This window comes from Streptomyces sp. 4N124 (assembly GCF_052245395.1).
Classification (GTDB): domain Bacteria; phylum Actinomycetota; class Actinomycetes; order Streptomycetales; family Streptomycetaceae; genus Streptomyces.
Genome location: NZ_JBQQBS010000010.1, coordinates 57,346 through 232,509, shown reverse-complemented (window position 1 = coordinate 232,509; position 175,164 = coordinate 57,346). Strand labels below are relative to the sequence as shown.

At 70.5% G+C, this 175,164-nt stretch carries 177 protein-coding genes and 4 pseudogenes (1 of these 181 only partly in view); 96 read left to right on the top strand and 85 right to left on the bottom strand.

What is annotated here, in order from left to right:
* Window positions 1–98: 98 nt before the first annotated feature.
* From ACTWQO_RS13660 to egtA, 7 genes are all read right to left on the bottom strand, one after another.
* Window positions 99–314: a dodecin gene (locus ACTWQO_RS13660; RefSeq protein ID WP_301986271.1), complete on the bottom strand. Its 216-nt coding sequence runs from the start codon at window positions 312–314 to the stop codon at window positions 99–101.
* Window positions 315–485: 171 nt separating this feature from the next.
* Window positions 486–1,196, bottom strand: a complete 711-nt coding sequence (locus tag ACTWQO_RS13655; RefSeq protein WP_443237540.1) for a polysaccharide deacetylase family protein — start codon at window positions 1,194–1,196, stop codon at window positions 486–488.
* Complete coding sequence (locus ACTWQO_RS13650) at window positions 1,193–1,843, bottom strand: glycoside hydrolase family 11 protein (RefSeq protein WP_443237549.1); 651 nt, start codon at window positions 1,841–1,843, stop codon at window positions 1,193–1,195. Before ACTWQO_RS13650 ends, ACTWQO_RS13655 begins: the two co-directional genes overlap by 4 nt.
* Window positions 1,844–2,123: 280 nt before the next feature.
* Window positions 2,124–3,086, bottom strand: coding sequence for an L-histidine N(alpha)-methyltransferase (gene egtD / locus ACTWQO_RS13645; protein ID WP_443237539.1), 963 nt, complete (start codon window positions 3,084–3,086; stop codon window positions 2,124–2,126).
* Window positions 3,083–3,868: an ergothioneine biosynthesis protein EgtC gene (gene egtC / locus ACTWQO_RS13640; RefSeq protein ID WP_443237538.1), complete on the bottom strand. Its 786-nt coding sequence runs from the start codon at window positions 3,866–3,868 to the stop codon at window positions 3,083–3,085. The genes egtD and egtC overlap by 4 nt, the downstream gene beginning before the upstream one ends.
* On the bottom strand, window positions 3,868–5,178 hold the full coding sequence (gene egtB, locus ACTWQO_RS13635) for an ergothioneine biosynthesis protein EgtB (protein WP_443237537.1): 1,311 nt from the start codon (window positions 5,176–5,178) through the stop codon (window positions 3,868–3,870). The genes egtC and egtB overlap by 1 nt, the downstream gene beginning before the upstream one ends.
* The gene (gene egtA, locus ACTWQO_RS13630) at window positions 5,175–6,524 is read right to left on the bottom strand and encodes an ergothioneine biosynthesis glutamate--cysteine ligase EgtA (protein ID WP_443237536.1); all 1,350 of its coding nucleotides are present in this window, start codon (window positions 6,522–6,524) and stop codon (window positions 5,175–5,177) included. Before egtA ends, egtB begins: the two co-directional genes overlap by 4 nt.
* 280 nt (window positions 6,525–6,804) lie before the next feature.
* Here egtA and ACTWQO_RS13625 point away from each other — a divergent pair, with 280 nt between their 5' ends.
* Window positions 6,805–7,626 carry a TIGR02452 family protein gene (locus tag ACTWQO_RS13625; protein ID WP_443237535.1) on the top strand — a complete coding sequence of 274 codons (822 nt, stop codon included), beginning with the start codon at window positions 6,805–6,807 and terminating at the stop codon, window positions 7,624–7,626.
* On the opposite strand, the gene ACTWQO_RS13620 is transcribed toward ACTWQO_RS13625, so the two are convergent.
* The 4 genes from ACTWQO_RS13620 to ACTWQO_RS13605 form a co-directional block, all read right to left on the bottom strand.
* Window positions 7,611–8,054, bottom strand: a complete 444-nt coding sequence (locus ACTWQO_RS13620) for a type II toxin-antitoxin system PemK/MazF family toxin (RefSeq protein WP_443237534.1) — start codon at window positions 8,052–8,054, stop codon at window positions 7,611–7,613. The two genes, ACTWQO_RS13625 and ACTWQO_RS13620, sit on opposite strands and share 16 nt — an antisense overlap.
* Window positions 8,055–8,109: 55 nt before the next feature.
* Window positions 8,110–9,597 carry a flotillin family protein gene (locus ACTWQO_RS13615; protein WP_443237533.1) on the bottom strand — a complete coding sequence of 496 codons (1,488 nt, stop codon included), beginning with the start codon at window positions 9,595–9,597 and terminating at the stop codon, window positions 8,110–8,112.
* A 134-nt stretch (window positions 9,598–9,731) separates the two neighbouring features.
* Window positions 9,732–9,950, bottom strand: coding sequence for a hypothetical protein (locus ACTWQO_RS13610; protein ID WP_443237532.1), 219 nt, complete (start codon window positions 9,948–9,950; stop codon window positions 9,732–9,734).
* 49 nt (window positions 9,951–9,999) lie between these two features.
* Entirely contained in the window at window positions 10,000–11,424 is a 1,425-nt protein-coding gene (locus ACTWQO_RS13605; RefSeq protein ID WP_443237531.1) for an amidase, read from the bottom strand.
* A 294-nt stretch (window positions 11,425–11,718) separates the two neighbouring features.
* Here ACTWQO_RS13605 and ACTWQO_RS13600 point away from each other — a divergent pair, with 294 nt between their 5' ends.
* The 3 genes from ACTWQO_RS13600 to ACTWQO_RS13590 all read left to right on the top strand — a co-directional run bounded on the left by ACTWQO_RS13600 (window position 11,719) and on the right by ACTWQO_RS13590 (window position 15,061).
* Window positions 11,719–13,059, top strand: a complete 1,341-nt coding sequence (locus ACTWQO_RS13600) for a glycoside hydrolase family 43 protein (protein WP_443237548.1) — start codon at window positions 11,719–11,721, stop codon at window positions 13,057–13,059.
* Window positions 13,060–13,276: 217 nt separating this feature from the next.
* Window positions 13,277–14,026, top strand: coding sequence for an SDR family oxidoreductase (locus ACTWQO_RS13595; RefSeq protein ID WP_443237530.1), 750 nt, complete (start codon window positions 13,277–13,279; stop codon window positions 14,024–14,026).
* A 195-nt stretch (window positions 14,027–14,221) separates the two neighbouring features.
* Entirely contained in the window at window positions 14,222–15,061 is an 840-nt protein-coding gene (locus ACTWQO_RS13590; protein ID WP_443237529.1) for a helix-turn-helix transcriptional regulator, read from the top strand.
* A gap of 117 nt (window positions 15,062–15,178) precedes the next feature.
* On the opposite strand, the gene ACTWQO_RS13585 is transcribed toward ACTWQO_RS13590, so the two are convergent.
* The 3 genes from ACTWQO_RS13585 to ACTWQO_RS13575 all read right to left on the bottom strand — a co-directional run bounded on the left by ACTWQO_RS13585 (window position 15,179) and on the right by ACTWQO_RS13575 (window position 17,516).
* A complete protein-coding gene (locus ACTWQO_RS13585) occupies window positions 15,179–15,694 on the bottom strand; it encodes a DUF1269 domain-containing protein (protein WP_443237528.1) in 516 nt (171 codons plus the stop codon).
* Window positions 15,695–15,887: 193 nt separating this feature from the next.
* Window positions 15,888–17,084: a hypothetical protein gene (locus ACTWQO_RS13580; RefSeq protein ID WP_443237527.1), complete on the bottom strand. Its 1,197-nt coding sequence runs from the start codon at window positions 17,082–17,084 to the stop codon at window positions 15,888–15,890.
* Between the two features lie 60 nt (window positions 17,085–17,144).
* Window positions 17,145–17,516 carry an antibiotic biosynthesis monooxygenase family protein gene (locus tag ACTWQO_RS13575; protein ID WP_443237526.1) on the bottom strand — a complete coding sequence of 124 codons (372 nt, stop codon included), beginning with the start codon at window positions 17,514–17,516 and terminating at the stop codon, window positions 17,145–17,147.
* A 140-nt stretch (window positions 17,517–17,656) separates the two neighbouring features.
* On the opposite strand from ACTWQO_RS13575, the gene ACTWQO_RS13570 reads away from it, so the two are divergent.
* Window positions 17,657–18,301: a dihydrofolate reductase family protein gene (locus tag ACTWQO_RS13570; protein WP_443237525.1), complete on the top strand. Its 645-nt coding sequence runs from the start codon at window positions 17,657–17,659 to the stop codon at window positions 18,299–18,301.
* Window positions 18,302–18,312: 11 nt separating this feature from the next.
* On the opposite strand, the gene ACTWQO_RS13565 is transcribed toward ACTWQO_RS13570, so the two are convergent.
* The gene (locus ACTWQO_RS13565; protein ID WP_443237524.1) at window positions 18,313–19,500 is read right to left on the bottom strand and encodes a sensor histidine kinase; all 1,188 of its coding nucleotides are present in this window, start codon (window positions 19,498–19,500) and stop codon (window positions 18,313–18,315) included.
* A 404-nt stretch (window positions 19,501–19,904) separates the two neighbouring features.
* Between ACTWQO_RS13565 and ACTWQO_RS13560 the strand changes: the two genes are divergently transcribed.
* From ACTWQO_RS13560 to ACTWQO_RS13530, 7 genes are all read left to right on the top strand, one after another.
* On the top strand, window positions 19,905–20,357 hold the full coding sequence (locus ACTWQO_RS13560) for a DUF6531 domain-containing protein (RefSeq protein ID WP_443237523.1): 453 nt from the start codon (window positions 19,905–19,907) through the stop codon (window positions 20,355–20,357).
* Between the two features lie 25 nt (window positions 20,358–20,382).
* Window positions 20,383–20,751, top strand: coding sequence for a hypothetical protein (locus ACTWQO_RS13555; protein WP_443237522.1), 369 nt, complete (start codon window positions 20,383–20,385; stop codon window positions 20,749–20,751).
* A 113-nt stretch (window positions 20,752–20,864) separates the two neighbouring features.
* On the top strand, window positions 20,865–21,050 hold the full coding sequence (locus tag ACTWQO_RS13550; RefSeq protein ID WP_443237521.1) for a hypothetical protein: 186 nt from the start codon (window positions 20,865–20,867) through the stop codon (window positions 21,048–21,050).
* A gap of 19 nt (window positions 21,051–21,069) precedes the next feature.
* Window positions 21,070–21,780: a hypothetical protein gene (locus ACTWQO_RS13545; protein WP_443237520.1), complete on the top strand. Its 711-nt coding sequence runs from the start codon at window positions 21,070–21,072 to the stop codon at window positions 21,778–21,780.
* Window positions 21,777–22,742 (top strand): DUF6895 family protein, encoded by a 966-nt coding sequence (locus ACTWQO_RS13540; protein WP_443237519.1) that lies wholly within the window; start codon window positions 21,777–21,779, stop codon window positions 22,740–22,742. Before ACTWQO_RS13545 ends, ACTWQO_RS13540 begins: the two co-directional genes overlap by 4 nt.
* Window positions 22,739–23,659 (top strand): DUF6895 family protein, encoded by a 921-nt coding sequence (locus ACTWQO_RS13535; protein WP_443237518.1) that lies wholly within the window; start codon window positions 22,739–22,741, stop codon window positions 23,657–23,659. The genes ACTWQO_RS13540 and ACTWQO_RS13535 overlap by 4 nt, the downstream gene beginning before the upstream one ends.
* Window positions 23,656–24,735 (top strand): serine hydrolase domain-containing protein, encoded by a 1,080-nt coding sequence (locus tag ACTWQO_RS13530; protein ID WP_443237517.1) that lies wholly within the window; start codon window positions 23,656–23,658, stop codon window positions 24,733–24,735. Before ACTWQO_RS13535 ends, ACTWQO_RS13530 begins: the two co-directional genes overlap by 4 nt.
* A 76-nt stretch (window positions 24,736–24,811) precedes the next feature.
* Here the strand turns inward: ACTWQO_RS13530 and ACTWQO_RS13525 are convergent, their stop codons facing one another.
* Entirely contained in the window at window positions 24,812–26,185 is a 1,374-nt protein-coding gene (locus tag ACTWQO_RS13525) for an alpha-lytic protease prodomain-containing protein (RefSeq protein ID WP_443237516.1), read from the bottom strand.
* A gap of 167 nt (window positions 26,186–26,352) precedes the next feature.
* On the opposite strand from ACTWQO_RS13525, the gene ACTWQO_RS13520 reads away from it, so the two are divergent.
* Complete coding sequence (locus tag ACTWQO_RS13520; protein WP_443237515.1) at window positions 26,353–27,147, top strand: class I SAM-dependent methyltransferase; 795 nt, start codon at window positions 26,353–26,355, stop codon at window positions 27,145–27,147.
* A 32-nt stretch (window positions 27,148–27,179) separates the two neighbouring features.
* Here ACTWQO_RS13520 and ACTWQO_RS13515 read toward each other — a convergent pair whose 3' ends face one another.
* A complete protein-coding gene (locus ACTWQO_RS13515; RefSeq protein ID WP_443237514.1) occupies window positions 27,180–28,058 on the bottom strand; it encodes a helix-turn-helix domain-containing protein in 879 nt (292 codons plus the stop codon).
* Window positions 28,059–28,239: 181 nt separating this feature from the next.
* Between ACTWQO_RS13515 and ACTWQO_RS13510 the strand changes: the two genes are divergently transcribed.
* The 8 genes from ACTWQO_RS13510 to ACTWQO_RS13475 all read left to right on the top strand — a co-directional run bounded on the left by ACTWQO_RS13510 (window position 28,240) and on the right by ACTWQO_RS13475 (window position 39,416).
* Window positions 28,240–30,177, top strand: coding sequence for a maleylacetate reductase and hydroxyquinol 1,2-dioxygenase domain-containing protein (locus tag ACTWQO_RS13510; protein ID WP_443237513.1), 1,938 nt, complete (start codon window positions 28,240–28,242; stop codon window positions 30,175–30,177).
* A gap of 46 nt (window positions 30,178–30,223) precedes the next feature.
* A complete protein-coding gene (locus ACTWQO_RS13505; protein ID WP_443237512.1) occupies window positions 30,224–31,987 on the top strand; it encodes an FAD-dependent oxidoreductase in 1,764 nt (587 codons plus the stop codon).
* An 83-nt stretch (window positions 31,988–32,070) separates the two neighbouring features.
* Window positions 32,071–33,165, top strand: a complete 1,095-nt coding sequence (locus ACTWQO_RS13500) for a LacI family DNA-binding transcriptional regulator (RefSeq protein WP_443237511.1) — start codon at window positions 32,071–32,073, stop codon at window positions 33,163–33,165.
* A gap of 112 nt (window positions 33,166–33,277) precedes the next feature.
* A complete protein-coding gene (locus ACTWQO_RS13495) occupies window positions 33,278–34,594 on the top strand; it encodes an ABC transporter substrate-binding protein (RefSeq protein WP_443237510.1) in 1,317 nt (438 codons plus the stop codon).
* Window positions 34,595–34,612: 18 nt separating this feature from the next.
* Window positions 34,613–35,572: a carbohydrate ABC transporter permease gene (locus tag ACTWQO_RS13490; RefSeq protein WP_443237547.1), complete on the top strand. Its 960-nt coding sequence runs from the start codon at window positions 34,613–34,615 to the stop codon at window positions 35,570–35,572.
* Window positions 35,569–36,411, top strand: coding sequence for a carbohydrate ABC transporter permease (locus ACTWQO_RS13485; RefSeq protein WP_443237509.1), 843 nt, complete (start codon window positions 35,569–35,571; stop codon window positions 36,409–36,411). Before ACTWQO_RS13490 ends, ACTWQO_RS13485 begins: the two co-directional genes overlap by 4 nt.
* Window positions 36,408–37,436 carry a hydroxyacid dehydrogenase gene (locus ACTWQO_RS13480; protein ID WP_443237508.1) on the top strand — a complete coding sequence of 343 codons (1,029 nt, stop codon included), beginning with the start codon at window positions 36,408–36,410 and terminating at the stop codon, window positions 37,434–37,436. Before ACTWQO_RS13485 ends, ACTWQO_RS13480 begins: the two co-directional genes overlap by 4 nt.
* Window positions 37,437–37,472: 36 nt before the next feature.
* Window positions 37,473–39,416 carry a DUF2264 domain-containing protein gene (locus ACTWQO_RS13475; protein ID WP_443237507.1) on the top strand — a complete coding sequence of 648 codons (1,944 nt, stop codon included), beginning with the start codon at window positions 37,473–37,475 and terminating at the stop codon, window positions 39,414–39,416.
* A gap of 50 nt (window positions 39,417–39,466) precedes the next feature.
* On the opposite strand, the gene ACTWQO_RS13470 is transcribed toward ACTWQO_RS13475, so the two are convergent.
* Window positions 39,467–41,371, bottom strand: coding sequence for a glycoside hydrolase family 97 catalytic domain-containing protein (locus ACTWQO_RS13470; protein ID WP_443237506.1), 1,905 nt, complete (start codon window positions 41,369–41,371; stop codon window positions 39,467–39,469).
* Window positions 41,372–41,495: 124 nt separating this feature from the next.
* Here ACTWQO_RS13470 and ACTWQO_RS13465 point away from each other — a divergent pair, with 124 nt between their 5' ends.
* A complete protein-coding gene (locus tag ACTWQO_RS13465; protein WP_443237505.1) occupies window positions 41,496–44,357 on the top strand; it encodes a glycosyl hydrolase family 95 catalytic domain-containing protein in 2,862 nt (953 codons plus the stop codon).
* A 79-nt stretch (window positions 44,358–44,436) separates the two neighbouring features.
* Here ACTWQO_RS13465 and ACTWQO_RS13460 read toward each other — a convergent pair whose 3' ends face one another.
* Together ACTWQO_RS13460 and ACTWQO_RS13455 are read right to left on the bottom strand one after the other, a co-directional pair.
* A complete protein-coding gene (locus tag ACTWQO_RS13460) occupies window positions 44,437–44,628 on the bottom strand; it encodes a CsbD family protein (RefSeq protein WP_301986301.1) in 192 nt (63 codons plus the stop codon).
* Between the two features lie 130 nt (window positions 44,629–44,758).
* Entirely contained in the window at window positions 44,759–44,992 is a 234-nt protein-coding gene (locus tag ACTWQO_RS13455) for a hypothetical protein (protein WP_443237504.1), read from the bottom strand.
* A 118-nt stretch (window positions 44,993–45,110) separates the two neighbouring features.
* On the opposite strand from ACTWQO_RS13455, the gene ACTWQO_RS13450 reads away from it, so the two are divergent.
* The 3 genes from ACTWQO_RS13450 (at window position 45,111) to ACTWQO_RS13440 (ending at window position 47,699) form a co-directional block, all read left to right on the top strand.
* The gene (locus ACTWQO_RS13450) at window positions 45,111–45,956 is read left to right on the top strand and encodes an EamA family transporter (RefSeq protein WP_443237503.1); all 846 of its coding nucleotides are present in this window, start codon (window positions 45,111–45,113) and stop codon (window positions 45,954–45,956) included.
* A 101-nt stretch (window positions 45,957–46,057) separates the two neighbouring features.
* Window positions 46,058–46,702, top strand: a complete 645-nt coding sequence (locus ACTWQO_RS13445) for an endonuclease (RefSeq protein ID WP_443237502.1) — start codon at window positions 46,058–46,060, stop codon at window positions 46,700–46,702.
* Window positions 46,703–46,838: 136 nt separating this feature from the next.
* Window positions 46,839–47,699 carry a fructosamine kinase family protein gene (locus ACTWQO_RS13440; protein ID WP_443237501.1) on the top strand — a complete coding sequence of 287 codons (861 nt, stop codon included), beginning with the start codon at window positions 46,839–46,841 and terminating at the stop codon, window positions 47,697–47,699.
* Window positions 47,700–47,825: 126 nt separating this feature from the next.
* Here ACTWQO_RS13440 and ACTWQO_RS13435 read toward each other — a convergent pair whose 3' ends face one another.
* Window positions 47,826–49,997 (bottom strand): hypothetical protein, encoded by a 2,172-nt coding sequence (locus ACTWQO_RS13435; protein ID WP_443237500.1) that lies wholly within the window; start codon window positions 49,995–49,997, stop codon window positions 47,826–47,828.
* 174 nt (window positions 49,998–50,171) lie between these two features.
* Here ACTWQO_RS13435 and ACTWQO_RS13430 point away from each other — a divergent pair, with 174 nt between their 5' ends.
* The 5 genes from ACTWQO_RS13430 to ACTWQO_RS13410 all read left to right on the top strand — a co-directional run bounded on the left by ACTWQO_RS13430 (window position 50,172) and on the right by ACTWQO_RS13410 (window position 56,563).
* Entirely contained in the window at window positions 50,172–51,242 is a 1,071-nt protein-coding gene (locus ACTWQO_RS13430) for a LacI family DNA-binding transcriptional regulator (RefSeq protein WP_443237499.1), read from the top strand.
* 119 nt (window positions 51,243–51,361) lie between these two features.
* Complete coding sequence (locus tag ACTWQO_RS13425; RefSeq protein ID WP_443237498.1) at window positions 51,362–52,693, top strand: ABC transporter substrate-binding protein; 1,332 nt, start codon at window positions 51,362–51,364, stop codon at window positions 52,691–52,693.
* Window positions 52,694–52,707: 14 nt separating this feature from the next.
* The gene (locus tag ACTWQO_RS13420) at window positions 52,708–53,646 is read left to right on the top strand and encodes a carbohydrate ABC transporter permease (RefSeq protein WP_443237497.1); all 939 of its coding nucleotides are present in this window, start codon (window positions 52,708–52,710) and stop codon (window positions 53,644–53,646) included.
* Entirely contained in the window at window positions 53,643–54,473 is an 831-nt protein-coding gene (locus tag ACTWQO_RS13415; RefSeq protein ID WP_443237496.1) for a carbohydrate ABC transporter permease, read from the top strand. The genes ACTWQO_RS13420 and ACTWQO_RS13415 overlap by 4 nt, the downstream gene beginning before the upstream one ends.
* 29 nt (window positions 54,474–54,502) lie before the next feature.
* A complete protein-coding gene (locus ACTWQO_RS13410) occupies window positions 54,503–56,563 on the top strand; it encodes a beta-galactosidase (protein ID WP_443237495.1) in 2,061 nt (686 codons plus the stop codon).
* Here ACTWQO_RS13410 and ACTWQO_RS13405 read toward each other — a convergent pair.
* Both ACTWQO_RS13405 and ACTWQO_RS13400 read right to left on the bottom strand, forming a co-directional pair.
* Window positions 56,545–57,603 (bottom strand): LacI family DNA-binding transcriptional regulator, encoded by a 1,059-nt coding sequence (locus ACTWQO_RS13405; protein ID WP_443237494.1) that lies wholly within the window; start codon window positions 57,601–57,603, stop codon window positions 56,545–56,547. The genes ACTWQO_RS13410 and ACTWQO_RS13405 overlap by 19 nt on opposite strands.
* A 169-nt stretch (window positions 57,604–57,772) precedes the next feature.
* Window positions 57,773–58,987, bottom strand: a complete 1,215-nt coding sequence (locus tag ACTWQO_RS13400; protein WP_443237493.1) for an MFS transporter — start codon at window positions 58,985–58,987, stop codon at window positions 57,773–57,775.
* A 75-nt stretch (window positions 58,988–59,062) separates the two neighbouring features.
* Between ACTWQO_RS13400 and ACTWQO_RS13395 the strand changes: the two genes are divergently transcribed.
* Complete coding sequence (locus ACTWQO_RS13395) at window positions 59,063–59,632, top strand: PadR family transcriptional regulator (protein WP_443237492.1); 570 nt, start codon at window positions 59,063–59,065, stop codon at window positions 59,630–59,632.
* 13 nt (window positions 59,633–59,645) lie between these two features.
* Here ACTWQO_RS13395 and ACTWQO_RS13390 read toward each other — a convergent pair whose 3' ends face one another.
* Both ACTWQO_RS13390 and ACTWQO_RS13385 read right to left on the bottom strand, forming a co-directional pair.
* On the bottom strand, window positions 59,646–60,641 hold the full coding sequence (locus ACTWQO_RS13390) for a helix-turn-helix domain-containing protein (RefSeq protein WP_443237491.1): 996 nt from the start codon (window positions 60,639–60,641) through the stop codon (window positions 59,646–59,648).
* A gap of 81 nt (window positions 60,642–60,722) precedes the next feature.
* Window positions 60,723–61,697 carry an alpha/beta hydrolase gene (locus ACTWQO_RS13385; RefSeq protein ID WP_443237490.1) on the bottom strand — a complete coding sequence of 325 codons (975 nt, stop codon included), beginning with the start codon at window positions 61,695–61,697 and terminating at the stop codon, window positions 60,723–60,725.
* A 243-nt stretch (window positions 61,698–61,940) separates the two neighbouring features.
* Between ACTWQO_RS13385 and ACTWQO_RS13380 the strand changes: the two genes are divergently transcribed.
* Window positions 61,941–62,912: a TerC family protein gene (locus tag ACTWQO_RS13380; protein WP_443237489.1), complete on the top strand. Its 972-nt coding sequence runs from the start codon at window positions 61,941–61,943 to the stop codon at window positions 62,910–62,912.
* Window positions 62,913–62,997: 85 nt separating this feature from the next.
* Entirely contained in the window at window positions 62,998–63,879 is an 882-nt protein-coding gene (locus ACTWQO_RS13375) for an LLM class F420-dependent oxidoreductase (RefSeq protein WP_443237488.1), read from the top strand.
* Window positions 63,880–63,914: 35 nt separating this feature from the next.
* Here ACTWQO_RS13375 and ACTWQO_RS13370 read toward each other — a convergent pair whose 3' ends face one another.
* Complete coding sequence (locus tag ACTWQO_RS13370) at window positions 63,915–64,133, bottom strand: hypothetical protein (RefSeq protein WP_443237487.1); 219 nt, start codon at window positions 64,131–64,133, stop codon at window positions 63,915–63,917.
* A 114-nt stretch (window positions 64,134–64,247) separates the two neighbouring features.
* Between ACTWQO_RS13370 and ACTWQO_RS13365 the strand changes: the two genes are divergently transcribed.
* The gene (locus ACTWQO_RS13365) at window positions 64,248–65,153 is read left to right on the top strand and encodes a LysR family transcriptional regulator (protein ID WP_443237546.1); all 906 of its coding nucleotides are present in this window, start codon (window positions 64,248–64,250) and stop codon (window positions 65,151–65,153) included.
* Between the two features lie 57 nt (window positions 65,154–65,210).
* On the opposite strand, the gene ACTWQO_RS13360 is transcribed toward ACTWQO_RS13365, so the two are convergent.
* Complete coding sequence (locus tag ACTWQO_RS13360; protein ID WP_443237486.1) at window positions 65,211–65,774, bottom strand: NADPH-dependent FMN reductase; 564 nt, start codon at window positions 65,772–65,774, stop codon at window positions 65,211–65,213.
* Between the two features lie 99 nt (window positions 65,775–65,873).
* On the opposite strand from ACTWQO_RS13360, the gene ACTWQO_RS13355 reads away from it, so the two are divergent.
* The 3 genes from ACTWQO_RS13355 (at window position 65,874) to ACTWQO_RS13345 (ending at window position 68,864) form a co-directional block, all read left to right on the top strand.
* Complete coding sequence (locus ACTWQO_RS13355) at window positions 65,874–66,554, top strand: TetR/AcrR family transcriptional regulator (RefSeq protein ID WP_443237485.1); 681 nt, start codon at window positions 65,874–65,876, stop codon at window positions 66,552–66,554.
* A 77-nt stretch (window positions 66,555–66,631) separates the two neighbouring features.
* The gene (locus ACTWQO_RS13350) at window positions 66,632–67,666 is read left to right on the top strand and encodes a LacI family DNA-binding transcriptional regulator (protein ID WP_443237484.1); all 1,035 of its coding nucleotides are present in this window, start codon (window positions 66,632–66,634) and stop codon (window positions 67,664–67,666) included.
* A gap of 19 nt (window positions 67,667–67,685) precedes the next feature.
* Window positions 67,686–68,864, top strand: a complete 1,179-nt coding sequence (locus ACTWQO_RS13345; protein WP_443237483.1) for a 4-hydroxybenzoate 3-monooxygenase — start codon at window positions 67,686–67,688, stop codon at window positions 68,862–68,864.
* Between the two features lie 61 nt (window positions 68,865–68,925).
* On the opposite strand, the gene trxA is transcribed toward ACTWQO_RS13345, so the two are convergent.
* Window positions 68,926–69,312 carry a thioredoxin gene (trxA, locus tag ACTWQO_RS13340; RefSeq protein ID WP_443237482.1) on the bottom strand — a complete coding sequence of 129 codons (387 nt, stop codon included), beginning with the start codon at window positions 69,310–69,312 and terminating at the stop codon, window positions 68,926–68,928.
* A gap of 120 nt (window positions 69,313–69,432) precedes the next feature.
* Between trxA and ACTWQO_RS13335 the strand changes: the two genes are divergently transcribed.
* Window positions 69,433–70,866 (top strand): dihydrolipoyl dehydrogenase family protein, encoded by a 1,434-nt coding sequence (locus tag ACTWQO_RS13335; protein WP_443237481.1) that lies wholly within the window; start codon window positions 69,433–69,435, stop codon window positions 70,864–70,866.
* Between the two features lies 1 nt (window position 70,867).
* On the opposite strand, the gene ACTWQO_RS13330 is transcribed toward ACTWQO_RS13335, so the two are convergent.
* Entirely contained in the window at window positions 70,868–71,518 is a 651-nt protein-coding gene (locus tag ACTWQO_RS13330) for a peptide deformylase (protein WP_443237480.1), read from the bottom strand.
* A 145-nt stretch (window positions 71,519–71,663) separates the two neighbouring features.
* Here ACTWQO_RS13330 and ACTWQO_RS13325 point away from each other — a divergent pair, with 145 nt between their 5' ends.
* Window positions 71,664–73,067 (top strand): PepSY-associated TM helix domain-containing protein, encoded by a 1,404-nt coding sequence (locus tag ACTWQO_RS13325; protein ID WP_443237479.1) that lies wholly within the window; start codon window positions 71,664–71,666, stop codon window positions 73,065–73,067.
* Window positions 73,068–73,114: 47 nt separating this feature from the next.
* Here the strand turns inward: ACTWQO_RS13325 and ACTWQO_RS13320 are convergent, their stop codons facing one another.
* Genes ACTWQO_RS13320 through ACTWQO_RS13310 form a run of 3 tightly spaced genes read right to left on the bottom strand, consistent with a single transcriptional unit; the run spans window position 73,115 to window position 74,455 of the window.
* Window positions 73,115–73,462, bottom strand: a complete 348-nt coding sequence (locus ACTWQO_RS13320; RefSeq protein WP_443237478.1) for a tetratricopeptide repeat protein — start codon at window positions 73,460–73,462, stop codon at window positions 73,115–73,117.
* A 58-nt stretch (window positions 73,463–73,520) separates the two neighbouring features.
* Window positions 73,521–73,967: a MarR family transcriptional regulator gene (locus ACTWQO_RS13315; RefSeq protein ID WP_443237477.1), complete on the bottom strand. Its 447-nt coding sequence runs from the start codon at window positions 73,965–73,967 to the stop codon at window positions 73,521–73,523.
* Complete coding sequence (locus ACTWQO_RS13310) at window positions 73,964–74,455, bottom strand: MarR family winged helix-turn-helix transcriptional regulator (RefSeq protein ID WP_443237476.1); 492 nt, start codon at window positions 74,453–74,455, stop codon at window positions 73,964–73,966. The genes ACTWQO_RS13315 and ACTWQO_RS13310 overlap by 4 nt, the downstream gene beginning before the upstream one ends.
* A gap of 103 nt (window positions 74,456–74,558) precedes the next feature.
* Here ACTWQO_RS13310 and ACTWQO_RS13305 point away from each other — a divergent pair, with 103 nt between their 5' ends.
* The 5 genes from ACTWQO_RS13305 (at window position 74,559) to ACTWQO_RS13285 (ending at window position 80,397) form a co-directional block, all read left to right on the top strand.
* On the top strand, window positions 74,559–75,524 hold the full coding sequence (locus tag ACTWQO_RS13305; protein ID WP_443237475.1) for a pirin family protein: 966 nt from the start codon (window positions 74,559–74,561) through the stop codon (window positions 75,522–75,524).
* A 689-nt stretch (window positions 75,525–76,213) separates the two neighbouring features.
* The gene (locus ACTWQO_RS13300; RefSeq protein WP_443237474.1) at window positions 76,214–77,152 is read left to right on the top strand and encodes a serine protein kinase RIO; all 939 of its coding nucleotides are present in this window, start codon (window positions 76,214–76,216) and stop codon (window positions 77,150–77,152) included.
* 270 nt (window positions 77,153–77,422) lie between these two features.
* Window positions 77,423–78,823, top strand: coding sequence for a glycoside hydrolase family 43 protein (locus tag ACTWQO_RS13295; protein ID WP_443237473.1), 1,401 nt, complete (start codon window positions 77,423–77,425; stop codon window positions 78,821–78,823).
* A 108-nt stretch (window positions 78,824–78,931) separates the two neighbouring features.
* Entirely contained in the window at window positions 78,932–79,909 is a 978-nt protein-coding gene (locus ACTWQO_RS13290; RefSeq protein WP_443237472.1) for a threo-3-hydroxy-L-aspartate ammonia-lyase, read from the top strand.
* Between the two features lie 128 nt (window positions 79,910–80,037).
* Window positions 80,038–80,397, top strand: a complete 360-nt coding sequence (locus ACTWQO_RS13285; protein ID WP_443237471.1) for a cupin domain-containing protein — start codon at window positions 80,038–80,040, stop codon at window positions 80,395–80,397.
* Window positions 80,398–80,433: 36 nt separating this feature from the next.
* Here the strand turns inward: ACTWQO_RS13285 and ACTWQO_RS13280 are convergent, their stop codons facing one another.
* Window positions 80,434–81,408 (bottom strand): NAD(P)-dependent alcohol dehydrogenase, encoded by a 975-nt coding sequence (locus ACTWQO_RS13280; protein WP_443237470.1) that lies wholly within the window; start codon window positions 81,406–81,408, stop codon window positions 80,434–80,436.
* 240 nt (window positions 81,409–81,648) lie between these two features.
* Between ACTWQO_RS13280 and ACTWQO_RS13275 the strand changes: the two genes are divergently transcribed.
* Window positions 81,649–82,350 carry an SDR family oxidoreductase gene (locus ACTWQO_RS13275; protein ID WP_443237469.1) on the top strand — a complete coding sequence of 234 codons (702 nt, stop codon included), beginning with the start codon at window positions 81,649–81,651 and terminating at the stop codon, window positions 82,348–82,350.
* On the opposite strand, the gene ACTWQO_RS13270 is transcribed toward ACTWQO_RS13275, so the two are convergent.
* Both ACTWQO_RS13270 and ACTWQO_RS13265 read right to left on the bottom strand, forming a co-directional pair.
* A complete protein-coding gene (locus tag ACTWQO_RS13270) occupies window positions 82,351–83,712 on the bottom strand; it encodes a vWA domain-containing protein (protein WP_443237468.1) in 1,362 nt (453 codons plus the stop codon). It lies immediately after the preceding gene.
* Window positions 83,709–84,566 (bottom strand): AAA family ATPase, encoded by an 858-nt coding sequence (locus tag ACTWQO_RS13265; protein WP_328350415.1) that lies wholly within the window; start codon window positions 84,564–84,566, stop codon window positions 83,709–83,711. Before ACTWQO_RS13265 ends, ACTWQO_RS13270 begins: the two co-directional genes overlap by 4 nt.
* 401 nt (window positions 84,567–84,967) lie before the next feature.
* Between ACTWQO_RS13265 and ACTWQO_RS13260 the strand changes: the two genes are divergently transcribed.
* Window positions 84,968–85,156: a hypothetical protein gene (locus ACTWQO_RS13260; protein ID WP_443237467.1), complete on the top strand. Its 189-nt coding sequence runs from the start codon at window positions 84,968–84,970 to the stop codon at window positions 85,154–85,156.
* 44 nt (window positions 85,157–85,200) lie between these two features.
* On the opposite strand, the gene ACTWQO_RS13255 is transcribed toward ACTWQO_RS13260, so the two are convergent.
* Window positions 85,201–86,511, bottom strand: a complete 1,311-nt coding sequence (locus tag ACTWQO_RS13255) for an FtsX-like permease family protein (RefSeq protein ID WP_443237466.1) — start codon at window positions 86,509–86,511, stop codon at window positions 85,201–85,203.
* A gap of 3 nt (window positions 86,512–86,514) precedes the next feature.
* Entirely contained in the window at window positions 86,515–87,300 is a 786-nt protein-coding gene (locus ACTWQO_RS13250; RefSeq protein ID WP_443237465.1) for an ABC transporter ATP-binding protein, read from the bottom strand.
* A 169-nt stretch (window positions 87,301–87,469) separates the two neighbouring features.
* Here ACTWQO_RS13250 and ACTWQO_RS13245 point away from each other — a divergent pair, with 169 nt between their 5' ends.
* The 3 genes from ACTWQO_RS13245 to ACTWQO_RS13235 are packed head-to-tail and all read left to right on the top strand — an operon-like array spanning window position 87,470 to window position 89,750.
* Entirely contained in the window at window positions 87,470–88,150 is a 681-nt protein-coding gene (locus tag ACTWQO_RS13245) for an ABC transporter permease (RefSeq protein WP_443237464.1), read from the top strand.
* Window positions 88,147–88,818, top strand: a complete 672-nt coding sequence (locus tag ACTWQO_RS13240; protein ID WP_443237545.1) for an ABC transporter permease — start codon at window positions 88,147–88,149, stop codon at window positions 88,816–88,818. The genes ACTWQO_RS13245 and ACTWQO_RS13240 overlap by 4 nt, the downstream gene beginning before the upstream one ends.
* Window positions 88,815–89,750 (top strand): ABC transporter substrate-binding protein, encoded by a 936-nt coding sequence (locus ACTWQO_RS13235; RefSeq protein ID WP_443237463.1) that lies wholly within the window; start codon window positions 88,815–88,817, stop codon window positions 89,748–89,750. The genes ACTWQO_RS13240 and ACTWQO_RS13235 overlap by 4 nt, the downstream gene beginning before the upstream one ends.
* 255 nt (window positions 89,751–90,005) lie before the next feature.
* On the opposite strand, the gene ACTWQO_RS13230 is transcribed toward ACTWQO_RS13235, so the two are convergent.
* The 7 genes from ACTWQO_RS13230 to rhaI all read right to left on the bottom strand — a co-directional run bounded on the left by ACTWQO_RS13230 (window position 90,006) and on the right by rhaI (window position 98,959).
* Window positions 90,006–91,160: a betaine/proline/choline family ABC transporter ATP-binding protein gene (locus tag ACTWQO_RS13230; RefSeq protein ID WP_443237462.1), complete on the bottom strand. Its 1,155-nt coding sequence runs from the start codon at window positions 91,158–91,160 to the stop codon at window positions 90,006–90,008.
* Window positions 91,161–91,182: 22 nt separating this feature from the next.
* A complete protein-coding gene (locus ACTWQO_RS13225; protein WP_443237461.1) occupies window positions 91,183–91,830 on the bottom strand; it encodes a LutC/YkgG family protein in 648 nt (215 codons plus the stop codon).
* Window positions 91,827–93,320, bottom strand: coding sequence for a LutB/LldF family L-lactate oxidation iron-sulfur protein (locus ACTWQO_RS13220; protein ID WP_443237460.1), 1,494 nt, complete (start codon window positions 93,318–93,320; stop codon window positions 91,827–91,829). Before ACTWQO_RS13220 ends, ACTWQO_RS13225 begins: the two co-directional genes overlap by 4 nt.
* Window positions 93,321–93,348: 28 nt before the next feature.
* Entirely contained in the window at window positions 93,349–94,104 is a 756-nt protein-coding gene (locus ACTWQO_RS13215; protein WP_443237459.1) for a (Fe-S)-binding protein, read from the bottom strand.
* 71 nt (window positions 94,105–94,175) lie between these two features.
* The gene (locus ACTWQO_RS13210; RefSeq protein WP_443237458.1) at window positions 94,176–95,624 is read right to left on the bottom strand and encodes a rhamnulokinase; all 1,449 of its coding nucleotides are present in this window, start codon (window positions 95,622–95,624) and stop codon (window positions 94,176–94,178) included.
* Window positions 95,621–97,660, bottom strand: a complete 2,040-nt coding sequence (locus tag ACTWQO_RS13205) for a bifunctional aldolase/short-chain dehydrogenase (protein ID WP_443237457.1) — start codon at window positions 97,658–97,660, stop codon at window positions 95,621–95,623. The genes ACTWQO_RS13210 and ACTWQO_RS13205 overlap by 4 nt, the downstream gene beginning before the upstream one ends.
* Before the next feature lie 138 nt (window positions 97,661–97,798).
* Complete coding sequence (gene rhaI / locus ACTWQO_RS13200) at window positions 97,799–98,959, bottom strand: L-rhamnose isomerase (RefSeq protein WP_443237456.1); 1,161 nt, start codon at window positions 98,957–98,959, stop codon at window positions 97,799–97,801.
* A gap of 287 nt (window positions 98,960–99,246) precedes the next feature.
* Here rhaI and ACTWQO_RS13195 point away from each other — a divergent pair, with 287 nt between their 5' ends.
* From ACTWQO_RS13195 to ACTWQO_RS13165, 7 genes are all read left to right on the top strand, one after another.
* Window positions 99,247–100,764: a sugar ABC transporter ATP-binding protein gene (locus ACTWQO_RS13195; RefSeq protein ID WP_443237455.1), complete on the top strand. Its 1,518-nt coding sequence runs from the start codon at window positions 99,247–99,249 to the stop codon at window positions 100,762–100,764.
* Window positions 100,761–101,798 (top strand): ABC transporter permease, encoded by a 1,038-nt coding sequence (locus tag ACTWQO_RS13190; RefSeq protein ID WP_443237454.1) that lies wholly within the window; start codon window positions 100,761–100,763, stop codon window positions 101,796–101,798. Before ACTWQO_RS13195 ends, ACTWQO_RS13190 begins: the two co-directional genes overlap by 4 nt.
* Window positions 101,791–102,783 carry an ABC transporter permease gene (locus ACTWQO_RS13185; protein ID WP_443237453.1) on the top strand — a complete coding sequence of 331 codons (993 nt, stop codon included), beginning with the start codon at window positions 101,791–101,793 and terminating at the stop codon, window positions 102,781–102,783. The genes ACTWQO_RS13190 and ACTWQO_RS13185 overlap by 8 nt, the downstream gene beginning before the upstream one ends.
* Before the next feature lie 96 nt (window positions 102,784–102,879).
* A complete protein-coding gene (rhaS, locus tag ACTWQO_RS13180; RefSeq protein WP_443237452.1) occupies window positions 102,880–103,962 on the top strand; it encodes a rhamnose ABC transporter substrate-binding protein in 1,083 nt (360 codons plus the stop codon).
* A gap of 17 nt (window positions 103,963–103,979) precedes the next feature.
* Window positions 103,980–104,300 carry an L-rhamnose mutarotase gene (locus tag ACTWQO_RS13175; protein WP_318319269.1) on the top strand — a complete coding sequence of 107 codons (321 nt, stop codon included), beginning with the start codon at window positions 103,980–103,982 and terminating at the stop codon, window positions 104,298–104,300.
* Window positions 104,301–104,315: 15 nt separating this feature from the next.
* Complete coding sequence (locus tag ACTWQO_RS13170) at window positions 104,316–105,749, top strand: BNR repeat-containing protein (protein ID WP_443237451.1); 1,434 nt, start codon at window positions 104,316–104,318, stop codon at window positions 105,747–105,749.
* 90 nt (window positions 105,750–105,839) lie between these two features.
* The gene (locus tag ACTWQO_RS13165) at window positions 105,840–106,868 is read left to right on the top strand and encodes a LacI family DNA-binding transcriptional regulator (protein WP_443237450.1); all 1,029 of its coding nucleotides are present in this window, start codon (window positions 105,840–105,842) and stop codon (window positions 106,866–106,868) included.
* 130 nt (window positions 106,869–106,998) lie between these two features.
* Here ACTWQO_RS13165 and ACTWQO_RS13160 read toward each other — a convergent pair whose 3' ends face one another.
* On the bottom strand, window positions 106,999–107,199 hold the full coding sequence (locus ACTWQO_RS13160) for a DUF5999 family protein (protein ID WP_443237449.1): 201 nt from the start codon (window positions 107,197–107,199) through the stop codon (window positions 106,999–107,001).
* A gap of 149 nt (window positions 107,200–107,348) precedes the next feature.
* Here ACTWQO_RS13160 and ACTWQO_RS13155 point away from each other — a divergent pair, with 149 nt between their 5' ends.
* Window positions 107,349–108,179 carry a pentapeptide repeat-containing protein gene (locus ACTWQO_RS13155; protein WP_443237448.1) on the top strand — a complete coding sequence of 277 codons (831 nt, stop codon included), beginning with the start codon at window positions 107,349–107,351 and terminating at the stop codon, window positions 108,177–108,179.
* Here the strand turns inward: ACTWQO_RS13155 and ACTWQO_RS13150 are convergent.
* Window positions 108,141–109,640 (bottom strand): cytochrome P450, encoded by a 1,500-nt coding sequence (locus ACTWQO_RS13150; RefSeq protein WP_443237447.1) that lies wholly within the window; start codon window positions 109,638–109,640, stop codon window positions 108,141–108,143. The genes ACTWQO_RS13155 and ACTWQO_RS13150 overlap by 39 nt on opposite strands.
* Window positions 109,641–109,748: 108 nt before the next feature.
* On the opposite strand from ACTWQO_RS13150, the gene ACTWQO_RS13145 reads away from it, so the two are divergent.
* Both ACTWQO_RS13145 and ACTWQO_RS13140 read left to right on the top strand, forming a co-directional pair.
* Window positions 109,749–110,357, top strand: coding sequence for a TetR/AcrR family transcriptional regulator (locus ACTWQO_RS13145; protein ID WP_443237446.1), 609 nt, complete (start codon window positions 109,749–109,751; stop codon window positions 110,355–110,357).
* A 94-nt stretch (window positions 110,358–110,451) separates the two neighbouring features.
* Window positions 110,452–111,177, top strand: a complete 726-nt coding sequence (locus tag ACTWQO_RS13140) for a DUF2470 domain-containing protein (protein WP_443237445.1) — start codon at window positions 110,452–110,454, stop codon at window positions 111,175–111,177.
* Here the strand turns inward: ACTWQO_RS13140 and ACTWQO_RS13135 are convergent.
* From ACTWQO_RS13135 to ACTWQO_RS13125, 3 genes are all read right to left on the bottom strand, one after another.
* On the bottom strand, window positions 111,145–112,335 hold the full coding sequence (locus tag ACTWQO_RS13135; protein WP_443237444.1) for a lactonase family protein: 1,191 nt from the start codon (window positions 112,333–112,335) through the stop codon (window positions 111,145–111,147). The two genes, ACTWQO_RS13140 and ACTWQO_RS13135, sit on opposite strands and share 33 nt — an antisense overlap.
* 98 nt (window positions 112,336–112,433) lie before the next feature.
* On the bottom strand, window positions 112,434–113,474 hold the full coding sequence (locus tag ACTWQO_RS13130) for a hypothetical protein (RefSeq protein ID WP_443237443.1): 1,041 nt from the start codon (window positions 113,472–113,474) through the stop codon (window positions 112,434–112,436).
* 187 nt (window positions 113,475–113,661) lie between these two features.
* Window positions 113,662–114,918 carry an FUSC family protein gene (locus tag ACTWQO_RS13125; protein ID WP_443237442.1) on the bottom strand — a complete coding sequence of 419 codons (1,257 nt, stop codon included), beginning with the start codon at window positions 114,916–114,918 and terminating at the stop codon, window positions 113,662–113,664.
* Between the two features lie 8 nt (window positions 114,919–114,926).
* Here ACTWQO_RS13125 and ACTWQO_RS13120 point away from each other — a divergent pair.
* Window positions 114,927–115,286, top strand: a pseudogene (locus tag ACTWQO_RS13120) (erythromycin esterase family protein); the annotation flags it as partial.
* Window positions 115,287–115,432: 146 nt separating this feature from the next.
* On the opposite strand, the gene ACTWQO_RS13115 reads toward ACTWQO_RS13120, so the two are convergent.
* Together ACTWQO_RS13115 and ACTWQO_RS13110 are read right to left on the bottom strand one after the other, a co-directional pair.
* Window positions 115,433–115,900, bottom strand: a complete 468-nt coding sequence (locus ACTWQO_RS13115; RefSeq protein WP_443237441.1) for an NUDIX hydrolase — start codon at window positions 115,898–115,900, stop codon at window positions 115,433–115,435.
* Window positions 115,887–116,645: a DUF5919 domain-containing protein gene (locus tag ACTWQO_RS13110; protein ID WP_443237440.1), complete on the bottom strand. Its 759-nt coding sequence runs from the start codon at window positions 116,643–116,645 to the stop codon at window positions 115,887–115,889. Before ACTWQO_RS13110 ends, ACTWQO_RS13115 begins: the two co-directional genes overlap by 14 nt.
* A 128-nt stretch (window positions 116,646–116,773) precedes the next feature.
* On the opposite strand from ACTWQO_RS13110, the gene ACTWQO_RS13105 reads away from it, so the two are divergent.
* Window positions 116,774–116,995 carry a hypothetical protein gene (locus tag ACTWQO_RS13105; protein WP_443237439.1) on the top strand — a complete coding sequence of 74 codons (222 nt, stop codon included), beginning with the start codon at window positions 116,774–116,776 and terminating at the stop codon, window positions 116,993–116,995.
* A 232-nt stretch (window positions 116,996–117,227) separates the two neighbouring features.
* Here ACTWQO_RS13105 and ACTWQO_RS13100 read toward each other — a convergent pair whose 3' ends face one another.
* Window positions 117,228–117,440, bottom strand: a complete 213-nt coding sequence (locus ACTWQO_RS13100; protein ID WP_443237438.1) for a hypothetical protein — start codon at window positions 117,438–117,440, stop codon at window positions 117,228–117,230.
* A 335-nt stretch (window positions 117,441–117,775) separates the two neighbouring features.
* Here ACTWQO_RS13100 and ACTWQO_RS13095 point away from each other — a divergent pair, with 335 nt between their 5' ends.
* Window positions 117,776–117,997 (top strand): hypothetical protein, encoded by a 222-nt coding sequence (locus tag ACTWQO_RS13095; RefSeq protein WP_443237437.1) that lies wholly within the window; start codon window positions 117,776–117,778, stop codon window positions 117,995–117,997.
* Between the two features lie 686 nt (window positions 117,998–118,683).
* Here the strand turns inward: ACTWQO_RS13095 and ACTWQO_RS13090 are convergent.
* From ACTWQO_RS13090 to ACTWQO_RS13055, 8 genes are all read right to left on the bottom strand, one after another.
* Window positions 118,684–119,364 (bottom strand): HK97 family phage prohead protease, encoded by a 681-nt coding sequence (locus tag ACTWQO_RS13090; protein WP_443237436.1) that lies wholly within the window; start codon window positions 119,362–119,364, stop codon window positions 118,684–118,686.
* A 7-nt stretch (window positions 119,365–119,371) separates the two neighbouring features.
* Window positions 119,372–120,799, bottom strand: a complete 1,428-nt coding sequence (locus ACTWQO_RS13085) for a phage major capsid protein (RefSeq protein WP_443237435.1) — start codon at window positions 120,797–120,799, stop codon at window positions 119,372–119,374.
* A gap of 122 nt (window positions 120,800–120,921) precedes the next feature.
* Window positions 120,922–121,137 (bottom strand): hypothetical protein, encoded by a 216-nt coding sequence (locus ACTWQO_RS13080; protein ID WP_443237434.1) that lies wholly within the window; start codon window positions 121,135–121,137, stop codon window positions 120,922–120,924.
* Entirely contained in the window at window positions 121,137–121,376 is a 240-nt protein-coding gene (locus ACTWQO_RS13075) for a hypothetical protein (protein WP_443237433.1), read from the bottom strand. The genes ACTWQO_RS13080 and ACTWQO_RS13075 overlap by 1 nt, the downstream gene beginning before the upstream one ends.
* 226 nt (window positions 121,377–121,602) lie before the next feature.
* Window positions 121,603–121,776 (bottom strand): hypothetical protein, encoded by a 174-nt coding sequence (locus tag ACTWQO_RS13070; RefSeq protein WP_443237432.1) that lies wholly within the window; start codon window positions 121,774–121,776, stop codon window positions 121,603–121,605.
* A 63-nt stretch (window positions 121,777–121,839) separates the two neighbouring features.
* Window positions 121,840–123,393 (bottom strand): hypothetical protein, encoded by a 1,554-nt coding sequence (locus tag ACTWQO_RS13065; protein WP_443237431.1) that lies wholly within the window; start codon window positions 123,391–123,393, stop codon window positions 121,840–121,842.
* Window positions 123,394–123,555: 162 nt separating this feature from the next.
* The gene (locus ACTWQO_RS13060) at window positions 123,556–123,789 is read right to left on the bottom strand and encodes a hypothetical protein (protein ID WP_443237430.1); all 234 of its coding nucleotides are present in this window, start codon (window positions 123,787–123,789) and stop codon (window positions 123,556–123,558) included.
* Window positions 123,786–123,983 (bottom strand): helix-turn-helix transcriptional regulator, encoded by a 198-nt coding sequence (locus tag ACTWQO_RS13055; protein WP_443237429.1) that lies wholly within the window; start codon window positions 123,981–123,983, stop codon window positions 123,786–123,788. The genes ACTWQO_RS13060 and ACTWQO_RS13055 overlap by 4 nt, the downstream gene beginning before the upstream one ends.
* A gap of 192 nt (window positions 123,984–124,175) precedes the next feature.
* Between ACTWQO_RS13055 and ACTWQO_RS13050 the strand changes: the two genes are divergently transcribed.
* Both ACTWQO_RS13050 and ACTWQO_RS13045 read left to right on the top strand, forming a co-directional pair.
* Window positions 124,176–125,285, top strand: a complete 1,110-nt coding sequence (locus ACTWQO_RS13050) for a tyrosine-type recombinase/integrase (RefSeq protein ID WP_443237428.1) — start codon at window positions 124,176–124,178, stop codon at window positions 125,283–125,285.
* Window positions 125,266–126,120, top strand: coding sequence for an erythromycin esterase family protein (locus ACTWQO_RS13045; RefSeq protein ID WP_443237427.1), 855 nt, complete (start codon window positions 125,266–125,268; stop codon window positions 126,118–126,120). The genes ACTWQO_RS13050 and ACTWQO_RS13045 overlap by 20 nt, the downstream gene beginning before the upstream one ends.
* A 14-nt stretch (window positions 126,121–126,134) precedes the next feature.
* Here the strand turns inward: ACTWQO_RS13045 and ACTWQO_RS13040 are convergent, their stop codons facing one another.
* Window positions 126,135–126,629: an FBP domain-containing protein gene (locus ACTWQO_RS13040; protein ID WP_443237426.1), complete on the bottom strand. Its 495-nt coding sequence runs from the start codon at window positions 126,627–126,629 to the stop codon at window positions 126,135–126,137.
* Between the two features lie 95 nt (window positions 126,630–126,724).
* Here ACTWQO_RS13040 and ACTWQO_RS13035 point away from each other — a divergent pair, with 95 nt between their 5' ends.
* The 4 genes and pseudogenes from ACTWQO_RS13035 (at window position 126,725) to ACTWQO_RS13020 (ending at window position 130,636) form a co-directional block, all read left to right on the top strand.
* Window positions 126,725–127,639 carry a DUF3626 domain-containing protein gene (locus tag ACTWQO_RS13035; RefSeq protein ID WP_443237425.1) on the top strand — a complete coding sequence of 305 codons (915 nt, stop codon included), beginning with the start codon at window positions 126,725–126,727 and terminating at the stop codon, window positions 127,637–127,639.
* Between the two features lie 170 nt (window positions 127,640–127,809).
* Window positions 127,810–128,655: pseudogene (locus tag ACTWQO_RS13030) on the top strand (phosphotransferase family protein); the annotation flags it as partial.
* A gap of 258 nt (window positions 128,656–128,913) precedes the next feature.
* On the top strand, window positions 128,914–130,203 hold the full coding sequence (locus ACTWQO_RS13025) for an ROK family protein (protein WP_443237544.1): 1,290 nt from the start codon (window positions 128,914–128,916) through the stop codon (window positions 130,201–130,203).
* Between the two features lie 211 nt (window positions 130,204–130,414).
* Window positions 130,415–130,636, top strand: a complete 222-nt coding sequence (locus tag ACTWQO_RS13020; RefSeq protein WP_443237424.1) for a hypothetical protein — start codon at window positions 130,415–130,417, stop codon at window positions 130,634–130,636.
* A gap of 220 nt (window positions 130,637–130,856) precedes the next feature.
* Here ACTWQO_RS13020 and ACTWQO_RS13015 read toward each other — a convergent pair whose 3' ends face one another.
* On the bottom strand, window positions 130,857–131,819 hold the full coding sequence (locus ACTWQO_RS13015) for an SDR family NAD(P)-dependent oxidoreductase (protein ID WP_443237423.1): 963 nt from the start codon (window positions 131,817–131,819) through the stop codon (window positions 130,857–130,859).
* A 286-nt stretch (window positions 131,820–132,105) separates the two neighbouring features.
* On the bottom strand, window positions 132,106–133,140 hold the full coding sequence (locus tag ACTWQO_RS13010; RefSeq protein ID WP_443237422.1) for a PHP domain-containing protein: 1,035 nt from the start codon (window positions 133,138–133,140) through the stop codon (window positions 132,106–132,108).
* Window positions 133,141–133,258: 118 nt separating this feature from the next.
* Between ACTWQO_RS13010 and ACTWQO_RS13005 the strand changes: the two genes are divergently transcribed.
* Together ACTWQO_RS13005 and ACTWQO_RS13000 are read left to right on the top strand one after the other, a co-directional pair.
* On the top strand, window positions 133,259–133,495 hold the full coding sequence (locus ACTWQO_RS13005; RefSeq protein ID WP_210569888.1) for a hypothetical protein: 237 nt from the start codon (window positions 133,259–133,261) through the stop codon (window positions 133,493–133,495).
* A gap of 81 nt (window positions 133,496–133,576) precedes the next feature.
* On the top strand, window positions 133,577–134,437 hold the full coding sequence (locus ACTWQO_RS13000) for a DUF1963 domain-containing protein (RefSeq protein WP_443237421.1): 861 nt from the start codon (window positions 133,577–133,579) through the stop codon (window positions 134,435–134,437).
* A gap of 241 nt (window positions 134,438–134,678) precedes the next feature.
* Here the strand turns inward: ACTWQO_RS13000 and ACTWQO_RS12995 are convergent, their stop codons facing one another.
* The 4 genes and pseudogenes from ACTWQO_RS12995 to ACTWQO_RS12980 all read right to left on the bottom strand — a co-directional run bounded on the left by ACTWQO_RS12995 (window position 134,679) and on the right by ACTWQO_RS12980 (window position 137,924).
* Complete coding sequence (locus ACTWQO_RS12995) at window positions 134,679–135,371, bottom strand: NADPH-dependent F420 reductase (RefSeq protein WP_443237420.1); 693 nt, start codon at window positions 135,369–135,371, stop codon at window positions 134,679–134,681.
* Between the two features lie 99 nt (window positions 135,372–135,470).
* Entirely contained in the window at window positions 135,471–136,064 is a 594-nt protein-coding gene (locus tag ACTWQO_RS12990; protein ID WP_443237419.1) for a TetR/AcrR family transcriptional regulator, read from the bottom strand.
* 286 nt (window positions 136,065–136,350) lie between these two features.
* Window positions 136,351–137,196, bottom strand: a pseudogene (locus ACTWQO_RS12985) (glycoside hydrolase family 16 protein); the annotation flags it as partial.
* Between the two features lie 158 nt (window positions 137,197–137,354).
* Complete coding sequence (locus tag ACTWQO_RS12980; RefSeq protein WP_443237543.1) at window positions 137,355–137,924, bottom strand: VanZ family protein; 570 nt, start codon at window positions 137,922–137,924, stop codon at window positions 137,355–137,357.
* 382 nt (window positions 137,925–138,306) lie between these two features.
* On the opposite strand from ACTWQO_RS12980, the gene ACTWQO_RS12975 reads away from it, so the two are divergent.
* From ACTWQO_RS12975 to ACTWQO_RS12950, 6 genes are read left to right on the top strand one after another with little or no spacing between them, the layout of a single operon-like run.
* A complete protein-coding gene (locus ACTWQO_RS12975) occupies window positions 138,307–138,489 on the top strand; it encodes a hypothetical protein (RefSeq protein WP_301986386.1) in 183 nt (60 codons plus the stop codon).
* Window positions 138,486–138,938: a monovalent cation/H+ antiporter complex subunit F gene (locus tag ACTWQO_RS12970; RefSeq protein WP_443237418.1), complete on the top strand. Its 453-nt coding sequence runs from the start codon at window positions 138,486–138,488 to the stop codon at window positions 138,936–138,938. The genes ACTWQO_RS12975 and ACTWQO_RS12970 overlap by 4 nt, the downstream gene beginning before the upstream one ends.
* Window positions 138,931–139,182, top strand: a complete 252-nt coding sequence (locus ACTWQO_RS12965; RefSeq protein ID WP_443237417.1) for a hydrogenase subunit MbhD domain-containing protein — start codon at window positions 138,931–138,933, stop codon at window positions 139,180–139,182. The genes ACTWQO_RS12970 and ACTWQO_RS12965 overlap by 8 nt, the downstream gene beginning before the upstream one ends.
* Window positions 139,179–139,916 (top strand): hydrogen gas-evolving membrane-bound hydrogenase subunit E, encoded by a 738-nt coding sequence (gene mbhE / locus ACTWQO_RS12960; RefSeq protein WP_443237416.1) that lies wholly within the window; start codon window positions 139,179–139,181, stop codon window positions 139,914–139,916. The genes ACTWQO_RS12965 and mbhE overlap by 4 nt, the downstream gene beginning before the upstream one ends.
* Complete coding sequence (locus ACTWQO_RS12955; protein ID WP_443237415.1) at window positions 139,916–140,263, top strand: sodium:proton antiporter; 348 nt, start codon at window positions 139,916–139,918, stop codon at window positions 140,261–140,263. Before mbhE ends, ACTWQO_RS12955 begins: the two co-directional genes overlap by 1 nt.
* Window positions 140,263–142,020, top strand: a complete 1,758-nt coding sequence (locus tag ACTWQO_RS12950; protein WP_443237414.1) for a complex I subunit 5 family protein — start codon at window positions 140,263–140,265, stop codon at window positions 142,018–142,020. The genes ACTWQO_RS12955 and ACTWQO_RS12950 overlap by 1 nt, the downstream gene beginning before the upstream one ends.
* Here ACTWQO_RS12950 and ACTWQO_RS12945 read toward each other — a convergent pair whose 3' ends face one another.
* Both ACTWQO_RS12945 and otr(A) read right to left on the bottom strand, forming a co-directional pair.
* A complete protein-coding gene (locus ACTWQO_RS12945; RefSeq protein WP_443237413.1) occupies window positions 142,021–142,701 on the bottom strand; it encodes a DUF4230 domain-containing protein in 681 nt (226 codons plus the stop codon).
* A gap of 111 nt (window positions 142,702–142,812) precedes the next feature.
* Window positions 142,813–144,678, bottom strand: a complete 1,866-nt coding sequence (gene otr(A) / locus ACTWQO_RS12940; RefSeq protein ID WP_443237412.1) for a tetracycline resistance ribosomal protection protein Otr(A) — start codon at window positions 144,676–144,678, stop codon at window positions 142,813–142,815.
* 199 nt (window positions 144,679–144,877) lie between these two features.
* On the opposite strand from otr(A), the gene ACTWQO_RS12935 reads away from it, so the two are divergent.
* Window positions 144,878–145,831 carry a ribose-phosphate diphosphokinase gene (locus tag ACTWQO_RS12935; RefSeq protein ID WP_443237411.1) on the top strand — a complete coding sequence of 318 codons (954 nt, stop codon included), beginning with the start codon at window positions 144,878–144,880 and terminating at the stop codon, window positions 145,829–145,831.
* A gap of 39 nt (window positions 145,832–145,870) precedes the next feature.
* Here ACTWQO_RS12935 and ACTWQO_RS12930 read toward each other — a convergent pair whose 3' ends face one another.
* Together ACTWQO_RS12930 and ACTWQO_RS12925 are read right to left on the bottom strand one after the other, a co-directional pair.
* Window positions 145,871–146,251 carry an anti-sigma factor antagonist gene (locus ACTWQO_RS12930; RefSeq protein ID WP_443237410.1) on the bottom strand — a complete coding sequence of 127 codons (381 nt, stop codon included), beginning with the start codon at window positions 146,249–146,251 and terminating at the stop codon, window positions 145,871–145,873.
* Between the two features lie 122 nt (window positions 146,252–146,373).
* Window positions 146,374–146,811 carry a MarR family winged helix-turn-helix transcriptional regulator gene (locus ACTWQO_RS12925; protein WP_443237409.1) on the bottom strand — a complete coding sequence of 146 codons (438 nt, stop codon included), beginning with the start codon at window positions 146,809–146,811 and terminating at the stop codon, window positions 146,374–146,376.
* A 116-nt stretch (window positions 146,812–146,927) separates the two neighbouring features.
* Here ACTWQO_RS12925 and ACTWQO_RS12920 point away from each other — a divergent pair, with 116 nt between their 5' ends.
* On the top strand, window positions 146,928–148,382 hold the full coding sequence (locus tag ACTWQO_RS12920; RefSeq protein WP_443237408.1) for an aldehyde dehydrogenase family protein: 1,455 nt from the start codon (window positions 146,928–146,930) through the stop codon (window positions 148,380–148,382).
* A 25-nt stretch (window positions 148,383–148,407) separates the two neighbouring features.
* The gene (locus tag ACTWQO_RS12915) at window positions 148,408–149,514 is read left to right on the top strand and encodes an NAD(P)-dependent alcohol dehydrogenase (protein WP_443237407.1); all 1,107 of its coding nucleotides are present in this window, start codon (window positions 148,408–148,410) and stop codon (window positions 149,512–149,514) included.
* A 6-nt stretch (window positions 149,515–149,520) separates the two neighbouring features.
* On the opposite strand, the gene ACTWQO_RS12910 is transcribed toward ACTWQO_RS12915, so the two are convergent.
* Entirely contained in the window at window positions 149,521–150,471 is a 951-nt protein-coding gene (locus ACTWQO_RS12910; protein WP_443237406.1) for an NADP-dependent oxidoreductase, read from the bottom strand.
* 71 nt (window positions 150,472–150,542) lie between these two features.
* Here ACTWQO_RS12910 and ACTWQO_RS12905 point away from each other — a divergent pair, with 71 nt between their 5' ends.
* Window positions 150,543–151,490: a GlxA family transcriptional regulator gene (locus tag ACTWQO_RS12905; protein ID WP_443237405.1), complete on the top strand. Its 948-nt coding sequence runs from the start codon at window positions 150,543–150,545 to the stop codon at window positions 151,488–151,490.
* A gap of 21 nt (window positions 151,491–151,511) precedes the next feature.
* Here the strand turns inward: ACTWQO_RS12905 and ACTWQO_RS12900 are convergent, their stop codons facing one another.
* Both ACTWQO_RS12900 and ACTWQO_RS12895 read right to left on the bottom strand, forming a co-directional pair.
* Window positions 151,512–152,075 (bottom strand): TetR/AcrR family transcriptional regulator, encoded by a 564-nt coding sequence (locus ACTWQO_RS12900; RefSeq protein WP_443237404.1) that lies wholly within the window; start codon window positions 152,073–152,075, stop codon window positions 151,512–151,514.
* Window positions 152,072–152,434 carry a DUF1304 domain-containing protein gene (locus tag ACTWQO_RS12895; protein ID WP_443237403.1) on the bottom strand — a complete coding sequence of 121 codons (363 nt, stop codon included), beginning with the start codon at window positions 152,432–152,434 and terminating at the stop codon, window positions 152,072–152,074. Before ACTWQO_RS12895 ends, ACTWQO_RS12900 begins: the two co-directional genes overlap by 4 nt.
* Window positions 152,435–152,687: 253 nt before the next feature.
* On the opposite strand from ACTWQO_RS12895, the gene ACTWQO_RS12890 reads away from it, so the two are divergent.
* The 5 genes from ACTWQO_RS12890 to ACTWQO_RS12870 are packed head-to-tail and all read left to right on the top strand — an operon-like array spanning window position 152,688 to window position 157,014.
* On the top strand, window positions 152,688–154,406 hold the full coding sequence (locus tag ACTWQO_RS12890) for an ATP-binding protein (RefSeq protein WP_443237402.1): 1,719 nt from the start codon (window positions 152,688–152,690) through the stop codon (window positions 154,404–154,406).
* A gap of 5 nt (window positions 154,407–154,411) precedes the next feature.
* Window positions 154,412–154,822, top strand: a complete 411-nt coding sequence (locus ACTWQO_RS12885) for a roadblock/LC7 domain-containing protein (RefSeq protein WP_015655861.1) — start codon at window positions 154,412–154,414, stop codon at window positions 154,820–154,822.
* Entirely contained in the window at window positions 154,819–155,190 is a 372-nt protein-coding gene (locus ACTWQO_RS12880; protein WP_443237401.1) for a DUF742 domain-containing protein, read from the top strand. The genes ACTWQO_RS12885 and ACTWQO_RS12880 overlap by 4 nt, the downstream gene beginning before the upstream one ends.
* Window positions 155,171–155,776, top strand: coding sequence for a GTP-binding protein (locus tag ACTWQO_RS12875; protein ID WP_443237400.1), 606 nt, complete (start codon window positions 155,171–155,173; stop codon window positions 155,774–155,776). Before ACTWQO_RS12880 ends, ACTWQO_RS12875 begins: the two co-directional genes overlap by 20 nt.
* Window positions 155,773–157,014: a cytochrome P450 gene (locus ACTWQO_RS12870; RefSeq protein ID WP_443237399.1), complete on the top strand. Its 1,242-nt coding sequence runs from the start codon at window positions 155,773–155,775 to the stop codon at window positions 157,012–157,014. The genes ACTWQO_RS12875 and ACTWQO_RS12870 overlap by 4 nt, the downstream gene beginning before the upstream one ends.
* Before the next feature lie 61 nt (window positions 157,015–157,075).
* Here the strand turns inward: ACTWQO_RS12870 and ACTWQO_RS12865 are convergent, their stop codons facing one another.
* From ACTWQO_RS12865 to ACTWQO_RS12855, 3 genes are all read right to left on the bottom strand, one after another.
* Entirely contained in the window at window positions 157,076–158,107 is a 1,032-nt protein-coding gene (locus ACTWQO_RS12865) for a 7-epi-alpha-eudesmol synthase (protein WP_443237398.1), read from the bottom strand.
* Window positions 158,108–158,292: 185 nt separating this feature from the next.
* Window positions 158,293–159,918 (bottom strand): amidohydrolase, encoded by a 1,626-nt coding sequence (locus tag ACTWQO_RS12860; RefSeq protein WP_443237397.1) that lies wholly within the window; start codon window positions 159,916–159,918, stop codon window positions 158,293–158,295.
* Between the two features lie 19 nt (window positions 159,919–159,937).
* Window positions 159,938–161,440 (bottom strand): APC family permease, encoded by a 1,503-nt coding sequence (locus tag ACTWQO_RS12855; protein ID WP_443237396.1) that lies wholly within the window; start codon window positions 161,438–161,440, stop codon window positions 159,938–159,940.
* Between the two features lie 124 nt (window positions 161,441–161,564).
* On the opposite strand from ACTWQO_RS12855, the gene ACTWQO_RS12850 reads away from it, so the two are divergent.
* From ACTWQO_RS12850 to ACTWQO_RS12840, 3 genes and pseudogenes are all read left to right on the top strand, one after another.
* A complete protein-coding gene (locus tag ACTWQO_RS12850) occupies window positions 161,565–162,296 on the top strand; it encodes a helix-turn-helix domain-containing protein (RefSeq protein WP_443237395.1) in 732 nt (243 codons plus the stop codon).
* 46 nt (window positions 162,297–162,342) lie between these two features.
* The gene (locus ACTWQO_RS12845; RefSeq protein WP_443237394.1) at window positions 162,343–162,807 is read left to right on the top strand and encodes a pyridoxamine 5'-phosphate oxidase family protein; all 465 of its coding nucleotides are present in this window, start codon (window positions 162,343–162,345) and stop codon (window positions 162,805–162,807) included.
* Window positions 162,808–162,834: 27 nt separating this feature from the next.
* A pseudogene (locus ACTWQO_RS12840) lies at window positions 162,835–163,110 on the top strand (VOC family protein); the annotation flags it as partial.
* Between the two features lie 74 nt (window positions 163,111–163,184).
* Here the strand turns inward: ACTWQO_RS12840 and ACTWQO_RS12835 are convergent.
* Complete coding sequence (locus ACTWQO_RS12835) at window positions 163,185–163,505, bottom strand: DUF4235 domain-containing protein (protein WP_443237393.1); 321 nt, start codon at window positions 163,503–163,505, stop codon at window positions 163,185–163,187.
* 17 nt (window positions 163,506–163,522) lie between these two features.
* Window positions 163,523–164,539 (bottom strand): glutathione S-transferase family protein, encoded by a 1,017-nt coding sequence (locus ACTWQO_RS12830; protein ID WP_443237392.1) that lies wholly within the window; start codon window positions 164,537–164,539, stop codon window positions 163,523–163,525.
* A 93-nt stretch (window positions 164,540–164,632) separates the two neighbouring features.
* On the opposite strand from ACTWQO_RS12830, the gene ACTWQO_RS12825 reads away from it, so the two are divergent.
* Window positions 164,633–165,619 carry a cation diffusion facilitator family transporter gene (locus ACTWQO_RS12825; protein WP_443237391.1) on the top strand — a complete coding sequence of 329 codons (987 nt, stop codon included), beginning with the start codon at window positions 164,633–164,635 and terminating at the stop codon, window positions 165,617–165,619.
* A 60-nt stretch (window positions 165,620–165,679) separates the two neighbouring features.
* On the opposite strand, the gene ACTWQO_RS12820 is transcribed toward ACTWQO_RS12825, so the two are convergent.
* Window positions 165,680–166,126, bottom strand: coding sequence for a nitroreductase family deazaflavin-dependent oxidoreductase (locus ACTWQO_RS12820; RefSeq protein WP_443237390.1), 447 nt, complete (start codon window positions 166,124–166,126; stop codon window positions 165,680–165,682).
* 177 nt (window positions 166,127–166,303) lie between these two features.
* Between ACTWQO_RS12820 and ACTWQO_RS12815 the strand changes: the two genes are divergently transcribed.
* Window positions 166,304–166,738, top strand: a complete 435-nt coding sequence (locus ACTWQO_RS12815; protein WP_443237389.1) for a nuclear transport factor 2 family protein — start codon at window positions 166,304–166,306, stop codon at window positions 166,736–166,738.
* An 11-nt stretch (window positions 166,739–166,749) separates the two neighbouring features.
* Here the strand turns inward: ACTWQO_RS12815 and ACTWQO_RS12810 are convergent, their stop codons facing one another.
* Window positions 166,750–167,373: a LysE family transporter gene (locus ACTWQO_RS12810; RefSeq protein WP_443237388.1), complete on the bottom strand. Its 624-nt coding sequence runs from the start codon at window positions 167,371–167,373 to the stop codon at window positions 166,750–166,752.
* 299 nt (window positions 167,374–167,672) lie between these two features.
* Here ACTWQO_RS12810 and ACTWQO_RS12805 point away from each other — a divergent pair, with 299 nt between their 5' ends.
* Window positions 167,673–168,860 (top strand): cytochrome P450, encoded by a 1,188-nt coding sequence (locus ACTWQO_RS12805; RefSeq protein WP_443237387.1) that lies wholly within the window; start codon window positions 167,673–167,675, stop codon window positions 168,858–168,860.
* 12 nt (window positions 168,861–168,872) lie between these two features.
* A complete protein-coding gene (locus tag ACTWQO_RS12800) occupies window positions 168,873–169,070 on the top strand; it encodes a ferredoxin (RefSeq protein ID WP_443237386.1) in 198 nt (65 codons plus the stop codon).
* 13 nt (window positions 169,071–169,083) lie between these two features.
* Here the strand turns inward: ACTWQO_RS12800 and ACTWQO_RS12795 are convergent, their stop codons facing one another.
* Window positions 169,084–169,638, bottom strand: coding sequence for a TetR/AcrR family transcriptional regulator (locus tag ACTWQO_RS12795; protein WP_443237385.1), 555 nt, complete (start codon window positions 169,636–169,638; stop codon window positions 169,084–169,086).
* Between the two features lie 93 nt (window positions 169,639–169,731).
* Here ACTWQO_RS12795 and ACTWQO_RS12790 point away from each other — a divergent pair, with 93 nt between their 5' ends.
* Window positions 169,732–170,190, top strand: coding sequence for a nuclear transport factor 2 family protein (locus tag ACTWQO_RS12790; protein ID WP_443237384.1), 459 nt, complete (start codon window positions 169,732–169,734; stop codon window positions 170,188–170,190).
* Window positions 170,191–170,199: 9 nt separating this feature from the next.
* Window positions 170,200–170,730, top strand: a complete 531-nt coding sequence (locus ACTWQO_RS12785; protein WP_443237383.1) for a flavoprotein — start codon at window positions 170,200–170,202, stop codon at window positions 170,728–170,730.
* 1 nt (window position 170,731) lies between these two features.
* Here the strand turns inward: ACTWQO_RS12785 and ACTWQO_RS12780 are convergent, their stop codons facing one another.
* Window positions 170,732–171,571, bottom strand: a complete 840-nt coding sequence (locus ACTWQO_RS12780; RefSeq protein WP_443237382.1) for a hypothetical protein — start codon at window positions 171,569–171,571, stop codon at window positions 170,732–170,734.
* A gap of 122 nt (window positions 171,572–171,693) precedes the next feature.
* Window positions 171,694–172,443: an endo alpha-1,4 polygalactosaminidase gene (locus tag ACTWQO_RS12775; protein ID WP_443237542.1), complete on the bottom strand. Its 750-nt coding sequence runs from the start codon at window positions 172,441–172,443 to the stop codon at window positions 171,694–171,696.
* A gap of 210 nt (window positions 172,444–172,653) precedes the next feature.
* On the opposite strand from ACTWQO_RS12775, the gene ACTWQO_RS12770 reads away from it, so the two are divergent.
* Window positions 172,654–173,622 (top strand): aldo/keto reductase, encoded by a 969-nt coding sequence (locus ACTWQO_RS12770; RefSeq protein ID WP_443237381.1) that lies wholly within the window; start codon window positions 172,654–172,656, stop codon window positions 173,620–173,622.
* A 15-nt stretch (window positions 173,623–173,637) separates the two neighbouring features.
* On the opposite strand, the gene ACTWQO_RS12765 is transcribed toward ACTWQO_RS12770, so the two are convergent.
* The gene (locus ACTWQO_RS12765) at window positions 173,638–174,459 is read right to left on the bottom strand and encodes a phytanoyl-CoA dioxygenase family protein (RefSeq protein WP_443237380.1); all 822 of its coding nucleotides are present in this window, start codon (window positions 174,457–174,459) and stop codon (window positions 173,638–173,640) included.
* A gap of 69 nt (window positions 174,460–174,528) precedes the next feature.
* Here ACTWQO_RS12765 and ACTWQO_RS12760 point away from each other — a divergent pair, with 69 nt between their 5' ends.
* Window positions 174,529–175,164 carry the 5' portion of a helix-turn-helix domain-containing protein gene (locus ACTWQO_RS12760; RefSeq protein WP_443237379.1) on the top strand. Its footprint extends 273 nt past the window's final position, so 636 of the gene's 909 nt are visible here — the first part of the coding sequence; it begins with the start codon at window positions 174,529–174,531; its stop codon lies beyond the right edge, outside the window.

Here is a 175,164-nt window from a genome sequence, read left to right as displayed (position 1 = left end):
GGGTTCACCGTCGTACGGGCGCGCTGGACCGCCCCTTCCGCCGCGCTGAAGGTGGCGCAGGAACGGGAGGGGCGGACCTGAGCGTCGGTGTCCGAACCTCAGCCCGGCTCGTCCAGCCGGAACCCCACCTTCAGGCCGACCTGCCAGTGCGCGATCTGCCCCTCCTCGATCTGGCCCCTCACCTGGGTCACCTCGAACCAGTCCAGGTTGTGCAGGGTCTGCGAGGCGCGGGTGATGCCGTTGCGGACGGCCTGGTCGACACCGTCGGGCGAGGTGCCGACGATCTCGGTGACCCGGTAGATGTGGTTGGTCATGCGGGTGCTCCTCTCCGCCGTGACACCTGCGTCACACGTCACTCCACCGTGCCCCAAGGCGCGGCGGAGCGCGACACGTCCGAGCGGCATCAGTTCGTGGCCGCGTAGGACGTGGTGTGGCGCGGCGGCCATGGGCCACCGCGCCACGGAGTGTGCGTCGGGTGTGCGGGATCAGTTCGGTGCTGCTGTTGCCGCCGTGGGGGACACGGCGCGGCCGGTCTGCGGGGAGATCATGCCGGCGCACAGATTGCGGGCGGCCAACCCCTGTGCGATGCGCGGGATCGCGGCGACCGAGTTGGCGGACCAGTCGTGCATGAGGATGACCTGGCCGTTGGTGAGCCGGCCGGCGGCCGCCACGATCGCGTCGGTGCCGGCGCCGTTCCAGTCCTGCGAGTCCACGTCCCAGAGGATCTCCGTGAGCCCGTACTTGGCCTCGACCGCCTTCACCGTCGAGTTGGTCTCGCCGTAGGGCGGGCGGAACAGTTTCGGCGTACCGCCGCCCGCGACGGCGATGGCCTGCTGGGTCCGGGAGATCTCCGAGTCGATCTGGGCCTGGCTGAGCTGGGTCAGGTGCGGGTGGGTGTAGCTGTGGTTGCCGACCCACATGCCCGCGGTGACCTGGGCCTTCACCTGTGCCGGGTTGGCGGCTGCGCGTTGGCCCTCGTTGAACATCGTGGCCCGCAGCCCGTTCTGCCGCAGTGCGTTGAGCAGGGCGGGTGTGGTGCCGGAGGGGCCGTCGTCGAAGGTGAGTCCGACGTATCCGTTGCAGGCGGCGGCCTGCGCCGGAGTGGCGTGGACGGTGAGAGTGCCCGTGGCGGCCAGCGCGACGGCGGCCAGGGTCGTCGTCAGGGGGCGTAACGGGACACCCGGTGTGGTGCTCATCCGGCCACCGTGATGTTGGAGCTCCCGCTGCTCTGGTATCCCTCCGTCGCCATGATCATGTAGTACCTGAAACTGCCGAGGGGCATCCCGGCGCGGCCCCAGGCGTCGAAGTGGTTGCCGGTGGTGATCGTGCCGCCCGTCCGCTTCTGCTGCCGCACGCTCCAGTACTGGTTGAAGGTCCTGGTGCCTTCGACGGAGGGCGCGTTGTACCGCGTCGTCTGGTAGATGTCGTACGTACCGCCGTCGCTGTTGACGGTGCCCTTGTACGTTCCCGTGGGCCGGTAGGTGCCCCAGTTGTCGACGATGTAGTACTCGACGAGCGGACTCGACGTCCATCCGTACAGCGTCAGGTAGGCGTTGCCGGACGGGTTGAAGCTGCCCGAGTAGCTCACGGTCCTGCGCGATCCGTTGCTCCAGCCCTTGCCGGCGACGAAGTTCCCGGTGTTGCGCCAGCTGGTGCTGTAGTTGCCGCCGTTGTTCAGGGTCATGGAGACCGTGCCCTGCGCGTCGGTCCAGAACGAGTAGTAGAAGCCGTTGTTGGTGCCCTCCTGGTTGGTGGTGATGACCGTGGCGGCGCGGGCGGTGCCGGGCAGTGCCAGCGCCGCCGTGGTGCCCAGCAGCAGCCCGCAGGCGGCCCTGCGGTTCATCGGGTGTGCGGATGCGATGTTCATGTGCGGGTTTCCTCCTCGTTGGCCGGGGCCGGGTTTTGGTCCATCAGTGTTGGCCTGTCTCTGTCAAGCGTCAATAGTTTCGGCATTGATCACGAAACATTCGTTGTGTTGTACAGCGGATATCTGCTGATGTGCGCAAAAGAGGGGCAGTGGCCGAGAGTAGACCTTCGAATGTTTCGAAGAAATTCCGGACATAAAAGTGGGGCAGGTGCCCAACACGGCACCTGCCCCAGCTGCGTGGGTGAACGTCAGAACATCAGCGCACCACGCTCAGCGACAGCGCGAACCGGCCCTCGCCGTCCGTCCACCAGTGGGCCAGATCGAGCCCCGCCGCGGACAGCTCGGCGCGCACGCCCTCCTTCCGGAACTTCGCCGACACCTCCGTGCGCAGTTCCTCGCCCACCGCGAAATCGATGGCGAGATCGAGCGCCGGCACCTTCACGGTCTGCGCGGTACGGGAGCGCAGCCGCATCTCGATCCATTCGTTCGCGGTGTCCCAGAGCGCCACGTGCTCGAACGCGTCGGGATCGAAGTCGGCGCCCAACTCACGGTTGACGACGGTCAGTACGTTCTTGTTGAACGCGGCCGTCACCCCGGCCGCGTCGTCGTACGCCCGCACCAGGACCTGCTCGTCCTTGACCAGGTCCGTGCCGAGCAGCAGCGCGTCGCCGGGGGAGAGCAGGGCACGGATCGAGGCGAAGAAGGTCGCACGTTCCGACGGCAGCAGATTGCCGATCGTGCCGCCGAGGAAGGCCAGCAGCCGCGGGCCCGGCGTGTCCGGCAGCTCCACCCGGGCGGTGAAGTCGGCGATCAGCGCGTGCACGCTCAGCCCCGGCCGCTCCTCGATGAGGGCGTGCCCGGCCTGGGTGAGGGCGCTGTCGCTGACGTCGACCGGGATGTACGTGTGCAGGTCGGTGAGCGCGTCGATGAGGTAGCGGGTCTTCTCGGAGGAGCCGGAGCCGAGTTCGACCAGCGTGCGGGCGTGGGTCGCGGCGGCGATCTCATCGGCCCGGGTGATCAGGATCTCCCGTTCGGCGCGCGTCGGGTAGTACTCGGGCAACTCGGTGATTTGCTCGAAGAGTTCGCTGCCGCGGGCGTCGTAGAACCACTTCGGCGGCAGTGTTTTGGGTGTGCGGGTCAGGCCGTGCAGGACGTCGGCGCGCAGGGCGGCCTCGGTGGCGTCCTCGGGCAGGGTGCGGGTGAGGTGGAACGGGCTCACGTACGGGGCTCCTTCGGTGGTGCCGTTGCCAGGTCGCCGGTGGGGTCCTTGAGCGGGGTGAGCAGCACGTCGGTGCGGCTCGCCGTGAGGAGGGTGCGGTCGGGGACCTCCTGCCAGCGCGGGTCGTCGTCGTAGGGCTCGGAGGCCACGACCGTGCCGGGGCCCGGGAGGTACCAGAGGGTGTCGCCCCAGGCCGTCGCGGCGATCGTCGCGCCGTCCGTGAGGAGCAGGTTGAGCCGGGAGCCGGGGGCCGCCGCGGCGACCTCCGTGACCGTGTCGGCGAGCGCCTGGCCCGCGTCGTCGCCGGTGCGCAGCCGGTTCAGCACCAGTGCCCAGACCAGTGCCGAGTCGCAGCGGGCCTCCAGGGACAGCAGGTCCGCCGCGGGCAGTTGCCGGGCGAGCGTGGCGAGCGAGCCGGGCCAGCCCTTGACGGCGCCGTTGTGGCTGAACAGCCACCGGTCCGCGGAGAATGGTGCCGCCGCGGCCTCCCCGTCCGCCCCCGCCTCGGTCGCGTCCCGTACGGCGGCGAGCAGAGCCGTCGTCCGGACGACCCGGGCGAGGTCCGCGAAGGACAGGTCCGCCCAGATGGGCCCGGCGCGGCGGTAACGCGCCGGGACCGGGTCACCCTCCGCGTACCAACCGACGCCGAAACCATCGGCGTTGACGGTGCCGTACCGCTGCCGCCGGGGCGCCCACGACTGCTGGTACAGGCCGTGCGGCGGCTCCACCAGAAGTCTTCGCACCGGCAACAGCGGTCCGACGTATGCCAGATGACGGCACATCAGACGTCCCCCGAGCGGGCCGTGCGGAAGCCGGAGAAGATCTGCCGCCGGATCGGATAGTCCCAGTTGCGGAAGGTGCCACGGCACGCGACCGCGTCCACGGCGAACGCACCGCCGCGCAGCACCTTGTACTCGGGGCCGAAGAACACCTCCGAGTACTCCTTGTACGGGAACGCCTGGAACCCCGGGTACGGCAGGAAGTCGCTCGCCGTCCACTCCCACACGTCACCGATCAACTGCCGTACGCCGAGCGGCGATTCGCCCTCCGGATAGCTGCCCGCCGGGGCCGGGCGGAGGTGCCGCTGGCCGAGGTTGGCGTGTTCCGGCGCGGGGTCGGCGTCGCCCCAGGGGTAGCGCATCGAGCGGTCGCCGGCCGGGTCGTGCCGGGCGGCCTTCTCCCACTCCGCCTCGGTGGGCAGCCGGCGCCCGGCCCAGCGGGCGTAGGCGTCGGCCTCGTACCAGCACACGTGCAGCACCGGCTCGTCGGGCGGTACGACCTCGGTCACGCCGAAGCGGCGGCGCAGCCACTGCTTGCCGTCGCGGTTCCAGTACAGCGGCGCGGTGACGGAGTTCTTGCGGATGTGCGCCCAGCCCTCGGACGTCCACCAGCGCGGGGCGTCGTAGCCGCCGTCCTCGATGAACGCCTGGTAGGCGCCGTTCGTCACCGGCGTCGTGTCGATGTAGAAGGGCGCCACCTCACGCCGGTGCGCGGGACGTTCGTTGTCCAGTGCCCAGGGTTCGGTGGAGGTGCCCATGGTGAACGGGCCGCCGGGGACGAGGACTTCGGCCGGACCGGTGAACAGCGGGACCGGGTCCGGGTCCGGGGCGGTGAGCGCCTGCGGGCCCTTGCGGAGCTGATGGGTGATCAGCATCGTCTCGTCGTGCTGCTGTTCGTGCTGCGCGATCATCCCGAAGGCGAACCCGGCCTCCGTGAGCCGCGTCCCGTGGAACGCGGTGCTCTCCAGCACGTCCATGACCCGGCCGCGCACCTCCGACGCGTACCGCCGGGCCTCGTCGGGCGGCAGCAGCGGCAGCGAGGGGCGCTCCGCGCGCGGGTGCTCGAAGGCGTCGTACAGGCCGTCGATCTCGGGCCGCATCGCCTCCCGCCCGGCGACGGTCCGCAGCAGCCACTGCTCCTCCTGGTTGCCGATGTGGGCGAGGTCCCACACCAGCGGGGACATCAGCGGCGAGTGCTGCGCGGTGAGGTCGGGGTCCTCGACACAGGAGGTGAGGAGCGTGGTGCGGTCGCGGGCCGTGGTGAGCGTGGCCAGCGCCTGCTCCCGGAGCTTGTCTTCTTCGGGGGCGGTCATGTGCGGATGTCCTTCCCGTGTGAGGGCCCGTGTGAGGTGGGGGTCCCCCCGGTCGAGCGAAGCCGAGACTGGGGGAGGCTCGTGCCGTTCAGCCCGTCCAGGAAGTCGTCGGCTGGACAGCGGCCCTTGATGACATAGCGGTCCTGGTACGCCCGGACGGCGTCCATGACCTGGGTGGTGGCGCCGAGCCGGGGCAGGGCGTCCAGCGCGGCCGTGAAGCAGGCGACCGCCGCCTCGTGCAACTCGGGGTCGGACAGCCCGTGCCGGGCCGCGTCGAGCCAGAGCGGATTGTGCGGCGCGGGCAGCGCCAGGGCGCGCTCGGCCAGCGGTTTCACGGTCCGGTAGGCGGTCTCGGCGGCCTCCGCGTCGTCGAAGAGGGCCGTCGTCACGGCGAGCGGCACGATCCACCCGTCGTCGCCGGGCTGCGCGTCGATCATGCGCAGTTCGAGATGGCCGCGGGGTCTGACCGGCGGGAACAGGGTCGTGATGTGGTAGTCGAGATCCTCATGGGTCGGCGGCCGTGGCGCGGCCGATCTGGTCCACTCCCGGAAGGTCAGCCCGTCCGGGACGTCCCAGGGGCCGCCGTCCTGCCGTACGCACATCACCGGCGCGTCCAGCACATGCCGGGCCCAGGCGGCACGCGGGTCCCCGTCCAGCGGGGGCGCGCCCGCGCGGCCCGCGCCGATCTCGACCCACTGCAGCTGTCGGCTGGAGCGCCAGCCGGTGGGCTGCCGTGCGGCGAGCGGGGAGTTGGCGAACGCGGCAAGGAGCACCGCGCCCAGCTGATGCGCCAGCCACCAGCGCCGCCCGTGCCCGAGGGGGCCGGGCTCCTCGTATCCCGCGTCCAGGCAGACCTGCACCGATGCCGAGGTGCACATCATGGCGCGGCCGGCCGGGCCGGTGCGGTCGAAATAGGTCTCCATGGCTTCGTAGCGCGGTTCGTGGAGGAACCGGCGGGGCGAGTGCCAGGGATCCTGGCCGACGCCGACGAGGCCGAGATCGCTCCCGGCGAGCACCGTACGGACGGCGTCGAGGTCGGCGGAGACGGTACCGATGCACTCCATCAGGGAGGTGGCGGGCTGCGAGCTGAGCTCCAGCTGGCCGCCGGGTTCGACGGTGAGCGCCGACCTCAGGGGCACGGTACGCAGTGCGGCGTAGGCCGCTGCGAGTCGTTCGGGTGTCACGGGCAGCTGCGGTGTCCGCAGCTCGTGGACGAGCCATTCCACTTCGACCCCGAGGGTGCGGGGCGGGCCGGTCTTGAAGCAGATGCCGCGGACGAGCGCTTCGACCTCGGCTTCGGAGATGGATGTACGAGGCTTCGTACAACCACTTGCCGAATCGGACATGTCGGGATCCTCCTGAGATTCCACCATGCCGCCGACCCGGCTTCCAGGTAGGCCGGAGGCGGCACACCCGATCCACCCAAGACCCTCGCGTCGCTTCGCACAAGGGTGCGTACCGGCACGTTCGGGACCCGTAACCTCCGCGTCCCGGGTGCTTGTCCGAGCGTTTCCGGGGGCGGAAAACTCTGTTGCACCGCATGACCAGCATCGCTCACGATGCGTGCATGAGCACGACGGGGGAGCGCGCGGGGCGCGCGGTCATGACACCCACGGGGGTGGCGCCATGAGCGCGCGCCTCCGTGGCATCGCGCGGGAGACCGAGCAGATCGTCGCGGCCGGCGCCTACCGCGCCTCCGACGGCAGCGAGGTGTCCCTCGCGGCGGCGATCGAGGCCGCGCGGTCCGGCACGCGGATGTACGGCCCGGACCCGGTGCCGGTGACTCCGCCGCCTTCATCCGACCCGTTCTTCGAGGTCACCGGCGAGAGCAGCCTGGAGGCCGCCCGTCGGCTCGGCTCCGGAGCGGCCGTCCTGAACTTCGCCTCGGCCCGCAACCCCGGCGGCGGTTTCCTCAACGGCGCGCAGGCCCAGGAGGAGGCACTGTGCCGGGCCTCCGCGCTGTACACGTGCCTGGTCGGGGTGCGGGAGTTCTACGACCACCACCGCGCCCACCGTGACCCGTTCTACACGGACCGTGTCATTCACTCACCGGCCGTACCCGTCTTCCGCGACGACCGCGGCCACCTGCTGGACGAGCCCTACACCGCCGGATTCCTGACGGCGGCGGCACCGAACGCCGGGGTGGTCCTGCGCACGGTGCCGGAGCGCGTGCAAGAGCTGCCGCGGGCCCTGGCCGTGCGGGCCGAGCGGGTGCTGGAGACGGCCGTGGCGAACGGCTACCGGCGACTGGTGCTGGGCGCCTGGGGCTGCGGTGTGTTCCGCAACGATCCGGCGCAGGTGGCGGGAGCGTTTCGGGGGCTGCTGGTCGAGGGCCGGTTCGCCGGATGCTTCGAGCACGTGGTGTTCGGGGTACTGGACCGCACCCCGGGAGCCGTGGTGCGCGAAGCGTTCGTACGGGCGTTTCCGGAGCGTCAGCTCCAGCCGTAGCGCAGCCGCAGCCGGTGCACCACGAGGTTGAACCTCATCCGGTCCAGCGCGCACGCCTCCCGCCGCATGCCCTCCTCGTGCAGCCGCAGCACCCGGTCGACGTCGACCCACGAGTCGCGCCCCGACTTGTCCCACGGCCCGTTCCCGATCGGCACCCACTCCCGGTCGCCGTCATGCCGCTTGCTGGACAACTGCACGGCGAGAAACGTCCCGGCGGCCTCACGGGCGACCACGAGAACCGGCCGGTCCTTGCCCCGCCCGTCGTTCTCCTCGAAGGGCACCCACGTCCACACGATCTCCCCGGGATCGGGGTCGCCGTCGTGCGCGGGCGAGTACTCGGTGCGCACGCGGCCGACCTCACGGGGGTCGGCCTCGGTGGTGGCGGTGGGACCGTAGCGGCCGGGGATGTCATCGGTGGGTGCGCTCACCCGGCTCACAGTAGAGGGTGACTGCGGGCCCCCGGCAACGAGGGCCCGCAGTCGTTCAGTTACCGTCCTTCTCCACCGGCACCTGCTGCACAGGCGGTGTCGCCGGCCCGCCCAGCGTCGACGTCCCGTTCGGGCTCTGCCCGTTCTGGTTCATGGACGCCAGCAGTTGCCGGGCCAGCCCCAGCCCCGTGCCGCCCATCGTGAGTGCCTTGGCCAGCATGTCGGCCATACCGTCGGCGCCGTTGAGCACCACCATGTTGTCGACACTGCCGAAGGCGCTGGCTCCCGCCTTCACGATCTCCGGCCAGTTCTCGGCGAGTTGCTGGGCGACCACAGCCTCCTGGTTCTCCGCGAGCGCGGCGGCCCGCGCCTTGATGGTCTCCGCCTCGGCGAGGCCCTTCGCCCGGGTCGCCTCGGCGACCGCGAGGCCCTTGGCCTGGGCCGCGGCGGCCTCCGCCTCACCGGTGGCCCTCGTCGCCGTGGCGGCAGCGGCGCCCCGCGCCTTCGTCGCCTCGGCCTCGGCGCCCGCGGCCGTCTTCACCCGGGTCGCCTCGGCGGCAGCCGCCAGCTCCGTCTCCTTCGCCTTGGCCTGCGCGGCCGAGATGCGCGCGTCGCGTTCCGCCTCCGCCAGCGTCCGCTTCTCGTACGCCTGCGCATCCGCGGGCTTACGGACGTCCACCTGGAGCTGCTGCTCACGCCGTTGCGCCTCCAGCTCGGCGACCCGCGTCTCCTGGACGACGACTTCCTGGCGGGACGCGGCATCGGCGAGCGGACCCGCCTGACGGGCCTTCGCCGCGGCCTTGTCCCGCTCGGCCTGGTAACCGGCCTGAAGGATCTCGCTGTCCCGGGTGGCCTCCGACATCCGGGCCGCGGCCTGCTGCTCGGCCTCGGTGGCTCGCCGGTTCGCCTCGGCCTGCGCGATGCGCGCGTCCCGCTGCACGGCGGCGGCGTGCGGCATGGCGAGATTCTTGATGTACCCGGTCGGATCCTCGATCTCATGGATCTGCAACGAGTCGACGATCAGGCCCAGCTTCTCCATCTCGGTACCGCACGCGGCCCGGGTCTGCCCGGTCAGTTTCTCCCGGTCCCGGATCATGTCCTCGACGGTCAACCCGCCCACGATGGACCGCAGATGACCGGCGAACACGTTGTGCACCCGCTCCGCCATCAGCTTCTGCTGGTCCAGGAAGCGGCGGCCGGCGTTGGCGATCGACACGAAGTCGTCGCCCACCTTGAAGATGACCACGCCGCGCACCTTGAGCGGAATGCCCTGGTGGGTCACGCAGTCCACGGACAGTTCGGTCTCGTTCAGGTCGAGCGACAGCTTGCGCACCGCCTGCACACCGGGCAGCACCAGCGTGCCGCGCCCGGTGACGATGCGGAATCCCATGCCCTCCTCAAGGCCCTCGGTCCGGTGTTTGGACCCGGAGATGATCAGTGCCTCGTTCGGTTCCGCGACCCGCCACATCAGCTTGAACAGACCGATCACGGCGAGGACGGCGACAAGCGCCACCCCCGCAACGACGCCGACAACCATCGGCATACGCCCCCTTTGCATGGTGCCCTTTAGGCACCGAATGAAGGGGAGTGTGCGCCTGTCCAGGGCCGGGGTGAAGACACTGGAGGATCCTTGTCACAACCTTGACGCATACGGCTCCCACCTGCGCCGGTGCGGGCTCAACTGTCGTATGCCGCCTGGACGTAGACGGTTCTCGGCGGCAGGTACTCCACGACCATCACCACCGTGCCGCTCTCGATGCGGTCCGCCCCGGAGGCGGGATAGGCCAGGAAGTGCTCGGCGCCCCCGCGCACCCGGACGATCACCTCGCCGACCAGCCCGGGCCCGATCGTCCCGGTGACCCGCCCCATGAGCCCGACCATCGACGCATCGTCCATCGTCACAGCGTACGGGCTCCAAGGTCACGGCGTTATGGGCCGAACGCCCTTACGCCGCCGGGGAATCGGCGGTGGCCTGCTGCGGTGGCCACAGCTCGTGCCAGCGCAGGTCCGCCTCCAACTGGGCGGCCAGGGACACCAGCAGGGGCTCGCTGTTCGCCGGTCCGAGGAGTTGCGCGCCGACCGGCAGTCCGCCGGGCGCGAAGCCCGCGGGGACGTTGACGCCGGGCCAGCCCAGCACGTTCCACGGCCAGGCGTACGGGCAGGCGGCGATCATGGCGCGGTCGGTGGCCAGGCCGCCGAGGTTCAGCATCGAGCCGATGCGCGGCGGGGGAGCGGCCGTCGTGGGCGCGAGGATCACGTCGTACGACTCGAAGAAGGCGCCGATACGGCGGTGCAGGACGGCCTCGGCCCGCCGTGCGGCACGCAGCGGGGGCCCGCCCAGCAGTCTGCCGAGGCGTGCGGCGTCCCGGGTGCGCCGGTCGAGGAGGTCGGGGAAGGGCACGTCGCGGACGCGCTCGGCGAGCCCGACGGTCGCGCGGGGGACGAAGGTCAGGCCGATCTGCCCGTACGGCGGGTCGGCCTCCTCGACGGTGTGCCCCAACCGGCCCAGTTTCTCGGCGAGTTCGACGACCCGGGCCCGCACCTCCGGCAGCAGTCGGGCGGGCAGGGCGGTGAACGGCGGCTTCAGGGAGAGCGCGATACGCAGCCGTCCGGGGTCGCGCCCCACCGCCTCGGACATGTTCAGGGCGGGCGGCCGGTGCGGGTCCTGTGTGTGGTTGCCGCTCGCCGCGTCGAGGAGCAGGGCGGCGTCGGCGACCGTGCGGGCGAGGGTGCCGTTGACGGTGATGCCCTGGAACGACTCGCCGCGCGGCCAGGTGGAGATGCGCCCGCGCTGCGGCTTGATGCCGATCAGATGGGTCCAGGACGCCGGAATCCGCACCGAACCGGCGCCGTCCGAACCGAGCGCGGCCGGCACCAGACCCGCGGCGACCGCGGCGGCCGAACCGCCGGACGAGCCGCCCGGGGTGTGCTCCGGGTGCCATGGATTGCGGGTCGCGCCGAAGGACGGTCCCTCGGTGAACGGCCACTGACCCAGCTCGCAGGTGTTGGTCTTGCCGACGATCACGGCTCCGGCCGCGCGCAGCCGCCGTACCGCCTCACCGTCCTCCGCCACGGGCGGGAACTCGCCCGGACACCCGAACGCGGTCGGTTCCCCCGCCACGTCCATGTCGTCCTTCACGGCCACCGGCACCCCGAGCAGCGGCCGGCGCACCCCGGACGCCAGTTCCTTGTCGGCGGCGTCCGCCTCGGCGAGCGCGGCCTCGGCCCGTACGATCCGGAAGGCGTTCAGCGATCCCTGGCTCGCCTCGATCCGTGCCAGGGCCTCGGTCACCATGGCCCGGGACGTCACCTCCCCGTCGGCCAGCGCACGGGCGGAGTCCGCGAGGCCTGCGGCACGGTCGAGCGTCATACGGACACCTCCGGAAGGACGTTGTCTACCGAACGGTAACGTCCGCGGGGCGGTGACGGAACGTCCCTGGCCGGACAGGCGCTTCCCGGATGTCACACAGGCGTCACCAGGTCATGTCCAAAGCATTGACGGCCCTCCACCCCACCCTTACCTTCTGATCGACTTGCCGAACTTCGTTCGGTATTTCGTACGCCCGTGTTCGCGGGCCGAGTGCCTTGCCGAGTGTCTTAGGGAGAGCCGCCCGTGACCGCCACACGTCCCCCCACGCCGTCCCGCCGTACCCTGCTGCGCGCGATGGCCGCCCTGCCCGCCACGGCACTCGTACTGGGCGAAGTGCCCGGCCTGCTCGGCACGGCCGTGGCCGCCGCACCGCCGAGCGGATCGGCCACCCGCTACACGATCGTGCCGTTCCTCAACAGCAACGACGGCACGGTGAACGTATACACGTCGGACGACGCGACCGACTTCCGCCTGGCCCGGCCCTCCGCGTACACCCCGCCGAGCAACCGCATCCGTGACGCGAGCATCTTCAGACACACGAACGGCTACTACTACATCACCTACACCACGCACACCTGGCAGGACACCAGCACCACCATCGGCTTCGCCCGCAGCTCCGACCGCGTCAACTGGACCTTCCTGTACGACTACACGGTCCCGATCGCCAACCTGTCCCGTGCCTGGGCGCCGGAGTGGTTCGTCGACAGCGACGGCAGCGTGAACGTGATCGTGTCCTGCTCGACGACGAACGACGAGTGGATCTTCACGCCGTATCTGCTGAGGGCGACCAACTCGGCGCTCACGGCGTGGAGTTCACCGGTGGCCCTGTCGGGCATCGGCGCCAACCACATCGACACGTTCATCGTGAAGACCGGCTCGACCTATCACGCGTTCACGAAGAACGAGACGACGAAGTACATCGAGTACGGCACCGCGTCGAGCCTCACCGGCCCCTACACCATCCGCCGGACCGGCAACTGGGCAGGCTGGGGCAGCTACCGGGAGGGCCCGGCGCTGGTGCAGCTCGACAACGGCGGCTGGCGCATCTTCTTCGACGGCTACGGCGACGGCACGTACTACTACAGCGACAGCTACGACACCTTCGCCACCTGGTCCGCCCCGGCCGGACTCCCCGCCGTATCCGGAACGGCCCGCCACTTCACGGTGATCAGGGAGACGGTCTCCGGCGGCCCGGCCCTGGCCAAGGGCATCACCCGCTCCTTCCAGTCCGCCAACTACCCCACCCGCTACTGGCAGACCCAGTCCTCCCTGCTCAACCTCCCCGTGGTCAGCAGCTCCAGCACGACGGCGGAGAAGCAGGCCGCCACCTTCTCGGTGGTCGCCGGCCTGGCCGACGCCAACGCCTACTCCTTCCGCGACGCGTCCGGCAACTACCTGCGCCACTACGACTTCCGCGCCCGCTTCGACGCCCACGACGGCACGACCACTTTTGCCAGAGACGCCACCTTCATCGCCCGCACCGGCACGAGCGGCGGCGCGCTGCGCTTCGAGTCCTACAACTACCCGGGCCACTACCTGCGCCACTACGGCTACCAACTACGCGTGGAACGCTCGAACGGTACGGACCTCTTCCGCCAGGACAGCTCGTTCGTGCCGGTGGGGGCCTGGGGCTGAGCTGGGGGTTTGCTGACCTGGGGAGTTGCGCCGGGGTCTCCAACCGGTGGCTCGCGGCGCCCGGTCTGGAGGCGCTGACCGGCTGTGGCGTCTTCTATGCCCCAGTCAGGGACCGCCGATCCATGGATAAACCTTCCTCTCCCGCCCCTGCGCGGGCGCTCTTACGGTCGAGGCTGCGGGCGCTCACCGGCCCGCCGTAACGAAGGAGCGCGACCCCATGAAGATGACCGGCAACACGATCCTGATCACCGGCGGAACCTCGGGCATCGGGCTCGGCCTGGCTCTGCGCCTGCACGAGGCCGGCAACAAGGTGGTCGTCGCCGGCCGGCGCAAGGAACTCCTCGACGAGATCACGGCCGAGCACCCGGGCATCGACGCGCTCGTCCTCGATGTGGCGGACCCCGACTCGATCGCCCGGGCCCGTGAGACCGTGGCGGCGAGCCACCCGGGGCTGAACGTCCTGGTCAACAACGCCGGCATCATGCTGCGGGAGAATCTCCTCGACCCGGCCGGACTCCCGGTCGCCGAGGATCACGTCACGGTCAATCTGCTCGGCACGATCCGGATGACGTACGCCTTCCTGCCGCTGCTGGTGGGCAAGGACGACGCGGTCGTCATGAACGTCACCTCGTCGCTGGCGTTCGTCCCGTACCCGGTCACCCCGGCCTACAGCGCGACCAAGGCCGCGCTGCACTCCTTCTCCGAGAGCCTGCGCATCCAGCTCGCCGGTGCCGACGCCGGCGTCCAGGTGATCGAGGTGGTCCCGCCGGGCGTGCGCACGACCCTGATGGGCCAGCAGGACAGCGACGAATCCATGCCGTTGGACGACTTCCTCACCGAGACCCTCGACCTGCTGCGCGAGAAGCCCGACGCGAAGGAGCTTGTCGTCGAGCGCGCCAGGTTCATCCGCGACGCGGTGGCCAGCGGCTCCTACGACGACGTCCTCGCCATGATCAGCGGCAGCTGACCGACAACGGGGGACTGTCGCGGCGGGCCGTCTTCCAGATCGACGGCCCCTGCGGCGCGTCTCGCTGCGAGCGCCCTCGGCGTCGGCGGTGCGAGCGGCTTCGCGGGGGTGGGAGAGAGGAGGGTGGGAGAGGAGGGCTCAGCCATGGATCGGCGGTCTCTGGATAGCCGGGCGGGATGCGGCGAGGATGGGGGCATGGACAAGAAGGAACTGGCGGAATTCCTGCGCCACCGGCGTGAGACGCTGCGCCCCCGCGACGTCGGGCTGGTCGAGGGGGCACGCAGGCGTACGCAGGGGCTGCGCCGCGAGGAGGTCGCGCAGCTCGCCGGCATGTCCACCGACTACTACGCGCGGCTGGAACAGCAGCGCGCTCCGCAGCCCTCCGTCCAGATCACCACGGCTCTCGCCCAGGCACTGCGGCTGACCCTGGACGAACGCGACCACCTCTTCGTCCTCATCGGCCACAACGCCCCGGCCCGCTTCCACCGCTTGGAACATGTCAGCCCGACGCTGATGCGGGTCCTGGACCGCCTGGACGACGCCCCGGCCATGGTGCAGACCGACCTGGTCGACACCCTCGCGATGAACCCGTTGGCCGTCGCGCTGCTCGGCGACCAGACCCGCCACACCGGTCTGGCCCGCAGCGGCTACTACCGCTGGTTCATGGACCCGGCCGAGCGTCTGATGGTTCCCGAGGAGAACCGCGAACGCCACGGCCGCGCCCAGGCAGCACGCCTGCGGGCCGCGCTGACAGCCGGCAGCGACACCCCCCGAGCCGCCCGCATCCTCGCCGAACTCCAGGAACACAGCCCGGAGTTCGTCCGCATGTGGGAACTTCAGGAGGTCGCCCAACGCTACGAGGACTGCAAGACCATCCTCCACCCCGAACTCGGCCGCATCGACGTCGACGCCCAGCTCCTGTTCACCGAGAACCGCGCCCAGACCCTGGTGGTACTGACCACTCGCCCCGGCACGGAGAGCCACAGCAAACTCGAACTGCTCTCCGTCATAGGACACCAGCAGCTCACCACCTGACGTCCTGGACGCACGGGCGTCGGCGCCACGCAGATGTATGGGAAGTTGTCCGCGTCGCCCAGGCGGGGCGGCGCGGACAGCCCGAGCTGCAGCGGCGTGCCGCCACCCGGGGCGGGATCAGGCGGTCGGTTCGCCGGTCCTGGCGGGCTGGGGGTTGATCGCCGCGCTGAGTCGTTGCTCCTCGGCCAGGGTCAGTGAGGTGTGCAGGAGGTCACCGCCGTACGGGGCGATCCGGGGCAGCACCTTTTCCTCGGTGGCATCGATGACCAGGGCGATCACGGCGGCGCCGCCGGGCTGCAGGCGGTGGCCGAGCTGGTTGATGAAGGCGGTGTTGTCGTCCTCGTCCTCGGATACGGCCGCGGTGACGCTGCCGGTGGCGGCGCCTATCGCGGCGCCCAGCAGCGGCTGGAGCATGAGCAGTCCGATGAGGCCACCCCAGATCGCGCCGGAGACCGCACCGTCGACCACCGGGTTGTCCGAGGAGTGAATCTTGACCTTGCCCTCCTTGTCGCGGGTGACGAGGACCGCGTCGGCGAGGTGCAGGGAGCGTTCGGTCTTGAGGGTGCGCAGTTCGGCCAGTACCTGCTGGGCGGCGGCCTCGTCGTTGTAGGCCACGGCGATCATGTCGGTCATGGGATGACTCCTGTCGTGTCGGGACGTGCGTGCGCGCCGGGAACGCCGATAAGGCCGATGCGGTGGTGCTCATCGCGAGGGCCTTGTTCTGTCCGGGGCTCGGTGATGGCACCACTGTGGACTAGGTCGAGTGACAAAGTCAATCGAGTGACAAAGTCTGTGGACTTGATCGCCCGCGGGCACGGCGATGGGCTCAGGGCAGCCGGACCGCCGCTGCCGGGACCGTTTCACGCACAGCCACGTACACCGCGTGCACCGCGAGCACACGCTCGATCTCGTCGATGATCGGCGCGAAGAACTGCTGTCGATGGTCCGCGTCCGTCATGGAGGTGACCGCGAAGTACATGCTGCCGAACGCGGCGAAGAGCGTGGCGTTCCGCAACATCGCGACCGGGATGACGGGGAAGAGGACAGACGTCTCGGGTTTCTCGCCGATCCACTGTTCCGCCGTCTCGGGCGTGACCACCAGCACGCCCAGGGCAAGGAAGAAGGCGAACAGCGCCGAGCCGACCACCGCCGCCTGCACGAGCTGGCGGCTGGCCAGCATCAGCAGCAGATTGCGTTCCTGCCGTGCGCTCAGCGGCATTGCGGGCAGGTGATCGTCGGACGCCAGGTGTTCGGCCGGCACTCCGGCCAAGGGTGTGCCCTGGCACGCCGCCGACAGAGTGGGCAGGCTGAGGTCCTGCTCGACCCGGCCGATCTCATCGCGCAGGCGGGCAGCGGCGGCAAGCACGGTGATCGCGGCGAACAGCACGACGACGAGCCCGACGCGCCACCACGCCAACCGGTTCATGGCCTGCCACAACTCGCCGGTGAAGAACAGGAAGAGCGTGACGAAGAGCAACGCGGGCAGCGCCCGGCCCAACAGGTGCACGCTGTTGCGCAGATCGAAAACCGAGTGACGCACAGCCCGGCGCAACAGCGTGCCGAGGCCGTACGTGGTGGCGACCAGGGTGGCGACGAAGGCGGCGGCGAAGAAGATCACGAAACCCAGCAGCCCGGCCACGTCGCCGCCCGGCGGAGTGACGGCTCCGTCGACGGCGAGCTGCAACAGAGGTACCGCGACCGGCATCGTGGCGTACACGCCGAGGATCGCGATGGCGGTCCTGCGCGAGAAACGGGGAAGCCGCCGTACGAAAACGGTACTTGTACCCCACGCGGCCAGCGTCATCACGGCGACGCCACCGAGGAGGACCCATCCCTGCGAACCTGCGGACCTGAGCGGGACGAGCCAGGCCAGGCTGGCCAGCGCTACGAAGGCCAGCGACGGCAGCATGCGGGGCAGCACGTGATCGACGAAGCCGTAGCCCTCGATCATCGTGGGTGCGCCTCGCCGGACGAACCAACGCTCGGTTCGGCGCAGCGTCGCCTGCGACACCGTGTACGGCATGGTTGACCGGCCCTTTGATCACTGTGGAATGAACGATGCGAACATCAACTCGACCGCACCTTATGGGCTCTGCGGGTCCTCCGCTCGCGTGAACCCGTGGCTCCGTTCCACTTTCGCCACATGCAGCGTGTAGCTCTGGTACCACTCGGCTCGCCCGCGCTTTTGCGCCGCGCGGTGCTCGGCGTTGCTCCGCCACTCCGTGAGGGCGTCGGCGTCGCGGAAGTAGCCGACGGTGATGCCCAGCCCGCCAGGGGTCTGCGCGTGGTCCATCCCCAGGAACCCGGGGACGTCCTTCACCAGGTCCTCCATGCGTGCGTTGGTTTCGCTGTAGCCGCTCTGGTCCTGGGTTCGCACCGTAGTGAAGACAGCCACGTAGTAGGGGGGTTCATAGGCCTCGACGGGCGTGACAGGCGTGTCCGAGTGATCGCTCATGGCGCCACCGTAGGCGGAGCACATGGCGACCACCCCGGAAATTTCTCAGCTGTTCCGGGAAACTGTCGATCCGGCCGTCTCCCATTCGACGCAGGGGTGAGGCAGGGAAGGCCCTGCCCGGCGACAGCACAGGAGAGCGCATGGATCAGCTGCTGAGAGTCCAGAACTTCAACGTCTCGAGTGACGGGGTAGGCGCCGGCGTGGACCAGAGCTTCGAGAGCCCGTTCGGCCTCCCCGATGCCGCGAGGCTGTTTTCCTGGGCCGGTGCCACGGCGAGCTGGCCCAACCGCACCGACCCCGGGGGCAGCCGGGGCCTCGACGACTACTTCACTCGGGACTTCGCATGCAACATCGGCGCCGAGATCATGGGCCGCAACAAGTTCGGACCCCAGCGCGGGCCCTGGCACGACCATGAGTGGCGCGGCTGGTGGGGGGACGAGCCCCCGTTCCGCACGCCGGTGTTCGTCATGACTCACCACACGCGTCCGTCGTTCAGCCTCTCCGACACGACGTTCCACTTCGTGGACGGTGACCCGGCCACGGTGCTGGAGCAGGCCCGGGAGGCGGCGCAGGGCAAGGACGTCCGACTCGGCGGCGGGGTCACCACCATTCGGCAGTTCCTTGACGCGGACCTCGTCGACACGATGCATGTGGCGGTCTCGCCGGTGAAGCTCGGGTCCGGAATTCGGCTCTGGGAGTCCCCCGATGAACTGCTCGACCGGTTCCACCTGGACGTCGTGCCCAGCCCGAGCGGGGTGACGCACCACCTGTTCTGGCGGAGGTGACACACGGTCCCTCAGGATCTCCCCGCCGAGAACACCGCCCGCACCTCCCACCCCACGCCGCCCCGCGGCCCGGCATCCAGTTCGCCGCCCAGCGCGGTCACGCGCTCCTTCAGGCCGACGAGGCCGAAGCCGCCGCCGTGGGCGGCTGCCGGGAGTTGGGTGCCGCCGCGGCCGTCGTCCGTCACCGACACCACCAGGCGATCGGTGTCGGTGTCGAATCGCAGGCGGACCTCGATGTGCGTGGCGTCGGCGGCATGCCGGCGGATGTTGGTGAGGGCCTCCTGTACGACCCGGAAGGCCGCGGCCTGCACCTCGTGGGGGAGGGCGCCGGAGGACAGGGCGGGGTCGCCGTGCAGGACGACCTGCTGGCCCGGCGTCGCGAAGCCCTCGATCAGTTCCGCGATGCCCGCGAGGTCGCCGACCGGGCGGCGGTCGGCGACCTCCGGACCGGTGTCCCGCAGCACACCGACCGTGCGGCGCATCGAGGCGAGGGCCTCGGTCGCGGCGCGTTCGATGCCGGCCAGGACGGGGTCCAGGTCCTGCGGCTGGGTGGTCGCCATCATGCGGGCCACCTGGGTCTGCACGAGAATGCCGGTCACGTGGTGGGCGACGAAGTCGTGCAGGTCGGCGGCGATGGCCAGGCGTTCGCTGCGCCGGGTGTCGCTGACGGCGACGGTGCGGCGGTAGTCCATCGAGCGCAGGTAGCCCGCGAACCCCGCGACGAGGCCGACCAGCAGCAGCCCGATGATCTGCAGGCCCAGCACGTCGCTGCTCAGCGTCATGTCACCGCGTACCGGCAGGATGAGCAGTGCGCCGGCGTCGAGGGTTCCGCACACCATGGCCCGGCGCGGCGGGCAGTGCCGTACGGCGATGAAGAGCAGGCACAGCAGGATCGTGATCTCGCCCGGGCCGAGCATGACCTCCCCCTGGACCAGCAGCGAAGCGGCTGTGAGGAGGGCCGAGGCGAGAGCGGGCACCGCGGTGCGGACCTGCGGCGTGAGCCACTCGGGCCGCCGCCCGGCCGGCCACAGCACGGCGGCCAGTCCGATGAGCACCACGGCCAGGGTCGGCCAGACGGGGCCCGCCGTCGGCAGGACGCTCGCTCCGTCGCTCGCGAAGAGAACGTCGACGACACCTGCGGCGAGCAGGACACCGACGGCGAGGCCACGGACGCAGCCCTGGGCGGAAACGGAGTTCATGCCGATCACCGTAGGCCGAACCCCCGGTAGCGGGATCGGCCGAATGACCGAGGGACCTGCCGCTGACGCCGACCTTATGGCCGAGGCGCGCGCCCGGACGCGCGGGCGAGGGTGGGGCGGCATCCTCACCACGGACATCGGGAGTACGCGATGCAGCCGGCCGAGCGCGACTCGCCGGCGATCATGGGCCCGTCGGGGTGGTGCGGGTTCGTGTTCTCCGGTCCCCCAAGGCGGGCCTTTTCAACTCCTCGCCGCCTCCTACGACTTCACCCACCACGCGCCTCCTCGCGCCCCCACCGCCCCGCGCACCACAGCCTGACCGAATCCCCTCCTGAAGCACCCACGCCTCGTGTGCCAGCGTGGTCCGTCGGCTTCCGCAATGCGATGGGGAGAGGTACACGGCCGTGACGTTCTACACCCGCGACGAGAACGAACTCTTCGGCGAGCAGCCGGGGTACGCGTACGCCGGGAACCGGGTTCACACCGTGACAGGCAACTTCGTACGACTCGAGACCGACCTGCCCATGGCGGACCCGTTGCTGTCCTGGCGCCGGACGTACAACGCGCGCAAGGCGGTGGACAGCGGGCTCGGCCCGGGATGGACCCACTCCCACGGTGCCCGGCTGGAGTTCCCGGCCCCGGACCGGGTCCTGCTCCACGGCACCTGCGGCCGGGTGCTCACCTTCCGCCGGCGCGGCGATGGCGGGTTCGAGCGGCCGCAGGACCTCGCCGCCGACCTGCACGCCGTACCGGACGACCGTTACGAACTGCGTGTCTTCAGCGGGGAGGTCTGGAGGTTCGACGCGTCGGGCGACTGGACGGAGATCGTCCCCGTCCCCGTCCCGGTGCCCGTCTGACGGAACGGAACGATCGGAGCGCGCCATGCCCCAGGACGTAGAGATCACCCCCCAACTCGGCGAAGCGCTGCGCGACTACGCGGACGTCACGCTCAGCATCACCGTCTCCGCCGAAGCTCCGCCCGAGCGCGTCAAGCCCGCGGTCCGCCGCGTCTGGGACGCCCTGTGGGAGGTGGGCAGCACCACCCCGCTGCCCACCGGCGACCTCCCGACGCCGTCCTACATCTCCCCGCCGGCGGGCGCGGGCCACGGGCCATGGACGATCACCGTGGACTTCGGCCACGCCCCGAGTGCCGAACGAGGCCGCGTGCCGACCTTGATCGCCGACATCCTGCGCGAGTACGACGCAACTCCCGCGGTCCTGGACGTCGCCCGGCTCACCGAGGAGGACTAGGCGCCAGGAATGTTGAAGAAGTGACGTATTGCCACGTCTGGGAAAAGATGCGTGCTCTGTGACTCTGTGGTGATCTGGGTTGTGGAGGGGGTGAACCCAGAGGAGATGGTGATATGCCTTCCACTGACAAGGCGTTCGAGGACATCACGGGCGTCCGCATCGACATCGAGGCGGCGCTCGACCCCGTGGAACCCGACGGTGTCTTCCGCGACAGCCGCGAGTGCGCCGCGTTGGCGCTGCTGTCCGCCGACACCAAGCTGCTGCTGTCCCCGCCGACCCCTCGCCCCAAGAAGGGCTGAGCGGAACGGGAGCAGCTGAATGGAGCAGTCAGGCGCTACGACCCTCTTGCAGGGCGCGGTGCAGGACGTTGCGTCGGACGTGGTCTCCGCCCTGCGTGGCGGGGACCACGTGCGAGTGTCCGGCACAGAGGCCGTGGACGGCCATGGGGGAAGTCTCGCGCTCGCCGCCGTACGCGTGTTGGGAGCGGACCTGCTGCTGCCGCACGTCCTCTTCCGCACCCCGCCCGCCCCCGAGACCCTCACCGTGTTCCGGGAGACCGTGGAGGCCTTCCCGCCCCGCGCGGACGCGGCTCCCACCGTCATGTGGAGCCACTGGGCCATGCGTCGCACGCTACGGCGGCTCGACCCGCCGCCGACAGGACCGCCCGGCGCGGACGCGACCGCGGAACCGGACGCCCGCTGGCTCGACGAGGCGACCTGGCAGGTGCTGACGCACCAACTCGCCGTCCTGGCCCCGCTCGCGGTGCCCGGCGAGGACTGCGCGGTGGCCCGCGCGGCCCGGCGCCGCACGGTCGACGTGGCCCGGGGCTTCGTACGGGCGGTGCGCCGCAGGGACTGGCAGCAGGCGGCCGGTGCCGGACGCTGGCTGACCCTGCTCGAGGACGTACCGGACGCACTCGGTCTCGAGGCGGGGCTGGACTTCGTGGAACTGATGGGCGGCACGGACCCCCGTGTGGCCCTCCAGGCACAGGCGGCACGCGTCATACGGGCCGCCGGAGCGCTCGTATGACGGCAATGGACGTCGGCGAGATCCGGGAAGTGGCAGCGGGCGCCTTCGCCTGGCTGTCCGCGCACCGCGGCGACTTCACGCTGGGGGAGGACGCGCTCACCGCGGACGGCCACGTGGACGCGACCTGGAAACCACTCGGGGAACTGGCCCAGACCTGCGCGAGCGTACGCGCGCACACTCCGCCCTCGGACCCGCTCCACGCGTGCGCGTCCGACCTGTTGCGGTTCGCGTGGCAGCAGACCGGCCGGGGCGAACTGTTCCTGCGCCTCCAGGCGCTGGAACCCTTCGCGACGTACCCCCTGGAGGTCTACTCCGTCTTCGCCGCGGCCGGACTGCGGCACTCCGGGTACGAGGCCGCCGCCGCCACGACGGCCCGCACCCGGGGCTGGCGGCTGACCGAGCAGGAACCGACCCGCCGGCTCGGCGTCCTCAAGGCCGAGCACCGCAGCGGCATCCACCGGCCGGAACAGGACACGCAGGTACTGCGCCGCACCTGGCTGGGCGGACTGCCGGAACCATGGACGTTCGAGCGCTCCTCGGGGTATGCGCTCACCCACGTCGTCTTCCACCTCACCGACTGGGGCCGCACCCCTGAGGGCGTCCCCGCGGACCTGGCCGCCTACCTCGCCGACTGGCTGCCCCCCTGGCTCGACACCTGCCTGGACGCCGGGATGTGGGACCTCAGTTGCGAGCTGCTGATCGTCGCCGCGAGCCTCCCGTCACCGCCCGACCCCGGGATCCTTCAGCACGCCTGGCCGCGGATCGCGCGGGCGCAGTACGCCTCGGGCGCGCTCCCGGAGCAGGGCCCGCAGGGCGACGCCGGAGCGGATCCGGAGCCGGACTTCCGCCGCTGCTACCACTCCACCTTGATGGCCGCGTTCGCGGCGGCACAGACCCTCAAGTGCCTTACGGGCGAGGGCGATACGCACCACCGGTACGGGGAACAAGGAGTGCCCGGATGACCGACACCCGTCTGATACACACCGTCGGCGTCCGCGCCCTGGAGTGGCTGTGGGCCCACCGCGACGGATTCCGCCTGGAGCCCGACGTCGATCCGGAAGTGGGCTTCCTGGAGCGCTTCAAACCGGTCGGCGAACTGGCCCTGATCTGCCGGGTGTTGTTCCGCGAGGGCGTGGCCGGATCGCAGCAGGCCGAGCTGGCGCGCAAGCTCGTGGACCACACCTGGCGGCACACCCTGGACGGCGGTCGCATGCTGGTGCGCGGCCAGCGCATCGAACCGCTCTCGCCCATCCCCTTCGAGGTGTACCTCCCGTACAAGGAACTCGGGTACAGCGAACCCGAGGTGGAGCGGGCCACCGTCCTCTACCACCGGCTCGACAGCTGGGCGGCCCTCGAACTCGACCCGACCCGGCGTCTCGGACTGGCCGCGTTCCAGCGCCGCTTCGGCCTCACGCCCAGCCCGCCCGAGGCGGACCTCGTCGGCGCCACCTGGCTGGCCCGCACGCCCGAGCCCTGGACGGTCAGCGGGCACATCGCCTACGACGTCACGCACGCGGTGTTCCACCTCACCGACTGGGGAGAGCACCCCGAGGGCCTGCCCCCGGACATCGCCGACTACCTTGCCATGTGGCTGCCGGTCTGGATCGACGACTGGCTGGACCTGAAGCGCTGGGACCTGCTCGGCGAACTCCTCGTCGTCGACGCCTGTCTGCCCCGCCCCACCCTGGACGCACGGGCATGGGAGGGCTTCGCCGCCGCACAGCAGCCCGACGGTGCCATGCCCGCCTTCGGGACGATGCCGGAGGGCGACGCGGACGAGGTGTTCGACCTCGTCTACCACCCGACGCTGGTCGCCGCCTTCGCATCCGTGCTGGCCACCTCCCGCGCCCTCACCGAGCTGGCGCACGCCACCCCATGACCGGCCGCTCCACGCCCTGGCCGGGCGGCGCCGACGACATCGACCAGGACGGCACGGGCGGCCCCCTCGGCAGCGACGACACGGTGCGGGAGCGGCTGGAGAGCGCCGTCCACGCCATCGACGCGCCCGACGCCGTCTTCGCCGTCTCCCGGGCCGGTCACCGCACCCTGCACTGCGGCGGCACGGCCCCGCCCCCGCCGGTCCCACGGGAGGACCTGCGGTACGAGATCGGGTCGGCGTCCAAGACGTTCACCGGACTGCTGCTGGCCCAGCTCATCCAGCGCGGCCTGCTGACCGGCGGCGAGCCGGCCGCCGCCTGCCTGGACCCGGCCCGGCGGACCGACCCGGCACCGGTGACGCTCGCCCACCTCATCACGCACACCGCCGGACTGCCCACCCTGCCGGCCGACTTCTACCTGCGGGCGATTCCCGCCTGGCGCACCAACCCCTACGGCCGCTATCCCGCCGAGCGCGTGACCCAGGCGTTCCTGCGACACCGCCCCCGGCACCGGCCCGGCACACGGTGGGAGTACTCCAACTTCGGCGTAGCCGTGCTCGGCCACGCCCTCACCGCGGTCACGGGCACGGCCTGGGACGAGCTGCTCGGCGCACACATACTGCGTCCGCTCGGCCTGAGCGGCACCGCGCTGCGGCCGGAAGACCCCAAGACCGACGCCGTCGGACACGGCAAGGACGGCCGCACCCGCACCGCCGCCTTCGACGCGGGCGGCTTCCCGGCGGCCGGTGCCGTCCGCGCCACCCCGCACGACCTGCTGACCTTCCTCGAAGCCCACCTCGACCCGGTCGGCTCCCCGCTGGCCGACGCACTGCGGGCGGTGCGCACGCCCCTGCTGCGCCGCGGTCTTGGACACCGGCACGTGCACACGATGGCGTGGTTCCGGCACCGCACGAACGGCGGACCGATGTACTTCCACAGCGGGGCGACCCTCGGCCAGCAGGCCTTCCTCGGCTTCAGGCCCGACGCCGGCACGGCCCTGGTCGCGCTGTGCACCCGCCGGTTCCGCGCCCGCGACTCCTTCGTCGCCACCGCGTACGCCCTCCTCGCTGAGGAGTAGCAGGCAACGGGGGAGCGGACGGTGCGGGAGCATGGCCCCCGCACCCGACGTCGTACGACATCTACCGTTTCCGCACCTACAGCTTCTGCCACAGGGCCGGAGTGGCACTCGGCGACCACACGCCCTGCGCCTGGTGGGTCTGCAGGCACTGGTAGCGCACACCGGAGTGGGTCACCGTGGCGCCGGCCTCGTAGACGCGGCCGGCGGCCCATGCGCCCTGCACCCCGTTGTCCTGCTGACTGGGCGGCAGGGCCTCGGAGGACGCGGTCTTCAGGACGAGGCCGAAGTCCTTGAGGATCGGGTTGACCGGCTGGTAGTAGGTGGTCCCGCCGCTGGTGCAGTCGCCCGAGCCGCCGGAGGTCACGCCCTGCGCCTGGCTGCCGGAGACGTACGGGCCGCCGGAGTCGCCCGGCTCGGCGCACACGCTGGTCTTGGTCACGCCGTCGACGGTGCCCTGGGAGTAGTCGACACTCGTGTCGTGCTGCTGGATGGTGCCGCAGTGCCATCCGGTGGTGGACCCGGAACGGCAGATCGACGCCCCGACGAGTGCCTGGACCGAGCCGGTGATCTCCGTCTTCTCACCGCCCTCGCCCTTGACGCCGGGCGTGGCGGTCCAGTCGGTGTTGACGCCGACCCAGGACATGTCCTTGCTGGGGAACGTGGAGGCCTGGAACGTGCCCTGGTCGGCCTTGTTGTAGCCGGTGGTCTTGTCGCCCTTGTCGCCGCAGTGGCCGGCCGAGGCGAAGCCCTGCTGCGTGCCCTTGGTGACGGAGAAGCCGACGGAGCAGCGGGCCGTGGTCCCGATGTAGTAGGCGTCGCCGCCGACGATGTCCGCCAGCAACCGTGGCCGCGCCGAGGACACACGGACGCCGACGTTCTGGCCCTGGACGCCGGCCGCCTTGATGAAGGCGGTGGCGGCCGACTGCCTGACCGCCTCGACGACGACCCGGTTCGCCGGTACGTCGACGTACCAGACCGGTGTGTCCCGTGTCGTGACGCGGGTGGCGGCGGTGTCCAGCTTCTCCTTGACGGCCTGCAGTTCGCTCAGGGTCCGCTTGACGACCGCGGCCTTCGCGCCCTGGGCCCGGATGGTGGACACGTCGGCGGCCCGCGTGGTCGCGACGGTGAGCTCGGCGGAGGTCGCCCCCCGCACCCAGGCCCCCGCGAAACGCTCGCCCAGGGCGTTGCGGAGACGGCCCGCACGGACGCCCGCCTCCGCCTCGTTGACCAGACGCTCGGCCGCCTGGCCCGGCGTCAGCCCGAGGTCACGCTGCAGGGCACGCAGCAGCGCCGCCGACGGCCGGTCGGCACCGACCGTCTGCGCGGCGGTGGACCCGGGCACCGGCTTGGGTGGCTCGGCCGCCGCGGCCGAGGTGATCCCGGTGAGGGCGAGGATCCCGAGAGCGGTCAGGGCGGTGCGGCGACCGGCCGCGGCATGTCTGCCGATCATGCGATGTACCTCCATCGAGTACGGGTGAGAATGCGACGGAGTCAAGGCGTTTACGGAAAGACATGAGTTCATGTCAAAGGCACCGAGTTTTCGCGCTTTGGGGGACGTTGAGCGTGCCATGTGCGCTATGCGGGCTGCGCGCGCCCCGGAGGAGAGGAAGGACCGAAGTGGCCGACTACGCACTGACCCTCAGCGACTCGGAGATCGAGCGCTACCGGCTCATGGCCGATGCCGCCGAGCGGCGGGAACGCGATCTGTGGGTGGCCGCCGGTGCGGTGCCCGGCGCGCGGATCGCCGACGTGGGATGTGGACCGGGCGCGATCGCGGTGCGGCTGGCGAGCATGGCGGCACCGGACGGTGCCGTATGGGCGGTCGACCGGGACGGCGACGCGCTGGCCGTCGCCTCCGCACTCGCCGCACGAACCGGCGCACCCGTGCACACCGCCGGCGGATCCGCCGACGCCACCGGGCTGGCCGAGGGCACCTTCGACCTGGTGATGCTGCGGCATGTGCTGGCCCACAACGGCGGCCGTGAGCAGGCGATCGTCGACCATCTCGCCGCGCTGGCCCGGCCCGGCGGCGGCGCGGTGTACCTCGTGGACATCGACCTGAGCTCCTCCGGCCTACGGAACGCCCCTCCCGAGTTCGACGAGATGGACGACCGCTACCGCGAACTGCACCGGCGCCGCGGCAACGACCTGACCGTGGGCACCGGGCTCGACGAACTCCTCACCGCCGCGGGCCTGGAAGTCGTCACCTTCGAAGGCCACATCAACGTCTTCGCGCCCCCGCCCGGCATGCGCGGACCCGTCTGGGCCGCCCGCGACACCCTCGTCGCCGAGGGCCTGGCCACCCCGGACGACATCGCCTGCTGGGACGACGCCTTCCGGCGCGCCGAACAGACCGCGAGCGGACGCCGCTTCTTCGCCGCCAACTTCATCGCCGTGGGCCGACGCCCCTGACAGCCTCACGCGCAGGTCACCTCGGCAGGCGGTCAGCCTTCGCGGCGCAGCGCCGCCGGGGTCGTACCGAGATGGGAGCGGAGCACTCTGGTCAGGTGCTCCTGGTGGGAGAAGCCGCATGCGGCTGCCACGTGCGCGATCGGCAGGGTGCCCGCACGCAGCAGCCGGGCCGCCTGCTCCACCCGCAGCCGCACGAGATACCGGTGCGGAGGGCACCCGGTGCGGGCCTTGAACCGCCGGGCGAACTGGCTGACGCTCAGTCCGGTGGCCGATGCGAGGTCCGCCAGCGAGAGCGGCTCGGAGAGCCGGGCGTCGAGAAGTTCCCGGACGGCCGCGAACTGCCGGTCGCTGAGCCCCACTTGCCGCTCCGGCGCGTCGGCGTCACGCTGCCTTACGCTGTGCCGGCGTGCCAGCTGCGCCGCCGTCATGAGGGCGAGTTGGTCCGCGTAGACGGCCCCGCTGGGCTCCCAGCGTCGTACGACTCCGTCGAGCGCGAGCACGAGCTGTTCCAGCAGCGGGTCCGTGCTGCCGAACTCCTCCTTCAACCGCACCGTCCGCTCGTCGTCCGCCATCGCCTGGAGCGCGACGTCCGAGAGGTAGACGTGCACCGTGTTGAGGTGGCCGCCGAGTTCCACGTCCAGCTCCGTGGCGGCCGGATGCAGGAACAGTCCGCCGGGGGGCACCTGCCGGGCGGCGGTCAGTCCCCGGCGTCCGCGCCGGACGGTCACGGGTCCGTCCAGGTGCAGGATCAGCAGATGGCTGTCGGCTCCGGGGAAGGCGTCCCGGTACGGCACTTCCCGCTGCGTCGACACGAACAGCCGCTCCCAGCCGAGCCCCGCGCTGCTGCGGACGGGACGCACGCCCGGCCGCGCCAGGATGCCGTGGGTGTCACCGAGTCCCATCTCGCCCATACGGCCCTCCTTCGCGCCCCGGTCAGTCTCCCGGTCCCGCGCTCACGTGGGCAAGCGGCAGCGGATGTCGCCGTTTTCGTGCAGCGGGATGCGGCGAATGTGCAGGCGCGACGCGCCACCGGGTACGGATACTGCCGCAGACGCCTCGACCCCCACAGAGCACAGCATGGAGAGCGGCCACATGAGGAGTTTCGTCCATACGGCCGGACCGAGCCGGGTGATCTTCGGTGCGGGCACCCTGGACCGGGTGCGCGAGGAGGCCGAGCGGCTCGGCGCGTCCCGGGTGATGCTCCTGTCGGGCGGGTCACGCGCCCTGCACAAGGACACCGAGCGGCTCCGTGAGGTCCTGGGCGAGCTGGTGACGGCCGAGTTCGCGGGGGCCGCCATGCACACTCCCGTCGAGGTGACCGAGCAGGCCCTGAGGCTGCTGCGGGACCGGAGCGTGGACTGCCTGGTGGCGATCGGCGGCGGCTCGACGACCGGCCTCGCGAAGGCGCTGGCGGTCCGCACGGATCTGCCTCAGGTCATCGTGCCGACCACGTACGCCGGTTCCGAGGTCACCCCCGTGCTCGGCGAGACCGTCGACGGCCGCAAGACCACCCGCTCCTCGCCCGCGATCCTGCCGGAAACGGTCGTGTACGACGTCGAGCTCACCCTCGGCCTGCCCGTCCCGGCGACGGTGACCAGCGGCATCAACGCCCTGGCCCACGCCGTGGAGGCCCTCTACTCCCCGGACGCCACTCCGGTCACCGACGCCATGGCCGTGGAGGCGGTCGCCGCCATCGGCAGGGCGCTCCCGGCCCTCCACGACGACCCGACCGACGCAGAGGCGCGGGCCGAGCTGCTGCAGGCCGCCTGGCTGGCGGGCATGTGCCTGGGGGCCGTGGGCATGGGGCTGCACCACAAGCTCTGCCACACACTGGGCGGCGCCTTCGGCCTGCCGCACGCCGAGACCCACACCGTGGTCCTCCCGCACGCTATGGCGTACAACGCGCCCGCCGCCCCGCAGGCGATGGAGCGCATCGCCCGCGCCCTGAGCGTCCCCGACGCCCCCGCGGGCGTCTTCGACCTGATCCACCGGGTCGGCGGCCCCACCTCGCTGCGCGAACTCGGCCTCGCCGAGTCCGACCTGGACCGCGCGGCGGAACTGGCCACCGCACAGCCGTACCCCAACCCGCGCGAACTGACCCGCATCGGTCTCGCCGGCCTGCTGCGGAACGCCTGGCAGGGCCGCCGCCCCGAAGGACCTCCCGACCTGCGTCCGCTCACCGAAGAGGTCGTGGCGAGCTTCGCCGGCTGCGAGAACCCGCGCCTCAGGCAGCTGCTCACCGATCTCGCCCGCACCCTCCACGCCTACACGATCCGCAACGACGTCACCCCGCGGGAGTGGCAGTTCGCGATCGACTTCCTCACCGAGGCCGGTCACATCACCACCGACACCAGGCAGGAGTTCATCCTGCTCTCCGACACCCTCGGCGTGTCCAGCGTGGTCGACGCGCTCACCAACTCCCGTACGCCCGACACCACTTCATCGGCGATCCTCGGCCCCTTCTACGTGGCCGGGCCGCCCGCCGCCGAGCACGGCAGCGACATCGCGGGAGACTTCGCCGGCACACCGCTGTGGGCGGACATCCGGGTCACCGACCGCGAGGGCGCCCCGGTCTCCGGGGCCGTCGTGGACGTGTGGCAGTCCAACGAGGAGGGCTTCTACGACGTCCAACTCCCGGATCTGGACGGGCCGGTGCTGCGCGCCCGGTTCACCACCGACGAGGACGGGCGGTTCACGTTCTGGTCGATTCTCCCGTCCGAGTACCCGATCCCGGACGACGGGCCGGTGGGCAGGATGCTCTCCGCCGTGGGGCGCCACCCCTACCGCGCACCGCACGTGCACTTCCTGATCGACGCCCCTGGATACCAGCCCCTGATCACCCAGCTGTTCGTCCGCGGCGGCGCCTACCTCGACGGAGCCCCCGGGCAGCGCGACGCGGTCTTCGGCGTGAAGGACGACCTGATCACGGACTTCGTCCCGCGCACCGGCCCCACACCCGACGGCCGGCCGGTCGAGGGCGAGTGGCGGCTGCTCGAGTTCACGTTCCACATCGCCCGCCTCGGCGACTGAACAGCCTTTTCTCTCACGGGTTTTGACGAAGCTTCACGGAGACAGCATGAGCACGCCTGAGCAGCACTATGACACCGACGTCCTCGTCATCGGCAGCGGCCCCGCCGGCGGTACCGCGGCCCTGCTGCTGGCGACCTACGGGGTGCGCACCCACCTGGTCACCAAGTACGGGTGGCTCGCGGACACCCCCCGCGCCCACATCACCAACCAGCGCGCGATGGAGGTCTTCCGCGACCTCGGCATCGAGCAGGAGGCCCTGGAGAAGGGCACACCGAGCCATCTGATGGGCGACACCGTCTTCGCCACGTCGCTCCTCGGCGACGAGATCGGCCGCATCCGCACCTGGGGCACCGCGGACGAGAGCCTGACCGAGTACGCGGCACAGAGCCCGTGCGGGATGATCGACCTCCCGCAGACCTACCTGGAGCCGATCCTCCTGTCCAACGCGGCCAAGCGGGGCGCCGTGATCAGGCTCAACACCGAGCTGGTCGACTTCGAGCAGGACGCGGACGGCGTGACCGCGCGCCTGCGCGACCGGCCCGGCGGCACCGAACACACCGTACGCGCCCGGTACATGATCGGCGCCGACGGCGGCCGCAGCCTCGTCGCGGAGAAGCTCGCGCTGCCCATGGAGGGGCAGATGGGCAAGGCGGGCAGCATGAACATCGTCTTCAAGGCCGACCTCGCGCGGTATGTCGAGCACCGCCCCAGCGTCCTGTACTGGATCATGCGCCCGGGCGCCGACGTCGGCGGGATCGGCATGGGCCTGCTGCGCATGGTGCGGCCTTGGAACGAGTGGCTCATCGTCTGGGGCTACGACATCGACAACCCCCCGCCGGAGGTCACCGACGAGACGGCGGCAGCGATCGTCCGCGACCTCGTCGGCGACGACCAACTCGACGTCCGCATCGACAACGCCTCCCTCTGGACCGTCAATCACGCCTACGCGACGCGGCTGCACGCCGGACGCGTCTTCTGCGCCGGGGACGCCGTCCACCGGCACCCGCCGTCCAACGGCCTCGGCTCCAACACCTCCGTCCAGGACTCCTACAACCTGGCCTGGAAGCTGGCGGCCGTCCTCAAGGGGCAGGCCGGGCCCGAACTGCTGGACACCTACTCCGACGAACGCGCCCCGGTCGCGCAGCAGATCGTCGAGCGCGCGAATCTCTCCCGTGACCAGTTTCTGCCCCTCTTCGAAGCGCTCGGCGTCGTCGGCGGGGACGAGGAGGGCATCACCAAGGCCCTGCACGCGGCGCGGCAGCCGGACGCCGAGGGGGCGAAGAAGCGGCGGGCGATCCGCGAGGCGATCGAGCTGAAGCACTACGAGTTCAACGCCCACGGTGTCGAGCACAACCAGCGCTACGAGTCGGCCGCCGTCCTCCCCGACGGCACCGTCGAGACGATCACCCGCGACGACGAACTCTTCGGCCGCCCGACCTCCCGCCCCGGCGCCAAGCTGCCGCACGCCTGGCTCGTCGACCACAAGGGCGGCCGTGTCTCGACGCTCGACCTGGTCGGCAGGGGCGGCTTCTGCGTTGTCACCGGTCTCGCCGGCATGCGATGGGCCGAGGCCGCCGACAGCCTGGCCCGGGAACTCGGCCTCGATCTGCGCGGCGTCGTCATAGACCGCGACGCCCATGACGCGTACGGCGAGTGGAGCCGCCGCGCGGAGATCGACGAGGAGGGCGTGCTGCTGGTCCGGCCCGACGGGTACGTGGCCTGGCGCCGGGGGAGTGGCGCCGCCGACGCCGACGAAGCCGTACACCTTCTGCGGGAGGCGCTGACGGCAGTTCTGTGTCGGCCTGAGTAACGGTCGGTACTGGGCCCGCTCGTCTGATCGATTGATCGGTAGAATGGAGGTATCGCGGGCAATCGATCGGAAACGGTGAGGGCATGCGGGAGTCGGCGGAGAAGCGGCAGGCCCGGATCGCGGAGCTGGTGCGGGTGCGGGGTGTCGCGCGCATCACCGATCTCGCCGACGAACTCGGCGTCTCGGTCGTCACGGTGCGTCGGGACGTCGAGGACCTGGCCCGGCGCGGAGAGGTGCGCCGGGGGCACGGGGTGGCGCGGTCGCTGCGGCCCGTACCCGAAGAGAGCCTCGCCGGGGGCGATGCCGTCGCCATGATCGTGCCCGAGCGGAACACGTATCTCACCGAGGCCGTCCAAGGCGCCCGGGAGGCGGCGGAGAAGGCCGGGCTGCGGCTCGAACTGCACATCGCGGCCGATGACGGCGGGGCGGAGCGCGAGGCGGTACGGCAGGCGCTCGACGGCGGCGCGCGCGGGCTGCTGCTGTCGCCGCACTGGCGCACGCGCGCCGAGGAGATGGACGCGGACCATGCCTGGCTGGCCGCCCTGGAGGTGCCCGTCGTGCTGGTGGAGCGGCGCCCCGCCCGCACCAGCGCCATCTACCCGCTGGACTCCGTGCGCTCGGACCACGCGTACGGCGTGCACCTGGCGCTGGAGCACCTGGCCGGCCTCGGACACCGGCGGATCGTCCTGGCCGCACGCGACGACAGCCCCACGGCGCGGGTGATCCGCGACGAGTTCGCCGGGCAGACCGCCGCCCGCGGTCTCGCCGCGGGCTGCCGGACCATCCTCAGCTCCCGTACCGCGGGCCCCGACCCGTCCGCCGCCGACCCGCGCTCCGCGGATCTGGTGGAGGCGGTGCGGAAGACCGGCGCGACGGCGGTGCTGATCCACAGCGACATGGACGCGCTGGTGCTGGTGCAGCGGCTGCAGGCGGCCGGCATCGAGGTGCCGGGGCGCTGCTCGGTGGTGGCGTACAACGACGTGGTCGCCGACATGGGCCCGGTCCCGCTGACGGCCGTCGCCCCGCCCAAGGCCGAGCTCGGCCGGATCGGTTTCGGCCTGCTGCTGCGCCGCCTCGGCGCGGCCCGCGAAGGACTGCGCCCCGGAGCGACCCGGCACGTGGAGCTGCTGCCGAGCCTGGTGATCCGGGAGTCCACGGGCACGCGCGCCACTCGCTGACATCCATGAGTTGTTCGTTTGACCGTTCTAGTTTCTTCTGTTCGATGTATTGACGCCTTTTTCGTCTCCCGCTCAGGATTTGGGTAACCCCAGCAATGACGCGGGAGGCCCCATGCCGGCTCGACGACGCGTACGGCTGGCCACAGCCGCACTGCTCACCGCCATGACCCTGTTGCTCGCCGGCTGCTCCTCGGGAGGCAGCGACACCGCCGGGACCGGGCCGGTGCACCTCACGTTCTGGTCGGCGCTGCGCGGCACCCAGGAGGTCGTGGACGAGTACAACCGCAGCCAGGACAAGATCCGGGTCGACTATCAGCAGGTCCCGTCCGGCCCCCAGGGCGGCTGGGCCAAGCTCAGCAACGCCGCCCGCGCGGGCAACGCCCCCGACGTCGCCACCATCGAGTACCCCCAGCTGCCCGGCTACGCCATCGACGGCGTGCCCCGCGACCTCACCGACCTGCTCCCCGACGACGTACGCCGAAAGTTCCTTCCGCAGGCTCTCGACCTCACGACCCTCGACGGCCGCATCTACTCCGTGCCGGTGGACATCGAGCCGATGATGTTCTTCTACCGCAAGGACGTGCTCACCAAGTACGGCATCCAAGTCCCCAAGACCTGGGCCGAGTTCGAGACCGCAGCCCGCGCGCTCAAGAAGGCCGACCCCGGCTCCCGGCTCGCCAGCTTCTTCACCAACGGCTCCCAGCACATGGCCGGTTACGCCTGGCAGGCCGGCGCCCAGTGGTTCCGGACCGCCGACGACACCTGGCGGATCACCATGGACGACGCCCCGACCCGCAAGGTCGCCGAGTACTGGCAGCGCCTCGTCGACCAGGACCTGGTGCGCGTCGAGCCCGTGGACAGCCAGCAGTGGCGGGCGCACCTCCAGAACGGCGAGACCGTCGGCTACATGGCGGGCGCCTGGGCGGCCGGCTCACTGATGAACTCCACCCCCGGCGGCAAGGGCAAATGGGCGATCGCGCCGCTCCCGCAGTGGGACCCGGCGAAACCGTCCCTCGGTACCCAGGGCGGCTCCACCTTCGCCGTCACCAAGGACAGCCAACACCCCGAGGAGGCACTGGAGTTCATCATCTGGATGGTCACCAGCCCGGACGCCCTGCGTGCCAAGCTCTCCAGCGGCATCAGCAGCGCCTACCCGGCCGTACCCGCGCTCGTCCCCGTGGCCCGCAAGGAGATGGACACCGCCTACTACTCCGGCCAGGACATCTTCGGGCTCTTCCAGGAGTCCGCGCGGCTGGTCTCACCGCGCTGGCAGTGGGGCCCGCGCATGACCTCCACGATCACCTCCGTCGAGGACGGGTTCGCCAAGGCCGGAGCCGGCAGCGGCAGCATCATCGGCGCCCTGCGCCAAGGGGAGCGCAGAACGCTGCCCGACCTGAACAGCCTCGGCCTGTCGGTCACCACCCACTGAGGAGCAGCCGTGAGCACAGTGCTCTCCGAAGAAGAACGCACGGGAACGAAACCCCCCGCCACGCGTCCCGCCCGCACCCGCCGCGCCGGACGCCGCCAGCAACTCCTCGCCTGCGTCACGCTCCTCGCCCCGTTCACGGCCCTGCTCATCGCCGTGTTCCTGATCCCCGTCGGCTACTCGGTCTACCTCAGCCTCTTCTCCCAGGACCACGAGGGCCTCGGCTTCGGCGGCGGCACCACCGTCTTCACCGGGCTGCGCAGCTATCTCGCGGTCCTCGACGACCCGAGCTTCCGCTCCGGGTTCGGCGTGATCGCCCTGTACTGCGTGATCTTCGTCCCGGTGGTCGTCGTCGGCGCGCTCGCACTCGCCCTGCTCCTCGACTCCGGCCTGGTCCGGCTGCGCCGCACCGCACAGATGATGCTGTACCTCCCGCACGCGGTGCCCGGCATCATCGCCGCCGTGATCTGGCTGTACCTGTACACCCCCGGCCTCAGCCCCGTCATCAAGGTGTTCGCCGAGGCGGACATCCACATCGACTTCCTCGGCCTGCACACCGTGCTGCCGGCCATCGTCAACATCGCGCTGTGGAGCGGCCTCGGCTACAACATGGTGATCTTCTACGCCGCTCTCCAGGCCCTGCCTCGCGAGGTGATCGAGGCCGCCCGCATCGACGGCGCAGGCGGCCTGCGCACCGCGCTGTTCGTCAAGGTGCCGATCATCCGCGGCTCCGTCGTCATGGTCTGCATGTTCGCCCTGATCGGCGCACTCCAGTTGTTCACCGAACCCACCCTGATGAACCAGGCCACCCCGATGGTCAACTCCCGCTACACGCCCAACATGTACATCTACGACGCCGCCTTCCGCCGCAACAACTACGGCCTGGCCTCCGCCGCGTCCGTCATCCTCCTCGTCGTCACCTGCGCCCTGTCGTACGCCGTCACTCGCTGGGCCGGCCGCCGCGAACGGAGCCCACGATGACCACGAGCAGACTCACCAACCGCGCCGTCGCCAACGTCGTCGTCCTCGTCGCGGCCCTCTACACCCTGCTGCCCGGCCTGTGGCTGCTGCTGGCCTCCACCAAGAACTCCGACGCGCTCTTCAGCAGCGACATCCTCAGCCTCGGCGACTTCTCGCTCGGGCGGAACCTCACCGACCTGTTCTCCATGGAGGGCGGCGTCTACGGCCGCTGGTACCTCAACAGCCTGCTGTACGCGGTCGTCGGCGCCCTAGTCGGCTCGCTGATCAGCGTTGCGGCTGGGTACGCCTTCGACAAGTACGACTTCCCGCACAAGGAGAAGCTGTTCGGCCTGGTCCTCACCGGCGTCATGGTCCCGCCGACCGTCCTCGCCCTGCCGCTCTACCTCGTGGCGTCCAACATCGGCCTGGTGAACACCTTCTGGGCGGTCTTCATCCCGGTGCTGTTCAACCCCTTCGGCGTCTACCTGGCCCGTCTGCTCAGCAGCGGCTATGTGCCGACCGAGGTGCTGGAGGCGTCCCGGGTGGACGGCGCCGGGGAGTTGCAGACGTACTTCCGTGTCAGCCTGCGCATGCTCGGCCCCGGCTTCGTCACCGTCTTCCTCTTCCAGCTCACCGCGATCTGGAACAACTTCTTCCTGCCCATGGTGATGCTCTCCGACCAGAACCTGTATCCGCTCAGCCTCGGCCTCTACACCTGGAACAGCTCCGCCACCGTCTCGCCCGAGTACTACCCGCTCGTCGTCATCGGCTCGCTGCTCGCCGTCGTCCCGCTGATCGTCGCGTTCGTGACGCTGCAGCGGTACTGGAAGTCGGGCCTGACCGCCGGAAGCGTGAAATGACCGAACCCCACCCTCAACGGCGCCGCCCGCGCGCCGTCCTGGCCATGGCGCAGCGGACCGCCCGCCAGGTCCTCGACGCCGACGCGCGGGCCCGCCTCGCCGACCTCACCGACATCGACCCGCACCTCGTCCTGGACGACCTGACCACGCCCGCCGCCCACCGTGCCCTCGCCGACGCCGAGTTGCTCGTCACCGGCTGGGGCTGCCCGCCCCTCGACGCGGCGGTGCTGCACGCCGCGCCCCGGCTGCGTGCGGTCATCCACACCGCGGGCACGGTACGCCACCACATCACCCCCGCCTGCTGGGAGCGCGGCCTCGCGGTCTCCTCCGCCGCCGCGGCCAACGCCGTACCGGTCGCCGAGTACGCCCTTGCCATGATCCTGCTCGCCAACAAGCGCGTCCTGGAGACCGCCCGCGTCTACCGCGCAGAGCGCCGTCGCGTCGACTGGAACGAACGTCACCCCGACGCGGGCAACTACCGCCGCACGGTGGGCATCCTGAGCGCCTCGATCATCGGCCGCCGCGTCATCGACCTGCTCCGCCCGCACGACCTGACGGTCCTGCTGCACGACCCCTATGCATCCGACGCCGAGGCCCGCGCCCTCGGCGCCCAGCCGGTGTCGCTGTCCGAACTTTTCGCGCGCTGCGACACCGTCAGCGTCCACACGCCGCTGCTGCCCGAGACCCGCGGCCTCGTCAGCCGCGACCTCCTCGCCCGGCTGCGCACCGGCGGCACCCTGATCAACACCGCACGCGGCGCCGTCATCGACCAGGACGCCCTCACCGACGAGGTGGTGTCAGGACGACTCCACGCCGTCCTGGACGTCACCGAGCCGGACGTCCTGCCCGCCGATTCCCCGCTCTACGACTGCCCGAACGTCCTGCTCACCCCGCACATCGCCGGCTCCAAGGGCGGTGAGCTGCGCCGCCTCGCCGAACTGGCCCTGGCCGAGGTCGAGTCGTACGTCCTCGGCCGTCCCTTCGCCCACCCCGTCCGGCCCGAACGCCTGGCGCGCCTCGCCTGAGGCGAGCCCGAGACGAACAGGAGGCGTGGCCCGGCCATGCCCGAACTCCCGCTCCCGCCCGAAGACCGCACCCTCAGCCCGTACACCGGCTACACCCGCGCCCACTGGGAAGCCGTGGCCGATCACCTGCTCACCGCCGCGCTCCGCTACGCCACCCCCGGCCAGGCCCTCATCGACCTGCCCGGCCCGCCCTCGAAGTCCGGCGTCCGCTCCGACGGCCTGGAGGGCTTCGCCCGTACGTTCCTGCTCGCGGCCCTCCGCACCGCCGGGGCCTCGGGCAAGGACCCGCACGGCTTCCTGGACCGCTACACCGCCGGCCTCGTGCGCGGCACTCGCACTCCGGGCCGCGACGACACCGAGTCCTGGCCGGAGATCGGCCACCACGGCATCCAGGGCCAGCCCATGGTGGAGTCCGCGTCGGTGGCCCTCGCCCTCCGCCTCACCGCACCCTGGACCTGGGACACCCTCTCCGCCGCCGACCAGGACCGCGTCGAACGCTGGCTGCGCGGCGCCCTCACGCACACGCCCGCACCCAACAACTGGTACCTCTTCCCGCTGACGGTCGCGGGTTTTCTGGAGTCCGCAGGCCGGGGCGACACCGAGACGCGCCGAGCGATCGAGCGGGGCCTGGACCTGCTGGACGGCTGGTACCAGGGCCAGGGCTGGTACTCCGACGGCGACGGCCGCGCCTTCGACCACTACAACGGCTGGGCCCTGCACCTCTACCCCCTCCTCCACGCCCACCTGGCCGGAGACGGCCCCCTCCTGGACCGACTCGGCCCCCGCCTCCGAGAGTTCCTCGACGGCTTCGCCCTCCTCTTCGACGCGAACGGCGCGCCGATCCACCACGGTCGCTCCCTGACGTACCGCTTCGCCGCGACCGCGGCCGTGGCCCTGGGCGCCCTCACCGACAGCACTCCGCTCACCCCCGGCACCACCCGCCGCATCCTCAGCGGAGCCCTGCGCCACTTCCTCGACCGCGGCGCCCTCACCGAGGACGGCATCCTCACCCTCGGCTGGTACGGCCCGCACGCGGCAACGCTTCAGCGCTACTCGGGGCCAGGCTCCCCGTACTGGGCGTCGAAGGGCTTCCTCGCCCTGCTGCTCCCGCCCGAGGACCCGGTGTGGACGGCGACGGAGGAGCGAGCCCCCGCCGAGGGCCCCGACCGTGCACTCGCCCTCCAAGCTCCCGGACTGCTCGTCCAGACCACCACCCGGGACGGCCTGGTCCGCCTGCACAACCACGGCAGCTACAAGCTCGACTCCCGCGAGCCCGAGCAGGCCCCAGGCAACCCGCTCTACGCCCGTCTCGCCTACTCCACCCGCACCGGCCCCACCAGCGCCGCCAACACCCCCGACAACCACATCGCGCTGGAGGCCCGCAGCACCCGCAGCGCCCGCATCCGCGTCAACCCCCTTGCGGGCGGCCCGAATTGGCTCGCCTCCTGGCACCGTCCGGTGTTCCCCGAGGGTGGCCCTGTCCTGCCGTCGGCCCGCATCGAAAGCCTCACCCTCGCCCGAGGCAGCCTCGAACTCCGCGTGCACCGCACGGTCGGCGTACCGCCGGGAACGCCCGTCCACCACACCGGCTGGGCGGTCGCCCTGCCCCCGGAGGCGGCGCCCGAAGCCGCCCTCGCCGACGAGATCCGCATCGCCGGCGAGGAGGTGACCAGCCGGCTCCTGGGCCTGCACGGCTGGCACCGACAGGGCATCGTCCGCGCCCCACAGGGCACGGCCTACGGCCCCTGGGCCCTGGTCCCCGAACTCACCGGAACCGTCGGCGACACCCACTCCGGCACGGTCTTCGTCGCCCTAGCCTCCCTCACCGCGGAACCGGACCCGCCCCCACTGACCGGGCAAGTCACCGTCGAGGTGGACGACTTGGCCCTCACCGCCCATTGGACGGACGGCACCAGCACGATCGTCCATCTCGGCGAGGGTGGCCCCATGGTCACCACGTTCACAACAGCGCCCCGATAGGGGCGTGGGGAACTGCGCGACCAGCCCCCCACGACCCGCACCGTGAACCACTACCCGCAGCTCGTACGACCTTCTTCCGCCGGACAAACCCGTGCAGCAAAACCGCCGTTCGCGGGCACATCCACAACAAGCCGCGAATCAGCGGTCACCTCACGTGTCTCGACGGCAAGACCACCACCCGGAGCATCCCGATAGAGATCGAGGAGCCAGTGCCCGGACCCAAGGAAACCGAGCGATACGTCCAGCGTCCGCGCACCCCCAGAAGTCACCGCTCCCAGGAACCACTCACCCCCGGACCGCCGAGCGAACACCGCCCGATCCCCAGGCGCCCCATCCACCAACTCGGTGTCGTCCCACACCGTCGGCACCCCCGCCAGGAACCGCTCCGCAAGCGGCCGGGACGCATACGACTCGACACTGTCGGCGAAGTGCTGCACCCCGGACTCGTACACCACCGACAACGCCAACTCGGCCGCGTCACTGGTGGGCCGCACACCGGTGAAGGTGACCGGCGTGAAGTCCATGGACCCGGTGACATTACGGGTGAACGGCAGCGTCGTGTAATGCCCCGCAGGGAACGGCTCACGCCCCGGCCGCGGACGCGTGCCCTCGGCGCCCCGCACCGCCTCGACGGTCATCAACTGCGGCCACGTCCGCTGCTGCCCACGGGGAATCGTGCCGCCGTGGAAGTTCAGCATCAGCTCGTTCTTGGCGCTTCCGGCGAAGATCGCGTCGTACCAGCGCATCCGGTCCTGCCCGTCCGACTCCATGAAGTCGATCTTCAGCCCGACCGCGCCCCAGGATTTCCACCGCGGCAGCAACGTGTTGATCTCGCTCGCCGCGTCGATGGTCTGCCACCGGACCCACAGCCAGACACCGACGTCCTTCTCCCGGGCGTACGCGATGAGTTCGGGCATCCAGTCGTTGCTCCAGCCCGAGTCGACGAGCACATGCTCCCAGCCCTGTTCCGCGGCGAAGTCGACGAACTTCTTCTGCGCGGCGAGGCTGGTCGGGCTCTGCCCGTCGGACCACCAGGACCAGGCGGCCTTCCCCGGTTTGATCCACGAGGTGTCGGCGACCTTGGACGGCGCCGCGAGGTCGGTGATCAGGTCGCTCTCGGTGAGGTTGGCGAGATCGCCGATCACCATCGTGCGCCAGGGAGTCGCGAAGGGTGCCGTGGCCACCTCGGCAGGGTCGGGCAGCTTCAGGCTGAAGCGGCCCGCGTCCGCGTCGACACGGTCGAGGGTGAGGCGGGAGCCCGCGTAGGAGCTGTCGAGGCCGGATTCGCCGAGCAGCATCCAGCTGTCGCCGTCGACGCGGAACAGGGACGGGTAGCCGTAGTCGGTGCCGGTCTTGGCCTGCGCGAGTGTCGTGTGGTTGTGGATGGACTCGTAGTCCTGGCGGCCGTTGTCGTACGGCAGCAGGTAGGAGTCCGCCTGCGCGGGCACCGCGTACTGCGAGGTCTCGCCCAGCACGGTGACGGTGCCGGAGTCGCCGTCACCCCGCGGGAGTTCATAGCGGTAGGCGACGCCGTCCGCGGCGACCCGCAGGGCGATCCGCAGCAGGCGGTCCTGCTTGCGGAAGGTGAAGACGGATTCGGTGGCGTCGAGAGTGTGCCGGGTGCGGGCGCCGGTGGTCGTCGTGTACGTCTCATGGACGGGCCGGTCCCGACGGCTGACGAAGCTCAGCCCATCGGAGAAGTCGGTGACGGCGGTACGGATGCCGAGGGCGGACGGCCGCAGCACCGTCGTGCGGCCGTCGCGGGCGGTCAGGGTCAGGCCGCCGGAGTCGGTGAGGGACAGCTGGGCGGAGACGGGGCCGCCGCCGGGGGCAGCGGTGCGCCAACTCCGCTCCGGGCCTGCGGCCTGGCCCTCGGCGGCGGTCGGAGCGCACAGCGCCGCCAGGCAGGCGGCGACCGTCAGGGCTCTGGTGACTGTGGATCGTACGACACGCATGTGTGCCTCCCACTCACGAGTCATCGGGTGAATCGGTCGTGCTGTTCGGTGTATTGACGCATCATTAGCCGCTTCTTACGCTCCCGTCTAGCCAAGTCATCGGATCAATATGAGGAGATCGATGATGAGAGTGAGTAGACGAGGCTTTCTCGGAGGTGTCGCCGCCGGTGCCGCGACGTCGGTCGCCGCACCGGCGGCAGCGGCTCAACAGGGCGGCGGCGCCGGCGGCCTGGTCGGTATGCGGACCGACCGCGAGTGGCAGGAGTTCCTCGCCGCACAGGACCCGGTGTGGAAGCGGATGCCGCGCACCTGGTACGAGGGGCCCTTCCTCGGCAACGGGCTGCTCGGCTCGATCGTCTACCAGGAGCCCGGCCGCAATGCCCTGCGCTTCACCGTGCACCACAGCGAAGTCCAGGACCACCGGCCGGAATTCGGCAGCGACTGGGGCGTGGCCCGGCTCCCGGTCGGCAATCTGCTGTTACACCCCGTCGGCACCATCACCGGCGCCGATCTGCGCCTCGACCTGTGGAACGCGGAGATCACCGGCACCCTCACCACCGACAAGGGCACCATCCGGCTGCGCGCGCTGGTCCACAACGACCGCACGCTGCTGCTCGTCACCGCCCGTGCGGATGCGGGCGAGCGGAACTTCCGCTGGGAGTACGTCCCTTCACCCGCCGTCAGCCCGCGTATCGTCCGCGAGGATCCGCCCGACGACCTGGAGCCCAACCCCGCACCGGTGACCACGAAGGAGCCGGACGGCACGACCCTTGTGGTGCAGGAACTTGTCGCGGGCGGGCAGACCGCCACCGCCCACCGCGAACGCGCCGACGGCGACGACCGGACGTTCTGCCTGGGCGTCACCCACTCCCACCCCGGCACCGACGCCGAGGGCCGGGCCCGGACGGCGGTCCGCAAGGCGTCCGCGCTGCCCGTCTCCAGCCTGCTGCGCACCCACCGCGACTGGTGGCACGCCTTCTACCGCAAGAGCTTCGTCTCACTCCCGGACGGCATGCTCCAGAGCTTCTACTGGCTCCAGCTCTACAAGCTCGCCTCCGCCGCCCGCGAGCACGCCCCCGTCATGGCCACCACCGGCCCCTGGCTGGAACCCACCCCCTGGCCCGCCGTCTGGTGGAACCTCAACGTCCAGCTCGAGTACTGGCCGGTGCACGGCTCCAACCACCTGGAACTGGACGCGATCCCCCGCACCCTCGCCGAGAACACCGACATCCTCATCGGCGCCCTGAAGCCGCAGTACCGGGCCGACTCGGCGGGCCTGCGCCGCTCCACCGACGCCCAGTGCGAGGACAACGGCAGCGTCGCCGTCCCCGGCGGCTCCGGTGACCCGGAGGTCGGCAACCTGCCCTGGGCGCTGCACAACGTCTGGCTCACCTACCGCCACACCATGGACCGGGGCCTGCTGGAGGACATCCTCTACCCGCTCCTGCGCCGCTCCACCACCTACTACCTGCACTTCCTGTACGAGGGCGACGACGGCCGGCTCCACCTCCCGAAGACCTTCTCACCGGAGTACGGCAGCGCACCCGACTGCAACTACGACCTGGCGCTGCTGCTCTGGAGCTGCGTCACTCTGCTCGACACCGTCGAACTGCTCGGTGTCGAGGACGAGTTGGCGCCGAAGTGGAGGCAGGTCCTGGACCGGCTCACCGGCTACCCGGTGGACGCGAACGGCTTCATGATCGGGGCCGGGGTTCCCTTCGCGAAGTCGCATCGCCACTACTCCCACATGCTCGCCGTGTACCCGCTCTACCTCGTCAACTGGGAACAGCCCGAGCAACGCGATCTCATCGAGCGGTCGTTGAAGCACTGGATCGGCTTCGAGGGCGCCCTGCGCGGCTACAGCTTCTCCGGTGCCGCGTCCCTCTCCGCGATGATGGGCCGGGGCGACGACTCGCTGACGTATCTGCGGGAGCTGGTGGCCCGGTTCGTCCAGCCCAACACCATGTACTACGAGGCCGGCCCCGTCATCGAGACTCCGCTGTCGGCGGCGCAGAGCCTGCACGACATGCTCTGTACGAGCTGGGGCGACACCATCCGGATCTTCCCCGCCGTGCCGGGGGAGTGGCGGGACGTCACGCTGCACGACTTCCGCACCCAGGGCGCGTTCCTCGTCAGCGCCGTCCGCCGGGGCGGCCGTACCCGCTGGGTACGTGTCCGCAGCCTCGCCGGGGAGCCCTGCCGGGTGCGCCACTCACTGAGCGGGCGCGTCACGGTCGCCGGGATCGGCGGCCCGGCTCCCGACTGGCGCGACCTCGGCGACGGCGTGGTCGAACTCGACATGCCCCAGGGCGCGGAGGCCCTGATCCATCCGGCGGGCCACCGCCCCGAGCTGCGGATCGCCCCCGTACCGATCTCCGCTCCCGCAGACCGGTGGGGCCTGCCGGAGCTGCCGCAGACCGGAACCGTCACCCAGGTCGACCTGACGAGCCACTTCGACAACGACGGCATCACCACCGAGATGTACTACGGCGACGGGGACTTCGACGGCACCGGCCGCACCTACCCCATGGCCCAGCTCCCGCAGACCGGCCAGACCTCCGACAACGGGATCGGCTTCGCCTTCACCAACGGCAGCGAGGGAACGAACAACAACGTCGTCGCGGGCGGCCAGAACATCTCCGTACCGCAGGGCGCCTACGGCAAGCTGCACGTGCTCGGCGCGGGCGACACGGCGAACGTCACCGTCCCGGCGACGCTCCGGTACGCCGACGGGACCACCGCCTCCACACAGCTCCGGCTCACCGGCTGGCTGGCGTCGGGACCCGCGTACGACGAGTCCACGGCGGTGACGACCAGTCAGATCCACACGCGCAACGGTCCGTTGGGCACCAAGGCGGCCATCTTCCACCAGGTCGTCGAACTCGACGCGACCCGTCAGCTCACCGGGATCACCCTGGCCGCACCGACGGGCGGCACCGCCCGGGCGCATGTCTTCGCGCTCTCGCTGGAGGCGGTCGGCGGGTAAGTGCGGGCCGGTTGGCGCCGCATGCGTTGAGGCCGCGGGCACGGGTCCACCGTGTCCGCGGCCTCGGTCCCACGGCCGCTCAGGCGCCGTCCCGCTTCGCGGAACGCCCGCTCTGCTTGATCCGCTCCTGGGCCTTCCCCTTGAGCTTCTTGGCTTCCCCGCGCGCCTGCTCGAGCTTGCCCTCGGTCTGCATCTCGCGATCGCCGGTGACCTTTCCGGTCATCTCCTTGGCCTTGCCCTTCATCTTGTCCGCGCGGCCCTTGTCGGCCATGGCTCCTCCTTGGGTGAGACAGGGCTTGCCCGCCCAAAGTAAGCGGGTGGGGCAGACCCTGCGCGTCGGACGATGACGCTGCGTAAGCACCGCGCCGCCGGACGGCCGGGGCCGGACCTTCCGGACGCGGTCAGCCGTCGAGGCGCGTACGCAGCAACTGCTTGCCCAGTTCGGCGCCCTTGCGGCTGTCGGCCTGTGCCTTGCGGAACAGGTCCACGACCTCCGTGTCCTTCTCGCGCTCCGCGTCCTGGATGTACGTCTCCAGCCGCAGCGCGTTGTTCAGGCAGGCCTCGACGTACCAGATCAGGTTGTAGTCCTTGTCCGGCGTGCCCGTGATCCCACCGGTCTCCGTGCTGCTGGTCATACGAACCTCCTCCGGTCCCGAACGGAACGCTCGAGTACCCCGAGCGGCGAGGCGTACACGGCCTCCCGAGTGCCGGCCACCGGCGGATGACGACGGCTGTGGCGGGCACCTGGAGCGGATGGGTGCTCTGCTCGCCCTGGCCTCCGCGGTCTGCTACGGCATCGTCGACTTCGCCGGCGGACTGCTGTCCCGCCGCGTCCACTTCGCCGTCGTCACCTTCCTGGGCCAGGTCGGAGGCTTGGTCCTGGCGGTCGTCGCCGCGCTGCTGATGCCCGCGACAGCCGTCCGCTCCACGGATGTCGCCTGGGGCGCTGCGTCCGGCGCCGGAAGCGCCGTGGCCATGCACTTCCTCAACCGTGGTCTGAGCCGTGGCGCCATGAGCATCGTGATCCCCGTGAGCGCGGTCACCGGGGTGGCACTGTCCGTGCTGTGCGGTGTGTTCCTTCTGGGTGACCGGCCCACTCCGCTCGCCTGGCTGGGCATCTGCGCCACCGTTCCCGCTCTGTGGCTCGTCTCCGCCGGCGGTGACGGCCACGGAAGCCGATCCCAGGCAGGGCGGCGGCTGCCGGTCGACGGTCTGATCGCCAGTGGGGGAGTGGCGCTCCAGTACATCTGCCTCGCCCAGGCGGACCCGGCGAGCGGCCTGTGGCCCGTGGCGGCCGGCCGGGTCGCCGCTGTTCTCCTCCTGCTCCCGGGCATCCGGCGGCACGCCTCCGAGTTCCGCCGGCCCGTCCGGTCGCTGGGCTGTGCGGTCCTGATCGGGGCGGGAGCGGCGCTCGGGCTCATCCTGTATCTCCTCGCCGCCCACCAGCAGATGCTGGCCGTCGCCGTCGTCCTGGCCTCCCTGTACCCGGCGGTCCCGACGGCCCTGGGACTTGCCGTCCTGCACGAAAAGGTCACCCGGACCCAGACGTCGGGTCTGCTGATCGCGGGCGCCGCGATCGTCCTGCTCAGTCTGGGGTGAGCAGCTGGGTGCCGTACGGCCGCATCGACCGGACCCGGGACGGGTACACGGAGCCGACAGCCAAGGGAAGCTTGGGATTCCGTTGAATCGGTGGCGTGACCATGAGTGCGAAGACCGACAACGCGGTGGTCCGGGCCCTGCTCGACCGGCAGGAACGCACCTACGCGGCGCAGGCCGGGATCAGGCTGCGCAATACCCCCGGCCCCCTCTACCAGACGCTGGTGCTGGCGATCCTGCTCAGCGCGCGGATCAAGTCCGATATCGCGGTGGCGGCGGCAAGGGCGCTGTTCGACGCCGGAATGCGCGACGCTCGGTCGATGGCGGACGCGTCCTGGCAGGAACGCGTCGACGCGCTCGGCGAGGGCGGCTACCGCCGCTACGACGAGCGGACCGCGACCATGCTCGGCAAGGGGGCCGAGCTGGTGCTGGAACGCTACAAAGGCGATCTTCGGCGACTGCGCGAGGAGTCCGACCCCAAGAAGGCCCTGCTGGACATACCGGGGATCGGTCCCACGGGAGCCGATATCTTCCTGCGCGATGTGCAGGGCGTATGGCCGGAGTTCGCACCGTACTTCGATCGCAAGGCCCAGGACGGTGCGCGCCGGCTCGGGCTGCCGACGTCGCCCGACAAGCTGGCCGGATTCGTCGGCAAGCGTGACGTGCCCCGGCTCGCGGACGGCCTGGTCCACGCGGCCCTCGACAAGCCCCTGGCCGACGAGGTGCTCGACGCCGTCAAGGCGGCGTGACAAGCCGTTCCGGAGTACGGAGCCAGGGCGCGGCCGGCGTGCCGCGTTACGCTGGCGCCGTGCCGGACCTGATCGAAGTCGCGCGGCTGCACCGCCCTGACACACCCAGCCGCCTTGCGTACGGGCACCGCAGCTCATGACCGCCGGTACCTCGCGCGCCGCGGCGGCGCGACTCACGGGGCGCCGAGTGACGCACGAGCGTCGGCTCAACGCCACACTCTCCGAAGTCACCCTCGATGGCGGCCACATGGTGATGGCCAAACGCGGTGACGGCCGCGCCGCCGCTGAAGCTGAGGCGGCCGGGCTGCGCTGGCTCGCCGCCGCCGGCACGGTCCGCGTACCGGCGGTGCACGGCCACGACCGGCACTGGCTGGTGTCGGACCGCGTCCCGCCCGGCGCGCCGACCCCCGCTGCGGCGGACCGCTTCGGCCGTGAGCTGGCCGCCCTGCACGCGTCCGGTGCCCCCGCGTTCGGCGCCCCGCCGCCCGATGGCCCGGTGGACGCGTACATCGGGCTGGCCCTCATGCGTAATTCGCCGGGCACCGACTGGCCGGAGTGGTACGCGGAACACCGTGTGCTGCCGTACCTGCGCCGCGCGGTCGACGACGGCACGATCCGCCCCGCGGAGGCGGCCGTCATCGAGCGGGTCTGCGAGCGGCTGCCGGAGCTGGCGGGCCCCGCCGAGCCGCCCGCCCGGCTGCATGGCGACCTGTGGAACGGAAACGTGCTGTGGGGCGCCGACGGTCACGCCTGGCTGATCGACCCGGCCGCGCACGGCGGACACCGTGAGACCGACCTGGCGATGCTCCGTCTCTTCGGCTGTCCCCACCTGGACCTCGTACTGGACGGCTACCAGCAGACCGCGCCCCTCGCCGACGGCTGGACGGACCGCGTCGGACTGCACCAGCTCTTCCCGCTGCTGGTGCACGCGGTGCTATTCGGCCGTGGCTACGCGGAACAGGCCCTGGACGTGGCTCGGGCGGCACAGGCGCGGTGATCCGCCTGTGCCGCCCGAGCACGAAGTCGAGGGCGAGGAGAGCGAAGGGACTGAATCATCGAAGCCGCTTTCGCGGCGGGTGAGAAGGAAGCCCCTTCATGGCCTCGCCACGGGCAACCGTAACAGTCAGTCGGGGATCAAGTCGCGCAGATTTTCGGGGGTGATGATCCGGGAGTCCGGATGCAGACCCTCGGGGCGCTCCAGTCCGATGTAGGTCACGGGCTCGTCCGGGACCGTGCCGCCGTCCCACGGCAGCACCGTCGCGCCCATGTCGGCCATCAGGCCGGTCAGATGACGGACCGTCAGCTGCTCGCGCTCCACAATCGCACGCAGCAGCGTCGCGACCGTCACCCGGTTGCCCTCGACCCGGTTGTGCGACGGCATCCCCTTCAAGTAGAGGTGCAGCCACCGGGCATGCCAACGGCCGTCCCGCCCACGCCGGAACGCGAGCGGCAGCGCGACCCGGCCCGGACCACGCAACTCCGACTTCATGCGCACCGTGCGCGGCTCGAAGGGGCGGCCCTGCTGCTCGGCCTCGCGCAGCATGAACCCGAAGAACGACTCCGCGGTCTCCTCGAAGCCCTCCCCGGAGTAGATGTTGACCTGCGGCACGATGAACGTGCTCCGCACGGTTCCGAGGCGCAGGTTGATGAACTCCGAGGCGCCGTCAGGGGCTTCGGTGATGTCGCCGGAGTGCTCGCCCTCGAAGTTCCGCAGGTTGGTGTACGACAGCCAGGACACGGTCGCGTACGTGGCGTCCAGCAACTGCGCCGACAGGTCGTAGTCGGTGTCCTGCTCCGTCTGCTTCCAGTACACGAAGAACCGCAGCAACTCGCCGTCGACCGGCGAGACGGAGCCGCGCGGCAGCACCCCGAGGCCGGACGCGGTCGCCTTGCCGCTGAGTGGAAGCGCCACATCGAGGACGTCGGGATCCACCAACAGCCGTTCCACGGCCGGGAGTCGGCGACGCGTCTCGGTATCGAGCGTGGCGATCAGCCGCTTGCGCTCCGCCGGCAGGACCGGCGCACGCGTGTCGTCGGTGACATGGGCGCGGCCGAGGCGATTGACGAACACCCGGCGCCCGCCGGTCCCTTCGGCCCGGTTGTGGAGATGCTCGCGCACCGACAGCACGACCCGGCCGGACACCAGCGGGGCGACCTCCTCCGCGGCGGCCACGACGGCATCGCGCTCCTCCTGCGTGCCGGCCGAGCGCAGCAGTCGGTCCAGCGAGCGGAACAGCTTGCCGGGCGCGGACTTCAGCAGCTCCGTCGCGCCCGTGACGTCGTCCATGCCGAGGCGTTCCTCGACCCGAGCGTCGAAGGACGGCGCCCGCTTCTCGCCACGGGCGACCGCGAACACATCGGCGGCATACGGCAGTCGCGGGTACTCGTGCGGATGCAGCCGCTCACCGAGCCGCTTGAACGCCTCGCGATGCGCGTGTACGTCGGCCAGCTTGGCCTCGGACGCGGCCACCACGGAATCGAGCCCCGCCATCAGCGCACGGCGGACCCGGCGGGACAGCCCCCGGAAACGCGTCGGCTCCTGAAGGGTCACGTCCCCGTCCGACAGCGCACAGGCCAGCCGCAGCACATCGGTCACCGTGTCCAGCAGCAGCGCCGAACCCGCGTCCAGCCGGGCCCGGTTGACGACGGCCCGGTTCTCCCGCACCGGGATCGCCTCGGGCTGCGGACCGTGCGCGCACAGCCCGGCGAGGACGCCGAGGTCACGCAGATCGTCCGCGTTCAGCGGCGTGCTGCTGCCGGCCAGGGCGAGATAGAGCGCGGTCACCTCGTCGTCCAGGGCGCCGCCCAGGTGCAGGACCGTCATCCGGTCGCCCGCGGCGGCGATCAGCTCCTCGTGCGCGGCCAGCATCTCGGTGTACGTGTGGCGGTAGGTGCCGTACGTCGGCAGGGTCAGCAGGTCCACCACACCGCTGCTCAGCTGCTCCAGAGTGCGATCACGCGTGGCGTCGTCGGCGAGGGCCTCGGCGACGCAGCGCATCCAGAAGTCGAACGTGTCCGGCACGTTGGCCGGGAAGTCGATGAAGTAGACGTTGTGCCGGACGTGGTCGCCGACCATCTCGCGGACGGCCGCCAGCGTACGGACGGCCGTGTCGACGACCGTGCCCTCGGACAGCCCCGACAGCCGGTCCATCAGTTCGGCGGAGAGCTTGAAGCCCACGGACATCAGCGCGGCGTCGAACTGCCGCGCCACGACGGCGCCTTCGCCCGCGGGACCCGTCGGGGAGGGGAGGCGGCGCGTGTGACGTACGACCAGTGCTTCGGGGCTGTGGGCCATTCCTGGATGGTCCCAGAGCCGCATGGGCACGCGCATTCGAGTTTTGCGTCGGTGGCGTACGGACCATTGACTCGGCCCGGAGGGGCCCTGACACTGGCGTGACTACGTAGTCACAGGGCTTGAGTCGGAGGCTCGCGCACTTCATGACTACGTAGTCACGGACGAGGAGGATGCATGGCGACGACCGCCGCCGAGGGCGGACGACGTCGGCGCGGCCCCGGAATGACGGAGGTCGCCCGGGTCGCCGGTGTCTCGCAGAAGACGGTGTCGCGGGTCGTCAACGGCGAACCGCATGTCAGCCCCGAGGTACGCGACCGCGTCCTGCGGGTCATCCGGGAGCTGGACTACCGCCCGAACAACGCGGCGCGTGCCCTGCTCCTCGGCCGGTACCGGCGGATCGGTGTCGTCTCGCTGGGCACCGCGCTGTACGGGCCGTCCGCCCTGCTCAGCGCGCTGGAACGGGCGATGCAGCGGGCGGGCTACTCCTTCGCGCTCGCCGGAACCCTGGAGGGCGAGCGAAGCGAGGTGGGGGTCCCCCCGGACGAAGTCTGGGGGAACGTCTCGGTCGCCGTCGAGTCCCTCCTGGAACAGGGCGTGGACGGGATCGTCCTGTCCGAGCCGATCGACGACGGCACCCCGCTCAGGTTCAGCGCGGACGTGCCGGTGGTCAGCCTCGGCGAGGGCGTGGAACTCACCGAAGGGGTGGGTGCCGTGGTCGGCGCCGACGGTGTGGCGGCCGCCCGCATGGCGACCGAGCATCTGCTCGACCTCGGTCACCGCACGGTCTGGCACCTTCCCGGACCCCAGGACTGGTACGCCGCCCGGGACCGGCTGCGCGGGTGGCGCGAAGCACTCGAAGCCGCCGGCGCCCCCGAGCCACCGCTGCCCACCGCGGGCGACTGGACCCCGGCCTCCGGATACGCGGCCGGTCGCCAGCTGGCCCAACTCTCCGAGGTCACCGCCGTGTTCGCAGCCAACGACGACATGGCGATCGGCGCCTTGCGCGCGTTCGCCGAGGCGGGACTGGCCGTCCCCGACGACGTGAGCATCGTCGGCTACGACGACATCCCCGCCGCCCCCTACCTCTCCCCACCCCTGACCACCGTCCGGCAGGACTTCACCGCCGTCGCCGATCACGCCGTCGACACCCTCATCGCCATGATCGAAGGAAAGTCCCGTCCGGCTCAGCACACCGCACTCGCGGTCGAGTTGGCCGTACGGGCCTCCACCGCACACAGTCGCTGACCCGTCGGCGGAACGGCCCGCGGCACCCCGCCGCCGGCCCGATCCGCCCTGCCCGCGTGCGCCGCCCGGGACGGCCGCGCACGCGCACTTTCGTAGCCGCACCACGTGAGGAGTCACGTGTGGACACCCCATCACGCCGAACCGTGCTCCGCAGCGCCCTGGGACTGGGGGCAGGCGCCGCACTCGCCGCCTGTGGCGCCGGGAGCACCACTGTCCGTACGTCCGGAGACGTGACGCTCTCCCTGTGGACCCACGACCCCGGATACGAGGCCTTCTTCACCAAGGGCATCACCGAGGCCGACCGGCTCACCGACTTCCGCTACCAGATCGAGGTCACCCGCGCCGGGGCCGCCGACCTCGTCACCAAGCTGCTCGCCCAGGCCGTCGCCGGCCGCGGCACGCCCGACCTCGCAGGATTCGAGATCGGCAGCTTCCCGCGGATGCTGCGCGGCGACATCGCACCGCGCCTCCTGCACGACCTCACCGCCGACATCGCCGCCGTCCCCGGCCTCCAGAAGGATCTGCTCCCGGCCCGCACCGCGCCGTACAGCATGGACGGCAGCGTCTACGCCCTCGACTCGGACACCCCGATGGTCGTCTACTACTACCGCGACGACCTCTTCACCGAGTACGGCATCCCGGACTCCGTCCCGACGTGGGAAGAGTTCGCCGAACTGGGCGCCCGTGTGCACCAGGACCGCGGTGCCTCCCTGTGCGTCGTCTCCACGGCGGGCAGTGATGTCGGCCAGCTCGTGCAGTCCTTCCAGATGCTGCTCTACCAGCGCGGCGGCGCCTTCTTCGACGCCGACCAGCAACTGGCCCTCGACTCGGCGGAGGCGGAGGAGGTGCTGCGTTTCCTGTGCGACGGACTTCGCAGCGGCTTCGTCGTCGACATCTCCGACTACTACGGGGCCGCCATGCAGACGGCCCTGAAGCAGGGCAAGGTGATCGGCCTTCCCATGGCCATCTGGTACAAGAACTACGGCCTGCTGCCCAACGTGCCCGAGCAGAAGGGGAAGTGGCGGGTGCGGGCCCTGCCCCGGTTCGCGAAGGGCGGCGGCATCACGGCCGCGGCGGGCGGCACCGGATTCGGCGTCCTCAAGGACAAGGCCAACTCCCGGGCCGCCACGGAGTTCCTCCTCAACACCTGGCTGACCCACGACGGCCAGGTCCGCCGCTTCCAGGAGACCGGCTATCTCCCCACCCGCCGGTCCGTCTTCGAGGATCCCCAACTCAACGCACTCACCGACGAGTTCTGCGGCGGCCAGCGCCTCTTCCGCCTCTACCGCTCGCTGCTCCCGGACGTACCCGCCTTCCACCAGAGCCCGGACCAGTCGATCCTCAACGACGTCCTCGCGGGCAACCTGCTGCGCGCATACCACGGCGACCTCAGCCCACGTCAAGCACTGAAGCAGACGGCGGAAGACTTCCGCGACCAGGCCGGACGCTAGGAAGGAGGCCCGACATGACCACCACCATCGTCGGCCAGACCCCCACCGCGCGTGAGCGCGTCGACACGGCCCGGACGTCTCCTCGGAAGCGTTCCTGGGCGCCCTACCTCTTCATCTCGCCCTTCTACCTGCTCTACGTCCTGTTCATGCTGATCCCCGTCGCCGTCTCGCTGTGTCTCAGCCTCACCGAATGGGTGGGACTGGGCACCCCGCACTGGGTGGGACTGCGCAACTACCGCAACCTCGCCACCGACATCAGCTTCCACCGCGCCCTCGGCAACACCGTCGTATTCGTCCTGATCTCGGTCTGCGTCGTCGTACCGCTCGCCCTGCTGATCGCCCAGGCCCTCAACACCCGGGGGCTGCGTGTCCGCGACCTGTGGCGGACGGCGTACTTCGTGCCGGTCGTCGTCTCGCCGATCATCGTCGCGCTCGTCTTCGGACTGATCTTCGACCGGCAGTTCGGGCTGCTGAACTCCGTGCTGCGTGCTCTGTTCGGCACCGGCGGCGTCGACTGGCTCGGCGACCCGAGCATGGCCAAGATCAGTATCGGCCTGGTCATGCTGTGGCGCTGGACCGGCTACCTCACCGTCTTCTTCCTGGCCGGACTCCAGGCCGTACCAAGGGAGTTGTACGAGGCCGCGGCGATCGACGGAGCCGGACGGCTGCGCACCTTCGGGACGGTCACCCTCCCGGCGCTGAAGCCGGTGACCGCGTTCGTCGTCGTCACCTCCTTCATCGGGGCTGCCCAGATCTTCGAGGAGCCGTACCTCCTCACCGGCGGCGGACCGGCCGAATCCACGCTCTCGGTGACGATGTTCATCTACCGGGCGGCCTTCCAGCGCCAGCAGTTCGGGTACGCGGCCGCCGCGGCGGTAGTGCTGTTCGTCGTGGTCTTCGGCCTGAGCATGCTCTTCAACCGTCTCCTCGGCATCGGGAGGGCGACCTCATGAAAACCGCCACGCGGACCGGCCGGGTCCTGCTGTACTCGACGCTCGTCCTGCTGCTCCTGGCCTTCCTGGCGCCGCTGCTCTGGGCGCTGAGCGGCTCGTTCAAGCCGCGCGGCGACATCTTCGCCTACCCGCCCGAGCTGATCCCCGACCCGTTCACGCTGCACAACTACCGTGCCCTGCTCGACGATCAGCCCTTCGTGCGCTGGTTCGTGATCAGCACCGTGGTCGCGGTCGTCGCGACGGCCGTGTCGGTGTTCGTGTGCGCCCTGGCCGGCTACGGCTTCGCCAAGTTCCGCTTCGCGGGCAGACAGCCGCTGTTCGCCGTCATGTTCAGCTCGCTGTCCATCCCGTTCGCGGTGATCCTCGTGCCGCTCTTCGTCATCCTCGTCAAGACCGGCCTGGGCAGCCCGTGGTTCGCGCTGATCGTGCCATGGGTGGCGCCCGCGTTCGGGATCTTCATGATGCAGCAGTACATCGTGCAGTCCGTCCCGGACTCCGTGCTCGAAGCGGCCCGTATCGACGGCGCGAGCGAGTTCGGCATCTTCCGCCGCGTCGTGCTGCCGCTGCTGCGGCCCGCGCTCGGCGCGCTGGCGGTGTGGACGTTCCTGCAGAGCTACAACAGCTTCCTGTGGCCGCTGGTCCTGGTCTCCGACAGTTCCCAGTACACCCTGCCGCTGGGCCTGCAGACCCTGTTCGTCTCCGAGCAGCGCCAGTACGACCTGGTCCTCGCCGGAGCCGTCCTCGCCGTTCTGCCCGCCGTCGCCCTCTTCGTCCTGCTCCGCAAACAGCTCCTCGACGGCCTGTCCACCGGCGCCGTCAAGGGCTGACGCCGCCTCAACCAACTTATGGGAGAACCATGTTCGAGCTGCCCCGACGGGTTCTGTTCGGTGCCGCCTACTACCACGAGTACCAGCCCTACGAGCGCCTCAAGGACGACCTCGACCTGATGGCCGAGGCCCGCTTCACGGTGATCCGGGTCGGCGAGTCGGTGTGGTCGACCTGGGAGCCGGAGAACGGCCGCTTCGACCTCGACTGGCTGCAACCGGTGCTGGACGGGGCACAGGAGCGGGGGATCTCCGTCGTCCTCGGAACGCCCACCTACGCGGTGCCGCCGTGGCTCGCCCGGCAGTACCCGGAGATCGCGGGGGAGCGGCGCACCGGTGAGCGGATCGGCTGGGGCGCCCGGCAGGAGGTCGACTTCACGCACCCGGCGTTCCGCTTCCACGCCGAGCGGATCATCCGCAAGGTCGTCGGCCGCTACGCCGGCCACCCGGCCGTGATCGGCTTCCAGGTCGACAACGAACCCGGCCTGGAACTCTTCCACAACCACGGCGTGTTCCAGCGCTTCACCGACGAACTGCGTGCGCGGTACGGAGACGTGGAGACCCTCAACCGCGCCTGGGGCCTGGTCTACTGGTCGCACCGGCTGTCGACCTGGGCCGACCTGTGGACCCCCGACAACAACGCCCAGCCCCAGTACGACCTCGCCTGGCGCCGCTTCCAGGCCCGCCTCACCACCGAGTTCATCGCCTGGCAGGCAGACATCGTGCGCGAGTACGCCCGCCCCGGCCAGTTCGTCACCACCTGCATCTCGTACGACCGCAAGGGCGTCGAGGACGACAAACTCACCGAGCGTCTCGACGTCACGGCGGGCAACCCCTACTACACGATGCAGGACGCCCTCGCCCTGCCCGACCTGGGCCGCGACGACCAGGGCTGGACGACCAACGGCACCTGGGCGCTGTACCGCAGCGCCGACCGCATGTACTCCTCCCGCCAGGAGCCCTACCTGGTCACGGAGACCAACGCCCAGGCGATCGGCACCCCGTGGAACAACCGCCCGGCCTACGACGGCCAGTGGCGCCAGGCCGCCTGGGCGCTGGTCTCCCGCGGCGCCTCGATGATCGAGTACTGGCACTGGCACACCCTGCACTTCGGCACCGAGACCTACTGGGGCGGCATCCTCCCGCACAACGGCCGCCCCGGCCGCGTCTACCGTGAACTGGCCGTTCTGGGAAAGGAGTTGGAGACGGCCGGTGACCTGGTGGCGGCGCTGACGCCCGACGCGGATGTGGCCCTCCTCTACTCCTCGCCGAGCAAGTGGGCGCTCCAGGCCCAGCCGCCGCTCGCCGTGCCTGACGGAGGCCCCGACGAAAGCTCGTACCAGACCATCTTCGACGCCTTCTACCGCGGCGCCTTCGACGCGGGCCTCCAGTCCCGCATCCTCCACCCCGGCCAACTGCCCGACCACGACCTGCCCCCCGTCCTGGTCGCCCCCGCCTTCTACGCCGCCGACGACGAGACCCTCGACCGGCTCAAGGAGTACGCGGCGAACGGCGGCCACCTGATCCTGGGCCCCCGCACGGCCTACGCCGACACCGAGGCCAGGGCCCGCACCGAGGCACAGCCTGGACTGCTCGCCGAGGCGGCCGGAGTGACGTACGACGAATTCAGCAACTTCGGAGCACCGCTCACCGTGGCCGGCAGCTCCGGCCTCCAACTCCCGCCGGGCGCCCACGCGTTGCACTGGGCGGACGGTCTGCAGCCGCAGGGCGCCGAGGTGCTGGCGGCGTACGAGCATCCGCACTTCGGGCGCTGGCCCGCGGCCACCACTCACCGGCATGGCGCCGGCCGGATCACCTACGTCGGCACGGTCCCCGACCCCGAGTTCGCCCGGGCCCTGTTCCAATGGGCCGTTTCGGCGGACGAGTGGCGCCCGGCCCTGCCGAGCGTCACCGCGACCTCCGCCACCGCCCGGGACGGCCGGCGGGTCCGCTTCCTGCACAACTGGTCGTGGGAGGAGGTGTCGGTTCCGGTGCCCGCGGCCGTACGGGATGTGCTGTCGGGCGAGGTGTACTCGGAGGCGGTGCCGATGGGGCCCTGGGACGTGAAGGTGCTTCAGGAGGAGCGGCCGTAGGGACCGCTGCTGCGGCGGACGACCAGTTCGACCGGGACGAGCGGCTCGACGCCGGGCGGCTCGGCGGGGTCGTCGATGCGGTTGAGCAGCAGCCGCAGCGACCGGGTGCCGATCTCGGCGAAGTCCGTGCGGACGGTGGTCAGCGGCGGGAGGAAGTGGGCGGCCTCGGGGATGTCGTCGTAGCCGACGACGCTGACGTCCTCGGGGACGCCCCGCCCGGCCTCGTGCAGGGCGTGCAGCACGCCGAGCGCCATCTGGTCGTTGGACGCGAACACGGCCGTGACGTCGGAGCGGCGGGCCAGCCGGCGTCCCAGGTCGTATCCGGACTCGGCGCTCCAGTCGCCGGTCAGCGGGGCGTGCACCTCGGCCCCGGCCGCCTGCAGTGTCGCCTGCCAGCCGGCGAGGCGCAGGTCGGCGGAGGTCCATCCGGTCGGGCCCGCGAGGTGGAAGACGGTCGGATGACCGAGGCGCAGCAGGTGCTCGGTGGCGTCACGGGCACCGATGCGGGAATTCGCGGTGACCAGGGGCGGACCGCCCCCGAGGTCGTTCTCCAGGACCACCAGCGGGCTGTCGAGGCGGGCGTCCGCCAGCGCCCGGCCCACCCACGACTGCGGGGCGATGGCGATCACGCCGTCCGCGCCCTCGGCCGACAGCCGGTCCACGGCCTGGACGACCGTGTCCGGGTCGGCCGTGTCGAGCGCGATGGAGCTCACCAGGTAACCGGCCTCCTGCGCCGCCGTGTTGATCGCGGTGAGGATGGAGGCGGGCCCGTAGCGCGCCGCGTCGAAGGAGATGACGCCGAGCATGCGGGTCCTGCCGCTGGCCAGGGACCGGGCGCTGCGGCTGGGGCGGTAGCCGAGCGTACGCATCGCGGCCCGCACCGCCTCGCGGGTCTCGGGGCGTACGGCAGGGTTGTCGTTGAGCACCCGGGACACGGTCTGCTTCGAGACACCGGCCAGCCGGGCCACGTCGTCCATGACGGGACGCGCCCCGGCGAAGTTCCGACGGCTGCGCCCTTTCGGAACGGCGCTACTGGTCATGGCGGGTGCTTCCTCGACATCGCGGCGGCAGGGCTTCAGCATAGGCGGCACGCACGACAGGCCCTAGCCCGGCCGGACCACCCGCTCGCCCCGCTCGCCGGCAGCCGCTGGGGGCGGTCGCGCGGGGAACTGCGCGATCAGCCCCACCGGCCCGCGGCGAACAAACCGCCTACCCAGCGGAGCGCTCAGCGCGGATGAGCCAGAGTGTGGCGGCCAGGCAGACCGCCGAGACGGCGCAGAGCAGCAGCGGGACGGCACGGATTCCGGACCACTCGATGGCCTTGCCGAGCGCCGGACCGGCCGCGACACCGCCGACCATCGAGGCGGCGATCACGACGGCACCGGCCCGCCGGGCGCCCGGGGCCGCCCGGTTCAGCCACGGCAGCCCGGTGGGAAAGATCGGCGCGATGAACAGACCGACCCCGGCGTACGCGTAGGGAGCCAGGCCCGGCACGGTGGCCAGCAGCAGGCAGACCGTCATGCCCGCACAGGAGACGGTGATGATGGCCTGCGCCGAGAAGCGCAGCGCGAGCGGCGCCACCAGGAAGCGGCCGACGGTCATCATCAGCCAGTACACGGACGTGGCGGTGGCCGCGGCCCCGGCGCCATAGCCCACGGTCTCCAGATGAGTGGGCTCCCAGCCGCCCACCCCGGCCTCGATCCCCACGTGCAGGACATACAGCGCGACGAACACTGCGAGCACAGAGCCGAGGCTGCGGCGGAGGACCCCGGAACCGGACTCCGGCACCTCACTGGAAGCCGGCGGGACCCGGTCCCGTACGCCCCTCAGGCACAGCAGCAACGGCAGGTTGGCCAGCGCGAAACCGAGGAACACCGCGGGATAGTGCTCCGCGCCCACCACACCGATCAGCGCGGGGCCGAGGATCGCGCCCACGCCGAAGTGCGCGTTGAGGACGTTCAGCATCGCGGTGGAACGGTGGCCGAAGCCGACCGCGAACAGCTGGTTCAGCCCGTAGTCGATCCCGCCGAACCCGAGCCCGGCGAGCAGTGCGGCGGCCAGGGCCACGGGCCAGCTCTGCGCCAGCGCGAACCCGGCCGCACCGACCGCCATCAGCAGATAGGAGACGCCGAGAAGCCGCCGGTTGCCGATCCGGCCGTACAGCCGGTCGAAGAGCAGCACCCCGGCCACCCCGCCCACGAAGTGCGCGCTCAGCCCCAGCCCGGCGGCCGAGGGCGACAGGCCGAACTCCTCGCGGAGAGCTGGGATCGAAGGGCCGTAGAGGGCCTGGAGCACGCCGATGAGCACGAAGCCCACGCAGGACGCGACCACCGCGGAGGGGCTGAAGACGGAAGGAGCGAGGGGAGGGGTGAGGGGCCGAGCGGACTGTTGTGCGGTCACGGGGAGAGATGTTACCGGTAACATTCAGCGTCAGGTCAAGACCCGGGACGAGGCGATGGTCGCCCCGTTGAGTAATCAACGGAGTGTTAATTTGGGGCCATGGCGTTGCGTAACGCGGTGATGGCCGCGCTTCTGGAGGGCGAGGCGTCCGGGTACGACCTCGCGAAGGGGTTCGAGGCCTCGGTGGCGAACTTCTGGATGGCCACGCCTCAGCAGCTCTACCGGGAGCTGGAGCGCATGGAGAGCGAGGGGCTGGTCTCCGCCCGGGTCGTGCAGCAGGAGCGCCGGCCCAACAAGCGGCTCTTCTCGCTCACCGAAGCCGGTCGCCACGTCCTGCGTGCCTATGTCGCCGAAGGGCCCTCGAAACCGACGGCCATCCGGGACGAGCTGATGGTCCGCGTCCAGTGCGCCGACATCGGCGACATCGACGCCGTACGGGCCGCGGTCGTCGAGCGGGTGGAGCGGTCCACCGCCAAGCTGGCCCGGTACGAGCGGATGCGTGACCGGCTGCTGGCCGGGCGCAGCGAGGACGAGTACTTCGCCGACGCCGAGCGCATCGGGCCCTACCTCACGCTGATGGGCGGGATGGCCTTCGAGCGGGCGAACCTGGAGTGGGGCCGGACGGCGCTGCGGCGACTTGAGCAGCGTGCGTCGTCGGGAGTGAGGTAGGGCGCGTCTCGGGTTATGAGCGCGCCAAGTGCCGCATGGTCAGGGCCAGTTGCAGCCTGAGCCGGCCCTGCGGGGTGCGCACCGGCCAGCCCAGCAGATGCTCGGCGTGGGCCAGCCGGTCCTGGAGCGTGGAGTGGTGGACGTTGATCCCGGTGGCCGCCGCGCGCAGGCTCGCCGTCGAGGCGACCGCGGTCAGCGTGGCCAGCAGCCAGGGCGTCGCCGCTGCCGCCGCCTCCACGGCGCGGACGTCGGGCGGGGGTTCGGCACCGGGGACGACCAGGTCGGCGAGGAGCGCGATACCGCCCAGGTCGTCGGCGTGCACGACGCGCGCGCCGGGGTCCTGAGCGGTGCCGTCCGCCGTGAACCGCAGGGCGGTGCGGGCCGCCGACCAGGAGCGCGGCAGGTCGAGCACGGGGACGGCGGGGCCGACGCCCATGCGGTGTCCGGTGTGCGGTGGATCGGTCTCCGGGTGCGCGGGTGCGATGCGGGGGCGGCCGTCGTACGGCGCCAGGGCGCGGGCCCGTCCAGCGGGGTCCAGGCCCAGCCGGCGGGCGGCGTGCAGCCGGGCCGCTTCCGGAGCGGTGGCGTCGAGGAGGGTTTCGACGAGGGCGGGATCGTCGACGGGGGCCCGGCCCCGGGTGCGGTCGAGGACCCGCCGTACGGCACCGGCCGCTCGCTCCAGGATCACCGCGTCGACCACACTGGGCTCCGCCTCCGCGCGCTCCAGCCACAGCGCCGGCGCACCGTCCGGAATCAGCGCCGCCGACGGCCAGCCGGGATCCGGCGGGAGGTCGGAGTCCCGCCGGGTGCCGTCCGGCTCCACGCGCACCTGTACCCGCCGGTCGGCGTCGAACAGCCGCGCGGGCACCCCGGCCAGTACGGCCGCCCCGCGCACCAGCGTCTCCAGACCGGCCCGGGACTCGGACAGCCGGTCGAAGTAGGCGATGACCCGCACGGCGGCACCGGCGTCCGGATCCAGCGCCGTCAGGCGCCCGGCCAGCTCTTTCATCTGCCCATGGTGCGGCATCGGGGCGTGTATGAGGAGCCTGTGGGGGCACCGGATCCGGGGGGAGCGGGGGTCGGTCGGGCTTCAGTTCCCCAACAGCCGTCGCAGCCACTGCACATGCGCCGCCCGGGCCGCCTGGGACAGTGCCGCCTGCGGGGCGAAGCCGTCGAAGCCGTGGAAGCCGCCCGGCCACACATGCAGCTCGGCCACGCCGCCGGCCTGCCACAGGCGTGAGGCGTAGGCGACGACCTCGTCCCGGAAGGTCTCCGCGGAACCGACGTCCAGGAAGGCCGGCGGCAGCCCGGTCAGGTCCTCGGCCCGGGCCGGTGCCGCGTAGGCGGGCACGTCCGGGCCGCCGCACGCCTCGCCGAGCAGCGCCGTCCAGCCGGTCTCGTTGGACGTGCGGTCCCATATGCCGAGGCCCGCCATCTGGTACGACGACGCCGTGTCGTTGCGGTCGTCCAGCATCGGGCACATCAGGAGCTGCCCGACCGGCTGCGGCCCCTTGCGGTCACGGGTGAGCAGAGCGAGCGCCGCGCACAGCCCGCCGCCCGCGCTGGCCCCGGCGATGACGATCCGCTCCGCGTCCCCGGTGATCTCGTCCGCGTGGTCCGCCGTCCACAGCAGACCCGCGTACACGTCCTCGACCGGCGCAGGGTGCGGATGCTCCGGCGCCAGCCGGTACTCGACGGACACCACGACCGCGTCCAGCTCCCGGGCCCAGGCCAGTGGTACGTCCACGCCGACCCGGTTGGTGCCGAGGACCATGCCGCCGCCGTGGACGTGGTAGACGATCGGACGCGGGCCGGCGACCGGCTCGGCGGCCGGACGGCAGATCAGCAGCGAGATGTCCGGGGCTCCCTCCGGCCCGGGCACGACCCGGTCCTCGACCTCGAAGAACCCGCCGTCGGTGAGGTCCAGCTCGGCCAGCATCTGGATGCCCGGGCCGGTTCTCACCTCCTCGATCTCCTCCGAGGTGAGACTGGGCGAGATCATGTCCTTGATCGTCTCCAGCGCGGCGGCGAGCTCAGGGTCGAACGGGGGCGGCACCTGGGTCATGGCTACTCCTTGCATCACGCTGTGGCGCGGCGGCTCTTGTGGTCATGGTGCGCGCACGGCGGCGGCCCGGGACCGCCGCCGTACGGCGGAACCTGCCCGCCGTACGGCGGGTGGCACCCCGCTGACCAGGCCCTCCGCGCCCGTGGGCTTGCCATGACATGACCTTTTGTTCACCTTCCGTCAGTGGAAGGGATGGGAAGCGGCGACAACGCTGTCCAGGCCCCACCGCACCAGGAGTATCCAGTGAACGTCTCCCTCACCGGCTGGCTGCTGACCGTAGCCGCCCTCTGCGCCCTCGTCGCCGTCGACTTCTTCATCGGCCGCAAGCCGCATGACGTGTCGGTCAAGGAGGCGGGGATCTGGACGGCCGTATGGGTGGTGCTGGCCTGTCTGTTCGGGCTCGGCCTGGCCGTCTTCGGCGGTGGGCAACCCGCCGGTGAGTTCTTCGCCGGCTTCATCACCGAGAAGTCGCTGAGCGTCGACAACCTCTTCGTCTTCGTCCTGATCATGGCGAAGTTCTCGGTGCCCTCGCAGTACCAGCAGCGCGTGCTGATGGTCGGTGTCCTGATGGCCCTCGTCCTGCGGGCGGGCTTCATCGCGGCCGGGGCGGCGATCATCTCGACGTTCTCGTGGGTGTTCTACCTCTTCGGCGCCTTCCTGATCTGGACCGCCTGGAAGCTGATCCAGGACGCCCGCAAGGAGGAGCACGAGGAGGAGTACCAGGAGAACAAGCTGCTCAAGATGGTCGAGCGCCGCTTCGGTGTGGCCGACCGTTACCACGGCACCAAGCTGTGGGTCGAGCAGAACGGCAAGCGGGTCATGACCCCGATGCTGGTCGTGATGCTCGCCATCGGCTCGACGGACGTGCTCTTCGCCCTCGACTCCATCCCCGCCATCTACGGTCTGACCAAGGACCCGTACATCGTCTTCACGGCCAACGCGTTCGCGCTGATGGGTCTGCGGCAGTTGTACTTCCTCATCGGCGGCCTGCTGAAGAAGCTGGTCCACCTCAGTTACGGCCTGTCGATCATCCTCGGCTTCATCGGCGTCAAGCTGGTGCTGCACGCCCTGCACGAGTCCGGGGTCCACGTCCCGGAGATCTCCATTCCCTTCTCGCTCGGCTTCATCGTGCTGGTCCTGGCGGTGACCACGGTGACGAGCCTGCGCGCCGCGAAGAAGCAGGAGCAGGAGAACGAGCAGGAACGCGTGGCATAGCGCGCGCGGCCGCTTGACTTCGAGAGCACTCCAGGTTCTACCGTCACCGGCGTCGGTGACGGTCCGGACGGACGGAGACGAACACATGCGGGTCGGCGTGCACATCAACCGGTTCGACCATGCTGGGGGCGGGGCCGTGCTCGGCGCCGAACTTGCCGCGGCGGGTGCCGCGGCCGAGGCGGCGGGCGTGAGCTGGCTGTCCGTGATGGACCACTACTTCCAGATGGAGTTCAACGACCGGGCCGAGGACCCCATGCTGGAGGCCTATACCACCCTGGGCTTCCTCGCCGGCCACACCTCCACGGTCCGGCTGGGCGCGCTGGTGACCGGAGTGACGTACCGCCACCCGGGACTCCTCGCGAAGATCGCCACCACGCTCGACGTGCTGTCCGGCGGCCGGGCCACCCTCGGTATCGGTGCGGCCTGGTACGACCGCGAACATCAGGGACTCGGCGTGCCGTACCCCTCGACCGCCGAGCGTTTCGAGCGGCTGGAGGAGACGCTGCGGATCTGCCTCCAGATGTGGGACCCGGAGGCGAACGGCCCCTTCGAGGGCAAGCACTACCGGCTCGCCGAGACCCTGTGCGTCCCGGCGCCGGTCAGCTCGCCGCGCCCGGAGATCATGATCGGGGGCGGCGGCGAGCAGAAGACACTGCGACTGGTCGCCCGCTACGCGGACGCCTGCAACCTGATCGTCTCCTCACCTGAGCAGGCCAGGCACAAGTTCGATGTCCTGCGCCGCCACTGCGACACCGAGGGGCGCGACTACGACGCGATCCGCAAGACCATCGTCTACACCGGTGAGCCCGCCACCCACGGTGACCTCGACGCCTTCACCCAGGACATCACGGGCTACACCAAGCTCGGCATCGACACGGTGATCCTCGGCCCGCGCACCGGCGAACCGGCCGGGTGGATCGAGCGGTTCGCGGGTCCGACGGTTCAGCGAATGGCCGGGCTCGACTGAGGGGCAAGCCCGTCCGGCCCGAGAAGCCCCGCCGCTCACCGGCCCGCCGGGCTCGGCTCGGTGAGGGCGGGGCGGCTGCGGGAGACGATGCGCATGCCGTGGTCGTCGACGACCCGGACCTGGAGCGAGCCGCAGCCGCAGCGGGTCCACACCGTTCCGCCGGCCGCGGTGACGTGCCGGGACACGACCTGGAAGGGCTCGGCTCCGTCGGGCCAGCCGCAGTGCGGGCAGACGGTGCCGGTCGTGCTGGTCATGGGAACTCCTTGGACGTCATGGCTGGTTGACCGTCGCGACACAGCCAGGGTGCAGCGCCACCTCCGTACACGTCCAGGTTGACTTTGTGGACTCCACCTTGAAGCGTGGACTTCATGATTGACCTGCGCCGACTGCACATCCTGAGGGCCGTCGCCCACTACGGCACGGTCACCGCGGCCGCCCAGGCCCTGCACTTCACCCCGTCCGCCGCCTCCCAGCAGATCCGGCAGCTGGCCCGCGATCTGGGCGTCGACCTTCTCGAACCGCAGGGCCGTGGGGTACGTCTCACCCCGGCCGCCGAGAGCCTGCTCGCGCACGCCGACGCCATCCAGGCCCGCTGGGACCGGGCCGAGCTGGATCTGCGGGCCGACCAGGGCGAACCCGCGGGGCCCTTGCGCGTGAGCGGATTCCCGCTGGCCGTTTCGGTGTTGCTGGCGCCCATGGCGGCGCGGCTGCGCGGACGCCATCCGCGTCTGGACGTGCGGATCCAGGAGACGGAGGTGCCGGAGAGCTTCAACCTGCTCTTCGAGGGGGAGTGCGATCTGGCGGTCGTCGAGGCCACCGTGTACAACCCGCCCCTCAGCGACGCACGCTTCGACCAACAGCCGCTGCTGGACGACCCGTTCGACCTCGTCGTACCCGAAGATCATCCCTTGGCGGAGCGAGGCAGGATCGACCTCGCGGAGGCGGCGCACGAGCCCTGGATCGCCCCCGTGCCGGACAGTCCCTGCCGTATGCATGTGATGTCGGCAGCCGAGGCGGCCGGGTTCACTCCGGACGTCGTGCACCAGGCGATGGACTGGAACGTGATGGCCCATCTCGTCGCGCACGGCCTCGGGGTCGCCCTGATCCCACGGCTGGCACAGCTGACGCCCCACCTGCCCATCACCCGGGTGCAGTGCGCGGCCGAGCCGCACCGCAAGCTCCTCACCTGCACGCGCCGCGGCGGCCATGAGCGCCCCGCGGTCGCGGCCGCGCTGGCGGAACTGCGTGAGCTGGCGCCCAAGGCGGTGGCCTGACGCACGCAGGGGCCGGAGCCTCGCGCGGCTCCGGCCCCTGTAGGGGAGGGGTGTGGCTCAGGCCGCGGCGGTCTCGCCGGCGTGCACGTGCAGCCGGGCGACGACCTCGGCGAGGTCCGCGGCGACCTCGGCGTCGTCGGCCGGGTGCGTCTCGGCGAAGCGGGTCACGGAACCGGGGATGGACAGCTTGACGTCCTCCAGCACCTTGCCGCCGGCGATGCCCACCGCCTTGCGGGCCTCGTCCTGCGCCCACACGCCGCCGTACTGGCCGAAGGCGGTGCCGACCACGGCGACCGGCTTGTTGGTGATCGCGCCGGCACCGTACGGGCGGGACAGCCAGTCGATGGCGTTCTTCAGGACGGCCGGGATGGTGCCGTTGTACTCGGGCGAGAAGAACAGGAACCCGTCGGCGGCCTGCGCGGCCTCACGCAGCTTGGCGGCCGGGGCCGGGACGCTGCCCTCGATGTCGATGTCCTCGTTGTAGAACGGGATCTCGGCCAGGCCCTCGAAGAGGTGGATATCCGCGCCCTCAGGGGCCAGCTTGACGGCGGCCTCGGCGAGCTGACGGTTGTGCGAACCGGCGCGAAGGCTGCCGACGAGCGCAAGGATGCGAACAGACATGCGAACTCCAGGATGCTGAAACATTGCCGAAACGATCCGGACCGTGGTCCGCTTAATGTTGTAGCACCATAACCGGACCGCGGTCCAGTTTCATTCCCCATGCTTTACGCTGTCTTCATGTCCGCCTCTCTGCCGCCCTTCCCGGGGCCTCAAGAGCCCTTCGACGAAGCCGAGTTGCTGCAGCTCGGCAGCGCCGAGGACGAGCCGTGCCTGCGTGCCGACGCGGCCCGCAACCGGGCCCGGCTGCTGGAGGCCGCCGCCGAGCTGATCGCCGAGCACGGCGTCGCCGGGGTCACGATGGAGGCGGTGGCCGCGGCGGCCGAGGTGGGCAAGGGCACGGTCTTCCGCCGCTTCGGCGACCGCACCGGCCTGCTGACCGCACTGCTCGACCATTCGTCGCGCAAGCTGCAGGCCGACTTCCTCAGCGGACCGCCGCCCCTGGGGCCCGGGGCGCCGCCGGTCGAGCGGCTGCGGGCGTTCGGCGTGGCCGTGCTGTACCGCTCGGCCGAGCAACTGGAGCTGCAACTGGCCGCCCAGCCGGAACCGACCCGCCGGTACTCCCACCCGTCACTGAGGGCCCTGCGCACACACATGATGATCCTGCTGCGGCAGATCGTGCCCGACGCCGACTGCGAACTCCTCGCCCAGACGCTGCTGGGCTACCTCGATCCCGCCGTGATCCACCATCTGACCAAGCAGTGCGGGATGCCGCTGGAGCGGCTGGAGACGGGCTGGGTCGACCTGGTCGCCCGCGTCACGCGTACCGACCCGCCTCGCTGAGCCGCGTTCGTACAACTTTCATCCGCCCGATCCCGCCCGCACCCCCGCCCCGGCCCTCTGCCAAGATGCGATACGTCATGGTGCAGATACCGAAAACGCCCGCCCCCGTGTCGCCCGCGCAGCACCCTGTGCCCACGAGCGCCGATGTGGCCCGCCTGGCCGGCGTCTCGCGCGCGACCGTCTCCTACGTGCTCAACAACACCAGCGCCGTCCGGATCAGCGAGCCGACCCGGCGCCGGGTCCACCAGGCGGCGAAGGAACTCGGGTACGTGCCGCACGCCGCCGCCCGCAGCCTGCGCGCCGGGCACAGCCGGCTGGTCCTGATGCCCGCCCCGACCATCCCGGTCGGCCCGCTCTACAGCCAGTTCATCAACGAGCTCCAGTGGGCGCTCAGCCGCCTCGACTACACGGTCGTCCAGTACGGCACCGTCGGCCTGCACGGTGACGAAGCCGCCCGCGCCTGGGCGGAGTTGCGGCCCGTCGCCGTCCTCGTCCCGGGCGCCGGCCTCGGCCCGCAGGGGGTCACGGTGCTGAAGCGGTCCGGCGCCCGGGCCGTCGTCACCCTCGGCCCCGAAACCGTCGACGGCGCCCACGCCCTGCTCATGGACCACGCGACCGTCGGCCACTGCGCCGCCACCCATCTGTACGACCGCGGCCGGCGCCGGATCGGCGTCGTCGTACCGGAGGAGCCCGGCCTGGAGACCTTCTCCGCGCCCCGCCTCGCGGGCGTGCGCCGCGCCCTGCACGGCACGGACGCCACCGTCACCGAACTGCCTCTCGCCTACGAGGAGTCCGCCGGCGCCCGGCTCGCCGCGCGCTGGCGGAAACTCGACCTGGACGCCGTGTTCGCGTACAACGACGAGTACGCGATGCTGCTGATGCGCGCGCTGCAGGACGAGGGGGTCGACATTCCCGGGGACACGGCGATCATCGGAGCCGACGACCTGACGCTGGGGCGGCTGCTGCGGCCCCGGCTGAGCACGGTCCACATCGAGCTGCCGTCCGGCCGTGACCTCGCCGAACTCGTCGACCGCGCGGTGCGCGACCCGGGCATCGCACCCGAGCGGCACACCGTGCTCGGTGCCACGGTGGTCCACCGCGAATCCAGCTGAACCCCAGGGGAGGCGCACCATGCGCACGACGGTCGGCATCATCGGCGGCGGCCCCGCCGGACTGCTCCTCGCCCGTCTGCTGCACCGGGCGGGCATCGACTGCGTCGTGCTGGAGAGCAGGACCAGGGAATACGTCGAACAGCGCCAGCGCGCCGGCATGCTGGAGCAGGGCACGGTCGACGCCCTGCGCGAGGCCGGCGCCGCCGACCGTCTCGGCGCCGAGGGACTGGTCCACCAGGGCATCGAGCTGCGCTTCGACCGGGAACGGCACCACCTCGACTTCCCGGCCCTCACCGGCGGCAGCACCGTCACGATCTACGCCCAGACCGAGATCGTGAAGGACCTCGTGGCGCTCCAACTGGCCGAAGGGCCACCGCTGTTGTTCGAGGCGGAGGCGCTCACTGTGGAGAAGCCGGAGAGCGAGGCGCCCGTCGTGCGGTTCCGGCACGAGGGGCGTGAGCAGGCGCTGACCTGCGACTGGGTGGTCGGCTGCGACGGCTCCCACGGCATCGCCCGGGACAGCTTCCCGGCCGCGTCCAGCCGGACGTACGCGCACGACTACCCGTACTCCTGGCTCGGGATCCTCGCCGACGTACCGCCGTCCTGCGACGAGTTGATCTACGCCCGTGGCGAGCACGGATTCGCCCTGCACAGCATGCGCTCGCCGAGCGTCTCACGCCTGTATCTGCAGGTCCCGAACGGCACCGACCCCGACGACTGGCCGGACGACCGCATCTGGGACGAACTCGCCGCCCGCTTCGCCATCGACGCCGACTGGACCCTGCGTCGCGGCCCGATCACGTCCAAGTCGGTGACACCGATGCGGAGTTACGTCCACGAACCGATGCGCCACGGACGGCTGCTGCTCGCCGGGGACGCCGCCCACATCGTGCCGCCCACCGGGGCCAAGGGCCTCAACCTCGCCGTGTCCGACGTACGCGTCCTCGCCCGCGCCTTCGGTGAACTGCACCGCACCGGGGACGAGCAACTCCTCGACAGATACTCGCAGGTGTGCCTCGCCCGGGTCTGGCAGGCGACTCGGTTCTCGTACGACATGACGACGATGCTGCACGTACGGCCGGACGGGGACGCCTTCGACGACCGGCTGCAGCGGGCACGCCTGCGCCGGATCACCGCATCCCGCCACGCTGCCGCCGAACTGGCCGCGAACTACGCGGGACTGCCGCTGGCGCTGTAGGGCGATATGCGCCACGCCGCCGCGCACACGGCGACGTGGCCAGGGCACAACGCCCCCGCGCTCACTCGCCGTTCTGCTCGGCCTTGGCCTGCTGCTCCTCGACGGCCTTGCGGACCTCGTCCATGTCCAGCTTCCGGGCCTGTCCGATGACGTCGGTCAGCGCGGCCTCGGGCAGGGCGCCGGGCTGCGCGAACACGGCGACGCGGTCCCGGACGATCATCAGGGTCGGGATCGACTGGATACCGAACGCGGAGGCCAACTCCGGCTGCGCCTCCGTGTCGACCTTGCCGAACACCAGATCGGGGTTCTCCTCGGCTGCCTTCTCGTAGACCGGGGCGAACTGACGGCACGGCCCGCACCAGGACGCCCAGAAGTCGATCAGGACGAACTCGTTGTCCGTGACCGTCTGGTCGAAGTTCTCCTTGGTGAGCTCCACGGTGCTGCTCATGGCGTGATTCCCTCTTCCTGATGTCGGGGCGAAGCCGTCCGCACAACACGTCCGACCCCTTGCGTATTCCGCGCACGTACCCGTGTGGCCACAGCGCACACCACCCACCAGACTGACCCCATGACGGATACGGATTCCAACGTGTACGACGTCGTGGTGCTCGGTGCCGGGCCCGTGGGGGAGAACGTCGCCGACCGCACCCGTGCGGCCGGCCTCGCCACCGCGATCGTGGAGAGTGAGCTGGTCGGCGGCGAGTGCTCGTACTGGGCGTGCATGCCCAGCAAGGCCCTGCTGCGCCCGGTCATCGCGCAGGCCGACGCCCGCCGCCTCGCCGGTCTGAAGCAGTCGGTGCAGGGCCCGCTCGACACCGCCGCGGTCCTCGCCCGCCGCGACGAGTTCACCTCCCACTGGAAGGACGACGGCCAGGTCCAGTGGATCGACGGCATCGGCGCCGACCTCTACCGCGGCCACGGCCGCCTCACCGGACCCCGCGAGGTCACTGTGACCGGCCCGGACGGCGGACAGCACGTGCTGACCGCACGGCACGCCGTCGTTGTCGCCACCGGCAGCCGCGCCCTCGTGCCCGATCTGCCCGGGCTCGCCGACGTCAGGCCGTGGACCAGCCGGGAGGCCACCAGCGCGAAGGCCGCGCCCGGGCGGCTGATCGTGGTGGGCGGCGGGGTCGCCGCCACCGAGATGGCCGCCGCCTGGCAGGCCCTCGGCTCGCAGGTCACGCTCCTTGTCCGCGGCAAGGGCCTGCTCAACCGCATGGAGCCCTTCGCCGGCGAGCTGGTCGGCGACGGGCTCACGGAAGCGGGGGTGGACGTCCGTACCGGCACGTCGCTGGCGTCGGTGACCCGTGAGCACGGCACGGTCGTCGCCGTGACCGAGGCCGGCGACCGTATCGAGGGCGACGAGATCCTCTTCGCCACCGGGCGCGCCCCGCGCACCGACGACATCGGGCTGGACACGGTCGGCCTGGAGCCGGGCTCCTGGCTGCCGGTCGACGACAGCCTGCGCGTCACCGGCAGCGACTGGCTCTACGCGGTCGGCGACGTCAACCACCGCGCCCTCCTCACCCACCAGGGCAAGTACCAGGCCCGGATCGCGGGCGCCGCCATCGCCGCCCGCGCCTCGGGCGTACCGCTCCTGGAGTCGGACCCGTGGGGCGCGCACGCCGCCACCGCCGACCACGCGGCCGTACCCCAGGTCGTGTTCACCGATCCGGAGGCGGCGGCCGTAGGACTCTCCCTCGCCGAGGCGGAACAGGCGGGCCATCGCGTCCGCGCCGTGGACGTCGAGCTGTCCTCGGTGGCCGGCGCGGGCCTGTACGCCGACGGCTACCGCGGCCGCGCCCGCATGGTCGTCGACCTGGAACGCGAGATCCTCCTCGGCGTCACCTTCGTCGGCCCCGGCGTCGGCGAACTGATCCACTCGGCCACGATCGCGGTCGCAGGGCAGGTTCCGATCGGCCGGCTGTGGCACGCGGTGCCGTCCTACCCGACGATCAGCGAGATCTGGCTGCGGCTGCTGGAGTCCTACCGGGACAACTGAGTCACGCCTCAGGCAGCCGGAATCCCAGCGCAGCCGACGCCGCATCCGGCGTCGGCTGCGCCCAGCGTTCGGCCATCGCCCGGCCCGAGGACAGTGAGCGCAGCTCCGCGCGGTCCAGATACAGGGTGCCGTCGAGGTGGTCCGTCTCGTGCTGCACGATCCGCGCGGGCCAGCCGCTGAACACCTCGTCCAGCGGGCGGCCGTACTCGTCCTCGCCCGTCAGCCGCACCTCGGCGTGCCGTGCCACCACCGCCTGCCAGCCCGGCACGCTGAGGCAGCCCTCGAAGAACGCGGCCCGGCCGGGCCCGACGGCTTCGTACGACGGATTGACCAGCACCCGGAACGGCTGCGGCACCCGCCCGCGCGCCACCCGCACCTCCTCGGGAACCGGCGCCGGGTCCTCGATGACCGCGATCCGCAGCGGCACCCCCACCTGCGGGGCCGCCAGGCCCACACCCGGCGCCGCGTGCATCGTGCCGCGCAGCGCCGTGACGAACCGCGTCAGAAGCGCGGAGTCCAGCTGTCCGTCGAAGGGCTCGGCGGCGTGCCGCAGCACCGGTTCGCCCGCCTCGACGATGGTCAGCGGCCCCTCGGTGGCGAGGAGTTCCTCGACCAGCTCGGCAAGGGGCGCGCGGTCATGGGGAGATGCCATCGCGCCAGAATGCCACGGCACCACGACGACCGGATCGCGACTGTGTGGCGTATGTCACTCCAGATGCCGGGAACTCGGCGCCCCCTTCCCCCGACTACTGGACCGCCAGACCCGAGAAACGTCCCCAGCCCCGGAGAAGCCGCCGATGTCCATCGCTCCCTCGACCTCCACGGACGAGGCCCCGAAAGCCGCCGCCCCGGCGCCGTCCCGCAGCAGATGGGCCCCGCTCCGCCCCCTGGTCCTGCGTCTGCACTTCTACGCGGGACTCCTCGTCGCACCGTTCCTGCTCGTCGCCGCCACCACCGGTCTGCTGTACGCCGCCTCGTTCCAGGCCGAGAAGATCGTGTACGCCGACGAGATGACCGTCCCGGTCGGCGACACCAAGCTGCCGATCTCCGAGCAGGTGGCCGCCGCCCGCAAGGCCCACCCCGACGGCACGGTCTCGGCGGTACGCCCCTCGCCGGAGGACGACGCGAGCACCCGGGTGCTGCTGTCCGGCGTCAAGGGCGTCGACGACACCCATACGCTCGCCGTGTTCGTCGACCCGTACACGGCCGAGGTGCGTGGCGCCCTCGAACAGTACGGCTCGACCGGCGCACTGCCGCTGCGCACCTGGATCGACGAGTTCCACCGGGACCTGCACCTCGGCGAGAACGGCCGCCTCTACAGCGAGTTCGCCGCGAGCTGGCTGTGGGTGATCGCGGGCGGTGGCGTGGTGCTGTGGCTGTCCCGCCGCCGGGCCCTGCGGAAGGTACGGGGCACCAGCGGGCGGCGCCGCACACTGGGCCTGCACGGGACCGTGGGCGTCTGGGCCGCCATCGGGTTCTTCTTCCTGTCCGCGACCGGCCTGACCTGGTCGACCTACGCCGGCGCCAACATCGACGAGCTGCGGACCTCGCTCGGCCACTCCACTCCGTCGATCTCGGCGACCGCGGGCGGCGATCACGGTGGCCACGGTGCCGCGGCCGGTTCCGGGGGGAGCGCCGAGCACGGTGTCGGACTCGACAAGATCCTGACCGCCGCGCGTTCCGAAGGGCTCGGCGATCCGGTCGAGATCGTTCCGCCCGCGGACGCGTCGTCCGCGTACGTCGTCAAGCAGGTGCAGCGCAGCTGGCCGGAGAAGCAGGACTCGGTCGCGATCGACCCGGCCACCGGCGAGGTCACCGACGTGCTGCGGTTCGACGACTATCCGCTGCTCGCGAAGCTGACCCGCTGGGGCATCGATCTGCACACCGGAGTCCTCTTCGGCCTGGTCAACCAGATCGCGCTGATGCTCCTCGCGCTCAGCCTGATCCTGCTGATCGTGCTGGGCTACCGCATGTGGTGGCAGCGTGGCCGCGGCTCCGCCTTCGGCCGGCCGATCCCGCGCGGCGCCTGGCAGCAGGTGCCCCCGCAGATCCTCGTGCCGCTGGTCGCCGTGATCGCCGTCCTCGGCTACTTCGTGCCGCTGCTCGGTATTCCACTGGCCGCGTTCATCGTGGTGGACGTCGTGCTCGGGGAGATCGGCCACCGCCGGGGACGGCGGACGCCGGGCAACGCGGAGGTATGAGTCGGGCGGGGGGCCGGTTCCCTTGCAGGAACCGGCCCCGTCGTGTCTCAGAGCCGCTCGAAATCCCCGGCGAGCGCCGAGGCCAGGCGCATGTGCTGCTCCGCCTCCTCGTGCCGTCCCTGCCGCTGCAGGGTCCGGCCCAGCATCAGCCGGGCGTAGTGCTCCACCGGGTCGCGCTCGACGAGCGTGCGCAACTCGGTCTCGGCGCGGCGCAGTTGGGCCGAGTGGTAGTAGGCACGCGCCAGCAGCAGCCGCGGTCCGGTCTGCTCCGGCACCTCCTCGACCAGCCCGTCCAGAACCCGCGCTGCGGCGGCGTAGTCCCTGGCGTCGAAGAACATCCGCGCGCGCTCCCAGCGCTCCGCCTCTGTTCCGTGGTCGTAGTACGTCGTGTCCACTCGTGACCTCCTTCGGCGCCGTCAACGGAGCACGGTGGTTGAATATTCCACTACTGGGTCAGTGGGCCATGGCGGCGAGCTCGGCGTTGGCCCGCTCGGTGATGACGGTCAGCACCCGTCCGGCGGTGGCCAGTTCATCCTCCGGGATACCGCCGTAGATCCGGGCGCTGATGGGGGCGGTCTCGGCCGAAGTCCTGTCGAGCAGGGCCTGTCCGGCGTCCGTGATCCGTAGCTGGGACGGCTCCTGAGGGGCCAGCAGGTTCGCCGCGAGCAGTTCGTCGACCACGGAGTTCGCGTCCGCGGCGTCGATCTTCAGCGCGCCGACGACACTGTCGACGAGGCGGTTCCGCTCGATCGGTCCGTCGGCGGTGGCGGCGGACCGGAGGGTGACGGACTGCTGGAACGTGGCGCCGTGGCGGGCCAGTGCCTGCTCGAGAAGCGCGCGGGCGGCGTAGTGGGCCAGAGCTATGACGCGGGGGTCGACCGGGGGAGTGGTGGTGGTCATGACTGCTCCTTGTCGGACTCACTGTCCATGGCGAACGGGTCAAGAGGTGCGTCGAGCAGGGTTGCCAGATCGCGGGTGAACTCCCGGGTGCGCGGGCTGCCGAGGCCGCCGAGGGGCTCCAACAGCTGTTGCAGCAGGCCTTGGACGACCTTGATCGCCTCCCGGGTCCGCTCACGGCCCTGCTCGGTCAGGGCCAGTTGCACCGCGCGCGGGTCGCGGGGGTCCCGGGTGCGTTCGAGCAGGCCTGCCGTTTCGAGGTTTCGTGCCAGCTTGGAGACATACAGCGGTTCGAGGCCGGTGTGGTCCGCGAGGCGCCGCTGGCTGGGGCGCTCGCCGCCGCGCTGCATGCCGTACAACGAGGCCACCAGCGCGTACTGCGCGTGGGTCAGTCCCAGCGGGGTCACCGCGCGGTCGACCGCGACCCGCCACTTGGTGGACAGCCGCCAGACCAGGAAGCCGGGCGTCGCGCCCTCGGAAGCCATGCTCATGCGAATAGAGTACATGGCTACTATATCCATGGCTACTATTTTCGGAGGCGCCTGGCCTGCGTTGGACTGACGCGGAGACTCCCGCGGGTCTAGGTTGGGCGCCATGAGCAATCTTGATCGCGAGGCGGTTCCCGCTCTGTGCGGCGGCCGCGGCTTCGTCGTGCCGGAGCCCGTGCGTGAACTTCTCAGCCCTCGCCACGTCAAGCTCGGCGAGTCCACCGAGGTCCGCCGTCTCCTGCCCAACCTGGGTCGCCGTATGGTCGGCGCCTGGTGCTTCGTCGATCATTACGGCCCCGACGACATCACCGACGAGCCCGGCATGCAGGTCCCGCCGCACCCGCACATGGGGCTGCAGACGGTGAGCTGGCTGCACGAGGGCGAGGTGCTGCACCGCGACTCGACGGGCAGCCTGCAGACCATTCGCCCGCGCGAACTGGGTCTGATGACCTCGGGCCGGGCGATCAGCCACTCCGAGGAGAGCCCCCGCTCACACGCCCGCTTTCTGCACGGCGCCCAGCTGTGGGTCGCCCTCCCCGACGGTCACCGTCACACCGACCCGCGCTTCGAGCACCACGGCGAACTGCCCGTCGTCACCGCGCCCGGCCTCAGGGCCACGATGATCCTCGGCGAGCTCGACGGCGCCGCCTCGCCCGGCACGACGTACACCCCGATCGTCGGCGCCGACCTGGCCCTCGCCGGCGGCGCGGACGTACGCCTGCCGCTGGAGCCGGACTTCGAATACGCCGTGCTGTCCATGTCCGGCGAGGCGCGGGTGGACGGCGTGCCGGTGCTGCCCGGCTCGATGCTCTACCTCGGCTGCGGCCGCACCGAACTGCCGCTGCGCGCGGCGTCGGACGCGGGGCTGATGCTTCTCGGCGGTGAGCCGTTCGAGGAGGAGCTGATCATGTGGTGGAACTTCATCGGGCGTACCCAGGCCGACATCGAACAGGCCCGGCAGGACTGGATGACCGGCTCGCGCTTCGGCGAGGTGAAGGGGTACGACGGTGATCCGCTGCTGGCGCCGGAACTGCCGCCGCTGCCGTTGAAGCCGCGGGGCAGGGTGCGCTGAGCTGCGAATTCGGCGGCTGGGGAGCTGACCGGCGCGGGACGCGGTGTTGCGTGGCGCGAGAGGTTCGGCGCGAGTGCGGGGTCGGCGGTGGGCCAGGCGATCACGCGTGGTGGGAGGACCACCGGTGCCGGCTGGAGCGCGTGGTGCGGGAAGTCGGCAACGGCTGCTCTCGCCCTGCTGCCCCCGATCCCACCGGCTGTGGGGTCGGCCTTGCTAGCCCTCCGGTCCACGCCATCGATCCCACCGAGCCCAGGCTTTCAGCTGATCACCTCTGAGACTCATGGCGGGCCCGGCGCCATGCTTCCTCGAAGTCATCGGCGTCCGAGCCGATTTCGACGAGACGCGCCGCGCTTCCTTCTGGATCCAGTCCGCACCAAACTGCACCCGGGGCCGCGTCGTAGTGCAGCTCGGCCACTGCGGGTCCGGCCGGCAATGATCCGGCCAACGTCAGCCTGAGCAGGGCCGGGACGAGCCCGGTACGGAGGATGACGCCGGAACCCACAGCACCGCTGGGGCCGCTCGACGCGGGCCGGCTTTATTCGGTTGCCGCTGCCGGTGTCCGCCCTTCACCATGGGCGAGCCACCGGGAGCTGCCCGGTGCTTCACGAGAGGAGGCACGACCGTGATTACGACTGTCCTCGGCCTGCCCGCAGACCGACTCCCTCTCGCCTCATGGAGCACCTCCAGCGATGTCTCACGACGATCTCTCGCAGCACCCTCAGCACCCGGCATTTCCTGACGCCTTCATCACTGACCCCCACCGCTACGTCCCGCCGCAGCGTGATCTGAGCGACCTCGACGACCGGTTCGTCTTCGACTTCCATGCCTACGACGACCTCGAGGACGGCCAGCGCTGGTCGACCTGGCTCAGCGTCGAACCCCTCTGCCGAGGCCCCGAGCCGCTCCCGGACTGGGTGGTGACCTCGCAGGGCGCGATCGACACCGAACTCGGCGTCCTCAAGACCGGCAAGGAGGCCGACGTCCACCTCGTCGAGCGCGCCGACCTGCTGGACCCCGCCGCCAGCGTGGTCATGGCGGCCAAGCGGTACCGCTCTCCCGAGCACCGGACCTTCCACCGCTCAGCGTCCTACACCGAGGGCCGCTCGATGAAGCGCTCACGTGACGAGCGGGCCCTCAAGCGGAAGAGCACCTTCGGCCGGCAGGTCGCGGCCGGCGAGTGGGCGGTGTCCGAGTGGGGTGCGCTGGTGCGACTCTGGAGCCTCGGGCTGCCGGTTCCCTACCCGGTCCAGATCGACGGCACCGAGATCCTGATGGAATGGATCACCATCATCGGCGAGGACGGCGCCGTCGAGACCGCGCCCCGGCTCGCCCAGACTCGACCCTCACCCGAGCTGCTGGCGGCGTACTTCGAGCAACTCACCGATGCGCTCGCGACGATGGTGCAGAACGGCCTCGTGCACGGTGACCTCTCGGCGTACAACATCCTGGCGGCGGGCGAGCGGCTGGTCATCATCGACCTGCCACAGATCGTCGACCTGGTCGGCAACCTCAACGGGATGACCTTCCTCCAGCGCGACTGCGCCAACATCTGCCACTGGTTCCGCTCGCGGGGCCTCGAGGCCGACGAGCACGCGCTGTTCGCGGAGCTGATGGCGCACGCCTTCTGAACCAGGCGGGCTGGTGCTTTGACCGATCAGGTTCACCGGCTTGGTCAGGCTGCGGCAGCGGAGAGGGCGTCCATCCCAACGGATGCCCTTCTCGCTCACGCCACGTTGCGATGCAGGGGTCACAGGGTGCGCTGACCGGACCGGCTGTTCTCACAGGAATCAACAAGGCCTGACAGAACAATTGACCCCCTGTCACCGCGCCTCTACCTTCTGATCGATTCACCGAACTGTGTTCGAAATGTCGGACGCCGGTGACCTCTTGGAGGGTAGATGAGCAGCAGTGCCCAGCCCGGACCCCGCCCCTCACGCCGTCAGGTGCTCGGTATGGCCGCCACCGTGCCGCTGGCCGTGACCGGCTCGCTGGCCCTCGGTGCGGGATCGGCCCACGCGGCCGACTCGGCGTACGTCATGTGCTACTTCACCGAGTCCACGACCATGCTGGAGGCCGACTACGGCCTGCATCTGGCCGTCAGCACCGACGGCCTGCAGTGGATGCCGCTGAACCAGAACAACCCCGTGGTCACGCCGACCGCCGGTGCGGGCGGGCTGCGCGACCCGTTCATCCTGCGCAAGCAGGACGGCACCTTCGTCGTGCTGGCGACGGATCTGAAGGGCACCGACTGGTCCCGCAACAGCGTGTACATCCACGTCTGGGACTCGGCCGACCTGCGCACCTTCACCGGCTACCGGCTGCTGAAACTGCACGACATGACGAACACGCACAGCTGGGCACCGGAGGCCTTCTGGGACGCCGGGCGCGGCCGGTACGGGATCCTGTACTCGTCGGTGAACAGCAGCGGCCACAACGTGATCATGGTGAGCTACACCACCGACTTCCGGACGACCGAGAACCCGCAGGTCTTCTTCGACCCCGGCTACGACGTCATCGACGGCAACCTGACCGTGGGCGTGAACGGCGTCAACTACCTGTACTTCAAGCGGGACCAGACCCTCGTCGGCGCGAGATCCACCTCGCTGACCCCGGGCAGCTTCACGGTCTTCAGTACGCCCGCCGCCCACGGCGGCACCGAGGCCCCGACCGTCGTGAAGTCCCTGACCTCCAACGCCTGGTACCTCTGGGGCGACACCTACACGCCGAACGGCGTCTTCTACGCCTGGCAGACCACCAACCTCGCGGCCGGCACCTGGACCGCGCTCGACCAGCGCCGCTACACGCAGCCGCTCAACTCCAAGCACTGCGGCATACAGTCGATCACCTCGGCCCAGTACGGCAATCTGGTGGCCGCCTGGGGTGCCCCGGCCTGGAACCGGCTGAAGTCGTACAACTACCCGGACCGTTACGTCCGGCACGGCGGTTTCGTGGGCCGGATCGACGCATACCCCTTCGACCCGTATCCCGACTCGCAGTGGAAGCTCGTGCCGGGCCTCGCCGACTCGGCGGGGGTCTCCTTCCAGTCGGTCAACTACCCGGCCCGCTATCTGCGCCACTACAACTACAACCTGAGGCTGGACGAGAACGACGGCACGTCCACGTTCGCCGCCGACGCCACCTTCTACCGGACCGCGGGGCTCGCCGACTCCTCCTGGTCGTCGTTCCGCTCGTACAACAACCCGACCCGGTACATCAGGCACGCCGACTACGCCCTGCGGATCGACCCCGTCTCGACGGCCACGGAGCGGCTGGACGCCACGTTCTACGTCGGGTACTGAGGGCTTTCCCGGCGGGTGGCCGGGAATCTGGACTGTCAGTACAGAGTCTGGACTGTTAGTCTAGGGGCACCGAGACCGAGGCCATCCCGACGCCGATGGAGGACACGCGTGACGACCACGACCCCGCCGGTCACCCTCGATGACGTCCGTGACGCCGCCGCCCGGCTCAAGGGCGTCGCGCACCGCACGCCGGTGCTGCGCTCACGGACGCTGGACGCACTCGTCGGCGCCGAGGTGTTCCTCAAGTGTGAGAACTTCCAGCGTGTGGGCGCCTTCAAGTTCCGCGGCGCCTACAACGCGGCCTCCCGGCTGGCACCGGAGCAGCTGGCCCGGGGCATCGCGGCCTACTCCTCCGGCAACCACGCCCAGGCCGTCGCCCTCGCCGCCCGGGAACTCGGCACCACCGCGGTGATCCTCATGCCGGAGGACGCCCCGCGCTCCAAGATGGACGCCACCGCCGGATACGGCGCCGAGATCGTGACGTACGACCGCTACACGGGCGACCGCATCGCCATCGGTGAGGCCCTGGCCGCCGAGCGGGGCCTCGCCCTCATCCCGCCGTACGAGCATCCGCATGTCATGGCCGGGCAGGGCACGGCCGCCCTGGAACTCCTCGAAGAGGTGGGGGAGTTGGACGCGCTCGTCACACCGGTCGGCGGGGGCGGGCTCATGGCCGGCAGTGCCACGGTCGCCAAGGGCCTGTACCCGGGGATCCGGATGATCGGGGTGGAGCCGGAGGCCGGGGACGACACCAAGAGGTCGCTGGAGGCGGGCCGGCGCATCACGATCCCCGTGCCCCGCACCATCGCCGACGGACAGGCCCTGCACACCCCCGGAGAACTCACCTTCTCCGTGAACCGACGACTGGTCGACGAGATCGCGCTGGTCGGCGACGGCGAGATCAGGGACGCGATGCGGTTCGCCTTCGAGCGGCTGAAGATCGTCGTGGAGCCCAGCGGCGCCACTCCGCTGGCCGCCCTGCTCACCGGCCGGACGGGCGCCCTGCCGCGCCGGGTCGGTGTGATCGTCTCCGGCGGGAACATCGACGCCGAGCGCTTCGCGCGGCTGTGCGGCGGCGCCGACTGACGTGGTGGTCTTCGTCGTCCGGGAGGACGATGGACGCATGGGGCACGGTCACCGCCGGTGCCGTTCGTGGCCGCCCGGAGACGGAGACCGGCCCCGGCCGCAGTGCGCGGCCGGAAAGGAGGAGCGTCATGCTCGAGATCAAGACGCTCGACAAGCCGGACGAGCGCAGGGACTTCCCCCGAGGGCACCTGGAGACCGTCCATCTGACCGGACTCGACTTCGCCGTGGCAACCTTCGAGCCCGGCTGGCGCTGGTCCGAGTCCGTGGCGCCGATCGCCGGGACCGACAGCTGCCAGATCCACCACAACGGTTACATCGTCGAGGGCCGTCTGCGCATCCGCATGGACGACGGCGCCGAGAGCGAGGTCGGCCCCGGCGACGTCTTCGTGTGCCCGCCGGGACATGACGCCTGGGTCGTGGGCGACGAGCAGGTCATCGCATACGACTTCGCGGGCGGCATGGCGCAGGAGTATGCCAAGTCCAAGTAAGGGCGAGCTCTCGGGCAGCCCTCGCTCGGGCAGCCCTCACACCGTGATGACGACCTTCGCGCGCGCGTGCTCCACCTCCAGGTACCGGATCGCCTCCGGTATCTCGGCGAACGGATACGTGCGGTCGATGACCGGGAGCACCTTTCCGGACTCGGCCAGCTCGCCCAGGACGGTCAGATACTCCGTGGTCACGACCGCCGCGATTTCGACCACGCGGTGCCGAACGAACCTGCCGACCGCCCGCCCCTGGAAGAAGAGGCTCATCGGCCCGAAGAAAGTGCCACCGTTGTAGGTCCCGCCGCCGGACAGCACCAGCGTGCCGGCCGGGGTCAGTACGCTCCGGAACTCGCTCAGTGACTTGTTGCCGACCAGATCGAGCACCACGTCGTACCGGCGTCCGCTCCGGGTGAAGTCCTCCTGGCCGTAGTCGACGACATGGTCCGCGCCGAGCGAGCGGACCATGTCCACGTTGCGGGTCCGGCACACCGCGGTGACGTCCAGGCCGTACACCTTCGCGAGCTGCACCGCGAACGTGCCGACGCCGCCGGACGCGCCGTTGATCAGGATCGTCTGCCCGGACCGCACACGGGCCACATCGCGCAGGCCCATGAGCGCGGTGCACCCCGCCACCGGTATCGCGGCGGCCTGCTCGAAGGTGAGGCCGGGCGGTTTCGGGACCACCGCCGCGGCACGGGCGCAGGCGTACTCGGCGAACGTCCCGTCGGTCTCGCCGAACACCTCGTCGCCCGGGTGCAGTCCCTTCACCTCGCTGCCGACGGCCTCGACCAGGCCCGCGAAGTCATTGCCGCGGATCTTCAGCTTGGGTGCGCGCAGCCCCATGGAGATGCGCATCAGCTTCGGGTCGCCGTGCATCATGTGCCAGTCCTTGGCGTTGACGGACGCCGCACGCACCCGCACGAGCACCTGGTCGGGCTTCGGAACCGGCCGGTCGATCTCCCTGATCTGCAGCTCGTCCGCCGAGCAGTACCGGTCCTGGATCACAGCCTTCATGAAATCCCCCTCTGTTGCTGCGGAGCGTAGAAGAGCGAGGTCTGCCCGGGAATGAGGAGCAAGCCCTGATTCGCCCCGGAGAGCACCCCTAGGGGGTCCGGGAGAGGCGCGCGGGGCGGGGTGCGCTTGCTTTGGAAAACCGATCGGTTTACGCTGCTCGTGTCCGCCTGGAAACCGATCGGTTTCTGCCGGCCCCTGTCCTGTCCTGTCTTGCCTTGCTTGATGAGTTCGGAGAGTCCCATGACAACCATCGAAGGTTCCGTCGCCCTGGTCACCGGCGGCAGCCGCGGTATCGGCCGTGCCCTGGTGGCGGCCCTGTACGAGCGCGGCGCGAAGAAGGTCTACGCCACCGCCCGCGACCCGCGGACCGTCACCCACCCGGATGCCGTGCCGCTGGCCCTCGAGGTCGGCGACCCGGCGTCCGTCGCGGCTGCCGCCGAACAGGCGCAGGACGTCACCCTGCTGATCAACAACGCGGGCGCGAGCGTGAACGCCAACTTCCTCGCCTCACCCGTCGACGACATCCGCCGCGAGTTTGAGACGAACTTCTACGGTCCGCTCCTCGTCACCCGCGCCTTCGCGCCGGTCATCGAGCGCAACGGCGGCGGCCACATCCTCAATGTCCACTCGGTGCTCTCGTGGATCGGTCTCGCGGGCTCCTACAGCGCCTCCAAGGCCGCCTTCTGGTCGCAGACCAACTCCCTGCGCCTCGACCTCAAGCCGCGCGGCATCGACGTCACCGGCCTTCATGTCGGCTATGTCGACACGGACATGACGGCACATATCGACCAGCCGAAGTCCACGCCCGAGAGCGTGGCGGCGCAGGCCCTCGACGGCATCGCGGCCGGTGCCTACGAGGTGCTGGCGGACGACATCTCCCGGCAGGTCAAGGCAGGCCTGTCCGCTGACCTCGCGGTGCTCTATCCGCAGCTCGCCGCCTGATCACACCGGCAGCAGGCGGGCGATCAGGTCGCCCAACTGCCGGGCGTTGCGGCACTCGTGCATCCCGACGACACCGGCGTACTCGGGTGCGGCCGAGTCACCGGTGCCCCACAGCGTGCGCGGCTCAGGGTTCAACCAGTAGACGCGGCGGGCCCGTTCGGCGATGTCGCGTACGGCGGGCAGGTTCGGGTCGCTCATGTTGGTGCGGGCGTCGCCGAGGACGAACACGGTCGTACGCGGGCCCAGCGCGTCGGCGTACCGCTCCGCGAACTCGCCCAGCGCGACGCCGTAGTCGCTGCTGCCGTGCCAGCCGGTGAGCTTGGCCTCCGTCTGTATGCGGGCGCCGAGCCCTTGGGGATCGGCGACGCCGTGCCGGAGCAGCCCGGTCACCTCGTCGATCCGGTTGACGAAGGCGAACACCCGCACCTTGCTGAACTGGTCGTGCAGCGCCTGCACCAGCAACATCGTGAAGTCCGAGAAGCCGGACACGGAGCCCGACACATCGCACAGCAGCACCAGTTCGGGCCGGGCCGGACGGCGCCGGCGCAGCACGGGCCGCATCGGCACCCCGCCGGTCGACAGCGAGCCGCGCAGCGTCCGGCGCAGGTCGATCGTGCCCCGCGCGGCACGGCGCCGGCGTGCCGCCAGCCGGGTGGCGAGCTTCCGGGCGAGCGGCTGCACCGTCCTGCGCAGCTCGGCCACCCGGTCCCGCCCGGCGTACAGGAAGTCGACCCGGTCGGCGGTCGGGGCCACGGCCCGCCGGGCGATCTCGTCCCGCCCGCGCCGCTCGGCGACCCGGCGCCGCGCCTCCGTGGCCACCATCGCCCGGAACGCCTCGATCCGCCGCCGGATCTCGTCGTCGAGGAGCCGTTCGGCAAACCCCGAAGTGCCGCTCTGCGCCCGGATGTCATCGCGGACGCGGGCCAGCAGCGTCTGCGGGCGGAGCCGGTCGAGCGTCTGATGCGACGACCAGCCGTCCGACGCCGGTGAACTCCCGTACCCGCCGAAGCCGTCGACGGCCTCGCCCGCCAACCGGCCCATCAATGCCGTGTCGTTGGCGGTCAGCGCCTTCGCGAGCCGGTCACGCAGATCGTCCCGGTCCGCGGGCTGCTCCTCCGGCGCTCCCACGCCCCGCGGGAAGTACAGGTCGAAGACCGGGTCGAACACCGGCCGCTGGCCCGTGCCGTGCAGCAGCGTCGCGGCCAGCCCCTCGCGCAGTTGCTCACGGTCCGCCAGGCCCAGCGCCGCCGCCGCCCGACCGGCGTCCACGGTCTCCCCGGTGCCGATGCGGATGCCGTGCGCACGGAGCGCGGCGACGAAGTCCGTCAGCCGCGCCGCGACATCGGACGCCGCCGCGGTCACACGGCGTCCAGATCGAGCTTGGCGGCGGCTTTGAGGACATCGTCCTGGTGCTTGAGGAGCACGCCCAGACTGGCCTGTACGACCGTCTCGTCGAGCGTGTCGGCGCCCAGCGCCAGAAGCGTGCGTGCCCAGTCGACGGTCTCGGCGACCGAGGGCACCTTGCGCAGGTCCATCGCCCGCAGCGCGCCGACGACGCGTACCACCGACGCGGCCAGCGCCTCGTCGAGGTCCGGCACCTTCAGCCGTACGATCCGGCGCTCCAACTCCTCGTCGGGGAAGCCGATGTGGAGGAACAGGCAGCGGCGGCGCAGCGCCTCGGACAGCTCGCGGCTCGCGTTCGAGGTGAGGACGACGAAGGGGCGGCGCGTGGCCGTGACCGTGCCCAGTTCGGGGACGGTGACCTGGAAATCGCTCAGCACTTCGAGCAGCAGGCCCTCCACCTCGACGTCCGCCTTGTCGGTCTCGTCGATCAGCAGGACCTTCGGGGTGTCCCCGCGGATGGCCGTCAGCAGGGGGCGGGGGAGCAGGAACTCCTCGCTGAAGATGTCGGTGCGCGTCTCGTCCCAGGTCTCGTCGCGGCCCGCGGTGATGCGCAGCAACTGCTTGGCGTGGTTCCACTCGTACAGCGCGCGTGACTCGTCGACGCCTTCGTAGCACTGCAGCCGTATGAGCTCCGCTCCGGCGATCGTGGCGACGGCCTTGGCGAGTTCCGTCTTGCCGACGCCGGCGGGGCCCTCCACCAGGAGCGGCTTGCCGAGACGGTCGGCGAGGAAGACGGTGGTGGCGACTGCGGGGGAGGCGAGATAGCCGGTCTCGGCCAGGCGGGCGGAGACTTCGTCGACGGATGTGAACAACGGGGCCTCCCGCTCGGTGTGGACTTCTGCCGCTATCTAAGCGCTTGTTCAGGGAGCCTGTCACGCAATTCCCGGTCGGTTCGAGGCGCTGTGCCGGGCGGTCGGGGTCTCCAAACGGTCGTACCAGCCGACGCACCCTCGATGTCTTCGAGCGGCTGGAGGCGTCGACGCAGCCCGAGTACCGGGGCTGGTCGAGCTGAAGGACCCCTATGCGGCCCTGTTGAAGTCGGTTGCGGTTCGGCTAGCGCCCCGAAGGGGCGCGGGGAACTGCGCGACCAGCCACGACGGCCCCGCAGGCGAGCGACGGCCCATCGCGGCCCTGCGGCGGAGCCGCACATCGACATAGCCCGCGGAGCGCTGCGCACCCGGCGAGTGTCGTCGCCCGCGTCACGAAGGGGCGGTTGACCGAGGCGTTCCGCGCCTTGGCCGAGCTGGGCGGCGCCCGCGATCCGCAGCTGCTGGCCCGGCAGCTCACGCTGGTCTTCGACGGCGCGAGCGCCCGGGCAGGCGCGAGGGTCGAGACGTTGGACGGGCTGGCCACCGCCACCGTGACGGTGCTGCTGGACGCGGCGGGGGTCGCACAGGCGTAAGGGGCGGCCGCAAGAGCCGCCGCCCCTTACCGAGTCCCCCTCGCTCAGGCCGCGAGCCCCACCGCCTCGACCGCCGGAGTGCGCAGCACCCGCCGGGTCGTGGCCAGGCTTGTCCCCATCGTCACCGCCGCCGCGATCGCGACGACCGCCAGCCAGATGCCGAAGAACTGGCCCGGCAGCACCTCGTCCGAGCGGACGACGGTGAACGGGACGATCCCCGCCAGCGCCGCCACCGTGCCGAAGAAGACACCGGTCACCGTGAGCACGAGCCCCTCGGCGCCCACCACACCGAACACCTGACCCGGAGTCGCCCCGGCCAGCCGCTGCTGCCCGAACTCCCGGGCCCGGTACGTCGTCGCCGCGTACAGCGAGTTGACCAGCATCACGCAGACGAACGCCACGATGATGCCGACGACCGTGAAGTTCAGCGTCTCCAGCGTCTTGGCGTCGACGTCCTTGACGATCCCCAGCTTCTCGACCGTGTCGCTCTCCACCGCCTGCATGGTGAGCGTCGCCGTGGACACCGCCGTGAACAGCATCAGCGACATCAGGACCCCGGCGAGATGCTCCGCCCGCTCACGCAGGTTGCGCACGGCCAGCCAGCCACTCGCCCCCGACAGCGACAGCCGGGCCAGCATGCCCTTCAGCAGCCGTGCCGCCAGCAGCGCGAACCCCACCGACAGCAGGATCGCGCCGTACGCCGGAGGCGCCATCAGCGCCTCGTCCGTCGCCGACATCGCGAAGGTGGAGGTCACCGCCACGGCGCCGACGACCAGAGCGGCGTACGCGAAGAACTTCCGCTTCCCGTCCCGCCGTTCGCGCCGGTGCGTCGCCCGCCGTACGGCGAGGAACGCGGCTCCCGCCGCAGCGAGCAGGGTGATGTCGATACCCGACATCAGCGCGACCGGCCCGAAGGAGTGGTCGACGGACTCGGCGACCTGGCCGCTGTCCTGGAACACGTCCAGCAGCAACTGCCCACCCAGCATCGCCGGTCCGATCGCCAGCGCCGCGCCCACCAGGGCCACGACCACCGCCTCACCGACGACCATCCGCTTGATCTGCGCCGGAGTCGCCCCCGAGCAGCGCAGCAGTTCCAGCTCGGCCGCCCGCTGGCGGACGTTGACCGTGAGCGTCGAGGCGACGGCGAAGAACACCAGCAGGGTGCCGTAGCCGCCGACGACGCTCGCCGAGAGGCTCAGCGTCTCGGAGCTGGTGGAGTCGATGCCGGGCTGTCCGGCGGTGTCGTGCATCGAGTTGAACGTCATGATGATCGCCGCGCCGAGGAAGGCGGACAGCAGCGTCGCGAGGAAGCGTCCGGGCCGTTGCCGGATCGACCGCATGGCCAGCATGAACATCGCTCACACCCCCTGCAGCGCGTCGTCGCCCAGGTGGGCCAGCCGCTCGGCGACCGCGTCGGGCGTGGGTGCGTCCATCCGGCCGGCCAGCCGGCCGTCCGCGAGGAACAGCACCGAGTCGGCATAGGAGGCGGCGACCGGGTCGTGCGTCACCATCACCACGGTCCGGCCGTGCACCCGCACGGCCTCCTGAAGCAGCAGCAACACATCCCGTGCGCTGCGGGTGTCCAGGGCGCCCGTCGGCTCGTCCGCGAAGACCACCCGGGGTTCGGTGACCAACGCGCGGGCGATGGCCACCCGCTGCCGCTGACCGCCGGAGAGCTGGTCGGGACGGTGCCCGAGCCGGTCGCCGAGCCCCACGGAGGTCAGCACCTCCCGGGCCCGCCGCCGGTCGACGCGCTGCCCGGCGAGCTTCAGCGGCAGCACCGTGTTCTGCGCGACGGTCAGCGTCTCCAGCAGGTTGTACTGCTGGAACACGAACCCGATCCGGCGGCGCCGGAACCTCGTCAGCTCGGCCTCCGTGCCACCCGTCATCTCCGCCCCGTCGACCAGCACGATGCCGCTGTCGGGCCGGTCCAGACCGGCCGCGCACTGCAGCAGCGTCGACTTCCCGGAGCCCGACGGCCCCATCACGGCGGTGAAGGTGCCCCGCCCGAGGCTGAGCGTGACCCGGTCCAGGGCGGTCACGGCGCTGTCGTCGGAGCCGTAGGTCTTGGTGACCTTGACCAGCCGCAGCGCCTCGGCGGCGGGTCCCTTGTCGTGCATACGTCGCGAACCTGTGCGAAACATTTCGTCATCACCCTCACTCCGGCACGCCCTGTGCCATGCCCAAGACGCTACGGAGACGGAGGCCGGACCACATGGGGCGCAGAACCCGTATCGGGGGGTGTACTCGGCGACACCCCGTACGGGTCACCAGAACGAGCCGACCCTCCGGCCAGCCCGATGCAATGGACCCGTGACCGCGCCCCCGGACGACTGCCTCGCGCGCAACGAGTGGATCTGCGGCGAGTACCTGACCACCCGCCGCGAGATCCTCCTCGACGCGGTCGGCCAACATGTGCAGCTGACCGGGATCTCGGTACTGATCGGCCTGGCCATCGCCCTGCCGCTGGCCGTGCTCGCCCGCCGCTGGGGCTGGACGGCCGGGCCCGTCCTCGCCGTGACGACCATCCTCTACACGATCCCGTCCCTGGCGATGTTCTCGCTGCTGCTGCCCGTGTACGGGCTCTCGTCGAGCCTGGTCGTCGCCGGACTCGTCCTGTACTCGCTGACGCTGCTTGTCCGCAACATCCTCGCGGGCCTGCGCGCCGTCCCCGAGGAGACCCGGCAGGCCGCACGCGGCATGGGCTACGGCCCCATCCGCCTCCTCCTCACCGTCGAACTCCCGCTCGCGCTGCCCGCCGCGATGGCCGGACTGCGCATCGCCATGGTCTCGGCGGTCTCCCTGGTGACGGTGGGCGCGATCGTCGGCTTCGGCGGACTCGGCAACCTCATCTACTCCGGCATGAACACCTACTTCAAGGCACAGGTGCTCGCGGCATCCGTATTGTGCGTGGTGATCGCCGTCGCGGCCGACGTGCTGCTCCTCGGCGTGCAGCGGCTGATCACCCCATGGACGAGGGCAGCCCGCGCATGACGACCCTCGCCGACGCCTGGGACTGGCTCGCCGACTCAGCGCACTGGGCCGGCGACGACGGCATCTGGCACCGGCTCCTGCAACACCTCGTGCTGACCGTGGTCTGCCTGATCGTCAGCTGCCTGATCGCGCTGCCCGTGGCCATCGTCCTGGGACACCTCGGCAAGGGCGGCGCACTGGCCGTGAACATCTCCAACATCGGCCGCGCGGTGCCGACTTTCGCCGTCCTGGTCCTGCTGCTCCTCACCCCCATCGGCGAGTGGGGAGAGGGCCCGACGGTCGTCGCCCTCGTCCTGTTCGCCATCCCGCCCCTGCTCACCAACGCGTACGTCGGGATGCGCGAGGTCGACCGCAGCATCGTCCAGGCGGCGCGCGGGATGGGGATGACCGGCCGTCAGATGATGTTCCGCGTGGAGCTGCCCCTCGCACTCCCGATGGTCATGAACGGCGTGCGCATCGCCGCCGTCCAGCTCGTCGCGACGGCCACCATCGCCGCGCTGGCAGGCGGGGGAGGGCTGGGCCGGATCATCACGGCGGGCTTCAACCTCGCCAGTACCCCGCAGGTGGTGGCAGGTGCGGTGCTGGTCGCCGTCTTCGCGCTGATCGTCGAGGGCGTCTTCGAGCTGGCGGAACGCCTTGCGCCGCGCTGGGCGAGGGGCATGCGATGAGACGGCGCCCGACCCTCGCCGTCCTGCTGCTGCTCACCGGCTGCACCACGGGCCCGTCCCTGGAAAGCCAGGGCGAGGTGACCGCACCGCCCGGCGACAGCCGCCATCTCACCATCGGATCCGCCGGATTCACCGAGAGCGATCTGCTCGCCCAGATGTACGCGCTCCTGCTGAACCAGGCCGGATACAAGACGTCGATGCTCACCGTCGCCAACCGCGAACTGTACGAACCGGCCCTGGAATCCGGCCAGATCGACGTCGTGCCCGAATACGCGGCGACCTTCGCCGACTGGCTCAACGCCAAGGCCAACGGAGCCGACGCGTCCCCGGTCGGCTCACCCGACCTCGACGCCACGATGAAGGCACTGCGCCAACTGGCCACGCCTCGCGGTCTCACAGTGCTGGACCCCGGCAGGGCCGTCGACCAGAACGCCTTCGCGGTCAGCGCGTCGTACGCCCGGCAGCACCGCCTCAAGACGCTCAGCGACCTCGGTGCCTCCGGCCTGAAGGTGAGGCTCGCGGCGGGCGACGAGTGCGTCCAACGGCCGTACTGCCAGCCGGGGTTGGAGAAGACCTACGGTATCGACATCACCGGCGTCGACCAGAAGGGCGTAGGCACCACCCAGGCGAAACAGGCGGTCCAGAGCGGCCAGGACCAGATGGTCCTCACCACCACGACCGACGCCACCCTCCCCGACTTCGGCCTCGTCATCCTCACCGACGACAAACACCTCCAGAATGCCGACTACGTCGTCCCGGTCGTCAACCGCTCCCGAGCGGGCGGCGAGGGCGTCACCAAGACCCTGGCCAAGCTGAACGACGCCCTCACCACATCCGACCTGGCCTCCCTGAACCAACAGGTGGACAGCTGGCGCCGATTGGCAACGGATGTGGCACGGACCTACCTGGAGGAGAAGGGGCTGCTGACGTAACGCCAGGGGGAGGCTGACCTCGTGGTTCCTCGACGGACCAGCGAAGGACATGGCCGCAGCCCCCCGGACCATGGACCGAGGACCTGGACACGGCCTTCTACGTGGCGCTGTATCTGAGCGCGGCCCACCATTCCCTGAGGCGCGGCTGCCCGATCAGATACAGCTGACGGGAGAGAAACGCCCCGAAGGGGCGCGGGGAACTGCGCGACCAGCCACAACGAACCCGCAGACAAAGCCCTGACAACCCGCGGAGCGCTACGCATCGGCGACCGAGGAGAACGACACCTGATCCCGCGCCACCCCCAACGCATCCGCATCCACGGACCGCCGCAGCGCCTCATGCAGCTTCGCCGGAGTCAGTACGCCCAGAAAGCGGGCGCCGTCCAGAACCGCGACCCAGCCGGCGTCGTGCTGGAGCATCACACCGAACGCCTGCTTCAGGGGTGCGCCGACCGGCACCCACGCGTTCATGCGGTGCGCGCGCTCGCCGACCGAACCGCCCGCGCTCAGGTCGTCGACGCCGACCCAGCCCAGCAGTTCACCGTCCTCGTCGAGGACGACGGCCCAGCGCGCGCCCTCCGCGCGCAGCCGTTCCGCCGCGGCCGGGGCCGGTTCGTCCGGGCGGGCGAGCGGTGGCTGCTCCAGGTCGTCGGCCTCGATCTCGGTGACGGACAGCCGCTTCAGTCCTCGGTCGGCCCCCACGAACTCGGCCACATACGGAGTCGCCGGGGCACCCAGCACCGCTCCGGGCGTGTCGAACTGCTCGATCCGCCCCTGCCCGTACACGGCGATCCGGTCGCCGAGGCGCACGGCTTCCTCGATGTCGTGCGTGACCAGCAGCACGGTCTTGCACACCGCGGCCTGCATCCGCAGGAACTCGTCCTGCAACTGCTCCCGCACCACCGGGTCGACCGCACCGAACGGCTCGTCCATCAGCAGCACCGGCGGATCGGCGGCCAGCGCCCGCGCCACACCGACCCGCTGCCGCTGCCCGCCCGACAACTGCTCCGGATAGCGCCGCCCGAACGTCTTGGGGTCCAGCCCCACCAGATCGAGCAACTCCGCGGCCCGTGCCCGGGCCTTCGCCTTCTTCCAGCCGACCAGGGACGGCACGGTCGCCGTGTTGTCGAGGATCGTGCGATGCGGGAAGAGGCCCACCTGCTGGATGACGTATCCGATACGGCGGCGCAGCCGCACGGGATCGACCGTCGCGATGTCCTCGCCGTTCACGAAGATCTGCCCGGACGTCGGCTCGATCAGCCGGTTCACCATCATCATGGTCGTCGTCTTGCCGCAGCCGGACGGGCCGACGAGGGTGACCAGCTCACCCTCGGACACCTCGAAGCTGAGCCCGTCCACGGCCGTCGTACCGTCCGGATAGCGCTTGGTGACCTGATCGAACCGGATCATGTCCTCACGCTAACCGCGCCGATCACTCCCCGCTCACCAGGACCACCTCCAGGGTGCGCGGCCCGTGCACCCCCTCGACCCGGTCGAGTTCGATGTCGCTGGTCGCGGAGGGGCCGGAGATCCAGGTCAGCGGGCGGGTCGGGTCGAGCCGGGGCAGGGCCTGCGGCACGGACGACACGACCTGGCCGGGGACCCGTACGACACAGATGTGATGGTCGGGGACGAGGGTGATACGGCGGCGGCCCTGGTCGGGGGAACCGTCCAGGACGATCGTGCCGGTCTCGGCGATCGCGACCGCGCAGCCCGTCACCACACTGTCGACCCGGTCCAGTTCGTACGAGGTGCTCTCCGCCCGGTCCGGCACCCGGGCCGCCTCGGTCGCCGCCAGCCAGCCTTCGTCCAGCCCCGGCGGTACGACGACGGACGCCGAACCCCGTGCGTCGAGCAACCCCGCGATCACTCCGGCGAGTCCCGCGCCGTCCGTGCGGTGCACGATCGCCCGATAGTCCGCCAGGTTCTCGGCGAGCAGATCCACCGTCTCCTCGACACTCCGGTTCCCGTGCTCGCTCAGATAGGCGCGCGAGATCGCCTGGTCGTACGGCGTGTCGTCCGGTGGCACGTCCGCGAGCGCGCGCTGCACCCGGCCCAGGATCCGTTCCCTGCTGCTCACTTCGCACCGCCCTTTCCGCTGCCGCCGCGCGTGCGCTGCCACCAGTCCCGGAACGGTTCGGACGGCAGCACAGGCAGCGCCCGGCTGTCGCTCCACGCCTTGCCGGGGCCCGGCAGCGAGCGCGGATGCAGCCGCCGGGTGCGTGAGGCGAGCCGCTGGCCGGTGCGCAGGGCGCCCGGGCGGGCGAACGCCCAGCGTGCCGCGCGCATGGCCGCCCGCTCGGCGGCATGTCCCTTGGCCGGCTTGAGCACCACCTTGTTGCCCGCTCGCGTCACCTGGCCGCCCTCCACGACCCGCTCCCGCAGATGCACCAGCACCTCGGGGATGTCGATGGCGACCGGGCACACCTCGTAGCAGGCACCGCACAGCGACGAGGCGTACGGCAGTGAGGCGTCGATCTCGCTGTCCGTACCCCGGAGTTGCGGGCTCAGGATCGCGCCGATCGGGCCCGGATAGACCGAGCCGTAGGCGTGGCCGCCGGCCCGCTCGTACACCGGGCACACGTTGAGACACGCCGAGCAGCGGATGCAGCGCAGGGCCTGGCGGCCGACCTCGTCGGCGAGGGTGTCGGTGCGGCCGTTGTCGAGGAGCACCAGGTGGAAGGTGCGCGGCCCGTCGGCGGTCTCGGAGTCCGTCGTACCGGTCCACATCGAGGTGTACGGGTTCATGCGCTCCGCCGTCGACGAGCGCGGCAGCGTCTGCAGGAACACCTCCAGGTCCTGCCAGGTCGGCACGATCTTCTCGATGCCGACGACCGAGATCAGCGTCTCGGGCAGGGTCAGGCACATCCGCCCGTTGCCCTCGGACTCCACGACGACCATCGTGCCGGTCTCGGCGACCATGAAGTTGGCGCCGGAGACGCCGACCTTGGCGCGCAGGAACTTCTCGCGGAGGTGCAGCCGGGCTGCCTCGGCGAGTTCGGCGGGTGTGTCGGTGAGGCCGTCGGGTGCGGGGCGGCCCCACTCGCTCATCTCGCGGGCGAAGATGTCCCGGATCTCGCCACGGTTGCGGTGGATCGCCGGGACGAGGATGTGCGAGGGCCGGTCCTTGCCCAACTGTACGATCAACTCGGCGAGATCGGTCTCGTAGGCGCGGATGCCCTCCTCTTCCAGCGCCTCGTTGAGCCCGATCTCCTGCGTGGCCATCGACTTGACCTTGACGACCTCCGACTCACCGGTCTCCTTGACCAGTCGAGTCACGATCCGGTTGGCCTCGTCGGCGTCGGCCGCCCAGTGGACAATGCCGCCCGCTGCCGTGACCGACTCCTCCAACTGCACGAGATAGCGGTCGAGATGGCGGAGCGTGTGGTCCTTGATCTGCTTGCCCGCCTCGCGCAGCGCCGCCCAGTCGGAGACCTCGGCGACCGCCTTGGCCCGCTTGGCGCGGATGGTGTGGGTGGCGTGGCGCAGATTGCCGCGCAGCGTCTGGTTGTGCACCGCCTCGTGTGCGGCCTTCGGGAAGGCCGGCATCCCTACGAACGTCCCGCTCATGCGCGCGGCTCCTCTCCGGTACGCCCGCTCATTCCGCCGGCTCCTCTTCCGTGCTCGCCAGGATCTCCGCGATGTGGACCGGCCGCATGCCGGTGCTGAGCCGGGCCATGGTCCCGCCGATGTGCATGAGGCAGGAGTTGTCGGCCGCGCACAGCACCTCGGCGCCCGTCGACTCGGCGTTGCGTACCTTGTCCGCGCCCATCGCCGCCGAGACGTCGGAGTTCTTCAGGGCGAAGGTGCCGCCGAAGCCGCAGCACTCGTCCGCACCCGGCAACTCGACCAGTTCCAGCCCCTTGACGGCCTGGAGCAGCCGGCGCGGCCGGTCGGCGAGGCCCAGGCTGCGTAGCCCATGACAGGTCGGGTGGTATGTCACATGGTGCGGGTAGTATGCGCCGACGTCCGTCACCCCGAGCACATCCACCAGAAACTCAGTGAGCTCATACGTCTTCGGGATCACCGGCGCCAACGTGGCCGCGAGCGTGTCCCCGCGCCCCTCGGCCCGCGCCCGCTCGCCCATCCGCGGATACAGCTCCCGCACCATCGCCCCGCACGACCCGGACGGGGTCACGATCGCTTCGTACTCCCCGAAGACATCGGAGAAATGCCGGGCGAGCGGCTCCGCCTCATGGCGGTAGCCGGTGTTGTAGTGCGCCTGCCCGCAGCAGGTCTGGGCCATCGGGAAATCGACGTCGACGCCCAGCCTGGTCAGCAGTTTCACCACGGCGCGCCCGGTGTCCGGATAGAGCGTGTCGTTGACACAGGTCAGGAACAGGGCGACACGCATCGCGGCTCCTTGTGGTTGATCATCGGATGAGTGCAGCGTAGTCCGGCAACAGGACGTGGGGGAGTCCCCGGTCACCGCCGGGTGAGCCGGGCCTCCGCCTCGCTCCAGCGCGCGATGTCGCCGCGCGGCTCGTATCGGGTGAGCGACTGCGTACGGGTCAGCAGGCGCCGCATTCCCGCGAGGTCGCCGACGAGTCCGTGGGCCCCTGCCTGGACCAGGACGTTCCCGAGGGCGGCGGCCTCCGTCGGGCCCGCCACGACCGGCAGTCCGCAGGCGTCGGCGGTGAGCTGGCACAGCAGCGCGTTGCGCGTGCCGCCGCCCACGATGTGCACGACGTCGACCGGGTGGTCGGCCAGCCGCTGTGCCTCCTCGACCGCCCGGCGATGGGCGAGCGCGAGGGAGTCGAGAATGCAGCGCGTGATCTCGGCGGGCGACTCGGGCACCGGCTGGCCCGAGACCCGGCAGGCCTCGGCGATCCGCTCCGGCATCCGCCCCGGCGCGAGGAACGCCGCGTCGCCCGCGTCCACGACCGACCGCAGCGCCGGCGCCTTGGCCGCGTCGAGCAGCAGCCCGCCCAACTCCGGCTCACACCAGGCCCGTACGCACTCCTGAAGCAGCCACAGCCCCATGATGTTGCGCAGATAGCGGACCGTGCCGTCCAGCCCCAGCTCATTGGTGAAGTTGGCGGCGCGGCTCGCCTCGCTCAGCACGGGCGCGTCCAGCTCCAGACCCGCCAGGGACCAGGTGCCGGTGCAGATGTACGCGAACCGCTCACCCTCGGCCGGCACAGCCGCCACCGCCGACGCCGTGTCGTGCGAGCCGACCGTCGTCACCGGCACCGGCCCGGTCAGCCCGGTCTCCTCCAGCACCTCCGGCCGCAGCACGCCCGCCGGATCCCCGGGCTGCCTGAGCGGCGCGAACAGGCCGAGGTCGATCCCGAGCCGAGCGGCGACGTCGTACGACCAGTCACGCGTCCGGGGATCGATCAGCTGGGTCGTCGAGGCGTTGGTCAGCTCGGTGCCCTGCTCGCCGGTGAGCCAGTAGGCGAGCAGATCCGGGACGAGCAACAAGCGCTTGGCGTGCGCCAGTTGCTGGGTGGAACGGGCGGCGACCAACTGGTACAGCGTGTTGAAGGGCGCGTACTGCAGCCCCGTCGCCGCATACAGCTCGGGGGCGGGCACCGTCGCCCACACCTTCTCCGCGATACCCTCGGTCCGCGCGTCCCGGTAGTGCACGGGGTTCCCGAGCAACGCCCCGTCGGCGTCCAGCAGCCCGTAGTCCACGGCCCAGCTGTCGATGCCGACGGAGTCCACCTGCCCGGACGCCTTGAGCCCGTCCAGCACCCCGGCATACAGCCCGAGCACGTCCCACCGCAGGCCCTCCGGCACTCGCACCGGCCGGTTCACGAACCGGTGCGCCTCCGTCAGCTCCAGCGAGTCGGGTCCGACACGGCCGACCATCACGCGCCCGCTCGACGCGCCGAGGTCGACCGCTGCGTACGACTTCACAGCCGAGCTCATCGCAGGAACGCGGCCGCGACGCCGGCGTCGACCGGGACATGCAGCCCGGTGGTGTGCGTCAACTCCCCACCGGTCAGCGCGAACACGGCGTTCGCGACATGCTCGGGCAGCACCTCGCGCTTGAGGATCGTGCGCTGCGCGTAGAACTCGCCCAGCTTCGCCTCCTCGACCCCGTACACGGCCGCCCGCTGCGCACCCCAGCCACCGGCGAAGATCCCGGACCCACGCACCACGCCATCGGGATTGACCCCGTTGACACGGATGCCGTGCTCACCCAACTCGGCGGCCAGCAACCGCACTTGGTGTGCCTGGTCGGCCTTGGTGGCGGAGTACGCGATGTTGTTCGGCCCGGCGAAGACGGCGTTCTTGGAGGCGATGTAGACGATGTCGCCGCCCAGCCCCTGCGCGATCATCGCCCGAGCGGCCTCGCGCGAGACGAGGAACGACCCCCGGGCCATGATGTCGTGCTGGAGGTCCCAGTCCTTCGCCGAAGTCTCCAGCAGCGGCTTGGAGATGGAGATACCGGCGTTGTTGACCACCAGATCGACCCCGCCGAAGGCGAGCGCGGCCGCCTTGAAGGCGTCGGTGATCTGCTCCTCGGACGTCACATCCACCGTCACGGCGACGGCGTTGTCGGGCCCGCCCAGCTCCTCGGCGACGGCAACCGCGTTCTCGGCATTCAGATCCGCGACGACGACACACGCCCCCTCGGCCACCAGCCGCCCGGCGATCGCCTTCCCGATGCCACTGCCCGCACCGGTCACCAGGGCGACCCGCGTCGCCAGCGCCTTGGGCTTCGGCATCCGCTGAAGCTTGGCCTCCTCAAGCGCCCAGTACTCGATACGGAACTTCTCGGACTCCTCGATCGGCGCGTACGTAGAAACGGCCTCGGCCCCGCGCATCACATTGATGGCGTTGACATAGAACTCGCCGGCCACCCGCGCGGTCTGCTTGTCCTTGCCGAAGCTGAACATGCCCACACCCGGGATCAGCACGATCGCCGGGTCGGCACCGCGCATCGAAGGAGAGTCGGGCAGGGCGTGCCGCTGGTAGTAGGCGGCGTACTCCTCCCGGTACTCGGCGTGCAGCTCCTTCAGCCGTGCGACCGCCTCGTCCAGCGTCGCCGTCGGCGGCAGGTCGAGCACCAGCGGCCGTACCTTCGTGCGCAGGAAGTGATCGGGGCAGGACGTACCGAGCGCGGCGAGCCGAGGATGCTCGGCGGACGCGAGGAAGTCGAGGACGACCTCGGAGTCGTTGAAGTGGCCCACCTGGGGGCGGTCCAGGGACGCGATGGCACGCACGTGAGGCGCCAGCGCGGCCGCCCGCTCCCGCCGCTCGGCGGCGCTGAGGGCGGCGTACCCCTCGATCACCGGCCCGAAGGGCTCCGGCTTCCCCCGCTCGGCGAGGAACGCCTCCGCGGTACGGATGATGTGCAGCGAATTCCGCTCGCACTCTTCGGAGGTGTCACCCCAGGCGGTGATCCCGTGCCCGCCGAGAATGCACCCGATGGCCTGCGGATTGGCCTTCTTCACGGCCGCGATGTCCAGCCCGAGCTGGAATCCCGGCCGCCGCCACGGCACCCACACCACGCTGTCCCCGAAACACTCGGCGGTCAGCTTCTCCCCGTCGACGGCACAGGCGAGCGCGATACCGGAGTCCGGATGCAGATGATCCACATGCGCGGCCTCGACCAGCCCGTGCATCGCCGTGTCGATCGACGGAGCCGCCCCGCCCTTGCCATGCAGGCAGTAGTCGAACGCGGCCACCATCTCGTCCTCGCGCTCGACCCCCGGATAGACATCGACGAGCGCCCGCATCCGATCCAGCCGCAACACGGCCAGCCCGGCTTCCTTGAGAGTCCCGAGGTCACCCCCGGACCCCTTGACCCACATCAGCTCCACATCACCACCGGTGACGGGATCGGTATCGGTCCCCTTGGCGGACGTGTTCCCGCCGGCGTAGTTGGTGTTACGAGGATCAGCGCCGAGCCGATTAGAACGGGCCAGCAAATCAGCGGCTTCGGGATGCGGTGCCATGAACGGTCAGTCCTTCTCGAATGAGGGTGAGTGAATGTTTTTAGGGGCGCGGGGCTGTATCGATTTGCGGCTCCGCCGCGTGGGCGCGACCAGCCACAGACGGCCCGCACCCCGCAGAGAACAGAACCCGGCAGACGCTCACGCGCCCCAACCGGCCTGCTCCCCACCAACTCGCTCAGCGACAATCTTCTCGGCCCACCCGGACCGGCGGTACGCAGCCATCGGGTCCCCGTCCAGCCCCATCTCCTCCCGCACTTCCCGGAGCAGCGGCCGAACATCCGTGTTGTACGCATCCATCAGCACGGCATTCGCCTCAAGGACATCACCCGAGACCTGCGCGTCAGCCAACGCCGACCGGTCGACCAGCAGCGCCTTCGCCGTAGCCTCCTGCACATTCATCACCGACCGGATGATCGCCGGAATCTTCGCCTCGATGTTGTGACACTGATCAAGCATGAAGGCCACGTCGGACGTGAACCCACCCCCACGCACCACCTCGTACATGATCCGGAACAGCTGGAACGGATCAGCGGCCCCCACCATCAGGTCGTCGTCGGCGTAGAAGCGCGAGTTGAAGTCGAACCCCCCGAGCTTCCCCTCCCGCAGCAGCGTCGCCACGATGAACTCGATGTTCGTACCCGGTGCGTGATGACCGGTGTCAACGACGACCTGAGCCTTCGGCCCGAGCTTCAGACAGTGCGCGTAAGCGGTTCCCCAGTCCGGCACATCGGTCGAATAGAAGGCGGGCTCGAAGAACTTGTACTCCAGCAGCATCCGCTGCCCCTCACCGAGCCGCCCGTACACCTCCGCAAGCCCCTCGGCCAGCCGATCCTGCCGCGCACGGATGTCGTCCTGCCCGGGATAGTTCGTACCGTCCGCGAACCACAGCTTCAGATCGGCGGAGCCCGTCGCATCCATGATGTCGACGCACTCCAGCAGGTGATCGACAGCCTTGCGCCGCACCACCGCCTCCGGATGGCAGATGCTGCCGAGCTTGTAGTCGTCGTCCTGGAAGGTATTGGAGTTGATCGCGCCCAGCTTCACGCCGCGCTCTTCGGCGTACTTCGCCAGCGCCGCGTAGTCGTCGACCTTGTCCCACGGAATGTGCAGGGCAACGGTCGGCGCGACACCGGTGAACGCGTGCACCTGAGCCGCGTCGTCCAGCTTCTCCCGCGGCGTCCGTGGCACGCCTTGCTGCGCGAACACCTTGAACCGCGTACCCGAGTTCCCGTACGCCCACGACGGCGTCTCGACGGCCTGGGTCTTCAGGGCGGCCTTCACCGCGGCGAGTTCGGTCACTTCAGGACTCCTGTGGCATCGGGTCGTAACGACTGCGGCAACGACTGCGTTAATGACTGCGGCATGAAACGATTCAGAACGGGAAGCTATGGCGCCTCCGAAGGGGTGTCAACCCCTCTGACCAACCCCGATGTCCGTGACTGGTCCGTGACCTTCGGCTATCGAAATTTTTTCGACACAGACCCATTGACGTGACATGGCTCCCGTGCCTAACGTCCCGGCAACCCAGTTGAAACCTTTCACGACGCGGTGAGGCCCGTCCCGCCGGTGTCGTCGAGGAGCCCCCAATGACCCACCCGTCCGACACGGGTCCGGCCCCAGTGCTGGCACTGAAGGATGTTTCCAAGTCCTTCGGCGCCGTGCGCGCTCTGCGGGACGTCTCCCTGGAGTTGTTCCCCGGCGAGGTGCACGCACTCGCCGGTGAGAACGGCGCCGGCAAGTCGACCCTCATCAAGACGCTCGCCGGGGTGCACCGGCCGGACGCCGGCCAGGTGCTGCTCGACGGTGAGCCCGTCGTCTTCCACGGCCCCGGCGACGCCCGCGACGCCGGTATCGCCGTGATCTATCAGGAGCCCACGCTCTTCCCCGACCTGTCGATCGCCGAGAACATCTTCATGGGCCGCCGTCCGCGGCGCACCCTCGGCCGGATCGACCACAAGGCCACGCAGACGGCCACCTTCGCGCTCATGCAACGCCTCGGCGTCGAACTCGACCCCGACCGCCCTGCCCGTGGCCTGTCCATCGCGGACCAGCAGATCGTCGAGATCGCCAAGGCGCTCTCCTTCGAAGCCCGGGTCCTGATCATGGACGAGCCGACCGCCGCCCTCACCGGCAGCGAGGTGGCCCGTCTCTTCGGCGTCGTACGCACCCTGCGCGAACAGGGGGCCGCGGTGCTGTTCATCTCGCACCGGCTGGAGGAGATCTTCCAGATCTGCCAGACGGTGACCACGCTGCGCGACGGCGCCTTGATCGCCAGCGAGCCGCTGGACGGCATGACCGAGGACGACCTCGTCCGCCGCATGGTCGGCCGCGACCTCGACGAGCTGTACCCGAAGCAGGACGTCCGGCCCGGTGAGGTCGCGCTCAGCGTCCGGCGGCTGACCCGTGAGGGCGTCTTCACCGACGTCTCCTTCGAGGTCCGCACCGGCGAGATCGTCGGCCTCGCGGGGCTCGTCGGCGCCGGTCGTACGGAGGTCGCCCGCGCGGTCTTCGGCATCGACCGCTGGGACGCCGGCGAGGTCGAGGTGCAGGGGCGGAAGCTGACCAACGGAGCCCCCTCCACCGCCATGGCCGCCGGGCTGGCCCTCGTCCCCGAGGACCGGCGCGCTCAGGGCCTGGTGATGGACATGTCCATCGAGCGGAACATCGGCCTCACCGGACTCCGTACGACCGTCAAGGCCGGCTTCATGGACCGGGGGGCCGAGCGCAGCCGCTCCCTCGACTGGGCCGTCAAGCTCCAGGTCAAGTACGCCCGGATCGCCGACACCGTGAACACCCTCTCGGGCGGCAACCAGCAGAAGGTCGTCCTCGCCAAGTGGCTGGCCACCGGCCCCAAGGTGCTGATCGTCGACGAGCCCACCCGCGGCATCGACGTCGGTACGAAGGCCGAGGTGCACCGGCTGCTCAGCGAACTCGCCGCCGACGGCGTTGCCGTACTGATGATCTCCTCCGACCTGCCCGAGATCCTCGGCATGGCCGACCGCGTGCTGGTGATGCACGAGGGCCGGCTCACCGCCGAGATCCCGCGCTCCGACGCCACCGAGGAAACCGTGATGGCCGCAGCCACGGGGAGGGCCGCCGCATGACGGTGACCACCAACCCGGCTCCCGTGACCGAGGTGCCCAAGTCCAGCGGCACCCGGCTGGTCGACCGCGTCTTCAAGATGCGGGAACTGGCCATCCTGGCCGTGTTCCTGGTGATGATCGTCATCACCCAGCTGGGCAACAGTGAGTTCCTGAGCGAGCAGGGCATCAAGGACCTGCTGCTCAACGCGACCATCCTGGTGCTGGTCGCCACCGGCCAGTCCCTGGTCGTCATCACCCGCAATGTCGACCTCTCGGTCGGCTCGACGCTCGGCATCAGCGCCTTCGCGGCAGGCACCTACCTCCAGGGCGGCGGCAACTCCGTCGTGGCGATCCTGCTTGCCGTGCTGCTCGGCATCGGCTTCGGCCTGCTGAACGGGCTGCTCGTCAGCCTCGGCCAGGTGCCCGCGCTCGTCGTCACGCTTGGCACGCTCTACATCATCCGGGGCATCGACTCGATCTGGGTCGGCTCCCGCCAGATCACGGCCGCCGACCTCCCGGACGGCTTCGTCGACTTCGGCTCCGGCGGTATCTGGGCGGTGCCGTGGCTGGCGCTGATCGCGCTGGCGGTCCTGGTGGCGACGGCGTACTACCTCAAGCACTACGGCAGCGGACGCGAGCTGTACGCGCTCGGCTCCAACCCCGAGGCCGCCCGGCTCGCCGGCATCCCGGTCCGCAAGCGGATTCTCGCCGCGTACACCTTCTGCGGCGGCCTCGCCGGGCTCGCGGGCGCGATGTACCTGGCCCGGTTCGGCAACGTCGACTCCGGCACCGGCAACGGCTACGAACTCACCGTCGTCAGCGCGGTGGTGGTCGGCGGTGTGGTCTTCACCGGTGGCTCCGGCAGCGTGTACGGCGCCGCGCTCGGCGCGCTGCTGCTGACCTCCATCAACAGCGTGCTGCCCGCCCTCGGTGTCAGCTCCGTCTGGGTGCTCGCCATCAACGGCATCCTGCTCATCCTCGCCATCGCGGTCGACCGGGTCGTCGCGCTGCGCGTGGCCTCGGCCCTGAAGAAGAGGAACGCCCGCCATGCCTGAGTCCTTGACGCGTGCGAGCCGCTGGTCCGCCTCGTTGAGGTGGGACGCAGCCGTCGGCGCACTTCTGATCGTCGTGCTGCTGCTCTCCTTCGGCACGGTCGACGGTTTCGGAAACGCGCTCAACCTGTCGTTCCTGATCGGCAACACCCTTCCGATCGCATTGATCGCCCTGCCGATGACCCTCCTGGTCGTTTCGGGCGAGATCGATCTCTCGGTCGCCTCCACCGCGGGTCTCTCGGGCGCCGTCATGGGCGCGCTGTGGAACGAGGGCATGACGATCGAAGCGATCATCCCGATCTGCCTGCTGCTCGGCGTGGTCTGCGGCCTCATCAACGGTTTGCTCGTCACCCGGCTCGGGCTGCCCTCCCTCGCCGTCACCATCGGCACCCTCGCCGCCTACCGGGGCATCGCACAGATCGTGCTGGGCTCCGACGCGGTGACCGACTTCCCCACCCAGTACCTGGACTTCGCGGCCGGACGCATCGGCGACACGTTCATCCCGTACGCCTTCCTGCCCTTCCTGGTGCTCCTCGCGATCGGCGTGGTCGTTCTGCACGCCACCCCGTTCGGCCGGTCGGTCTTCGCGACCGGGGCGAGCGAGGAGGCGGCGCGGTTCGCCGGCATCCGGGTCAAGCGGCAGAAGCTGATCCTTTTCACGGTGACGGGGCTCATGGCTTCGCTGACCGGGATCTTCTGGGCCCTGCACTACGCGTCCGCTCGGTTTGACAACGCGACGGGGCTCGAACTGTCCGTCGTCGCCGCCGTGTTGCTCGGTGGGATCGACTTCGACGGTGGCAAGGGCACGTTGGGCGGTGCGATCGCGGGTGTGTTCCTGCTGGGTGCGCTGCAGAACGTGATGAGTCTTCAGGACGTTTCCGCGCAGTCGCAGATCGTTGTCACCGGTGTGTTGTTGGTGCTGTCCGTGTTGGGGCCGCGTGTGGCACGCCAGATTGCCGTGGCACGGGCACAGAGGCTCACGTCGTAGGGCCGTCGTATGGCTGCGGGGCCGTTGTGGCTGGTCGCGCAGTTCCCCGCGCCCCTTCGGGGCGCTTCCACTCATCCTCGTTTGAAGGAAACCGTCATGCGTAAGTCATCCCTTCGCCGTACCTGTGCGGCCCTTGCCGCCGCCACCTCGCTCGCCCTTGCCCTCACGGCGTGCGGCGGTACCACCAAGAAAGACGTCGCCAATGAGGACGCCTCCGCCGCCACGGCCGGTAAGGCCGACCCGAATGCCGAGCTGAAGAAGGGGCTGACCGTCGGGTTCCTGCCCAAGCAGGTCAACAACCCGTACTTCACCTCCGCCGACAAGGGTGGCGAGGCGGCACTGAAGGAGCTGGGGTCCAGCTACAAGGAGGTCGGTCCGAGCAGCGCGACGGACACCGCCGGGCAGGTGAGCTACGTCAACACGCTCACCCAGCAGCAGGTCGACGCGATGGCCGTCTCCGCGCAGGACCCGGGCGCCCTGTGCACCGCGCTCAAGCAGGCCATGAAGAACGACATCAAGGTCGTGACGTACGACTCCGACACCAAGCCGGACTGCCGCAACGCCTTCGTGTCGCAGGCGTCCGCCGAGGACCTGGGCCGGACCGAGGTGCAGCTGCTCGCCGAACAGATCGGCTACAAGGGCGAGATCGCGATCCTGTCCGCCGCGCAGACCGCGACCAACCAGAACACCTGGATCGACTTCATGAAGGACGAGCTCAAGGATCCCAAGTACAAGGACATGAAGCTCGTCAAGGTCGCGTACGGCAACGACGACGCGCAGGCGTCCTTCCAGCAGACCCAGGGCCTGCTCCAGGAGTACCCGAACCTGAAGGGGATCATCTCCCCGACCACCGTCGGCATCAAGGCGGCGGCCCAGTACCTGTCGGGCTCCAAGTACAAGGGCAAGGTCAAGCTGACCGGCCTCGGCACCCCGAACGACATGCGCAAGTACGTCAAGAACGGCACCGTCGACGCGTTCGAGCTGTGGGACCCGGCGAAGCTGGGCGAGCTGGCCGCCCGTACCTCCGTCGCGCTGGTGTCGGGGCAGATCACCGGCAAGGAGGGCGAGACGTTCAAGGCTGGGGACATGGGTGAGTTCACCATCGGCAAGGACGGTGTGATCAGCCTCGGCAAGCCGACCGTGTTCGACGCCAAGAACATCGACCAGTTCAACTTCTGATCCTTGGGGGGCTGTTGATGCAGCGTGTGTGCTTTCTGCTGAAGGTCCGGGCGGACCGCCTCGACGAGTACCGCGAGCGGCACGCCGCCGTGTGGCCCGAGATGCTCGACGCACTCTCGGCCACCGGCTGGCACAACTACTCGCTCTTCCTGCGTGAAGACGGCCTGCTGGTCGGCTACTTGGAGACCGAGGACTTCGCCGCCGCCCAGGCCGGCATGGAGGCCACCGAGATCAACGCCCGTTGGCAGGCGGAGATGGCGCCGTTCTTCGAGTCCCTGGACGGCGCCCGACCCGACGAAGCGATGAAACCCCTCACCGAAGTCTTCCACCTAGCCTGAGCCGGAGTCGCTGATATGAGAAGACGTGCCTTGCTCGGTACGGCCCTGCTGGCCTCCGTCGCCGGACCCGGCCTCGGCGCCGGCATCGCGAGGGCCGCCGACCCCGGCCCCTCCGTCACCCGGACCGGCACCACCACCCTCGACACCCAGGCCATCTTCTTCGTTTCCTACGACGGCCTGGTCAACAACAACTCCTTCCAGAAGAACGGCCTGCTGACCTACAAGGGCTACCAGTACGCCGTCTGGTACACCGCGGACCGCAACGCCGTCGTCGGCCGCCGTGCCCTCGGCGCCACCACCTGGTCCACGGTCAAGGTCGGCCACACGCTGCGCTACAACGACTCCCACAACGTCATCTCCATGGGCGTCTCCAGGACCGACGGCCGGCTGCACCTCAACATGGACTCCCACAGCGACGGCTTCACCTACGTGAAGTCGGTCGCCGGGCTCATGGACAACCCGGCCGGTCTCAGCTGGACCGCGAGCCGCTTCGGCGCACCCCAGTCGACGCTGGACGGACTCGCGCTCACCTCGCAGTTCACGTACCCCCAGTTCATCTCCACCCCCGAGGGCAGGCTCCAGCTCAGCTACCGCGTGGCGATCTCCGGCAACGGCCGCAACGCGCTCGCCGAGTACGACGGCACGCGCTGGACCAACCTCGGCGAATGGACCAGCTCCACCGGCACCTACACCAGCGAGCACGGCTCCAGCACGGCCCGCAACATGTACCTGCACGGCATCGACTACGACCGCAACGGGCGCCTGCACGCCATGTTCACGTGGCGCGAGCAGAACAACGCCGTGATGTGCAACAGCGGCGGCATCACCAACCACGACACCGGCTACGTCTACTCCGACGACCGTGGCCGCACCTGGCGCAACAACGCGGGCACCGTCGTCGGCACCACCGGAAGCTCCGGCAGCGCCGACAGGGTTTCCGTCAACGACGCCGGACTGGTCGTGGACCCGCTCAACCCGGACCACTCCCTGATGAACCAGGAGAGCCAGTTCATCGACACGGCCGGCCGCCCGCACGCCATCATCAGCTACGTACCCGGCCGCTTCGGCCAGTGCACGACGAACTACGTCGCCGACCGCACAGCCAACGGACGTGCCTTCCTCGTCCGCAAGAGCGCCTCCGGCCCCTGGCAGAAGACCGAGATCCCGGTCCCGCTGAACTCCAGTCAGCGCACCAAGCTGGTCATGGACAAGTACAACAACGCTTACGCGATCTTCCCGTTCGGCCGGATCGCCGGAGCCTCCGCGGCCTCCGGACACACCGACTGGAGGATCCTGTTCGACGGCGCCGGGCTCAACGCCTTCGGCGAGGTCGTGATCGACGAGATGCGTATCGCACAGGACAACGTGCTGTCGGTCATGTACCAGGAGAAGTCCAGCGGTACGACACCCTCGGCGCTCCGAGTCGTCGACTTCCGGCTTCCCGCGTGACCGACGCACCACCGCAGCACTGATGGGGCGGCATGACGGTAATGTGAAGACCTTCCCGCCGCCCCTCGTTTCCCTGGAGGTCCCTGCCTGATGGCCCAGTCGGTGGGTATCAAGGACGTCGCCCGCGCCGCCGGAGTCTCCGTCGGCACGGTGTCGAACGTGATCAACCGCCCGGACTCCGTCGCCACGGAGACCCGTGCCCGGGTGCTGTCCGCGATCGACCGGCTCGGCTACGTCCGCAGCGAGTCCGCGCGCCAGCTGCGCGCGGGCCGCAGCCGGATCATGGGCCTGCTCGTCCTCGACATGGGCAACCCCTTCTTCGTCGACGTCGCGCGCGGCGCCGAGCGGGCCGCGCGCCAGGCCGGGCTCGGCGTGATGGTCTGCAACAGCGCGCAGAGCGCGGGTGAGGAGGCCGACTATCTGTCGCTCTTCGCCGAGCAGCGCGTACGCGGCGTCCTGCTGACGCCCACCGATGCCAGCGGCCGCAACATCGACGCGTTCCGCCGCCACGGCATTCCCTTCGTGCTGGTCGACCGTGTCGCCGAGGGCACCACCGAGTGCTCCGTCTCCGTGGACGACGTCGCGGGCGGTGCGCTGGCCGTACGCCATCTCGTGGACGCCGGGCACCGTTCCATCGCGTACGTCAGCGGGCCGCCCGGCCTCAACCAGGTGCGCGACCGCCGCACCGGCGCGCTCAACGCGCTCACCGAAGCGGGCCTGGGCCCGGGTGCCCTGCGCGAACTGCCCACCGAGCGGCTGGACGTCGCCGCCGGCCGGGACGCCGGCGCCCGCCTCCTCGGCCTCGCCGACCGCCCCACCGCCGTGTTCTGCGCCAACGACCTGCTCGCCCTCGGCGTCCTCCAGGCCATGTACGCGGCCGGCGTCGGCGTCCCCGACGACCTCGCGATCGTCGGCTACGACGACATCGAGTTCGCCGCAGCCGCCGCCGTCCCCCTCACCTCGGTCCGCCAGCCCGCCGTCACCATGGGCGCCCTGGCCGCCGAACTGCTCCTGGAGGAGACCGACGCGGAAAGCACCGGCCCGAGAAGACACGAGCACCGCCGCGTCGTACTCCAGCCGGAACTGGTGGTACGCCGCTCCAGCCTGGCAGCCCGCTGACGGAACGCCGTGTCTCGACAGGGTGCGGTGCAGCAGCGCCCCGAAGGGGCGCGGGGAACTGCGCGACCAGCCACGACGGCGCCGCACCAGCCAAACTCACGTCGCACCCCCCGCAAAGACCGCCGGAGGCTCACGCGGCGACGGCCAGCCGGCCGAGGCTCCGGTGCGGGCTCACCACCCGCCCGTCCGGCAGGAGTTCACCCGTGTCGTCGAAGACGATCGTGCCGTTGCACAGCAGGCTCCAGCCCTGTTCCGGATGGGCCGAGACGATCACGGCGGAGTGGTGGTCCACGCTGTCGGCGGTGGGGCACGGTGGCTGATGGCTGCACATGGTGTCTCTCCTCGATCCGTCGGGCTCCTGCCTTGCGGCTCGTCATCTCAGTGGTAGCCGAGCTTGTTTTCCGTTGTATGAGAAGACCCCCACACCGCCGGAAACTCATCGGTGAGGTTTCCTTTCGGGGCGGAGATTAGGGTGGAGGCATGGAAGATCATCCCGGCGATCTCGTCGACCTGCGCGGAGACTGTGCGAACTGCTTCGGCCTGTGCTGTGTCGCGCTGCCCTTCACCGCCTCGGCGGACTTCGCGGTCGACAAGGACGCCGGGACTCCCTGCCGGAACCTTCAGGACGACCACCGCTGCGGCATCCACGCCCGTCTCCGGCAGAAGGGCTTCGCCGGCTGCACGGTCTACGACTGTTTCGGCGCCGGGCAGAAGGTCTCCCAGGTCACCTTCGGCGGACAGGACTGGCGCAAGGGCCCGCGTGATCAGGCCCGCCGGATCTTCGACGTGTTTCCGGTCGTCCGCCAGCTGCACGAACTGCTCTGGTATCTGACCGAGGCCCTCACCCTGCCCGCGGCCCGCCCCGTCCACGCCGATCTGCGCCGGGCCCAGGAGAAGACCGAGGAGCTGACCCGTCTGACTCCGGAGGAACTCGGCGCGCTGGACGTCGGGGCCCACCGGCAGGACGTCAACGCCCTGCTGCTGCGGACCAGCGAACTGGTGCGGGCGGGTACGCGCGGTCGCCGGAAGGACCGCCGGGGCGCGGACCTCATGGGTGCCCGCCTCAAGGGCGCCGACCTGCGTGGCGTCAGCCTGCGCGGCGCCTACCTCATCGCGGCCGACCTGACCGGCGCCGACCTGCGCGGGGCGGATCTGATCGGTGCCGATCTGCGGGACGCCGATCTCACAGACGCCGACCTGACCGGCGCGTTCTTCCTCACCCAGCCCCAGGTGAACGCGGCCAGGGGCAGCGCGGGCACAAAGCTGCCGGAGTCAGTCGCCCGTCCCGCGCACTGGACAGGGAGCTTCTGACCGAGGAGCCGGCACAGCGGTGCGCCGCGGCTCCAGGTGCAGCCGCAGCCCCTCCGGCATCAGCGTCAGCCGCTCGGTCACCCGCAGCCGGTACGCGGGGTCGGCCCGCAGTTCGTAGCGGCGCAGCAGCAACCCCAGCACCAGCGTGGCCTCGTGCAGCGCGAACTGGCGGCCGATGCACGCCCGCGCCCCCGTGCCGAACGGCTTGAAGGTGTGCGCGGGACGGGACCGTACTGCCGCGGCGTCGAAGCGGTCCGGGTCGAACCGCTCGGCGTCGACGCCCCACACCTCGGGCGCGCGGTGCAGCATCGGCGTGAGCACCAGCGCCCAGGCCCCTCGCCGCATCGGATGTTCTCCGGCCAGCACCGTGTCCTGGCGGGCCTCCCGGGCATAGGCCGGCGCCGTCGGCCACAGCCGCAGCGACTCGTCCAGCACCCGGCGCACGTACCGCAGCTTGGCCACCTGGTCGTAGCTGGGTGCCGCGGAGCCGCCCCAGACGCGGTCCACCTCGGCGCGGGCGCGGGCCGCGATCTCGGGGTGCCGGGAGAGATAGTGCAGGGCGAAGGAGAGCGCGCCGGACGTGGTCTCGTGACCCGCCACCAGGAAGGTGATCACCTGCCGGCGGACGTTCTCCGGCGACAGCCGCTCGCCGGTCTCCGGATGGGCCGTCTCCAGCATCCGGTCGAGCAGGTCTCCGTCCCCGCGCCCGGAAGCGCGGCGGGCGCGCACGATGTCGTCGACCGTGCGGTTGAGGAAGTCCATGTCGGCGTCGTTGAGCCGGGAGGCGCGCTTGAGCAGCAGCGGAGCCAGCGGCGGCGGCACGGTGTTGAGCCGCTGGGCGTAGGAGAGCGTGCCGATCATCGCCGTGACGAAGGGGTGCGGCCGGGATCGTTCGAAGGAGCCGAAGTCGTGTCCGAACCCGGTGCGCGCGATCGTCTCCAGGGTCAGCTTCGTCATGTCCCCGGGTACGTCCACCGCCCGGCCCGCCGAAAGCTCCCGGTCCCAGTGGTCGGTGAGCCGCCCGGCCACGTCCAGCATCATCGGGTGGTAGCCCGCCATGGCCTCCCGGCTGAAGCCCGGCGCCAGCACGTCGTGCGCCAGCTGCCAGTTGGGCTCGTGGTTGTACGCGGTGAACAGCCCGTCCCCGACGATCGGCCGCAGGTTGGCGATCCCGAGGCCCACGTGCTTGGCGAAGCGGGACTCGTCGGACAGGTCGGCCGTGAGGCCCGCGCCCCACACGAACACGATCTCGTTGGCGAACGCCTTGCGCCGGAAGATCGGACCCAACTGCCGGGCGTAACGCAGGGAATCCTGCAAAGGCTTGGTCCTGCTGGCGCCGAGCACATCACCGAGCAGCGGGAGCCTGCGCGGGGGATGCGGAATGCGGTGCAGCTGAGGCCAGCCCTGCTCGGCGCTGCGGAACCCCTTCGGCACCGCGGCCCTGGTCGACGTCTCCGCCATGACGCGATCTCCCTTGGTCCAGCGGTGGGTTGAGCGTGTTGTACGCGGGTTCAACAACGCGATCCAGTCTGGTCCCGCTATTGAATCGACGTCAAGTAAAGTGCGGACATGACCGCGCATCAGAGCGGGCCGATACGCCGCCGGCTTAGTACCGAGGAGCGCCGCGAGCAACTCCTCGGCGTCGGGGCGCGGTTGTTCTCGGAGAGTCCGTACGACGACGTGTGGATCGAGCAGGTCGCCGAGATCGCCGGGGTCTCGCGCGGACTGCTCTACCACTACTTCCCGACGAAGCGTGACTTCTTCGCGGCGGTGGTGGCGCGGGAGAGCGAGCGGATGCTGCGGATGACCGCGGCGGTGCCGGGAGTTCCGGTGCGCGAGCAACTGGCGGCCAATCTCGACACGTACCTGGCCTACGTGGAGGCCAACGCGCACGGCTTCCGCGCCTTCCATCGGGCCGACGCGGCGGGGGACCAGGCCGTGCGCCGGATTTATCAGCGTGCTCTGGGCGCCCATGAGCAGCAGATCCTGGCGGTGCTGGCCGAGGACCACGAGTTCGGCCCCGTCACGCGGGAGCGCCCTGATGTCCAGCTCGCCGTGCGCGGTTGGCTGGCGTTCACGACGGCCGTCTGTCTGGAGTGGCTGCGGGGCTCGGACCTTTCGCGCGAGCAAGTGCGGGACCTCTGTGCACGGGCCCTGCTGGGCATGCTCGGGCCCTGAATTCTCATAACCGCCGCACAGGTTCGCGTGACCTGGTTGGCGTGCGCCCCGATCTTGGGTAAGTTAGGCAAGGCTTACCTAAGGAGGTTTTGGGATGGGTGACAGCCAACCCTGGACGGCCGCGCCTGCTGCGGCGGAGCGGGCCCGTTCGCTGCTCGCCACCGCGTGGTCCTGCGCGGTGACCGCGGACGGCGGCCGGGAGGAGTTCGTCGGCGCGCACTCCGTGGACGACGACGGACGGGTGCTCCTGAGTGTGCCCGAGGACAGCGCGCTGCTCGCGGCGGCGATCTGCGCGCCCCGCGGCGAGCCGTCCGCCGTCCTGGAGTTCGCCGACGTCGCGCCCGTCCCCGTACGCAGCCGGATCCGCGCCCGGCTCTGGCTCGCCGGCTGGTTCGCCCCCGAGGGCGACCTCCTCGCGTTCCACGCCACACGTGTGGTGCTGCGGCAGCCCACCGGCGCCGTGGTCGTCGACCTCGACGAGTTCGCCGCCGCCGAACCGGACCCGCTGGCCACGGCGGAGTCCCGGCTGCTGACGCATCTCGCCGACTGCCACGGCGACGCCGTCGAGCGGCTCACCCGGCTCGTCGAGCCCGAGAGCCTGCACGGCGCGGTGAAGGTCCAGCCCCTCGCCGTCGACCGGCACGGACTGACGCTGCGCATCGAACGCACCCGCGCCCACGGCGACGTACGACTGGCCTTCCACCGGCCCGCCGACGACGTCGCGCAGCTCACCGAGCGCATGCACATCCTCCTCTCGCAGGCCAGCGCCGCCTCCTGCCCCCGCGCCCTACAGCGGCAGCGCACAGACGGCGACGGGTGAGGCGAACGGCTCGCCCGCGAGCCGCAGTTCACCGCTTGCGGCGTCCACGTGGAACACGCTCACCGTGCTCGACCTCTGGTTCGCCGCGAACAGCAGCGTCCCGTCCGGCGCGAGGGCGATCTGCCGGGGGAAGTCACCGGACACCGGCACCGTGCCCAGAAGCCTGAGCCGGGCGCCGTCGGCCTCCACCGCGTAGCGGGCGAGGCTGTTGTGGCCCCGGTTGGCGAGATAGGCGTACGCGCCGTTCGGTGTCACCACGATCTGCGCCGGGTAGCTGGTGCCCTCGCCGGTGCCCGTGGACTGCGGCTCGCCGATGGTGAGGCGACCGGAGGCGCGGTCGTATCCGCACACCGTGACCGTGTCGTCCACCTCGTTGGCCAGGTAGGCGTACCGGCCGCCCGGGTGGAAGGTGAGGTGCCGGGGGCCCGCGCCGGCGCGCGTGTGGGCCTGGGAGACCTCGGTGAGGGTGCCCGCGCGGGTGTCGAGGCGGTAGGTGTAGACGGTGTCCGTGCCGAGGTCCACGGCGAGGACATGGCCGCCGTCGGGACTGGTGACGAACTGGTGGGCGTGTGGGCCCTCCTGGCCCGGGCCCGGTGCCGGACTGGTGTGCGTGACCAGGTCGGTGCGCTCGCCGAGTGCGCCGGAGGTATCGATGGGGTGCACGGCCACACTGCCGGAGGCGTAGTTGGCGCTGAGCAGCCAGCGCCCGCTCGGATGCACCGACAGATGGCAGGGGGCGCCACCGCCGCTGCTCCGGCTGCCCAGGATCTTGTCGTCGGACAGCCGGACGGCGGTCACCGCACCGTCCTCGCGCTCATTGACGGCGTACAGCGTGCGGCCGTTCGGATGGAGCGCCAGATACGACGGGTCGCCGACGTCCTCGATGGTTTCCTCGCCGGTGATCCGGCCGGTGGCGGCGTCATAGGTTGCCAGGCCGATGCCTTTGCCGCCGCCGTCGACTGAGGTGTAGGTGCCGAGGTACAGGGGGCGGGGGCCGGAGGGCTTGGCGGCCTCGCGGGGTGTGCTCGCGGTCGTCTCGGGGGGTGCCGTGTCCGCGGCGGGCGCCGGGGCGTCGTCACACGCCGGGAGGGTCACCGCAGCGCCCGTTCCCGCGAGCGCGCCGACGAACCGACGCCTGCTCAAGCCACCACTGCTCATGTCCACACCTCAGGTCGTCGGTCGTCCCGACAGCCACCCTCGCGTGGATCACCCTTGGCGTGCAAGAACGGCACCGCGCGTTGCAGCAGCCGCAACGGTCACCAGTCGCCGTCCTCCACCGCTTTGCCGGGCGCGTCCTTGAGAGGCTTCACCTGGCCCGGCGACGGCTCCTGCCAGGGTTCGTGGTCGTCACCGATCCAGTCGCCGACCGGTTTCACCCCTTCCAGGGTGTCGGTCGGAGCGAGGTCCTCCGCGTCCTGGTCGAAGTAGTCGAACCACGGCAGCCCCGCGCTCGTGTAGGCCGCCCGGTCGACGGGGGACGGCGGCGGGGCTTCGCCGGTGATACGGCGCCACTCCGGGGGCGTCACCAGATGGACGTAGACCCGACCGGCGGGCTCCTCGGACCAGTCCGTCGCCGGCCGGTCGTCCTGGTAGACCTCCTGGCGCATGGAGCCGCCGACGCCCAGCCCCATCGCCGCGGCGGGCCGCGCCCGGCCGGCCGGAGCGGCGCCGGGTGCCGCGGGTGCCGACATCGGCAGCGCGGCGCCGTAGCCCCCGGCCGCCTTCATGGACCGCACCTCACGCTCGGCCCGCAGGCGCTGCTCCTCGCGCCACACGGCCAGCGCCCCCTCGTTCAGCGGGAACGACTGCAGCTGTACGCCGCCCCAGACCTCCTCGCCGGTGACCTGGCCCTCGACGGTCGCCCCCATCCCCAGCGGCACCGCCACGAACTGGCGGACCGTGCCCTTCCCGGAGTTGACGCCGTCCAGCCAGGGCTGGCGGGGGAGTACCACGTAGTTCTGGGGTTTGCGGGAGAGCCGGTCGCTCCACGGGCGGCCCGAGACGGCGCACACCTTTCCCACGCCGACCTGCAGGGCGGCCGGTTCGGTGGTGCCCGCGAAGCTCAGCCACATCGCCTCCCGCAGATACACCGGCAGCATCACACCGCCGCGCGAGCGCCACTGCTCGGGCACGGTGTCCGGATAGTCCGCCACACGCCGGACCGGGAACTCGCCGAGCCCCGGCGGCAACGCGTGCGTGCCCGTCTCGGGCAGACGCAGGGTGCGGATGAACCGCACCGCCACCCCGCCCGGCAGCCGCAGCGTGTTCCCGTCGATCCGTACGGTCGTATCGGCCATCGGCCCGCTCCCTAGGTCCGGTCGTCAAATTCCCGCCTGCCCCGCGGCGTCTGGCACGCACGCTCGCGAGGGCGCTCCGGCGCCTTGCTACCGCACGCACCAGACGCCGCGGGGCCCGCGCTCCGGGCGGACGACGGGAATTTGACGACCGGACCTGGCATCCGGCGCCGGCCCGTCCCGGCGTCCCCTACCGGAAACGCCCGCCCATCCCGGTACGGTTCCGCCACAGCTGTTCCTGGACGCCCAGACGTTCACGCAGCCGGGTCAGACGCGGCATCCGGGCGCGCTGCTCCTGGGACACGCGGTCCAGTTCCTCCAGTAGACGACGTGTGCGGTTCTCAGTGTCGAGTTCGTCGAGGATGCGGTTCACCTCGGTCAGGACGGCGCCGAACAGCTGCCAGTGCCGGGTCTCGCGCTCGGCCTCCTCGCGCAGCAGCTGGGCGAGCTTGTCGCGGGTGGCCGCCGCGGTCTGCAACTCGGCGGCGAGCCGGGCCTCCGCCGACTCGGCGTTGGCGCTGACACTGGTGGTTACCAGGACGGCGAAGCTGACCACGGCGTCGGCGATCTCGGCCAGCAGCTGTTCCACGGCGGCGCCCGTCGGCGGCGTGAACAGCGGCTCGGGGTCGCGTTCCTTGGCCAGGTCGGTGAAGCTGCGCGCGAGGACGCGCAGGACGACCGTGCAGATCTCCAGCGTGTCCAGGCCGGTGCGCAGCACGACCCGGTGCAACAGGCCCTCACGCACGCGCGGATTGAGCCGCAGACTGTCCTCCGCCTGCCGCAGCGCCGCGTCCACCTCGACGATGTCGTGATCGAGTCGGCGTGCCTCGTGCAGGCGTGCGGCGGTCTGCTCGACCGGGGGACGGCCGGCCACCTCCTCACCCATGCTCAGCATCAGCTGCCGCAGCCGGCGGGCCAGTCCCTCGATGGACTCACCCGCCTGGTCGACCCACACCGGCGGCGCCAGCAGCAGATTGAAGCCGAGTCCGACGACCGCGCCGATGAGCGTCTCCACCACCCGCGCCCACGCCGTGTCCCCGACAGTGGTCACGCCGAGGACCAGCATCGCGCTGATCGCGACCTCGGGGACGTACTCGTCGACCCGCACCAGATGTCCCACTGCCAGCGCGGCGAGGATCAGCAGGGCGAGACTCCACCAGGTCAGCCCCACCAGCAGGCTGAAGGCGATGGCCACGAGGACGCCGGCCACCACGGAGTTCACCCGGCGGATGCCGTTGGTGAGCGTGGCGTAGAGGGTGACCTGGACGACCAGCAGCGCGGTCAGCGGCGCGGTGAGCGGCAGCTGCTCGGGGCTCAGGCGCAGCGCGATGACGTAGGCGATCGTCGCGGCGGCGGCCGACCGCAGCGTCTGGACGACGACGGGGTCCCGGCGCTGCTTCTTCACCAGGCGTTCGAGGGACTCCGTCCGCTCACGCACATCTCGCATCCCTTGGGATCTTCCCTTCCTCAGGCGCATCGAACGTACTGAGGAAAACCCCTGCTGTCGCGCTGCGGATGTCCGCGCCCGAGGACGGTGGACCGCCGGATGGTGCCGGCGGTCTGCGCCCCCTCGACCGCATGATCGGCGACGCGCAGGTGGTCGGCGTGGGGGAAGCCACCCACGGCTCGCACGACTTCTTCGCCCTCAAGGACCGCGTCTTCCGCCACCTCGTCGAGGAGAAGGGCCTCCGCACCTTCGCGCTGGAGGCCCCCTGGAGCACGGGCCTGCGCCTCGACGCCTACGTGCGGTACGGCAAGGGCGACCCGCGGCGCATCATGCGCGAGGAGTTCCAGAGCGACTACCTGTGGTGGAACAACTAAACGGGAAGGCTGGATGACCTGGGGCTCACCACACAGGAGCCTTGTGAGCTGGGCAGATAGTTCCCATCGGTTGTCGTTGATCGCCGTCGTTTGTCGCGCTCGTGTGCCATGGATGTGCCCTCACCGCGCTCCCTGGGGCGCTATCGGGCGGCGGGCACGTTGCCGTCGCGCCAGTCGTTCACGCGTTTTCGGATGCTGGGGACCATGGGCAGCGCGTCGACCTCTGTCGCCTCGAACCATTGGACGTCGGTGGACTCCTCGGACACGGCCAGATGCCCGCCCACCGGACGCGCCAGGAAGCAGATGGAGAACTCCTGCCGGACCTCGCCGTCGTCGTAGGCGAACACGTGCCGGGGATTGGTGTACGTGCCGACGATGCCGATGATCTCGACGTCGTAGCCGGTCTCCTCGCGGGTCTCCCGGACCGCGCAGTCGGGCAGCGACTCGCCAATGTGCATCGCGCCGCCGGGCAGGGCCCACATGCCGTTGTCGGCACGCCGCTGGAGCAGGATGCGCCCGGCGCTGTCGACCACGACAGCCGACGCCGCTGGCACCAGGCTGTTCGCCTTCGGGGCGTCGGGATCGTCCTCGTAATCACGCCTGGCCATCTGTCTCCTCCCATACCGGGGTGCCCCGGCTCCACAGTTCCTCGACGTGCGAGGCGAAACGGTCGAACATGCCGTCGTCCTGGTAGCGGTGCAGATGCAGCGTAGGGGCATCGTGCCCGACGCTGTGCGTCAGCAGCGGCGTGACGATCATGTCGTCGTCGAAGCGGAACACCGACAGGTGTGCGTGCCCGTTGCTGTACCGCGCGTCGATACCCGGCTGGCTCCTTATCTTCTCCAGTTCGGCCAGGGTCACGCGGATGCGCGTCGACAGGGTCAGCGCCACGCCCTCGTCCTGCTCCCGCGACCGCGTCAGCTCGCTGTCGGGGTCGCCGACCAGGAACCGCACCCGGCATCCCTGGGCGGCCTTGCGCTTGAGCGCGGTGCCGAACCGGGACTGTTCGAGCCACAGGAAGTAGTTGGTGTATCCGGCGAAGGTCAGCTCACGTTCGGCCCTAGTGATCAGGGTGCGCCACAGCGAGGCCGGAACGCCGGACCGGAACGGGTAGACCGAAACGACCTCACGGTCCGGGCCGACCTTGATTGCCTTCCGCGCGGCGCTTGGCCACAACACCGCCTCATCCTCTCCGAGTGCCTCACAGACGGCCCACCGGTGGCGGGCATGGGGGATCCGTCCGGTCTCGGTGATCCACCGGCCGACGGTCTTGGTGTCGACGCCGCACTTCTCCGCCAACTGATGGTCAGTCATCCGGGCCTTCAGCATGGCGCGGCGCAATGGTTCGTTCACCGGTACCCCCTGGGACGTTCGGCACGCTTCACACGCTATCCGTACTCCGTGTCTAACGGTCACGGAACGCGGTGGGAACGCCCCGGCCAGGGCGGAAAGGTGGGTGATCTGCGAGGGAACGAGGGGACATGAACGACTACACGCCCGAGATTGGCGACCTTGTGTTCGATGAAGCGACGCGCAAGATCGGCCGGGCGGTGGACCGGGTTGGGCCCTACTGGCAGCTCAAGCCCCCCGGCGGCGGGCAGGAATGGGACGCACACGGGCCGTTGCGGCCTGCTACAACGGCGGAGCGGCTGTCGGCGGGTGTGGCCCTGGCGAACGCCCGGAGTCGAGGGGAGGCGTCGTGAGCGCCTCGGCCACGACGCTGTCGGCTGAGTGCATGCTGGCCGCGCGGCCCGGTTACCGCGGCCTGCACCGGCAATGCCGACAGACCCGGGACATCCCGCTGCCTCACTCGCGCGGCATCCTCCTCCAACGCCGCTGCGCCTGCGCGTGCCATCGGCGCCGGGTGTATGACGAGGACGAGACGCCCGAGTTATCAGCGGACGAGGATGCTCTCTCGATGACAGCGGCGTTCCCTTAATTAATCCCATTGATGGTGAAATATTGTTGCGCCCACGCTTCGGCATCCTCGACGCTCTTCACGTCTCTCGGAACCGCCCGGGTTTCAAAGCACTCGTCGCCCCGGTTGTACCAGAAAAGTCGCCAGGGGGAGCCCTCGAAAAGACCGGCAAACCTGTCATTCATCGACAGGGTAAAGTCCTCATCTCGGGCAACAATCCTGATATTCACGACTTGGGCACTCCTCACTCATTTACTGTTCTGATTCCAGCACGGGTGAGCAGAAGCCGCACCCTCAGGGCTCTGACGTGCCATTTCACAAGATCACCTCAGGAAGGGGCTTTAGAGGGAGAGAAGCGCTTCGAGGGCGGGGTCGCAGGTGCGTTCAGCCATTTACGTGGGGTCCCCTAAGTACCCCCCGGGCCTACGGGAATTGACCCGGCTCTCCCGTAATCACCCGGCTCCCGTTGAAACGATCCCGCCTCAGTTGAAAACCCCGTTGTATCCTGGGTGACCTAGGCATGGCATGGCGAGGTTCAAAGATCACTTCAACGAACGAGAGCGCCATGATGAACAACATCAATATCATCAGCGGTCACGCACCTGGGCACACCCGGGACGCGTTCTGCGAGGCCGTGGAGCAAGAGGGCCGGTCCCTTCACCGCGAGGACTGGACAGTGCTGTGGAACTGCACGGACATCCTGCCTGGCATGGACTGCGAGGATCTCGATATCCCTCGCGGCTCGACCTATGCGCAGGCTGTCCGGTCGCTGGACCGCAGTTCCTGATAACGAAGTGCCTCCGCCCATCACGGACGGGGGCACTTCCATGCTCTCGTCTCGATCGAGACAAGCAAATAAGAAGATTCGATTCAATTTCATTTCATTCAAAGCAGGTTGAGCAAGCAAGGCGATGCAACTGCACTGCTGTGCAAGGCAGATGCAGTGCATGCATGGCAATGGCAAGGCAACCATTCGCACACTGCACTGCGTGGGCACTGCGTGGCAGGCAGAGCCGTGCAGCACATGGCATGCATGCAGTGCATGGGCACAAGACCAGCTGACCAGCAGTTGGGCAGAGCAGCTTCATCTGGGCGTTGGCACGGCACACTGCACTGCTGCTGCGTGGCGGTGCCGTGGGTGGGGTGGGCACCAGGGGAGTCCGGCCAGCGCCCACCGCCACCCACGGCCCTGCCCACCCGCTGCCCCTGGCACCCGGGGGTAGGGGCGCCTGGGCCATCGCGGCGGCAGTCGGGGCGAGCCAAAGACACTGTCGTTAAGGATCTTCATCGAACGAAATCTTTCAGTAAAGATCCACTGGACGAGGAGGCGGACTGGTCATGCGGTCAGAGGAGTCGCGCAACGCATGCCAGTACCTTGCGCAGTTGGGTGCCACATGACCAGTCCGAGTGCCGGGGCCGGAAGAGCGGGCGGACCGTGGAAGAACGCCCTCGGAAACGACCCCGGCACGCTTATCAGGTGGGGGGTGGCATACCTGAAGTCCACCCGCTTTCATACGACTTCACGAACGCGGCCAGCAACTTCAAGGCGGCCATTGCCTGTTCAGCGCTGGGTGGCTCCGCCGGCACTGCATCGCCGTCGGCACCGCCAGGCGCCATCATGCCGCGCCATGCCAGGTCGGCCAGCACACGGCGACGCTCGGCAGCCGTGATGCCGCCCCCTGATGCGGAGCGGACAGCAGCAGTGGCCCCGCTGTATGCGGGCCACGGGGTCAGGCTGACCTCTTTCAGCTCCAGCTGGTGGATGGTGCGTTCGGTCTGGTCGCGATTCCATACGTCCCCGCCTTCGGGAACCGTGAAGCCGATGCTCGATCCGACGCAGCCCTCGGCCACGGCTTCCCTGCTTGCCTCGGCCAGGTCATGTGTCAGGAAGCGTGCACGGAGGTGGAGTCCATCTGCCCTTTCTTCGAGGCCGGTTGTCACGGCCACAGGCACGGATTCCCTCTGATGCGCCCAGAGCACTGGAATGCCCCCCGAGTTGACGGCCGAGCGACAGGCGCCCTCGGTCACTGTCTCCTTGAAGGTGCGGCCTCCCTCGGTCACGGTGGTCGGGGAACCGTACGGCACCGCTACGGCAATCAGTGTCCTGCCGTCGCCGGACGTCTCGGTCCGCAGCTCGAATTGCCTGGTTTCCATAACGGCATCAACTCGTTCCGGCCGAGAGGAGCTTGAAGCCCGGGGCGATCACGTCGCCGCCCGTCCTTCCGAAGCTGTACCAGCCACGGGCGCCCAACGGCCGCCCGTTCGACCCAAATACATGGGGCACGAACTCGTAGACGGAGTTCGAAGAATCGGCTATGAGGTAGTTGGAGAAGTCCCCGACGACCAGCACGTTGGCTCCGGGAACCGAACTGTCCTTGTCCATCTCGGAATTTTCTACCAGGTCCCACCCGCGCAGCTTCGGATACGGCGTACCCTCCACGACCAGGCTCGTCTCAACAGAGTTGGCCATCAGGCCGAACTCACGCAGCTCATTGATGAACTCAAGTGCGGCCATAAACTTGGCGGCCGGACGCCAGCGCGGTGCCAGGCTTTCCTGGAATGCGATGACGTCGGCCCTGTCGATGGACGCCCCGCCAAACACCTGCGAAGCACTGCCGTCCAGCGCGGTGATGATCCCGGTCGGTTCGTTCGTGCCGCTTCCCAGGGTGAAGGCGGTGCTTTCGAGCCGGTTGAAGGCATCAAGTGCCAGGTCCTTGACCTGCTGGGAGATGTTCGTCGATTGGCTCGCCTCGATCGAGCTTACGATCCACGTGTCACGCTTGTGAGTTGGGACGGGCGGCTGGAGCAGCGAAACCGTTGATTCGGTTGTCTCCTGCAATTCCGGTGTCCAGTGCGCACTTGTCCCGGCGGACGTGATCCCGTGCCACTCCGTCGACGTAATGACCTCAACGCGTGCCAATTGCCTGATCGGGTTGACAGTTGAATCATTGGTCAACAGAATTGCAGGATTAAGCTGGAAAGGCGCAAGGAACGCGCCAGCAGCGCCGGTGCCGTAAACACCCACTGCGCGCTGGTAATTCTTGGCGCGCATGAATGCCTCGTACTCTTCACGCGTCCACTCGCGATGCCCGTATTCCGGGTCGCTGAAGAGCTTTGCCGTGGCCGTGAGGTAATCGGGATCGCCGGTTACGGTCACCCACTCGGCAAGGCGCCGCGTCTCCGCGCCGTCCGGCTGCGACCGTGCAAGGTCGAACGCCGCCGTGATCTTCTCGCGAGATGCGTCTGACAGCTCGTCGGCCCTGTGCCGCTCGATCACACGCATGGCGGCGCTGTACTCGCGGCTGCTGCCTGGCCGGTTGTCGCGCGGCCGTGTACGGCACGGCACGCCCTCGGTGCAGCCGGGCCGGGCCGCCAGCTCGCGCAGCTCCTCGACGCGCTCCTGCGCCCGCGTCACGAACGTCTCGGCGGCCTCCCAGCGATCGTGGTCCTGGGTCCCTTCCGGGATCTCCTCGGCGTCGCCGTAACGCGCCGCCAGCTCGGCCAGCTCGGCACGCGCTTCGTGAATGTCCTGGAAATGGAATTGATCAATGTCGCCGCTGCTGTCGCGGCGCTTTCGTGTCCTGGGCATGATGGCTCCTTTCTCATGTTTCGTGCAGGGTGAATGACCGTCACACGGGAGAAAGGGGCCATCCCGGCCTTCCGGGGCCTCCTGAAGCGCTCGCCCGGAATTTTCTGCAACCGCTGCTCTGATTATGCCCCCGAACTGTCGTCGGAATCCATATCCGGCACCTCCCGGATCTCGACACCGGCCCGGCCGAAAGCGAAGAGAAGCGTGCCGTCCAGGTAGGAGTCGGCAAGCCTCGCGGCGTCGGGACGTTTCCAGACCTCGTCCATGGCCCTGGCCATTTGCAGAGTGATCGCTTCGATTACCGTGTAGAACAGTTCATTCTCCTGATGTTCTGTCATTAGTGTTCGCGCCTCCTGTTTTTGTTGGCCCGCATCGGACAGCCCCGGTCGTGCGAGCCATTGTTGGCAAGTGGTCCGCAAAACGCGCACTCCTGCGGCAGTCCGAACTCGCCGACGCCGAACTGGTCGTAGAGCGTGTACAAATCGCCGACGCCGTCATCGTCCAGGACATGGTCCGCCATTGACCGGTCGAGCGGACGGTTCTTCGGGTGGTAATCGTTATCCCACTGCTCGACCATAATGAGCCTCCTCGAACCTTGCGATCGCCTCCGTGAGTTGGGTCTTCTCCGCCCAGTTCGCGGCGACGATAGGGCCGATCCGCCCAGCGGTGTGGGTATTGAGCCACGCATGCCGTGCGGATACCCAGCGGTCGTGCGCTTTTACGATGTCGTCGACACATTCAGGGTCTGCTTCGAGCCATTGGCCCGGCACGAACTCCATTAGCTGACGTTGCTTCATAATGTGTCACCGTTCCTCGATTTCCTCAGCGTGCGCGGCCTGCTGTACGCCCAGTGCCTCCAGTACATCCGCCAGGCGGTGTATCGCCTCGCACAGCTCTGCATTGCCACTGCCGTCAGCGACTGCTTCGGTCAGGTCCTTCAATTGCCGTGTCATGTGCTGCAATTCGACTTCGGTCATGCGTCAGGTTCCTTTACGTGATGATCGTTTACTACCAACAAGGAGTGCAGGGGGTACCCCTATTCACTCATGATCATCTTCTTTATCTATTGGGGGGTTGGGGGATGGGTGTGCACTATTTGTTTGTAGGCCGCCCAAGATCAACTTCTTCTGACCCGGTGCCAGGCGCCAGTGGATTCCGGCCCGCGACCATGTCTGCTTGCCGCCGCTCGGCTGGGCGAACAGAACGCTGTCCGGGTCCGGCCGGTCGGTGGCCTCGACAAGTCCGATGCACTCCAGATCCTCCAGGTGCCGGAGGGCAGTCGGGGCGCTCAGGGACCCGCCCGTGGCACGGGAGACGGCTCCGCACGTCTGGTCGAACTCGGGCGATGCCGCCAGGGCCTTCAGGACGGCCAGCCGGGGGCGTGACGTGGTGTCCATGGCGCAGCGGCGGGCGATGGCGACGGCTTCCGCCTCGGTCATGCCCAGAGCCATCAGAGAGCGCGTCAGCAGCCGGAGCTGCCCGCAGAGCCGATAGGGCGCCTCCACATCGGGCATGCCGTCGATCTCCCGCTTGCCGTAACTGACCCTTGGTACCGAACCCCTGGCCATTGCGCACAACTCGGCCGCTTCCTCGATCTGCTCGTGTGCTTTGTCGCTGAGGACGACGCCGGCGAGCCGGGCACGGCCGTCGCGGACCAGTGCCGCCGCAATGCCCTGCGCTGCCTTGCGATGCTCCGCAGTACCGCCATTGCGGCGCAGCATCATGGCTTTGCCGTGGTCGCTGTCCTGGAGTCGGCAGTACACCCATCGCGGACCGAGTGCGTCATTGTGAGATGCGTAGTGGTCGATGGCGTTCGTGCATGCGGCCAGAAGTGTTACCCGCCCCTCCCAAGTAATTGCTTTCTCAACTCCGCCTATTTCACGGTCGTACCGGCCGTCATACATGCCCCGGATCGCGCTATAGAGTTGGTCCCGCGTCCCTTTATTGGACGCGTCGAGCAATGGTGCGAAGTCCTTGATGGTTACGAACGCCGGTGACGGAATCCGTGTCAGGAGCCCGGTCTTCTTCCCCGGCACCTTCCCTTTTGGCGGCAGCCATCCCAATAGTGCGGCCTGCGAGGTCAGTTCGTCCTTGCGTTCATCGGCAAAGGAGTCACACAGGTTAATTGCCTCCGTCTTCCCGCCAGATGCCGGGCCGACGATCATCACCCAGAACGGGTCGGAGTCGGTTTCCTCATAACCGACCGCGCATGCGAGAGTGACGTCGTACGGAACGAAGTCCGCGACGTAGATATAGGCGTTCAACGCCGCATGGAGCTCGTCCAGATGGGACGGTGGCCCAGGCGGGATCACCTTCGCCTTCGGTGCCGGTGTCTCGCCCTTCTTCCGGGCGGCCTTCTCCGCCCTAATCAGCTCCGCGAACTCGTTCCTCTGCCCCTTGGAAAGAGCCAGCCCCATCAGAGCGTTCCTGATGTCCTCGGAGCCGTCGAGGTAGGCGCGGACCAGGTCCGCCAGCGAATCCGCCGACAGATTCCCATTCTGTTGCCCCGACCCGTTAGGAGACGGTTTCTCAGGCCCCGCCTCTGATGGTTGCCAGTACTTGCCACTGGCCGGGGGTGGGGTACTCTCAGGCATATCACCCTCCAAGTAAATATGGCGAAAGCCCGGAATGGCGCCGGACTATCGCAAGCATAAAGGGCTCTGCCGCGTCCCCGTGATGGCAGAGCCCTTGCTTTGTGTATGCGCCCGGATTGCCTTGTGGAATTGCACGGGACAATCCGGGCAGCTTTGCTGACTTCACTTCTTCGGATATGGGGAAAGATCCCTCTCGTCGTCCACCAGGTGCGAGTAGCCCTCCAGGTTGTCAGCCTGTACAAGGGAGTCGTTGTCGAGGACAAGGGGCGTGAAGCGGTCGCCCTCTACCGCCCAGGCGTGCACCGGCCGGTAGATGAGCAGGGTCACGCCTTTCACGATGCGGGTGGTTTCGTATGCCGCCCAGCACGCGCTGATCGTCGGAATGTAGTTCGTCATGCCGAATTCACCTTCTCGGTGTTGTTGAGCCGCCCGTCTTCCCAGGCGGCCAGGTCGGCGGGCCTATACCTGACGTGCTTGCCGATCTTGATATACGGCGGGCCGGTCCGGTCCGAATTCCAGCCGTAGATCGTGGCCTGCGGTATGCCGTAGCGTTCTGCCAGCTCCCCCACTGATAGGTAGTGATCTTTCATGGGTGTTTCTCCTCCTTTCGCTCCCGGAGATCCCCGTGAATACACACCCCTAAACGAAATGAAGCCAAGTTACTTTCGATCGATCATTTGCGGGGGTATTAGCCTGGGCTTTTATGGCAATCAGCCTTCGTCCCCGCCATGCGTGTCAGCAGCGTCCGGAGTACTCGACGGGGCGGAGTTATCCTCGATTGCATGGCAGTGATTCACGATGCCTGGCACAGCAAGACCGGTGCCGCTCAGTGCCGGGAGCACAAGAAGCCTCCTTCCAAGGCGCACGGATACGGCCTGCGGTGGCAGGTCCGGTGGCGGGATGCTAACGGCGTCCAGCAAAAGCGGAGTTACGCGAAAAAGGGCGATGCTGAGGACAAGAAGAAGGCGGTCGAAAGCGCCCTGATTCGTGGCCAGTTGACCGATCCGAAGGTGACGTTCAAGGAGTATGCCGAAAAGTGGCGGGCTTCCCAGCCGCACCGGCCGACGACGGTGGAAGTGGTCGGCAACTCCTTTGAGAAGCATGCCTATCCGGCCTTCGGCAGCAGGCGCCTGATATCGATCACGCAGTCCGATATACAGAGCTGGGCGGTGTCGCTGCCGGTCGCGCCCAGCACCGCGAGGCGGATCCTGTCCAACGTCGGCCCCGTGTTCTCCGCCGCAGTCCGGGACGGGATCATCGGCCGCAGTCCGTGCCAGGGCATCCGTCTCCCGCAGCCGCCCCACCGGGAGATCGTCCCGACGTCGGCGTCGCAGGTCCGGGCACTGGCCGCGTCGCTGCCCGCGCGGCTGGCACTGCTGCCCGTGCTGCTGGCCGGGACCGGCGTACGGCCGGGCGAGTGCTTCGGCCTCCGCGTTGCCGACGTCGACTCTGTTACGCGTACCGTCACCGTCCGGCAGCAGCGCCAGGGGGGCGTGGACGCCCCGTTGAAGACGGCCCGGTCCCACAGGGTCATCCCGGTCCCGAAGTCGCTGCTGGACGCTGTGGCGGCTCACGTCGAGGTGTTCCCGAGCAAGGACGGGTACGTGTTCAGCGATGCGAAGGGTCAGCCGCTGGACGAGCACCGCTTCCGGCACGTCTGGCACCGCGCGGTGAAGGCGGCCGGTCTGCCGAAGGGGACACGGATTCATGATCTCCGGCACACGTATGCCAGTGCGCTCATCGCGGCCGGTGCGACGCCGGTCACCGTGGCGCGCAGGCTGGGCGACTCCGTGATCACGACCATGCGGGTGTACGCGCATTGCTGGCCGACCGATGACGACCAGACCAGGCTGGCCGTGGACGCGTTCCTGAGTGCCCCGCAAGTGCCATGATCTTCCCTGCCGGTGCAGTCCGCCCAGGTCAGGATGCCTGCCGGGGCTGTGGTGGAACAACACCGACTATCTGCGGCTCGTCGAGTGGATGCGGGCGTACAACGTCCGGCATCCCGGCGATCCCGTCCGCTTCATCGGCGACGACATCGCCTGGACCGGACCCGAGCTGTACGACGCGGTGACGGACCATGTGGCCGCCACCCGTCCGGAACTCAGCCCCCGCTTCGCGGAGCTCTACCGCGGGCTACGGCCCACCGTGGCGACCAAGGCCTACATCGAGCAGTACCTGAGCAAGCCGCACGCGGAACGCGGGGAGATGGCCGAGCGCACCGGCGCGGCGCTGGACCTGCTGCGCAGCCAGGGCGCCGGCGAGGACCGGGCGGCGTACGAGCGGGCCGTCCAGAACGCGACGGTGATCGACCAGACCGCCCGGCAGTACGCCTTCGACTTCGAGGACCCCGCCCAGATCGCCGAGGCCATGCGCTACCGGGACGGGGCGATGGCCGCCAACGTCCTTGTGAGCGTCGGCGTGACCTTCGGCCGGGGCTCGTTCAACGCCACTGGCCTGGACGAAGAAGCCATCCGCAGTTGGACGCTGGGACCGGCGGGCCCCGGCAGCAACGAACGGACCCTTGACCGGGTGCGTCACCGCGACTACGTCGTGGACCTGCGGTCGGTCGGATCGCCGGCCCGCGAGTGGCTGGCGAAGGCCCGGCCGACGCGCACCATCGGCACCGCGTATCCGGACGGCCCGAACGACATCGCGCTGAGCCGCTCGCACGACGTCCTGATCCACCTCCAGGAGGTGGAGGCTTCGATCCTGCGGGACGTCTAGACGTACAGCTATAGCTATACGTACAGCTTGTCGAGGAACGCGGACAGATTGCCCGTGGTGCGGGCGATCTGTTCGTCCACGGTCAGGCTCTCCTCGATACGGATACCGGACTGCGGGATCTTCTTGCCGCGTACGTAGAGGGAACAGGCGAGGTCGGTGCACATGTACACGCCGACCGAGTTGCCCTCGCGGCCCGCCGTGCCAGCTTTGCGAGCCGTCATCAGGGAGACACCGCCTCCCGAATGGGTCGTCAGACACAGCGAGCACATGCTGCGGCGCAGGAAGCCGCGCTGCGAGGACGGGAACCGCAGGGTCACGCCGACGAGCCGCTCCTCCCGCTCGGTGACCAGATAGCTGCGATCGGGTGCTCCCGGATCACGCCAGCCGAGGAAGTCGAGGTCGCCCCAGGGGCGTTCGTCGAGATCCCGGGGTATGGCCAGCCGCTTGGCCTCGCCCTTCGAGCAGTTGATAAATGAGTTGCGAATGTCCTGCTCGGTGAGTGATCTCATGGGAAGGCCTCCTGGGACTGCCGATCGGATTTCTGGAATTTCCTAGAGGTATTAGGTTTGAGCCTAGGGTAGGTAGCCCACGGGAGGGGAAGCCAGTGGATTTCCGGGACGTCGGGTCACCACGGGCGCGGGCGGCGCTGGGGCACGTGGCGGGCCGTTCCGCCGGTCCGGCCGTCGACCGGGAGCTGCGCATCACGCTCAACTTCCACCCGGACCGGCTGGTCGGCGGGGTCCCCATCCTCGATGCGCTGGCCCGGGACGGCACGTACCACTCGCAGTTCGTCACGGGCGTGAGCAACGGCGGCCTCACCGCGCATCCCGGCGGTGACCGCTGGCGCTGGGAGAGCCGGATCTTCGGCGGGGCGTACGACGACGCCGACGCGCAGGACCGGCCCGTGTACGGCGCTCTGAACTTCCGTCGCCAAGTGGTCGGCGCGGCCCCACGGTTCGGGTCCTCGCACCTCCGGCTGACCGGCGCGACGCTCGCCCGCGCCACCTTCTGCTACCCCGACAGCGCGGCCGAGCCCGCCGACTTCGGAGTGGCCGCCGGGATGTCCCTGATCGCCCTGGCCGAGGCGGACCACCAGGACGCGCTCAACGACTACATCGAGGCGCAGGTCCACGGCGGCGTCGCCCTCGCCCGGGACGTGGAGGCGCTTGTCCTGGACGCGAGCTACCGGGGCACCGCGGTCGAGGCGGCGGCCCGCGCGCTGCCCTTCCCGCTCGAATGGCACCCCGGGTACCGGCTCACCGTCGCCGAGTTGCGCGGCCACGCGGACTATCGCGGCCCCGCGTACGCCGACCTGGGCGCCCGGATCGCCGAGCAGGGCCGCCTCGACCCGCGGATCATCGGAAACGCGGCCCGCACGGGACACCACGAACTCCAGGACCTGAAAATGGTGTGGCACACCCTCGCCCGCTTCGGCGCCCCGGAGGGAGCCGGTACGGCCTGTTCCGGCGCGGCCGGCGTCCGTGGCCACACCCCGGGGGTGAGGACGCCCAGCGCATAGGCGCGGGCGACCGGTTCCGTCGGGACGCGTTCCGTACCCTGTACCGGGAACGCACCCCGGACGCCGACGAGGCGGCTGCCGAACGGTGGCTCAACGGGCTGATGGGCGAAGGGCGTTACGTCGAGAACGCGTACGCCGCAGGCTGAACGAAGGGGAGGGGTGGGCGCACGGTGGTGGACTCATGGGAGCGGGCGCGCAACGTCCTGGAGGCGGCGGAGATCCCGCCCGACCGCCTCGCCCACCTCCGCCCGCTGCACGGCGGCACGTACAACACGGTCGAGGAACTGCGGCTCACCGACGGCACCCGTTACGTGCTGAAGATCCCACCCGCGGAGACCACGCCCGGCCTGCGGCACGAGCGTGAACTCCTCGTCTCCGAGGCCGACTTCTACGACGGGGCCGCCAAGGCAGACGTATCGGCGCCGCGCGTCATGGCGGTCGGCGGGGACGCGGGCGCACGTCATCTGCTGATGACCGCCTGCCCGGGCGACCCGTGGGACGATTCGCTCACCGATGCCGAACGGGTCGCCCTGCGGGCGGAGTTGGGCCGTCAGGTGGCCCGGCTCCACCGGGTGACGGGTCCCGGCTTCGGCTACCCGTCCGGCGCCCTGGGCCCCCTCGCCGGCGACTGGCGGACCGCCTTCACCGGCATGCTCGACGCCGTACTCGACGACGCCCGCGACTACCGCGCCCGGCTGCCCCGCCCCGCCGACGAGGTGGCCCGCATCCTCGGGGCCGCCTTCCCCGCCCTCGACGAGGTCGCGGTCCCGTACCTCGTCCACTTCGACCTCTGGCAGGGCAACATCCTGGTGGACCGCTCGACGGGGGCGGCCCGTATCGGCGGCCTCATCGACGGGGAGCGCATGTTCTGGGGCGACCCGCTGGCCGACTTCGTCTCCCTGGCGCTGCTGGGTGACATCAAGAAGGACGAGGACTTCCTGGCGGGCTACCAGGAGGCCGGAGGCCGCGCCGTCTTCGACACTCCGGCCCGCCTCCGCCTGGCCCTCTACCGCAGCTACCTCTACCTGATCATGATCACCGAGACGGTCCCAAGGGCGACGGGCGAGGAGCGCGACGGCTGGGTCCAGACCGTGGTCGTGCCCGAACTCCGTTCCTCGCCCTCGACGAGATCCAGGAACTGGCTCCTCGCTGACCCGGCGAGGGCGGCGAACGTTCTTCTTAATTCAGCCCATGAAATAAGGGGTCGAAGAAGGTCGCGCCGAACCGGTCCGCGGAGGTATGTTGCAGGTCGGACAGGGTTCGAAGGGGGCCACATGGCGGGGCGGAACGGGCGCACGGTACGCGACCTCAGACGGGCCAACCGTACGGCCGTACTGCAACGGCTGTACTTCGACGGACCCCTCAGCCGCTTCGAACTCGGCCCGGTGACCGGGCTCAGCTCCGGCTCCGTCAGCAACGTCGTCGCCGACCTCGTCGCCGACGGCCTGCTGGAGGAGGCCGGCAGCGTCGACTCCGACGGCGGCCGCCCGCGCACGCTGCTGCGCGTGGCACCCGGAAGCGGCCACATGATCGGCGTCGACGTCGGCGAAACCCGGGTCCGCGTCGAGCTGTTCGACCTCACCCTCACTGAACTCGCCCGCACCGAACGCCCGTTGATCCATCAGGGCTACGACGTCGAGGTCATCGTCGGTCACATCCGCGACGGCATCACCGAGGTGCTCGCGACCGCCGAGATCGCGCCGGAACAGCTGCTGGGCGTCGGCATCGGCGTCCCCGGCATCGTCGAACGCACCCCGGACGGCGGCGCCGTGGTCCACGGGCAGACCATCGGCTGGGACGCGGTCCCCCTCGAAGCGCTGCTCCGTGACGGCTCCCCCCTGCCTGACACCGTCCCGTACTTCATCGACAACGGCGCCAAGACCCTGGGCCAGGCGGAGATGTGGTTCGGCGCCGGACGCGGCGCCCGCAACGCGGTCGTCGTGCTCTTCGGCTCGGGCGTGGGCGCCTGCCTGGTCACGCCCGAGGTGGAGCACGGGCGGGCGGTGGAGTGGGGCCATCTGACGGTACGAGTCAGGGGGCGCCGCTGCCGGTGCGGTGCGCTCGGCTGCCTGGAGGCGTACGCCGGTGCGGAGTCGCTGCTCGAACGGTGGGCTGAGCAGGGCGGGCGCCCGCCGACGGACACCGACGAGGAAACGGCGCTGACGGCGATGCTGGCCGCCGCCTATCCCGCCGAGGGTGATGCTGCCGACCCGGTGGCGCTCGCCGTCCTGGAGGAGACCGCCGAGTACCTGGGCGCCGGGCTGTCCGACCTGATCAACCTCTTCCAGCCCGAGCGCATCCTCATCGGCGGCTGGGCCGGGCTCCAGCTCGGCGCCCGGTTCCTGCCAGCCGTACGGCGCCATGCCATGTCGTACGCGCTGCGCCACCCGGCCGAGCGGGTCACCATCGACCTCGGCAGGCTGGGCCCCGACGCGGTCACCGTCGGCGCCGCGATCCTGCCGCTCGCCGACTTCTTCGCCCGCGGTGGCCGCCGCGCCGAGCCGGTACCCGAGGGCCCGGCGCCCGCCTGGCGTGCGGCGCTTCAGGAGCGGGCTCCGCACTGAGGTTTCGCCGGTGACCGGCGGAGGTACTCGGGGGCGCCAAGCGCGCCGCGGGAAGTGCCACGATGGGCCGTCGATCGTCCGCGGGACCGTTGTGGCTGGTCGCGCCCCGCGGCGGAGCCGCAGATGTCACAGCCCCGCGCCCCTTCGGGGCGCTGCCGAACCGCAGCCACCTTCACCAAAGCCGCTTAGCACCACGCGAAGGGAGGACGCCATGGCCGACGACCGACGCGAAGGTCCCGTGCCGCGGGATCTGCAGGACCAGCAGTCCGACACGGGCGACGACCCGTGGGAGGTGCCGCCCGAGGACGCGACCGAGGACCCCGACGAGGCCGAGGTGCCCGACACCGACGAGGCGGGCACCGGCCGCCAGGGCGCCCCGCAGTCGGCCGGCGTCCACCCCGAACAGCCGGTACCGGACGAGCCCTCGGGGTGACTTGCGGCGGGCCCTGTGCACGTCCCGCGCGGGCGGCACTCGGCGTGAGCCAGGCAGGTGACCCGCGGGCCCTAAGCGGCCCTGGCGAAGTCGGCTGCGGTTCGGCAGCGCCCCGAAGGGGCGCGGGGCTGTGACATCTGCGGCTCCGCCGCGGGGCGCGACCAGCCACGACGGGCCCGCAGCCGATCGACGGCCCATCGCGGCACTTCCCGCGGTGCGCTTACGCGGTGAACGGGTTCACGCCGGTCAGCTTCACCGACAGTTCCCACAGCCGCGCCGCCTCCTCGGGGTCCCGTGCCCAGTCCTTGACGCCCGCGAACTCGCCGTCGGCCGGAGCGGGCTCGGCGATGTCGCAGTCCTCCAGATACACGCCGCCCATTCCGGCCAGCTGGGGCGAGGTCGCCGCCCACACCTGGGTGGCCGCGCCCTGCTCCGGCGTCTTGAAGCCCTCGGGGTTCAGCGGGGTGCCGTCCTCGTCGATCCAGCCGCGCTCGACCATCTCCCGCTTCGGCAGGTGGCGCTGGAGCGGTGTGAGGATGCCGCCCGGGTGCAGCGAGAAGGCCCGTACGCCGCGCTCCCGGCCGAGCCGGTCGAGGTGCACCGCGAACAGGACGTTGGCGGTCTTGGCCTGCCCGTATGCCAGCCACTTGTCGTAGCCGTCGTGCCAGTGGGGGTCGTCCCAGCGGATGCCGGAGTAGTGGTGGCCGCGCGACGAGACCGAGACGATGCGGGCACCGCCCGGCTCGATGGCCGGCCACAACCGGCCCACCAGGGCGAAGTGCCCGAGGTGGTTGGTGGCGAACTGCGCCTCCCAGCCGGGGCCGACCCGGGTCTCCGGGCAGGCCATGATCCCCGCGCTGTCGATGACGAAGTCGATCGTGCGGCCGGAGGCGAGGAGCCGCTCGGCGAAGCCGCGCACGCTCTCCAGGTCGCCGAGGTCCATCTCGTCCACCTCGACGCGGTCGACACCGGCGAGGGCCTCCCGTGCGGTGGCCGAGCGACGGGCGGGTACGACGACCCGGGCGCCGGCCTTGGTGAGCGCGCGGGTCGTCTCCAGGCCGAGGCCGGAGTAGCCGCCCGTGACGATCGCGAGCCTCCCGGTCAGGTCGATGCCCTGGAGAACGTCGTCCGCGGTGCTCGTGGCACCGAAACCCGAGCCGATCTTGTGCTGTGCAGTGGTCATGCCTCGAACGCTACGAATTGGAGTGCTCTCGAAGTCAAGGCGAGCCCCATCCGGAACGAACCTGGGCAAAAGGAAAGCCCCGACCGGACGGGGGAATCACGGTCGGGGCGGACAAAGGGTGGGCACGGATGGCGGTCGCCTCTCGGCGAAAGGCTCCACAGGGCTTCAGCCGAACGATCGTCCCTGTGGGCAAAAGGTGAGGCCCGGGGACACTGTCCCATCCGCACCCACGGTCTGTTCAACGGGGAACCACCTTGGGGTGTTCCGGCGCCCGCGGTGATCTGAGTCACCCGGGCAGCCGACGCTCCGCGGCCCAGGCCAGCAGGTCGTCCACCGGCCAGGTGGTGACCACCCGCTCCGCGGGCACCCCGCACTCCTCGGCCCGTGCGCAACCGAGGATCTGCCAGTCCAGCTGGCCCGGTGCGTGTGCGTCGGTGTCGATCGAGAACAGCACGTCCGCCGCCACGGCCCGGCGCAGCAGCCGCCGCGGCGGGTCGAGCCGCTCCGGACGACTGTTGATCTCCAGCGCCGTTCCCGTCTCGGCGCACGCGGCGAACACCTCGTCCGCGTCGAACCGCGACTCCGGCCGCGGGTCGCTGTCACCCCGCCCGATGATCAGCCGTCCCGTGCAGTGCCCGAGGATGTCCGACAGCGGATTGCGTACGGCGGCCACCATGCGGCGCGTCATCGCGCGGGCGTCCATCCGGAGCTTGGAGTGCACCGACACCACCACGATGTCCAACTGCTCCAGCAGCTCCGGCTCCTGGTCCAGCGAGCCGTCCTCGAGGATGTCGCACTCGATGCCGGTGAGCAGCCGGAAGGGCGCCCACTGCTCGTTCAGCTCCGCCACGACGTCCAGCTGCGCGCGCAGCCGATCGGCGGACAGGCCACGAGCCACGGTCAGCCGGGGTGAGTGATCGGTCAGGACCGCCCACTCATGGCCGAGCCGTGCAGCGGTCCGGCCCATCTCCCTGATCGAACTGCCGCCGTCCGACCAGTCGGAGTGCAGATGGCAGTCACCGCGCAGCAGCGCCCGCAGCCGTTCACCGCCCTCGCCCCGCGGACCTCCGGTCTCGTCCTCCAGTTTCTGCAGATACCCGGGCACGCCGCCGGCCAGCGCCTCCCGCACCACCTGCGCCGTCTTCGGGCCGACCCCCTTGAGCTTCTCCAGCGATCCACCGTCCGCCCGCGCACGCACCTCGTCCTCGGACAGCTCGGACAGCACCTCGACGGCGGTGCGGAAGGCGCGTACGCGGTACGTCGGCGCAAGGGACCGCTCCAGCAGGAAGGCGATCCGTTCCAGGGCCTCGACGGGATCCATCGCCACCTCCTCCTCCAGGGTTGCCCAGTACCAGAGGGAACGCGACCGGTCGTTTCGCCCCGCTTCAAGGGCGGCTCATATGGTTCGCGATGGCCGGATCCGCTCTACGCTCTATTGCATGACCGAAGCAGCGAGCCCCTATATCTCCCACCCGCGGATCATGGTGCTCGGGGTACAGCCGGGCACGCCCCCGTTCCGCATCGTGGAGATCGACGGCGAGGTGGTCGGTGAGGCGAAGACCGTCACCGACGTGCTCCAGGCAGCCGCCGCCTGGGGCATCACGGTCCACGACCTGGACGATCCGGACGTGGTCCGCTGGGTGGGCGGCGACAAGTTCACCTGGAGAATGCACTAGAAGGGCAACCGCGTACGCGGCAGCTGTGGGTGGGGGCACCTGCGCCACGCCTGTGTCAGTGCCTCCCTCTACGGTTTGCCCATGACTCCTGACATGCGGGACCGGTTAAGTCCCTTCCGGGACGAGGCGATCGCCCGGGGCATACCCGCCGATGACGTAGAGAGCTGGTTGGCCACCGCCCGCCCTTGCGCGACGCTGACACGGGACGGGGACGGGCCGGTCGTGGGCCACTTCGGCGGTCCGCTCCTGCTTCCGGCCGATATCCCGGACCCCGCACACCCCTTCGTCGCCTCCCTCGACCTCGCGGCCCTGCCCGCCGACGCGACGGACCTGTCCCTGCCTCCCGACGGCCGCCTGCTGCTGTTCGCCTTCCCCGAGACCGCCGACGATCCCGAAACGATGGGCAGCGTGGTGTACGTCCCCGCCGGCTCGGCCGTGGCTGAACGGGACCGGCACGCTTGGAACTCCCTCGACATCGAGGATGACGAGGCGATGTTCGAGGCGTTCCCGCAGGGTCCCCTGCGGGCGACGCCCCATGTGTCGCTGCCCCACCACCACGCGGTCGAATTCCTCGGCAAGCCGGGGAGCGGGCCGCTTCCCGGGCATCCCCGCTCCGAGGAACTCGTCGCGGTCTGGAAGAGCGTCCGTGACGACATCGCCCCCGAGGGGCCGCTGCAGATCGGGGGATACGCCGATGAGGAGGCGATCTACACCGATCCGGTCGCCGTTGCCGTGACCAGGGCCGTGGAAGCGGCGGAAGCGGGCCGGTGGGACGGACCGGTCTCGGGCGACGTCTCCAACTGGGTGCTCCTGGCCGACTGGCAGGCCGGCATGGACGTGGAGGGCTGGGAGAGCGCCACCGTCCACTGGGTGATCCAGCGCGAGGACCTGACCGCACGGCGCTTCGACCGCGCGTTCACCTCGGTCTTCTGGAACCCCTGACGAATGAGACCCAGCGTCACCGCCTGTGGCAGAAATTGCGCTCGCCTTGGCGATGGGCCGGCCCAGCTGCTTGGCAGCCCACACACCCTCGGCCTGGCCGGCCTCTGTCAGCCGGCACCTTGGCGATCAATGGTGCGACCTGCGGAATGCGGGCGAAGGGAAGGGAGAGGATCACGGCGTCGACGTCCACTACGGCTTCGCCGATCTTGCCGTTGGGTGCACGAGAGCCGCGTGGGGTGGCTCAGCGGTGGGCGGCGCGGTTCATCTCGACGACGTCGTCGACGGTGGGATCGGCACCGAGGGCGGCGAAGCGTTCCGGGAGGCTGTCGCGGACGCGCGCGTCCTTGACGCGGTCGGCCGCGGCCAGGGCCGCCGGCAGCTCGTCGAGGGTCAGTTCGGTGCAGTAGGCGGGGCCGTTGGGCTGCTGGCGCCAGGAGTCGGCCAGTGTGCCGGCGTCGTAGGGGTCGAAGCCGGTGTCGTCCACCAGGCTCATGGCCACCTTCCGCGCCTCCGCGGAGTCGCCGGCGACGGGGATGGCGAGGCGGCCGGGCGTTCCGGCCGGAACACCCTTGGTCCGCTGGGTCTCGGCCAGCGCGGCGTTCCACGCCTTGACCACGGGGCGGCCGAGCAGCTCGGCGGTGTACACGCTCTCCACCTGGCCGTTGTCCACCGCCTCGATCGGCTCGCTGAGCATGCCGGGGTAGTAGTTCGAGGTGTCGATGACCACCGTCTCGTCGGGCACCGACGCGAACAGGTCCGCCAGCTGGCCCGCCACCCCGAAGGGGAGGGCCAGGACGATGACGTCCCGGCCCTGGACGGCGTCGGCGAGGTCCGCCGCGCGGGCGTCGGCCACATGGACGTCGTGACCCGCCGTGCTGAGCTTGGCGGCAAGGTTCCCGCCGATGGCACCGGCGCCTATGACAGTAATTTTCATGATTTGTCCCTTCGGAGGTTGCGCCGGCCCTGAGGGCGGCGCGAGGTGCTGGCCGTGGGGTGGTCCGCCTGGCGTTGCGGGGTCGGGGCGCCTGGCGGTTTACGCCGGGGTGTCCCGCTGGCGGTAGCCGCTCGCGATGAGCGTGCGGAGCCGGTCGAGCGACTCCTCCTCGGTACCGGTGCCCTTGATCCAGGCGACGGAACAGGCCGCGAGGAACAGGTCGTGCCCGCGCACCGACGCGCGCACACGCCCCGCGAGCTGCGCGGCTCGCACGTACTGATCGGTGGCGGTGATGAGGATGTCGCAGGGAATCGTGAGCGGGTTGTCCGGCTCCTGCGCCCGGGCCGCGGCCATGAGCGGGTCCGGCAGCCCGCTGAAGGCGCTGAAGTACTCCTCCATCGCCCGCAGCCACTGCTCCAGCGCCTCGGCGGGGTCGCCGAGCCGCTCGATGTCCGCCCGGCGGGCCACCAGCTCCTCGGAGCGCGTCTGCAGCACAGCCGCCAGCAGCGCCTCCCGGGTGGGGAAGTGCCGGTACAGGGTGCCGGGCCCGACGCCCGCCTCCTTGGCCACCGCCTCAAGGGAGGTGCCGACCCCGTGCTGCAGGAAGTGACGCTGCGCGGTCTCCAGGAGGGCGGCGCGGTTGCGCTGGACGTCCGCGCGGGGCTTGCGCCCCCGCTGTTCACCCGCGCTCATGCACCCTCCCGCCTGCCGTGATCGTGCGGCCCCAGCAAAACGGATGCCGCCTCCGTACGCAGTCGAGAGTAAAACGGAGGCGGCATCCGGTCAAACCGACGGCAGCTGGGACGACGTGCGCGCCACCCGCGACTTCGTCCGGGCGGGTGCAGTCGACTGCGGTTCGGCCTCGCCCCGGAGGGGCGCGGGGAACTGCGCGACCAGCCACGACGGCGCCGCAGCGAACCGACGGCCCAGCGCGGCCCCGCGGTGGAGCCGCATATCGACACAGCCAGCGGAGCGCTCAGTCGCCCGTGGTCACCGAGACGTGGTCCACCACCAACTGCTGCGGGAAGACCGTGGAGCCGTCCGGGTCGCCGGGCCAGTAGCCGCCGACCGCGAGGTTGAGGATCAGGAAGAACGGCTTGTTGAAGACCCAGGCGTTGCCGCCCAGGTCGGCGGGTGTGCGCCGCTGGTAGACGTTGCCGTCCACCGACCAGGTGATGGAGTCGGGCGCCCAGTCGACGGCGAAGGTGTGGAAGTCGTCGGCGAAGGCCTGACCGCCCGGCAGGGAGTGGGCCGCGCCTATGCCGCCCGAGCCGGAGTAGCCGGGGCCGTGGATCGTGCCGTGCACGGTCGAGGGCTCGAAGCCGACGTTCTCCATGACGTCGATCTCGCCCGAGGCGGGCCAGCCGACCTGCCCGAGATCGTTGCCGAGCATCCAGAACGCGGGCCACATGCCCTGCCCGCGCGGCACCTTGATCCGTGCCTCGACATGCCCGTACTGGGCCGTGAACTTGCCGGCGGTGTTGAGCCGGGCCGACGTGTACTCGCAGGTGCCGTACCAGCACTGGTAGTTGGCAGGGTTCTCACGGCGGGCCGTGATCACCAGATGGCCCTGGCCGTCGAGGGCCGCGTTGTTGGTGCCCGATGTGTAGTACTGCCGCTCGTGGTTGTTGACGTTGTCGCCGGTTTCGAGCTGCCACTTCGAGGAGTCGACGCCCGCGCCGGCGGGCCCGTCGAAGGTGTCGGAGAACGTCACGGCCCGGACGTCGGCGGGCTCCGCCCCGGCGGGGGCGACGGTGGCGGACGCGACCAGTCCGGCGGACAGGGCGGCGAGGAGACAGGTGCGAAGCGAGCGTGGGGAGACCACGGCTCTCCCTTCCGTGCGGCGTCGTCCCGGCGTACGGGTGCGCCGACCGAGGTGGGGGGTAAGGGTGTCGCCTCTTGATTTAAGGAGTGAGATAACGGGGCGTCAATACCTTGGTACGGACCAGATGTACTCAGTGCGGCACCGTGCTGTTCGGGTGGCTAGGAGCGACGCTCCCGGGCATGCACCGCACGGCTCATCCGCCGCCCCAGGACGAAGTAACCGATCAGCGCGCCCGTGGTGTTGAGGATGACGTCGTCGATGTCGAAGGCGCGCCCGGCGACCATCACGCCCTGCACCAGCTCCACCAGCAGCATCACGGTCGCGGTCAGCAGAAGGATGCGCAGTGGCCCGCGGGTGCGCGGGGCGACGACGGGGGCCAGGATGCCGAACGGGATGCCGAGCAGCAGGTTGCCGCCGATCTGCTTCACGGCGTCACGCAGTTCCGGCTGGTCGAGATAGGCCTTGAGGGAACGGCCCGGTCGCAGGTTGGTGTGCGTCAGCGCCTCCGACGCGGGGGAGGGCTGCAGGGTCAGCCGGGCGAGTACGACCGCGAACGCCACCATGAGCACGAACGCGCACAGCACCGCCAGCAGCCGCGCGAGCAGGCGAAGAGGATCGCGTCCCCGACGGGCGGACTGCGGCGCCGGCTTGGACTTCGGGGCCTGCTTGGTCTTCGCCGCCCCGGCCGCCTTGGGCGCCCGCTTGAGCTTGGGAACCCAGGCCGCCATGGGCCGGCGCTTGGACTGGGGCGGCTCCTCGGACTTCGGCCCCCGCTTCGACTTGGACGCCCGCTTCCCCTTGGGCACCCCCACGGACGCGGACGTGGCTGTGCGGAGCCGTAACCCGGCACGGGATCGTGAGGCTGTACGGGCCATGCGGTCCTCCAGTCTTCAACTTCCCCTTGTTGTAGGGCGGTTACCCGCGAACCGGCCGAAGATGCCGCCGCGCGATCCCGGCCCCCGGTTTCCCCGCGTGCTGCAGGGGCACTCCGGGCGGAGACCCGCGCGCCGTCACACCGCACGGAGGACACGGTGTTTGGATGGCGCGAAAGCGGCGTAACTGGATGTATCGCCGCGTCGGTCGACGGTCGAGGCTCGGGAGGTGTGGCGTATGAACCGGCGTACGACACTTCTCGCCACCGCCGAGATCCTGGCGTGGTGGGCGGCGCTCTCCGTGCTGTGGCTGGTCCTCGTCAGCACCGTGGACGCCCTGGAACTCGCGGTCGGCGCGGGCGCCGCGGCTGTGGCCGCCCTCGCCGCACGGGCCGCGCGCAGGGCGGTGGCCGGACGGTGAACGGCTGGATGTCGGCGGCGGCCGTCGTCCTCGCGGGCGGCGTCGGAGCCATCCTCTGGGGCGTCGCCACCGGACCGCTGCGGCGCGCAGTCGTGGCGCAGAACCTGGCCACCGCGTTCGCCTGCCCGGCCCTGCTCCTGCTCTCCCAGGCCTACGACCGCCCGTCCTACGTCGATGTTGCCCTGGTCCTCGCCCTGCTCGGCCCTGTCGGCACGCTGGTCTTCGCCCGGCTGCTCGCCGACGAGCTGACCGCTGATCCGCCGAGCGCCTGGGGCCTGACGTGGACGGCCGCGGGTATCGGCGCTGTGGTCGTGCTCGTGCTGTGCGTGGCCGTGGGACCGAGCCGGGCCATGGTGAAGCTGCTGGTCACCGGCGCGCTGCTGATCGGCGGGAACGTCGTCGCGTCCCGCGCGCTGTCCGGCGGATTCGGTGGAGTCCGCCGTGGTTGACGCCGTCATCGTCATCGCCCTGCTGCTGGTCGCCGCGACCGCGACCCTCGCGGTCGCCGTCCGCGACCCCGTGCGCCAGGCTCTCGTGCTGGCCGTCCTCGGTGTCGTCCTCACCGTCCTGTTCACCGTGCTCCAGGCACCCGACGTGGCCCTGTCGCAGCTCGCCGTCGGATCCGCGCTCACCCCGCTGTTGCTGCTGCTCACCGTCCGCAAGGTCAAACGACCCAAGGGACGCGACCGATGAGCCCGCGCACCCGACTGTGGCTCGTCCTCGCGGCCGGCGCCGGTCTCGCCGTCCTGCTGGTGGCCGCCTGCCTGGACCTGCCCCGCTTCGGCGGCGACCGGCACCCCTACGGCGACCGTGCCGTGCGCGAGGCGCTCGCCCGGAACGCCGCCAACACCGTGTCGTCCGTCAACTTCGACCAGCGCGCCTTCGACACCCTCGGCGAGATGAGCATCCTGTTCGCGGCCGTCCTGGGCTGCGTCGTGCTGCTGCGCCAGACCCGCGACGAGCACCGCGCCCGCCCCGAACCCGCCGAAGTCGCCCTCCCCGTACGCCGCTACGCCCTCGTGGTGCTGCCCGTCGCCCTGCTTACCGGCCTGTACGTCATCGCCCACGGGCAGCTCACCCCCGGCGGCGGCTTCCAGGGCGGCGTCGTCGCCGCGACCGCCCTGCACCTGCTCTACCTGGGCGCCGACTACCGCGCCCTGGAACGCGTCCGGCCGGTCGGCCTCTACGAGGTCGGCGACGCGCTCGCCGCCTCCGCCTACGTCGTCACCGGCCTCGCGGGCCTGATCGGCACCGCGGCCTTCCTGGCGAACACGCTGCCGTACGGCACGTTCAACACGCTGTCCTCCGGCGGTACCGTCCCGTTGCTGAACGCGGCCATCGGCATGGAGGTGGCCTGCGCGGTCGTCGTCCTGCTCGCCCGTTTCCTGGACCAGGCCGTCGAGATCGAGGAGGAGAGCGGGAAGTGATGGACGTACTGCCCTACCTGGTCGCCATGTGGGTCTTCCTGGCCGGCTGCTATGGCCTGGCCACCAGCCGCAATCTGATCCATGCCGTCGGCTGTCTGACCGTGTGCCAGTCCGCCACGTACGTCCTGCTGCTGGCCGTGGGCTACCGCGACGACGCCACCGCGCCCGTCTTCTCCGACGTACAGCCCGGTTCACGGCCGGTCGTCGACCCCGTCGTGCAGGCGCTGGCCCTGACCGACGTCGTGGTAGGCGCGACCGTCACGGCGCTGCTGCTCGCGCTCGTCGTGCAGATCTCCAAACGGCACGGCACGGTCGACCCCGACGAACTCTCCGAGCTGCGCGGCTGATGAACGACCTGCTGCCGCTGCTCGTCGCCGTACCCGTCCTCGGCGCCGCCCTGCTGGTCGCGGGCGGACGCCGGCTGCCCCGGGTCGCCGCCGAGTCCGTGGGCTGCGCCGTCTCGGCCGGCACGGCGGGCCTCGCGATCGTGCTGCTCCTCAACTCCTCGCCGCCGCACATCGAGTGGGTCGGCGGCTGGCGGCCGAAGGACGGGGCAAGCGTCGGCATCGTGCTGACCGGGGACGGGCCCGGGCTCGGGATGGCAGCGCTCGCCTCGCTGCTGACGCTCGCGGCCCTGGCGTACTCCTGGCACTACTTCGACGAACCACCGCGCCGCCACGCCGGGTCGTTCCCCGGCCTGATGCTGCTGTTCCAGGCGGGCATGTGCGGCTTCGCCGTCGCGGGCGACCTGTTCAACGCGTTCGTGTTCTTCGAGCTGATGAGCGTGGTCGCGTACGCGCTGACCGGGCACCGGGTCGAGGAGGCGAAGGCAGTGCAGGGCGCCCTGACCTTCGCGGTCGTCACCTCGCTCGGCGCGTACGCGATGCTGATGGGCATCGCGCTGCTGTACGGCCGTACCGGCGAGCTGGCCATGACGCAGATCGGGCGGGGGATCGACGCGCACGGCGGGCCCGACGCGCTGGTGCTCGCCGCGTTCGTCCTCGTGCTGACCGGTCTGCTGGTGAAGGCCGCCGCCGTGCCCTTCCACTTCTGGCTCCCGGACGCGCACGCCGTCGCGCCCACGCCGGTGTGCATGCTGCTGTCGGGCGTCATGGTGGAGCTCGGCGCGTACGGCGTCTGGCGGGTGTACGGCACGGTCTTCGCCGGGCCCGGCGGGGTTCCCGCGGCCGACCTGGAGCAGGTCCTGGTGACGCTGGGGGCGGTGACGGCCGTGATCGGCGCCGTCATGTGCTGGTACCAGCGGCACATCAAACGGCTGCTCGCCTACTCGACCGTCGCCCACATGGGGCTGTTCCTCATCGGCATCGGAGTCCTGATGCCCAAGGCGGACGACGGGGTCGCGCTGTACATGCTCGGCCACGCCGGGGTGAAGGCCGCGCTGTTCGCCTGCGCGGGCATCCTGCTCGACCGCTACGGCAGCGTCGACGAACACACCCTGCACGGACGGGCCAGGCAACTGCGGGGCGTCGCGGTGCTGTTCGCGACCGGGGCCGTGGCCCTCGCCGGGCTGCCGCCGTTCGGCACGGCGCTCGGCAAGGCCGTCACGGAGGAGGCCGTGGGCGGCCCGCTGACCGTGCTCTACGTGGCGGCGACCGCCGTGACCGCCGGAGCGGTGCTGCGGGTCGGCGCGCGTGTGTTCCTCGGGCTGGGACCCAGGCCCGAGGACGGCGCGGAGTACGAGACGACCGGCTCCGGCGAGGAACCGGAGACCGGGCAGCGGCTGCGCCGGGTCCCCGACACGATGACGGCCGTGCCCGCGCTGCTGCTCGCCGGCGCGCTGACCGTCGGCGTGGCCCCCGGATTCGGCGATGTCGTGGCGCACGCCGTGAACGAGGCCGGGTCCGGTGGTGCGCACGTCTCCGTGCACTGGACCCCGGTCGGTGTTCTGCTCGGTCTCCTCTCGACGCTGCTGGCGGCGGGCCTCGCGGCCGTCGCCGTCACCCGTCCCGGACTGCTCGCCGCACCGGAGTGGGCACTGCCGCTGCGGCGACTGCAGTCCGGGCACGTCGGCGACTACGTGGCATGGATGCTGGTGGGCGCCGCACTGCTCGCCGCGCTCGCCATGCCGGGGGTCCTCGCCTGATCAGGCGCCGTTCTTCGGCCCCGACCCGTACGAGACCTCCACCTCCTTGAAGCCGAGGGAGTGCAGCAGGCCTTCGAGCATGTCGGTGGTGTTGGACTCGGCGCGCTTGGTCAGCCCGCTGCCCTTGGCGGCGTCGCCGATGTGCCGCGACGCGAGCTTCTGCACGGCCTGTTCGCTGTTCGGGTTGTCGGAGAAGAGGTCGCCGAGCCGGTCGAGCAGACCGCGCTGCTTGGACACGGCGTAGGAGCGCTCGGGGTCGAGGGCCGGTTCGCCCAGTGCCGCGTGCGGCAGCCGGAGCGTGGCGGACGTACGGTCCTCGTTGACCGTCACGTCCTGCTTGCCGACCTGTCCGAGGTCGACGTAGGCGTCCACGGTGCCCGCGCCGACGTACAGCGTGCGGGTGCCGCGGATCGCGTCGGGAAGGTACTTGGCGTCCTTCTCCAGGTCCACGACGACCTGGAAGTTGCCGGAGGCGGCGTCGTAACGGCTGATGTCCTGGATGGACTCCAGCAGTGCGGGGCCCGAGCGGTCGTGGGTCTCCGTACCGAAGAAGTCCTTCAGGCCCGGGAGCAGACTCAGCCGGATCCCGGCGAACATCACGGCGAGCACCAGTACGACGGCGGTCACCAGCTTCGCCCAGCCGGGCATGCGCCTGGGTATGCGCTTGATGGAAGTCGTCATGGCGACGGTCCTCCCTTCCTCCCTGACCGAATGCCCCTCAAAACCCGTGTCAGACCGGGTTGTTGGGCAACCAGGACAGTTGACGCAGGCGCGCACCGGCGCACGCGGTACCTAGGGGCGAGCTCGCAGTTCCCGGTCGCCGGACGGCCGTGACCACCACACTCCCTCGCCGCGCGTGAGCCCCGGCAGCCGCAGCTCCACCTCGCGCACCCTGCGCGCCGGCAGCTCACCGGTGATCAGCCATGACGAGCCCGCGCTCGTCGTGCCCGTGAACTCGGCTCCGAGTGCCGCCAGTTGCGCGGTGACCTGGGCCAGTGCGTCGAGCGGGATCTCCGATTCGAAGGTGTGGAAGGGCTCGTACGGGCGCGTTCCCGCTCGCTCCAGGGCCCGGCGCAGCACGATCGGGGTGAGGCCGCGGAAGTCGGCCGCCGTGCTGATCGGCGCGGAGTAGCCGGACCGGATCAGGGTGACCCGGTAGTCCGTCACGGCCGCGCCGGACAGCCCGGCGTGCAGCGTCGCGTGGACCGTGTCCTCGATGGCCTGGTGGAAGGCGCGAGGGAGTGCGCCGAGTTCCGTCTCGTACGTGAACACGCCACCGGAGCCGAGAGGCCCCGGCTCGATGCGCAGCCCGATCGTCGCCCAGTAGCGGGTGTGATCGTGCCACGGCATCTCCGCGCAGGCCTCGCCCCTGCCCCTCGGCCGCTCCAGGAACCGCACCCGGCCCGCCGCGAAGTCGGCCTCGACTCCGAAGTCCTGGGCGAGTGTGGCCGCGAGCACCTCCATCTGGACCTCGCCGTAGAGCAGCAGCGCCGTCCCGCCGGAGTCTGCGGGCCGGGCGTGGATCAGTGGGTCCTGGTCGGCGAGGGCGAGGAGGGCGGAACGCAGCCGGGCCGCCTGCTCGGGGCGCCGTGCCCGGACCAGGGTCTCCAGCGTCGGCGGTGCGAACTGCGGGGCGCGGTCGGTGAGTTCACCGAGCCGGTCGCCCACGCGCAGACCCGCCGGGACGGTGAGCGCCGCGATGTTCCCGGCGGTGAGCGTGCCGCCCCCGCCGATCACGTCGAGGCGCGTCACCCGGCCGGAGACCTCGGTGGTCCGGCCGTCCGCCTCCCGCCGCAGGAACGTCACCTGCTGACGCCGGTTGACCTCACCGTCGTACAGCCGCAGATACGCCGTCCGCTCCCCGCCGGGACCCGGTCGTACGGCGAAGACCGTGCCGCGCGGCTCGGTGCCCTCGGTCGCCGGGGCCGGTGGGATCAGCCGGAGCACGCTCTCGACGAGGTGCGTGACGCCCTGGCCGCCGAGCGCGGAGCCGAAGAGGACCGGGTGGAGGGAGCCGTCGGCGGTGCGGGCGGCGAGGGCGGTGCGCAGGGTGTCCGGGGTCGGTTCGGGACCGTCGACGACGGCCGCCAGGATGTCCGGGTCGACCTCGGCGAGGGCCTCGGGAAGCCTTGGGTCGTCCTCGCGCAGGGGTGCCACCCGGGCGTCGGGGGTGCCGATGCCCGTCACGTCCGTGAGCGGGACGACGTACGGAGTCAGTCTGCGGCGGATCTCGGTGAGCAGCTCCGTCGTGCGGGCGCCGGTGCGGTCGATCTTGTTGACGAAGACCAGGGTGGGCAGCCGCAGCCTCCGTAGCGTCCTCATCAGTACGCGGGTCTGTGCCTGCACGCCCTCCACGGCGGACAGCAGCAGCACCGCGCCGTCGAGGACCTCCAGGGCGCGCTCGACCTCGGCGATGAAATCCGAGTGGCCGGGGGTGTCGATGAGGTTGATCCGGGTGCCGCCGGCCGTGAACGAGGCGACGGCGGAGCGGATGGTGATGCCGCGCTGCCGCTCGATCGCGCCGTCGTCGGTGCGGGTGTCGCCTGCGTCGACGCTGCCGAGCCGGTCGATCGCTCCGTGGTCGAACAGCAGCCGCTCGGTGAGGCTGGTCTTACCGGCGTCGACGTGGGCCAGAATTCCGATGTTCAGGGTGTGCATGCGGGGTCGAGTCCTCGAGAACCGTCGTCCAGTAGGGGCGCTGGGAGATTCCGAGGAGTCGGCGCATGCGAGCGATCCTGACCTGAGGGGGTGTGCGGACGCCGCCATGATGGCCTGCTGTCCGATGCGGTCCGCAACCGAATTTCCTTGGTCAGTAGCATGAGGGCGGCAGCCCGGAATGATCATGCGAGGAGCGGACGTGCGAGACATCGCCGTGTTCAGCGGTAGCGCCCACCCCGAACTGGCGGCGGAGGTCTGCCGGCATCTCGGCGTGCCGCTCAACCCGATCCGGGTCAGCCGGTTCGCCAACGACTGCCTGGAGGTGCAGCTCCAGGCCAACTGCCGAGAGCGGGACGTCTTTCTCGTCCAGCCGCTGGTCACCCCCGTCCAGGAGCACCTGGTCGAGCTGCTGATGATGTGCGACGCGGCCCGCGGCGCGTCCGCGCGCAGGATCACCGTCGTCATGCCGCACTACGCCTACGCCCGCTCCGACAAGAAGGACGCGCCCCGCATCTCCATGGGCGGACGGCTCGTCGCGGACCTGATGGTCGCCGCCGGCGCCAGCCGGGTCCTGGCCATGACGCTGCACTCGCCGCAGGTCCACGGCTTCTTCTCGGTGCCCGTCGACCACCTGCACGCACTGCGCGAGCTGGCCGCGCACTTCCGGCAGTACGACCTGACCCGCACCACCGTCGTCTCACCGGACCTCGGCAACGCCAAGGAGGCGGCCGCCTTCGCACGGCTGATCGGCGCCCGGGTCGCGGCCGGCGCCAAGCAGCGGTACGCGGACGACCGGGTCAGCATCAGCTCCGTCATCGGAGATGTCGCCGGGCGCGATGTCATCGTGCTGGACGACGAGATCGCCAAGGGCAGCACCGTGCTCGAACTCCTCGACCGGCTGCGGGAGTTGGGGCCGCGGTCGATCAAGGTCGCCTGTACGCACGGCCTGTTCGCGGCCGGTGCGCTGAAGCGGCTCAGCGAGCAGCCCGACGTGGACGAGATCGTGTGCACCAACACCGTGCCGGTGCCCGCCGAAGAGCACACGGACAAGCTGCGGATCCTGTCCATCGCCCCCGCCCTCGCCGAGGCCGTGCGCCGCATTCACAACGGTGAGTCGGTCAGCGCCCTGTTCGACGCGCCGCGGAGCGAATAGGGACCTGAACAGTTGACCAAGATCCTCAAGTAGCCGCCGTCAGACCTGACCGGACGTGGCCTCGGGCTGGCCCAGGGCCGCGTCCAGCGTCGGCGCCGGAGGCAGCAGCCGCGCCAGTCCGGTCACCCGGAGGATGCGCAGCGTCAGCGGATGCGTGCACACGAGATGGAGCTGTCCGTCGCGGTCGAGCACCCTGCTCCTGGCCCGGTAGAGGAGGCGCAGCCCGGAGCAGTCGAAGAACTCGACCCCGCTGAGGTCGAGCACGACCCGGGGGCCTGATCCGGTGGTCGCCCGGTCGAGGAGCGGGATGATCTCCACGCACGCCGCGATGTCGATCTCGCCGCGAAACTCGAGCACCGTGAAGCCGCGGTCCTGCCGGATGCGCAGATACCGGGTGAGAGGTGCGGGTTCCTGCGGCACGACGACGTCGCCTCCAACCGGTTCCCTGGGCGGCAATTCCTTTTCCCGCCCAGCAAGTTACCCCCGATCGAGCGAATCTGCGCAAGTTCGATTGACATATGTCTTCGTGTCGCCCACAAGCGTTACGACAGTGCGTGCCAGGCCCGGGAGAGCGCCTGCCGGAACTGCTCGGTCTGGTGTGCCGTGAGATCACGCACCATCCGCTCCTCCAGCTCCCGCACCGGCCCGGAATGGCGCTCGAGCAGCTCCCGGGCGGCGTCGGTGAGCAGGATCAGCAGCTCGCGCCGGTTGCGCGGGTTGCGTTCCCGGCGGACCAGGCCGCGGCCCTCCAGGGAGCGGACCAGGTCGGCGATGGACTGGGCCGTGACGAACGAGTCACGGGCCAGCTGTGCGGCCGACAGTCCGTCGTGTCGCTCAAGCACGGTGAGCGCGGTGTACTGGAGAGCGGTGATCCCGGACGGCTTGACCAGCTCGTCCAGGTGCGAGCGCACGACGAGCTCCACCTGCTTGACCATGTACAGCAGTGACGGGGGCGCCTTGGTTGCCTGGGTTCCGACCATGAGATCGAGCCTAGAGCATTGACAGGAAACCTGTCTGTAAAGAGACTGCGAACCATACGACACACCAACAGGAATCCTGTTGGTTGAAAACTTGGCAATGAAGCTGAGGAGTGGTGATGACCACCTTCGAGATCGAACCCGGACGGCTGTTCATCGGGGGGCAGTGGCGAGAGGCCGCCGACGGAGCGCGCACCGAGGTGGTCGACCCGTCCCGGGGCACGGTCGTCACCACCGTCGCGGAGGCCGGCGCCGCCGATGTGGACGCCGCCGTACGCGCCGCCCGGGAGGCCTTCGACGACGGCACCTGGTCCGGTCTGAGCGGCCGTGAGCGGGGCCGGATCCTGCACCGCGTCGCCGAGCTGATCCGTGAGAACGCCGACGAACTCGCCCGGCTGGAGAGCCTCGACGTCGGCAAGCCGATCACCCTGTGCCACGCCGTCGACATCACCAACGCGGCCAACGACTACGAGCACTACGCGGCCCTCGCCCACTCCCTGCACGGCGCCAACCGCGACACTCCCATGAACGCCCTCGCCTACACGAAGCGTGAGCCGCTCGGCGTGGTCGCGGCCATCACACCCTTCAACTTCCCGCTGATCCTGGCCGGTTCGAAGCTCGGCCCCGCCCTCGCGGCCGGCAACACGGTGGTCCACAAGCCGGCCGACGAGACCCCGCTCAGCGCCCTGTACATGGCCAAGCTGCTCCAGGAGGCGGGCGTCCCGGACGGCGTGGTCAACGTCGTGACCGGCACCGGCCCCGTGGCCGGTGAGGCACTGCTGCGTCACCCCGGCGTGGACAAGGTCGCCTTCACGGGCTCCACCACCGTCGGCCGGCACGTGGCGAGCGCGGCGGGCGAGGCCCTCAAGCCGGTCACCATGGAACTCGGCGGCAACGCGGCCCACATCGTCTTCGAGGACGCCGACCTGGAGAAGGCGGTCGGCGCGGTCATCAAGGCCTTCGTCTTCAACACCGGCCAGTTCTGCATGGGCGGCCCGCGCCTGCTCGTGGCCCGCTCCGTCCACAGCACCCTCCTGGGCATCCTCGCCCAGGCCGTCCCCGGCGTCCCCGTGGGCGACCCCCGTGACCCCGAGACCGTCGTCGGACCGATGGCGGGGCCGAAGCACCTGGCGAAGGTCGAGGAGTACGTCGACCTGGCCCGCAAGGAGGGCGGCCGCATCGTCTGCGGCGGCGAGCGGCTCGACCTGGACGGCGGCTACTACTACAAGCCCACGGTGATCGCCGATCTGCCGAACGACTCCCGCGTCGTCCAGGAGGAGGTGTTCGGCCCGGTCCTCACCGTGCAGCCCTTCGACACCGAGGACGAGGCCGTCGAGCTCGCCAACTCCACGCCGTACGGCCTGGCTTCGGGCATCCAGACCGGCAACCTCGCCCGCGCGCACCGCGTCGCCGACCGGCTCCAGGCCGGCATCGTCTGGGTCAACGACTGGGCGATGCTCGACCCCGCGGTCCCCTTCGGCGGTGTCAAGGACTCCGGGTTCGGCCGCGAGTACGGCCCCGAGGCGCTCGCCGCCTACACCAAGGTCAAGTCCGTCGTCGTCTCGCTCGACTGAGCGCCGCCCTCAAGGAGTTCCTGCGATGTCCATCACCACCCGCGCCGCGGTCGTCGAGTCCGGCGGTGCGCCCTTCACCCTCTCCGACGTCGTCCTGGAGGAGCCCGGCCCGCACGAGGCGCTCGTCCGCATGGTGGCGACCGGCCTGTGCCACACCGACCTCGGCGTCGCGAGCGGCGGACTGCCCTTCCCGCTCCCGGGAGTTCTGGGACACGAGGGGGCCGGGGTCGTCGAGGCCGTCGGTTCCGCCGTCACCGGCGTCGCCCCCGGCGACCACGTCCTGCTGTCCTTCACCTCCTGCGGCGGCTGCCGCAACTGCCGGGGCGGGCACCCCGCGTACTGCGCGACCTGGCTGCCGCTGAACCTCATCGGGGGCCGGCGGGCGGACGGCAGCAGCACCGTCAGCCGGGACGGCGAACCGCTCGGCGGCCACTTCTTCGGCCAGTCCTCCTTCGCCGAGCGGGCCTTGGCGGACGAGCGCAGCCTCGTCAAGGTCGACGCGGACGTACCGCTGGACTCCATCGCACCCCTGGGCTGCGGGGTGCAGACCGGAGTGGGTGCCGTCTGGAACGTCCTGAAGCCGGTCACCGGCAGCACGGTCGTCGTCCTCGGCGCCGGAGCCGTCGGCCTGTCCGCGGTGATGGCCGCCGCCCTCACCCCGGCCACCACGATCATCGCGGTCGACAAGGTCGGCGAACGACTGGCCCTGGCCAAGGAGTTGGGCGCCACCCACACCGTCAACGCCGGCGAGGCCGACCTCGGCGAGGCGATCGCGTCACTGACGGGCGGTCAGGGCGCCGACGGCATCGTCGAGACCACCGGCAGCGTCGCGGTGCTGCGCCAGGGCGTCGACGCGCTCGCCGCCCGCGGCACCCTGGTCGTCGTCGGCGCCCCGCCGTTCGGCACGGAGGTGTCCCTCGACGTCAACGGGCTGCTCGGGGGCAAGCAGATCGTCGGCCTCACCCTCGGCGACAGCGAGACGCAGACCCTCATCCCCGCCCTGGTCCGCATGGTGAAGGAGGGCCGCCTCCCGCTGCACCGCCTGATCAGCACGTACCCGTTCGCCGACATCGACCAGGCGGTGCGCGACATGAGGGCGGGCAAGACGATCAAGCCCGTGCTCACGTTCTGAGCGACGTCAGTCGACCAGCAGGACCAGCTTCCCCGTGGTCCGGCCGGTGCCGCCGAGCCTGTGTGCCTCGGCGGCATCGGCCAGCGGGAAGGTGCCGGCGATCGCGGGGCGCAGCTTCCCCGCCTCCACCAGCTCCGCGATCGCCTTCAGACCGCTGTGCGAGGCGTCCACGAGCATCCGCAGCGACCGGACACCGAGCCGCTCGGCCTCCTCGTGGAAGTCGTCCGAACCCACCGGCAGGATCGAGACGACGATCCCGCCGGGGCGCAGCACGCGCAGCGAGCGTGTCGAGGTCTCGCCGCCGATCGTGTCCAGGACGACGTCGACGTCCTTCACGGCCTCGGCGAAGTCCGTCTCCCGGTAGTCGACCGCCTCGTCCACGCCGATCCCGCGCAGGAACTCGTGCTTGCCCGCGCTCGCCGTGCCGATCACATACGCGCCCCGCGCCTTGGCGATCTGCACGGCCACGTGCCCGACCCCGCCGGCCGCCGCGTGGATCAGCACCCGCTGCCCCGGCCGCACGTCCGCGTACTCCACGAGCGCCTGCCAGGCGGTCAGGGACACCAGGGGCAGGGCGCCCGCCTGCGTGTGGTCGAGCGAGGCCGGCTTGTGGGCGAACCAGCGCGCCGGGGCGGCGACGTACTCGGCGTGCGAGCCGTGGCCGAACGGGTACGACAGCATGCCGTAGACCTCGTCGCCGGGCTGGAAACGGGCGACGCCGATCCCCACGGCCTCAACCGTGCCGGAGACGTCCCAGCCGAGGACGAAGGGCGGCTCGCCCAGGAAACCGCCGGTGGCGCGGTGCTTCCAGTCGGTCGGGTTGATGCCGGCGGCGCGCACCCGGATCAGTACCTCGTTGGTCCGCGGCACGGGCCGCTCGATCTGAACTTCCTTGAGGACCTCGGGACCGCCGAGGACGTCCTGGCTGATGGCTCGCATCGTGTTCACAGTGCTCATGGTCGTCCAGCCTGCCGGGGACTGCTCCTCGGGACAATGGCATGATGGCCACGCTTCGATAGGATCGTGCCATGCGACATGTGGAGCGGGTCGTGGTCCTGGCCCTCGACGGCGTCTATCCCTTCGAACTCGGCATCCCCAGCCGGATCCTCGGCGCGGCGGACGGCCGGTACGAGGTGCTGACCTGCACCGTCGACGGGCGCCCGGTCCGCACCAACGCGGACTTCTCGATCACCGTGGAGCACGGTCCCGAGGTGCTGGCCACCGCCGACACCGTGATCGTCGCGGCGGTCTCACCGTCCCTCGTCACCGCGGAACTCCCCGACGCGGTGGCGGCCGCGCTCGCGCTCATCCGGCCGGAGGCGCGCATCGTCTCCATCTGCACCGGCGCCTTCGTGCTCGCCGCGGCCGGACTGCTCGACGGCCGCACGGCGGCCACGCACTGGAACCTCGCCGACACCTTCCGGCGCATGTTCCCGCACCTCACGCTCGACCCGGACGTGCTGTTCGTGGACGATGACCGGATCCTCACCTCGGCCGGGGCCGCCTCCGGCGTCGACGTCTGCCTGCATCTCGTGCGCAAGGACCACGGCAGCGAACTGGCCAACACGGTCGCCCGCCGCTGCGTGGTCCCGCCGTTCCGGGACGGCGGGCAGGCCCAGTACATCGAGCAGCCGGTCCCCGAGGCCGGCGCCGCGAGCACCTCCGCCACCCGTGCCTGGGCCCTGGAACACCTCGACGAGCAGCTCACGCTGGCCCATCTCGCCGCGCACGCCCGGATGAGCCTGCGCACCTTCGCCCGCCGCTTCCACGACGAGGTCGGTCTCAGCCCCGGACGCTGGCTGATCCAGCAGCGTGTCGCCAGGGCCCGGCATCTGCTGGAGGCCAGCGACCTGTCCGTGGACCAGATCGCCGGCCGCGTCGGCTTCGCGACCGGAGCCTCCCTGCGCCAGCACCTGCACGCCGCGATCGGCGTCTCGCCGCAGGCCTATCGGCGGACGTTCCAGGCGGCGCACTGATCCGTTGCGGACGGAAGACCGTCACCGGCTGGCGTGCAGGGACACCAGCAACTGCCAGATCTGGTCGGCGACTTGCTCGGGTGATCCTTCGACGAGCCCGTGCAGCCAGTCGGCCAGGACACCGGCGAAGGTCGCGGCGACCGCGGACGCGACCAGGGGGGCGTCCGCCGCGCCCGCGAGCCGGCGCTCGGCCAGACTGCGGGCTCGTAGATCCCGGTGCAGGACGCGGCCGAGCGGGCCACCGCCACCCGGGCTCAACAGGGCGCGGTACAGGGCCGCGTGCGGGGCGAGGCCCACGAAGAACTCCAGCAGCGCGGCCGGCGCATGCACCGGATCGGGCCGGCCCCGCCAGGCGTGCAGCGCATCGACGGCGTCCCGCACGACATCCGCGCAGGCGTCCACGGCCAGCGCCTCCAGGTCGGCGTAGTGGACGTAGAACGTGGCCCGCCCGACACCGGCCCGGCGCACCAGCGCGGCGACCCCGACCTCCGCCAACGGCCGCTCGGCGCACTCCGCGAGCAGAGCCTCGCGCAGCCGCGCCCTGGTGCGGGCGGCCCGCGGGTCCTCGGGCACGCCGCGGGTCACTGTGCGACGAGGACGGCGGCCAGGGCGAGCGCGCCAGGCAGTGCCTGCGCGACCAGGATGCGGATGTTCGCGGTGACCGCGCCGTACACGCCCGCGACCACGACGCAGGACAGGAAGAACACCTGCGCCCTGAACCCGGTCGGATCCGCGGCGATCAGACCCCACACCAGACCGGCGGCGAGAAACCCGTTGTAGAGCCCCTGGTTGGCGGCCATCGGCGCGGTCGCCCGCGCCATCTCACGGTCGAAGCCATGGAAGGACCTGCCCGGCTTCTTCTGCCACAGGAACATCTCCATCACCAGGATGTACGCGTGCAACGCGGCCACCAGTCCGACCAGCACGCTCGCGACAGTCTCCATGCCTCACCTCTATTTTCTGGACGCCTGTCCACTATAGCTGGACACCTGTCCAGGAAAAGCCATGCCGGAGAGTGACGGAATCCTCACTTCCGGGAGGCCGTGAGGTTGATCCTTTCGGGTTCGCACCCGATAAGCTCCCCATCGGCGCTGCGAGTTGACGCGGTCACGATCCGTCGCCTCGCGGTGCGTACTCATGAGTGCGGCGCCCCTGCACACCCCCCCGTTGTTCGACGTGTTGCTTCGAAGGATGCAGATGGAACTCGCCACCCCGCCGCCGGCGGCGCGGGCCCCTGTCACCTGGTACAGCTGGTGGCTGATGCCGCTGTCCCTGGGAGGCGGGACGGTTGCCGCCACGTTCATGAGCTCCGAGCGAATAACCGTGGCCGTCGCCGGTGTCGCGGCGACGGCGGCGAGTTCCGTGTGCGTACGCCTGCTGCTGAGCACCCGCGCGCAACTGCGCCGCGCGGAGAGCTCCTTCCGCACCACACAGACCGAGCACTCCCAGCAGTGGCAGCAGCATGTCGCGGGCCTGGAACGGAAGTACTCCGCCGAACGTGCCGCCCAGGAAGCGCAGTTCGCGGACCAGGCCGGCGCCTATGAGGCCCGGCTCGGCGAACTGCGGGAAGGCTACGAGGCGCGGCTGGCCGAGCAGGCGGAGGCGTACGAGGCCCGGATCGCGGACCAGATCACGTCGTACGAGGCACAGCTCGCCGACCAGGCCGCGGTCTGGCAGGAGCAGCTGGCGCACCAACTCGCCGCGGTCGCCCGGCTCGCCGACGAGCAACTGCCCGAGTCGCTGGACCGGCTGCGCTCCGGTGAGGCCATCGACGACATCCTGCCGACGGTCGCCCAGTGCGCCAAGGTCGGCGCGGACCTCCAGGCCGAGCTGCGCAAGCTGCTGCGGACCGCCCTGATCGGCGTCGAGCGGGAATTCGACCGCTCGACCTCCGCCGAGCACGCCGTGATCAGCATCGGCAACCGCATCCACGTCCTGACCAGCAAACTGCGCGGCCGGCTGCACGAACTGCAGGGCGAACACGGCAGGCTGCCCGCCGTGGCGCGCGGCCTGATGGAACTCGACCAGGAGATCGGCCCCGCCGACTGTCTCGCCGCCAGCATCGGCGTGCTCGGCGGTTCGGACCGGCCCGGCCGGCAGTGGCAGGAACCGCAGCGGCTGCTGAGCGTGGTGCGCGGCGGCATCGGCCGGATCAAGGACTTCCACCGCGTCGACGTACGCCATCTGCCCGAACTCGGCGTCGACGGCGGCCTGGTGGACCACCTGACGCTGATCTTCGCGCACCTCCTGGACAACGCGGCGCGCTACTCGCCGCCCACCGAACCCGTCCTCGTCTCCGGCAAGGAGGTCCCGAACGGCGTCGGCATCGAGATCCAGGACTCCGGCAAGGGCCTGAGCGAGGAGAAGAAGCGGGAGGCCGAGCAGGCCCTCACCGGCACCGAGGCCGGCCCGGGCCTCGGCGGTATCTCCGAGGACGCCAACATCGGCCTGCGCGTCGTCGGTGCGCTCGCCCGCCGCTATGGCATCCGTGTCACCTTCGCGGACTCGCCCTGGCTCGGCACCTCGGTGGTCGTCGTGGTCCCGCACAAGTACTTCAGCCCGCTCCCCGCGACCACGCAGACCCAGGCCCCGGCCGCCCCCGCGGCCCAGGCCGCCGTGACCGCACCGGCCCGTGAACCGGCCCCCGCCGAAACCGTGGCCGAGCCCGTCGGCGACGACGTCGACACGACGCCGGGCGGGCTGCCCCGGCGCCGGAGCAAGCGAGGCGAGGCGGCCCGGCACCAGCCGGCCGAGCGGACCGAGGAGCGTGCCGTCGTCGCCGTACCACCGGACGCGTCCTTCGCCGGTCTGGCTGCCTTCGCCACCGCCGGACGTGAGCCCGGAGAGCCCGGCGCGGCCGTCGGCACGGCCGACCGCCGCGAGTCCACCGAGCCCCGCACTGAAGAGAGCGACTAGTCCACATGACGCAACAGGGAACCGACGTGAGCTGGGCGCTCCGCGATCTGGTGGAGTCCATCCCGGAGATCCGCTTCGCCCTCGTGGCCTCCAGCGACGGCAAGGCCATCACCTCCTACGGCGCCGAAGACCCCGACGACGTGGACCGTTTCGCCGCCGTGGTGGCCGGCCTGCAGGCGCTGGCCCAGCCGGTCGCCGAGCAGTTCCCCAAGTACGCGGGGCAGCTGCGGCTGGCGATGATCGAGGTCGACGGCGGCCATCTCTTCGTCGTCCGCGCGGGTGTGGAGACGTATCTCGGTGTCCTGGCCCGCGAGGGCCTCGACCAGGGCCTGCTCGGACACCAGATGAGGGATCTGGCCCGCAGGATGGGAGAGCTCCTCGGCACCACTCCGCGTCTGGAGGAGCACTCTGGATGAGTGCTCCGCGCCGGCCCACAGATCCGTCCGGTCTCGAGCGCTACTACGTCGTCACCCGGGGACGTAGCGGACCGGCCGGTTCGGCGTCGAGTCTCGACGTGGCGACCCTCATCGTCTCCCTCTCCGCCCCCGTACCGGGCATGCAGCACGAGCACGAGGACATCCTCCGGCGCTGCCGCGATCCGCTGTCGGTGGCCGAACTCGGCGCCCACCTCGGACTGCCGTTCAACATTCTCGCGGTGCTGCTGGCGGATCTGCTCGAGGCAGGCCGCATCGAAGCCCGTGACCCCATCCCGGCGCACGACGCCGGTCGCGGGCCCGACCTCGCGCTCCTTGAGGAGGTACTCAGTGGACTTGAAAGGCTTTGACCAGCCCGGCCGGACGGCCGGTGACGGCACCCGCTCGGTGAAGGTGATGATCGCCGGGGGCTTCGGCACCGGGAAGACCACCATGGTCCGCTCGGTCAGCGACATCAAGCCGCTCACCACCGAGGAGACCCTCACCCAGGCCAGCGCCGACGTCGATCACCTCATCGGGGTGGCCGACAAGGCCGAGACCACGGTCAGCCTGGACTTCGGCAAGATCGGCATCAACGACGAGCTGGTCCTGTACCTGTTCGGCACCCCGGGCCAGGAGCGGTTCTGGTTCCTGTGGAACGGCCTGTTCAAGGGCGCGCTCGGCGCGGTCGTGCTGGTGGACACCCGCCGCCTCGCCTCCAGCTTCCGGGCGATCGAGGAGATGGAGCGGCAGGACGTCCCGTTCGTCATCGCGCTGAACATGTTCCCCGACTCCAAGGACCACCCGGTCGACGAGATCCGGGACGCCCTCGACATCGCCCCGCACATCCCGATCGTGGCCTGCGACGCCCGCGACCGGGCCTCCAGCCGTGACGTACTCGTCGCTCTGATACGTCACTTGAAGGAACGCTCGGCCGTCGCAGGGGAGCCCCGATGAACGACCAGCCCCTCAACGATCCCGACGCGCCGGGCGGCTGCCCCGTCGCCCACGGCGACGGTGCCACCCGGCTCTACGGCCCCGACTCCGCGACCGACCCACAGGGCATCTACGCGCGGCTGCGCAAGGAGTACGGTGCCGTCGCGCCGGTCCTGCTGGAGGGCGACGTCCCCGCCTGGCTGGTCCTCGGCTACCGGGAGAACCGGCGGGTGCTCGACAACCCCCTTCAGTTCAGCCGGGATTCACGGATCTGGCGGGACTGGAACGAGGGCCGGATCAGCGCCACCTCACCGCTCATCCAGATGGTGGGCTGGCGCCCCGACTGTGTCTCGCAGGACGGCGAACCGCACCGCAGGCTGCGCGGTGCCGTCACCGACAATCTGCTGGCTGTTTCGGGCCGCGGTATCCGCCGCCATGTCACGCACTTCGCGAACAAGCAGATCGACGCGTTCGCGGGTGCGGGCCGCGCCGATCTGGTGGGTGACTTCGCCGAGTATCTGCCCATGCTGGCGCTCACCCGCGTCCTGGGCCTCGCGCAGAGCGAGGGACGCACTCTCGCCGAGTCCTGCGCCCAGGTCATCAAGGGCGGCGCGGACGCCCTCGAGCACAACGACCGCATCTTGGGCATCCTCACCGAACTCGCCGAGCGCAAGCGCGTGGAGCCGGGCTCCGACTTCACCACCGGGCTCATCGGGCACCACGCCGGTCTCGACGAGGACGAGATCATCCAGCATCTGCGGCTGGTACTGATCACCGCGCACACCACCACCAGCAACCTGCTGGCCCGGGTGCTGCAGCTGATCCTCACCGACACCTCCTGGCTCTCCGGTCTGGTGAGCGGCCAGCTCAACATCTCCGGCGTCGTGGAGGAGGTCATGTGGAACACCCCTCCGCTCGCCGTGCTGCCGGGACGTTTCGCCACCGCCGACCTCGAACTCGGCGGCTGCCCCGTCAAGGAGGGCGACCTCCTGGTCCTCGGCCTCGCCGCCGGCAACCTGGACCCCGAGATCAGACCGGACGCCGGCATCTCCGTCCAGGGCAACCAGTCCCACCTGGCCTTCAGCGGCGGACCCCACGAATGCCCCGGCCAGAACATCGGCCAGGCCATCATCGAAACAGCCGTGAACGTCCTCCTCCACCGACTCCCGGGCCTACGCCTGTCGGTACCGCCGGAGGAACTCACTTCGACGGCCTCGACGTGGGAGTCGAGGCTGGACAGCCTGCCGGTCGAGTTCTGATGGCGCCCCGAAGGGGCGCGGGGAACTGCGCGCCCAGCCCCCACCGGCCGGCAGTGTCTTGTCACACGGCCAGCAGATCGTCCACCGACCCCCGCCCCGCCAGCTCCGCCGCGGCGGCGGGCCCCTCCTTCGCAGCCGCATAACGGCCAGTGGTAAGCGCCCACTCGTAATTCCCGTTGATCCAGTGCTGTATGGCCTCCACCCCCATCCGCACCCGCGCCCGCTCACCCTCATCGAGGCGCAACTCGTCGCACATCTCAGGGACGCGCGCCTGAAGTTCGAGGTACTCGTCGAGGCAGTCGGTCGTCATCCGGTACGCCTCCTGCGCCGCCTCCTCCCACGAGCAGCCCCGCTCCCGGTGCAGCACGGCGATCAGGTTGTGGCCGTCCCCACGGCGTCGCTCACGCTCGAAGGAGTGGATGTCGTTCATGAACCCGATGGTGTCCGAGGCCAGATCCCGCATCCGCTCCATCACCGGATGCGCCATCGCCTGAGCGGGCACCTCGAAACCCCGGCTGCGCTCACCCGCGTCGATGCTGTGGTGGATGCCGACCGTACGGCGCCGGAACAGCGCGTACTCGTCGAGGTCCAGGGTGCTTTCCAGACCCCGGGCGGCCAGGTCGACCTCCTCGCAGTGCGCCACGAGGAACCGCCCCCAGGACGCGGCGAACCGGGTTCGCCAGGTCAGGGACATGCCATCCGAGAGATGTTTCCAGACCTCCGCCCAGGCCAGGGTGATGGGGCAGACGACCCGGGGCCGGAAGCCCGCCGGCCGCAGCGGCGCGACGATGAGCTCGCGGGCGACCTCGGTTATGCGGTCGGCGCGGTCCGGCTGGTTCGCGTCGAACTGGTCGTCGAAGAGGAAGGCGAGGGAGAACCAGTTCATCAGGACGACCATGTCGGTCGCCGAGGCGTACGGATAGGTGCGCGCGGCGGCCTGCGGCAGGTCCCAGGACTTGTACTCCTCGAACCCGGCCGGGCTGCGCACCAGACCCATGTCCCAGATCCAGCGGAAGTGACGTGCCCGGGCGTACTCGAGGTGCTCGCTGACAGGAGTCTCGAAGGGGAGGTCGAACCGGACGTCCTGAGGCATGCGCTTCCTTTCGGGGGTCGGAACGCAGAGCCCCCCGCCCCTGCGAGCGGGCGGTCGCCGCGACCGCCCGCACACTCGAACTCGGCTTCGCGGTACGAAAGTTGAACCGGGAAGCGGTACGAGGCTGCCCCGAGCGTAAATGATCTATACCGTAACCGGACGGTGATCTGTGTTACTGCTCGCACTCACTGAGCTGCGTATACTCGCGCGCCCCCGACGTAAGTGAGAGACACACGAGTCTCCGCGAGCGCCTCCGCCGGCCCGTCGAACGGATCCCGGTCCAGCACCACGAGGTCCGCGAGCGCGCCCACGCTCACCCGGCCCGTGTCGTCGAGGTGGTTCACATACGCCGAGCCTGCGGTGTAGGCGGTCAACGCCTCGGCTAGAGCGAGGCGTTCGGCGGGCAGGAACACGGCGGTGTCGGCGCCCGGTGCCACGCGGTTCACCGCGACATGGATCCCCTCCAGCGGATCGGGGCTGCTGACGGGCCAGTCGCTGCCCGCGGCGAGCCGGGCCCCGGAGCGCAGCAGCGCGCCGAACGGGTACTGCCACGCGGCCCGTTCGGGTCCCAGGAACGGGATCGTCAGCTCGTCCATCTGAGGCTCGTGTGCGGCCCACAGCGGCTGGATGTTGGCGGTGGCGCCGAGCCGGGCGAAGCGCGCCACGTCGTCCGGCTGCACGACTTGGAGGTGTGCCAGGTGGGGCCGCGTGTCGCTCGGCCCGTTCGCGGTGCGCGCGGCTTCGACGGCGTCCAGCGCGTCGCGTACGGCCCGGTCGCCCAGGGCGTGGAAGTGGCACTGGAAGCCGAGCGCGTCCAACTCCGTCACGTACTTGGGCAGTTGGGCGGGGTCGATGAAGCTGGTGCCCCGGTTGGCGGTGGCGCAGCCGCAGCGGTCCAGATACGGGTCCAGCAGGGCGGCAGTGCCGGTCTCGGCGACCCCGTCCAGCATCAGCTTGACGGTGGAGGCGCGAAACCGCCCATGCGTCAACGCCTCCCGCTTCTGGGCCAGTTCGGGGATCTGCTCGGCCCCGCGCTCCCGGTCCCACCACAGGGCACCGACCACGCGCGCGGTGAGCGAGCCGTCGCGAGCGGCGGCGAGATACGCCTCCGACGGATCGTCCATGCCGAGGAACTCCCCGACCAGCGCGTCCTGCCAGGCCGTGATACCGAGGGCGTGCAGATGACGCTGGGCGTGCAGCAGCGCCGCCTTCCGCTCACCGGCTGTCGTGGGCGGGGTCAGCCGTCCCACGAGTTGCATCGCGCCTTCCTGCAGCGTCCCGCTGGGCTCACCGGAGGCGTTCCGCTCGATCCGCCCGTCGGTCGGATCGGGCGTGTCGCGTGTGATCCCGGCGAGCGCGAGGGCGCGGCTGTTCACCCAGGCCCCGTGGTGGTCGCGGTTGGGCAGGTAGACCGGCCGGTCGGGTACGACCGCGTCCAGCAGTTCCTTCGTCGGCATACCGCCCTGGAAGGCCTCCATCGACCAGCCGCCACCGGTGATCCACTCCCGCTCCGGGTGCGCGTCGGCGTACGCGCGTACGGCGGCGACGGTCGCCTCCGCCGTACGGGTCCCGGTCAGATCGCACTGGGTGAGTTCGAGCCCCGCCGGCACCGGGTGGACGTGCGCGTCCTGGAAGCCCGGCAGCAGCAGCCGTCCGGCGAGGTCGACCACGTCGGTGCGGGGCCCGGCGAGGTCGTGCACCTCGTCGTGGCCCACGGCGGTGACGCGGCCGCCCGTGACGGCCACGGCGGTGGCGGTGCGGCCCTCGGGGGTGAGGACGGGGCCGCCGGTGAAGAGGAGGTCAGCGTGCATGATCCGTTTCCTGGTCGGTCTACTGCGGCGTGGCAAGCAATTGGGGTGCGTCGGCGTCACTGCCCTCGCCGGTGCGGAAGTACGGCGATCTGCGCACCCACTTGGCCCATGCGGCGGCCATGAAGCCGGACGCGATCATCACCAGGGGAGTGAGCAGCAGGAACCACCCATTGTCCGCGCGGAGTTCGAGATGGTCGGCCGAGGTGTAGAACGACCAGCCGAGATAGCCGCCGAGACTCAGCAGGGCGGCGGCGCTCAGCGCGGGCAGCACCACGGCCCGTACGCCCTGCCGCCAGTCCTCGCGCAGCAGTGAGCGGAAGCGCACGGCGGCGGCCAGTGCGGTGAGCGCGTAGGACAGGGCGACCACGATGCCCACGGCGCTCACCGTCGCCATGATCATGTCCGCGAGCCGGGGGATCACCAGGGCGAGCCACGCGACCGCCATGGCGAGAGCGCCGATGAGCAGCGTCCCGGCGGCCGGAGTCCCGTACCGGCGGCTGACCTTGGACCACACCGGACCGAGCGTACGGTCCCGGCTCATCGCGAACATTCCCCGGGCCGTGGGGATCACCCCGGCCTGCAGCGAGGCGACCGCCGAGAACATCAGCGCCACCAGCGGCAGCACGGCCAGCGGCTGCGCGGCCAGCCGGTCCCCGAAGAACGCCAGGCCCTCGGCGCCGTGGCCGGCCAACTCCTCCTCGGACAGGACGCGTTGGAAGGCGATCGAGCCGAGCAGGAAGAGCCCGAGCATGGTGACGAGGGTGGTGATCCCGGCCTTGGACGCGTCCCGCGGGTCGCGCACCTCCTCGCTGACGCTGAACGCGGCCTCGAAGCCCCAATAGCAGAACACCGACAGCAACAGGCCCTGCGCGAGCGCCTCCGCCGACGGGATCGCGAACGGGTCGAACCAGCTCCAGCTGAAGGGGTGCGGGCCGGTGACGATGCCGTAGCCGCAGAACCCGAGCAGGACGACGTACTCGAAGACCAGCAGCCAGGCCTGGAGGCGAGCCGCGGTCCGTACGCCCGTGACGGCGGTGAGCGTGACCGCGGCCAGGACGAAGACGCCCACCGCGGTGGTCTGCGCGGTCGACCCCGGGTCCAGTGCGAGCCCGCCCACCTCGTGCAGTCCGGCGTCTCCGGCCAGCTGGAGGATCGCCGACCCGGTGACCGCCGTGGTGTACGCGAGAAACGCCACCGTGGCCACGATCTGCACCCAGCCGACCATGAAGCCCAGCCAGGGGGTGAGCGAACGGCCCACCCACACATAGCCGTTGCCGGCGTTGGGCTCGACCCGGTTGAGCCGGGAGTACGCGCCCGCGATGCCCAGGATGGGCAGGAACGCCAGCAGCATGATCGCGGGCAGATGCAGTCCGACCACCCCGGCGGTGACCCCGAGGCCGATGCCGATGCTGGTGGTCGCGGCGGTGCTGGACGCGGCGATGGCGACGCCGTCCACGACGCCGAGGGACTTGCGCAGCGCGGGCTGCGCGGGAGGGGCGACTCCGTAGGGCTTGTCGGTCATGGCGGCTCTCCGCTCGCACCGGGGGGCTCGGTCGGCCCCGGTGAGGCGACATGAAACTGTCCGCGGGGTTAACAGGTCAACGGTGTTGTCATAAGGTCTCCGCCAACGGCACCTGGAGGCAGCCATGAGTGACCGCGTCGTCCCGCCCGCAGCCCGGCAGCGCCGACGACCCACCAAGCAGGGCGTCGTCCTCTCCGAGGACCTGATCGTCGAAACAGCCCTGCGGCTCATCGAGGAGCACGGCGCCGAGGCCCTCTCGGTGCGCCGGCTGGGCCGGGCCCTCGGCGCCGATCCCAGCTCGCTGTACCGGTACTTCCGGCACACCGACGACCTGATGCTCGCCGTCGCCGACGAGCTGATCGGACGCACCCTGCGCAGCTGGCGGCCCACCGGCGACTGGCGCGCCGACCTGCGCGACCTCGGGCTGCGCATGCACGCCGGAGCGCTCGCCCACCCCCGGGCGGCGGTGCTCAGCTCGCACCGGGTGACCGGCCGGGCCCATGAGATCCAGGCCGTGGAGACCATCATCGGCGTGCTGCGCGACGCCGGATTCCCCGACGCCGAGGCGGTGCGGATCTACCACGCCTTCGTCGACCAGGCCCTCGCCTTCGCCGCCCTCGACGCCGGGACCACGGCGCTGCCGAAGGCCGCCCGCGAGGCGGAGGCGGACGTATGGCAGGCCACGTACGCACGGCTGCCCGCGGACACCCACCCGCACATCGCGGCGACCGCACGTCATCTCGTGGCGGACATGCGGCACAGTTCCTATCCGGCGGCGCTGGACCTGCTGCTCGCCGCATCGGCAGCCCGTTTGACGGAGATCCGGGCGCGGCAGGGCGCGGCCCGGCCACACTGAGCGCACGTCATCCCCGTACGACATTCGCTCAGGAGACCGACCGACGATGACCACACCGCCCGCACGCTCCGCCAAGCAGCGCCTGCAGGACACGCTGAACCGTCTGGAGAACGACGTCGACACCTGGGTCGCCACGGCCGACGGCGCCGGCGGAATCCCGTATCTCGTGCCGCTGTCCTTCCTCTGGGACGGTACGACGATCCTCCTCGCCACCCCGCCCACGAGCCCGACCGGCCGGAACCTGCGCGAGACGGGCAGAGCGCGGCTCGGGTTCGGGCCGACCCGGGACGTGGTGATCGTCGAGGGCACGGTGCAGCCGGTGGAGCCCGCCGAACTGCCCGAGGAGGAGGCCGATCTCTTCGCGGCCAGGACCGGCTTCGAGCCGCGCCACCTGTCCACCCCCTACCTGTACTTCCGTATCCACCCGCAGCGCGTGCAGGCCTGGCGGGAGGCCGACGAACTCGTCGGACGCGACCTGATGCGGGACGGGGAGTGGCTCGTGGCCGACTGAATCCGCGGAACGGGGTTAACCGCCGAGGAGATCAAGGGCGCGGGCGGCACGCGGCTGGCGTTCCGCCGAGATGTGAACGCCACGCCGCCGAGCTGGCCGCGTCCCGAGAACTCCCTCCAGGCCCACCTGGACTTCGTCGTGGCCGATCTCGACGAGGCCGAGCGCAGGGTCGTCGGACTCGGCGGGCGCCCGCTGGAGACCAAGGAGGCATCGGGCCCGTTCGAGGAACGCGGCTATGCCGACCCGGCCGGCCACTCCTTCACTCTGCGCTGCGTGCCGCCCACGGCACCGAAGCAGGGGTAGCTCCGCGGGACGGCCGGTGCGTCACGTGCGGGGCCGTCGTGGCTTGTCGCGCCCGCGCGGCGGAGCCGCATAATTCACGCAGCCCCGCGCCCCTTCGGGGTGCTCTTGTCCCCGGCGGGCCACACGCCGGTTGAGCGTTCGACCGCCTTCGCGCCCGTGCGGTTCACAGCGCTGCGTACGACGGCGAAGATGGCGCCCTGGATGGCGGCGGCCAGCAGGATCTCGCCCCAGCCGCGCTCGCGGTCCAGCGGGTCGGGTGCGTCGTCCTCGTGCCGGATCGCCTTCCATGTCGTCTTGAAGGCGAGGCCCGCCAGTGTGCCGCCCGCCCAGCCGATCACGAACCCGAGAGGTTTGTAGGCGAGGGGGAGTTTGAGCTTCTGCTGCTTCTTGCCCACGTCTGCCTCCTGTGTGGTCAGGGCCGCCCTCGCGCCGGAACCTCCTCGGCCGTGGGCACCGGCCCGGGCGGTGTGCCCTCGCCGAAAGGCCGGCCGCCCAGCCTCTCCCGGTGGTGCGGGGTCCGCCAGCCGGACAGGTCCGGTCCGAGGGGCACGATGCCCGTCGGATTGATGCCGGTGTGCACCTGGTAGTAGTGCCGCTTGATGTGGTCGAAGTCGACGGTGTCACCGAAGCCGGGTGTCTGGTAGAGGTCGCGGGCGTACGCCCACAGCACCGGATTCTCCGACAGCTTCCAGAGATTGCACTTGAAGTGGCCGTGATAGACGGCGTCGAAGCGCACCAGGGTGGTGAACAGCCGGATGTCCGCCTCGGTGATCGTGTCGCCGACCAGATAGCGCTGCTCCTCCAGCCGTCGCGACAGCAGCTCCAGCCGCCGGAACAGGGCCGCGCAGGCCGCCTCGTACGTCTCCTGGTCGGCGGCGAACCCGGCCCGGTACACACCGTTGTTGACGTCCTCGTAGACATCCGCCATGACCGTGTCGATCTCGTCGCGCAACGCCCGCGGGTACAGATCGGGCGCCCCGTCCCGATGCAGGGCGGTCCACTCCGTGGCGAGGTCCAGGGTGAGCTGCTGGTAGTCGTTGGTGACCAGTTTCCCGCTGGGTACGTCCACGATCGCGGGCACGCTCACCCCGCCCGGGTAGCCGGTCTCGCGCCGGTCGTACGCCTCACTCAGGAACCGGATGCCGAGGACCGGATCACGGCCGTCGGGGTCCAGGGTGAAGCGCCAGCTGCGGTCGTCCTGGATCGGGTCGGTGACGGCCAGCGACAGGGCGTCCTCCAGGCCCAGCAGCCGCCGGGAGATCACCACCCGGCTCGCCCATGGACAGGCACGGCTCGCCACCAGCCGGTAGCGGTCCGCCGCCACCGGCCAGCCGTCCCGGGCGTCTTCGGTGATCCGGTCCGTGAAGTGGGCCTTGGACCGCTTGAAGGGCTTCCTGCCGTAGGCGCTGTTGCCGTCGTCGCCGCTCATCACCGGGCTCCTCACTGCCGACTACCTCCCCGGTTTCCCCGATTTCCGCAGACGAGACGGTGTGAGCCGGACCGAGAAGGGCAGTCGGCGAAGGTGAGTGGGAAACCCTCGAACGCGTCGAAACCCGCCAACCGGAAGGCCGACCGCAGAACCCGCGTCACCGTACTGGTGGCGCTCGCCGCCAACCTGGTCATCGCGGTGGCCAAGGCGATCGGCGGTCTCGCGGCGGGCTCGCCCGCCCTGCTGTCGGAGGCGGCGCACTCCGTGGCCGACAGCATGAACGAGGTCTTCCTGCTCGCGGCGCTGCGCCGCAGCCGCCGCCCCGCCGACAAGCGCCACCCCTTCGGCTACGGCAAGGAGCGCTTCTTCTGGTCGCTGCTCGCGGCCGTCGGGATCTTTGTGATGGGCGGCTGCTTCTCCTTCTTTCAGGGCTTCGAGGCCCTCAGGAACGGCACCGAGGAGGAGCTCAGCGGCTATGTGGCGGGCCTGATCGTGCTGGGCGTCGCCTTCGTCGCCGAGGGCGCCTCCCTGGCGCGGGCGCTGTACCAGGCGCACCGCCAGGGCGGCCGGGACCGGCTGCGCGACCCTGCGCTGCGCACGGTGATCGCCGAGGACGGCACGGCGGTACTGGGCGTGAGCCTGGCCGCGGTCGGCATGCTGCTGCACATGGCCACCGGGCAGGTCGTGTGGGAGGCGTGCGCCTCGTTCGCCATCGGTGGGCTGCTGGTGTACGTCGCCTACCGGCTGGGACGCGACGCGCGCGACCAGCTGATCGGGGAGGCCGCCGATCCGGAGGCGGCCGAGCGGATCCGGGCGCTGCTGCGGGAGCAGCCCGAGATCGACAGCGTGGAGGCGCTGTACACGATGAAGGTCGGGCTCGACGCGACCCTGGTCGCCGCCCGCATCGACCTGGTGCCGGGCATGGACAGCGAGCGGGTCGAGGAGGTCGCCGTCCGCATCAAGCGCACCGTCGCCCGTAGCGTGCCCGAGGCGGGCGAGATCTTCCTCGACGTGACCGACCGGCCCGCCCAGGAGGCACGCGAAAGCCCCGCCGCGACGGGGGAGCGCGGCGGGGCCTGATCCTCGGGTGCCCGGCGGACACGGGTTCATGCGTCACGCCGGGCAAGATTTTTCGCGCGGTCAGCCGTCGGCCGGTTCCAGCACGAACACGGGGATCTCCCGGTCGGTCTTCTTCTGGTAGTCGGCGTACGGCGGGTATGCCGCCACCGCACGCTCCCACCACTCAGCCTTCTCCGCGCCGGTCACCTCACGGGCCGTCATGTCCCGCTTGACCGAGCCGTCCTGGAGCTCCACATGGGGATCGGACTTGACGTTGAAGTACCAGACGGGGTGCTTGGGAGCGCCGCCGAGCGAGGCGACGACGGCATAACGTCCCTCGTGCTCCACGCGCATCAGCGGCGTCTTGCGGATCTTGCCGCTCTTCGCACCACGGGTCGTCAGCAGGATGACGGGCATTCCCGTGTCCATCAGGGTCGTTCCCTTGGTGCCGCCGGAGCTCTCGTACAGCTCCACCTGCTCGCGCACCCACTGCGTCGGGCTGGGTTCGTACTCACCCTCAAGAGGCATGGCATTCCGTTCCTCGGTCGGCCAACTCATGTGCAGCCCAGTCAACACCGGTCCGCACGGGTTTCATCCACACCCCCTGCCCTGAACCCGGCGTGTCCATTACTTCGGCGGTAATCGCCCCGCCCCGGCCGCCTCCGGCACAGTCGTGGCACACGCCCGCCGGACGAGAGGCCCACCATGACGAAGAGCACCGACGCGACCACCCGCGCCGTGGTGGAGGAACTGCTGCTGCGGATCGGCCGGGGCGACGCGGAGCGCATCGCCGAGTTGTACGCCGAAGGGGCCGACTGGAAGCTGAACTGGCCCGAGGACGAGCACGGCCGCACCGCCACTCCATGGATCCGACCCCGCTCGACCCGCGCCGACGCGGCCGCCCACTACCGGCAGCTCGCCGCACATCACGTCCCCGGTGAGGCCGCCACGGAGATCGAGCGCATCCTGGTGGACGGCGCCGACGCCGTGGTGCTCGGCGAGATCCGGCAGACCGCCAAAGCCACCGGGCGCCCGTATCGCGCCAGATTCGCCCTGCACCTCACCGTCGAGGACGGACTGGTCGTCCGGCATCACGTGTACGAGGACAGTCTCGCCGTCGCCCGCGCCTTCGCACCGTGACGCCTGTGCCGTCACGCCGGAATCCGTACGGCGAGCGCCAACATCACCGCACTCGACACCAACGCCGTCGCCAGCCGGCCCCGCCGCCCCGTCAGCGCCCGCCCGAGCAGCGCGCCGCTCCCGGCGAGGAGCAGCTGCCAGCTCGCGGACGCGAGGAAGGCGGCCAGCACGAACACCGCCTGATCGAGGGGCGGCACCGGGTCCGCCGTCCGGGTGCCGAGCACGAGGGCGGCGAAGTAGATGACGGTGGTGGGGTTGAGCAGCGTGATGCCGAGCAGCCCGACATACGCCCGCGCTGGGCTCGGGGGAGGAGACGCGGACCGGGTGGTGAGCCGACGGCCGCGGTACTGGCGTACGGCCGTGACCGTGCCCCAGACCGCCAGCGCGATCAGCACCAGCACGGACGCCCAGCGCAGCGGCACCAGCGCCGGCTCAAGGGCGAGGGCGAGCGCGGAGCCCCCGACCATGGCCGCCAGCGCATAGAGCCCGTCGGCCGTCGCGACGCCGAGCGCGGCGCAGGAGCCGATGCGCAGCGAGGTACGGGCGGACAGAGAAACCAGGTAGGCCCCGACGGCACCGACGGGCACGGCGATGCCGTAGCCCGCGACCAGCCCCGCGACGAGTGCGCCGGTCACGACGCGGGAAGCGTCGACCTCCGGGGGCAGCCGGGCTGCTGCTGGTACCGCACCGGACGAACGGCGGCGGTCAACGGCAGCAAGGAATGGGTCATAGGCATGGCCGGATTCTGCGGGGGACGACCGCACACCGACAAGCGATTTTCCCGGGAGTGCCACGTCGTGGCGCCCGGGACGACGGCGATCCCCGGCCATATCGCGTGGCCGGGTGATCTGGCCGAACTTGATGTGGCCGCAGTAGATGCCCAGGGCATCCAATGGCGACGGAACGACGCACGCCATCGTCTGCGAGGCCCCCCATGACGCAAACGGAACCCGTCGCCTTCCCGCAGGACCGGACCTGCCCCTATCAACCACCCACCGCCTACGATCCCCTGCGCGCCGCCCGCCCCCTCGCCCGGATCACGCTCTACGACGGCCGCCCGGCCTGGCTGGTCACCGGCCACGCCCTCGCCCGCGACCTGCTCGCCGACCCCCGTCTGTCGACCGACCGCACCCACCCCGACTTCCCGGCGCCCACCGCCCGTTTCGCGGGGGTCCGTGACCGCAGGACCGCACTGCTGGGCGTCGACGACCCCGAGCACCGCACCCAGCGGCGCATGGTGATCCCCGGATTCACCCTCAGGCGTGCCGCCGAACTCCGCCCGCGGATCGGACAGATCGTGGACGAGCGGCTCGACGCGATGATCGCGCAGGGACCGCCCGCCGACCTGGTGACTGCCTTCGCGCTGCCCGTGCCCTCGATGGTGATCTGCGCACTGCTCGGCGTCCCGTACGCCGACCACGACTTCTTCGAAGAACAGTCACGACGGCTGCTGCGCGGCCCGACGGCCGCCGACACGCAGGACGCGCGCGCCCGACTGGAGGCGTACTTCGACGAGTTGATCGACCGCAAGCAGACCGAGCCGGGCGACGGCCTCCTCGACGACCTCGTCCACCTGGACGACGGGACGCCGACCCGGCAGGAGCTGATCTCGCTGGCGGTCATCCTGCTGGTCGCGGGACACGAGACGACCGCCAACATGATCTCGCTCGGCACCTACACCCTCCTCCAACACTCCGAACGCCTGGCCGAGTTGCGAGCGGATCCGGCCCTGCTCCCCACCGCGGTCGAGGAGTTGCTGCGTCTGCTGTCGATCGCGGACGGGCTGCTGCGCCGCGCCACCGAGGACATAGAGGTGGACGGCACCAAGATCCGCGAAGGCGACGGCGTCCTCTTCTCGACCTCCGTCATCAACCGCGACGAGACCGTCTACGCCGATCCCGACACCCTGGACTGGCACCGCCCGGCCCGCCACCACGTCGCGTTCGGCTTCGGTATCCACCAGTGCCTGGGGCAGAACCTGGCCCGCGCCGAGCTGGAGATCGCCCTGCACGCCCTGCTCGACCGCCTGCCCGGGCTGCGTCTCGCCGCCCCGGCGGACGAGATCCCCTTCAAACCCGGCGACACGGTCCAGGGGATGCTGGAACTCCCCGTGACCTGGTAAGAGGCTCCCCTCATGCACATCGACATCGACACGGACGTCTGCATCGGCGCGGGCATGTGTGCCCTGACCGCCCCGGACGTCTTCACCCAGGACGACGACGGATTCAGCACCCTGCTGCCGGGCCGGGAGGACGGCGGCGACCCCATGGTGCGGGAGGCGGCCCGGGCCTGCCCGGTCAGCGCCATCACGGTGTCCGACACGGGGAGTTGAACGCGGCCCGTCGTCACTTGCCGGACGCGAGCAACAGCCGTACCGCCTCCCGCGCCTGAGCCGCGGGCGCCGTGCTCCCGGTGATCCCCGCCGTGACCATGGCGCCCTCGGCCAGCAGATACACGGCAGAGGCGAACGCGGAGTCCCGCCCCGCGTCGGCCACCAGCCCTCCGATGTAGTCCTGGAACGCCTCCTTGTGCGTCCGGACCCGCTCCGCCACCCGGGTGGACGTCGCGCCCAGCTCGCCGTACGAGTTGATCCACGCGCAGCCGCGGAAGCCGGGCTCGCCGAACCACCGCTCCAGCCAGTCGAAGACGGCGAGAATCCGCTGCTCGGGATCCTCGTGCCCTGCCACGAATTCGGCCAGCCGCCCGCGCCAGCGCACGTCCCGGCGCTCCAGATACGCCTCCACCAGCTGCTCCTTCGCCGGGAAGAGCTGGTAGAGCCGCTTGAGCGAGACGCCCGACGCACCACGGATGTCGTCCATGCCGACGGACTGGATGCCCCGCCCGTAGAACAGCTCCTCGGCGGCGTCCAGTGCCTGCTCCCGGGCGACTGCGCTGTCCATGAGACGACCACTCCTTGACGCGAGAACGAGCGTTCTCCTACCGTAGCAGCCAGCTCGGAGAACGCACGTTCTCCACCTGATCGAGGAGGCACCGTGACCGACCGCCCGCCCCTGCCGCCGTTCACCCGGGAGACCGCCGCACAGAAGGTCCAGGCCGCCGAGGACGCCTGGAACACCCGCGACCCGCAGCGGGTCTCGCTCGCCTACTCGCAGGACTCGGTCTGGCGCAACCGCGGCACCTTCGTCACCGGCCGCGCGCAGATCGTCGACTTCCTCACCGCCAAGTGGGAGCGCGAGCGGGACTACGCGCTGCGCAAGGACCTGTGGGCCTTCGAGGGCGACCGCATCGCGGTCCGCTTCCAGTACGAGTGCCGGGACGCCGACGGCCAGTGGTGGCGCTCGTACGGCAACGAACTCTGGGAGTTCGACGCGCACGGGCTGATGACCCGGCGGGAGGCCAGCATCAACGACGTACGGATCGAGGAGCGGGAGCGGCGGATCTTCGGCGCCCGGCCCGAAACCGAACGCGGGCGGTCCTTCCCGGTTGAGTAGGGTTCCCGGGTGACCGAACAGGACGGGAAGCCTTTCCTCTACGTCGTCGTCTGCGCGGCCGGGATCGCCGCGCAGGTCAGCAAGCTGATCACCGCCGCGCAGGAACGCGACTGGGAGGTCGGCGTCATCGCGACGCCCGTCGCCATGAACGGCTTCTTCGACACCGCCGCGGTCGAGGCACAGACCGGACGCCGGATCCGCTCCGCCTGGCGGACCCCGGGCGATCCCCGCCCCTTCCCGCCGCCCGACGCCGTCGTGGTCGCGCCCGCCACCTTCAACACCGTCAACAAGTGGGCGGCGGGCCTCGCCGACACCCTCGCCGTGGCCACCCTGTGCGAGGCGTACGGCCTCGGCGTCCCCATCGCCGCCCTGCCCTGCGTGTCCGACGCGCTGGCCGCCCACCCCGCCTACAACGACAGCCTCGTCCGGCTGCGCGGCATGGGCGTCCGCTTCGGCGAGCCCTACTCGGGGGAGCCGGACGAGCACGGCAGGCGGCCGGAGTTCCGCTGGGAGCACGCACTCGACCTCGTGGAGCGCTGACCTACCGGCAGCCGACCGTCGGCCCCACGAGCATGCCGCCGGTGTACACGGCCTGGCCCTGCGGCATCCAATAGCCCAGCTTGGAGACGACGGTGGAGCACCCGCCTGGCACCGCGACACGCACGACGACCTTGGCCGGACGCCCGGGCTGGAGGTCGGTGAGCGCGCAGTCGAGGGCGTGCGGCTGACGGGTCGTCGACGGGTGGCGGCCGATCAGTGGATTGACGCAGCGGGCGTCGGAGGTGGTCAGCTCCACCCCTGAGGCCTCCTCACCGATGAGCCCGAAACGGGCGCTGCCGTCGCCGCGGTCACTGTCGCGCGAGACGGTGTACGTCAGCGTGGTCACCGAGCCGGACCGCAGCGTGGTGCGGTCGACCCGGACGCTGTGCGTCGGCTCCGGCTTCGGCGCGGTGAGGGTGAGCGTGACGCGGACGGTGCCGCGCAGGTCCACACCCGCGGGCGCGGAGCGTACACGGACGTCGGCCTCGATGTCGTAGGTCCCCGGGCCCGGGTAGGCGTGCGAACCGGGAAGCGGCCCGGACGCCACCGTCACGCCGTCGCGGCGGGCCGTCCAGCTGCCCGAGGTGAGACAGGCGGAGCGGCGGCAGGTCGCGGGCGCCGAGACCGCCATCATCGGAGTGCCGCTGCCCGTGCACAGGCTGACCGAGGCCTGCTGTCCGCCCGGGCCGCGCAGGATCCCCGCGGGCGCGCACAGGGTGGCCGGGGGATCGGCCGCGGGGGCCCGCTCCGGGATCGGCTGCCCCCATGCCGGCGAGACGGCGGCGAGCACCAGCGCCGCGGCCCCGATCAGTGTCCTCAGCGTTGTCGGACGTGTTCGCACCCTGTGCCTCCCGCACGGCCCCGACCGGCCGGACGCCGGTCGTCTGCGCCGAGAATGCGGGACCCTGCGGACCCCCCGACGGCTCCCACGCCGGGCGGTCACCTGCAGGCAGCAACGGGGGTTCAGCGCGTCCGGCGGATGTAGCCCTCGCTGCCGGGAGTCGACACCATCACGTCCCGGCGCACGATGCTCAGCCGGTCGCCGAAGCCCGAAATCGCCTTCCGCAGGCCGCTGTCGGTGTACTCGATGTCGACCACCCGGTCGTCGAAGGCCTCGGCGTACACCCCGCACTCGTCGTACTGACCGCACTCCTCCGCGACCGCGAAATCGAGCCCGGCCTTCTTCCGCTGCCCGGCCAGCTCCACGGTGTTCTTCTGCCCGATGGCGAGGTGCCGGGCATGGGCGTGCCGGGACAGCAGGGCGATGAAAGCGGTCGCGTCGTTCGCGGTGAGCAGGCCGTCCGAGCGGGTGTAGCTGTCGTAGTTGTCCGGCTCGACGGCGTCGAAGCCCTGGTCGGCGCAGCCGTCGATCCACTCGCCCACCCGCGCGGCGATCCGTTTCCGCTTGGCCGCGGTACCGATGTCGAGCAGCGCCTCGTCCCAGTCCTCGTCGACGACCACCTCCCCGTCCGCGTCGCGCAGCAGCAGGTCGGCGGGCCACGACCGCTCGGCGTCCGGCTGGGCCTGGAAGGCGTTGACGTAGCAGATGTTGTACAGGCCGGGTGCCGGGGGCGCCGTACGGTCGCGGGCGACGATGCGGACGTCGGACGGTGGCTTGTAGGGGCCGCCGATCTGGTAGTCGAAGCCGGCGTGGCGTGGCGGGAGCCGTACCTCCGAGGACTTGGCCTCTTCGGAGGACCCACAGGCCGTCATGGCGAGGAGGCCCGCGAGCGTGGCGAGAGCTGCGACGCGGGGGACTGCCATTCCGTTCTGCGGCACGCTGATGATCAAATCGCCCGCGTGCCAGGGCCGTCAAGCGGGGATCACGCTGTCCGGAGGGGAACGGTGAAAGGAGGGACGGGCGGGACGGACGCCGTACGCTCCCCTCTGTAGCAGCCACCCCCGAAGGCAGGAGCAGCAACGATGCAGTACGTGAAGCTCGGTTCGACGGGCCTGGACGTCTCGCGGATCTGTCTGGGCTGCATGACCTACGGACTGCCGGACCGCGGCGTGCACGAGTGGACCCTCGACGAGGAGGCGTCGCGCCCGCTGATCCGGCAGGCGCTGGACGCCGGGATCACCTTCTTCGACACCGCGAACGTCTACTCCGACGGCACGAGCGAGGAGATCGTCGGCAAGGCGCTGCGGGACTTCGCCCAGCGGGACGAGATCGTGCTGGCGACGAAGGTCAACGGCCGGATGCGGCCCGGCCCCAACGGCGGCGGCCTCTCCCGCAAGGCGATCATGGCGGAGATCGACCACAGCCTCAGCCGCCTCGGCACCGACTACGTCGACCTCTACCAGATCCACCGCTTCGATCGGCACACGCCGGTCGAGGAGACCATGGAGGCGCTGCACGACCTGGTGAAGGCGGGCAAGGTCCGCTACATCGGGGCGAGTTCGATGTACGCCTGGCAGTTCTCGAAGATGCAGTACACGGCCGAGCGGCACGGCTGGACCAAGTTCGTCTCCATGCAGAACCACTACAACCTCCTCTACCGCGAGGAGGAGCGCGAGATGCTGCCCCTCTGCGCCGACCAGGGCGTCGGCGTACTGCCCTGGAGCCCCCTCGCCCGCGGCCGCCTCACCCGCGACTGGGGCACGGTCACCGAGCGCAGCGCCAACGACAACTTCGGCAGCCGCCTCTACCCCGACAGCGACCGCACGGTGGTCGAGGCCGTGACGCGCATCGCGAACGACCGCGGCGTCCCGCGCGCCCAGGTAGCCCTCGCGTGGCTGCTCCACCAGGACACCGTGGCGGCACCGATCGTCGGCGCGGCCAAGCCGCAGCACATCGAGGACGCGGCGGCGGCAGTCGAACTCCGGCTCAGCGACAAGGAGATCGAGGAGTTGGAGCAGCCGTACGCTCCGCACTCCATCGTCGGTCACTGAAGCGCGGCATGCGGCCTAATGGGGCCCGTGCGGTTCAGGAAACTCCGTACCGCACGGCCCCGCCCCCTCGCTCTCCGGCAAGCGCACCCGCTCCCCGCTCATCGTCAGCGTGCGGTAGTGCTGTCCGATGCGCTCGGCCGACCGGCCGACATAGTGTCCGATGAAGGACCGCCGGAACCGATCGGCGGTGCGATTCGGCTGCGACCCGTGCACCAAGCTGCCGTTGAAGAACAGGACGTCCCCCGGCTCCATGTCGACCGGTACGGGTGACAGGCCGGGCGGCGGCGGCACGTACTCCCGTGCGAAGGACAGCTCCTCGTCCGCCTCCTCGGGACAGAAGATGTCCATCCGGTGCGTGCCCGGCACGATCTCCAGCCCGCCGTTGTCCCGGTCGATCACATCGCAGGCGATCCACGCGGCCACGCAGGTGCCCGGCTCGACCCGCAGATAGAAGTTGTCCTGGTGCAGCGCCTGACCCCGGGCGCCAGGCGGCTTGAAGTAGAACATGCTCTGCGCGGCCAGCACCTCCTCGCCCAGCAGCACTTCCAGCACCTCACGCAGCCGGGCATCCAGCAGCACGTTCCGTGCCAGGTCGCTGATCACATGCGGGTGCATCACCCTCGGGTGGGTGAGCAGCGGGTCGGTGGACGAGCGCGGCTCGAAATGCCCCGGCACCGGCCCGGCCGCGTGCAGCGCCGTGAACTCCGCGCACAACCGGTCGATCTCGTCGTAGCGGAACAGCTTCCGTACGACCGTGAAGCCGTCCTCCCGGAAGCGATTCAGGCCTGCCTCGGTCAGGATGGGAGCGCCGGCGGCGCCGATGTCCGTGGCTGTCATGCGTCCACTCCTCGGTCGGGTGTCCTCGGTACAACACGCTAGGCCGCAGGGTGCTTCAGGAGGATGCCCATGAGCGCTGACGGATTGCCCGGGACTGCTGCGCCCGGCGTCCCCGCCCCACCGCCGGGCCTGGTGGTGGTCGGCCGGTTCGACCAGCCCGAGGGCTACGCCGTCCAGCGTCCGCGCGGCGCCGACAGCTGGCTGTTCACCTGGACGACCGGCGGACGGGGACAGCTGCGCCAGGGGAGCGCGCGGGCACGGGCGGCAGCCGGGGACCTCGTCGTGCTCGCGCCGGGTGTCCGGCACGGCTATGGGGTCGAACCGGGCGCCGGGCACTGGGAGTTCTGGTGGGTGCACTGCCAGGCGCGTCCGTCGTGGCCGTCCTGGCTGCGGCCGTACGACACCGGGGACGGGATGTACGTCGTCACGCCCACGCCGGTCGGGCTGCACGGCCGCCTCGATGCCGCGTTCCGCCGGATGCTCGCCGACGCCCGCTGGACGGGCACCGGGACACCGCCGGCGACCGGGCCGGAGGACGACCGGGTGGCCGTGGCGCACGGCACCGCGGCCCGGGAGCTCGCCCTGTGTTCCCTGGAGGAGATCGTGCTGCTCACGGCGGTCACCGCACGGACGTCGTCGCCCCGGCCCGGCGTGGATCCGAGGGTGCGGCGGGCGCAGGCGCTGATCGACGCCGACCCGGGGGCC

Coding starts and splice junctions, on each gene's coding strand:
- ACTWQO_RS13005 (WP_210569888.1), top strand. CDS start 133,259: ATGACCGAAGCAGCGAGCCCCTATATCTCCCACCCGCGGATCATGGTG.
- trxA (WP_443237482.1), bottom strand. CDS start 69,312: ATGAGCAGCACCGTGGAGCTCACCAAGGAGAACTTCGACCAGACGGTC.
- ACTWQO_RS13165 (WP_443237450.1), top strand. CDS start 105,840: ATGGCCCAGTCGGTGGGTATCAAGGACGTCGCCCGCGCCGCCGGAGTC.
- ACTWQO_RS13410 (WP_443237495.1), top strand. CDS start 54,503: ATGTTCGAGCTGCCCCGACGGGTTCTGTTCGGTGCCGCCTACTACCAC.
- ACTWQO_RS12915 (WP_443237407.1), top strand. CDS start 148,408: ATGTCCATCACCACCCGCGCCGCGGTCGTCGAGTCCGGCGGTGCGCCC.
- ACTWQO_RS12895 (WP_443237403.1), bottom strand. CDS start 152,434: ATGGAGACTGTCGCGAGCGTGCTGGTCGGACTGGTGGCCGCGTTGCAC.
- ACTWQO_RS13090 (WP_443237436.1), bottom strand. CDS start 119,364: ATGGAAACCAGGCAATTCGAGCTGCGGACCGAGACGTCCGGCGACGGC.
- ACTWQO_RS13205 (WP_443237457.1), bottom strand. CDS start 97,660: ATGGCACCGCATCCCGAAGCCGCTGATTTGCTGGCCCGTTCTAATCGG.
- ACTWQO_RS13310 (WP_443237476.1), bottom strand. CDS start 74,455: ATGAGCATGGCTTCCGAGGGCGCGACGCCCGGCTTCCTGGTCTGGCGG.
- ACTWQO_RS13190 (WP_443237454.1), top strand. CDS start 100,761: ATGACGGTGACCACCAACCCGGCTCCCGTGACCGAGGTGCCCAAGTCC.
- ACTWQO_RS13345 (WP_443237483.1), top strand. CDS start 67,686: ATGCGCACGACGGTCGGCATCATCGGCGGCGGCCCCGCCGGACTGCTC.
- ACTWQO_RS12980 (WP_443237543.1), bottom strand. CDS start 137,924: ATGGCGGCCTGGGTTCCCAAGCTCAAGCGGGCGCCCAAGGCGGCCGGG.
- ACTWQO_RS12765 (WP_443237380.1), bottom strand. CDS start 174,459: ATGACAGCCACGGACATCGGCGCCGCCGGCGCTCCCATCCTGACCGAG.
- ACTWQO_RS12795 (WP_443237385.1), bottom strand. CDS start 169,638: ATGGACAGCGCAGTCGCCCGGGAGCAGGCACTGGACGCCGCCGAGGAG.
- ACTWQO_RS13570 (WP_443237525.1), top strand. CDS start 17,657: ATGGATCAGCTGCTGAGAGTCCAGAACTTCAACGTCTCGAGTGACGGG.
- ACTWQO_RS13530 (WP_443237517.1), top strand. CDS start 23,656: ATGACCGGCCGCTCCACGCCCTGGCCGGGCGGCGCCGACGACATCGAC.
- ACTWQO_RS13135 (WP_443237444.1), bottom strand. CDS start 112,335: ATGAGCAGTGGTGGCTTGAGCAGGCGTCGGTTCGTCGGCGCGCTCGCG.
- ACTWQO_RS12775 (WP_443237542.1), bottom strand. CDS start 172,443: ATGACGGCCTGTGGGTCCTCCGAAGAGGCCAAGTCCTCGGAGGTACGG.
- ACTWQO_RS13000 (WP_443237421.1), top strand. CDS start 133,577: ATGACTCCTGACATGCGGGACCGGTTAAGTCCCTTCCGGGACGAGGCG.
- ACTWQO_RS13580 (WP_443237527.1), bottom strand. CDS start 17,084: ATGCCGTACACGGTGTCGCAGGCGACGCTGCGCCGAACCGAGCGTTGG.
- egtB (WP_443237537.1), bottom strand. CDS start 5,178: ATGACCGCCCCCGAAGAAGACAAGCTCCGGGAGCAGGCGCTGGCCACG.
- ACTWQO_RS13230 (WP_443237462.1), bottom strand. CDS start 91,160: ATGATCCGGTTCGATCAGGTCACCAAGCGCTATCCGGACGGTACGACG.
- ACTWQO_RS13535 (WP_443237518.1), top strand. CDS start 22,739: ATGACCGACACCCGTCTGATACACACCGTCGGCGTCCGCGCCCTGGAG.
- ACTWQO_RS12945 (WP_443237413.1), bottom strand. CDS start 142,701: ATGACGACTTCCATCAAGCGCATACCCAGGCGCATGCCCGGCTGGGCG.
- ACTWQO_RS13480 (WP_443237508.1), top strand. CDS start 36,408: ATGACCGAACCCCACCCTCAACGGCGCCGCCCGCGCGCCGTCCTGGCC.
- ACTWQO_RS13505 (WP_443237512.1), top strand. CDS start 30,224: ATGAGCACGCCTGAGCAGCACTATGACACCGACGTCCTCGTCATCGGC.
- ACTWQO_RS12830 (WP_443237392.1), bottom strand. CDS start 164,539: ATGAGCGGCGACGACGGCAACAGCGCCTACGGCAGGAAGCCCTTCAAG.
- ACTWQO_RS12990 (WP_443237419.1), bottom strand. CDS start 136,064: ATGAGCGCGGGTGAACAGCGGGGGCGCAAGCCCCGCGCGGACGTCCAG.
- ACTWQO_RS13195 (WP_443237455.1), top strand. CDS start 99,247: ATGACCCACCCGTCCGACACGGGTCCGGCCCCAGTGCTGGCACTGAAG.
- egtC (WP_443237538.1), bottom strand. CDS start 3,868: ATGTGCCGTCATCTGGCATACGTCGGACCGCTGTTGCCGGTGCGAAGA.
- ACTWQO_RS13660 (WP_301986271.1), bottom strand. CDS start 314: ATGACCAACCACATCTACCGGGTCACCGAGATCGTCGGCACCTCGCCC.
- ACTWQO_RS13125 (WP_443237442.1), bottom strand. CDS start 114,918: ATGCGAGATGTGCGTGAGCGGACGGAGTCCCTCGAACGCCTGGTGAAG.
- ACTWQO_RS13655 (WP_443237540.1), bottom strand. CDS start 1,196: ATGAGCACCACACCGGGTGTCCCGTTACGCCCCCTGACGACGACCCTG.
- ACTWQO_RS13060 (WP_443237430.1), bottom strand. CDS start 123,789: ATGACGAACTACATTCCGACGATCAGCGCGTGCTGGGCGGCATACGAA.
- ACTWQO_RS13365 (WP_443237546.1), top strand. CDS start 64,248: ATGATTGACCTGCGCCGACTGCACATCCTGAGGGCCGTCGCCCACTAC.
- ACTWQO_RS13575 (WP_443237526.1), bottom strand. CDS start 17,516: ATGAGCGATCACTCGGACACGCCTGTCACGCCCGTCGAGGCCTATGAA.
- ACTWQO_RS13130 (WP_443237443.1), bottom strand. CDS start 113,474: ATGGCCGATACGACCGTACGGATCGACGGGAACACGCTGCGGCTGCCG.
- ACTWQO_RS13495 (WP_443237510.1), top strand. CDS start 33,278: ATGCCGGCTCGACGACGCGTACGGCTGGCCACAGCCGCACTGCTCACC.
- ACTWQO_RS13470 (WP_443237506.1), bottom strand. CDS start 41,371: ATGCGTGTCGTACGATCCACAGTCACCAGAGCCCTGACGGTCGCCGCC.
- ACTWQO_RS13075 (WP_443237433.1), bottom strand. CDS start 121,376: ATGGTCGAGCAGTGGGATAACGATTACCACCCGAAGAACCGTCCGCTC.
- ACTWQO_RS13420 (WP_443237497.1), top strand. CDS start 52,708: ATGACCACCACCATCGTCGGCCAGACCCCCACCGCGCGTGAGCGCGTC.
- ACTWQO_RS12880 (WP_443237401.1), top strand. CDS start 154,819: ATGAGTGCTCCGCGCCGGCCCACAGATCCGTCCGGTCTCGAGCGCTAC.
- ACTWQO_RS13280 (WP_443237470.1), bottom strand. CDS start 81,408: ATGAAGGCTGTGATCCAGGACCGGTACTGCTCGGCGGACGAGCTGCAG.
- ACTWQO_RS13595 (WP_443237530.1), top strand. CDS start 13,277: ATGAAGATGACCGGCAACACGATCCTGATCACCGGCGGAACCTCGGGC.
- ACTWQO_RS13055 (WP_443237429.1), bottom strand. CDS start 123,983: ATGAAAGATCACTACCTATCAGTGGGGGAGCTGGCAGAACGCTACGGC.
- ACTWQO_RS13545 (WP_443237520.1), top strand. CDS start 21,070: ATGGAGCAGTCAGGCGCTACGACCCTCTTGCAGGGCGCGGTGCAGGAC.
- ACTWQO_RS13360 (WP_443237486.1), bottom strand. CDS start 65,774: ATGTCTGTTCGCATCCTTGCGCTCGTCGGCAGCCTTCGCGCCGGTTCG.
- ACTWQO_RS13145 (WP_443237446.1), top strand. CDS start 109,749: ATGACCGCGCATCAGAGCGGGCCGATACGCCGCCGGCTTAGTACCGAG.
- ACTWQO_RS12995 (WP_443237420.1), bottom strand. CDS start 135,371: ATGAAAATTACTGTCATAGGCGCCGGTGCCATCGGCGGGAACCTTGCC.
- ACTWQO_RS13625 (WP_443237535.1), top strand. CDS start 6,805: ATGAGCGCGCGCCTCCGTGGCATCGCGCGGGAGACCGAGCAGATCGTC.
- ACTWQO_RS13615 (WP_443237533.1), bottom strand. CDS start 9,597: ATGCCGATGGTTGTCGGCGTCGTTGCGGGGGTGGCGCTTGTCGCCGTC.
- ACTWQO_RS13430 (WP_443237499.1), top strand. CDS start 50,172: ATGGCGACGACCGCCGCCGAGGGCGGACGACGTCGGCGCGGCCCCGGA.
- ACTWQO_RS12925 (WP_443237409.1), bottom strand. CDS start 146,811: ATGGTCGGAACCCAGGCAACCAAGGCGCCCCCGTCACTGCTGTACATG.
- ACTWQO_RS13025 (WP_443237544.1), top strand. CDS start 128,914: ATGGCGGGGCGGAACGGGCGCACGGTACGCGACCTCAGACGGGCCAAC.
- ACTWQO_RS13395 (WP_443237492.1), top strand. CDS start 59,063: ATGGCGTTGCGTAACGCGGTGATGGCCGCGCTTCTGGAGGGCGAGGCG.
- ACTWQO_RS13160 (WP_443237449.1), bottom strand. CDS start 107,199: ATGTGCAGCCATCAGCCACCGTGCCCCACCGCCGACAGCGTGGACCAC.
- ACTWQO_RS13375 (WP_443237488.1), top strand. CDS start 62,998: ATGCGGGTCGGCGTGCACATCAACCGGTTCGACCATGCTGGGGGCGGG.
- ACTWQO_RS13455 (WP_443237504.1), bottom strand. CDS start 44,992: ATGACCAGCAGCACGGAGACCGGTGGGATCACGGGCACGCCGGACAAG.
- ACTWQO_RS13605 (WP_443237531.1), bottom strand. CDS start 11,424: ATGACGCTCGACCGTGCCGCAGGCCTCGCGGACTCCGCCCGTGCGCTG.
- ACTWQO_RS13550 (WP_443237521.1), top strand. CDS start 20,865: ATGCCTTCCACTGACAAGGCGTTCGAGGACATCACGGGCGTCCGCATC.
- ACTWQO_RS13515 (WP_443237514.1), bottom strand. CDS start 28,058: ATGGGCGAGATGGGACTCGGTGACACCCACGGCATCCTGGCGCGGCCG.
- ACTWQO_RS13275 (WP_443237469.1), top strand. CDS start 81,649: ATGACAACCATCGAAGGTTCCGTCGCCCTGGTCACCGGCGGCAGCCGC.
- mbhE (WP_443237416.1), top strand. CDS start 139,179: ATGAGCCCGCGCACCCGACTGTGGCTCGTCCTCGCGGCCGGCGCCGGT.
- ACTWQO_RS12910 (WP_443237406.1), bottom strand. CDS start 150,471: ATGAGCACTGTGAACACGATGCGAGCCATCAGCCAGGACGTCCTCGGC.
- ACTWQO_RS13095 (WP_443237437.1), top strand. CDS start 117,776: ATGATGAACAACATCAATATCATCAGCGGTCACGCACCTGGGCACACC.
- ACTWQO_RS13150 (WP_443237447.1), bottom strand. CDS start 109,640: ATGGCGGAGACGTCGACCAGGGCCGCGGTGCCGAAGGGGTTCCGCAGC.
- ACTWQO_RS13325 (WP_443237479.1), top strand. CDS start 71,664: ATGTCCATCGCTCCCTCGACCTCCACGGACGAGGCCCCGAAAGCCGCC.
- ACTWQO_RS12815 (WP_443237389.1), top strand. CDS start 166,304: ATGACGAAGAGCACCGACGCGACCACCCGCGCCGTGGTGGAGGAACTG.
- ACTWQO_RS13305 (WP_443237475.1), top strand. CDS start 74,559: ATGAGCAATCTTGATCGCGAGGCGGTTCCCGCTCTGTGCGGCGGCCGC.
- ACTWQO_RS13010 (WP_443237422.1), bottom strand. CDS start 133,140: ATGGATCCCGTCGAGGCCCTGGAACGGATCGCCTTCCTGCTGGAGCGG.
- ACTWQO_RS13485 (WP_443237509.1), top strand. CDS start 35,569: ATGACCACGAGCAGACTCACCAACCGCGCCGTCGCCAACGTCGTCGTC.
- ACTWQO_RS12805 (WP_443237387.1), top strand. CDS start 167,673: ATGACGCAAACGGAACCCGTCGCCTTCCCGCAGGACCGGACCTGCCCC.
- ACTWQO_RS13085 (WP_443237435.1), bottom strand. CDS start 120,799: ATGCCCAGGACACGAAAGCGCCGCGACAGCAGCGGCGACATTGATCAA.
- ACTWQO_RS13220 (WP_443237460.1), bottom strand. CDS start 93,320: ATGAGCGGGACGTTCGTAGGGATGCCGGCCTTCCCGAAGGCCGCACAC.
- egtA (WP_443237536.1), bottom strand. CDS start 6,524: ATGTCCGATTCGGCAAGTGGTTGTACGAAGCCTCGTACATCCATCTCC.
- ACTWQO_RS12870 (WP_443237399.1), top strand. CDS start 155,773: ATGAACGACCAGCCCCTCAACGATCCCGACGCGCCGGGCGGCTGCCCC.
- ACTWQO_RS13300 (WP_443237474.1), top strand. CDS start 76,214: ATGTCTCACGACGATCTCTCGCAGCACCCTCAGCACCCGGCATTTCCT.
- ACTWQO_RS13440 (WP_443237501.1), top strand. CDS start 46,839: ATGACCGCCGGTACCTCGCGCGCCGCGGCGGCGCGACTCACGGGGCGC.
- ACTWQO_RS13610 (WP_443237532.1), bottom strand. CDS start 9,950: ATGGACGATGCGTCGATGGTCGGGCTCATGGGGCGGGTCACCGGGACG.
- ACTWQO_RS13475 (WP_443237507.1), top strand. CDS start 37,473: ATGCCCGAACTCCCGCTCCCGCCCGAAGACCGCACCCTCAGCCCGTAC.
- ACTWQO_RS12860 (WP_443237397.1), bottom strand. CDS start 159,918: ATGCACGCTGACCTCCTCTTCACCGGCGGCCCCGTCCTCACCCCCGAG.
- ACTWQO_RS13105 (WP_443237439.1), top strand. CDS start 116,774: ATGAACGACTACACGCCCGAGATTGGCGACCTTGTGTTCGATGAAGCG.
- ACTWQO_RS13415 (WP_443237496.1), top strand. CDS start 53,643: ATGAAAACCGCCACGCGGACCGGCCGGGTCCTGCTGTACTCGACGCTC.
- ACTWQO_RS12890 (WP_443237402.1), top strand. CDS start 152,688: ATGGAACTCGCCACCCCGCCGCCGGCGGCGCGGGCCCCTGTCACCTGG.
- ACTWQO_RS13170 (WP_443237451.1), top strand. CDS start 104,316: ATGAGAAGACGTGCCTTGCTCGGTACGGCCCTGCTGGCCTCCGTCGCC.
- ACTWQO_RS12905 (WP_443237405.1), top strand. CDS start 150,543: ATGCGACATGTGGAGCGGGTCGTGGTCCTGGCCCTCGACGGCGTCTAT.
- ACTWQO_RS13255 (WP_443237466.1), bottom strand. CDS start 86,511: ATGTTCATGCTGGCCATGCGGTCGATCCGGCAACGGCCCGGACGCTTC.
- ACTWQO_RS13140 (WP_443237445.1), top strand. CDS start 110,452: ATGGGTGACAGCCAACCCTGGACGGCCGCGCCTGCTGCGGCGGAGCGG.
- ACTWQO_RS13650 (WP_443237549.1), bottom strand. CDS start 1,843: ATGAACCGCAGGGCCGCCTGCGGGCTGCTGCTGGGCACCACGGCGGCG.
- ACTWQO_RS13315 (WP_443237477.1), bottom strand. CDS start 73,967: ATGACCACCACCACTCCCCCGGTCGACCCCCGCGTCATAGCTCTGGCC.
- ACTWQO_RS13040 (WP_443237426.1), bottom strand. CDS start 126,629: ATGAGATCACTCACCGAGCAGGACATTCGCAACTCATTTATCAACTGC.
- ACTWQO_RS13370 (WP_443237487.1), bottom strand. CDS start 64,133: ATGACCAGCACGACCGGCACCGTCTGCCCGCACTGCGGCTGGCCCGAC.
- ACTWQO_RS13585 (WP_443237528.1), bottom strand. CDS start 15,694: ATGACCGACATGATCGCCGTGGCCTACAACGACGAGGCCGCCGCCCAG.
- ACTWQO_RS12855 (WP_443237396.1), bottom strand. CDS start 161,440: ATGACCGACAAGCCCTACGGAGTCGCCCCTCCCGCGCAGCCCGCGCTG.
- ACTWQO_RS12800 (WP_443237386.1), top strand. CDS start 168,873: ATGCACATCGACATCGACACGGACGTCTGCATCGGCGCGGGCATGTGT.
- ACTWQO_RS13185 (WP_443237453.1), top strand. CDS start 101,791: ATGCCTGAGTCCTTGACGCGTGCGAGCCGCTGGTCCGCCTCGTTGAGG.
- ACTWQO_RS13215 (WP_443237459.1), bottom strand. CDS start 94,104: ATGCGTGTCGCCCTGTTCCTGACCTGTGTCAACGACACGCTCTATCCG.
- ACTWQO_RS13235 (WP_443237463.1), top strand. CDS start 88,815: ATGAGACGGCGCCCGACCCTCGCCGTCCTGCTGCTGCTCACCGGCTGC.
- ACTWQO_RS12885 (WP_015655861.1), top strand. CDS start 154,412: ATGACGCAACAGGGAACCGACGTGAGCTGGGCGCTCCGCGATCTGGTG.
- ACTWQO_RS12865 (WP_443237398.1), bottom strand. CDS start 158,107: ATGCCTCAGGACGTCCGGTTCGACCTCCCCTTCGAGACTCCTGTCAGC.
- ACTWQO_RS13510 (WP_443237513.1), top strand. CDS start 28,240: ATGAGGAGTTTCGTCCATACGGCCGGACCGAGCCGGGTGATCTTCGGT.
- ACTWQO_RS12920 (WP_443237408.1), top strand. CDS start 146,928: ATGACCACCTTCGAGATCGAACCCGGACGGCTGTTCATCGGGGGGCAG.
- ACTWQO_RS13020 (WP_443237424.1), top strand. CDS start 130,415: ATGGCCGACGACCGACGCGAAGGTCCCGTGCCGCGGGATCTGCAGGAC.
- ACTWQO_RS13400 (WP_443237493.1), bottom strand. CDS start 58,987: ATGTTACCGGTAACATCTCTCCCCGTGACCGCACAACAGTCCGCTCGG.
- ACTWQO_RS13285 (WP_443237471.1), top strand. CDS start 80,038: ATGCTCGAGATCAAGACGCTCGACAAGCCGGACGAGCGCAGGGACTTC.
- ACTWQO_RS13065 (WP_443237431.1), bottom strand. CDS start 123,393: ATGCCTGAGAGTACCCCACCCCCGGCCAGTGGCAAGTACTGGCAACCA.
- ACTWQO_RS13240 (WP_443237545.1), top strand. CDS start 88,147: ATGACGACCCTCGCCGACGCCTGGGACTGGCTCGCCGACTCAGCGCAC.
- ACTWQO_RS12770 (WP_443237381.1), top strand. CDS start 172,654: ATGCAGTACGTGAAGCTCGGTTCGACGGGCCTGGACGTCTCGCGGATC.
- ACTWQO_RS13330 (WP_443237480.1), bottom strand. CDS start 71,518: ATGGCATCTCCCCATGACCGCGCGCCCCTTGCCGAGCTGGTCGAGGAA.
- ACTWQO_RS13600 (WP_443237548.1), top strand. CDS start 11,719: ATGGCCGCCCTGCCCGCCACGGCACTCGTACTGGGCGAAGTGCCCGGC.
- ACTWQO_RS12850 (WP_443237395.1), top strand. CDS start 161,565: ATGAGTGACCGCGTCGTCCCGCCCGCAGCCCGGCAGCGCCGACGACCC.
- ACTWQO_RS13175 (WP_318319269.1), top strand. CDS start 103,980: ATGCAGCGTGTGTGCTTTCTGCTGAAGGTCCGGGCGGACCGCCTCGAC.
- ACTWQO_RS12950 (WP_443237414.1), top strand. CDS start 140,263: ATGAACGACCTGCTGCCGCTGCTCGTCGCCGTACCCGTCCTCGGCGCC.
- ACTWQO_RS13080 (WP_443237434.1), bottom strand. CDS start 121,137: ATGACAGAACATCAGGAGAATGAACTGTTCTACACGGTAATCGAAGCG.
- ACTWQO_RS13405 (WP_443237494.1), bottom strand. CDS start 57,603: ATGACCAGTAGCGCCGTTCCGAAAGGGCGCAGCCGTCGGAACTTCGCC.
- ACTWQO_RS13460 (WP_301986301.1), bottom strand. CDS start 44,628: ATGGCCGACAAGGGCCGCGCGGACAAGATGAAGGGCAAGGCCAAGGAG.
- ACTWQO_RS12955 (WP_443237415.1), top strand. CDS start 139,916: ATGGACGTACTGCCCTACCTGGTCGCCATGTGGGTCTTCCTGGCCGGC.
- ACTWQO_RS13350 (WP_443237484.1), top strand. CDS start 66,632: ATGGTGCAGATACCGAAAACGCCCGCCCCCGTGTCGCCCGCGCAGCAC.
- rhaS (WP_443237452.1), top strand. CDS start 102,880: ATGCGTAAGTCATCCCTTCGCCGTACCTGTGCGGCCCTTGCCGCCGCC.
- ACTWQO_RS13335 (WP_443237481.1), top strand. CDS start 69,433: ATGACGGATACGGATTCCAACGTGTACGACGTCGTGGTGCTCGGTGCC.
- ACTWQO_RS13435 (WP_443237500.1), bottom strand. CDS start 49,997: ATGGCCCACAGCCCCGAAGCACTGGTCGTACGTCACACGCGCCGCCTC.
- ACTWQO_RS13050 (WP_443237428.1), top strand. CDS start 124,176: ATGGCAGTGATTCACGATGCCTGGCACAGCAAGACCGGTGCCGCTCAG.
- ACTWQO_RS13500 (WP_443237511.1), top strand. CDS start 32,071: ATGCGGGAGTCGGCGGAGAAGCGGCAGGCCCGGATCGCGGAGCTGGTG.
- ACTWQO_RS13210 (WP_443237458.1), bottom strand. CDS start 95,624: ATGAGCTCGGCTGTGAAGTCGTACGCAGCGGTCGACCTCGGCGCGTCG.
- ACTWQO_RS13355 (WP_443237485.1), top strand. CDS start 65,874: ATGCTTTACGCTGTCTTCATGTCCGCCTCTCTGCCGCCCTTCCCGGGG.
- ACTWQO_RS13525 (WP_443237516.1), bottom strand. CDS start 26,185: ATGATCGGCAGACATGCCGCGGCCGGTCGCCGCACCGCCCTGACCGCT.
- ACTWQO_RS13450 (WP_443237503.1), top strand. CDS start 45,111: ATGGGTGCTCTGCTCGCCCTGGCCTCCGCGGTCTGCTACGGCATCGTC.
- ACTWQO_RS13555 (WP_443237522.1), top strand. CDS start 20,383: ATGCCCCAGGACGTAGAGATCACCCCCCAACTCGGCGAAGCGCTGCGC.
- ACTWQO_RS13540 (WP_443237519.1), top strand. CDS start 21,777: ATGACGGCAATGGACGTCGGCGAGATCCGGGAAGTGGCAGCGGGCGCC.
- ACTWQO_RS12975 (WP_301986386.1), top strand. CDS start 138,307: ATGAACCGGCGTACGACACTTCTCGCCACCGCCGAGATCCTGGCGTGG.
- ACTWQO_RS12820 (WP_443237390.1), bottom strand. CDS start 166,126: ATGCCTCTTGAGGGTGAGTACGAACCCAGCCCGACGCAGTGGGTGCGC.
- ACTWQO_RS13385 (WP_443237490.1), bottom strand. CDS start 61,697: ATGACCCAGGTGCCGCCCCCGTTCGACCCTGAGCTCGCCGCCGCGCTG.
- ACTWQO_RS13590 (WP_443237529.1), top strand. CDS start 14,222: ATGGACAAGAAGGAACTGGCGGAATTCCTGCGCCACCGGCGTGAGACG.
- ACTWQO_RS13250 (WP_443237465.1), bottom strand. CDS start 87,300: ATGTTTCGCACAGGTTCGCGACGTATGCACGACAAGGGACCCGCCGCC.
- ACTWQO_RS13115 (WP_443237441.1), bottom strand. CDS start 115,900: ATGGCCAGGCGTGATTACGAGGACGATCCCGACGCCCCGAAGGCGAAC.
- ACTWQO_RS13155 (WP_443237448.1), top strand. CDS start 107,349: ATGGAAGATCATCCCGGCGATCTCGTCGACCTGCGCGGAGACTGTGCG.
- ACTWQO_RS13295 (WP_443237473.1), top strand. CDS start 77,423: ATGAGCAGCAGTGCCCAGCCCGGACCCCGCCCCTCACGCCGTCAGGTG.
- ACTWQO_RS13390 (WP_443237491.1), bottom strand. CDS start 60,641: ATGAAAGAGCTGGCCGGGCGCCTGACGGCGCTGGATCCGGACGCCGGT.
- ACTWQO_RS13015 (WP_443237423.1), bottom strand. CDS start 131,819: ATGACCACTGCACAGCACAAGATCGGCTCGGGTTTCGGTGCCACGAGC.
- ACTWQO_RS13565 (WP_443237524.1), bottom strand. CDS start 19,500: ATGAACTCCGTTTCCGCCCAGGGCTGCGTCCGTGGCCTCGCCGTCGGT.
- ACTWQO_RS13465 (WP_443237505.1), top strand. CDS start 41,496: ATGAGAGTGAGTAGACGAGGCTTTCTCGGAGGTGTCGCCGCCGGTGCC.
- ACTWQO_RS13445 (WP_443237502.1), top strand. CDS start 46,058: ATGAGTGCGAAGACCGACAACGCGGTGGTCCGGGCCCTGCTCGACCGG.
- ACTWQO_RS12845 (WP_443237394.1), top strand. CDS start 162,343: ATGACCACACCGCCCGCACGCTCCGCCAAGCAGCGCCTGCAGGACACG.
- ACTWQO_RS13070 (WP_443237432.1), bottom strand. CDS start 121,776: ATGACCGAAGTCGAATTGCAGCACATGACACGGCAATTGAAGGACCTG.